This window comes from Streptomyces yatensis, assembly GCF_018069625.1.
GTDB lineage: Bacteria > Actinomycetota > Actinomycetes > Streptomycetales > Streptomycetaceae > Streptomyces > Streptomyces yatensis.
The window spans coordinates 7,722,921-7,952,585 of sequence record NZ_CP072941.1 but is presented as its reverse complement, the minus strand read 5'-3'; the positions used below and the strand labels follow the sequence as shown (position 1 = coordinate 7,952,585).

Below are 229,665 nucleotides of genomic sequence, written 5' to 3'. Positions count from 1 at the left end.
TTCTCCTCCGTCTTGCGGCTCCCCCGCCTACGCCTCCTCGTCGGCCAGCGCCGCGTCGAGGGCCGCCGTCAGGCGCTGCACCCGGGCCTGCAGGTCCACCGCCTCCTCCAGGCCGAGGCCACTGGCCTCGATCGCCTTCAGGGGTACGCCCTGGGCGCGCTCCTTCAGCGCCGTCCCCTCCGCCGTCAGCCGGACCGTCACCGAGCGCTCGTCGTGTGCGCTGCGCTCGCGCTGGACGAGTCCGGCCGTCTGCATCCGCTTGAGCAGCGGCGAGAGGGTACCCGAGTCCAGCCGCAGGAACTCCCCCAACCGCTTGACCGGCATCTCCCCGTACTCCCAGAGCACCAGCATGGCCAGGTACTGCGGATAGGTCAGCCCCGTGTCGCTCAGCACCCGGCGGTAGAGGCCGTCGAAGGCGCGGGAGGCGGCGTGCAGGGAGAAGCAGAGCTGCCGGTCGAGCCGGAGCAGTTCATCGGCGGACGGCGGCTCGGGGTCGGTGCTCCCGGTCGTGGGGTCGGTGGTGCGGTCGGACTGGTGTGACATGTGTCCAGCGTACCCTTTAGTTGTGCACAACTTAATTGTGTGCTGTACTTCTGCTCGAAGGCGGGGCCACCCCGAGCCCCCGCCTCACCGACTGCCTGAACACGAGAGGGATGGTCTTCATGGACGCGATCTACACCGCGGTGGCCACTGCCAACGGACGCGACGGCCGGGCCGTGAGCTCCGACGGACAGCTCGATCTGCCGCTCGCCATGCCGCCCGCCCTCGGCGGCAACGGCCAGGGCACCAACCCCGAGCAGCTCTTCGCCGCGGGCTACGCCGCCTGCTTCGCGTCCGCGCTCGGCCTCGTCGGCCGCCAGAGCAAGGTCGACACCAAGGACATCTCCGTCACCGCCGAGGTCGGCATCGGCAAGGACGAGGCGGACGGCGGCTTCGGCCTCAAGGTGACGCTGCGCGTCGAGCTGCCGAGCGACCTGGAGAACGAGACCGGCCGCAAGCTGGTCGAGCAGGCGCACCAGGTCTGCCCGTACTCCAAGGCGACGCGAGGCAACCTCGAGGTCGAGCTCGTCGCCGAGTAATGCGGACGACGGCCGGACCGGTCGGCACCGGTCGGCACCGGCGGCCCCCTCACGGGGCGCCGGTCACGCCAAGGCGCCTTCGAGGTTCGCGGCCATGCGGCTCAGCACCCGTACCGTCTCCAGGTACTGGTCGTCCGTCAGCCCGTCCATGAGCCGCCGCCGGGTGGCGCCGACCCGCTCCGCCACGGCGGCGTGGCCGTCGGCGCCGGGCGGGGTGAGGGAGTAGGGGCCGCGGTCGGCGGCGCGGGTCACCCAGCCCCGGGATTGGAGCGCCTCCAGCGCCTCCTCCAGGGTGATCGCGCCCTCGCCCCAGAAGGGCCGGAGCGCCTCGGCGAGCTCATCGGCGCTTCTGGGGCCCGCGGCGAGCGAGTTGAGCACCTGCCAGTGACGCCGGGCGAGGCCACTGCCGGCCAGGGCGCGCTCGAAGTCCGCGTCGATCAGCGCGTCCAGGTGCTTGAGCCAGTATCCGATCGGCTTCATCGAACTCCCCGTTCCTGATTGCGTGTAGAGATTGCATGTAAGATGACAAGTAGATGTCATCGATTATGCAATACGGAACGAGGGGCGACAACGTGGCCGACAACGCCGAGCGACCCGCCGACGCCGTCGAACGGGCCATGGTCGCCATCCGCCGCAGCCAGAGCAGACGGTCACTGGCACGGCGCGCGGGCCGACCCGCCCTCGGGGACGCCTCGTTCGACGTACTCGACGCCATCGAGGCGGCGGAGCAGAGCGGGACCCCGCCCACCGTCTCCGACATCGCCGCCGCCCTGGCCGTCGACCAGCCCCGGGCGAGCAGACTCGTCGCCGGGGCGGTCGAGGCCGGGCTGGTGCGGCGGGAGGCGGACCAGTCCGACGGGCGACGCGCCCTGCTCGTACGGACCGAGGCAGGGCGCGCCATGACGGATGAGGTGCACCGCTTCCGGCGCTCCGTATTCGCGGAGGCGATGGAGGAGTGGCCGGAGGCGGACCGGGCGGAGTTCGCACGGCTGCTGACGCGCTTCGTGGACGCGCTCGGGAGCCGTCCGCCGCGCTGAACCCCGTCCTGCCGCCCGGCGAAGAGCGACCACGCCGCACGGCGAAGAGCGACCACGCCGCACGGCGAAGAGCGACCACGCCGCACGGCGAAGAGCGACCACGCCGCACGGCGAAGAGCGACCACGCCGCACGGCGAAGAGCGACCGCGCCGCACGGCGAAGGGTGACCCCGCCACCCCGCTCGGGGCGGCGGGGTCACCCCCTTTGTCAAGCGTCAGTCGTCCGACGCACAGGTGGTCGGGGTGGCGTGATCCGGATCGAGGGCATTGACGGCCTCATGGAAGGCCAGACCGTCGGTCAGCCCGATGGCCAGATGCTCGGAGATGTCGGTCGGGCACAGATCCTGGATCACCACGTTCTTGACGTTCGGACCGGAGAGGAACTGTGCCCGGTAGGGGGTGGCGACCTCGTCGTACTTGGTCGCGATGACGGTGTAGCGCACCCCGGGGACGGTGTCGCCGCCCTCGTTGAGGCGCCGCAGGAAGTCCGAGCCGACCACCTGGTCCATCAGCCCCGGGGCGCCCATGGCGATGAGATCGCCGACCCCGGGGAAGTAGTCCAGCAGCTTCGTCAGCCCGGACAGGGTCGTGCCGTGGTTGGTGGGGGCGATGCCGACCAGGGCGTTCACCTTCGGCGCGCCACCGAGGAACTTGAGGTAGTAGCGGGGCATCATCCCGCCCTGCGAATGCCCGACCATGTCGACCTTGGCGGCGCCGGTGGCGGCGAGCACCCGGTCCACATGGGTGGAGAGCTGCTTCGCTGACTGGTCGACCGCCCCGAGACCGTGGAAGAACGGCACGACGGGCAGTTGGCCGTAGTCGAGGGAGAAGACGCAGTAACCCCGTTTGACCAGGTAGGGCGCGAAGCCGAGCCAGTTGTCGACGGAGTTGCCGAGAGTGCCGTGCACCAGGACGACGGGGCGGGGGTGTTGGGCCGAGGGCTTGCAGGAGTAGTCGTTCCAGCCGCTGCTCACCCCCTGCGACGCGGTGTCCGTGGCGAGCGCGGCGGTGGGGGTCGCCGTGGTCGCCGCGACCGCGAGGGCCAGGGCGGGCAGTAACGTACGGGGCTTGGTCTGCGTGGACTTCGCGGTCTGCGTGGTCTCCGCGGACTTCGCGGACTTCGCGGTCTTCCGGAATCGCCGGATACGCCTCCAGGGCAGCATCACATGAACTCCTCGCTGGTGGGGGAGAGAGTCGCGCTGAGGGTGCGCTGACGGTGCGCTTGCGCTGCGCCCTGCGATCCGGATCACAAGAAGTGGTGCGCTCAATCGAAATTACGCGCGAGTAGCAAAGGCATCCAGCCATGTGCCGGTGAAGGAACGTTTACACCCTTTTCACGCGACGTCCAGGAATCCGGCGGGTTACGTGACAACCAGGAAACTGGTGGGGTTACACGACATCCGTGGTGCTGGTGAGGTTACGCGACGTCCAGGAAGCCGGCGTGGTATACGACGCCCAACGGACTGCGGAGTTAAGCGAGTTACGTGACGTCCCAGGACTCCGGCGGGGCTATGCGACGTCGAGGAATCCGGCGGGCCGGACCGCGGAGATGCCGAAGCGGGCCCGGGCCCGGTCGGCGGCGGCCTCCAGACGGCGTGACTTCTCGTCCGCGGGGTCGAACGTGAGCTGATGGGAGGCGAGTTCGGCGCCCATCAGCCCCTCGACACGCAGCGCCACGGACCGCACCCGGGCCCGCTGCAGCCCGAGCGCGTCATGCAGCGCGTACGCGGCGGCGGTCAGCGCCGGGGTGTGCGCGGTCGGCTCGGTCAGGGTGCGGGAGCGGGTGGTCGTGGAGCGGTCGGCGTAGCGCACGGTGACGCTGATCGCGGCCGCGACCTGGCCGCTCGTCCGCAGCCGGACACCGAGCCCGTCGGCGAGGGTGAGCAGCGCGCGGCGCCTGCGGACGGGGTCCAACTCGTCGTGGCGGAAGCGGTGTTCCGCGCCCATCGCCCGGGCGGGGGCGTTCGGGGTGACCGGCGCCGGATCGATACCGCGCGCCCACGCGTGGACGCGGCGCGCGGTCGTCGCGCCGAGGATCCGCTGCAGAGTGGACAGCGGCGCGGCGGCGATCCGCGCGGCGCTGTCCAGCCCGTACGCGCTCAGGGTGCGCGCGGTCGCGGGCCCCACCCCGGGCAGGGCGATGGGCGGCTTGCGCGCCAGGAACGCGGCGACGGCGTCCGGATCGCCGGGAACGGTACGGACGGACCCGGCCGCATGGCCGGACCCGCCGCCGGACCCACCACCGGACCTGCCACCGGACCGGCCGCCCCTGGACGCGGGGGCGCCGGACTCCTGGGCCTCGTAGACGGCCATGCGGGCGAGCAGGGGGTTGGCGGCGACGCCGACGGTGCAGTCCACGCCGTACCGGGCCAGCGCCCGGACCCGTACGATCTCGGCCAGCCCCGCCGCGTCCCGCCCGAAGTACCGCAGCGCACCCCGCACATCCGCCAACGCGGCATCGGGCGGCAGCGCCTCGACGACGGGCGTCAGCTCGCCGAGCAGGGCGAGCAGGCCCTGGTAGACGTCCTCCCCGGGCGCGGGATGGAACCGCACGTACAACACATGCGGCACCTCGCCCCCTTGGCCCGGCTCGCCCGGGCCCCGGCCCCCGCCGCCCCCGCTCGCCTCAACCGGACCCCCGCTCGCCCGGGCTGAACCCCCGCTCGCCTCAACCGAACCCCAGCGCGCGGCGGCCCGAACGCCGGGCGCGGACACGACACCCGGCAGGGCGGTGCCCAACGGATGGACCGGGAGGAGGTGTTCGGACGTCATCCCGCGCTCCCCGGGCTCGCATGCCACAGCTTGCGGCCGGTGGCGGCCTGGTCGCCCGCGGGCTGGAGGTCGGCCCAGGGGTGCATGGCGTAACCGGTGGGCATCTCGATGCGGCGACCGGAGTCGGAGTCCCCTTCGCGGCCGGAGCCGGAGCCCGCTTCGCGGCCGGAGCCGGAGCCCGCTTCGCGGCCGGAGCCGGAGCCCGCTTCGGCCGTCTCCGGGGCCGCCCCCGCCAGTTCGGCGGCGACCGCTTCAAGGCCGCCCTCCTTCCTGAGCCGGGCCAGTTCGGCGAGGTTCCACACGGCCGAGCCGACGACGCTGAGGCTGCGCGGGCCGCGCCGCTGGACCACGCCGCGTACGAGCAGCAGCCAGGAGTGGAAGACGGTGTGCGCGCACGCCGCGTGGCTGTCGTCGAAGAAGGCGCAGTCGACCAGCCCCGTGCCGTCGTCGAGCGTGGTGAAGATGACCCGGCGCCCCGAGCGGATCGGCGGGGTCTGGGTGGCGGCCTTGGCGCCGGCGACGAGTACGACCTCCCCGTGCGGCGCGTCGCGCAGCCGCTTCGCGGGGATCGCGCCCAGCTCCTCCAGGAAGTCCCGGTGGTCGCCCATCAGATGGCGGGAGACATCCATGCCGAGGATGCCGAGTTCGGCGCCGAGGCGTTCGTCCGCGTCGAGGTCGGGGAGCCCGGCGGGGGCGGCGGGGCCGGTTTCGGCCAGCGGAAGCTGGCCCTCGGCGTCGCGCCGGGCGGCGCCCCGCTGCTGCCGGTGCAGTTCGGCGATCTGCAGCAGCAGATCGCGGCGGCTGGTGCCGAACGCGTCCAACGCGCCGACCTGGGCCAGCCGTTCGGCGACCGGCCGCCCGGGGTGGGCGCGCAGCCACAGGTCCTGGAGCGAGGAGTAGGGCTGTCCGGCCGCGATCCGCTCGGTCTCGGCCTCGCTGATGCCGTGGACGTCGCTCAGCGCCAGCCGGACGCCGAGGCTGTCTCCGCTCCCCATCCCGCGCCTGTCTCCCTTCCCGCCCCTGTCTCCCATCCCGCCCCTGTCTCCCTCCCCGCGCCTGTCTCCCTTCCCGCGCCTGTCCCCCTTGTCGCCTCCGCCCCGAGAATCACCAGACGTCAGTTCGATTCGATAGGCGGCGCCCGACCGGTTCACATCCAGCGGCAGGATCGGCACCCCGCGCCGGCGCGCGTCCGCCAGCAGCAGCCGCTTCGGGTACATCCCGGGGTCATGGGTGAGCAGCCCGGCGTAGAAGGCGGCCGGATGGTGCGCCTTGAGCCAGGCGGACTGATACGTCGGGACCGCGAAGGCGACGGCATGCGCCTTGCAGAAGCCGTACGAGCCGAACGCCTCGACGATCTCCCAGGTGCGTAGCAGCACCTCCGGCGCGTAGCCCCGTTTCTCCGCCTCCGCGTGGAACCAGGCCCGCACCCGCCCCTGCCGCTCGGGGTCGGACAGCGCGCGCCGCGCCTCGTCGGCGAGGTCCCGTTCACATCCGGTCATGATCGACACGATCTTGATGATCTGCTCATGGAAGACCACGACCCCGTGGGTCTCGCGCAGCGCGTCCTCCAGGTCCGGATGCGGATAGCGCGCGGGCTTGCGGCCGTGCCGGGCGTCGATGAAGGGCCGGACCATGTCGGCGGCGACCGGGCCCGGCCGGAAGAGCGATATGTCGACCACGAGATCGTGGAAGGAGGTGGGCTGCAGCCGACCGAGGAGATCGCGCTGACCGGGCGATTCGATCTGGAAGCAGCCGAGCGTCTCGGTGGAGCGGATCAGGTCGTAGGTGGCCGGATCGCCGGGCCGGACCTGCCCGGGGTCGTCGATGTCCACGACCCGCCCGGTGGTCCGCCGGATCTCCGCGACCGCGTGCGCCATCGCGGACTGCATCCGCACCCCGAGGACATCGAGCTTGAGCAGTCCGAGCTCCTCCACGTCGTCCTTGTCGAACTGCGACATGGGAAAGCCCTCGCCGCTGGTCGGCACGATGGGCGTACGGGCCAGCAGCCCGGCGTCCGAGAGCAGCACGCCGCAGGGGTGCATGGCGATGCCACGGGGCAGCCCGTCGAGCGCCTCGACCAGGTTCCAGAGCTTGCCGAAACGTTCCTGCTCGGCGGTCGCTTCTCGTAGTGCCCGCAGCTCGGGCAGTTCCGCGAGCGCCGCGCGGGCGTCACGGGCGCGGATGTGCGGGAAGGACTTGGCGAGCCGGTCCACCTCGGCCGGGTCCATGCCGAGCGCCGCGCCCACGTCCCGTACGGCATGGCGCACCCGGTAGGTCTCGGGCATCGAGACGGTCGCGACCCGCTCCGCCCCGAACCGCTCGAAGATCGCGCGATAGACGTCGAGCCGGCGCGCGGACTCCACATCGATGTCGATATCGGGCAGCGCGGCGCGCCGCTCCGACAGGAAGCGCTCCATCATCAGGCCGTTGGCCACCGGGTCGGCGTGGGTGATGCCCAGCAGGTGGTTGACGAACGACCCGGCGCCCGAGCCACGGGCGGCCACCCGGATGCCGAGCTCCCGGGTGTCGTCGACGACCTGCGCGACGGTGAGGAAGTACGAGGCGAAGCCGAGCCGTTCGATGGTGCGCAGCTCGTCCTCGAGCCGCTCCCAGCGCACCCGGTCCCGGTCGTATCCCCGCAGCACCATGGCGGCGGCGCAGCGCGACCGCAGCACCCGCTCGGCGCTCCGCCGCCCGGCCCCGACCAGCCGGGGCTCGGGGAAGTGGACGCTGCCCAGGCCGATGTGGTCCTCGGGGTCGACCAGACACGCGGCGGCGGTGCGCCGGGTCTCCTCCAGCAGGCGGTGCGCGGCGTCCCGCCGCATCCCGGCCGCCTCCACGATCCGCTCGGCCGCCTTCGCCATGTCCCGGGGCCCCTTGAGCCAGCGCTCGCCGCTGTCGAGCGCCCCGGGGGTGCGCGAGTCGATGGGGACGAGCCGGCGGGCCGCGTCCAGGACATCGGCGACCGGCCCCTCCCCCGGATCGGCGTAACGGGCGGCGTTGCTCAGCACGGCCGGGATGCCCTGGTCGGCGGCGAAGCCGACGGTACGGGCGGCGAGCCGCAGCGAGCCCGGGCCGGCGCCGGTGCGGCCGTGCCATACGGCCTCCAGCCGCAGCGCGTCGCCGAAGAGTTCGCGCCAGGGGGCGATCAGCCGCGCGGCCCGGTCGGGGCGCCCGGCGGCCAGGGCCCGGCCGACGTCGGAGTCCGGGCCGAGCAGCACGGTCAGCGGGGCGAGCGCGCCGGGGTCGCTCACCAGGTCGCGCCAGTGCAGCAGGGGCGGCCCGTCGCCGTTCGTCCGGGCGGATCCGGAGTGGGTGAGCCCCGCGTGGGCGGCGGAGACCAGCCCGCACAGGGCGGCCCAGCCGGCCGCGCCGTCCCGGGCGAGGAAGACCGCCCGGGGTGTGGACTCGTCGATGAAGGCCCCGCCGCGCACCGGCGTACGGCGCCGAACGGTGCGTCCCGGCTCCGGGTCCTCCCTCCGTACGGCGAGGTCCACCCCGAAGAGCGGCCGCACCCCCGCGCGCTCGCACGCCCGGGCGAACCGCACCGCTCCGGCGAGGCTGTCGCGGTCGGTCAGCGCGATCGCGTCCATGCCGCGCTCGGCGGCACGCTGCGCCAGCCGCTCCGGGTGCGCGGCCCCGTACCGCAGGGAGAACCCGGACGCGGTGTGCAGATGCGTGAAGCCTGGCATCCACACCTCCCGCTGCTCACACCCCCTGACCGACCCTGCTTGTCCCACGCCCCACCATAACCCCATTCTCGAACAAGCGTGCGAGTCGGTTCGATCGCGCTTCCCCTCTCCACCATAAGCACCTAAAACGCCCTTAAATCCCGCGTGTCGCCTTGTGAACGCGACGCGCGGAAGCCGGTCGGTCGAATCCATGGGCCGGTCAGCGCCCCGCGCGTATGCTGATCACCATGACGGAGGGATCCCCGCTCGAGCTGCTACGGGAGCAGCGCACCGGCGCGCTCGTCACCCTCAAGCGCGATGGACGGCCACAGCTGTCCAATGTCGCCTTCACCTATGACCCCGCGACGCGCCTCATCCGGATCTCGGTCACCGATGACCGCGCCAAGACCCGCAATCTGCGCCGCGATCCGCGTGCGAGTTTCTACGTCACCAGCGGGGACCACTCCTCCTATCTGGTCGCCGAGGGCGACGCCGAGCTGACGCCGGTCGCCGCCGACCCCCATGACGCCACCGCCGATGAGCTGGTGGAGGTCTACCGCGCGATCCAGGGCGACCATCCGGACTGGGAGGAGTTCCGCACCGCGATGGTGGCCGAGCGGCGGCTGGTGCTGCGGTTGCGCGTGGGGCGCGGTTACGGCTGGGGCCGGCAGTCCGGGGCCCTGAGCGGAGAGCTGGACTAGCGGCCGACACCGGTCAGCTTGCCCTGGCAGGTTCTCGCTCCAGCGGGGCGTGCGGCAGCCCCCGCCCCAGAGGCATCATGGACATCACCCGGGATTGCTCACCTGAGCACCCTTGAATCGATTTGAGCGCCTCAGCACCTCGCTGAGCACGCCCTCCACCGGGGGCGCGAAATGGCACCGGGTCCCCTGAGGGGCGCAATCCGCACACTGTCGCGCACCCGGTCGCCACGCGGCGTTCCGCGCCCGGCCCTCTTCCGCACGCGACAATAAGCCACCGAACGACTACTTGTAGCGACCGGAAGTGCTCGATCGACGTGCGTTCCTGACACGCACCGCGTAAGACTCCGTCCGGTATCTGCAACGACGAGCAAGGGAGTGTTCGAAATGCGGAAGACTACTGGGGCGATCGGGCTCGGAGCCGCTCTGGCCGTGAGCGCCGTGCTGGGGATCGGCACGAGCGGCACGGCCAGCGCCCAGCCCGCCAAGCCGCAGAGCCTGTACCCGCCCTCCGCGCTGGTCCTCACCGTCGGCTGGGGGGCCGACGGCGCCACGACCGAGGTCCAGCGAGCGGTGACACTGAGCTGTCGCCCCACCGCCACCGGCACCCACCCGGCCCCCGCCAAGGCATGCGCCGAACTCCGCTCCGTGGGCGGCACGTTCGGCCAGCTGCGCACCGGCGCGGAGCCCGGCCGGGTGTGCACCAAGGAGTGGCACCCCATCACGGTGACCGCCGAGGGGATCTGGGACGGCCGCCGGGTGTCGTACGAGCACACCTTCGCGAACAACTGCTTCAAGAGCGCGGCCCCGACGATGGTCTTCGAGTTCTGACCGTCTGAACGACCGCCGGGCGCAGCGATGAACACAACAGGCTGAGCACGGCAAGGGGAAAGCCCCCGGACACCGTCCACGGGTGTCCGGGGGCCTGCTCTTGTTCACACGGAGCGGACCGCGGGAGCGAAACGCGTCCCAGGTCAGCCGATCTCGGCGCCGAACGCCTGCAGCGCCTCCGGCACCGGCTGGAAGAAGGTCTCGCCGCCCGAGGAGCAGTCACCGCTGCCGCCGGAGGTCAGCCCCAGGGCCGTGTCGCCCGCGAAGAGCGCGCCGCCGCTGTCGCCGGGCTCGGCGCAGACGTTGGTCTGGATCAGCCCTTCGACCGACCCTTCCTGGTAGTTGACGGTCGCATTGAGGCCGGTGACCTCGCCGTCGTGCACCTGGGTGGTGGAGCCGCTGCGCGTCACCTTCTGGCCGACCGTGGCGTCACCGGCCTTGGAGATGGCCTGGGTGCTGCCGTTGTAGAGGTCGACCGCGCTCGGGTGGTCGGTGTCCTTGGTGTACTTGACCAGCCCGTAGTCGTTACCGGGGAAGTCGCTGCCCTCGTTGGTGCCGATCTCCTCGCCGCCCTGCGAGTCCGACCAGCTGCTGATGGCCTCGGTGCAGTGACCGGCGGTCAGGAAGTACGGCTGGCCGCCCTTGACCACGTTGAAGCCCAACGAGCAGCGCCCGCCGTTGCCCCAGATGGCGTCGCCACCGGCGATGAAGGTGGAGAACTTACCGGCCGAGCGCTTCACCTCGACCTTGTCGCCCAGCGCGCCGGCGACCTTGTCGAGGGTGGCCATCCGGGCGCCCTTGACGGAGCTGTCCGCGGTGACGACGACCTTGTTGCTTCTGGGGTCCACCGACCAGGAGGTGCCGGGGATGGTGGCCTTCTCCTTGAGCGTCTGACGCGCCTTGCTCAGCTCGGCCAGGGTGTGCTTGACGACCTTGACCTCGGCCCCGGCGTCCCGGACCTTGTCCACGACGCCCTTGTTGACCACATTGACGACGAGCTTCTTGGTCTTGGCGTCGTAGTACGCACCCGCCGTGTCGCTCTTGAGCGAGGAGGTGAGGGTGTTGGCGAGCTTTCCGGCGGCGCCGACCGAGAGGGTGTCGGGCTGGGGCTCACCGGGGGCGGCGTTGGCGCTCTGCAGGGTGATGCCCGTGGCGACCAGGGCCGCGATGCCGGCTCCGGCTATGGCGACACGACGCTTGGGTATGCGGCGGTGCTTCAAGTCTCTGCCTTCCAGTGGGGGGTTGGGCCCGACGGCAGTGGGGTGCCAGGGCCCGGAGGGCGTAGTGACATGGCGCTTCTCCCCACTCAGGGGCGCGTCCATGCCAAATTGCGCCGCCGAGTATTCCCATCACCACCGGCCGCGCACAAGGGTGCGCTCACGTCACGGACGTGAAATTTACCCGGCGACCTCATGTCCGGACATGGCGGTGCCCGCACACCTTCTGGGTGTACGGGCACCGAATCAGGTATCCGGACAGTACGTCAAACCGGGCGAATCAATCACACGGGGATCCGCTGGCGAAGTCCCTCCGGCGAGAGCCTTCTTGGCGGATCCGATCACCTCCGGCGGGAGCGGCGGGTTTCACGTCACCGGTCCACGGCATGCGGCTCCGGCTCGCGCTCGGTGAGCGTGGGCATCGCCTGCCGGGCGGGCTGGGCCGGCTGCGCGGGCGCGGCCTCCCGCTCCGGGGCGGCGGCCGGACCGGCGGCCGGAGCGCCGCCCTCCGCCTCGCCCTCCGCCCGGAGCGCGGCCGGGATCTCCTGTGCGCCACGCTCCAGGAAGCGCAGCAGCTCGACCGGGATGGGCAGCACCAGCGTGGAGTTCTTCTCGGCGGCGACCGCCATCACCGTCTGCAGCAGCCGCAACTGGAGGGCCGAGGGGGTGTCGGCCATCTGGGAAGCGGCCTCGGCCAGCTTCTTCGACGCCTGCAGCTCCGCGTCCGCGTTGATGACCCGCGCGCGGCGCTCCCGGTCGGCCTCGGCCTGACGGGCCATCGACCGCTTCATGGTCTCCGGCAGCGAGACGTCCTTGATCTCCACCCGGTCGATATGGACGCCCCAGCCGACGGCCGGGCTGTCGATCATGAGCTCCAGGCCCTGGTTGAGCTTCTCGCGGTTGGAGAGCAGATCGTCCAGATCGCTCTTTCCGATGATCGACCGCAGCGAGGTCTGGGCCATCTGGGAGACGGCGAAGCGGTAGTCCTCGACCGCGATGAGCGCTTCGGCCGGGTCCACGACCTTGAAGTAGACGACGGCGTCGACCCGCACGGTCACATTGTCCCGGGTGATGCCCTCCTGGGCGGGGACGGGCATCGTCACGATCTGCATATTGACCTTCTGGAGCCGGTCGACCACCGGAGTGATCATGGTGAACCCGGGCCCCCGGATATCCGAGCGCAGCCTCCCGAGCCGGAAGACCACACCCCGTTCGTACTGCTTGACCACCCGGGCCGCGGCCAGCACGCCAAGGGCGCCGAGGCAAGCCAGTACCACTATCAATGTCACGAGCGCATCGACCATCACGGCCACCTGCCGTCCGTATCGCGAACAATGCCCCTCGTGGGGTACATGTCCACGATAGTCCGCCCGTCGGGCGGTGGGGAGGGCTGCGGAATACCCCCTTCCGGCGGCACGGAAAGCCCCGCCCAGGGCCCTGCCCAAAGGCCTTGCCCAAAGGCGCGAAGAGCCCCCGCCCGGTGGCCCGGACGGGGACTCTCGTTCAGCCCTGTGGGGAGATGATCAGCGAAGGGACGGCGCCGATCAGTAGACGCTCACGCCGTACGCGTTCAGCGCCTCGACGACCGGCTGGAAGAACGTGGTGCCACCGGAGGTGCAGTTGCCGCTGCCGCCGGAGGTGAGGCCGAGGGCGGTGGAGCCGGCGTAGAGCGGGCCGCCGCTGTCGCCGGGCTCGGCGCAGACCGTGGTCTGGATCATGCCGTAGACGATGTCGCCATTGCCGTAGTTGACCGTGGCGTTCAGCGCGGTGACCCGGCCGCTGTGGATGCCGGTGGTGGAGCCGCGCCGGGTGACCGTCTGGCCCACGGACGGGTTGGCGGCCGAGGTGATGTCCTGGCTGCCTACGGTGCCCTGGGGGGTGACCGAGCCGCTGTACCGGACCAGACCGTAGTCGTTGGTCGGGAAGCTGGAGCCGGACGTCGGGCCGATGGTGGTGGTGTGGCCGGAGTTCGACCACCAGGTGCCCGCACCGTCGGTGCAGTGACCGGCGGTGACGAAGTAGTTGGCCCCACTGCTGTTGCGCACGTTGAAGCCGAGGGAGCAGCGCCAGCTACTCGCGTAGATCGCGTCTCCGCCCGAGATCAGCTTCTGAATCTTGCCGGGGGTCCGCTTGATCTCGATCGCGTCGGCACTCGCGCCGGCGGTGTTCTTGATCTTGGCTATCTCGCTCTGGGACACCGTGCTGTCGGCGGTGACCGTGAGCTTGTTGGTCGCCTTGTCGACATACCAGGCGGTGCCCGCGACATCGGCCTCGAGGACGGCGTTGCTCGCCGACTTGGCCTCCGCCGCACTGAAGGTGCGGGTGCCGTCGCTTCCGGCGTAGGCGGCGGGGGCGGCGAGCGCCGCTCCGGCCACCAGGGCCGAGGTCGCGGCGATCAGGGCGATGCGTCTCGCCTGCTTGCCGTGGGGGGCATTGCGCTTGATCCTCAACTCTTCCTCCGGGGGAATCGGGGGTCCGCCTGGGTGGGCAGGCCCGTGAGGCGCAGTCAATGAGCACGTCGACGACCGATACGTCCGATTCGACGTGCCCCTGACAAGCGCTTCCGGAAGTATTCGTGGCCGCGGGCAGACCGCGCAAGAGGACAATTCGGAACAGCCTTCGGACACACGCCACATAGCCCCGGCGGGTTCAGGCCGCCGGGGCTTGTGCTCCCATCCCCTGGGTAACCCCTGAGACGGACGCGCGGGCGATCGGGTTCCGCTATAGCGCCACCGGTCACCTCCCCGCGGCCGGGCCGGTGCGCAGCCGCTCAGCCCCGCTCCCCCGGATAGGGAAGTCCCAGGTGGTCACGGAGTGTCGTACCGGTGTACGCGGTGCGGAACACCCCTCGCTCCTGCAGCAGCGGCACCACCCGGCCCACGAAGTCATCGAGCCCGCCGGGGGTCAGATGAGGTACGAGGATGAAGCCGTCGGCGGCGTCGGTGGCGACGAATTCCGCCATCTGCGCCGCGACCGCCTCCGGGGTGCCGATGAACGACTGACGCCCGTTCGCCTCGATGACGGTCTGCCGGATGGACAGCCCTTTCTCCTCCGACAGCGCCCGCCACTTGGCGGCGACGGCCAGCGGATCGCCATGCCGCACCCGGCCCTGGGTCAGCTGGGAGTCGGGGTCGGGGTCGATGTCCGGAAGCGGCCCGTCCGGGTCGTAGCCGGACAGGTCCACACCCCAGATCTGCTCCAGGGTGAGCAGCGCGGTCTGCGGGGAGACCTGCTGGAGCCGGATCTCGGCGGCCTTCTCCTGGGCGTCGGCCGCGGTGTCGCCGAGGACCAGGGTCACCCCGGGCATGATCTTCAGCTCCTCCGGGGCGCGCCCGTACCGCGCGAGCCGCCGCTTGACGTCGGCGTAGAAGGTGCGCCCGGCCTCCAGTGAGCCGTGCCGGGTGAAGATGATGTCGGCGGCGGAGGCGGCGAACTCCCGGCCCTCGTCGGAGTCCCCGGCCTGGATCACCACCGGATGGCCCTGCGGTGAACGGGGCACGCCGAACTCGCCGTCGATGGTGAAGTGCCGGCCGGTGTGGGCGAACGGGCGGGGCGTGCCGTCCGGCGTCCAGGAGTCCCACAGCTCACGGGCGGTGGCGACGAACTCGGCGGCCCGGGTGTAACGGTCGGCCCGGTCCAGGAAGCCGCCGCGCCGGAAGTTCTCGCCGGTGAAGGCGTCGGAGGAGGTGACCACGTTCCAGGCGGCGCGGCCCCCGCTGAGATGGTCCAGGGAGGCCAGCCGGCGGGCCAGTTCGTACGGTTCGTTGAACGTGGCGTTGACGGTGGCGGCCAGCCCCAGCCGTTCGGTGACGGCCGCGAGCGCGTTCAGCACGGTGATCGACTCCGGTCTGCCGACCACGTCGAGGTCATGGATCCGGCCGTTGTGCTCGCGCAGCCGCAGCCCCTCGGCGAGGAAGAAGAAGTCGAACAGCCCGCGCTCGGCGGTGCGCGCGAGATGTTCGAAGGAGTCGAAGTCGATCTGGCTGCGGGACCGGGGGTCGGTCCAGACGGTGGTGTTGTTGACCCCGGGGAAGTGGGCCGCGAGATGGATCTGCTTGTGCTGCCTGCTCATCGGGCGGCCTCCCGCTCCAGGGCGTAGCGGCTGGCCGGACGGGAAAGCCCCAGGTGGTCGCGGAGTGTCGCACCGGGATAGCAGGTGCGGAACAGCCCTCGGTGCTGGAGCGGCGCCACGGTGCCGTTGACGAAACGTTCCAGGTCATGGCGTGGGGCGACGGGGGTGATGTGGAAGCCGTCCACCGCGTCGGCGGTGTGCCAGCCGGTGATCAGCTCGGCGAGCCCGGCCGGTCCCCCGCGGTACAGCGGAGGTCCGCCCGGCGTGTCGGCCGGCGTGACCGGCGCGTTCACGGCCGGGGCGGTCCCGGGCGCGCCCTCCCCGTCGGCCAGGTCCACGGCGAGGGCGGCGAGCACGGTGAGTGAGCCGGGCTCCCGGCCGTGCGCCACCGCCCGGCGCTTCAGCTCGTCGCGGATGCGGCCCGCCTCCTCCGGGGAGGTGGCGCGCAGGTACACCACATCGGCGTGTCGGGCCGCGGTCTGCCAGGTCACCGGGTCGGTGGCGGCGACGGCCACCACCGGGTGGCCCTGCGGCGGCCGGGGCACGATGGCCGGGCCGCGCACCGAGAAGTGCGCGCCCTCGAAATCCACGTAGTGCAGCTTGTCGCGGTCGATGAAGCGGCCGGTGGCGGTGTCACGGATCTCGGCGTCGTCCTCCCAGCTGTCCCACAGCCGGGCCACCACATCGGCGACCTCCCCCGCCTCGGCCCACAGCTCCCCGGCGGGCGCCGCGGGTCGGCGGCCCACCAGCCGCGCCTCCGCCTCCGTCGCCGACACCTCGACCCGCCAGCCCGCCCGGCCGCGGCTGACCCAGTCCAAAGTGGCCACGGCGGAGGAGACATGGAACGGCTCGGTGTGGGTGGTGGTGACGGTCGGCACCAGTCCGATCCGCCCGGTGGCGGGCGCGACACGCGCGAGGACGGCGAGCGCGTCGAGCCTGCCCCGGCCCGGCCCCGGAGGGCCGAAGGTGTCGTCCAGGGTGATGAAGTCGAGCGTGCCCTCCTCGGCGAGGCGGGCGAGCTCCACGTAGTACGGCGCCTGGTACCGCCCGTCGCCGTCGATGGCGGCGGCCAGGTGCAGGGTGCCGGTCGGTACGGCCATGGTCAGGGCCTTCCTGGGTCGGGAGTGGGGGGGGCACGGTCACGGCGTGGGCAGACCGGGCGGGTTGATCTCGGACTTCTTCACCGCCTCACTGGCGAGCCCCCAGCGCTCGAGGACCTTGGCGTACGAGCCGTCCTCGATCACGTGATCCAGGGCCGCGGCGTAGGCGTCGACCAGCCCGCTGCCCTTCCTGGTGGTGGCCGCGATCTTGCCCTGCACCTGCTCGCCACCGCCCGAGAAGCGGCCGATCACCTGGGTCTGACCGGCCGAGGCGACGTGGTAGGCGGAGGTGGGGTGGGGGCCGAAGTAGGCGTCGATGCGGCCCGATTGAAGGGCGAGGTAGTAGTCGGTGTCCTTCTGGAAGTACTTGATGTCCACGGGCTTGCGGCCCGCCTTCTGGTTCTGCTTGCTCCAGTCGAGAAGGATCTTCTCCTGGTTGGTGCCGGAGGCGACCGAAACGGTCCTGCCCGCCACGTCCTCGGGACCCCTGACCCGCCAGGAGGTGCCCTTCTTGGCCTCGAAGGCGAGGTCGTCCAGCCGGTAGGTGGCGAAGTCGTACTTCTGCTTGCGCTCCTCGGTGACCGTCACATTGGAGAAGACGCCGTCGAACTTGGAGCTGTCGAGGCCGACGAAGAGGTTCTCCCAGGAGACCGCCTGGAAGTCGACCTTGAGCCCGAGGGTGTCGGCGACCAGCGTGGCGAGGTCGATCTCGGAGCCGATCCGGGTCTTGTCGTCGGTCGCGTAGAAGCCCAGCGGCGGGGAGGCGTCGGCGCTGCCGCCGATGCGCAGGGTGCCGCGCGCACGGATCGCGGCCGGCACCTTCGCCGCGATCGAGGCGACCTTCTTCCCTCTGACGCGGTGCTGGTCGGGGCCGATATTGATGGTGCTGGCGCCCTTCGCGCCCTTGGAGCCCACCGTCTCCCGGACATCACCGTCGCCGCAGCCGCCGAGCAGGGCGGCGGCGGTGAGGGCGGCGACGGCGGTGACGAGGGTGCGGCGGGTCTTCACGGGGGTGCTCCTTGCGTGGGTGGACATCGGTGGCCTGGTGGACATCGGTGGTCCGGTCGACATCGGTCGTCTCGCGGACCTCGGTGAACTCGTGAACATCGGTGAGCTCGTGAACATCAGTGGCCTCAGAGGACCTTGGAGAGAAACGCCTTGGTGCGTTCCCGGCGTGGGGCGTCCAGCACCTCGGCCGGTGTGCCCTGCTCGACGATCCGGCCGCCGTCCATGAAGACGACGGTGTCGGCGACCTCCCGCGCGAAGCCGATCTCATGGGTGACGACGATCATCGTGGTGCCCTGATGGGCCAGGTCCTTGATGACGTCCAGGACCTCGCCGACCAGTTCGGGATCGAGGGCGGAGGTCGGCTCGTCGAAGAGCAGCAGCTCGGGCTCCAGGGCGAGGGCGCGGGCGATCGCCACCCGCTGCTGCTGTCCGCCGGAGAGCTGCCGGGGGTACGCGGCCGCCTTGTCGGCCAGACCGACCCGGGCGAGCAGTGTCTCGGCGCTGTGGACCGCCTCTTTCCTGGGGCGGCGCAGGGCCGAGACCGGCGCCTCGACGATGTTCTCGAGCACCGTCAGATGCGGGAAGAGGTTGAAGTTCTGGAAGACGAAGCCGATCCGGGTGCGCTGCTTGAGGATCTCGCGTTCGCGCAGCTCGTAGAGGCGGTCGCCCTGGCGGCGGTAGCCGACCAGCGAGCCGCCGACGCTGATCCAGCCGCTGTCCACCTTCTCCAGGTGGTTGATGGCGCGCAGCAGGGTGGACTTGCCCGAGCCCGACGGCCCGAGGACGACGGCCACCTCCCCGGAGCGCACCTCCAGGTCGATGCCGCGCAGCACCTCCAGCGACCCGAAGCTCTTGTGGACGGAACGGATGTCGACCATGGCGGTCATCGGGTGGCTCCCCGTGAGAAGCGGCGCTCGACGTAGTACTGCGCGATCGAGAGCACGGTGGTCAGGATGATGTACCAGACGGTCGCGACCATCAGCAGCGGCACGACCCGGCCGTTGCGTCCGTAGATGACCTGCGCCTGGTAGAAGAGTTCGCCGATCGCCATGACGGAGACGATCGAGGTGCCCTTGAAGAGGGAGATGACCTCGTTGGCGGCGTTCGGCAGGATCGACCGCATCGCCTGCGGGAGCACGATCTTGCGCAGTTGCCGCAGCCGGGGGATGCCGAGCGCGGCCGCCGCCTCCAGCTGTCCGCCGTCGACGGCGAGGACTCCGCCGCGCACGATCTCCGCCGCGTAGGCCGCCTGGTGGAGGGCGAGTCCGAGCACCGCCGCGCTCATCGCGCCGACCAGCCCCGCGGTGTCGAAGGAGAAGAAGCCGGGGCCGAAGGGGATGCCGAAGTCGAGCCGCTTGTAGAGATAGGTGAGGTTGAACCAGAAGAGCAGCTGGACGATGAGCGGGATGGAGCGGAACGCCCAGATGTAGGTGAAGGCGACCGACTTCAGGAACGGGCTCCGGGACAGCCGCATGAAGGCGAGGACGATCCCGAGGGCGAAGCCGAGCGCGGTGCCGTAGAAGGTGAGCTGGATGGTGATCCAGACCGCCTTGAGGATGGTCCGGGTGGTGAAGAAGTCGGCGAAGACGTCCCACTCCCAGCCGGGGTTGGTGATCAGGCCGTGGGCGAACTGGGCCACCAGGACGGCGGTGACGGCGACGGCGGCCCAGCGCCAGGGGTTGCGCACCGGGACGACCTTGAGGGCGGAGTAGTCCTCGCGTTCGGCGCCGCTTCCGGCGGCTTTGTCGAGGGGTGGATCGGACGTCAGCGACATGGAGGGTCCTTGGGGTCCTTCGGAGGAGAGCGGAGGGGGTTTCCCGGGAACGGTCTTACGGCGGGATGCTCAGGCGGTGAGCGAGGCGCGACAGGACAGGTCGCGCAGACACAGCAGCAGGGCCCGCGCGGTGGCGTCGTTCTGCCGGAACGCGGGGGCGTTGGTACGGGGCCGGGCGAAGGCGCCCGACGCGCGGGCGTCGGTGTGCGGGCCGAGCGCGAAGCGGCGCGGATGCGGGCGGCCGGCCCGGTCCAGGATCCGGCCGTCGGCGGGGCTGACGGCGAGCAGGCCGGCCGGGGTGGCGGCGGCTCCGTCCCGGTGAAGGGAGCGCAGCAGGGTGTCGCGGGAGCGGTCCACGGTCGGCTCCGGCAGCCGGGCCTCGACCAGCGCACGGGCCTCGACGGCATGGCCGGGCACGCCGGCGGAGCTCGCCCGGAACACCCCGCGCAGCGGATCGGCGGTCACGGTCGTCTCGGCGCCGAGGAAGCGGACCACTCCGGCGCGGGAGAGCGCGAGCAGCTGCTCCAGCCGTGGGCCGGGCGGGCCGGAGGCGAGGTAGCTGAAGAAGCCGTGCCACCAGCCGCCGATGTCGCCGAGCCGGATCAGCTGGCCGTAGACGGAGAGCAGGGCGAGGAAGACGGCCAGGTCAGGGCTGTGCGCGGGGTTGTGGCGGCGGGCGAGGTCGGCCTCGATATGGGCCCGCAGCCCCTGCTGCAGGGCCTCGTGGTCGGGGAACCGCAGCCCGGCCAGGGGGTGGTCGAGGGCGTCGAGATCGAGCCGGTCGGCCGGGTCGGGGACGGCCGCGGCGACCAGGACGGCCAGTTCGGGGCTGCCGGGCGGGCAGGCGGCGTACTTCTCCTCGAACGCGGGCCACTCCCCGGCCGTCCGCTCCGGATGGGCGGTGAACAGCCGGTGGTAGTGGGCGAATCCCAGCTCCTTGGCGATCAGCGGCCAGATGTCGCGCCGGAAGTCCGGACGCCCGGGAAGCGCGCGCAACGCGTCGACCTGGGCGGGGCCGAAGAAGCGCGGCACCGGGGGCCGCTCACCGCTCAGCGAGTAGCCGATCTTGGCGTGGTACGGGACACCGCGCCGCGAACCGGCGTACAGCACGGGCTCGCGGCCCGAGGGCAGGTACGCCAACTCCCCGTCCGGGCCACGCTCATAGCGTCCGCCGCGCCCCTCGGTCAGCAGCACCATCAGATCGACGAAGGCGAGGCCGAGGCCGCGCACCAGCACCGGCTCACCGGGGCGCAGCACGCTCAGCTCGCTGTCGGCGGTGAACTCCGGCGGCAGGTGGACGAGTCCGTGTTCGGCGGCGAAGGCGGTGAGCGCCCGCTGCTCGGCGTCGGGTTCGGCGTCGAGGTGACCGAGGGCGAGGACCACGGCGTCGGCGGTGAGCGGGGCGGTCCGCCCCTCCAGCCACACCTGCTGACGTCCGTCGCGCGGCCCGGTGACGCGGACGGCCCGGTCCCGGTGCTCATGGACGGTGGTCCCGGGCGGCAGACCGGCCACCGACCGCTCGTACACCCAGCGCAGATAGGCGCTCTGGAGCCGGCGGGTGGCGAAGCTCTGCCCGGTCAGGGCGGCGGCCTCGGCGGCGAGTTCGGGCGGCAGGGCGGGGGCGCCGGGCGGCGCTCCCTCGCGGATCCGGCCGGCCCATTCGGCGAGGGAGGGACCGGGGCGTATCGGTCCTTCGCGCTCCACCGACTCGTCGGTGAACATGGTGACGTCCTCGGCCATGGAGTTCATCCACAGCAGCGGGGACTGGTCGGGGCGCCAGATGCGGCCGCCGCCGGGCGGATGCGGATCGACCAGGTGAAGCTCCAACGGGACGCCGTCGCCGTGGAGTTCGGGGGCGTTGGCGGCGAGGCGCTCGATCAGACCGGTGGCACGCGGGCCCGCGCCGACGATGACGATCGTGGCGGGTGATCGGGAGGGCTGGTCCGGGTTCGCGGACATGCGGAGGCTCCGTGAGTTCAGAAGTGAACACACGCATGGCCTTCACACACGGCCGAGCCCCTCAGCCCGGCAGTCGAGCCCCTCAGCTCGACCTGGGCCCGAGGCTAAGGCGTCCCCACGGTGCGCTGTCAAGACTGTCCGAACTGTGAGCAGCGCGTCTCACCGCGGTTGACGCGGAAGCGGATGGCTGCTCCACTTGGCCCATGGACTCAAGGCAGCGACTGGTCACGCGCGACCACATCGACTTCGGTCGAGTGTGGTCGTCGTCCTGTTCGGGCTGACCGCCCGCCTCCGCTGCCCCAGGGGATTTCCGTCCCTCAGCGCTTCGAGGCTTCGCCCGCGCCCGCCGGATTCCCTCCCCCGGCGTGGCCGCAGCACTTCCGCGTCGTCACGCGCCTTCGGCCTTCCCACACACGCCAGCACTCCACCCCTCCCCGCCTCCCCCTCAACCCGTCTTTCGGCTACGGGGGTCGCGGAGCCGCAAATTCGCCGTCTTCCCCTCCCCGCCCCTTCCCGCAACACCGACATGCGGCTCCGGGCCGTCTTCCAGCCCATACGGCCGCCTCCCAGCCCCTCCGGCGACTGACGAGCGGGGCCTGGGGCGGAGCCCCAGTTGAGGGAAGGGGCGGGGAGGGGAACAGCCCGCCGTAGGCGGCACGATCAGCCAGGCACCCCCTAACGGCTAACAGTCGCAGCCGCAGTCACAACCATCGCAGCAGTCACAGCTGCAGCAATCCCCACAGTTGCTGCAGCAGTCACAACAATCGCAGCAGTCACCGCACTTATGACACAGCCCCTCGCGCGGCTGCCCACTCCACGGATCGTGGTAAGGATCCCGGCAGCACACCTGACAGGTGCAGCAGAGCCCGGTCCACACCAGGCAGCCCGCGAGCAGCCCTCGGCGGCGCCCGGGCGGCTCCGGCGGGGCGCCGCCCGGGCCGCCGGGCCCGCCCGGGGTGATCCACGGCGACTGCGGCGGCCCGTAGGAGGACTCCGGGGTGCCGGAACCATGGCCGGGGTGCGCACAGCCGGTGGTGCCGAAGGCGCGGTCGACCGCCCGCTCCAGCTCATGAGCCAGCAGCACATGGGCGAGCCGGCCGGAGCCCTTGCTCGCGAATTCGGTGTCCTTGAGTGCCAGCCGCACCCCGTGCACCGCGTCGTCGCACAGCCTGCGGACCTCGGCGAGGTCGGCCCCGGTGGCCGCGATCGGGTTCCAGGCACCGGTCTCGGCGTCCGCGGCCAGGTCCTCCACCGCGTCCAGCAGATGCGCGAGCCGCCCGAAGAGCCGGCCCGCCTCCTCCAGCGGGGCCCGGTTACCGGGCCGCCCGGCCAGGACGGCGGTGTGCCCGAAGGCCGCGGCGGTCGCGGTCTCGGTGGGCTCGGTGATGGTCAGCAGCGGGGTGCCGGGGCCCGCGTGGGACTCCAGCTCCGCCTGCCGGCCGACCGCGTCGAGCAGCAGGGCCGTGTCGAAGCCGAGCGCGGCGCCGCTGCGCTCCCCCGCCCGGTCCCACCGCCCGGCCACCCGGCGGGCGGCCGCGGCGACCGGCCGACGGGCCAACGCCCCGTCGCCATCGGCGACATGGTCCCGTACCTTCGCCGAGGCCAGCACCAGCGAGACGGTGGCCGCCAGCCGCGCCCCCTCGCCCTGGGCGACCGACGCCGTCCGCATCCCGCGCAGCGGGCAGGGCCCGGCGGTGCGCCGCCAGCCGTCCGACCGTCCGGCCTGGGCCTCCACCAGCACCGATATCACCAGGCCGTCGTAATTGGTGGCGACGCGGGCGAACTGCCCGTGGTCACCCCTCAGCGCGAGGCACAGCCCGCACAAATGCGCCATCCACTCGGTGCGCAGGTTTTCCGACAGCCGATGCCGGCAAGGCCGGATAATGCCAAACACCACGAACCCCGTTCACCCGTACGTCCCCGACGTCACCCGTCCGGCCGCGGCGGAGTCTACCCATCGCTCCGTCAGCCCCCATAAGCAGGTGGAACTCTGATATGGCGCCAGCCGTTGTGCACCAGTAACGTCACGAATCCCCTGTGCGGCCGCAATCCACGTGGCAGACCATCCGCATCATGGACGACCATAGAGGGGCGGACGGTACACACCATCAGGGAGAGGAGGCGTCTATGGGATCGGTACGCAAGGCAAGTGCCTGGCTTGGCCTCGTCGACGACAGCGATGACGAGCGCTACTACGACGACGACTACGCCGAGGGGTCCGAGCCCGGCGACTCCTGGATGACCGACCCGCGGGCCAGGGCGGCCGACGAGACCGCGCAGGACCACGGCACCCGGATCGCCACGGTCACCCCGGACGGGTTCCGGGATGCCCGCGGCATCGGCGAGATGTTCCGGGAGGGCGTTCCGGTCATCGTCAACCTCACGACGATGGAGTCGGCCGACGCCAAGCGCGTGGTGGACTTCATGGCCGGGCTGATCTTCGGGCTGCGGGGCTCGATCGACCGGGTGGCCAACCGCGTCTTCCTCCTCACCCCCGCGGACTATCAGATCGTCAGCGGCCAGGCCGGCCACGCCACTGGCTTTTTCAACCAGAGCTAGGCCCGCACAGGGCCTGGCGCCCGGGGCCGCTCACCGGAAGGCGTCGATTCCGGTGAGCGCCTTGCCGAGCACCAGTTGGTGCATTTCGACGGTGCCCTCATAGGTGAGCACGGACTCCAGATTCGTGGCGTGCCGCATCACCGGATACTCCAGCGAGATCCCGTTGGCGCCCAGAATCGTCCGGGACGTGCGGCAGATCTCGATCGCCTCGCGCACATTGTTCAGCTTGCCGAAGCTGACCTGCTCGGGGCGGAGCCGTCCCGCCGCCATGCGCCGCCCCAGATGGTGGGCGAGCAGGATCCCCTTGTGGAGCTCCAGCGCCATATCGGCCAGCTTGGCCTGGGTGAGCTGGAAGCCCCCGATCGGCCGGCCGAACTGCTCGCGGTCGCGCGCGTAGTCCAGCGCCGCCTCGAAGGCGGAGCGGGCGGCCCCCATCGAGCCCCAGATGATGCCGTAGCGGGCGTGGCCCAGACAGCTCAGCGGCCCCCGCAACCCGGTGACCTCGGGCAGGACCGCGTCGGCCGGCAGCCGCACCTCGTCCAGGACCAGCTCGCTGGTGACCGAGGCGCGCAGCGACCACTTGTGCTTGATGTCGGGGGCCGAGAAGCCGGGCTCGTCCGTGGGGACGATGAAGCCGCGGATGCCCTCGTCGGTGCGGGCCCACACCACCGCGACCCCGGCCACCGAGCCATTGGTGATCCACATCTTGCGGCCGGTGAGCACCCAGTCCGAGCCGTCCCGCTTGGCGTAGGTGCGCATACCCGCCGGGTCGGAGCCGTGGTCGGGCTCGGTCAGCCCGAAGCAGCCGATGACCTCGCCGGAGGCCATCCGGGGCAGCCACCGCTGCTTCTGCTCCTCGGAGCCGAAGCGGTGGATGGCGTACATGGACAGGGAGCCCTGCACCGACATCAGGGAGCGGATCCCGGAGTCGGCGGCCTCCAGCTCCAGACAGGCCAGGCCGTACTGGATCGGGCCGGCGCCCGCGCAGCCGTAGCCGGTGAGGGACATCCCGAGCGCGCCCAGGGAGCCGAGCTCGCGGGCCAGCTCCCGGATGCCGGGCACCTCGCCGCGCTCGAACCAGTCGGCGACATGCGGCAGCACACGGTCGGCGGCCCATTGCCGCATGGTGTCGCGGACCGCGAGGTCCTCGGGGTCGAGAAGATCGTCGAGCCCCAGCGGGTCACGCGGATCGAACGACGGCAGGGTGCCAGCGGACATGGGTGGCGGCCTCCGGTGGATGCGGGTCCGGGTCACCGGGCGGATATCGGTCGCCGGGGCGCGTCCTTCGCCCGGCGGCCGAGGTGATCAGCCCGGTCGATCCGACGCTACGGCCGGGTAACCCCTGACGTCCAGACCCGCACACCCCGCGCCACCAGGTCACGGGCAGCACGCGGGCAGGCCCGGGGCCGGAGTCGGGCAGGCCGCAGCGGGACGCGGGCAGGGCCGGGGCGGGGCGGGGCGGGGGATTGCGCGGCGGGACTCGGGCGGGGTCGGTCAGGACTCGGCGGCGACGGCGGCGCGGTCGCGCCGGGCCGGGGTGTCCGTACCGCCCTGTGCGCGCTGGTCGGGGCCCTGGGCGGGCTCCTCGTCGTCGGCGGCGCACTCCATGGTCCTGGGCAGCCGCAGTGCGGCGATCGCGCCGACCAGCAGCAGACCGGCGCTGACCGCGAGCGTGACATGCAGACCGTGGACGAAGGCGCCGCGGGCGGCCGAGCGCAGGGCCTCTCCGGCGTGGCCGCCGAGCCGGTCGGAGACCTTGTACGCGGCGCCCAGCGACTGGCTCGCGTCGGAGCTGGCCGAGGCGGGGACGCCGGGCACCGAGGAGACGCCGGGCTTGTAGGCGGCGTTCATCACGCTGCCCAGCAGGGCTATGCCGATACCGGCGCCGAGCTGGTACGAGGTCTCGCCGATGGCGGCCGCGCCGCCCGCGGAACCCGCCGACGCCTCGTTGAGCATCGACTCGTACGCGCTGAAGAGGGTGGTCTCCAGGCCGAAGCCCAGGACGATGAAGCCGCCGACGAGCACGGCGGGCCGGTCGGACTGGCCCATGGCGGTCAGCGAGAGAACCGCGAGGGCGGTGAGCGCGAAGCCGATCGCGACCATGACCCGCGGGCCGAGCCACTGGAGCATCCGGGACCCCACGAGCCCGGCGGCCATGGCGGCGAAGGTGAGCGGCAGCAGCCGCAGTCCCGTTTCGAGCGGGGTGAGCCCGAGCACGAGCTGGAGGTACTGGGCGGCTATGAGCTCCAGGCCGACGAGCGCCAGCAGGGCGAGCACGATACAGCCGACGGAGATCGAGAACGCGGGCCGGGCGAACAGCTTGAGGTCGACCAGCGGATGCGTACGGCGGCGCTGGCGGCGCACGAAGAGCACCAGCAGGACCGCCCCGAACAGCAGCGGGGCGGTGGTCACGGCGCCCAGCGGGTCCGCGCCGCTGCCCATCCGCTTGACGCCGAAGACGACACAGAACAGCCCGCACGCGGCCATGACCGCGCCCAGCACGTCCCAGGGCCCGTTCCGGTCGCCGGTGGACTCCGGCAGCAGCCAGCGGCCGACAGGCAGCGCCACGATCATCAGGGGCAGGTTGACCAGGAAGACCGAGCCCCACCAGAAGTTCTCCACCAGGAAGCCGCCGAGCAGCGGGCCGACGGCCGCGCCGACGGCGGCGACCGCGCTCCAGACGCCGATGGCCAGCGCCCGCTCCCGGCGGTCCGGGAAGACCTGGCGCAGGATCGACAGCGTCGCGGGCATGATCATCGCGCCGCCGACGCCCAGCAGGGCGCGGGCCACGATGAGGATCTGGGGGGAGGGGGCGAAGGCGGCGAGCGCGGAGGCGGCGCCGAAGAGCGCGTAGCCGAGCAGCAGGACGCGCCGTCTGCCGACACGGTCGCCGAGGGTGCCGAAGAGGATCAGCAGCGAGGCGCAGACCAGTGGGTAGATGTCCACGATCCACAGCAGTTCCATCGCGCCGGGGCGCAGATCCTCGGTCACGGCGGGGACCGCGACATGCAGCACGGTCGCGTCCACGGCGACGAGCAGCAGGCTGACGCAGAGCACGAGGAGTACGACCCAGCGGTTCGCCCCGCCGCCCGCCTCGGTGCCGCGCCATTGCCGGGGAACGCCCGCCGTCCGCCGAGTGCGGGCCGTGGTCGTCCCGGACATGTACGCACCTCCCTGGGTCTTGCGCTCGCGGTCCGCCGTCGGAGGGGCGGTACGTCACGTCGTGGGGACGTCCGGGTGACCCCGGTGGCGAAGGCGCGAGTGAGAGGTCAGGGTACGCGAGTCCCCGCGCGGGCCGTGTGCCGCAGGTCATGTTGGGAGCCCACCGCGGAGGATTACGGAGGCGTACGTTCCGGACTTCCCCTTTTGTCCCCCGTCCCTCTGCCGTCCCTCTGCCGTCCCTTCTGTGGCCCCCCGGTGGCCGTCTCGCGTTCGTTCTCCGTTGTCCACAGCCCCCGCGGCCGCTCCGCCGGGGGTTGTCCACAGCCCCCCGCGAGCGGTCCCGGCCATCCTCGATAATCGTCGCCGTGACTGATCTCGCCCCGGCCGGCACCGCGCCGCTCAGCGACGACGGCCGACCGGGCCGCGCCGCTCGGGCCGCGCTGCGCCGGGCCGCTCCAGCATTGCTCGCCTACGCGGGGACGCGCCTGCTCGGGATCGTGGTTCTCGCGATCTGGGGGGCCTTCGCGGACAAGAGCCCGCACCAGCTGCTCTCGGCGCGCTGGGATTCGCTGTGGTACACCCGCATCGCCGAGGAGGGATACGGCTACACGATCCATCTGTCCGACGGGTCGGTCCACTCCAACCTGGCGTTCTTCCCCCTGCTCCCCGCACTGGAGCGAGTGATATCGGCCATAACCCCGCTGGACGCGGCCGACGCCGGTCTGCTGGTGAGCTCGGTCACGTCCCTCTTCGCCGCCTGGGGGATCTTCGCGATCGGCGATCTGCTGTACGGACGGCGGGTGGGCCTCACGCTGGCCGTGCTGTGGGGTGTGCTGCCGGTCGGGATCGTCCAGTCGATGGCGTACTCGGAGTCGCTCTTCACGGCGCTGGCCGCCTGGGGGGTCTATGCGGCGCTCACCCGGCGGTGGCTGTGGGCGGGGCTGTTCGCGGCGCTGGCGGGGCTGACCCGGCCGGTGGGGGCGGCGGTGGTCGCGGCGCTCTGGGTGGCGGCCGCGGTGGAGCTCCTGCCCAAAGGGCGCGGGCGCCAGGCGCCGCCGCCTCTCCGCCTGCTCGCGGGGGTCGTGCTCGCGCCGCTGGGCTGGCTGGGCTATGTGGTGTGGGTCGCCGTCCGGACCGGCAGCGTCACCGGCTACTTCGACGTCCAGAACGGCTGGGGGAACGGCTTCGACGGTGGCCTGGCCTTCGCGGGCTTCATCGGGGGGCTGCTCATCAAGCCGCCCTTCGTGGGCGGGCTCGGGCTGCTGCTCGGCGTCGGGGCGCTGATCTGGCTCGCGGTCCGCTGTGTGCGGCAGCGCCAGCCGCTGCCGCTGCTGGCGTACGGCGGGGCGGTGCTCGTCCTGGCACTGGCCGCGAAGGGGTACTTCGGCTCGAAACCCCGGCTGCTGATACCGGCCTTCCCGCTGCTGCTGCCGATCGCCGTCGCCCTGGCCCGGCTGCGGCCGGTGCGCTCCGCGCTGGTCCTGGGGTCGACCGGGCTCGCCTCGGCGGTGTACGGGGCCTTCTGGCTGCATGGCTCCGGACCGCCGTGATCCGGCCACCCCGTCCGGTCGGGCCCGGACCCGCGGACGATCACCACCGGATGCCCGGCGACGCCTGGGGAAACTTCCGGGAACGCCCCGGCTAATAAGCGATAAACACGCCCTGTAAGAATTCCATAAAGTCCCTGAGGCACGCCCATTGGAAGGCCGGGAGCAGAAAAGTTCCCGGGGCTCACGCATTCCTTGGAAAGGGCGCGGCCAAAAGCCGTGGACGAGACGCACTCCACATCACATCGTCATCACAAAGCGACCTGATCGACTGAACCCGCCTGTCACGCAATGTAACGTCGATTAGGTGCGTACCGAAGACAAGCTCCCCGCGTCCGAGGAGCGAAGGCCCGATCTCGCGCGACCGCGCATGACCCGAACACGCTTCTGGCTGCTCGGGACCACGCTGGCGGTCTACGCGGCGACCGTGATCGGCGTGCTCACCACCTCATGGCTGGTGAAGCTCGACTGGCAGATCATGCTCTTCAGGCCCTACAAGCAGTGGCCCGAGTTCCACACCTTCCTGGACTACTTCGTGGTCATGGGCCAGCGCGGACCCACCGCGGTGGCCGTCGCCGCCTGGCTGGGCTGGTGCTGCTACCGGCAGCGGACCCTGCGCCCGCTGCTGGCGCTGGGCACGTCCCTGCTGCTGCTGAACGCCACCGTGGGCGCGGTGAAGATCGGCTTCGGCCGGCTCGGTCCGCACTACGCGACCACGGTCGGCTCCAATGAGATGTGGGGCACCGGCGATATATTTCCTTCGGGTCACACCGCGAACGCCGTGGTCACCTGGGGGATTCTGGCCTATCTGGCGACCACCCCCGTCGCGCGCCGGGTCGCCTCGCTGATCGCCGCGGGCTTCGCCTTCGGGGTCGGCATGACCACCGTCTACCTCGGCACCCACTGGCTGAGCGATGTGGTGCTGGGCTGGGCCGCCGGAGTGCTGGTGCTGCTGGCGCTGCCGTGGCTGGAGCCGGCCATGGCCCGCGCCGAGGTGCTGCTGCTGGCCCTGTGGCGCCGGATGCGCGAGGGCTGGGCGCCCGTGCCGGTGCCGTCCGGCCGCCCGGTCGCCGGGACCCCGCTGGCCACCCCGCGCGCCGCCCGCGACGACGAGCTGCCCGCCCGCGAGCCGGTGGGCGTGGTCCGACCCGGCGCCGCCACCGGCCGTGGCGCCGACCCGCGGCCCCACCACCCGGTCCGCCAGCACACGGTGCGCTCCGAGCGCACCCCGGTCACCCCGGTCGGCAGCCGCCGGCCGCCGCACGCCGACCGGGTGCCGCGCGCCACGACGCCCTTCGGCCCGACCGGCGCCTCCCGCGGCCGGACCGCCACCGGAGGCTGAGCCACCCGCCACGCCGCGGGGCGGTACGCACCCCCTCCCCCGCGCCGGCCGGCCACACCGCGGCCCCGGACGCTCCCGTGAGAGCGTCCGGGGCCGTGGTCGTGTCCGCGCCGGGCGCACCGGCCCACCGGTGCGGATCCGGGCCGGTCAGCCGCGCCAGCAGCGCTTCACGGTGCCGTCGTCCACCTCGAAGTCGATCCGCCCGCGCAGGTATTCCATCGTGATGATCGCGCCCGGCGGAAGCGTCCGTACGGTGCTCCAGCCGCGTGCGCGCGCCCTCTCCTCCGCGGTCCGGGCATCGAGGCCCACATAGCTGTCGAGGTCGTCGTCGGGTTCGGCCGGATGGTTCGGTACAGGTCCCATGACGCCACCGTAGGTCGCTGCCCACGCGGGGCAAACCCAGAGTGGCGAAGGACTGCCACTGCCTCATGCCTCTCACGGCCGCCATTCGTCACACTTGTGTCACAGAAAACACGCCCGGGTTTGTGGGCGACTTCATCACTCTTCCGGGGCGTGTGTTGACCCCTCGAAGATGATTGCGAGTTTTCGTCGATATCGCGCGTCAAACGACCGGCTCCGGTATGGGTGGCGGGAGACCGCCGAGATCTTTCGAGCAATTCGCACAGCGGCCGGAAAAGCGCTGCCCGGACCCCTCCGGAGCGCACAATTCCACCACAAATCGCCGGTGCCTCGGGGTCGAACGTCGAGGTTTACGCCCACCGGGACGCGGTACCCGCCGCCACCGGAGCCAACATGACTGACAGATCAGATGAAACCCCCGAGAAGACGGCGGCCGGCGGTCCGAGCCCGCTGGCACTCCTGCGTGCCGCCCGTGACCAGCTCGTCGAGCTGACGGGCCTGTACCCCGAGTCCCTCCCCCGTCTGGAGCGGACCGACGAGGGGTGGCTGCTGGAGGCCGAGGTGGTGGAGCTGGCCCGGGTGCCGGAGACGATGAGCCTGATGGCCCTGTACGAGGTGACCCTCGACCCGGACGGCTTGCTCACCGGATACCGCCGCCTCCGCCGCTATGAGCGCGGCCGGAGCGACCGCCGCTGACGGCGGCGAACCGGACGCCCACCGATACGAGAGGAAACACCCGATATGACCACTGTGGTCCCAGCACAGCAATCCAGGGGCGGGGGCGGCAGCAGCGGCCTGTACGACGTCCTGGAACTCATCCTCGACCGAGGGCTGGTGATCGACGCGTTCATCCGAGTCTCCCTCGTCGGCATCGAGATACTCAAGATCGACGTTCGGATCGTGGTGGCGAGCGTCGACACGTATCTGCGCTTCGCCGAGGCGTGCAACCGGCTCGACCTGGAGTCGGGCCCGAACAAGTCCCCCGGACTGCCCGAGGTCGTCGAGGGCATCACCGAGAACGGGGCGCGGAGCAAGACCAAGGGCGCCCTGTCCGGAGCCGGCGACACCGTCTCCAAGGCCGCCCAGTCCGTGGCCGACGCGATCCGGCCGTCGGAGGAGGACGAGGAGGAGGAGGAGCCCCGCCGTCGGCGTCCGGCCCGTAAGGCGGCGCCGAGGAAGTCCGAGGAGTCCGCATGACCACGTATGTCTACGGCATCGCGCGCGGTGAGGTCCGGGACCTGGGCGATCGGCTGCTGGGCATCGGCGACCCCCCGCTTCCGGTCCGGGCACTGAACCAGGGCGAGCTGGCCGCGATCGTCAGCGACTGCCCGCCGGAGCTCAAGCCCCGGCGCCGCGATCTGCTGGCCCATCAGCATGTGCTGGCCGAGGTGAGCGACTCCCGCCCGGTGCTGCCGATGCGCTTCGGCAGCGTCTCCTCCAGCGACGACGACGTCCGCAGCGTGCTGGCCGAGCACGCCGACCGCTACCAGGACCAGCTCAGCCGGCTGTCCGACCGGGTGGAGTACAACGTCAAGGTCGTGCACGACGAGGACGCGGTGCTCCACCAGGTGCTCGCCGAGGAGCCGGAGCTGCGGGTGATGGCCGAGGCCAACCGGTCGGCCGGCGGCGGCACCTACGAGGAACGGGTGCGCTTCGGCGAGCTGATGGCGAGCGCCGTACGGGCCCGTGAGGTGCGGGACGCCAAGCTGGTGGAGGAGGCGCTGGCCCCGGCCGCCGAGGACGTGCGCCCCGGCCCGGAGAGCGGCGGCTGGTTCCTCAGCCTGTCCCTGCTGCTCGCCAAGGACGGCGCCGATCCGCTGCTGACGGCGGCGGCCGAGGTGGAGCAGACCCACCCCTGGCTGAAGCTGCGGATCAACGGTCCGCTGCCGCCGTACAGCTTCGTCGAGTCCTGATGCTGATGATCGGCTGGGTGCTGAGGCAGGTCGTCGCCGCCGCGGAGCGGGAGTACTACGACCCGGCCAACATCCAGCGCGCCCTGGCCGAGCTGGAGACCCAGCTCGACCAGGGCGTGATCGACGAGAAGGAGTTCGAGCGGCAGGAGGACGTGCTGCTCGACCGGTTGGAGGAGGCACACCAGTGGGCGAACGGGACTCTGTGACCACCCGGGGCGGTGTGGCCCCGACGGCCGGTGCGTATGGCTCACCGGCGTCGTCGTTCGGCTCCTCGGGGTCGTTCGGGCTGGCGAGCCGTGGTGAGGGCGGGGCCAACCTCGCCGACATCCTGGAGCGGGTGCTCGACAAGGGTGTGGTGATCGCGGGCGATATCCGCATCAACCTGCTCGACATCGAACTTCTCACGATCAAGCTGCGGCTGATCGTGGCCTCGGTCGACAAGGCGAAGGAGATGGGCATCGACTGGTGGGAGCACGACCCCTCGCTCTCGTCACGCGCCCGGACCGAGGTGAACGGCCAGAAGAAGACCGAGGCGAACGGTCAGGAGAAGACCGAGGTGACCAGCGGGGAGAACCGGGAGAGCGCCGAATGACCGAAGGACTGCGGTACGCCTACGCGGTCGTGCGCGACACCGCCGCGCCGCAGGCCCCCCTGGACGCCCTCACCGCGCTGGAGGACGTGCCCGGAGTCGCGGGCGAACCGGTGGTGGCCGTGCGCCATCAGGGGCTCGCCGTGCTGGCGGGCGCCGTACCGGCCGAGGACTTCGACGAGGGCCCGCTGCGGGAGCGGCTGGAGGACATGGCCTGGCTGGAGAAGGTGGCCCGGACCCATCAGCGGGTGGTCGACACCGTCGGCGCCGAATCCTGTGTCATACCGGTCCGGCTGGCCACCGTCTGCCAGGGCGAGGAGGGGCTGCGGCGGATGCTCGCCACCGGGCGGGAGCGGTTCGCCTCGGCGCTGGACCGGCTGGAGGGCCGGGTCGAATGGGGCGTCAAGGCATACGCCGCGACGCCCGCGCCCCAGGAGCCGCCCGCGCCCGACGGGCCGCCCGCCGGAACCCCGAACGCCCCGGGCGGCATGTCCGGCCGCGACTATCTGCGCCGCCGCAAGGCACAGCGGCAGGCGGCCGAGCGGCGCTGGGGCGATACGGAGGAGGGCGCGCGGCTGGTGCACGAGACCCTCAGCGGGCTGGCCGAGCGGGCCCGGCTGCATCCGCCGCAGGACCCCCGGCTGTCGGGGGTGTCCGACCGCAATGTGCTGAACGCCGCGTATCTGGTGCGGCGCGAGGACGGCGCCGCCTTCGCCGAGCGGGTCGGTGAGTTGGCCGGGCGGACGGCCGCGCTGCGGGTGGAGCTGACCGGCCCCTGGGCGCCGTACTCCTTCACCGCCCCGGACGAGAACGCCACCCCGGACGAGAAGAACGCCGTCCCCGACGAGAACACCGCCCCGGCCGGGGCCGAGAGCGCGGGGGCCGAGGGATGACGATGGCCCCCGAGGGCCCGTTGGCCCATCAGCAGATCGCCCTGGTGGACGTGCTGGACCGGCTGCTCGCCGGCGGTGTGGTGATCACCGGTGATCTGACCCTGCGGATCGCCGACGTCGATCTGGTCCGCATCGATCTGCGCGCCCTCATCAGCTCGGTCAACGCCAATGTCCCGTCCCCCTGGGAGGAACCGTGAGCCGCAAGGTGGAGCTGGACCAGGACACCGTCGAACGCGACCTGATGAGGCTGGTGCTGACCGTGGTGGAGCTGTTGCGCCAGCTCATGGAGCGACAGGCGCTGCGCCGGGTGGACGAGGGCGATCTGACCGAGGACCAGGAAGAGCGGATCGGGGTCACGCTGATGCTGCTGGAGGACCGGATGGGCACGCTCTGCGAGCGCTACGGGATCGCGCCCTCCGATCTCAATCTGGACCTTGGGCCACTCGGTCCGCTGCTGTCCCCGAGGGAGTGACGCTCCGGGCAGCTCCACGGCTCGCGGCAGCCGCCGCGCGATCATGGCGATACCCGCCCAGGACGCAGAGGAGCCCCGATGGCGACAGACACCGCGCGGGCCGCCGGTCCGGCAGGGGTGACGCGGCAGGGCAGCGTGCTCGTGGACTGGGTCACCACCACCGACCACAAGAAGATCGGGCATCTGTATCTGATCTCGTCGTTCGGCTTCTTCCTGGTCGGCGGCGTGCTGGCGCTGGTGATGCGCGCCGAGCTGGCCCGTCCGGGCCTCCAGGTCGTCTCGCAGGAGCAGTTCAACCAGGCCTTCACCCTGCATGGCACGATCATGCTGCTGCTCTTCGCGACCCCGGCCTTCGCGGGGTTCGCCAACGAGATCATGCCGCTGCAGATCGGCGCGCCCGATGTGGCCTTCCCGCGCCTCAACATGCTGTCGTACTGGCTGTATCTGTTCGGCGGGCTGATGGTGCTGACCGGTCTGGTGGTGCCGCAGGGCGCCGCGGCCTTCGGCTGGACCGCCTATGCCCCGCTCAACAGCGCGATCCGCTCCCCCGGTGTCGGCGCCGATCTGTGGATCATGGGGCTGGCGCTGTCGGGCTTCGGGACGATCCTGGGCGCGGTGAACTTCCTGACCACCATCATGGCGATGCGCGCGCCGGGCATGACGATGTTCCGGATGCCGATCTTCACCTGGAACACCCTCTTCACCTCGATCATGATCCTGATGGCGTTCCCGGTGCTGGCGGCGGCGCTGCTGGCGCTGGAGGCGGACCGGCGGTTCGGGGCGGTGGTCTTCGACGCCCAGTACGGCGGGCCGCTGCTGTGGCAGCACCTCTTCTGGTTCTTCGGCCATCCCGAGGTCTACATCATCGCGCTGCCGTTCTTCGGCATCATCACCGAGATCATCCCGGTCTTCTCGCGTAAGCCGATCTTCGGCTATGTGACGCTGATCGGCGCGACCATGGCCATCACCGGGCTGTCGATGGTGGTCTGGGCCCACCATATGTTCGCCACGGGATCGGTGCTGCTGCCCTTCTTCTCCCTGATGTCGTTTCTGATCGCGGTGCCGACCGGGGTGAAGTTCTTCAACTGGATCGGCACCATGCTGGGCGGCTCGGTGTCCCTGGAGGCGCCGATGCTGTGGGCGGTCGGCTTCCTGGTGAGCTTTCTCTTCGGGGGACTCACCGGCGTCATCCTGGCCTCACCGCCCATGGACTTCCATGTCACCGACACCTACTTCGTCGTGGGCCACTTCCACTACGTGGTCTTCGGGACGGTCGTCTTCGCGATGTTCGCGGGGTTCTACTTCTGGTGGCCCAAGTTCACGGGCAAGCTGCTGGACGAGCGGCTGGCCCGGATCCACTTCTGGACCCTCTTCACCGGCTTCCACACCACCTTCCTGGTGCAGCACTGGCTGGGGGTGGAGGGGATGCCGCGCCGCTACGCCGACTATCTGGCGGCGGACGGCTTCACCGCGCTCAACACGGTCTCCACCATCGGCTCCTTCCTGCTGGGCCTGTCCACCCTGCCGTTCCTCTACAACGTCTGGCGGACGGCCAAGTACGGAAAGAAGGTGGAGGTCGACGACCCCTGGGGGTTCGGCCGCTCCCTGGAATGGGTGACCTCCTGTCCCCCGCCCCGGCACAACTTCACCACCCTGCCCCGGATCCGCTCCGAATCACCGGCCTTCGATCTGCACCATCCGGAGGTGGCGAGCCTGGAGCAGGAGAAGGACCAACAGCTCAAGGCCCGGGGCTCGATCAGCCCAGGGCCCGATCCAGACGGTCCCTGATCTCCCGGATGTAGTCGTTCAGCTCCACCGGCTCGCGCACCTCGAAGTCGAAGCCGCTCAGCGCGATATGGAGCACCAGCAGATCGGGGCTGGAAGCGCCGGTGTGCAGCAGACAGCTCTGCTCGTCGACGGCCTCCAGCACCCCCACCGAGGGTGAGAACCGCTCGGCCGCCCGCTCGGCGGGCACCCGCAGCAGCACGGTGGCCCGCTGGGAGTAGACCGAGGTGGTGATGCCCCGGGCCACATAGGCGGCGATGTCCTCGGCGGGCGGGCGGCGCGGGGTGAACCGGGGGCCGTGCGGCGGGGTCGGGGTGATCCGGTCGACCCGGTACGTACGCCAGTCGGCGCGGTCGACGTCCCAGGCCACCAGGTACCAGCGGCGCTGCGCGGCGACCAGCCGATGTGGTTCGGCGGTGCGGCGGGTGAGGGCACCGCCGTGGTCGCGGTACTCGAAGCGCAGCTGATGGCAGTCCCGGCAGGCGGCGGCCAGCTCGGTCAGCACCCCGGGGTCCACTCCTGGCCCCGGGTTCCAGCCGGACAGCGGCACGGTGAAGGCGCTCAGCGCGCCCACCCGGCGGCGCAGCCGGTCCGGCAGCACCTGTTCCAGCTTGGCCAGGGCCCGTACCGAGGTCTCCTCGATGCCCTCGACCCCGCCGCCCGCGGCCTGGCGCAGCCGCACCGCGACCGCCACCGCCTCCTCGTCGTCGAGCAGCAGCGGCGGCAACTGGGCGCCCGCGCCCAGCTGATAGCCGCCGCCGGTGCCCGGTGTGGAGTGCACCGGGTAGCCGAGCTCGCGCAGCCGGTCCACATCGCGGCGCACGGTGCGCGGGGTGACCCCGAGCCGGTCGGCGAGATCCGCGCCGGACCATTCGCGGTGGGCCTGCAGCAGGGAGAGCAGGCGGAGCAGTCGGGCCGAGGTCTCCAGCATGCGGCCGAGTCTGCCACCGATTGAGGACAGTCCCGGTCCGCAAAGCTCCTCTGCTCGCCCGGCTTCTCCGCTGGGATCAGGCGGGCGCCTCGATCCGCACCGCCAGATCGTTGTCCCGGGTGTAGTACGGCTGGGCCTGCGCCTCCCCGTGCGGACCGGCCACGGTGCGCGGCGGGTAGGTGAAGATCTCCTTCTTGTCCGCGACATCGTCCAGGATCCGGGCGAGCCGGGCCGGGGCCATGGACTCGTCCGCCGGGCGCAGCCACAGGTCCCAGACGTGCGTGCCGCCGTCCCAGCTCCGCGCGAGCTCGGCGTAGGAGAGCGTGAAGGAGAAGTCCGGGCCGTCCACCACCAGCGGCGCCGTCCACACCGGGGCGGCGCCCCGGCGGCAGCGGGCCTCGACGACCGCCTCGGCCAGCCACTCGGACGGGTACGCCACACGGTAGAGCCGCCCCCGGACTGCCATCGTGTCGTCCTCCAGCCGTATCTCCCCGGCCTCGGCATGGGGCGCTCGCCGCCAGCTGCGCAGCGAGAGGTTGCCGTGCTTGGTGGCGTAGGGGATGCGGACGGACAGCGGGGAGGTGCTCGGCCCCGGCCGGCGGTCGACGAGCGAGCGCAGATCGTTCAGGCCCGGGGCGAGCCGCCGCGGTTCGGTGTCCCGGTAGGCCACATGGACGTCCCAGCGGCCCTCGGGCAGGGCGACATTGCTGGGCAGCGCGGCCTGCAGCCGGCCGTCCGCGGTGGGGCCCAGCGGCAGCCGCACCTCCCCGTCGGGGGTGTCCGCGGCGCCCCGGCGGACCAGCACCAGCGCACCGCTCCAGTCGTCTTGGCCGACCGGGCCGGGCCGGGCCCCGTCGGTGATGTGGAAGGTGAGCCCTCCGGCGGAGTCCGCCACGCAGTCGGCGCGGACAGAGGCGGCCTCGGGGGCCTCACTCATCCTGTCCTCCTCGACGTGCTGCGCTGCCTGTGCCGTTGCACTCATGCGACACGCACCTTCCGCAGGGAGTCCTTGGTGGCGAACGCGCCACTGAGCAGGGAGCCGCGGGCGCGGTGCAGGGAGCCCCGCAGCCCGCTGCGGCCGATCAGACCGGAGAACAGCGTCTCGTAGCGCCCCGCCACCCGCGAGGGGTCGAAGCGGGCCGAATCCTTCAGCGCCGCCTGTCCCATCTGCTGGCGCAGCTCGTCGTTGTTGATGAGGTCGAGCAGCGCGGCGGCGATGGCGTCGGTGTCGCCGGTGGGCACGAGCCGGCCGTCCACCCCGTTGTCGATGATCTCCGCGGGCCCGTGCGGGCAGTCGGTGGACACCACGGGAAGGCCGCAGCGCATCGCCTCCACGATGGTCATGCCGAACGACTCGAGGCTGGAGGTGACGGCGGCTATGGAGCCCTTGGCCCACTCGGGGTCGAGCGGATTGGCCGGGCCCATCAGGAAGACGTGGTTGTAGAGGCCGAGTTGGTCGATGAGGGCGCGCAGCTTGGCGTGCTGGGCGCCGCCGCCGTAGATCCGCAGCCGCCAGTCCGGGCGGGCCTCGCTGACCTTCGCGAAGGCGCGTATCAGCAGGTCGTAGCGTTTCACCGGGGCCAGCCGACCGGCCGCGACGACCCATTTGCCGGTGCCGTCGGCGGGCTCGAGACCGGGCTCGGGCACGCTGTTGGGGACTGCCTCGACCCGGACGCCGGGCAGCCGCATCTGGTCGCGGTAGGTCCGCGCGTCGGCCTCGGTCACGGTGGTCACCGCGTCCAGCCGGGGATAGACGGCGCGCAGGGCCCGCTTCAGCCCCTTGGAGTGGGTGCCGAGCGTCAGATGCTCCTGGCCGACTCGTACCGGACCGCGGCGGGCCTCGCGGGCGATGTGGACATTGAGCCCGGGGCGGGTTCCGACAACGATATCGGCCTCGAGGCTGCGGAGATGGTCCCCGATACGGCGGTCGGTGAGAGCGCTGTACTGCTTGTAGCGGCCCTCGGACGCGGGGAAGACCTCCGCCGGGCGGCCGTGGTCCGGGTCGGCGCCGTCGTAGGACGGGCTGTTCTTCCGGATGTCCACGAGATGGCTGAGCCGCACCCGCGGTCCGGGGTCGAAGATCGGCTGGTCGCGGTGGCGGAACACCGACACGATCTCCACATCGTGCTGCTCTCCCAGGGAACGGGCGAGGTTGTACGTGGTCCGGATCGTCCCGCCGATCCCGTACGCGTTGTGAATAAGGAAAGAGATGTGCATCCGGCCCCGTATCCCATGGCTTCCCCGCGGACGGGTGTGTCGTCCGCCTACCACGGTGTAAGACCGAGAAAAGTGGCACAGGGTTGGGTTTCATCACCTTCTTGTGCCCCAACAGATGCGCAATCGGTAGGAAGTCGGGGGAACTTTCCGGCCCGACGGCGCATCAGACCCCGGGGCGGCCGGCCGCGTGACCCCCGCCCCGCATGGCCCGTTGTCTACGTATGAGCCGGGGACCCACCCCGCGCACCCACCGAGACCGAGGAGCCACCCGTGCCGCGCATGCTCGACGTCAGCAATGACGTACGCGCCGAGATCGGCGACGAAGAAGCCGACCGGCTGCTCGCCGGGGACAACGCCCCGGGCGCTTACGACTGCACGTCCTGCCGCACCCCCGGCAACACCGAGCAGGAGCGGACCAGCACCGTGCTCTTCGTGGGGCAGGAGACGGCGGTGCTGGCCTTCGCGCACGCCACCTGCGTCCCCTCCCAGGTCGTCCCGGTCTCCGAGGACCAGCTGCGCGGTGCGGTGCGGTCCATCACGGGTGAGGACACCGCGCCGTCGTACGCGCCGCCCGTGCCGGCCGCCGCGCATGCCGCGGCGCCGCACTTCCCCGCCCCGGCCGCCCCGCCCGCCTACCCCGCCCCGGCTCCGTCGCCGGCGTCTCCCGCCACCGCTTCCCACACCTCAGCGCCGTCCGGTCACGCGCCGTCCGGTCAGGCACCGGTGGCCCAGCAGGCGGTGCTCGGGGTGACCAGCGGGGTGGTGCTGGTGGGTCAGGAGGCGTGCCCGGCGCTGGTGGTGGAGCCGACCTCGCCGATCATCCGCCCCGGTTCGCCCGGACACGGCGACGAGTTCCTGCAGCTCCTCAGCGAGCAGGGGTTCGCCCCGGTGGTCGATCTGAGCCGGCCGCCCGCGCCCAACCCCGGCTGGTCGGTGCTGCTGGCCATGGGGCGGCTGCACGCGGTGCTGATGCCGGCGCCGGGCGGCGGCCGCCCGGTGGCCTGGTGGCAGGCGCACAGCCCGATGCCGCTCAGCGAGGGCTGGCGGAGCGCCGTCGGCCGTTCCCGGAAGGTGCTGATCTACGCAGCGGCCGCGGGCACGATCGGCACCCAGCCGCGCGAGGACCAGCTGCGCGCGGCGCTGGACCGGGCCGCGGCGCGCGGGGCGCTGGTCGGTGCGTCGATGCCGCTCGCGGGCACATGACCGCCGCCGTCCCGGACCTCCCACCGGACCTCGGCGACCCGTGGTGGGCAGCCCATTCGCCACCGATGCCGCATCCGACGGGCGGCCGGGTCGTTGGCACATACGTGCACGCATACGACCTCTCCTATCGATCCCCGTCATACGGCTGCATTCCAGCCATGCGCCCCGCCCTGGAGGCAGCGCACGATCCCTGGCGCCACTCCGCCACGCCGATCTACGACGCGTTGTACGCGGAGTACCGCAGGCTGTTCCGGGCGCTGCCCGGCGACCGCTCGGACGAGGAGAACATGGAGTTCGTGGCGTTCGCCGCCATCGGCCAGCCCCGGGGCCTCGTCAGCGGCGGCCACGGCCGCCCGGACAGCCACAACGGGGCCTGGCACACCGACGAGCTGTACTACCGCGGCTATCTCCCCGCCCTGCCGCCCGGCCGGGGCGAGGAGCGGGGTCACGGCTACTGACGTGGACGCCTGCTGACGTAGCCGCCCTGACGTGGACGCCTGCTGACGTAGCCGCCCTGACGTGGACGCCTGCTGACGTGGTGCCGTCATGCGCGCCCGGCGGGCCGGGGCCGACCCGCCGCTGAGCGCGCCGAGCGCCGCCGCCCTGCCGCGCCGCCACCCCACCCCGCCGCCGGACGGTGCGTCCGGGGCCGGGATGGCGTCAACCGCGCGCCGCCGCCGTTACCTCTTGCGGCCGCGCTTTTCGCGCACCCGCACCGAGATCTGCAGGGGCGTCCCCTCGAAGCCGAACTCCTCGCGCAGCCGCCGCTCGATGAAGCGGCGGTAGCCCGCCTCCAGGAAGCCCGAGGCGAAGAGCACGAACCGCGGCGGCCGGGTGCCGGCCTGCGTCCCGAACAGGATCCGCGGCTGCTTGCCGCCCCGGATCGGGTGCGGATGGGAGGCGACGATCTCGCCGAGGAAGGAGTTGAGCCGCCCGGTGGGGACCCGGGTCTCCCAGCCGGCCAGCGCCGTCTCGATCGCCGGGACCAGCTTCTCCATATGGCGGCCGGTGCGCGCCGAGACATTGACCCGCGGCGCCCACTGGATCTGCCCCAGCTCCGTCTCGATCTCGCGCTCGAGGTAGTAGCGGCGCTCCTCGTCGAGGGTGTCCCACTTGTTGTACGCGATGACGAGCGCGCGCCCGGCCTCGACGGCCATCGTGATGATCCGCTGGTCCTGGACGCTGATGGACTCACTGGCGTCGATCAGCACGACGGCGACCTCCGCCTTCTCCACGGCGGCCGCGGTGCGCAGCGAGGCGTAGTAGTCGGCGCCCTCCTGGAGGTGGACCCGGCGGCGGATGCCGGCGGTGTCGACGAACTTCCAGGTGATGCCGCCGAGTTCGATGATTTCGTCGACCGGGTCGCGGGTGGTGCCCGCCAACTCGTTGACGACCACCCGCTCCTCGTTCGCGACCTTGTTGAGCAGCGAGGACTTGCCCACGTTCGGACGGCCGACCAGGGCGATCCGGCGTGGTCCGCCGAGCGTCGCCCCGAAGGTCTGGGCCGGGGCCTCGGGCAGCGCCTCCAGGACCGCGTCGAGCATGTCGCCGGTGCCGCGGCCGTGCAGCGCGGAGACCGAGTACGGCTCGCCGAGGCCGAGCGACCACAGCATCGCGGCATCCGCCTCGCCGCTGGGCCCGTCGACCTTGTTGGCGCACAGCACCACGGGCTTTCCGGCCCGGCGCAGCAGCTTGACCACGGCCTCGTCGGTGTCGGTGGCGCCGACCGTCGCGTCCACGACGAAGACCACCGCGTCGGCGGCCTCGATCGCGAACTCGGCCTGGGCCGCCACGGACGCGTCGAGACCGAGCACGTCCTGCTCCCAGCCGCCGGTGTCGACCACCTTGAAGCGGCGGCCGGACCATTCGGCCTCGTAGGTCACCCGGTCGCGGGTGACTCCGGGGCGGTCCTCCACGACCGCCTCGCGGCGGCCGATGATCCGGTTCACCAGGGTGGACTTGCCGACATTGGGGCGGCCGACGACGGCCAGCACCGGCAGCGGGCCGTGTCCCGCCGCGGCGAGGTCGCCCTCGACCTCCTCCAGGTCGAAGCCCTCTTGCACGGCGAGCTCCATGAACTCCGCGTACTCGGCGTCGCCAAGCTCCCCGTGCTCGTCGCCGCCGCTGTGGATCTGGTCGTTCATGAAGATTTCCTCGTCGTCCCTCAATACCGCGGCCGCCCCTGAGGGCTCGCGGATCTCATGTCTGGTCTGGGCGGCCGGTCAGCCGCCTGGCGGTGCCCAGATGCGTGCCCAGCCGCTTCTGGATGCGCTCGGTGGCCTGGTCCAGGGCCGCCCGCGTCCGCCTGCCGCTTCCGTCTCCCGCCTCGAAGGGGTCGCCGAACACCACGTCGACCCTGCTGCGCAGCCGGGGCAGCGCCCGGGCCCGCCCGTCGCCACCGCGCGGGGTGGCGGTGCCGAGCACCGCCACCGGCACGATCGGCGCGCCGGAGCGCACGGCGAAGTACGCGAGGCCCGAGCGCAGCGACGCGAAGTCGCCCTCGCCGCGGCTGCCCTCCGGGAAGATCCCGAGGACCCCGCCGCGCTCCAGCACGCCCAGGGCCTGGCCGATCGCGGCGCGGTCGGCGCTCGAACGGTCCACCCTCAGCTGCCCGATACCGCGCAGGAACGGGTCCAGCGGGCCGACGAACGCCTCCTTCTTGACCAGGAAGTGCACCGGCCGCGGCGAGGTGCCGATCAGCATCGGGCCGTCGATGTTGTGCGAGTGGTTCCCGGCGAGGATGACGGGTCCGGCGGACGGGATCCGCCAGGCGCCCAGCACCCGGGGCCGCCACAGCCCGTACATCAGGCCGATGCCGATCCGCCGTGCCACGACGGCTCCGGCCGCGCTGGGAAGCGTCGCGTCGGTGGCGCTCACGCGACCGTCCGCTTCTCCTCGACGAGAGTGACGACGCACTCGATGACCTGGTCGAGGGTGAGCTCGGAGGTGTCCACCTCGACCGCGTCGTCCGCCTTGGCGAGCGGCGAGGTCTTACGGCCGGAGTCCAGGGCGTCCCGCTTGGCCAGGGCCGCCTGGGTGGCCGCCAGGTCGGCGGCCTCCTTGCCCTTCAGCTCACCGCTGCGGCGGGCCGCCCGGACCTCCGGGGAGGCGGTCAGGAAGATCTTGATGTCGGCGTCCGGGAGGACCGTGGTGCCGATGTCCCGGCCCTCGACCACGATACCGCGCGGCGCCTCGGCGGCGATGGTCCGCTGCAGCTCGGTGATCACGGCCCGCACCTCGGGCACCGCGCTGACCGCGCTGACCCGCGAGGTGACCTCCTGGGTGCGGATCGGCCCGGCGACATCGGTGCCGTCGACGCTGATCGTCGGGGCGGCCGGGTCGATCCCGGAGACGATGTGGGGCTTGGCGGCGGCGTCGGCCACGGCGACGGCGTCATCCACGTCGATGCCGTTGGTCACCATCCACCAGGTGATCGCCCGGTACTGGGCGCCGGTGTCCAGGTAGCCCAGGCCCAGCTTGGCGGCGACGGCCTTCGAGGTACTGGACTTACCCGTGCCTGCGGGGCCGTCGATCGCGACAATCACTGCTGCCGGGGCGGTCCGGGCGGCGGTTTCCACGGTGACAGACACCTTTCGTGTGCACGGGGCTGAGTTGAACGGGCCATGTGAGCCTCGGACAAGGTTACTGGCTTCCCACGGGCGGCTTCGCACCCCTGTGGACGGCGGTCCTCCCGGGCGCCGGGCGGCCCGGCGCCCGGGAGGACCGGTCCGCACCACCGCTACTGCCGGATGGACCATCCCCGCTCCCGCAGGGCCTTGGTGAGCCCCGGGGCCGCCGAGGGCTCGACCATCAGCTGGATCAGACCGGACTGCTGGCCGGTGGCGTGCTCGATCCGGACGTCCTCGATGTTGACCCCCGCCCGGCCCGCGTCGGCGAAGATCCGGGCCAGCTCGCCCGGCTGGTCACCGATGAGCACCGTCACGGTCTCATAGACGGCCGAGGCGGCGCCGTGCTTGCCCGGCACCCGCTCGCGCCCGGCGTTGCCCCGGCGCAGCACGTCCTCGATACCGGCCGTGCCGTCGCCGCGCTTGGCCTCGTCGGCGGACTGGAGCGCGCGCAGCGCCCGCACCGTCTCGTCGAGGTCGGAGGCGACCGCGGCGAGCACATCGGCGACCGGGCCGGGGTTGGCGGAGAGGATGTCGATCCACATGGCGGGGTCGGAGGCAGCGATCCGGGTCACGTCGCGGATGCCCTGCCCGCACAGCCGCACCGCCGTCTCATCGGCGTCCTGCAGCCGCGCGGCGACCATGCTGGACAGCAGGTGCGGGGTGTGCGAGACGAGCGCCACCGCCCGGTCGTGGGCCTCGTCCTCCATCACCACGGGCACGGCCCGGCACAGCGCGACCAGCTCGAGCGCGAGGTTGAGCACCTCGGTGTCGGTGCCGGCGGTGGGCGTGAGCACCCAGGGCCGCCCCTCGAAGAGGTCGGCGGTGGCGGCCAGCGGCCCGGAGCGCTCCCGGCCCGCCATCGGATGCGTGCCGATGTAGCGGGTCAGATCGCAGCCGAGGGCCTCCAGCTCGCGGCGCGGGCCACCCTTGACGCTCGCGACGTCCAGCACGCCGCGGGCCAGGCCGCGGCGCAGCACATCGGCCACCGTCCCCGCCACGTACGCCGGGGGCACGGCGACGATCGCCAGGTCCACGGGCCCCTCGGGCTCGCCCTGTGTCCCGGCGCCGAGCGCCTCGGCGGTGCGGGCCTGGTCCGCGTCATGGTCGGCGAGGTGCACCTGGACGCCGCGGCCGGCCAGGGCCAGCGCGGCGGAGGTGCCGATCAGGCCGGTGCCGATGACGAGCGCGGTTCTCATTGGGCGATGTCCTTGCGGAGGGCGGCGGCGGCGCCGAGGTAGACATGGGCGATCTCGGACTTGGGCAGGGAGGTCTCGATATGCGCCAGGACGCGGACGACACGGGGCATGGCCCCCGCTATGTCCAGCTCCTGGGCGCAGATCAGCGGCACATCGGTGATGCCCAGCTTGCGGGCGGCGGCCGCCGGGAAGTCGCTGTGCAGATCGGGGGTGGCCGTGAACCACACACTGATCAGATCGTCGGGGTCGAGGGCATTGCGCCGCAGGACGGCCGTCAGCAGCGCGGAGACCTGCTCCCGCATGTGCTCCGGCTCGTCCCGCTCCAGCTGGACCGCCCCGCGGACCGCTCGTACCGCCACGTCTCGCTCCCTGTGCGCGCTGTGCTGTCGTGCGTCGGGCGCGGCCGTGTCACCGGCCGCACTCCCGATCAGCGTAACGAGCGGGTCCGACAGGCTCCCGGGGCGACCGCTGGGCGAGACGCGGCGGTCGCCGGCGGCCGGGGCCGTCAGCGGTCCCGGGCCACGGAGGGGTCCGCGGCCCTCAGAGGTCGACCTCGCGCATCAGCATGCCGACCTCGGTGTTGGTCATCCGGCGCAGCCAGCCGGACTTCTGGTCGCCGAGCGCGATCGGGCCGAAGGCCGTCCGCACCAGCTTGTCGACCGGGAAGCCGGCCTCGGCGAGCATCCGCCGCACGATGTGCTTGCGGCCCTCGTGCAGGCTCACCTCCACCAGATAGTTCTTGCCGGTGTTCTGCACCACACGGAAGTGGTCGGCGCGGGCGTAGCCGTCCTCCAGCTCGATGCCGCTCTTGAGCCGCTTGCCGAGGTCGCGCGGGAGCGGGCCCTGGATGGCGGCGAGATAGGTCTTCTTCACGCCGTAGCGGGGGTGGGTGAGGCGGTGGGCCAGCTCACCGTGATTGGTGAGCAGGATGATGCCCTCGGTCTCGGTGTCGAGCCGGCCGACGTGGAAGAGCCGCGTCTCGCGGTTGGTCACATAGTCGCCCAGGCACTGGCGGCCGTCGGGGTCCTCCATGGTGGAGACGACACCGGCGGGCTTGTTCAGTGCGAAGAAGAGGTACGACTGGGTGGCCACGGTCAGCCCGTCGACCTTGATCTCGTCCTTCTCGGGGTCGACGCGCAGCCCCTGCTCGGTCACGATCTTGCCGTTGACCTCGACCCGGGCCTGGTCGATCAGCTCCTCACAGGCGCGGCGCGAGCCCATGCCGGCGCGGGCGAGGACCTTCTGCAGCCGCTCGCCCTCGACCTCGCCGAAGGTCTTGGGCAGCGCGACCCGCGGCTTGTCGTGGCGGGCGCGGTTGCGCTCCTCCACCTGCGCCTCGTACTCGCGCGGACGGGCCGGGGCGTTCGGCTTGCGGCCGCGGCCGCCGACGCCCTTGGGGGCACCGCTCTTGGCCGCGCCTCCCTTGGGGCCGCCCTTGGGACCGCCCTGGGAGCCCCCCTTGGAGCCGGGGCCCGCCTGGGAGCCGCCGCCCACGTCGTAGCGGCGCTCCTCGGGGCGGGGGCGGCCGGCGCGCTGCTGCTGCTCGTCGCGCCGGTTCCCCGCGCCCCGGTAGTTGTTGCCGCCGCTACCGCTGCCGCTGCCCCTGCTGTTCCTGCCGCTGCTTCGCATCAAGTTTCCGTCTGAGAGTGGCCGCTACGGGCTCGGTGTTCTACGTCGTCGTGCGCGTCATCGCTGTCGATGGCGTCCGGATCGAACGACGGCACGCCCTCCTGGGACTCGCCCTCGACCGCGTCCGCCTCGGGGAGGAACGGTGCGAGCTCCGGAAGCTCGTCCAGCCCTCGCAGGCCCATCCGCTCCAGGAAGTAGTTCGTCGTCCTGTACAGGATCGCACCTGTTTCGGGTTCCGTGCCCGCCTCCTCGACCAGTCCCCGCTGCAGGAGGGTCCGCATCACGCCGTCGCAGTTGACACCGCGGACGGCCGAGACACGGGAACGGCTGACCGGCTGACGGTACGCGACCACCGCGAGGGTTTCCAAAGCGGCCTGGGTGAGCCGGGCCTGCTGGCCGTCCAGGACGAACCCCTCGACGGCGGCGGCGAAGGCCGGGCGCGTGTAGTAGCGCCAGCCGCCCGCGACCAGCCGCAGCTCGAAGCCCCGGCCCTGCGTCGCGTACTCGTCGGCCAGCTCGCGCAGCGCGTCCGCGACGGCCCGGCGCGGCCGCGCCAGCACCTTGGCGAGGTGCTCCTCGGTGGCGGGCTCGTCGACGACCATGAGGACGGCCTCCAGGGCGGGCTTGAGGTCCAGCTCGGCGACCTCGGAGAGCCCGGCGGGTGTCCGCTGCTCGCTCAACTCGGTACCTCCTCTTTCTCCTTCTCCGGCTCCGGGTCCGGCGTGGCCGTCTCCTTACGGGGCTCGTCCGGCGACTCCGCCTGGGGCTCGTCCTCGGGCTCGGCCTGGGGTTCGCCCTGGGGTTTGGCCTGGGGTTTGGCCTGGGGTTTGGCCTGGGGTTTGGCCTGGGCCTCCTGGTCGAACTCGTCGGTGACCAGCGGCTCCCGCCCCGCCTCGCCCGTCCAGCGGACCATGAGCGACCCGAGCGCCTCCGGCTGGTCGAGCAGGACCGCGCGCTCGCGGTAGAGCTCCAGGAGCGCCAGGAAGCGCGCGACGACCGTAAGGACGTCGGGAGCGTCCTCGGTGAGCGTGCTGAAGGTGGCCTCCCCCAGCTCCCGCAGCCGCGCGACCACCACCTCGGCCTGCTCCCGGACGCTGACCAGTGGGGCGTGGATGTGGTCGATGTAGACCTGCGGCTTGGGCTTGGCCTGCATCGCCTTGACGGCCAGCTTGGCGAAGCCCTCGGGGCCGATGCTGATGACGACGTCCGGGAGCAGCTCGGCGTGGTGCGGCTCCAGGCCGACCGTACGGGGGTAACGGGCGGCCTCGGCGATCAGCCGGTCGTTGAAGATGTCCGCGATCTGCTTGTACGCGCGGTACTGGAGCAACCGCGCGAAGAGCAGGTCGCGCGCCTCCAGCAGGGCCAGGTCCGCCTCGTCCTCGACCTCGGCGGCGGGCAGCAGCCGGGCCGCCTTGAGGTCCAGCAGGGTCGCCGCGACGACGAGGAACTCGGTGGTCTGGTCGAGGTCCCAGTCCGGCCCCATGGCGCGGATATAGGCCATGAACTCGTCGGTGACCTTGGAGAGGGCGACCTCGGTGACGTCCAGCTTGTGCTTGGAGATCAGCTGGAGGAGGAGGTCGAAGGGCCCCTCGAAGTTGTCCAGCCGCACGGTGAACCGATTGCCGCCCTCCTCGGCCCGCGCCTCACCGCCTGGCGCCTCGCCGCCCTGTGCCGCACCCCGGCCGGTCCTGCCGCCGGTGTCGCTCCCGCCGCTCGGCTCGGTCCCGTCACCCGCGTCGCCCCCGGCCCCGGACCCGGCCGTCTCGCCGCCGTGCCCACCCGCGGAGGGCGCCATATCCAGGTCGGCCCGTGCGTGCACCGGCTCCGGCTCGCCGGTCGACGCGCCCTCACCGCCCCCCGCGCCCCGCCGCACGGCCGGGGCGGGCACGGGGACCGCCTCGCCCGGGGCACCGGGCGCGGACTCCTCGTCGCGCGCGGCGCGGCCGGGCGCGGGGCCCCCGCCCCGGCGTCCGGTGTGCGCGGGCGGGGCCGAGGCGGGAGCCGCCAGGCCCTCGACTGCCCGGCCCTCGACGGCCTGGCCCGAGGCCGTGGTGTCAGGTGATCTCCCCGGCGCGCCCTCCGCACCTCGCACCGCAGGGCCTTCGGCCCCGGCCGTCGTTGTGCGACCGGCGGTCTCGCCCCTCGGCACGGCCTGCTCCTCCGGGGCGGCGGCCCGCGCCGGGGGCGTGGTGTGCGGCCGAGCGCCCGGATTCCGTCCGTCTCGGGGCTCCTCTTCCGCGTCCCCGGCTGTCGGAGACGGGGCAGCGGGCCCTGTCGCCGGGGGCGGCTCGGGCACGGCGGACGGCTCGGCAGTGCCCGGGGCCGCCTCGCCTGCCTCCGAGGCGGCGGACGGCTCGGCAGTGGCCTCGTGCGGCGCGTGAGCGCCGTTCTGCGGCTCTCCGGGCGCCGGGGGCGAGGTCGGCTCGGGCGACGGCGGCGCGGGGCGCTGAGCGGCCGTCTGTGGCGGCGGGGGCGCGGTGGGACGCTCCGAGGGACGGTCCGGGCCCGCGTCGGGGGGCGCCGCGCCGGGGCCTCGGCCGAGGGTGCGGCGAGGGGGGCGGGGCGGCGGGGCGGAGTCGTCGTTCGTCGGCATCGCGGTCCAGGGTGCTCAGGGCCGGGCGGGGCAGCCCGTACGACCGGGCAGGCTATCGCCCGGCCCGGTCAACGGCCGCGGAGGCGGCGCACCAGGATGCTCGCGTCGCCGCGCGACTCGAGGTCGGCGAGGACGACCGCGACCGCCTCGCGGACGATCCGGCCGCGGTCGACGGCGAGCCCGTGCTCACCGCGGAGCACCAGCCGCGCGTGCTCGAGGTCCATCAGCTCCTCGGCGGAGACATAGACCGTGATCTTCTCGTCGTGGCGCTCGCGCCCGCTGGGCCGACGGTTGGCCGCCCGGGCGCGGCGGCGGGCCTGGCCGCTCTGCTCGGCCGCGGCCGAACCGCCCTGCGCCTGGCGGCCCTTGGGCCGGTCACCGGCTCCGGGGCGCCGCTCGCCCACCGCGTCCTGGGAGGCCGCCGTCTCGCGTCCGGTGTGTTCGCCCGAGCCGGACTGCTCACCGTCCGGGCGCTGCTCCTGCCCTTCCCGGGGCTCGGCGTCGGGGTCGGCGGCGGGCGGGGGCACCCGGGGGCCCTCGCCGTTCGCCTGGCGGCGCCCGGAGGCGGGAGCGGAGGACTGGAGCCCCATCCCTCCCGTGGTGCGGAACAGTTCGTCGGCTCCCGGCAGACTCACTCGGCGTGACACCGGGCGAGCACCTCCCTGGCGAGCTGGCGATAGGCGGCGGCACCGACGGAGTTGGACGCGTACGTGGTGATCGGCTCGCCCGCGACCGTGGTCTCGGGGAAGCGGACCGTGCGACCGATGACCGTGTGGTAGACGTGATCGTCGAACGCCTCGACCACACGAGCGAGGACCTCACGGCTGTGCACGGTGCGCGAGTCGTACATCGTGGCGAGGATGCCGTCGAGCTCCAGGTCGGGGTTGAGCCGCTCCTGGACCTTCTCGATCGTCTCCGTGAGCAACGCCACACCGCGCAGCGCGAAGAACTCGCACTCCAGCGGCACGATCACCTTGTGCGCCGCGGTGAGCGCGTTGACGGTGAGCAGACCGAGCGAGGGCTGGCAGTCGATGACGATGTAGTCGTAGTCGGCCATCAGCGGCTTGAGGGCGCGCTGCAGGGTCGACTCCCGGGCGACCTCGCTCACCAGCTGCACCTCGGCGGCCGACAAGTCGATATTGCTGGGAAGCAGATCCATGTTGGGCACGGCCGTCTTCAGCAGCACCTCGTCGGCCGACATGCCCCGCTCCATGAGCAGGTTGTAGACCGTGAGGTCGAGCTCCATCGGGTTGACCCCGAGGCCGACCGACAGGGCGCCCTGCGGGTCGAAGTCGACGAGCAGCACCCGGCGGCCGTATTCGGCCAGGGCCGCGCCCAGGTTGATGGTGGAGGTGGTCTTACCGACCCCGCCCTTCTGGTTGCACATCGCGATGATCTTCGCTGGACCGTGATCGGTCAGCGGCCCCGGGATCGGGAAGTACGGCAGCGGGCGCCCGGTGGGGCCGATCCGCTCGCGGCGCTGGCGGGCAGCGTCGGGCGCGAGCGTGGCCGCGTATTCGGGGTCTGGCTCGTACTCCGCGTCCGGGTCGTAGAAGTGCCCGTCGGGGAGGTCGTCGTAGTCGGCGAAGCGGGCGGGATCCGTGCCCCCCTGGTCGCCGGCCATGGCGTTCACGTGATGGCCGTCCATGCTGTGGCTCTGGTGGGCTGTCGTCGGGCTCTGGTGGGTTGCGAAGGTACGGACAGCGACGGAGCCGACAGCCTCGAGCCCCGAGGGGCCCTGGCCCCGCGCAGCCGGTCCTGGTTGACCACCCCCGGGAGAAAATGTCGACTCATTCACAAGTCGTCCTACCTCCTTGGTGACCAGGAAATTTCTCTATAGGTCAGCGTGACACCATGCCGACGGTTGGCGACTCTATGGCGTGTCGGCGGTCCTCAGCAACACAATCCACCGGACACGGCATGATGTGTCGGCAATCGAACACCCCGATGTCAAGGGCGTGTGAACGGCGCCGCGGAGATTTCACCGCCGCATAAAGCGTCTGAATAGTTGCATTTAGGGCGAGTTGGCCGAGCCATGGGCCGCACGCGATACGGGGCACAGCGGACACACCTTCGGCCGGGCCTCATCCTTCGACAAGACCCGGCCGGATGCCCATTGTTGACATGTGGTTGACGGTCCGGGTTGACCGTCCGGCAACCGGAGTTCACCCGCTCCGGCGGCCGGGCCGGTGAACTCCGAGCGTCATTCAGCCGATCAGCGAGCTCAGTTCGACCGTGGGCAGGTCGTGCGCCTCGGCGACCGGGCCGTAGACGACCTGTCCCTCATGGGTGTTGAGCCCCTTGGCCAGCGCGGCGTCCCGGCGCAGCGCGTCCCGCCAGCCGCGGTTGGCCAGCTCCACGATGTACGGGAGCGTCGCGTTGGTGAGCGCGTGGGTGGAGGTGTTCGGCACCGCGCCGGGCATGTTCGCGACGCAGTAGAAGACCGAGTCGTGGACCGCGAAGGTCGGCTCGGCGTGGGTGGTGGGGCGGGAGTCCTCGAAGCAGCCGCCCTGGTCGATCGCGATGTCGACAAGGACACTTCCCGGCTTCATCCGGGACACCAGCTCGTTGGTGACCAGCTTGGGCGCCTTGGCGCCCGGGATCAGCACCGCGCCGATGACCAGGTCGGCCTCGAGGACGGCCTTCTCCAGCTCGAAGGCGTTGGAGGCGATGGTCTGCACCCGGGTGCCGAAGATCCGGTCGGCCTCGCGCAGCTTGTTGATGTCCTTGTCGAGCAGGGTGACGTGGAAGCCCATGCCGATGGCGATCTGGGCGGCGTTCCACCCGGAGACGCCACCGCCGATGACCACGGCCCGCGCGGCGGCCACACCCGGCACCCCGGCGGGCAGCACACCACGGCCGCCGGCCGAGCGCATCAGGTGGTACGCGCCGACCTGCGGCGCGATCCGGCCCGCGACCTCGGACATCGGCGCGAGCAGCGGCAGGGCGCGGTTCGCGGTCTCGACGGTCTCGTAGGCGATGGCGGTGGTGCCGGACTCCAGCAGCGCGTCCGTGCAGGCCCGGGAGGCCGCCAGATGCAGATAGGTGAAGAGCGTCTGGCCCTTGCGCATCCGGTGGTATTCCTCCGCGACGGGCTCCTTGACCTTCAGCAGCAGGTCGGCGGTGGCCCAGACCTCGTCGGCGGTGCCGAGGATGCGCGCACCGGCGGCGGTGTACTCCTCGTCCGTGATGGAGGAGCCGAGGCCCGCGCTCTGCTCCACGACGACCTCGTGGCCGCCTCGGACCAGCTCGTGCACACCGGCGGGGGTGATGGCCACACGGAACTCGTTGTTCTTGACCTCGCGGGGGATACCGACCTTCACGTCGATCACGGTCCTTGAATGGGGGGGAAAGGAACATATCGCCATAGCCGGTCGCCGGTCGATACACCACCGACCATAGACAGGCAAACCGGAACGCGTCCGCATGCCGGAGACGACCGCAACAATCGCGGTACGACCAGTCTAATGAAGGACGTCGCGCTGTCTAGCCTTGCAATGCATCAATCTTTTGGAAGACCACTACTGATTTCGTAGGTCGTCGGGGTTTCCTTCGCCACTCTGAGGTGACGGACCCGTGTCCTCCGGCGCCTCCGTGGCGCTCTTACGGGCGGTGCGCCGCAGCGACCGGGCCACCGCCGGGTCCCCGCCGAGCCGGTCCATCGCGTCCGCCGCGTGGTGCGCCAGATCGGCGTGCAGCCCGGTGTCACCGCAGGTCCGGGCGGCCGCGGCGGCCTCCGCCCAGGTGCGCAGCGCATCCCTCGGCCGCCCGGTGCGCTCCTGGGCGCCCGCGGCGCCGCTGAGTGCCCGGGCAAACCCCGGCCGGTCCCCCGCCCGGCGGCAGGCGGCCGCGGCGGCGCGCCAGTCACGCAGCGCCTCGCCCCACTGCCCGGCGTAGCCATGGACGGTGCCGAGCCGTGCGTACATCCGGGCGGCGGCGTCCAGATCGCGGCGGCTCAGCCGCAGCTCCAGGGCGCGTCCATACCAGTCGGCCGCCCGGTGCCAGTCCTCCAGCTCCTGGTACATGCCGCCGATCGACTCCAGCGCCCGCCCGGTCGTATACGGATCACCCGACGCGCGGGCGGCCTCCAGGGCGCTCTTGTACCGCGCGAGGGCCTGGTCCACCCGGCCCGCCCCGCCGTCCAGATCGCCCAGGTTCAGCAGCGCGGCCGCCCGCTCCACCGGCAGATCGCGGCGCCGGGCCACGTCCAGCACCAGCTCATGCAGTCCGTACAGCTCCACCGCGGCGTCCTCGGCACCCCGGTGGGCGGTGAGGGCATGGGTGAGCGCGGCCACCAACCGCCGCGCCAGGGTGTCGAGTTCACCGGCCTCCACGGCCAGCCGGGCGGCCTCGATCAGGGTGGGCAGCCGGGCCTCCAGCCACTCCGCCGCCTGCGCCGACGACGAAAAGCGCAGCGGCTTCGGCATCCCGGCCAGCTTCTTGCGGCCCGGCGAACCGGCGGGCTCGGCGGCCAGCCGGCACGCGTGCAGCTGCCGTACGGCGCGCTCCAGCATCCGCGCCCGCGCCAGCTCCACCTCGGCCGGGCGCTCCTCGGCCGCCAGCCGCTCCCGCAGCAGCGGATCGAGACAGCCGGGCACCTGGTAGTCGCCCGGCCCGCGCGGGCGCAGCATCCCGTACGCGGCGAAGCCCTCCAGCGCCGCCTCGCCGTCCGCCACCGAGCATCCGGCCAGCGCGGAGGCGGTCTGGGCGTCGGTCGATCCGCCGGGAGCCAGCACCAGCAGCCGCAGCATCCGGGCGGCGGCGGACGGCAGCGCGGCATAGGCCAGCCGGAAGGCGCGGATCAGCGGGCGGGCGCCATGGTCGAGATCACCGTCGTCCGGCGGCAGTTCGCGCAGCCGGGCCAGCGCGTCGGCGACCGAGGCCTGAGGGCGGGCGGCGAGCCAGCCGCCGACCAGGACGAGCGCGGCGGGCTGGCCCGCGCACTCCTCGACGAGGGACTGCGCGGCCACCGGATCGCAGGTGATCCGGGTGGGGCCGGTGTACTGCGCCAGCAGCCCGACCGCCGCGCTCACATCCAGCCCGCCCACCGTGCACGGCCGCACATCCGGCACTCCGGTCAGCGGGCCGCGCGAGACGGCGACCACCAGGCAGTCGGGCTCGTCGGGCAGCAGCGCGTCCACCTGCTCGGCCCCGGCCACGTCGTCGAGCAGCAGCAGCACCCGCTTGCCGTCCAGCGCCGCGCGCAGCGCCTCGCTCAGGTCGTCCTCGTCCGCGCCCGGCGGGGCGGTCACGCCGAGCCGTCCCAGCAGCTCACGGGCGGTGCGCTCGGTGGGCACGGGGTCTCCGGCGGAGGTCGTCAGCCGGGCGCCGAGCACTCCGTCGGGGTAGTCGTCGGCGAGCCGCCGGGCGAGCTCCTCGGCCAGCGCCGTACGGCCCCAGCCGGGGCGGCCCGCGATCAGCAGCACCCGGCTGCGGGCGGCCTTACGTCCGGCGAGGGTGTCCAGGCCCGCGCGCTCGATATCGGCCCGCAGCGAGAGCAGCTCCCGCCGCCGCCCGGCGAACCCGCGCCCCACGGTGGCCGCCGCCGCGAACAGCACAGCCCGGGTCGCCCCGCTCCACACCCCGCCGTCCTGCGCGTTCGCACGCCCGGCGGCGGAGCGCTGCCGCGGCGGGGCGTCGGACGAGGGCGCCGGGTCCTCCGGCGAGCGGTGGGGGCGGTCCTCCGGCGAACGATCGGAACGGGCCTCAGGTGAACGATCGGAACGGGCCTCCGGCGGACGGCCGGAAGCGGACGAAGCGGGCGTGGCGGACGGCGGTTGCCGCTTCCTTGGGGCCGCCGGCTCCCCCTCGGTGTCGACCGCCTGCTCCGCCACGGGCCCACTCCCGTCCACCTGCGCTTACGAGCCCGCCGCGCCACTGCGGCCGGGGCCACTATGAGCGTAGTTCACTCCGCGTCAGGTACCCGGCACTCCAGGCCCATGGCACGTACCGAAAATCACTCCATCGGATCTTCGCCGGGACCGGGTGGGGCGTATGCGTCACATCAGTGGGTCTGCGCCGCTCAGCGGGCCCGCGCCGCGAAGCGGGTCTACGCCGCGAAGGGGCGGGCCGGCCAGGGCGCGTCGGCCGGGCGAAGGGCGTCGATGCCGTCGCCGGAGAGCGCGGCCTGCAGCGCCAGCGCACCCACCGCGAGGCAGGTGTTGTGCAGCTCCCCCGCGAGCACGCCGCGCACCAGCTCCTCCAGGGACACCCGGGCCAGCTCCATGTCGGCCTCCTCCTCGGAGACCTCGAACCGCTCGCCCTCGGCCGCGGAGATCTCCCGGGCCAGGAAGATCCGTACGGCCTCGTCGGAGCCGCCGGGCGAGGTGTAGACGTCGACGAGGACGCGCCAGTCCTCGGCCTTGACGTGCGCCTCCTCGTACAACTCCCGCTGGGCGGCGTGCAGCGGGTTCTCACCCGGGACGTCGAGGAGACCGGCGGGGATCTCCCACAGCCGCTGGCGGACCGGGTGCCGGTACTGCCGCAGCACGATCACACGGCCGTCCTCGTCCAGGGCGAGGATGGCGACGGAGCCGGGGTGGACCTGGTAGTCGCGGTTGACCCGGCTGCCGTCGGGCATCTCCACCTCGTCGGTGCGCACGCTCGTCTTGTTGCCGGTGAACGGCGTGGCGGTGGCGGTGACCGGCCATTCCTCGGGGGTGTCCTGGATACGCATGCTTGCCTCAGCGTCCTTTCCGCGTGCGGTTGACGGGGGCGGGCCGCGCCGGCCGCCCGCCCCCGTCAACCGTAGCGGTCAGGCCCCGGCGGTACGCGTCTGACCAGCGGTCTGTCGCTCGACCGCCGCCTTCACCAGGCCCGCGAAGAGCGGGTGCGGACGGGTCGGGCGGGAGCGCAGCTCGGGGTGCGCCTGGGTGCCGACCAGATAGGGGTGGACCTCGCGCGGGTACTCCACGTACTCGACGAGCTTGTTGTCCGGAGAGGTGCCGGAGAAGACGATCCCGGCCTTCTTCTCCAGCTCACCGCGGTAGGAGTTGTTGACCTCGTAGCGGTGGCGGTGGCGCTCCTCGACGTACGGCTGGTTGTCGTAGACCTCGCGGACGATCGAGCCCTCGGCCAGCTTGGCCGGGTACATGCCCAGCCGCATGGTGCCGCCCATGTCGCCCTCGCCCGCGACGATGTCGAGCTGCTCGGCCATGGTGGAGATCACCGGGTCGGTGGTGGCGGGCTCGAACTCGGTGGAGTTGGCGCCCTCGATGCCCGCGAGGTTGCGCGCGGCCTCGATGACGATGCACTGCAGGCCGAGGCAGAGACCCAGCAGCGGGAGCTTGTTCTCCCGGGCGTAGGTGATCGCGCCGACCTTACCGATCACTCCGCGGTCGCCGAAGCCGCCGGGGATGCAGACCGCGTCCACGCCGTCGAGCTGGTCCCGGGCACCGGCGGCCGTCTTGCAGTCGTCGGAGGTGACCCACTTGATCTTGACGCGGGCGTTGTTGGCGAAGCCGCCGGCGCGCAGCGCCTCGGTGACCGAGAGGTAGGCGTCGGGCAGGTCGATGTACTTGCCGACCAGCGCCACGGTGACCTCGTGGTCGGGCTGGTGGACCCGCCGCAGCAGGTCGTCCCACTGGGTCCAGTCCACGTCGCGGAAGGGCAGGTCCAGCTTGCGGACGACATAGGCGTCCAGGCCCTCGGAGTGCAGCACCTTGGGGATGTCGTAGATCGACTTGGCGTCGATGGCGGCGACCACGGCCGCGTCGTCCACGTCACACATCAGCGAGACCTTGCGCTTGATGGAGGTCGGGACCTCGCGGTCGGCTCGCAGCACGATCGCGTCCGGCTGGATACCGATATTGCGCAGTGCGGCCACCGAGTGCTGGGTGGGCTTGGTCTTCAGCTCACCGGACGGGCCGATGTAGGGCAGCAGCGAGATGTGCACCACGAAGACGTTGTCCCGGCCGACCTCGTGCCGGACCTGGCGGACGGCCTCCAGGAAGGGCAGCGACTCGATGTCGCCGACGGTGCCGCCGACCTCGGTGATGACGACGTCCACGTCATCGGTGGCCATGCGCCGGATGCGGTGCTTGATCTCGTTGGTGATGTGCGGGATGACCTGCACGGTGTCACCGAGGTACTCACCGCGCCGCTCCTTGGCGATTACGGTGGAATACACCTGTCCGGTGGTCACATTGGCCGAGCCGTCGAGGTCGACGTCGAGGAAGCGCTCGTAGTGGCCGATGTCCAGGTCGGTCTCGGCGCCGTCGTTGGTGACGAACACCTCACCGTGCTGGAAGGGGTTCATCGTGCCCGGGTCGACGTTCAGATACGGATCGAGCTTCTGCATGGTGACGCGCAGACCGCGCGCCTTCAGCAGGGCCCCCAGACTGGAGGCGGTAAGACCCTTGCCGAGTGAGGAGGCGACACCCCCGGTGACGAAGAGGTGCTTGGTCGTCATGGGCTTAGCGGCAATGGCCAAGAGGGGGCTCCCGTGGTCGCGTCGTGAGGGTGCGTACGGCAGCCGCTCCGGATTCGGGGGGTGCCGTCGCTGATGGTTCGGGGGTTTTGTGCCCGCCGCTCCACGGGCTACCAGGGTATCAGCGCCTCGGAGCGGTCGCTGATGACCTGCTTCCCGCGTTCGGTCTGCGCAACCGCCCGAACACCATGCGTGACCTGGCCACCCGATCGGCCGCGAGATGCGAGCCACGATGTGGACGGGCTCAAGCGGATCACCGTTGTCCGTCGTATCCTCATCGGACGCACGCATGCGAGCCACCCGGCACGGCACCACCAGCACGCCCCCGGAACAAGAGCTCGTCAGAATTTCCGAGACCGTAAGAAGCGCCCTCCGGGGTGGTACGGCCGTTCGAATGGGGAATGCACGTGGCCGGGCGTATCGAGGATTACGCACTGATTGGTGATATGCAGACCGCCGCCCTCGTCTGCAGGGACGGCACGGTCGACTGGCTGTGCCTGCCGCGGTTCGACTCCCATGCCGTCTTCGCCGGTCTGCTGGGCACTGAGGAACACGGTTTCTGGCGCCTCGGGCCCGCCTTCCCCTCGGGGAGCCGGCCGCCCGCCGCCGACCGCCGCCGCTACCGCGGCGACTCACTGGTGCTGGAATCGGAATGGGACACTCCGCGCGGCACGGTCCGTGTGATCGACTTCATGCCGCCCCGTGACGGCGCCCCGCAACTGGTGCGGATCGTCGAGGGGGTCAGCGGCCGGGTGCCGATGCGCTCCGCGCTGCGGATGCGCTTCTCCTACGGCTGGGTCGTGCCGTGGGTGCACCGGGTGGACACCCGTACCGTCGCCGTCGCCGGCCCGGACTCCGTCTGGCTGGACACCGAGGCCGACACCTACGGCAAGGACCTCACCACCTACTCCGACTTCACGGTGGGCCCCGGCGACCGGATCGCCTTCACCATCAGCTGGCAGCCCTCGCACAACGAGCCGCCCGCGCTGCCCGAGCCGGAGGTCGCCCTGGAGGCCACCGAGGCGTTCTGGCGCGAGTGGGTCGAGCACTGCACGTACCACGGCCCCTACCGGGACGCGGTGGTCCGCTCGCTGATCACGCTCAAGGCGCTGACCTACGCCCCCACCGGCGGCATCGTCGCGGCGCCCACCACCTCGCTGCCCGAGGAGATCGGCGGCGTCCGGAACTGGGACTACCGCTTCACCTGGCTGCGGGACGCCGCGATCACCCTCTCCTCGCTGCTGCGCACCGGCTACCGCGAGGAGGCGCGCGCCTGGCGCGAATGGCTGCTGCGCGCGGTCGCGGGCGACCCGGAGAACCTGCAGATCATGTACGGCATCGCCGGCGAGCGGGAGTTGGCCGAGGCCGAGCTGACCTGGCTGCCCGGCTATGAGAACTCCCAGCCGGTCCGGGTCGGCAACGGCGCGGCGGGCCAGCTCCAGCTGGACGTCTACGGCGAGGTCACCGAGGCGCTGCACCTGGCCCATATGACGGGTCTGGCGCGCAACGACTACGCGAGCGTGCTGCAGCTGAAGCTGATCCGCTACCTCGAGGAGCACTGGGACGAGCCGGACGAGGGCATCTGGGAGGTGCGCGGGCCGCGCCGCCACTTCGTGCACTCCAAGGTGATGGCCTGGGTCGCGGTCGACCGCACCGTCAAGCTCATCGAATCCGGCGATGTGGACGGGCCGTTGGAGCGCTGGCGGGAGCTGCGCGACGAGATCCACCGGGACGTCTGCGAGCGGGGCTACGACGCCGAGCGCAACACCTTCACCCAGTCCTACGGCTCCAAGGAGCTGGACGCCTCGCTGCTGCTCATCCCGCAGATGGGCTTTCTGCCGCCGGACGACAAGCGGGTCATCGGCACCATCGAGGCGATCCAGCGGGAGCTGTCGACCGAGGACGGCTTCGTCATGCGCTACCCCACGGCGGGCGAGGACGCCGGGGTGGACGGTCTCGAGGGCGACGAAGGGGCCTTCCTGGCCTGCTCGTTCTGGCTCGCCGACGACCTGGCGATGATCGGCCGGGTGGACGAGGCCCGGAAGCTCTTCGAGAAGCTGCTCGGGCTCCGCAACGACCTCGGGCTGCTGGCCGAGGAGTGGGACCCGAAGAACCAGCGTCAGGTGGGCAACTTCCCGCAGGCGTTCAGCCATGTGCCGCTGATCGACACCGCGCTGCGGCTGACGGCGTCCGGCGCGTACGGAGGCTAGCGCGCTGACCGGCGAAGAGGGCCCCGTCCGGGGAGCGTCCTGACCATGGAACCGCGGGAGTCGCGGGAACCGCAGGGACCGCACGAGCCGCGGGAGTCGCGGGAACCGCACGAGCCGCGGGTGCCTGGCGAACCGCAGCAGCCGCGGGTGCCCGGCGAGCCGCGGGTGCCCGGCGAGCCGCACGAGCCGCGGATGCCTCGGGAGCCGCATGGGACGATCACCGTGGCGCGGGCCCTCGGCCTTCCCGCCCTGCGCCGCGGGCTCCCCGAGGTGGTGGCCGGGGAAGAGCTGCTGGAACGCCCGGTGCGCTGGGTGCACGCGGGCGAGGTGCCCAATATCGCCGCGCTGCTCAAGGGCGGTGAGCTGCTGTTGACCACCGGCCTCGGGGTCGGGTCGCGCCCCGCCGAGCAGCGCGCCTTCGTCCGCCGGCTCGCCGAGCGGGGCATCGCGGCGCTGGTGGTGGAGCTGGGAGCCCGGTTCCGCACGCTGCCGGGGCCGGTCGTGGACACGGCGCGCTCGTGCGGGCTGCCGCTGGTGCAACTCCACCGCGAGGTGCCGTTCGTGACGGTCACCGAGGAGATCCACACCGAGATCGTCAATGCGCACTACGCCCTGCTGCGCCAGGCCGATGTGGTGCACCGGCAGGCCACCGAGGTGCTGCTGCGCGGCGGCGGGGTGCCGGAGATCCTGTGCCACTTCGCCGCCTTCGCTGCCAATCCGGTCTTCCTGGAGACCCCCGACGGGCAGTTGCTGTACGCGGCGGGGCCCGGCGGTACGCCCCCGGCGGGCGCGGCCGATCCGCTGCAGGTGTGGGAGGGGCTGCGGGCGCGGCGCGCGGCCGAGCGGCCCGAACCGCCGGCGGGCAGTGTGATGGCGGACATCCCGGGCGGCGGGCCGGGGCCCGGCTCCGTACGGGCGCGGCTGACGGTCCTTCCGGTGGCCGGGCCGCTGGGGCCGGTGCACAAGATCGCCGCCGAGCGGACGGCGGATCTGCTGGCGGTGGTGCTGCTGCGGACGCGTCAGGAGGAGGAGCTGGCGGCGCGCGGGCGCGGGGACTTCCTCACCGATCTCGCGGAGGGCCGCATCGAGGCCTCGGACGCCCCCGCCCAGGCCCGGGTGCTGGGCTTCCGGCCGGGCGCGGACGGGCCACTGCTGCCGGTGGTGATGCGGCTGGTGGAGGATCCGCGCCCGCTGGCCGGGGGCGGGGAGAGCTGGGCGGCGCTGGCCCACGCCCTGCAGGAGGAGCTGGCGGCGGTCGGGGTGCCGGTGCTGCTCGGCGTACGACTTCCGGAGGGCCGGGTCCCGCTGCTGGCGGGGCTGCGCGGCGCGACCGAGCGCGGCGCGGTGGCGGAGCGGATCGCGGCGGCGCTGCGGGCCGGGGTGGAACGGGCCTGGCCGGACCGGGCGGGCGCGCGGCAGCCGGTGGTGATCGCCGGGCTCGCGGTCGGCTGGGACGCGGCCGGCACCGAGCTGCGGCATGCGGCGGAGGCGGCGAACGCGGCGGGCGGGCTGACCGACCGGGACTGGTACGACGTACGGAGCCTGGATGTCGACCTGTTGCTGTGGCGACTGCGGGAACACGGCGATCTGGCCGCCTTCGTCGACCGGGTGATCGGTCCGCTGCTCACCCATGACCGCACCGCCCGCCCGCCGCTGGTGCCGACACTGGAGACATATCTGCACCACGCGGGCCGCAAGGCGGAGACGGCCCGCGCACTGCACCTCAACCGCCAGACGCTGTACGACCGGCTGGCCCGGATCTCCCGGCTGCTGGGCAGCGACCTGGAGGACCCCCAGACGGTTCTCGCCCTGGGAGTGGCCCTCCAGGCCCGCCGCCACGTGCGATAACGCAGCGGCGCCCCACACTGCCTGCCCCGCGTGACGCGGGTGCGGGCTGCCTGACACGGGTGCGGCCCACGTGACGCGGGTGCCAGCCGCCCGACGCGGGTGCGGCCCGCCTGGCGCGTGGTGCGGCTCACCTGACGCGGATGCGGCTCACCCTGCACGGGTACGGGCCGCCTGACGCGGGTGCGGCCCACCTGACGCGGTTACGCCCCGCGTGACACGAATGCGGCTCACCCTGCACGGGTACGCCCCGCCGGACACGGATGCGGGCCGCCTGGCACGGGTGCGGCCCACCTGACGCGGTCACGCCCCGCGTGACGCGTTTACGCCCCGCCTGAACGGGTGCGGCTCACCCTGAACGGGTGCGGCTCACCCCGAACGGGTGCGGCTCACCCCGAACGGGTGCGGCTCACCCCGAACGGGTGCGGCTCACCCTGCACGGGTGCGGGGCCCCGACACGGGTGCCGCCCCGCCCGACGCGGGTGCGGGCCGTCCCGCAGTGCCCGGGCTTCCCGCCCGGCGTCCCCCCGTGCCGCCGGGCGGGTCGCCGGACGTGTAGCCGGGCGGGGAGTGGCTCCCTCACCCTCCGCGGCGCCGCCCCGCCGTGCGCCGCAGAGACCTCCCCGCCCAGCCGCCCTGTGCCGAACGGCAGCCGGAGCCCACCCGGCCCGGCGAGCTGTCCCCCTCCCCACGGCATCGACATGCGGCTCCGCCACACGTCAGGGGCATCACCCCCGGGGCCTGGGGCTCGAGGCCTGGGGCGTGGGGCCTGGGGCTCGGGGTCTGGGGTCTGGGGTCTGGGGCGAAGCCCCAGTTGCGGGAAGGGGCGGGAGGGGAACAAACACACCACACGCCACGAACACCTCCCCGCCCGGCCGCCCTGTACCGAACCGCGACCGGAACCCACCCCGCCCGACGGGCCGCTCCCCTCCCCACGGCACCGGCATGCAGCTCCACCGCACGTCAGCGGCTTCACCCCCGAGCCCCGCGGGGTCTGGGGCGAAGCCCCAGTTACGGGAAGGGGCGGGGAGGGGAACAAGCACGCCGCAGGCGTCACACCCCGCCGGACACCCCGCCCCCTAGAACGGAGTCAGCGTGAGCGTGATCCCCTTGGGCGCCGTGTCCTGGATGTAGGACGCGAACTCCGCCACGTCGTCGAAGGCGAAGCCGTACGCCTTGCCGTCCACCGTCGCCGCGTGCATGGCCTTGGCGTAGTGGTTGGTGACCTCCTCGCCGTAGAAGGCGGCCGGGTCGGTGGTCGGCTGGGCATCGGTGTTGTGCAGCGTCGTGCGGTTGAAGCCCGCGCCGAGGATCGCCGCGACCGGGCCCGTCGTCCCGTCGTTGGGCGCGGCCAGGGCGCCGTCGCAGAACAGCACGTCCTTGGTGGAGGGCTTGTCGAAGGAGACCGACGCCGGGCCGGTGAAGGAGAACTTCCCGCCGCTCACCCGGCCGGTGAAGGTGCCCGCGTTGGTGGTGACCTTGAGGTCCTTCGATCCGTAGGCGTCCCAGACCTGGTCGATGTAGGACGCGAAGTAGTCCTCCGCGAACAGCCCCGCGCCCATGCCATGGCCCGGAGCGATCACCCGCAGATTGTCGCCGACGATCAGCTTCTTGTAGGCGTCGACGCCGGCGAGGTCGGAGAAGACCTTGGCGCGGGCGCCGTCCTTGAGGGTGCCGGTGGTCTGGTCCTGGGCGCCGGTGAGGTGGATCGACAGCGGGACGCTGAACATGTCCACCATGGTGGTGTTGCAGAACATCCCGGAGTCGTTGTACGTGAACTCCGCGCAGTCGTGCATGATGTCGAAGTTCGGGTCGCCGGACACCCAGCCGGCCGGGTACTGCAGCGCGGCCTTGCCCGCCCCGTCCTCGACCACCTTCAGCTTGAGCTTCGAGCCGAGCGCGACATAGATCCGGCCGGACATCTGCGGCAGGTTCAGCTTGGTGTCGCCGCTTCCGGCCAGCGGGATCGCGTAGTCGGTGAAGCCGTCCGAGCCGTTGTCGGACATCGCGACGGGGGCGATGGTGCCGTCGGGGGTGACGTGGACCTGCCGGTCGCCCTCGTTGCCGACGATGTAGAGCCAGACCGATGCGTTGTCGTACTGCCCCGTCTTGTTGACGACGGTCAGGGGCAGGGAGGCGGCGGCCTTCGCGCTCGGCGCACCGCTGGCGCGGCCACCGGCGAAGGCCAGGCCCGTTCCCGCGGCAGCGGCGGAGGCGGCTATGCCACCCAGCAGCTTCCTACGACTGATCATGATGATGGTGCTCCTCGGCGTAGTGGGGGTTGCCGGGAAAATGGCGTGGGGGGTAACGGGAGAAGCGAATTGAGAGCGCTCTCTCGTTCCTCTGCCCAGCACCCTGCCGATCAACGACCGGGCCCGTCAACCCCTTCACGCAGAAAGGTCTGCACCAACTCATCGTAGACGCTGAGGACATGGGCGACGGTGTCGTCCTCCGTCGGCCAGCCGGCCGTCCGCGCCCGCCCCGCCGCGGCGAGCTCCACCCGGCGCACCGGATCCGCGAGCAGCCCGGTCACCGCCTCTGCCAGAGCCTCCGGGTCGCCGTACGGGACGAGTTCGGCCGCGTCCCCGACCAGCTCCGGCACCCCGCCCACCGCCGTCGCCACCAGCGGCACCCCCGCGTGCAGCGCCTCCTGGGCCAGCAGCGAGCGCGCCTCCCAGCGGCTGGAAAGCACCGCCACATCGGCCGCCGAGAGCAGCCCCGGTACATCCTCACGCCGGCCGAGCAGCCGCACCGGCAGCCCCTCCAGGTCGATCCGGCGCTGCAGCACCGCGCGGTCCGGCCCCTCCCCCGCCACCACCAGCAGCGGCTGCGGATCCAGCCCGCGCCAGCGCCGCGCCGCGTCCAGCAGCGGGCCGTGCCCGGCCACCGCCTCCAGCCGGCCCGCCGTGACCAGCAACGGCCGCTCCACCACGCCCAGTTCGGCCCGCGCCTTCTGGCGGCGGCCATCGCCCGGCTCCGGTGCCGGGCGCGGTGCGGGCACCGCGACCGGGGCCAGCCGCGCGTCGCGGGCGCCGCGGGCCCTGGCCCGCTCCACCAGATCCGAGGAGGCCCCCAGCACGATCGCGGCGGCCCGCGCCACCCGGCGCTCCATCAGTCCGACGAGACGGGCCCGCGCACCCTCGGCGTCCACGCGGGTGTGCCAGGTGACGATCAGCGGCACATTCCGGCCACGCAGCGCCACGGCGGCCAGCAGCCCCGACCGCAGCCCATGGGCGTGCACCAGGGCCGCCCCCTGGGTGGCCCTGCGCAGCGACGCCATGCTTCCGGCGCCCGTCAGGGCGTCGAGCCCGGTGAACCGCGCTCCCGTCTCGGCGAAGCCGTAGCCCCGCTCGGCGCTCCAGGGCCCGCAGACGGTCACCCGCAGCCCGCGCGCCACCAGCCCGGCCGACAACGACCGCACGTGCACCCCGCTGCCCGAACTCCCGCCGCCCAGCACCTGAACGGCGTGCAGCGACGGCTGCCCGTGCGGCGGGACCGGGGTGCTACTCGCGGTACTGCTCACGCGGGCGGAGCTCCTGAGACGGTGACGGGGCGAAACGGAGGGACCGCCCAAGGATGCCAGCACTCGCCGAACCCTCGTCGCAACGCTCCCCGGCGACGTCTACCCCGAGCTCGCCCGTACGTCCGCGGTACCACCCTTTCGGGTGAAGGTCAGCGTCCCGCGCGTGCCGCCTCCAGGAGCTCTTCCGCATGCGCCCGCGCGAGTTCGGAGTCCTCCTGGCCCGCGAGCATCCGCGACAGCTCCCGTACGCGGTCCTCGCCCTCCATGGCCTTCACCCCGCTGCGTGTCACCGACCCGTCGTTGGTCTTCTCGACCACCAGATGCCGGTCGGCGAACGCCGCGACCTGCGGCAGATGGGTGACCACCACGACCTGCGCGGAACGCGCGAGCTTGGCCAGCCGGCGGCCCACCTCGACCGCCGCCTTACCGCCGACGCCCGCGTCCACCTCGTCGAAGAGATACGTCGGTACGGGGTCGGAGCCCGCGAAGACGACTTCCACCGCGAGCATCACCCGGGACAGCTCACCCCCGGAGGCGCCCTTGGCGATCGGCCGGGGCGGGGCGCCCGGATGCGGGGCGAGCAGCAGCTCGACCTCGTCGGCCCCGTGCGGCCCGAAGACGACCGCGCGGCCGCCCACCTCGATGCCGTCCGTCTCCGTCTCGGTCTGGTGAATCGCGAACGTGACCCGGGCATGCGGCATCGCCAGCGAGGCCAGCTCGGCCGTGACCGCCTCCGCGAAACGCCCCGCCGCCTCCGTACGGGCGTCGGTGAGCGTCTGCGCCAGCTCGCCCAGCTCGGCGCGGAGCGCGTCGCGCTCGGCGGCCAGCTCGCCGATGCGGTCGTCGTCGCCGTCCAGTTCGGCCAGCCGGGCGGCGCCCTGCTCCGCCCAGGCCAGCACGTCCGCGATGGTCTCGCCGTACTTACGGGTCAGCTGCGCCAGCGCGGCGCGGCGCTCCTCGACGGCACCCAGGCGGATCGGGTCGGCGTCGAGGTTGTCGGCGTACCCCGCGAGATCCCCGGCCACATCCGACACCAGGATGCCGATCTCACCGATCCGGTCGGCGAGCCCGGCCAGCGCCGAGTCATGGGAGCGCACGGCCTCAACGGCGCGATGGGCGCCCGCGACCAGAGTGGCCGCGTCCACGCCCTCCGGGTCCTCCGGGTTCCCGGCGAGGGCGGCGTGCGCGAGGGCGGCGGCGGACGCCAGGGCCTCGGCGTGCCCCAGCCGCTCGGCCTCGGCCGCCAACTCGACGTCCTCTCCGGGCCGTGGCTCGGCCTCCGCGACCTCTTCGAGCCCGAACCGCAGCAGATCCGCCTCCTGCGCGCGCTCGCGGGCCCGCGTGGTCAATTCCTCCCACTCGGCCGTGACGGCGCGCAGCCGGCGATAGGCCCCCGCGTACTTCTCCAGGGGCCCGGCCACCGCGGCCCCCGCGTACCGGTCCAGCGCCTGCCGCTGCCGGGCGGGCCGCAGCAGGCCCTGCTGATCGGTCTGGCCGTGCACGGCCACCAGATCGTCGGCCAGCTCGCCCAGCAGCCCCACGGGCACCGACCGGCCGCCCACATGCGCGCGCGACCGCCCCTCGGCGGAGAGCGTACGGCTGATCAGCAGCACGCCGTCCTCGAGCTCGGCGCCCGCCTCCTCGGCCCTTACGGCCGCCGCCGAACGGGCGTCGACCGAAATGCGCCCCTCGACGACCGCCGCCTTGGCCCCGATCCGCACCAGGGCGGCATCGGCCCGGCCGCCCAGCAGCAGCCCGAGGCTGGTGACGACCATGGTCTTGCCCGCGCCGGTCTCACCGGTCACCGCGGTGAAGCCGGGCGACAGCTCGACGACCGCGTCGTCGATGACGCCCAGCGCACGTATCCGCATCTCCTCCAGCACGTGCACGACCATACGAGGTTTGGCCGGTGCGATGCGACGAAGGGGCGCCACTTGTGGGGTCGACCCGCACACATGCCCGGTGCGGACCGCGGGCGCCTCCGGCGGAAAGCCCCCCGGGGGCTCCGCCCCCTGGACCCCCGCCGGGGCTCCGCCCCGGACCCCGCTCCTCAATCGCCGGAGGGGCTGGATCCCACACGCACCCGCACCCAGCGGACTAGTGCGGCGCCCCCCGCCACCCCGCCACCGGCAGCGCGAACTTGGCGACCAAGCGGTCCGTGAACGACGCATGGTGGAGCCGGGCCAGCCGCACCGGTACCGCACCCCGCCGTACCTCCACCCGCGCCCCCGCCGGCAGCTCCACCGTGCGGCGGCCGTCGCACCACAGCACCCCATGCGGCGTCTGCGGCTGCACCTCCACCGCGAGCACCGACTTCGGCGACGTCACCAGCGGCTTGGCGAACAGCGCATGGGCGCTGATCGGCACCATCAGCAGCGCCTCCACCTCGGGCCACACCACCGGCCCGCCCGCCGAGAACGCGTACGCCGTCGAGCCGGTCGGAGTCGCGCAGACCACACCGTCGCCGCCGAAGCGCGAGACCGGCCGGTTGTCGACCTCCGTGACGACCTCGAGCAGCCGCTCCCGCGCCGCCTTCTCGACCGACGCCTCGTTCAGCGCCCAGTCCGTGTGCACGATGTGCCCGTCGTTGCGGACGAGCACATCGATCGTCATCCGCTCCTCGACCTCGTACTGCCGGGTCACCACCCGGTCCACGACCTTGTCGAGGTCATCCCGCTCGGCCTCGGCCAGGAAGCCCACCCGCCCGAGGTTCACCCCGAGCATCGGCACGCCCGAGACCCGCGCGAACTCCGCTCCGCGCAGCAGCGTCCCGTCCCCGCCGAGCACGATCAGCAGCTCACAGCCGTTCAGCACGTCACGGTCCGCGTCGACGCGCTCGACAGCGGGTGGCAGCGGCAGGTCCGCGGCCTCGGCGGCGAGCACCCGTACCCCGATTCCGCTGCGCAGCAGCCCCTGAACGACCAGTTCGGCGCTGCGGATGGCCGCCGGGCGGCCGGTGTGCGCAAGCAGGAAGACAGTGCGGTCCGCCGTCGGCTCGGCCGCCGGCATCGACGGCGCGTGCTCCGTTACAGGCATGGCCGCCCCGGCCACGCCCGCCCCGGCCGCACCCGCCCCGGGCACTGCCGTCTCGGACACGGGCGCTGCTTCCTTCTCCTGCGCTGCTTCTGAAGTGGTCAACTGGGCCCCTCCGCCACTGCACGGTCAACATCCGCCGGGTCCAGTGCCGGCGCCCCGGCGCGCATCCACAAAAAGTACTCGACATTGCCCGACGGCCCCGGGAGCGGGCTGGCGGTCACGCCCAGCACGCCCAGTCCGAGTTCCGCCGCCCGCCCGGCCACCGTGCGCACCGCTTCGGCGCGCAGTTCGGCGCTGCGGACCACTCCCCCGCTGCCCAGCCGCTCCTTGCCGACCTCGAACTGTGGTTTGACCATCAGCACCAGATCGGCGTCGGGCGCCGCGCACCGCACGAGGGCGGGCAGTACCAGCCCGAGCGGGATGAAGGAGAGGTCACCGACCACCAGGTCCACCGGTTCCCCACCAATCCCCTCAAGTGTCAGCTCGCGTACGTTTGTACGGTCGTAAACACTGACGCGTTCATCGCTCTGCAGCGACCAGGCGAGCTGGCCGTAGCCGACGTCGACGGCGAGCACCTGCGCCACGCCCGCGCGCAGCAGGACGTCCGTGAAGCCTCCGGTCGACGCACCCGCGTCCAGCGCCCGCCGCCCGGCGACCTTCAACCCGGCACCAGAGCCAACACCGGCACCAGCTCCCACGCCCGGGCGGACCCCGGAGCGCTGCCCCGCGCCCCCGCCCACACCCTCCCGGTACTCCTCGCTGAACGCGTACAGCGCCCCCGCGAGCTTGTGGCCACCGCGCGAGACGTAATCCGGATCGCTGTCGTCCTCGATCACGACGACGGCCGCGCTGGTCTCCACCTGCGTGGCCGGTTTGGTCGCCACCGCCCCGCCGACGGTGACCCGGCCCGCGGCGATCAGCTGGCTCGCATGCTCACGCGAACGGGCCAGCTTGCGGCGCACCAGCTCCGCGTCGAGTCGTACGCGTCGTGGGCGGGTCACTGCCACGGGTGGTTCAGCTCCTGAGGTCGATCATGTAGCGGACGAGGTCTTTGCGCAGCGGACGACATCGTTCGCGTAACGGACGGGGTCGCGTGCCCAGCCGACGGTGCCGTCTACGCAGCGGACGGGGGCCGGGGGCCGGGCGCGGGGGGTCCGGGCCGCCGGTCGAGTGCTGTCAGCGTGTCGCGAAGACCCCCGTGGACATCCTCGTACACCTCCAGATGCCCGCTCGTCTCAAGGTGGTCGGCGTCGGCCAGCCGGTCGAGCCGGGCATCCACCTCGGGGACGCCGGTGGGCGTGCGGTCCACGCCGAGCGGGGCCGGTTCAGCGGGGCCGGGCGGCTCCGGCACGGGCTCGGGCGCCGACTCCGGCACGCCCACCGATACCCCCTCCGACACCGGCTCCGAGGCCTCTTCCCGCCCCGTCCCGGACCCGGGATCCGTCTCCCCGGCCCCGCCCGTGACCGGGTGGGGGACCGCCTCCGCACCTGGCGCCACACCAGCCCCCGGAAGCGGCCCGGGCGTGGCTTCCTGGGCCCGCTCGGCCGCCGTATCGGGCTGTGGGCCGGGCCATCCGGCCGACATCGGCTCGCTCATGGCCCCGACGCTACCGCGAATCCCTCGTTCTCCGACGTACGAGACCTGGGGTAACGTCATGCGCGATGGCGACCTTGGAACAGTGCCGCAGTGCACTCGACAAACTGGCGGAGAACCTCGCGAGCGCGAACGGGGACCTCCGCAGCGCTGCCGCGCTCGATCGCTCCGTGAGCTGCTGGATCACCGACCTGGACACCACCTTCGCCGGCCGTCTCGTGGACAGCCGGATCGAGGATGTGACGACCGAGCCGGGCCCGCCCGCCGAGCGCGCGCAGATCCGGCTGGCGATGACCGGCGACGACCTGGTGGCCCTGGTCGACGGCGAGCTGCACTTCGCACGGGCGTGGGGCAGCGGACGGATCAAGCTCGAGGCCGGGCTGCGCGACCTGCTGCGGCTGCGGAAGCTGCTCTAGCCACCACATCGCCCGCCCACGCCGCCAGCGGGGCGCCCCAGGTCACGGGCCCAGGTCACGGGCGCGGACGCCACCCCGACCGCGCCCCCGCCGCGAGGCTCTACGCACTCAGGACTCGCTCACCGCACCAGCGGCGACGGTGCCTCCACGCGTGCCGTACGGGACCGGCGGGAGGCCGGGATGACCAGCGGCGTCCCCGTCTCGGGGTCGTCGATCACCTGGCAGGGCAGCCCGAAGACCCGCTCCACCAGGTCCGCCGTGACCACGTCCCCCGGCGCCCCCTCGGCGACGACCTCGCCGCCCCGCATCGCGATCAGATGGGTGGCGTAGCGGGCGGCGTGGTTCAGGTCGTGCAGAACGGCGACGAGAGTGCGGCCCTGCTCCTCGTGGAGCTGGGCGCACAGGTCCAGCACGTCGATCTGGTGCTGGATGTCGAGATAGGTCGTGGGCTCGTCGAGGAGCAGCAGCGGGGTCTGCTGGGCGATGGCCATCGCGATCCATACCCGCTGACGCTGCCCGCCGGACAATTCGTCGACATAGCGATCCGCGAGCTCCGCCACCCCGGTCGCCGCCATCGATTCGTCGACGATCCGCTCGTCCGTCTCCGACCACTGCCGCAGCAGCCCCTGGTGCGGATAGCGGCCACGGGCGACCAGATCGGCGACGGTGATCCCGTCCGGGGCGATCGAGGACTGGGGCAGCAGCCCAAGCGTGCGGGCGACCTTCTTGGCGGGCATCGCGCCGATCGCCTGCCCGTCCAGCAGTACCGATCCGGCCACCGGCTTGAGCATCCGGGACAGGGCGCGCAGCAGGGTGGACTTGCCGCAGGCGTTCGGCCCGACGATCACCGTGAAGGAGTGGTCGGGGATGGTCACGGACAGCTCCTCGGCGACGGTGCGCCGGTCGTAGGCGAGGGTCAGCCCCTCCGCCATGAGCCGCTGCCGCCCCTGAGCGGTGTCACTCCCGCTGCCGCGCCCGCTGCCACTCCCGCTGCCGCCGTCGGCCACGGTCTGCCGGGTGTCCTTGTCCATGTCGCCTTCCGTCCGGGTCGTGCCCACAGTCGTCATATCCGCCCCAGCGTCATACCTGGCCCAGCGCCGTATCCACCCAGCGCCCTCATATCCGACCCGCCCTGCGCTCAGTCACCAGCAGCCACAGCAGATACGCCCCGCCCAGCATCCCCGTCAGCACCCCGACCGGAAGCTGGTCGGCACCGAAGGCCCGCTGGGCCGCCCAGTCGGCGGTGACCAGCAGGGCGGCGCCCATCCAGGCCGCGGGGAGCAGGTCGGGGCCGGACGAGCGGGTGAGCCTGCGGGCGAGCTGCGGGGCGACGAGCGCCACGAAGGCCACGGGCCCGGCGGCGGCCGTGGCGGCGGCGGTGAGCACGACGGCCGCGAACATGAGCACCAGCCGGGTCCGCTCGACCCGCACCCCGAGGGCGTACGCGCTGTCGTCGCCCATCTCCAGCATCCGCAGGTTCCGCGCCTGCCCGAGGACCCCGGGCAGCAGTACCGCGCAGACGCACGCCAGCGGCCACACCTGGGCCCAGTCCCGTCCGTTGAGCGATCCGGCGATCCACACCACCGCGCGGGTCGCGTCCGGCAGATCGGCCCGGGTGAGCAGATAGCCGTTGACGGCGGTCAGCATCGCGGACGTGCCGATGCCCACCAGCACCAGCCGGTACCCGTGCACGCCCCGCCGCCAGGCCAGCGTGTAGACCGCGAGCCCGGTCAGCAGGCCGCCGCCGAGCGCGCCGATGGCGACCTCGGTCGGATCGCCCTGGAGGAGGACGATCACGGTGAGCGCCCCGGCCGCCGAGCCCTGGCCGAGGCCGATCACATCCGGACTGCCCAGCGGATTGCGGGAGATGGACTGGAAGATCGCCCCGGCCATCCCGAGGGCCGCCCCGACCAGCAGCCCCACCAGGATCCGGGGCAGCCGCAGTTCGTTGACGATGAAGTCCTGGGCCACGGTGCCGTTTCCGGCCAGGGTGCGCAGGACATCTGCGGGGGCGAGGGGGAAGTCGCCGGTGCCGATCAGGACCACGCTCATCGCCAGCGCCACGACGAGCAGCAGCAGCCCCACCACCGCGCCGCGGACGTCCAGGCGCAGCGAGAGGCCGGCGGTGCGCAGCGTGACCCCGCGCGTCCCGCGCTTGCTGATGCGCTTGCTCGCGTTCACAGTTGGGCCATCCTTCGGCGGCGTACGAGGTAGATGAACAGGGGCCCGCCGATGAACGTGGTGACGATGCCGACCTGCAGTTCGGCGGGCCGGGTGACCAGCCGCCCCAGCACATCGGAGCCCAGCAGGAGCACCGGCGAGAGCACGGCGGCGTACGGCAGGATCCAGCGCATATCGGGCCCGGTGATCGCGCGGACCAGATGCGGCACGATCAGCCCGACGAACGCGATCGGCCCGCAGGCGGCGGTCGCGGCCCCGCACAGCAGGGTGACGGCGGCCATCGAGAGTGCCCGGGTGCGGTTGAGGTTGGTGCCGAGCGCGCGGGCCGTGTCGTCGCCGAGCGCCACGGCGTTGAGCGAACGGCCGAGCGCGAGCGCGAGCACCACGCCGACCAGGAGGAACGGGGTCACCTGCCGGACCACGGTCATATTGGCGGAGGCGAGCGAACCGACCGTCCAGAAGCGCATCTTGTCGAGCGCCGCGCTGTCCAGCAGCTGAACGGCGTTGATGTAGCCGTAGAGCGCCGCGTACACCGCCGTACCGGCGAGCGCGAGCCGCACCGGGGTGGCGCTCCGGCTGCCGCCGAGCGCGTACACCAGCACGGAGACGACGGCGGTGCCGAGGAACGCGAACCACACATAGCCGGTCAGGGAGGTGACGCCGAGAAAGCTGATGGCCGAGACGACGGCGGCGGACGCGCCCGCGTTCAGCCCCAGCAGCCCGGGGTCGGCGAGCGGGTTGCGGGTGAGGGCCTGGATGACCGCGCCCGCGAGGCCGAGGCCGACGCCGACGAGCAGCCCGAGGATGGTGCGCGGCAGCCGTACGTCCCGGATCACCACATCGGTGTCGCTGCCGGTGTAGTGGAAGAGCCCGTGCCACACCTGGTCCAGCGGAATCGGTTTGGCGCCGATCGCGATGGACGCCGCGGCGATCGCCAGCAGCACGCCCACGGAGGCGACCAGGCCGGTCGCGCGGCGCGCGGAGCGCCGCCGGGGCGGCGCGCTCGCTGTCTCGGTCCCGGCCTTCGCCGGACTGACCACGGTCACGCGGAACTCCACCTCACAGCACGGCCGATCAGGACTCAGGTTAGGTTAACCTAAGTCCCGCTGGTCGTATGCGCGCGGGTTCCCCGGAGCGGGAGCCTGGCTCACAACCCCAGCCGCGCCAGCGCCTTCCCCGCATCCGCCTCGCTCACACCGTCGCCCGCCGCGGACCACGCCGCCGCGCACAGCGCCCGCAGCCCGTCCAGCGGCTCCCTGCCCTCGCCCTCCAGCACCAGCTCGCGCTGGGCGACCCGCGCGGTCCAACCCCCGCACCGGAAACCGCCGGACGCCTCGTCGTGCGCCACCTCCGGCTGCGGGGTGAGCAGCCCCCGCAGGTCGCGGTCCACATACGCCGGCCGGTGCCCGGGCTCGGCGGCCAGCAGCTGCGCGGGCGTGGTCACCCCGGTCAGCACCAGCAGCGAGTCCACCCCGCCCGTGTACGCGCCCTCGATATCGGTGTCCAGCCGGTCCCCGACCACCAGCGGCCGCTGGGCGCCGGTCCGCAGCACCGTCTCCCGGTGCATCGGCGGCAGCGGCTTCCCCGCGGCCTGCGGGGTCTTGCCCGTGACGATGCGCACGACCTCCACCGCCGCGCCGTTGCCCGGGGCGATGCCCCGCCCGCTGGGAATCGTCAGATCCAGGTTGGAGGCGAACCACGGCACCCCGCGCGCCACCGCGTACCCCGCCTCCGCCAGCCGCGCCCACGGCATGTCCGGCCCCCCGTACCCCTGCGCCACCGCCGCCGGGTCGTCGTCCGCCGAGTCCACCGGCGTCAGCCCGCGCTCGCGCAGCGCCACCCGCAGCCCCTCCCCGCCGATCACCAAGACCCGCGCCCCCTTGGGCAGCTGCTCGGAGATCAGCCGGGCGACCGCCTGCGCGGAGGTGATCACATCGTCGGGGGCGGCGGGCATCCCGAGCCGCGTCAGATGCTCGGCCACCGCCTCCGGCGTCCGCAGCGCGTTGTTGGTCACATACGCCAGCCGCATCCCGGCGTCCCGCGCGGTGACCAGCGACTCCACGGCATGGTCAATGGCCTCGCCGCCCGCGTACACCACCCCGTCGAGGTCCAGCAGGGCCGTGTCGTACGCCTCGTTCAGCGACTGCCGGCTGGACTCGGGCCGGGTGCGGACGGGCTGGTTCATGGGGGCAACTCCTCGCTGATCTGTGCGCTTCTCCCCCGATCATCGCGTATCGCCGCGCGGGGCATAACATTCACTGATGAGCATTCCAGGGCCTGGCGGACAAGGTCTGCAGCTCACCCCTTTTCGGGGGCTGCGCTATGTCGCGGAGCGGGTCGGCAGTCTCGCCGCCGTCACCTCACCCCCCTACGACGTGGTCGTACGGCCCGATGGCCTGCGCGAGCTGGAGACGGCGGACCCCTACAACATCGTCCGGCTGATCCTGCCGCAGGCCGACTCCCCGGAGGCCCGCCACCGTCAGGCCGCCGAGACGCTGCGCCGCTGGCAGGCGGACGGCGTGCTCGCGCCGGACCCCGAACCCGCGCTCTACGTCTACGAACAGCGCGACGGCCCCACCCTCCAGCGCGGGCTGATCGGCGCACTGCGGCTGAGCCCCCGTGAGGAGGGCATCGTCCTCCCCCACGAGGAGGTCATGCCGCATGTCGTCGAGGATCGAGCCGATCTGATGCGCGCCACCGCCGCCCATCTGGAGCCGCTGCTGCTCGCCTATCGCGGCAACGGGCACGGGAACGGGACTTCGGAGAACGGGGCCGCGGGGCCGGGGACCGGCGAGCCGGGCACGGGCGGGTCGGGCACGGACGGGGCGGGCACGGGCGGGGTCGGCACGGGCGGGGTGGGCACGGGCGGGGCCGCGCGGGTCATCGAAAGCGCCATCCAGGGCGAGCCGTTGCTCTCCACGACCACCGAGGACGGCGTCGACCACCATCTGTGGCGGGTCACGGACCCCGCCGACCTCGTGGCGGTCGCCGCCGACCTCCGCCACCACCAGGCCCTCATCGCCGACGGCCACCACCGCTGGGCCACCTATCTGCGGCTGCGCGAGGAGCGCAGCGAGCCCGGCCCCTGGGACTTCGGGCTCGTCCTGCTCGTCGACACCGCCCGCTATCCCCTCCGTGTCCGGGCCATCCACCGGCTGCTCCGCCAACTGTCACCGGAGGATGCCCTTACGGCGGCGCGGCGCGCCTTCCGGATACGGACGATCGACGGCCCGCTCCCGCGCGTCCTGGAGACGCTCGCCGAGGCGACCGAGGCGGCCCGCGCCGAGCCCGGCGCGCCGAACGCCTTCCTGCTGGCCGGGGGCGGCCGCTTCCACCTCCTGGACCGGCCGGATCCGGAACTGCTGGCCCGTACGGTCCCCGAGGGACGACCCGAGGCATGGCGGACGCTGGACGCGACGGTGCTCCACCACGCCCTGCTGGACCATCTGTGGAACGTCCCGGACACCCCCGAGCACATCGGCTACATCCACGACTCGGCGGCAGCCGTCGAACAGGCGGAGCGGCTGGGCGGTACGGCGGTGCTGATGCATGCGGTGGTCGAGGACGTCGTGCACGAGCTGGCGCGGCAGGGCATCGCGATGCCGCACAAGTCGACGTCCTTCGGGCCGAAGCCGGCGACGGGGCTGGTGCTGCGGAGCCTGACGCTGGGCTGAGCCCCTGCGCTTCGGCCGCGGACATACGAGTGGGGCGGAACCCCGAACCGGGATCCCGCCCCACTCATGGCTTCAGCTGTCGTCGCCGTCCTTCTCGGGCAGCCCGGCCCGGTCCTCCGACTTCGCCTCCGCCGTCGACGCGGCGTCCTCGGCCGGGTCTTCGACGACGTCGTCGTCCTGGACCTCGTCCTCGACGAGTTCGGGCTCGGCGTCCTCGTCCGCGGCGTCCTCGGGCTCGACGGGCTCGTCCTCGGCGTCCTCGGGCTCCTCGTCAGCCTCGGCCTCTTCGACCTCTTCGACCGCGGGCACGTCGGCCTTGGGCTCCTCGACCGTGGACTCCGCAACCGGCTTGAGGGCGTCGTCCGCCTCCTGCTCGGGGTCGAGGGCGTCCACGAACTCGACGCCGTCCAGCTCGGCGAGCCGGTCCGACGCGTCCGTGGTCCCGCCCTGATCCGCCTCGAGCGCCTTGGCGAACCACTCGCGGGCCTCGTCCTCACGCCCGACCGCCAGCAGCGCGTCGGCATACGCATAACGCAGCCGGGCGGTCCACGGCTGGATGGAATGCGAGGCCAACTCCGGGCTCTGCAGGGTGACCACGGCAGCGTCGGCCTGGCCCATATCCCGCCGGGCACCGGCGGCCACCATCCGCATCTCGACCTGACCGGCCCGGTCCAGCTTCTGCACCTCCGGCTCACCGGCCATGGCCAGCGCCCGCTCGGGACGGCCCATGCCGCGCTCACAGTCGGCCATCACCGGCCACAGGTCGGAGTTGCCGGTCATCCGGCGCGCCGCGCGGAACTCCGCGAGCGCCTCGGAGTACTTCCCGACGGCGTACGAGGCGAAGCCCGCGGCCTCGCGCACGGCGGCGACCCGGGAGGCGAGCCGCAGGGCGACGCGCGCGTACTGGTACGCCTGCTCGGGCTCGTCGTCCAGCAACTTGGCGACCATGACCAGGTTCCTGGCGACGTCCTCGGCGAGGGTCTTCGGCAGGCTCATCAGCTCCTGCCGCACGCTCTTGTCGATCTCCTCGCCGGTGACGTCGTCGGGGATCGGCAGCCGCTTGATCGGCTCGCGGTCGCGGTCCCTGCCACGCTCATCGCGGCGCCCGTAGCCGCCCGTGCGGTCGTCACGGCGGCCGTAGCCCCCGCCGCGGTCGTCACGGCGCTTGAAACCACCGCCGCCGGAGCGACGGTCGTCACGGCCCCCGCCCTGACCGTACGGACGACGCGGCCCGCGGTCGTCCCGACCACCCCGGAAGCCACCGTCCCGGTCATCGCGCCGCGGCCCACGCGGCCGATCATCACGCCGGTCGTCCCGACGATCGTCACGACGGAACCCACCACGATCGTCGTCGCGGCGCGGCCCGCTGGGCCGCTCGTCGCGACGGTCATCCCGGCGGAACCCACCACGATCGTCCGTACGACGGTCTCCACCACGGAACCCGCCGCGGTCGTCGTCACGGCGGTACGAGGGCCGCTCGTCCCGCCGGTCGTCACGGCGCTCATCCCGGCGATCGTCACGGCGGAACCCGCCACGGTCGTCGTCACGCCGGTGCGAAGGCCGGTCGTCCCGGCGCTCATAGCCGCCGCTCCGGCCGCCACGGTCGCGGTCATCGCGGCGGAAGCCACCACGGTCGTCATCCCGACGCGGGCCGCCCGGCCGGTCGTCGCGACGGTCGTCACGGCGGTCATCACGCCGGTAGCCACCGCGGTCGTCGTCCCGGCGGAAGCCCGGCCGATCGTCACGGTCCCGGCGGAAACCGCCCTGCCCCTGACGGAAGCCACCACGGTCGTCCCGACGGAACCCGCCGCGGTCGTCGTCCCTGCGCGGCCCGCCCGGGCGCTCGTCCCGGCGGTCGTCGCGCCGATCGTCCCGACGCTCGTAGCGTCCGGTGGGACGGCCGCCCGCGCCCCGGTCGTCGCGGCGCACATAGCCACCGGGGCGGCCTCCGCGGTCATCGTCCCGACGCGGCCCCCGCGGCCGGTCGTCCCTGCGATCATCCCGGCGATCGTCGCGACGATCGCCTCGGCGGTCATCCCTGCGGTCGTCCCGGCGGTCATCGCGACGGTCGTCGCGGCGGAAGCCACCACGGTCATCATCGCGGCGCGGCCCGCGCGGCCGGTCATCACGCCGCTCGTCACGGCGGTCATCACGCCGGAAACCACCACGATCGCCATCGCGGCGCGGTCCCGAACCGCGGACGTCCCGCCGGTCGCCGGCGTCCCGGCGCCGCGGCTCGCGGCCCGACCGGTCGTCGGGAGAGTTGGTGGACATCGGCGTGACTCCTGTCTTCATGTACTGCAGCCATTCTCCCGCACCGGTCACACCGATGCGGGCCCAGCAAAAACAAAAAGGACCCTTGGTCCCAGCATGCACGCTGGGACCAAGGGTCCTTCAAAGATTGTTCGGCGGCGTCCTACTCTCCCACAGGGTCCCCCCTGCAGTACCATCGGCGCTGAAAGGCTTAGCTTCCGGGTTCGGAATGTAACCGGGCGTTTCCCTAACGCAATGACCACCGAAACCCTATCGGGTTCTAGCGAACAAGCACACTCTTCAATTAAGTCAAGTGGAACTGATTCACCGGTGCGACTGTTCGCAACCCGGGAACCACACAGTGGACGCGAGCATCTGAGGACAAGCCCTCGGCCTATTAGTACCAGTCAACTCCACCGGTTACCCGGCTTCCATATCTGGCCTATCAACCCAGTCGTCTACTGGGAGCCTTAACCCATCAAGTGGGTGGGAGTCCTCATCTCGAAGCAGGCTTCCCGCTTAGATGCTTTCAGCGGTTATCCCTCCCGAACGTAGCCAACCAGCCATGCCCTTGGCAGAACAACTGGCACACCAGAGGTTCGTCCGTCCCGGTCCTCTCGTACTAGGGACAGCCCTTCTCAAGACTCCTACGCGCACAGCGGATAGGGACCGAACTGTCTCACGACGTTCTAAACCCAGCTCGCGTACCGCTTTAATGGGCGAACAGCCCAACCCTTGGGACCGACTCCAGCCCCAGGATGCGACGAGCCGACATCGAGGTGCCAAACCATCCCGTCGATATGGACTCTTGGGGAAGATCAGCCTGTTATCCCCGGGGTACCTTTTATCCGTTGAGCGACGGCGCTTCCACAAGCCACCGCCGGATCACTAGTCCCGACTTTCGTCCCTGCTCGACCCGTCGGTCTCACAGTCAAGCTCCCTTGTGCACTTACACTCAACACCTGATTGCCAACCAGGCTGAGGGAACCTTTGGGCGCCTCCGTTACCCTTTAGGAGGCAACCGCCCCAGTTAAACTACCCACCAGACACTGTCCCTGATCCGGATCACGGACCCAGGTTAGACATCCAGCACGACCAGAGTGGTATTTCAACAATGACTCCCCCTGAACTGGCGTCCAGAGTTCACAGTCTCCCACCTATCCTACACAAGCCGAACCGAACACCAATATCAAGCTATAGTAAAGGTCCCGGGGTCTTTCCGTCCTGCTGCGCGAAACGAGCATCTTTACTCGTAGTGCAATTTCACCGGGCCTATGGTTGAGACAGTCGAGAAGTCGTTACGCCATTCGTGCAGGTCGGAACTTACCCGACAAGGAATTTCGCTACCTTAGGATGGTTATAGTTACCACCGCCGTTTACTGGCGCTTAAGTTCTCAGCTTCGCCACACCGAAATGTGACTAACCGGTCCCCTTAACGTTCCAGCACCGGGCAGGCGTCAGTCCGTATACATCGCCTTACGGCTTCGCACGGACCTGTGTTTTTAGTAAACAGTCGCTTCTCGCTGGTCTCTGCGGCCACCACCGGCTCACACCGCAAGGGTGATCACCAGCAATGGCCCCCCTTCTCCCGAAGTTACGGGGGCATTTTGCCGAGTTCCTTAACCATAGTTCACCCGAACGCCTCGGTATTCTCTACCTGACCACCTGAGTCGGTTTAGGGTACGGGCCGCCATGAAACTCGCTAGAGGCTTTTCTCGACAGCATAGGATCATCCACTTCACCACAATCGGCTCGGCATCAGGTCTCACCCACATGAGGGACGGATTTACCTACCCCTCGGGCTACACCCTTACCCCGGGACAACCACCGCCCGGGCTGGACTACCTTCCTGCGTCACCCCATCACTCACCTACTACAGGTCTGGTCCGTCGGCTCCACCACTCCCCTTTGCCCGAAGGCTCCGGGGCGGCTTCACGGACTTAGCATCGCCTGGTTCGACGTTGGCGCTTCAAAGCGGGTACCGGAATATCAACCGGTTGTCCATCGACTACGCCTGTCGGCCTCGCCTTAGGTCCCGACTTACCCTGGGCAGATCAGCTTGACCCAGGAACCCTTAGTCAATCGGCGCACACGTTTCCCACGTGTGTATCGCTACTCATGCCTGCATTCTCACTCGTGAACCATCCACAACTCGCTTACACGGCTGCTTCACCCGGCACACGACGCTCCCCTACCCATCACAGCGGTCGTTGGACCTCATGCTGCAATGACACGACTTCGGCGGTACGCTTGAGCCCCGCTACATTGTCGGCGCGGAATCACTTGACCAGTGAGCTATTACGCACTCTTTCAAGGATGGCTGCTTCTAAGCCAACCTCCTGGTTGTCTCTGCGACTCCACATCCTTTCCCACTTAGCGTACGCTTAGGGGCCTTAGTCGATGCTCTGGGCTGTTTCCCTCTCGACCATGGAGCTTATCCCCCACAGTCTCACTGCCGCGCTCTCACTTACCGGCATTCGGAGTTTGGCTAAGGTCAGTAACCCGGTAGGGCCCATCGCCTATCCAGTGCTCTACCTCCGGCAAGAAACACACGACGCTGCACCTAAATGCATTTCGGGGAGAACCAGCTATCACGGAGTTTGATTGGCCTTTCACCCCTAACCACAGGTCATCCCCCAGGTTTTCAACCCTGGTGGGTTCGGTCCTCCACGAAGTCTTACCTCCGCTTCAACCTGCCCATGGCTAGATCACTCCGCTTCGGGTCTTGAGCGCGCTACTCTACCGCCCTATTCGGACTCGCTTTCGCTACGGCTTCCCCACACGGGTTAACCTCGCAACACACCGCAAACTCGCAGGCTCATTCTTCAAAAGGCACGCAGTCACGAGACACCAGCAAGCTGATGTCCGACGCTCCCACGGCTTGTAGGCACACGGTTTCAGGTACTATTTCACTCCGCTCCCGCGGTACTTTTCACCATTCCCTCACGGTACTATCCGCTATCGGTCACCAGGGAATATTTAGGCTTAGCGGGTGGTCCCGCCAGATTCACACGGGATTTCTCGGGCCCCGTGCTACTTGGGAGATGAGCAAGCAAGCCATCACGATTTCAGCTACGGGGGTCTTACCCTCTATGCCGGACCTTTCGCATGTCCTTCGCCTATCGCAATGGTTTCTGACTTGCCCAGTCGCCGGCAGACGACTGAAGCTCATTCCCACAACCCCGTATGCGCAACCCCTGCCGGGTATCACACACATACGGTTTGGCCTCATCCGGTTTCGCTCGCCACTACTCCCGGAATCACGGTTGTTTTCTCTTCCTGCGGGTACTGAGATGTTTCACTTCCCCGCGTTCCCTCCACATACCCTATGTGTTCAGGTATGGGTGACAGCCCATGACGACTGCCGGGTTTCCCCATTCGGACACCCCCGGATCAAAGCTCGGTTGACAGCTCCCCGGGGCCTATCGCGGCCTCCCACGTCCTTCATCGGTTCCTGGTGCCAAGGCATCCACCGTGCGCCCTTAAAAACTTGGCCACAGATGCTCGCGTCCACTGTGCAGTTCTCAAGCAACGACCAGTCATCCACAAACTGCATGGACTCCGGCCTGTCGAGGGTTCATTCCCTCAGACACCCAACAGCGTGCCCGACACCGTCCTGTGTTCCGAGCCGTGTTCCACGCCCCGAGGGGCAGTACTAGCGGTCATCACACGAAGGACTGTGCCGAATAGTCAACGTTCCACCCATGAGCAAACCGTGCGAGACATGCGCTCGCAGTCGGCTATGCGCTCCTTAGAAAGGAGGTGATCCAGCCGCACCTTCCGGTACGGCTACCTTGTTACGACTTCGTCCCAATCGCCAGTCCCACCTTCGACGGCTCCCCCCACAAGGGTTGGGCCACCGGCTTCGGGTGTTACCGACTTTCGTGACGTGACGGGCGGTGTGTACAAGGCCCGGGAACGTATTCACCGCAGCAATGCTGATCTGCGATTACTAGCGACTCCGACTTCATGGGGTCGAGTTGCAGACCCCAATCCGAACTGAGACCGGCTTTTTGAGATTCGCTCCACCTCACGGCTTCGCAGCTCATTGTACCGGCCATTGTAGCACGTGTGCAGCCCAAGACATAAGGGGCATGATGACTTGACGTCGTCCCCACCTTCCTCCGAGTTGACCCCGGCAGTCTCCTGTGAGTCCCCGGCATAACCCGCTGGCAACACAGAACAAGGGTTGCGCTCGTTGCGGGACTTAACCCAACATCTCACGACACGAGCTGACGACAGCCATGCACCACCTGTACACCGACCACAAGGGGGCACCCATCTCTGGATGTTTCCGGTGTATGTCAAGCCTTGGTAAGGTTCTTCGCGTTGCGTCGAATTAAGCCACATGCTCCGCCGCTTGTGCGGGCCCCCGTCAATTCCTTTGAGTTTTAGCCTTGCGGCCGTACTCCCCAGGCGGGGAACTTAATGCGTTAGCTGCGGCGCGGACGACGTGGAATGTCGCCCACACCTAGTTCCCAACGTTTACGGCGTGGACTACCAGGGTATCTAATCCTGTTCGCTCCCCACGCTTTCGCTCCTCAGCGTCAGTATCGGCCCAGAGATCCGCCTTCGCCACCGGTGTTCCTCCTGATATCTGCGCATTTCACCGCTACACCAGGAATTCCGATCTCCCCTACCGAACTCTAGCCTGCCCGTATCGAATGCAGACCCGGAGTTAAGCCCCGGGCTTTCACATCCGACGCGACAAGCCGCCTACGAGCTCTTTACGCCCAATAATTCCGGACAACGCTTGCGCCCTACGTATTACCGCGGCTGCTGGCACGTAGTTAGCCGGCGCTTCTTCTGCAGGTACCGTCACTCTCGCTTCTTCCCTGCTGAAAGAGGTTTACAACCCGAAGGCCGTCATCCCTCACGCGGCGTCGCTGCATCAGGCTTTCGCCCATTGTGCAATATTCCCCACTGCTGCCTCCCGTAGGAGTCTGGGCCGTGTCTCAGTCCCAGTGTGGCCGGTCGCCCTCTCAGGCCGGCTACCCGTCGTCGCCTTGGTAGGCCATCACCCCACCAACAAGCTGATAGGCCGCGGGCTCATCCTGCACCGCCGGAGCTTTCCACACGCATCCCATGCGGGAGCGTGTCGTATCCGGTATTAGACCCCGTTTCCAGGGCTTGTCCCAGAGTGCAGGGCAGATTGCCCACGTGTTACTCACCCGTTCGCCACTAATCCCCGGCCGAAACCGGTTCATCGTTCGACTTGCATGTGTTAAGCACGCCGCCAGCGTTCGTCCTGAGCCAGGATCAAACTCTCCGTGAATGCTTCCGGGATATCCCGGTGACACAGTCACGAGAGCGGAGCAGACCGGAGGAATAATCCAGTCCGCTCACAGCGTCCTCGCTGTGTATTTTTCCAAAGGAACCTCGTCCGAGATGGACGGGGTATCAACATATCTGGCGTTGACTTTTGGCACGCTGTTGAGTTCTCAAGGAACGGACGCTTCCTTCGAAACCGTTTCACCGGTTTCTCCGGGCGCTTCCCTTCGGTGTTTCCAACCTTACCAGATCCGTTTTCCGTTCCGTTTCCGGTCCGAATTCCGTTTCCGGCCCCCTGCTGGAGCGGGGTCTTTCGCGCCTTCCGGCGTGTCCACTACTTTAGCCAATTTCCCGCTCAGCTCCTAATCGGAGCCCCGGGTCTGATTTCGCGCAGCGAAATAGGACCCTGTTCGGGAGTTGTCGTCAGTGGTTGGCCGCTCTGGGGCCGCGGTGACTCGATCTCGCGATCGTGCCGACAGCGCTGCCCGTCTCAAGCGGCTCGGGCTACGTTAGGCGTCCCGTCCAGCAGAGTCAAGTTCCGACCTGACGGCGCGTCGCATTCCGGCGACGCGGGGTGTGAGCCCGGTAGGGGCTGACCGAGGGCTCGCCGTCGATCCAGAAGCGCCAGGGGTGAGTTGCGCCCTCGCCGCCCACACCGGTGCGCGGACCGCTGAGGATCTGCTCGGGCCGGGCGGGGTGGCCGGTGAGTATGGACAGCGGGGCATCGGTGCCCGCGCAGACATCGCTGCCGTCCAGCCGACGGTCCACTCCGAGGGCGGTGGCCAGCCGGGCCGGGCCCTTGGCCAGCTCATGGTCGTTACGCGCCTTCGGCCTGCGCTGATGGGCCCACTCATGGCCGTGCCGTACCTCGCCCGCGCGCAGCAGCACCCCGCTGGGATGGTCCTCCGGTCCGCAGACCAGGTTGAGGCAGTGCCACATGCCGTAGGTGAAGTAGACATACGCATGACCCGGGGGGCCGAACATCACGGCGTTCCGCTCGGTGCGGCCACGGTAGGCATGCGAGCCGGGGTCGGCCGGGCCCGCGTATGCCTCGACCTCGGTCAGGCGCAATTCGATCGGTCCGTCCGGGGTGCGCCGCACCAGGAGGCGGCCCAGGAGATCGGGCGCGACCTCGAGAACGGGTCGGTCGAAGAAGGAACGGTCGAGGGGCTCGCGGTCAGGTCCTGCTGTCACGCGGCCCGAGCGTAGTGGAAGAGATATGAACCGGTGGTTGGAGGCGGCACCGGTCCGCTGGAAGGGTATGAGCTGCGGAACCGCTCACGGCTGTTTCGCGTTCCTAGGTGTCAACAGCGATCGAGTGCGATCGAGTCAAGACGCAGTCGCGTCCTTGAGAGGGAGAACATGGGCTTCAAGAAGCTGCTCGCGAGTCTGGGTGCCGGTGGCGCTTCGGTGGAGACGGTACTGACCGAGGAGAATGTCGTCCCGGGCGGCATCGTGCAGGGCGAGGTCCGGATCCAGGGCGGCTCGGTCGCGCAGCAGATCGAGGCGCTCTCGGTCGGCCTGCAGGCGCGGGTCGAGGTGGAGCGGGACGACCAGGAGTTCAAGCGGAACGTGGAGTTCACCCGGCAGCAGTTGGGTGGCGCGTTCGAGCTTCAGCCGGGTGCGGTGCACGCGGTGCAGTTCGGCCTGGAGATCCCGTGGGAGACCCCGATCACCATGTTCCTGGGCCGGCACCTGACCGGTATGAACGTGGGGGTCACCACGGAGCTGGCGATCGCGCGCGCGGTGGACTCGGGCGATCTGGACCCGGTCAATGTGCATCCGCTCCCCGCCCAGCAGGCGATCCTGGACGCCTTCGGCTCGCTCGGCTTCCGGTTCAAGGGCGCCGACCTGGAGCAGGGGCACATTCGTGGGACCCGGCAGCGGCTGCCCTTCTACCAGGAGATCGAGTTCTACGCCCCGGAGCAGTACCGGGGGCTGAACCAGGTGGAGTTGTCCTTCGTCGCGGACGACCGCGAGATGGACGTGGTGCTGGAGATGGACAAGAAGCCGGGGCTGTTCACCGAGGGCAGTGACACCTACCGGTCGTTCACGATGAACCTGGCGACCTTCCAGGACACCGACTGGGCCGCGTATCTGAACCAGTGGCTCGCCCAGGTCGGCGGCAAGCGCAACTGGTTCTGAGGTTCACCCTCCCCTGGGCCGGACTTCCGCGCGGGGCGTGCATCGACGGCAGGTCGGTGCACGCCCCGCGTCGCATGTCGGCGTGTGGTGCGTCGTGCGTCGGGTGTCAGGGGCCGTCGTCGTAGCGCACCACCAGGGGCCGTCCCTGCGTCGCCCAGTAGACCTCCGCGTCGGCCAGGATGTCCGCCGCGATCGCGGCGGCGTCGGGGTCCGCGTCGCGGAAGGCGAGCCAGCCCTGGATGTCCAGCAGACAGCCGCTGGGCTCGCGGCCCTCGGCCCACCAGGACAGATCCGTGAGGCAGTCGGCAAGGGCGTCCCAGTTGCGCCCGTACCAGTCGGGAAAGCGCAGGTCCCGGGCGCAGCGGTCGAGGAAGCCGTCCTTGTCCGTCACGCCGTCGAGGCGCAGGTGGAGGGCGAGGGTGGGGCCGGTCATGGGCGCCATGGTGCCAGCCCGCCGTCTGGCGGTCTCGTTAGGCTGGCCGCGGAGATGATCCACCGCAACCTCAGGAGGTTCTCGACGTGTCCGAGCAGAACCGGCCGCCGCTCCCCCATGACTTCCATCCGCCGGTGCCGTCGTTCACGGTGGTGAGCGACGATGTGCAACCGGGCGGCACGCTCAAGTCCGCCCAGGTGCAGGCGGAGGGGAACACCTCTCCGCAGCTGCGCTGGGAGGGATTCCCGGAGGGTACGAAGAGCTTCGCCGTCACCTGCTTCGACCCGGACGCGCCGACCGGCAGCGGCTTCTGGCACTGGGTGTTGTTCGACATCCCGGCCACGGTCACCGAGCTTCCGGTGGGTGCGGGCAGTGGCGACTTCACGGGCCTGCCCGAGGGTGCCGTGCAGGCGCGCAACGACTACGGGACCCGTGACTTCGGCGGGGCCGCGCCGCCGCCGGGGGACGGTCCGCACCGCTATGTGTTCACCGTGTACGCGGTGGACGCGGAGAAGCTGGGCCCGGACGCGGACGCCTCGCCCGCGGTGGTCGGCTTCAATCTGCGGTTCCACACGCTGGGGCGTGCCCAGTTGATCGGGGAGTACGAGGTGCCGGCCGCGGGCTGACGCGGCGAAATTGCGTTGTTCTCGGCCAGGCTCCCGGCCAGAGTTGATCCCGGCCCCGCCCATTCCAGGCGCGGGGCCGGGATACCGGGACGCGGGGGTGGTCGGGATGCGCGAGACGCTGGTTCTGAACGCGAGCTTCGAGCCGCTGGCGACGGTGACGCTGCGGCGCGCCGTGGTGCTGGTCCTCCAGGACAAGGCCGTCGTCGAACACGCCCACCCGGGGCTGCGGGTGCGGGCCGCGGACATCGATCTGCCGCTGCCGCGGGTGATCCGGCTGTGCCGCTATGTGCGGGTGCCGTTCCGAAGACGTGCCCCGTGGTCGCGGCGCGGGGTGCTGGTCCGGGACCAGCACCGCTGCGGGTACTGCGGCCGCCGGGCGACGACCGTGGACCATGTGGTGCCGCGGTCGCGCGGGGGCGGCGACACCTGGCTGAATACGGTGGCCTCCTGTGCGGAGGACAACCACCGTAAGGCGGACCGGACTCCGGAGCAGGCGGGGATGCGGCTGCTGAAGGCGCCGTTCGAGCCGACGCCTTCGGATGCGCTGCTGCTGGCCCTGGGGGCGGCGGAGCGGGACGCGCTGCCGGAGTGGCTGGCGCTTCCTGCCTAGCCCCGGGTTCGTCCCGTAGGGGCCCGGCAGGGAGCGCCGGCGGGCCGTCCCCGGTGCCGGAGGGCCCGTCCCGTCGCCGTCCGTCAGTCGATCGTGGGCTGTTCGCGGCGCGGGGCGGGCTCCTTACCGGTGGCGGCGGGGGTGCCACCGCCGTTTCCGCCGCCGGTCAGCGGGCCGAAGTTGCCCATGGCCCCGCCGAGGCCCTTGAGGGCGTCGCCGATCTCGCTGGGCACGATCCAGAGCTTGTTGGCGTCGCCCTCGGCGATCTTCGGCAGCATCTGGAGGTACTGGTAGGAGAGCAGCTTCTGGTCCGGGTCCCCGGCGTGGATGGACTCGAAGACCGTACGGATCGCCTGGGCCTCGCCCTCGGCGCGCAGCGCGGCGGCCTTGGACTCACCCTCGGCCCGCAGGATCGCGGACTGCTTCTCACCCTCGGCGCGCAGGATCTCGGACTGCCGGACACCTTCGGCCTGGAGGATGGCGGCGCGCTTGTCACGGTCGGCGCGCATCTGCTTCTCCATCGAGTCCTGGATGGAGGTGGGCGGCTCGATGGCCTTGAGCTCGACGCGGTTGACGCGGATGCCCCACTTGCCGGTGGCCTCGTCGAGGACGCCGCGCAGCGCCGCGTTGATCTCCTCGCGGGAGGTCAGGGTGCGCTCGAGGTCCATGCCACCGATGATGTTCCGCAGGGTGGTGACGGTGAGCTGCTCGATCGCCTGGATGTAGCTGGCGACTTCGTAGGTGGCGGCCCGGGCGTCGGTGACCTGGTAGTAGATGACGGTGTCGATATTCACGACCAGGTTGTCCTGGGTGATCACCGGCTGCGGGGGGAAGGGCACGACCTGTTCACGGAGGTCGACCCGGTTGCGGATCGAGTCGATGAACGGGACGACGATGTTGAGGCCCGCGTTGAGGGTGCGGGTGTAGCGCCCGAATCGCTCCACGATGGCGGCGCTGGCCTGTGGGATGACCTGGATCGTCTTGATCAGTGCGATGAACACCAGCACCACGAGGATGATCAGGACGATGATGATCGGTTCCACAGCGGCTCCCCGTGCCCTTCATGCGGTGATTCGGATGGTCGGGATGATCAGGTCTGGCGGTTCCCGAGGGTGGAGTCTGTCAGATCCATGGTCGACTCCGCAGCTCAACCGGGGCGCCCTCAACTCTTGGTAGGACACTCCCGGTACGGCGTCTACATGACGACGGCCGTCGCACCGTCGATCTCCACCACGTCGACCTGCTGCCCGGGTTCGTACGCCTGGCCGGGGTCGAGCGAGCGCGCGGACCACACTTCGCCCGCGAGCTTGATGCGGCCGCCGCCGCTGTCGTCGACGCGTGCGAGGACGACGGCCTGACGCCCTTTCAGCGCTTCGATGCCGCTGCGCAGCTCGGGTTGCTGACGGCGGCTGCGGACCGCCATCGGGCGCACGACCGCGACCAGCGCGACCGAGACGGCGCAGAAGACGACAACTTGGAGCACTATGCCGCCGCCGAGCGCGTCGGTGATGGCACCGGCCACGGCACCGACGGCGACCATCCCGAATTCGGGCATCGCGGTCAGTACGAGCGGGATACCCAGTCCTACGGCGGCGATCAGCCACCACACCCATGGATCCACATGGTCATGGTAGTTGTCGCCGCTCCCCGGGGACAGTGCGCGGATCACCTGCCGGTGGCACGGCGGGCGCAGGGGGCGGACATCAGGCCAGCGGCAGGCCCTGGGCGGTCCAGCGTTCGCCGTGGCGCTCGACGACCAGCGGGAGTCCGAAGCAGCGGGAGAGGTTACGGGAGGTCAGTTCGGTCTCGACCGGGCCGGCGGTGAGCACCTTGCCCTGGCGGATCATCAGAACATGGGTGAAGCCGGGGGGGATTTCCTCGACATGATGTGTCACCATGATCATCGACGGGGCGAGCGGGTCGCGGGCGAGCCGTCCGAGGCGGCGGACGAGGTCCTCGCGGCCGCCGAGGTCGAGTCCGGCCGCGGGCTCGTCGAGGAGCAGCAGCTCGGGGTCGGTCATCATGGCGCGGGCGATGAGCGTGCGCTTGCGCTCGCCCTCGGAGAGGGTGCCGAACTTCCGGTCGAGGTAGTCGGTCATGCCGAGGCGGTCGAGGAAGGCGCGGGCGCGGGTCTCGTCGACCGCGTCGTAGTCCTCCTGCCAGTGGGCGGTCATGCCGTAGGCGGCGGTGAGGACGGTCTGCAGGACGGTCTGGCTGCGCGGCAGCTTCTCGGCCATGGCGATGCCCGCCACGCCGATGCGCGGGCGCAGTTCGAAGACGTCGACGCGGCCGAGCCGCTCGCCGAGGATGCGGGCGTTCCCGGCGCTCGGGAAGAGGTAGCTCGAGGCGAGGTTGAGGAGGGTGGTCTTACCGGCACCGTTGGGGCCGAGGATGACCCAGCGCTCGCCTTCTTTGATCGACCAGGAGACCTCGTCCACCAGAGCCCGCCCATCGCGGACCACCGATACGTCCAGCAGCTCCAGAACCTCGCTCATGAGCGCGTTGTCTCCCATTGCAGTCTCGAGTCGTGCGTGCGCCTGTGGGCGCAGCCCCCTGAGGAAAACCTACGCCACACGTTGTCGGTGCCAGTCCTTAGGCTGGTGCCATGCTCGATGAACCACGTTCAGGGCGCCTCGCAGCTTGGGGAAATGCCCTTATCGCCGGACTTGTCTCTCCGGACGAGGCGGCGCATCGCATCGCGGATGAGGACGCGTCGCACCGGGTGGCCGGGCTTCCGGGGGAGTCCGGGCCGGTGGGGCTCACGCTGGCGCTGGGGCGGCTGCGGGCGCTCGGGGCCAAGGGGCTGCGGGTGGCGCTGCCCATAGCGGGGCATCCCCTGGGGCTGAGCGGTCCGCCGGAGTTCAACGCCCAGGCGCTGGACGCGGGTGAGGCGGTGATCGCCACAGGCGCGGCGCTCGGCCTGGTGCCCGAGGTGTCGGCGGCCGGGCCCGAGGGCGATCAGCACATCGAGGTGGTGTGGCGGTGCCAGAGCGTGCGGGAGGCGCCGCCGGCCGATGTGCCGTCGCTGAGCGAGGCCGAGCGGGAGCTGGCCGAGGCGCTGCGGGAGGCCACGGAGGTGCTGTCGCGGCTGAATGTGGCCGGGGCGGGCCCGGTGGCCGAGGCGGCCCTGGAGGCGTATCGGGCGCGGGCCGAGCGGGGGCGCGAGGTGCTGGCCCCGGGCTATCCGCCGCGGGCCATCCGGGTGCTGGAGCTGGCGCAGCGGGTGGGTGCGCTGGTGGACATCGCCTCTATGGCGGGCGGGGACGGCCGGGAGCACGGCGGTGCGGTGAGTGCGTCGGAGATCACAGCGCGGACCGAGGCGCTGCGGCCGGTGGAGCGCACCTCGCGGCGGGCGCAGGTGGCGGCGTACAACGCGTATGTGGAGGAGCGGGAGCGGGGCGGTCTCTGAGTTGCCCTGGGGGCTCTTGGCTTCCCCGGGGGGTCTCTGGCGTTCCCGGGGAGGTCTCCGACGCTCCCCGGAGGGTCCCTGGGCTTCCCCGCGGGCGGACTCTGTTCCCGGGGGGGGCTTGACCATCCCGGGGGGCTTGACCAGCCCGGGGGCCCCTGCGCTTCCCTGGCGGTCTCCGGCCTTCCCGGGGGATGTCATGGGGCCGGCCCCGGAGGCGGGTGCCTCCGGGGCCGGCCGGTGGTGCGTCGGGCATGAGCCAGGGTGGCGGTCAGCCGCCGCAGGGGGTGCCGAGCGCCGGGTTCATGGACCCGATGACCGAGATGGTGTTGCCGCAGAAGTTCACGGGCACGTGGACGGGCGCCTGAATGTTGTTGCCGGAGACGACACCCGGGGACATCGTGGCCCCACCGTCGGCCCAGGGGCCCTGGGCGGTGGCGACACCGGCACCGGCGACGGCGAGTCCGCCGGCCGTGATGGTGATGGCAGCGAACCTCTTGATGTTCTTCACTTGGCAAGACCCTTCATCATCAGCGCGTCACCGCGGCGGTCCGCCGCGGTACGCCGTGAAAAACGGCCTGGCTGATGACGAGTTGCGCTGTTCGAGTGATAGCCACCCGTTGGTGTGATTTCACGGAGAAACGCTGTTCATGCCCCAATCCCGTGCCGTACGGCCCAGAGCGCGGCCTGAGTACGGTCGGCGAGGTCCAATTTCATAAGAATGTTGGACACATGGGTCTTCACGGTCTTTTCGGACAGCACCAGTGCCCGGGCGATCTCCCGGTTGGACCGGCCGTCCGCGATGAGCGCCAGCACCTCACGCTCCCGCTCGGTGAGTGAGCCGCCGCGCCCCTGGCCGCCGCCCTCCTCCTGGGAGAGCAGCGCGAGGGCCACCTCGGGCTGGAGCAGCACATGCCCGGAGTGGACGGACCGGATGGCGCGGGCGAGCGCCTCGGGGTCCACGTCCTTGTAGACATAGCCCGCGGCGCCCGCGCGCAGGGCGGGGACCACGGTGCGCTTCTCGGTGAAGCTGGTCACGATCAGCACCCGGGCGGCGTTGTCGAGGTCGCGCAGGGTGCGCAGCGCCTCGATGCCGTCGAGGCCGGGCATCTTCACGTCCATGAGGACGACGTCGGGACGCAGCTCCTCGGCGCGGGCGACGCCCTCCTCGCCGTCCGACGCCTCGCCGACGACCTCGATGTCGTCCTGGACCTGGAGAAAGGTCCGCAGGCCGCGCCGCACCACCTGGTGGTCGTCGACGAGCAGCACCCGAATCCGTCCGGGGTCAGCCACCGGGCACCTCCATCTCGATCACGGTGCCCTTGCCGGGCGCCGACTCCACCGTCAGCCGGCCACCGACGCCGCCGGCCCGGTCCCGCATCGACACCAGACCGAGGTGGCGCCCGGCGCGCCGGACGGCCGAGGGGTCGAATCCCGTGCCGTCGTCGGCGACGCGGAGCCGGGCGCCCTGGCCGTGCCGGGTGAGGGTGACGTCGACCTGCCGTGCGTCGGCGTGGCGCAGCGCGTTGTGCAGGGCCTCCTGGGCCACCCGCAGCACCGCCCCCTCCTGGGCGGCGGGCAGCGCCCGCACGCCGTGGCAGGCGAAGGTGACCTGGGCGGAGTGGGCCCGGTCGAGCACCTGCACCTGTGTCCTCAGGGTCGCCACGAGGCCGTCCTCGTCGAGGGCGGCGGGGCGCAGCTCCACGACGGCGGAGCGCAGCTCGTCGGTGGCCTCGGCGGCGAGGAGGGCGATCTGCTGGAGCTCGTCCTTGGCCCGGTCGGGGTCGCGGTCCACCAGGGCCGTGGCGGCCTGGGCGGTCAGCCGCAGCGAGAAGAGCTTCTGGGAGACGGCGTCGTGCAGTTCATGGGCGAGCCTGGCCCGCTCGCCGGCGATGGTGAGCTCGCGGCTGCGCTCGTAGAGGCGGGCGTTGGTCAGGGCGATGGCGGCGTGCTGGGCCAGGATGGCCAGCAGCTCCTCGTCCTCGGCGGTGAAACCGCAGCCGCCCTCGGGCTTGGGGCATCGTTTGTTGGCGAGGAATACCGCGCCGAGAACTTCATCGCCATCGGCAATGGGAAGACCCAAGAAATCCGACATTTCCGGATGAGCTGATGGCCATCCCTCAAAACGGACATCACGTCGCACATCGGCGAGTCGCTGCGGGGTTGCGTCCTTGAGCATGGCGGCGAGAATGCCGTGCTGCCGGGGCAGCGGCCCGATGGCCTTCCACTGCTCGTCGCTCACCCCATCTACTACGAACTGGGCGAAACCTCCGTGATCATCGGAGACCCCCAGAGCGGCATACTCCGCATCGAGCAGCTCACGGGCGGACACAACGATGGTCTTTAGGACATCACGGACCTCCAGATGTCGGCTCATGGCGAGCAGCGCACCGCTCACCCGACTCAGCCCGGCCCCGGGTCCACCGCCCCGTCCTTTCGTCATGGCCATTACCGTACCCACCCGCCATCCGGCGGGTATATCGGCCGGTCGGCGGCCACCTGATAAGACCTGAGCCCTAGGTCGAACGGCGCACACAGGACCCCCAAAGGGGCTGTTGCGGGGGTGGAAAAAACAAACACCCTGAGCATTTGCGTGGGCACAGCGCGCAATATGAGAAGCTCCGCGATGTGAGCCCGGACACACGACCTAAATCACTTACGAACGTGCTTAGTGGACGTTTCATAGGCGACTGAGCGGGGATGACGGCCGTTCGCATGGGCATGAGCGGCCTACTTATCCACTAAGCAGCATCGTATGTCACGCCTTTGCGACAGCTTTTTGCGGCAGCTAAGAATTTCCCCCAGTCGCACGGCGCCGTAGATCCAGGAACGGCGCTCTGCGCGCCGATTTGGCCTGCGACTCAAGCGATTGGAAGAGGTCTACTCCGCCATGCCCCTGCCCAACATCCCCGGCTACGCCCGTCTCAACAAGACGCACAAGTACTCCGCCGCCGGAATCGCTGCCGCCGGTGCGGCCGCCATAGCCTTCGCAGTCGTCCCCGGCGGCGGCGCGGACGCCAAGACGACGGCCCAGGACCTGCCGAACAAGCCCGTCGCCCTCACGTCCCAGAAGGCCGACGCCCAGGCCCACCACGAGGCCCTGGTGAAGCAGTCCGCGCTCGCCGACAAGCAGGCCAAGCAAGAGGCCGCCGAGAAGAAGGCCGCGGCGGAGGCCGCGAAGAAGAAGGCGGCGGAAGAGGCCGCCGCGAAGAAGGCGGCCGAGGCCAAGGCCGCCGAGGCGAAGGCCGCCAAGGAGCGCGCCGTCAAGCAGGCCGCGAGCCGCTCCGCCGCGCGCATCGAGACGGTCGCCGCCGAGAAGAAGACCTACCCGGACAACCTCGACGGCTGGATCCGGGAGTCCCTCGACATCATGAAGCAGAAGGGCATCCCCGGCTCCTACGAGGGCATTCACCGCAACATCATCCGGGAGTCCGGCGGCAACCCGCGCGCCATCAACCTGTATGACATCAACGCCCAGAACGGCGTGCCCTCCAAGGGCCTGCTCCAGGTGATAGCCCCGACCTTCAAGACGTACCACGTCGAGGGCACCTCTTGGGACCCCTACGACCCGGTCGCGAACATCACCGCCGCCTGCAACTACGCGGCCGACCGGTACGGCTCGATGGACAACGTGAACGGCGCGTACTGAGCCTGAACGGCCCGTCCGGAACCCGGCGTTGCGACGCCGAAGGGCGACGGCACCCCCTGCGTGCGAGGGGTGCCGTCGCCCTTGTGCGAACGTCGCCGGCGGTTACTTGCGCATGACCTCCGGCTCATGGCGGCGCAGCAGCCGCGCGACCACGAAGCCGCAGGCGATGCCCAGGAGAATCAGCACGACCATGTCGATGCCCCACTGGGTCGTGGTGTGCTCCCACAGCGGGTCGGTGTCCAGGGGCTTCTTGCTGTCCCACGGCGCCATCATGTGGCCGACGCCCGGGCCCAGGTCCAGCGTGGCACCGGCCGCGCCGACGGCCCAGCGGGACGGCATCAGCCAGGCGAACTGTTCCACGCCGAGCGATCCGTAGATCTTGAACAGGACGCCGGTGAAGACGACCTGGACGATCGCGAACATGACCAGCAGCGGCATGGTCTTCTCGGCGGTCTTCACCAGGGACGAGATGACCAGGCCGACCATCATCGAGGTGAAGCCGATCGCGATGACGGCCAGGCAGAGCTCGGCGGCCGGCGGCATCAGCAGCCCCTCCGGGGGCAGCTTGCGCGTCGAGAGACCGATGGCCGAGATGATGACGCCCTGGCAGGCGGTGATCACGCCGAGCACGATCACCTTGGACATCAGATACGCGGAGCGGGACAGGCCGACCGCCCGTTCCCGTTCGTAGATGACCCGTTCCTTGATCAATTCTCGTACGGAATTGGCCGCGCCGGTGAAACACATACCGACCACGAGAATCAGCAGAACCGTCCCGGCGGCCTGGTTGAAACTGCCCTTCGGGGCCAGCTGAAGGCCGAACTTCGCCGGGATGACGACGCTCACCGACCCCAGCACGGCGGGCAGAATCACCATCAGCCCCATGAAGCCCTTGTCGGAGCCGATCACCGACAGATAGCGGCGGATCAGCGTCCACAGCTGCGAGCCCCAGCTCTGTGGCTTCTGCATCCGGGTCGGCGGCGCCTGGACATGGACGGACTGGGGGGCCACGGAGTCGAGGTCCGCCGCGTACATCTGGTAGTGCTGCGAACCGCGCCAGCGGCCCGCCCAGTCGTAGTCGCGGTAGTTCTCGAACGACGAGAAGACATCCGCCCAGCTGTCGTAGCCGAAGAAGTTGAGCGCCTCGTCCGGCGGGCCGAAGTAGGCCACCGAGCCGCCCGGCGCCATCACCAGGAGCTTGTCGCACAGCGCCAGCTCGGCGACCGAGTGGGTGACCACCAGCACGGTGCGGCCGTCGTCGGCGAGCCCGCGCAGCAGCTGCATCACATCGCGGTCCATGCCCGGGTCGAGACCGGAGGTCGGCTCGTCCAGGAAGATCAGCGACGGCTTGGTGAGCAGTTCCAGCGCGACGGAGACCCGCTTGCGCTGACCGCCGGAGAGGGCGGTGACCTTCTTCTCCCGGTGGATGTCCAGCTTGAGCTCGCGCAGGACCTCGTCGATCCGGGCCTCGCGCTCGGCCTCGGCGGTGTCACCGGGGAAGCGGAGCTTGGCGGCGTAGCGCAGGGCCTTCTGGACGGTCAGCTCCTTGTGCAGGATGTCGTCCTGGGGCACCAGACCGATGCGCTGGCGCAGCTCGGCGAACTGCTTGTAGAGGTTCCGGTTGTCGTAGAGGACATCGCCCTGGTTGGCCGGGCGGTAGCCGGTGAGCGCCTTCAGCAGCGTGGACTTACCGGAGCCGGACGGGCCGATGACCGCGACGAGGGACTTCTCCGGGACGCCGAAGGAGACGTCCTTGAGGATCTGCTTGCCGCCGTCGACCGTCACCGTCAGATGGCGGGCCGAGAAGGAGACCTCACCGGTGTCGACGAACTCCTCGAGGCGGTCGCCGACCAGGCGGAAGGTGGAGTGACCGACGCCGACGGTGTCGGTGGGGCCGATGATCTGCTGCCGGACCGGCTGACCGTTGACATAGGTGCCGTTGTGGCTCCCGAGGTCACGTATCTCGAAACGGCCGTCGGGCAGCGCCCGGAACTCGGCGTGGTGGCGCGAGACCTGCAGATCGGAGACGACCAGCTCGTTCTCCAGCGCACGACCGATGCGCATCACCCGGCCGGCGGCCAGCTGGTGGAAGGTGGTCGGGCTGCGGTCGCCCTGGCCGGGCGCGCCACCGGCCGGGCCGGAGGGGCCGGTGCCGGGGGCGTTCTGCGCGAGGTTGTTCTGCGGGGCCTGGGGCTGCTGCTGCGGCGGCTGGGGCGCCTGCTGGTGCCGCGGCTGCTGATGAGGCGCCTGCTGCTGCGGGATGAACGGCTGCTGATGCGGGGCCTGGGGCTGCTGCTGGGGCTGCGGCCAGCCTTGGGGCTGCGGCGCACCCTGCTGCGGCCCGCCCTGCGGCGCACCCTGCTGCGGCCAGCCGGGGCCGGGCTGCGGCTGCTGCTGGGCGGGGGGCTGCTGGGCGGGGGCCTGCTGGGCCTGCTGGGGCATGCCCATCGCCGCCTGCTGCCCGTACGCACCCGCGGCGCCCATCGAGGCACCGCCGCCGGAGACGCTGAGCCGAGGGCCGTCGGTGGCATTGCCGAGATGGACGGCCGAACCAGGGCCGATTTCCACCTGTTGGATTCTCCGGCCCTGCACATAGGTGCCGTTGGTGGAGCCCTGGTCCTCGATGACCCAACTGCGCCCACCCCAGCGCACCGTGGCATGCCGCCAGGAGACCCTGGCGTCGTCCAGCACCATGTCGCCCTGCGGGTCACGCCCCAGGCTGTACGACCTGGACGGATCAAGTGTCCAGGTCTGTCCGTTCAATTCCAGTACGAGTTCCGGCACTCCATGCCCCACTAGTTGTCCCCCGAGTTACCCCCCTGACAGAGGGAGTCTAGGGATGGCGAACATCCTGAGGAACTATTTCAGGCTCAGTCCCTTCACCGGAAGTCGGGCTTTGACAAGACCACAACTCGGGCGTCATTGACTCATCCGAAAGGCCCTCGGAAAGTGGTAAGCACTGACGGATAGTGCGGATCATGGTTAATCCGGGCAACTCGCGACGATCGGGAGCCGGCGATATGAGCGCGAGCGGTGGCGGACGAGTGCCCTGGGGGCCCGCGCTGCTCGCCGCGATCGCGACGGTGAGCTGGGCGTTTCTGGCCATGGTGGGGATCGCCGCGCTCGGCCTGCATCTGATCGGCGCCGACCGTGCGGGCGCGCTTGGGCCGATGACCGCCGCCGTGACGGTGCTGGCGGTCGGTGGTTCCATCACCCCGTCCGGCGATGTGGGCGTCTTCGGGCTGGAGGGCGCCCAGGCCCGCGCCGCCATCGATATCGCGCCACTCGGGGTGAGCCTGGTCGGCGCGCTGCTGCTGGGGTGGCTGTTCGTACGGTCGCTGCGGGCCGCGGGGGCCGTGATCGGCCGGGCCGAACTCGCCGTGCGCGCGGGCCTCGTGGCCGCGCTCTTCCTGCTGCTGCTCGCCGGGCTGACCTGGGTGGGCAACGATACGGTCACGATCGACGGCGCCACGCTCGTCCTGCCCGGCCTCGGCAGACAGCGCACCGAGCACGATCTGCTGAGCCGGCTCCCCGAGCAGCTGGGCGATATCGCGGACATCGGCGCCGGGCTGCTGCCGGACCGGCTGGCCGAGCTCGTCGACGCCAAGGCCTCCGTCGGCTTCACCGTGGCGGCCGGCCGGTCGCTGCTGGGCGGCGTGGTGTGGGTCGTCGCCGTCCTGCTGCTCGCGCTGCTGGCCTCGCGCCGCACCCCGCTGCCGCCCGGCGGGCAGGCGCTGCACCGCACGGTCCGGCCGGCGGTGTCCGCGCTGTGCGGGGTGCTGGTGCTCGCGGTCGGCGCGGGTCTGGTGGCCGGGATCTACGCGGCGGTCGGGGACGACCATCCGGGGCTGGTGCTCGGGTCGGCGCTGCTCGGCGCCCCCAACGGGGTGTGGATCGGCGTACCGCTGGGGCTGTTCGTGCCCTGGTACGGCAGGGCGAGCGGCGCGCTGCGGCAGGTGCTGCCCGACCCCGTGGACGATCTGCTCGCCGGGCCGGGCGGGGAGCCGCTCACGGTGGGGCGGCTGGCCGAGCTCGACGGCCGGGTCTGGCTGCTGGTGGTCGCGAGTGTGCTGCTGATGGTGGCCGCCGGGGTGCTCACCGCGGCCCGTACGCCCGTGGGGAGCTCCCGGCCGTTCGCCTTCGCGGGGTGGTGTGCGCTGCGGCTGGGCGTGGTGACCGCGCTCGCGCTGCCGCTGCTGGTGTGGCTGACCCGGGTTTCGGCGGGGGCGAGCCTGTCCGTGCTCGGCTTCGACGCCTTCGGAGCGGGGCTCGAGCTGTACGGAAACGCTCCGCTCGCATGTGCGCTGGGCGCGGGGTGGGGCGCGGCGGCGGGGGCCGCCGGGGCGCTGGCGGCATGGGCCACGGGCGCGGCGGGCCGCCGGGCCACGGGGCTCGCGGGGCTCGCGGAGCGGGACGATGGAACGGCCGTCGGGCGACGGGACGACCGGGGCGGTAACGACGGGCGTGGGAGGCCCCACGAGGACGAGGCAGGCGAGGGTCCCGACGGAGGCGAGGGGCACGAGGGAGACGAGGGTCGCGGCGAGGGCCAGGGGCCCGAGGGAGGCGCGTAGCGCGGCGAGGGCGAAGGGCATGACGGCGGACGTGACGCGTGAAGCCGTCGATCATGCGAGGGGTGACGCCGCGGCGACCGGGACATGAACGTTCCGCCTCAGGCGGCCGTCCACGGTGCGGGCTGCCGCGCGCGGCGCGGGAAGGGCCGGATACGGTGGGAAGACCATGAGCACATCGCGGATCCCCCCTGTCACCGCCGTCCCGGACGACGACGATGTCCCCACCCTCCTTGTCAAGATCTTCGGCAAGGACCGCCCCGGTATCACCGCCGGGCTCTGCGACACCCTCGCCGCCTACGGCGTGCACATAGTGGACATAGAGCAGGTCGTCACCCGGGGCCGCATCGTGCTGTGCGTCCTGGTCACGGCCCCGAAGGCCGACGGCGCCGAGGGCGATCTGCGGGCCACCGTGCACAGCTGGGCGGAGTCGATGCGGCTCCAGGCCGAGATCATCTCCGGCCGCGGCGACAACCGCCCGCGTGGCACCGGCCGGTCGCATGTCACCGTGCTGGGCAATCCGCTGACCGCCGAGTCCACCGCCGCCATCGCCTCCCGGATCACCGGCACCGGCGGCAACATCGACCGGATCTTCCGGCTGGCGAAGTATCCGGTGACGGCCGTGGAGTTCGAGGTGTCCGGCGCCGAGACGGAGCCGCTGCGCACCGCGCTGGCCATCGAGGCCGCCGATATCGGTGTCGATGTGGCCGTGGTGTCGTCGGGGCTGCAGCGCCGGGCGCAGCGCCTGGTGGTCATGGACGTGGACTCCACCCTGATCCAAGACGAGGTGATCGAGCTCTTCGCCGCCCATGCGGGCTGCGAGGCCGAGGTCGCCGAGGTCACGGCGCGGGCGATGCGCGGTGAGCTGGACTTCGAGCAGTCGCTGCACGCGCGGGTCGCGCTGCTGGCGGGGATCGACGAGTCCGTGGTGGAGAAGGTGCGCGCCGAGGTCCGGCTCACCCCCGGCGCCCGTACGCTGATCCGCACCCTGAAGCGTCTCGGCTATCAGGTGGGCGTGGTCTCCGGTGGCTTTACGCAGGTCACCGACGATCTCAAGGAGCGGCTGGGGCTGGACTTCGCCTCCGCCAACACCCTGGAGGTCGTGGACGGCAAGCTGACCGGCCGGGTGGTCGGCGAGGTGGTGGACCGGGCGGGCAAGGCCCGGCTGCTGCGGCGCTTCGCGGCCGAGGCGGGGGTGCCGCTGGTGCAGACCGTCGCGATCGGCGACGGGGCCAACGACCTGGACATGCTGAACGCGGCCGGGCTGGGTGTCGCCTTCAACGCCAAGCCGGTGGTCCGCGAGGCCGCGCACACCGCCGTGAACGTGCCATTCCTCGACACCGTGCTGTATCTGCTGGGCGTGACCCGCGAAGAGGTCGAGGCGGCGGACGCGCACGTGGACTGACGCACCCAGGGCTGACGGATCCCGGCCCGGAACGCGCACCGGCCCCCACTCCCCGTACGACGGCGGAGCGGGGGCCGGTGCGGCTCAGATCACGCCCGGGGGATCACCCGGGGATCCCAGGAATCGCGGGATCCCGGAAATCCCAGGAATCGCGGGAAATCGGCAATCACTCGTGGGGCGCCCAGAAGCCGGCGAGGCGCCCGCAGCCGATCTCGACCGACTTCCACGAGCCGCTGAAGGTCACGACGGCGAACGCGGAGGTGGGGAAGGCTCCACGCTCCATCCACTCCCTGGCGCCCTCGTCGGCCTCGCCCGCCAATGCGTCGGCGAGGCCGTGCATCCCGGGGTTGTGACCGACGACCAGCAGATCGGTGACATCGTCCGCGGTCTCATTGATCACCTCGATGAGCTGACCGACCGGGGCGTCGTACAACCGCTCCTCGTAGACGGTCTTGGGGCGGTGCGGCAGCTCGTGGACCACCAGCTTCCAGGTCTCACGGGTGCGCAGCGCGGTGGAGCAGAGGGTGAGTTCGGGGGTGAGACCGGCCTCCGCGATCCGGCGCCCGGCGAGCGGGGCGTCATTGCGGCCGCGCTCCGCGAGCGGGCGCTCATGGTCGGCCACCTGGGGCCAGTCGGCCTTGGCGTGTCGAAGGAGGACAATCCTGCGGGGCACATCGACGCTCATGCGTCCCAGCTTCGCATGAATCGGTGCACGAGGCGCAGGGTGTTGGAACGACCTCGTCAAACGTGAGCACACCCGCGATATGGCGGACACAGCTGATCACCACCGCCTACGGTGGTCACGGTGCCGCGTCCCCGAAGGTCTTGTGCAGCAACTCCACGACCTGCGAGACCGGTCCGGAGACACCGCTCTCGGCATGGGCGTCGGTGGGCCCGGTGAGCAGCAGCAGCAGCGCCGCGAAGGCCACGGTCGGGAGAACGACCGCCCACCACGGCAGCCGGACGTCCATGCCACTGCCCACCGGATGTGCGGGCCGGGTACGGGTGCGGGCGGACATGGGATCGCCTCCGGGTCGCCGAACGTGTCGATGGTTCGACGGTACGGAGCGGGCGGGGCGGCTCCCATCCGGTGAGCCACCCACTTACCCCTGAGCCCAGCCCCCTAGGGGATGGTGGGGCCAGCCCCACCATCCGGTCCCCCGCCCCGGGTCAGGGCGAGGCGAGGGTGGCGATCACGCCGACGACCACGGTGATGCCGAGCATCACGCCGAGGATGATGAGGAGCTTCTTCTGGCCGTCCGGGGGGTTCTCATCGAGCACTGGCATGGCACCAGTCTCCCATCCCCCGTACGCGACGCCGAGCAGCCCTCGCACCCGACACGGATCGGCCCGCGCAGACAGGGATCAGCGCTCGTACGCGATGCCGAGCAGCCCTCGTACGCGACCCCGAGCAGCCCTCGTACGCGAACCCCGATCAGTGCTCGCACGCGACACCGATCAGCGCTCGTCCTCGAGGGTGCGGTCGCGTCCGGCCAGCACGCCCGCGATGATCTGCGGCACCATGAAGCCGGCCATCAGCGCGATGGGCTGTCCCCAGCCGCCGCTGTGCTGGTAGAGCACGCCGACCAGCAGCGGGCCCGGGATGGACAGCAGATAGCCGACGGACTGCGCGAAGGCCGACAGCCGGACCACGCCCGCGTGGGTCCTCGTCCGCATGCCGATCATGGTGAGGGCGAGCGGGAAGGCGCAGTTGGCGATGCCCAGCAGCAGGGCCCAGGCCCAGGCGCCGCCGGCCGGGGCAAGCCACAGCCCGGCGTAACCGGTGAGGCCGAAGACGCCGAGGATGACGACCAGGACGCCCTGGTGCCGCAGCCGGGCGGCGATCCTCGGCAGGACGAAGGCCAGCGGCACGCCCATGGCCATCATCACGGCCAGCAGCAGTCCGGAGGTGGAGGCGGAGACCCCCGCGTCCCGGAAGATCTGCGGCATCCAGCCCATGGAGATGTACGCGGCGGTGGCCTGGAAGCCGAAGAAGACGGCCATCGCCCAGGCGAGGGGGCTGCGGGTGATGCGGATCGCGGGCCCGTCGGCCGGGGCGGCGGTCTCGGCCGCGGCGGCGCTCTCGTCCGTGGCCGCCGCGTCCGCGTCCGTACGGCCCGCGTCCGTACGGCCCGCCCCGCTGGCGGTCGCCTCCGTACGAGTCGCCTCGGCGCCGTCCGCCCCCGCACCGCTCGTACGGTCGCGGGCGAGGAACAGCCACGCCACCAGCGCCACCGCGGCGAGCAGCGCCCACGCCCCGAGTCCGGTCCGCCAGGAGCCGCCCAGCGCGTCGGTCAACGGCACGGTGACCGCCGCTGAGGCGGCGGTGCCCAGCGACAGGCCCATCGAGTACAGCCCGGTCATCGAGCCGACCCGGTCCGGGAACCAGCGCTTGACGATCACCGGCATCAGGACGTTGCTCACCGCGATCCCGGCCAGGGCGAGCGCGCTGGCCGCGAGGAAGGCCACGGTCCCGCCGGCCAGGGGGCGCAGCAGCAGACCGGTGGCGATGGCGGCGAGCCCGGCGCAGACGATGGCCACCGGCCCCCAGCGCCGGGCCAGCCGTGGTGCGGTGAACCCGAAGAGCGCGAAACACGCCGCGGGCACGGAGGTGAGCACTCCGGCGACGGTGCCGCTCATCCCGAGGTCGGCGCGGACCTCTTCGAGCAGCGGGCCGAGACTGGTGACGGCGGGGCGCAGATTGAGCGCGGCGAGGATGAGCCCTGCCGCCATGACGCGGCCTCGCCAGGGCGAGGGAGCGCGGCGCGGGCCTCCCGGTTCCGCCGGGCGGGACGCGGAGTCGGCGGTGTCGAGCGTCGCGAGATCGTCAGACGGGGGCGTGTGCATGCCGACCATCATAGAATGATGGGATGAATGGTCGTCCAGTGGTGAGCGACCGCCCGGTAACGGCCTGACGGCATCATGGAAGGGCCCGCTCGACCCGTTCGTTCACCTCGGGCCACATCCGCCCCACGCACAGGAGAGTCATGCCGCTGACCTCGCCCCGGCGCTCCGCCCTCGCCGACCAGGTGATCGCCCAGCTGCGCGCCCAGATCACCTCGGGCGAATGGCCGGTGGGCTCGCGGATCCCCACCGAGCCCGAGCTGGTCGAGCAGCTGGGGGTCGCGCGCAACACCGTGCGGGAGGCCGTACGCGCCCTCGCGCACAACGGGCTGCTGGACATCCGCCAGGGCTCGGGCACCTATGTGCTGGCGACCAGCGAACTGGCCGGGGTGATGCACCGCCGCTTCGCCGCCGCCGACCCCCGTCATGTGGCCGAGCTGCGCAGCGCCCTGGAGACCAAGGCGGCCCAGCTCGCCGCGGAGCGCCGCACCGAACAGGACCTCAAGCAGCTGGACGCCCAGCTGGACCGGCGCGAGCGGGCCTGGGAGGCGGGCGACCCGGACGCGTTCGTCGAGGCGGACGCCACCTTGCACATGGCGGTGGTCGCCGCCTCGCACAACGATGTGCTGGCGGAGCTGTACGCGGATCTGGGCGCGGTCGTACGGGACTTCCTGCGCGCGGACGTGGGCAGCGGGATGGGCCCGGACACGTATGTGGACCACGGACGGCTGGTGGAGGCGATCCGGGAGGGGGACGGGGAACAAGCGGCGGCCGAGGCCAGCACCCACCCGTTCGGCTGCCGTTTCCGCGCGCGCTGAGCGACAAGCGCACGCTGAGCGATCGCGGCCGGCCAAAACGCCTGAACGCAGGCGGCGGGCTTCGGGCGCGTGGGCCCGGCGCTCAGCGGTGGTGGCTCACCCACGCCTTCCGTATCTCCTTCCAGCAGCGCTCGGCGAGGTCCACGTGCTGGGCCGGGGCGACCTCCACCGGGCGGGCGTCCATGTCCGGGTCCCACCAGCGGTCGCATTCGACATGCAGCTGCACCCGGTCCGCGTTGGGGTTGGGGTTGAAGCAGCTGGCCGTGGCGTGCGAGCCGCGCACCGAGGTGCTGCAGGCGGCCTCGCGCCGCTTGGGCCGTTCCTGGGCTGCGGAGCTGGAGGCGGCGATGACCAGACCCACCGTGGCGACGAGCAGCAGCGCGGCCGCGACACGGCGGGTCGTACGCATGCGGGACCTCCTCGGCCGTGCCGCTGGCGCTGGCGCTCCGGTGAGTCGGTTCGTCGTATGACTCCACAGTGCGGGTGCCCACCACCCGGACGCGCATCCTGCTCCCCCGAACGGGTGAACGCGCACACGGAACGGCCGCCGTCCCGGCCCCCGGTTCGCGGGGGCGGGACGGCGGCCGTCGCGCGGAAACGCCGTGGGCTCAGGCACCCATCATGTGCACACCGCCGTCGACATGCACGATCTCGCCCGTGGTGCGCGGGAACCAGTCGGACAGCAGGGCGACGACGCCGCGGCCGGCCGGCTCCGGGTCGGTCAGGTCCCAGCCGATCGGGGCCCGGTGGTTCCACACGTCCGCGAGCTCCTCGAAGCCGGGGATGGACTTCGCGGCCATGGACTTGATCGGCCCGGCGGAGACCAGGTTGCAGCGCACGTTCTTCTCGCCGAGGTCGCGGGCGAGGTAGCGGCTGGTGGACTCCAGCGCGGCCTTGGCCACGCCCATCCAGTCGTACTTCGGCCAGGCGAACTGGGCGTCGAACGTCAGGCCGACGATCGAGCCGCCGCGCGGCATCACCGGCAGGCACGCCATGGTGAGCGCCTTGAGGGAGTAGGCCGAGACGTGCACGGCGGTGCCGACGTCCTCCCAGCTGCCCCCGAGGAAGTTGAACGCGCCCTGCGGGCCGAAGGCGATGGAGTGCACCACGCCGTCGAGGTCGACACCCTCGCCCAGGTGCTCGCGCACCTTGTCGGCCAGGCCGTCCAGCTGCTCCTGGTTCTGCACGTCCAGCTCGATGACCGGGGCGGGCTTGGGCAGCCGCTTGGCGATCCGCTCGACGAGGGAGACCCGGCCGAAGCCGGTGAGGATGACCTCGGCGCCCTCCTCCTGGGCCAGCTTGGCGGCGTGGAAGGCGATGGACGCCTCGGTGATGACGCCTGTGACCAGGATGCGCTTACCAGCGAGAATTCCACTCATGACGTTCAGTGACCCATGCCCAATCCGCCGTCGACAGGGATGACGGCTCCAGTGATGTACGCGGCCTCGTCGGAGGCCAGGAAGCGGACCGAGGCGGCGATCTCCTCGGGCTGCGCGTAACGCGCGAGCGGTACCTGCTTCACGATGTTCTCGCGCTGGTCGTCGTTGAGCGCGCGCGTCATGTCCGTGTCGACGAAACCGGGCGCGACCACATTGACGGTGATGTTGCGCGAGCCCAGCTCACGGGCGAGGGAGCGGGCGAAGCCCACCAGGCCCGCCTTGGACGCGGCATAGTTCGCCTGACCGGCCGAACCCATCAGCCCGACGACCGACGAGATCAGCACCACGCGCCCCTTACGGGCCCGCAGCATCCCCCGGTTGGCCCGCTTGACCACGCGGAACGTGCCGGTGAGGTTGGTCTCGAGGACGGTGGCGAAGTCCTCCTCGGACATCCTCATCAGCAGCTGGTCGCGGGTGACCCCGGCGTTGGCCACCAGGACCTCGACCGCGCCGTGCTTCTCCTCGATCTCCTTGTACGCCTGCTCGACCTGCTCCGGCTCGGTGATGTCGCACTTGACCGCGAGCAGGTCGGCCGGCGGCTCGCCGGAGCGGTAGGTGATGGCGACCTTGTCGCCAGCATCGGCGAAGGCACGGGCGATGGCGAGGCCGATGCCGCGGTTGCCTCCGGTGACGAGAACCGAGCGGCTCAAGGGACCACCTTCTCTTGTCGATCTTTGTCGACGGCTGTCGATGTCCGTCGCCGTCCGTCGATGTCTGTCGGCGTCCGTCGTCGTCCTTCGGCGTCCGTCGATGTGACGTGCCGGGACGATGCACAGCGCGCGCCGACCCCTACCCCCGCAAACTATCGGTCCCAGGCCCCCGAGGAGGAATCGGGCACCCACAGGGGCGTGTGTCCCTCCCTGTCGACTTCCTACAGAAACCCGGCGGCCGCGGGCCCTCGCGGCGAGCCGTCCCCGGACCGGCCACCCCGGGTCCGCCGGGGTGGCCGGAGCCCTGGGGCTACTGGGCGGCGGGGGCCGTCCATGCCCGGCGGGCCCAGGTCTCCAGGGTGGTCAGCTGGGGGTGCCGAGCGCGCAGGGCGGGGATGTCCGCCCGGTAGCCGTGGTCGTTGAACCAGGCGAACATGGCGCCCATCTCGGAGCTGGCCTGCCGCAGCTGATCGAGATCCTGCTCCTGGAAGCGGGTGGGGATGCCCGAGACCTTCTCGAACACCTCGGCCATCTGCGGACCCGTGAGCTCCTCGGAGGCCAGCTCGAGCTGGGTGCCGATGTACTCCTCGGGGTGGTCGAAGGCGTCGGCGGCGAACAGGCCGATGTCCTCGGGGGCGATCATCTGCAGCGCCGTCCCGGGCTTCAGGGCCAGGCCGAGCACGAGTCCGTCCGCGTCGCGGGCGGGGCCCATGAAGGCGAAATTGTTGATGAAGTAGGTCGGGCGGAGCATGGTCGCGGGCAGTCCGAGGCCGGTGATGTGCTTCTCGATGCGGGCCTTGCTGTCGAAGTGCGGGACTCCGGGGTCGCGCTCGGCGCCGCCGACCGAGCCGTAGACGAGGTGTGCCACCTCGGCCCGTGCCGCGGCCTCGGCGACCGCGCGGCCCTGCCGCTCCTCGGCCTCGATCCCGCCGGGGCCCATGAAGGTCTGCACGCTGTAGACCCCGTACACACCGCGGAACGCGGCGTCCAGCGAACGCGGGTCGTCGAGGTCGCCCGCGACGACCTCGGCGCCCGCCGCGGCCAGCTCCTGTGCCTTCGCCGAGCGCGGGTCGCGGGTCAGCGCGCGCACCGGGTGGCCCCGGCGCAGCAGCTCGCGGGCGACGGAGCCGCCCTGGTTGCCGGTCGCGCCCAGGACCAGAATGGTCCGCTTGTCGGTGTGGGTGGTCATGTTCTCTCCTCTTTCGCGGTTGAGCTGGTCGTGTTCGGTCAGGCAGGCGTTGCGGATGCGGGCGGGGACGCGGCTCAGCCGAGGGCGGGGTAGTCGGTGTAGCCGCGGTGGTCGCCGCCGAAGTAGGTGGCGCGTTCGGGGGTGTTGAAGGGGCCACCGGCGGTGAGGCGGGCCGGAAGGTCGGGGTTGGCCAGGAACAGCGCGCCGAAGGCGAGCAGGTCCGCCGTACCGTCGGCCACCAGCGGCAGCTCGCCCGGGCCGGTCGGATCGTCGCCGGTGGACGGGTTGAGGACGAAGGTGCCGGGCCACTCCTTGCGCAGCCGGGCGGTCAGGTCGCGTACGCCCGGGGCCTCCATCTGGTGCAGATAGGCCAGGCCCAGCGGGGCCAGCCGGGCCACCAGGGCGCCGTAGGTCTCCTGGAGGTCGTCCTCGGCGATGTCGTTGACTGGGTTGCCGGGCGATATGCGGAAGCCGACCTTCTCGCCGCCGACGGCCCCGGCCACCGCGGCCGCCACCTCGGCGCCGAAGCGGACGCGGCCGTCGACCGAGCCGCCCCAGGCGTCGGTGCGCCGGTTGGCGTTGGGGGCGAGGAACTGGTGGACCAGGTAGCCGTTCGCCCCGTGGATCTCCACGCCGTCGAACCCGGCCGCGATCGCGTTGCGCGCCGCGGCCGCGAAGTCCTCGATGGTCCGCGCGATCTCGGTCTCGGTCAGCGCCTTGGGGGTGACGAAGTCCTTGGGGCCGTCGTGGGTGAACACCTTTCCCTGCGGCGTCACGGCGGAGGGGCCGACCGGCACCAGGCCGTCCGGCAGCAGGCTGGGGTGGCCGATCCGGCCGGCGTGCATGAGCTGCGCGAAGATCACCCCGCCCGCGCGGTGCACGGCGTCGGTCACCTTCCGCCAGGCCGCGACCTGCTCGGCGGAGTGCAGGCCCGGGGTGTCGGGGTAGCCCTGTCCGATCACCGAGGGCTGGATCCCCTCGGTGACGATCAGCCCGGCGCTCGCCCGCTGTGCGTAGTAGGTCGCGGTCAGATCGGTCGGGCTCGTGCCCGGGCCGTAGGCGCGGCTGCGGGTCATCGGGGACATCACGATGCGGTTGGCCAGGCGGGTACCGCCCAGGTCATACGGGTCGAATGCCGTCGACATGATCACTTTCCTTCTTCGACATGGAGGCCGCCGCGAGGTGCGGCGCGCCGCTGTCCTGGCGTCCATCACACCATTAACTGTCCGAACAAGTAAATCGTGGTGTCGCATTCCCGGTCGACCGTGATCCATGCCACTGTCGGGGGATCCGGCCAGGCAACAGGCGGGATGTACGGCATAACCGGAGCGCATATCGCGGCACTAAGCTGGTTCCTGTCCGAGCATTAAGATGACCGAGCAGGAAGGGCGAGCACGAGATGACGCAGTCCACGCCGGAGGCCGGGAACAGCGCCGCGGGGATGGGGCAGGAGGCCACCGTCCCGCTGCCGGGCGCCGCCAGAGGCGGGCCGGTCAGCCATGCGATCTTTCGCCTGGCCCGGCTGCACCGCATGTTCGCGGGACAGCTGCTGCGCCGCATCGGCCTGCACCCGGGCCAGGAGCTGGTGATGATGCACCTGTGGGAACTCGGCCCCCAGCGCCAGGCCGACCTGGTGCGGCTGATGGACTCCGACGCCGCCACCATGACCCGCACCGTCCGGCGCCTGGAACAGGCCGGCTTCGTCCGCCGCCGCCCCTCCCCCACCGACAAGCGCGCCTCGCTCATCGAACCCACCGCGGCCAGCCACGCGCTGCGCCGTGAGGTGGAGCGGGTCTGGAGCCGGCTCGAGGAGATCTCGACGGCGGGCCTCTCGGACGACGAAAGCGCCGCGGCCCTGCACACCCTGGAGCACCTGGAGCAGAACCTCGTACGTGCCACGGCCGACCCCACGAGCGCGGACGACCCCCTGGGCACGGACGGCCCCCTGGGCACGGACGACCCGGCGAGCGCGGAAACGGAGCGCTAGGGCTCAGCGGACGGAGGCCGTCGACGCCCAGGAACGCATCGGGCCGGCGAACGCGAGGAGCGGCGCGTCGATTACGGAAGGTGTCGGTCACCCGTGCGAAGATGGCCCGCATGTTTGGGGGAGGGGACGGAAGGCCGCCTGGTCAGGGCGGCAAGATGACGCTGGCGGACCTCGTCCGCCAGGAGACCGCCGCGCGGATGACCGAGCGCGAGAAGTGGGCCGCGCTGCGGACGGCGCGGCTGTACTTCCAGCGCCCGGAGCACCCGGGCTTCCTGGTCTCGGAGACCGCCGACGGCGGTCCGCTGGTCCCGGTCTTCACCTCGCTCGAAGGGCTCGCGCTCTTCGCGGGGGCGTGCGGCTGGGCGTCCACGACGGCCGAGGACCTGGTGGAGCTGTTGCCCGAGGGCGTACGGGCGTTGGTGGATCCGCTGGGTGAGCGCCCCTTCCTGCTGGACGCGCGGACGCTGCGCGACGCGGAGGGCCGGGAAGCGGACGGCCGGGAAGCGGACGGCCGCGAAGCGGATGGCCGCGAAGCCGAGGAACGGCAAGCCGGGCGCCGGGAAGCGGACGGCCACGGCGAGGGCGAGCGCGAGGGGGCTGACGGTGGCGGATCCTGACGCGCGGAATGTGAACCGCGCCCCCAGCGAGGGCGGCGAGCACGGCAAGTACGGCGGAAACGAAGGCGCCGACGGCTACAAGATCGAGATCGAGTCGGTGAAGGGCCTGATCGCCCCGCTGGAGGAGTCGGTCGTCGGAGCCCGCGCCGTGAAGAACGGCCAAGAGAAGCTGACGGGCTACCTCCAGCACTGCGGCGCGCCCGAACTCCTGGAATCCGGCAAGGGATTCCTCAAGGAGTGGGGCTTCGGCATGGGGGAACTGGCCGATCACGCCGATGCGGTCGTCGAGCGGCTGTACGAGGCGGTGGCCGGATACATGCTGGCGGATCTGCTGCGGGTGAAGGACTTCTGGCCCTCGGACGAGAACATGGCCAAGCTCCCCTCCGGCGGCGCGGGCAAGTGGTCCTGGGAGCATGTGGGCGCTCCCGAGATGGAGAAGCGCCCGGAGGAGACGGGATTGTCGAAGTTCTCGCGCAAGCTGCTGGGTGAGTACGAGGACGAGTCCTGATGGGCGATCCGGACGCGGGGCGGACCCCGCAGATTCGAATACCGGTGGACGCCAAGCCCAAGGACCTGATCCCCGGCGATCCGGACGACATCGACGACCTGGTGCTGGAGCTGCGCGCGTACGCGGGCGCCTTCCAGGACGGCAAGGACAAGCTCAGGCCGCTGGAGCTGGCGGACTGGTCGGGCAAGGGCGCGAGCGAGTTCCGTAAGTCGGTCGACCGGCTGCCGAAGGAACTGACCTCGGGCCACGACCAGTTCACCCATGCGGCGAGTGCGCTGGCGGCGTACGCGACCAAGCTGCGGTCGGTGCAGAAGCGCTGTGAGCCGATCATCGAGGACGCGGACGCGGCACGGGCGGCGTCCAAGGCGCACCACACGAAGGTCGAGACGTACAACGACGCGGTGAAGCGCGGCGACGAGCAGTTGCCGGACCGGCCTTCGGAGACCGATCCGGGCATCGCCGCGATGGAGTCGTGCGTCGGTCGGCTGGACAAGCTGATCGAGGAGTTACAGCTGGTCGTCGACGCGTCGAAGAAGAAGATCGACGAGGCGGCGGAGAAGGCCCCCGACAAGCCGAGCAACTGGCAGAAGGTCGGGGACAGTTTCAAGGACGGGCTGTGGAAGGTCCACCACGGCATCCTGGGCCTGGGCGAGATCCCCGCCTCGATCGTCAAGGGCGACGGCAAGGGCCTGGCGATGCAGCTGGCCGGCATGGCGGACGGCGCGGCGTACGCGGCCCAGCACCCCAAGGAGTTCGCGAAGGCGGTCACGAACTGGGACATGTGGTCCAAGGACCCGCTGCGCGCGGCGGGCGAGATCACCCCGTCGCTGCTGCTGGCCCTGGCCACGGGCGGCGCGAGCGCGCTGCGCAAGGAGCTCCGGACGGGCCAGACCGCCGCGCAGCGGCTGGCGCTCCGCAAGAGGGACCTGGGCCGGGACGGCGAGGCGTCCCGCCGGGCGGACAGCGAGGGGACGCAGGACCGGCATACGCGCGACAAGGACTGCGAGACCGACCCGGTCGACGTCGCCACCGGCGAGATGGTCATGCCGGCCACGGACGTGTCCCTGCCCGGGGCGCTCCCCCTGGTCCTGGAGCGCACCTTCGTCTCCGGGCACACCTGCGGCGGCTGGTTCGGCCGCACCTGGGCGGCCACGCTCGACCAGCGGCTGGAGCTGGACGCGGACGGGATCGTGTTCGTCACGGCCGACGGCATGGTGCTGCGCTACGGGGTGCCGACACCCGGGGAGGACACCTATCCGGCGCGGGGCCCGCGCTGGCCGCTGCGCTGGGACGGCGCGGCGGGCGGCACGATGCGGATCGAGATACCCGAGCGGGACCACACGCTGCACTTCACCCCGCTGGCCGGCAACGGCAACGAGCTCCCTCTGGAGGTGATCGAGGACCGCAACGGCCGGTCCATCACGTTCACCTACGACGAGGAGGGCACCCCGCGCGAGGTGGCGCACTCCGGCGGCTATCGCATCGCGATCGACACCGATCCGGAGCTCGCGCGCATCACCGCGCTGCGGCTCCTGGGCGTCGGTGCCGCCGAGGAGGGCACCACACTGGTCTCCTTCGGCTACAACGGCGCGGGCGACCTGACCGAGGTCTTCAACTCCGCCGAAGAGCCGATGCGGTTCACCTACGACGACCAGCACCGCGTCACCTCATGGACGGACCGCAACGGCACCAGCTTCGGGTACGTCTATGACCACCGGGGCCGGGTGCTGCGCACCATCGGCTCGGACGACATGATGACCGGCCGCTTCCACTACGACGAGGCGTCCCGCACCACCGTCTACACGGACTCGCTCGGCCACCGCATCACCTACGTCTTCGACGAGGCGTACCGGGCGGTGTCCCGCACCGACGCGCTGGGCCACACCACGCACACCGAGTGGGATCCGGAGACGCGCCGCCTGCCGCTGTCGGTGACCGACCCGCTGGGCCACACCACGCGCTACGCGTACGACGACTCCGGCAACCTGATACGCGTCGACCGCCCGGACGGCACGGCGGCCACGGCCACGTACGACGGGGACGGCCGGCCGCTGGAGGTGCGCGAACCGGACGGCGCGGTATGGCGTCACGCCTACGACGAGCGGGGCAACCGCGTCCGGACGACGGACCCCATGGGCGCGGAAACGCACTACGCGTACGACGAGTCGGGGAACCTGACCTCCGTCACCGACCCCCTTGGCCACACCACCCGCATCGTGTGCGACGCGGCGGGCCTCCCGATCGAGGTCACCGATGCGTTGGGCAACACGACACGGGTCCGCCGGGGCACCCATGGCCGCATCACCCGCGTCACCGATCCCCTGGGCCATGTCACCCGCCAAGGCTGGACGATCGAGGGCAAGCCCGCCTGGCGCACCCGGCCGGACGGCAGCCGCGAGACCTGGACCTGGGACGCCGAGGGCAACCTCCTCGAACACACCGACCCGGCGGGCAACTCCACCCGCCACACCCACACCCACTTCGACCTCCCGGCGACGCGGACCGAGCCGGACGGGGCGACGTACGCCTTCACGTACGACACCGAGCTGCGCCTGACCGGGGTCACGAACCCGCAGGGCCTGACGTGGACGTACACGTACGACGGGGCGGGGCAGGTCGTCTCGGAAACGGACTTCAACGGCCGCACGCTGTCGTACGAACACGATGCGGCGGGCCGCCTGATATCCCGGGAGAACGGCGCGGGCGAAGCCCTGGCGTACACGCGCGACGCGCTGGGCCGCACGGTCTCGACGCGCACGGCGGACGGCGCGGAGACGACGTTCGCGTACGATGCGGCGGGGCGCCTGACGCGGGCGGCGAACCCGGACACGGAGCTGAGCCGCACGTATGACGCGCGGGGCCGGGTCCTGTCGGAGACGGTGGGCGACCGTACAACGTCGTACGCGTACGACGCGGCGGGCAACCGCACGGAGCGAATCACTCCGAGCGGTCTGCGCTCGACCTGGACGTACGACGCGACAGGCCGCCCGACGACCCTCACCACGGCGGACAACTCCCTGCACTTCGCGTACGACGCGGCGGGCCGCGAGACGATGCGCACGTTCGGCGACGACGTGACCCTGACCCAGGCGTGGGACGCCGTGGACCGCATGACGGGCCAGACCGTCACCGGCCCGGCCAACGCCCTCATCCAGCACCGGGCGTACAGCTACCGGCCGGACGACCACCTCACCGAAATCCGCGAGCTGACGTCCGGCACCCGCCGCTTCGACCTCGACCCGGTCGGCCGCGTGACGGCGGTCCACGCCCACGGCTGGACCGAGACCTACGCGTACGACGCGACGGGCAACCTGACGCACGCCACGGCCACAGGCCACGAGGCGCCCGGCGCCCGGGAGTTCACGGGCACGCTGATCCACCGCGCGGGCCGCACGTCATACGAACACGACGCCCAGGGCCGCCTGACCCGCCGTACCCGCAAACTCCTCAACGGCCAGACCCGCACCTGGACCTACACCTGGAACGCGGAAGACCGCCTGACGGACGCGACGACGCCGGACGGCGAGCGCTGGCACTACACCTACGACCCACTGGGCCGCCGCACCGCCAAGCAGCGGCTGGCGGAGGACGGCACGGTCGCCGAGGCGGTGGAATTCACCTGGGACGGCACGAGGCTGGCACAGCGGGCGACGGCCGAGGGCGCGACGCTGACCTGGGACTACGCCCCAGGAACCCACCGCCCGATAACCCAGACCGAGAATCGCGAATCCAAGGCCCACTTCCACGCCATCATCACCGACCTGGTCGGCACCCCCACCGAACTGGTCACCCCCGACGGCACCCTCGCCTGGCAACACCGCACCACCCTCTGGGGCACGCTCCTCCCCGCCCCGTCCGGCTCGGTCGACTGCCCCCTCCGCTTCCCAGGCCAATACGCCGACCCGGAAACCGGCCTCCACTACAACTACTTCCGCCACTACGACCCGGAAACGGCCCGCTACGCCTCGCCAGACCCCTTGGGGCTCGAGCCTGCCCCCAATCACTACAGCTATGTTCGCAGTCCTCACCACTGGACAGACCCTCTGGGGCTCAGCGCCTGTGAAGACGCAAGTAAGATCGATGTTGACAACCTCAAGATGACGCGCACAGTGGAACGTCACCTTGACGACGTTCACGAGATAAAGAACGACAAGGATGGCGGCAGGGCTTTCGTCCGATCCCGTCCGTTCACAGATTCACGACTGACGATACGGGAAGTGATGGAGGGAAGTGCGCCCTATGCCGATCCACGCGGCACTGAAGGGGCGGTCCGATGGGACACTCCCGGTAGTTTCCATGGCCGGGAGGGCAAATGGGAACTGGTGATTGACACGAATACCAACACGATTCTGCATTTCAATTTTACGAGAGAGTAATGACAATAGAAGCGCTGTGGCAACCTTCCAACGCCCTGCCGGGTGAACTTCTGTACAGCAAGTCGGAGTACGGCTTCCGTTTCCAGGCCGCAAATGCGAAGGAACTGGTAACGAACGAGGGCGGCAGGGGGTTCACCAGCGTGTCGATTGACACCCTGCAAATCGAAATCAGCGTACAAACATGCAGAGCCCTCTACGTATGGGGATACGAGCCCTACACCAGTTGGCGCAACGAGGATTTCGATGCGCCCGAGGCGCGCCCCGGACTGGTCTTTCTGCAGCCAAGCGAGCCATACGAAGAGGGCGTCTCTCTGTCAATCCCGGCTCGGCACTGGGGTCGACGATACAACCGATCCACTGGCTGGTTCGCGACGAGCCCGCATGATCGCGATGACGCCGAATGGCATGTCGAAATCGCCAAGGGAATTGTGCTGGGCGGATCTACACAAGGAATTCAGTCAGTCTACCTACGGCCGACTTTCGAGGACTGAGAAGTACCAGAGCATCACACGTCGAGATCAATCAAACGTCGCCATGGGGGCCGATAAAGCTACTCCCGAGCGCAGTGCCATAGGGAAGTGCTGGACCCCCTGCATATCATCAAGGCGACCAGGGAGCCTGGTAGGCACGAGAGCGAGGTCAAATGACACGAGACGAACTTGTCGATCTGGTCACGAGGATCATGGCCGGGGAGGGTACAGAAAAGAAACACGACGAACTGGTCCTCAAACTCAGGCATGTTCCGCACCCTCGCGTACTGGACCTGATTTACTATTCCGATCCGCCCCTCCCCCCGACAGAGGTCGTTGACAAAGCACTCGCTTATCGACCTATCGCACTGTGAATCCTCTTGCGTCAGGCGAGGACGATTAAGTATCGACTCCGCCGAGCGCGGGCAGCCCAACCCGCTTCACCACGGCGGGCCTGCTCATCCGCGCCCCCACCACCGCGCGTCGTCGGCTCGAGTGTCTCCCGCGACCTGCTGCGACCGGCACCCCTCGGGAGCGATGGCGTATTCGCACCACACCGTCTTGCCGACGCCCCGCTCCGCCACACCCCACTTCGAGGCCAGCGCGTCCACGAGCAGCAGCCCGCGTCCGTCCTCCGTCTCGTCTCCTTGGTTACGGAGCACGGGGCGCCGCTCGTCGCGGGCGTCGGACACCTCGATCCTGGCCGAAACGGGGGCCCGACGGCCGTCCCGGCTGGGCGGCGGCTGAACGCTGAGCCGCAGATGAAAGTGCCGACCGGGCACATGCCCATGGCTCACTGCGTTCGCCGCGAGTTCCCCCGCGATCAGCGCGAGGCTCTGCGAGGCGTCACTGTCTCGGGGGATGCCCCATTCCTCCAGTCTGCGGACGACGAGGCGCCGGGCGAGCCGGGCACCGTGCCGGGAAGAGGTGAAGAACATCTCGAACGTACCGCTAGGGGGATTTTCGCCATTCACGTCACCGAGCGTGGCGAAGCGCGCCTAGCCTGACCAGACGGGCGGCGGGTACGCAGGGTCGCGGTACGGGCACGGCCGGTGCCCGTACGGGAGGACCGCCGTGACGCCGAGGGGAAGGGGCGCGTTCTCGCGCAAGGAGGTGGGTGGGTCATGGCGGGTGACATCGTCAAGTGCATCGGCAGGCAGGTGAAGCTCTTCCGCGAACGGGCGGGGCTCACACAGGCGCAGTTGGGTGAGGCGATCGGGTACAGCGAGGAGCAGGTCTCCTCGGTCGAGCAGGGACGCCGGGTGCCACAGCCGGACTTCCTGGACGCGGCGGACGAGGCGCTGGAGGCGTTCGGGGTGCTGCGGGCCGCCAGGGAGGAAGTCGCCAACGTACAGCTCCCGGCGTTCTTCCGGGGCGCGGCACGGCTGGAGGCGCAGGCGGTCGAGTTCCACGCGTACGAGAACCAGGTGATCAACGGATTGCTCCAGACCGGCGATTACGCCCGCGCTGTCTTCACGATGCAACGCCCGATGCTGGGCGAGGAAACCATCGAGCAGCGGGTCACCGCCCGGTTGGCCCGGCAGGAACTCATCACTCGGCAACCCCCGCCCATCATGAGCTTCGTGACCGAGGAGGCGGTGTTGCGCCGACCATGCGGCGGAACACCGGTGATGCGCGCGCAGTTGGAACATCTGCTGCACATCGGCCGGATGCGAAATGTAGATCTTCAAGTCATGCCGACGGGGCTGGAGGAGCACGCCGGAGCGGGCGGCCCCTTTGCCTTGCTGGAGCCCAAGGGGCGCCAGATGATGGCCTACGTAGAGGCTCAGGACATCAGCAGATTGCTGACGGATCGCAAAGCGGTCCGCACGCTCGAACAGCGCTACGGGATCATCAGGGCCCAGGCTCTCACTCCACGGGAGTCGCTGGACTTCATCGAGAAACTGCGGGGAGAAACGTGAACGACAACGACATCGAACTGTCGTGGTTCAAGAGCAGCTACAGCAGCGGTGAGGGCGGCATGTGCGTCGAGGTGGCCGCCACCGCCGACACCGTCCGCGTACGGGATTCCAAGGACCGCCACGGATCACAACTCGCCTTCTCCATACGCCAGTGGGACGCGTTCATCGGCCGTCTCACGGCTGGGGAGTTCGGCGCGTAACCACCCGTTCGGGCCGCCCCGGGCAACCGGGGCGGCCGTTGTCTTCACCCGTGCCCGAGCGGCCTGCGCTCGACCTGGACCTACGACGCGACAGGCCGCCCGATGTCACTCCCGAATTGCCGCGCCCCACACCGCACCAACATGGTTCACTGCCGACGGACAACACCATCGCCAGAACCGACGAAGGGGAGTCGCCCGTGGCGCACGAGATTGATCCGTCCTTCCTTGCGCTGCCGCTGAGGGCGCTCGCCGACGCGGCGCTCGCGCGGGCTCGGGCGCTCGGGGCTGAGCATGCCGACTTCCGGTTCGAGCGGGTGCGCAGTGCCGCTTGGCGGTTGCGGGATGCCAGGCCGTCCGGGGCCTCGGACAACACCGACCTGGGGTACGCGGTGCGGGTGGTGCACGGTGGGGCGTGGGGGTTCGCTTCGGGGGTGGACCTGAGCATGGACGCCGCCGCCCGCGTCGCCTCGCAGGCGGTGGCGATGGCGAAGTTGTCGGCCAAGGTGATCGAGGCCGCCGGGTCCGATGAGCGGGTGGAGCTCGCGCCGGAGCCGGTGCATGCCGACCAGACCTGGGTCTCCTCGTACGAGGTCGACCCGTTCGAGGTGCCGGACGCCGACAAGACCGGGCTGCTCGCCGAGTGGAGTGAGCGGCTGCTGCGGGCCGAGGGGGTCGCGCACGCGGACGCGTCGCTCCTCACCGTTCACGAGAACAAGTTCTACGCGGACACCGCCGGCACCACGACCACCCAGCAGCGCGTCCGGCTCCATCCGCAGCTGACCGCCGTCGCGGTGGACCCGGCGAGCGGGGAGTTCGACTCGATGCGCACGCTGGCCCCGCCGGTCGGGCGCGGTTGGGAGTATCTGACCGCGGGCCCCGGCGCGGATGGCGGCTGGGACTGGGACGCGGAGTTGGCGGAGATCCCGGAACTGCTGGCCGAGAAGATGCGTGCGCCATCCGTCGAGGCCGGGTCGTACGACCTGGTGGTGGACCCGTCCAATCTGTGGCTGACCATCCACGAGTCGATCGGCCACGCCACCGAGCTGGACCGCGCGCTCGGCTACGAGGCGGCGTACGCGGGCACCTCCTTCGCCACCTTCGATCAGCTCGGGTCGCTGAAGTACGGGTCGCAGGTCATGAACGTGACCGGGGACCGGACGGCCGAGCACGGGCTGGCCACCATCGGGTACGACGACGAGGGGGTGGCGGCGCAGTCCTGGGATCTGGTGAAGGACGGCACGCTCGTCGGGTATCAGCTGGACCGCCGGATCGCCCGGCTGACCGGCTTCGAGCGGTCGAACGGCTGCGCGTTCGCCGACTCGCCGGGCCATGTGCCGGTGCAGCGGATGGCGAACGTATCGCTCCAGCCCGCCCCCGGCGGCCCCTCGACGGAGGAGCTGATCGGGGACGTCGAGAACGGTCTGTATCTGGTTGGCGACCGCTCCTGGTCGATCGATATGCAGCGGTACAACTTCCAGTTCACGGCGCAAAGGGCGTTCCGCATCAGGAACGGCGCTCTCGCCGGGCAGGTGCGCGACTTCGCCTACCAGGCCACCACCACCGACTTCTGGGGTTCGATGGCGGCCGTCGGCGGGCCGCAGACGTATGTCCTGGGCGGCGCCTTCAACTGCGGCAAGGCCCAGCCCGGGCAGATCGCGGCCGTCTCGCACGGCTGCCCGTCGGCGCTGTTCCGCGGCGTCAACATCCTCAACACCACCCAGGAGGCGGGACGCGCGTGAGTGACGTACGCGCGGCCGCCGGGCCGCAGCCGACGACGATTCCCGCGCCTCTGCGCCGCGCGGACGACAGTGCCCGCGGCGGAGCCGCTGAGGTAACGAGTAGCCGCTGCCGCGGCGGGGCGAACAGGGGAAAAGGATGAGCGTGAAGCCGCATGAAATCGTCGAGCGCGCCCTGGAGCTGTCCCGTGCGGACGGCTGTGTGGTGATCGCGAACGAGAGCTCGACGGCCAATCTGCGCTGGGCGGGCAACGCCCTGACGACCAACGGGGTCACCCGCGGCCGCACCCTGACCGTCGTGGCCACCGTGAACGGCGGACAGGGCACCGCCTCGGGTGTGGTGTCCCGGTCCGCGGTCACCGCCGACGAGCTGGAGCCGCTGGTCCGGGCCGCCGAGGCGGCCGCGCGGGAGGCGGAGCCGGCCGAGGACGCCCAGCCGCTGGTGGAGCGGGACGCGGGTGCGGCGGTCTCCCCCGGGTTCACCGACTCCCCCGCCGTGACCTCCTCCGAGGTGTTCGCCGACTTCGCCCCCGCCCTCGGCGAGTCCTTCGCCCGGGCCCGCGCGGGCGGCCGGGAGCTGTACGGCTTCGCCCACCATGAGCTGGTCTCCAGCTATCTGGGCACGTCCACGGGGCTGCGGCTGCGCCATGACCAGCCGACCGGCACGCTCGAGGTCAACGCCAAGTCCGCTGGTAATGGCAAGGCCGCACCGCGTTCGGCCTGGGCCGGGCGGGCCACCCGCGACTTCACCGATGTGGACCCGGCCGCGATCGACGCCGAGCTCGCCCGGCGGCTGGGCTGGGCCGAGCGGCGGATCGAGCTGCCGGCCGGCCGCTATGAGACGCTGCTGCCCCCGAGCGCCGTGGCCGATCTGCTGATCGACCAGCTGTGGTCCTCCTCGGCGCGGGACGCGGCCGAGGGCCGTACGGTCTTCAGCAAGCCGGGCGGTGGCACCCGGGTCGGCGAGAAGCTGTCCGAGCTGCCCCTCACGCTGCGCAGCGACCCGGCCGAGCCCGGGCTCGAGGCGGCGCCGTTCGTGATCACGCACTCCTCCGGGGACGACGCCTCGGTCTTCGACAACGGTCTGCCGCTGTCCGCCACCGACTGGATCCGCGACGGCGTACTCCAGCAGCTGATCACCACCCGGCACACGGCCGGTCTCACCGGGCTGCCCCTCGCTCCCCCGGTCGACAACCTGATCGCGGACGCGGGCGGCACCCGCTCGCTGGCGGAGATGGTCGCCTCGACCGAGCGCGGGCTGCTGCTGACCTGCCTGTGGTACATCCGCGAGGTCGACCCGGCGACGCTGCTGCTCACCGGCCTGACCAGGGACGGCGTCTATCTCGTGGAGAACGGCGAGGCGGTCGGCGAGGTGAACAATTTCCGGTTCAATGAATCGCCGGTGGATCTGCTCGCCCGCGCCACCGAGGCGGGCCGCACCGAGCGGACGCTGGCGCGGGAGTGGAGCGACTACTTCAACCGCGCCGCGGTGCCCGCACTGCGCATCCCGGACTTCAATATGAGCTCGGTCAGCAAGGGGGTGTGAACGAGCCGAATAGACTGGTCCACGCCCGATCTGATCCGTATCCGTTTCGTCTATCCCCAGGAACGCCATGACACGCCTCGGCGAATCCGTCGCCCGCGCCACCGAGCTCCTCTCCCAGGACCTCTCCTCCGACAAGACCGTCGAGCGGCTGCTCGAGGAGACGGGCTCGCGGCGCTATATCGATCTGACGGACCTGTCGCCGACGGAGCAGGCCGAGCTGATCGCGTCCCGTACGGTCGAGATCCTGCCCGGCGTGGCGGAGCTGGCCAAGCGGATCGAGGAGCGCCGCGGCGCGGGCCAGGGCCTGGCCATCAAGCTGGGCATCGACCCGACGGCCGCCGATGTGCATCTCGGCCATGTGGTGCCGATGATCATCCTCAACCGCTTCCAGCGCATGGGGCATGACGTCACCCTGCTGATCGGCGACTTCACGGCCAAGATCGGCGACCCGTCGGGCCGTACGGCGGAGCGCCCGCCGCTGACCGACGAGGACATCGCCCGGAACCTCGCGGGCTACCAGGACCAGGTCCGGCCCTTCTTCGACTTCGAGAAGGTCAGCTTCCGGCAGAACAGCGAGTGGCTGGCGCCCTACACCTTCCCCGAGCTGCTGGGGCTGCTCTCCCAGGTGCCGGTCTCCCAGCTGCTGCAGCGCGAGGACTTCCGCAACCGGCTGGCCGCCGGCTCGGGGCTCACCATGTCCGAGCTGCTGTACCCGATCGCGCAGGCCCTCGACTCGGTGGCGCTGGAGTGCGATGTGGAGCTGGGCGGCGCGGATCAGCTGCTCAATCTGCAGATGGGCCGCAAGCTGATGGAGCTGCGCGGGCAGCGCCCGCAGCTGGTGGTCACGATGCCGCTGATCGAGGGCACGGACGGCACCGGCGCCAAGATGTCCAAGTCCAAGGGCAACTATGTCGCGCTGTCCGCGACCGCCGACGATGTCTTCGGCAAGATCATGTCGATTCCGGACCGGCTGATGAAGCCGTACCTGGAGGCATGGACCGAGTGGACGGACGCGGAGATCGCCGCCGCGACCGCCCGGGTGGAGGAGCGGTCGCTGCACCCGATGGACCTGAAAAAGGTCCTGGCCGGTGAGGTCGTGGCGGCGCTGTACGGCGTCGAGAGGGCGATGGCGGCCCGTGCGGGTTTCGTCGCCCAGTTCTCCAAGAAGAGCTTCACCGACGTCGAGACGCTGCCGGTGGTCGACGCCGGGGAGCACGGCGCCGAGTCCATCGCGACCGTGCTGAGCAAGGTGCTGGAGTTCCAGCCCAGCGCCTCGGCCGCCCGCCGGGTCGCCAAGCAGAACGGTCTGCGGCTGGTGATCGAGACCGAGGGCGGCCAGGAGTCGGTGGTGCTGCCCGAGGCCCAGGCGGTGCGTCCGCTGGCCGAGGTGGTCGCGGAGACGCTGGCGTCCACCGGGGTGACGGCGGGCTCCGGCACGGTCTACCTCAAGGCCGGACGGAAGATCGCCCAGGTGAGCGGGGTGTAACTCGCGCGCCCCGGTGGGCGGGGGGTAGTCACCCGCCCGCCTCACCGCTGGACGCCGGACGAACGCGGCGGCCGGTGCGCGTCCACCACGCGCGCCGGCCGCCGCCGTCGCATCGGCACCCGGGCGGCCCGCCATCGGCGCCGTATCGGCACCCCGGCACCCGGCACCGCCGTCGCGTCGGCGACTCCGGCGCGGCCCGCCGCGTTCCCGGGGCCACCGCTCACGGTCCGCCGGTCAGGTCCGCGTCACACCACGTCTGTGTCCGCCGCCGCGGATGGAGTGCCACAGCGGGGTGCCCAGGGCCACGATCGCCACCGCGAACCCCAGCTGCAGCAGATGCCGGATCCAGTCGAAGCCCCCGGTGGTCCTGACCCCGATCCAGCCGGCCACCGCGTTCCCCAGCATGCCGCCGAGGATGCCGTAGATGCAGGTCAGCCAGAGCGGAATGGCCTGTTTGCCGGGCAGAATCGCCCTGGCGAGCACGCCCAGGATCAAACCCACGACGATCGCCCATAGCCAGTTCATGTCGCCTCCCTGACACGCGGCGAAGGGATGCACGGGAGATGCACATCCCCTCCAGTGTTCGGCCACTTCGGGTACGGCGCACGCGGGAGGGGTGGTACGCCTTTGGGCGCACCCCGGACGGCACCCGTCAGGGCGCCCCGGTCTCGAACCGACAGCAGACGCGGCGTAACGTTGAGTACGTCCCAGAGCGGGGGAAGCCCGCTCGGCGATCAGGTGGTGGAACGTGATGCGGAAGCATGGCGATGCGGAGGTCTTCCGGATCACCGGAGCCCGGCAGGGACTGGCCGATGATGTCCGCGGGCGGCAGCGCCGCTATGTGATCTCGATGTCGGTGCGGACCCTCGCGGTCGTGCTGGCGGCGGTGTTGTGGAACGTGGAGCGCCATGTGGCCATCGTCGCCCTGGTGCTGGGCGTGGTGCTGCCCTACGTCGCGGTGGTGATCGCCAACGCGGGCCGGGAGAACACCACTTCGCTGCCCACCACCTTCATCCCGACCCCGCCCCGCCCGATGCTGATCGCCGGGCGAGGTGAGGAGCCGACCGATTCCCGCCGGGCGGAATCCGTCCCGGAGGACGTCGGACATATCAGCGAGCCTGGACGGGGCGAGCGTGGCTGACCTGCCACGTTTCCGTAAGCTCAAGAAAACCTCAGATCAATAGTGCAGTACCGGTGCACCGGGCCCCATCCCTCGTGACATACTGCGTACGCGCTCCGCATCCCCCGTCGGAGCGACGGACCGACGCCGGGCGGCTCCCCCCGTGGCTGCCCGGCGTCGCCATGTCCGCCGGGCCTTCCGTAGAGTCTGCGGTGTGAACACCCGCGAGACCTCCGCCGAGACCGACACCGTGATCTGCTCCGCCAAGGGCTGCCGCGCCCCCGCGGTATGGGTCCTGGCCTGGAACAATCCCAAGCTGCACACCCCGGAGCGGCGCAAGACCTGGCTGGCCTGCGAGGAACACCGCGAGTATCTGTCGGAGTTCCTCGGGATGCGGGGCTTCCTCAAGGACGTGGTGACGCTGGCGGAGTGGTCGGCCACCGAAGACTGACCGCGGCCCCTCGCCCCCGCGGCCCCCAGCCCCACGAACCGTCAGCCGCCGATCGCCGACATCGGGCGGTCGGGCTGGAGGAACGACGGGTCGTCGAGCCCGGATCCGGCCTTCTTGCCCCACATCGCCAGCCGCCACAGCCGGGCGATCTCCTCGTCCGGGGCGCCGGAGCGCAGCGCTCCGCGCAGATCGGACTCCTCGCGCGCGAACAGACAGGTGCGCACCTGTCCGTCGGCGGTCAGCCGGGTGCGGTCGCAGGCGCGGCAGAAGGGGCGGGTGACCGAGGCGATGACGCCGACCCGGGCCGGGCCGCCGTCGACCAGCCAGCGCTCGGCGGGCGCGGAGCCGCGCTCGTCCTCGCCCTCGGCGGTGAGGGTGAAGCGGGTGCGCAGGCTCGTCAGGATGTCCCCGGCGGTGATCATGCCATCGCGCTTCCAGCCGTGCTGGGCGTCGAGCGGCATCTGCTCGATGAAGCGGAGCTCATAGTCGTTCTCCAGGGCCCAGGCGAGCAGGTCGGGCGCCTCGTCGTCGTTGAGCCCGGGCATCAGCACGGTGTTGACCTTCACCGGGGTCAGCCCGGCGGTGCGCGCCGCGTCGAGGCCGCGCAGCACATCGTGATGGCGCTTGCGCCGGGTCAGGGTCTGGAAGACCTCGGGGCGCAGGGTGTCGAGTGAGACATTGACCCGGTCCAGGCCCGCGTCGCGCAGGGCCTGGGCGGTGCGCTCCAGCCCGATGCCGTTGGTGGTGAGCGACATCTGGGGGCGCGGGGTGAGGGCCGCGCAGCGCTCCACGATGCCGACCAGACCGGGGCGCAGCAGTGGCTCACCGCCGGTGAAGCGGACCTCGGTGACCCCGAGGTCGTCGACGGCGATCCCGATCAGCCGGACTATCTCGTCGTCGGTGAGCAGATCGGGCTTGGCGAGCCACTGCAGGCCCTCTTCCGGCATGCAATAGGTGCAGCGCAGATTGCACCGGTCGGTCAGGGAGACCCGAAGGTCGGTGGCTACGCGACCATAGGTATCGATCAGCATGGTGGCGGCCCCTCCACGGTTGACGTCGCGTGCACTTGGTCAATTGTCCCGCAGCGTACGCGACGGGTGTGACAGGGAGGGGCCGCGCGGGTGGTCGGGGCAGGTCAGTGGGCGCCGTGGCCGGTGAGCGAGCGGACCTCCAGCTCGGCGTACTTGTCCTGGTCCGGCCGCTCCTTGGAGACGAGGGTGCCCAGCCAGCCGAGCAGGAAGCCCAGCGGGATGGAGATCAGTCCGGGGTTCTCCAGCGGGAACCAGTGGAAGTCCACATCCGGGAACATCGAGGTCTCCTTGCCCGAGACGACGGGCGAGAAGAGCACCAGGAAGACCGAGGAGATCAGCCCGCCGTAGATGGACCACAGCGCGCCCTGGGTGGTGAAGCGCTTCCAGAACAGGCTGTAGAGGATGGTCGGGAGGTTGGCGGAGGCGGCGACCGCGAAGGCGAGCGCCACGAGTCCGGCGACGTTGAGATCTCGTGCGAACACCCCGAGGACGACGGCGACGGTGCCGATGCCGACGGTGGCCCAGCGCGCCGCCGAGATCTCCTCCTTCTGCGTCGCCTTGCCCTTACGGATGACATTGGCGTACAGGTCGTGGGCGAAGGAGGACGAGGAGGCGAGGGTGAGTCCGGCGACCACGGCGAGGATCGTCGCGAACGCCACCGCGGAGATCACCGCGAGCAGGATGGCGCCGCCCGTGGAGTCCGCTCCGCCGCCGATCTCCTCGGCGAGCAGCGGGGCCGCGGTGTTGCCGGATTTATTGGAGGCGATGATGGCGTCGTGGTCGAGCAGGGCGGCGGCGCCGAAGCCCAGCGCGATGGTCATCAGGTAGAAGACGCCGATGATGCCGATGGCCCAGTTGACCGACTTACGGGCGGCCTGGGCGGTGGGCACGGTGTAGAAGCGGATCAGGATGTGCGGCAGTCCCGCGGTGCCCAGGACCAGGGCGATGCCGAGGGAGATGAAGTCGAGCTTGGTGGTGGCGTTGAGCCCGTACTTCAGCCCCGGCTCCAGGAACGACTCTCCGATGCCGCTGTTCTTGGCCGCCTCGCCCAGCAGGTCGGAGATGTTGAAGTTGAACTTCAGCAGCACCAGGAAGGTGATCAGCAGGGTGCCCGCGATCAGCAGCACGGCCTTGACCATCTGCACCCAGGTGGTGCCCTTCATGCCGCCGATGGTGACGTAGAGCATCATCACGACGCCCACCAGGACGACGATGAGGATCTTCCCGGCCTCGCTGGTGATGCCCAGCAGCAGGGAGACCAGCACGCCGGCGCCCGCCATCTGCGCCAGCAGATAGAAGATCGAGACGACGATGGTGGAGACGCCCGCGGCGGTGCGCACCGGGCGCTGGCGCATCCGGTAGGCGAGGACGTCGCCCATCGTGTAGCGCCCGGAGTTGCGCAGCGGTTCGGCGACCAGCAGCAGGGCGACCAGCCAGGCGACCAGGAATCCGATCGAGTACAGGAAGCCGTCGTAGCCGGAGAGCGCGATGGCGCCGGCGATGCCGAGGAAGGACGCGGCGGACATGTAGTCGCCGGAGATGGCGAGGCCGTTCTGGAAGCCGGAGAACTGGCGGCCGCCGGCGTAGAAGTCGTTGGCGTCCTTGGTCTGCCGGCCCGCCCAGACGGTGATGCCGAGGGTCGCCAGGACGAAGACCGCGAAGAGCGTGATGATCAGCGGCCGGTTGTCCGAGGCGCTCTCGGCCGCGAGCAGATGGGGGCTCATGAACGCTCCTCCATACGGGACTTGATCGCCTCGGCGCGGGGGTCGAGCTTGGCGGCAGCGTGGCGGGAGTACCACCAGGCGATGAGGAAGGTCGTCAGGAACTGGGCGAGCCCGAACACCAGGGCCACGTTGACATGGCCGACGACCTTGGTGCCCATGAAGTCGCCCGCGTAGTTGGACAGCAGCACATAGAGCAGGTACCAGCTGACGAAGGCGATGGTGAGCGGGAAGGCGAACGAGCGGTGGGCACCGCGCAGTTCGCCGAACTCCGCGCTCGCTTGCACCTCGGCGTAGGAAGAACGGTCTCGTTGCCGCTGATCGTCGGGACGATCATTGGCCGGTGCGGTATCCACGGTCTCTCCTGGTGAGTGGGTCCGACGGGGATGAATACGGCGGCGGAGGTGATCCAGATCACGCATGGTAGGGCGACGCCGACCCGCTACGACAGGGTCAGGTTGGTTGAGAGACGGATACGACTTCGAAGGAGGGATCGGCTCCGGGTACTGTGGCGGGTTTTCTTCCGGAATGCATTGATGTCCGACCTTGATCAGCGATAGCTTCCTTCGTCATGTACCCGCCCAGATGCCGACGGCGTCCGGGCGGCCCGTACGGATGAAGTGGAGACCCCATGGCTCATCTGAGATCGGCTCCTCCAAGACCCGGACGGCGGGCTGTTGACGGTCCGTCGGCTTCGCACCGCCCCATCGCCACACCCCGCCGCCTCTGCCCCGGTCCCGCGGCGTCCCGGGGCATCGAGGCGGCGTGCGGGATCCGCGCCCCGAGGGCGCGCACATTCGCTTGTGCGGATGACCCCGGCCGTACCGCGGCCGTTGACGCGGCCCACCGGGCCGCCGCCCGCGCCCGGGGGCTCCACGTCCCCCGAGTGGCGCGCTGAGCGCGCGTCCGCGCCCCCGGTCCGGAACGCTGTCCATCCAGCCCGGTCCGTCCGCACAGAGCCTTCTCACCCATTCGAGAGAACCGGAGTACCCATGACGCCGCGCCGCACCTCCCTGCCGCTGCGCACCGCCGCGATACCCGCCGCCATGGCGCTCACCACCGCGCTGGCCTTCCTGCCCACCACCGCCACCGCGCTCGGACGGGACGGCCACGCCGCCGCGGCCACCGCGGCCGACGGTCCGTCCCTGAGCTATGTCGTCAACACCCGCCCGGGGCAGGACCCGTCCCGGATCCGCAAGGCCATCGCCCAGGCCGGCGGCACGGTCGTCGTGTCGTACGACCGGATCGGCGTCATCGTCGTCCACTCCGCCAACGCGGACTTCGCCAAGAGCATCCGTAAGGTCCGCGGCGTCTCCTCCGCCGGTAACACCCGCACCGCCCCGCTGCCCGCCCAGTCCACCGACGACATCGACACGCCGAAGCTGCTGAGCGAGAAGGAGCGGCAGGCGGTGGCGGCGAAGGCCAAGGCCGGGCAGGACCCGCTGGAGCCGCTGCAGTGGGATCTGCCGGCGATCAAGGCGGACAAGGCGCATGAGAAGAGCCTGGGCAGCCGGAATGTCACCGTCGGGGTCATCGACACCGGTGTGGACGACACCCACCCGGACCTGGCGCCGAACTTCGACCGTAAGGCGTCCGTCAACTGTGTGACGGGCAAGCCGGACACCACCGACGGCGCCTGGCGGCCGACCGCGGAGGAGTCCCCGCACGGCACCCATGTCGCGGGTGAGATCGCCGCCGCGAAGAACGGCATCGGCGTCACCGGGGTGGCCCCGGGGGTCAAGGTCTCCGGTATCAAGGTGTCCACGACGGCCGGGTTCTTCTACACCGAGGCGGTCGTCTGCGGCTTCATCTGGGCCGCCGAGCACGGCGTGGACGTCACCAACAACAGCTATTACACCGACCCGTGGTACTTCAACTGCACCACCGACCCGGACCAGAAGGCCTTGGTCGAGGCGGTGCGCCGGGCCTCGTCGTACGCCGAGCGCAAGGGCGTGGTCAATGTGGCCGCGGCGGGCAACGAGAACTACGACCTGACCTCGGACACCATCACCGACCCCTCCAGCCCCAACGACACCACCCCCGGTGACCGGGAGGTGGACCCGAGCGTCTGCCTGGACATCCCGACCCAGTTGCCGGGTGTCGTCACGGTCGCCTCGACCGGCGCCAAGAACCTCAAGTCCTCGTTCTCCAACTACGGCCTCGGGATCATCGACATCGCGGCCCCCGGCGGCGACAGCACCATCTACCAGAAGCCGGAGCCCCCGGCCACCAGCGGCCTGATCTACAACACGCTGCCGGGCGGGCAGTACGGCTACATGGCGGGCACCTCGATGGCCTCGCCGCATGTCGCCGGTGTCGCGGCGCTCGTCAAGAGCACCCATCCGCACGCCTCCCCCGCGATGGTCAAGGCGCTGCTGAAGGCCGAGGCCGACGACCTCGCCTGCCCGACGCCGTACGACATCGACGGCGACGGCACGGCCGACGCGGTCTGCGAGGGCGGCAAGCGCTACAACGGCTTCTACGGCGCCGGGCTGGCGGACGCCCTGGACGCCGTCGAGAAGTGACCGGCTGACACAATGCACGGGCCGCCGGGGCGGAACAGCCCCCGGCGGCCCGTACGCGTTCCCCCATGTAGCGGCGAGAGGACCCCGTTCCCGTGCACCACGACGCCTCCTGGGGACCGCTGCCCCCGCGGTCGGCCTTCTGGCTGCTGATCCGGTTCGTGCTGACAGTGCTGCTGCTGCCGCTGTGGTGGGCGCTGATCGTGGTGATCTTCCTCGGCTTCATCGCCTTCGGGCTCGTGGCCGAGATCCTTACCGTCATCCCCGGGTTCGAGAAGGGCTTCCTCGGCCTGATCGACACGTTCGGGGACAGCGTGGCGGTGTGGCCCGCCTGGTGCGTGACGCTCCCGGAGCTGCGGCACGAAGGCGACGCGGCCTTCTACCGGGCCCGGGTCGACAAGCGCATCGCCACGTGGACCAGCAAGGAACTGGCCGCCCAGAAGGCGAAGAAGGCCCCGCCGCCGGGCCCGCACGACGTCTCCGTGCGCGAGTACCGCGGGGTGGGCGCGGGCTATGTCCTGGAGGCGGCGCGGGCCCGGGGCTGGGAGCTGAGCCATGACCGCCCCTCGGACCCGCTGCGGGTGGTGCGGCTGAGGCGGCTGCCGGTCACGGTCTGAGGAGCGCCGGTGGTGGCCCGAGGGGCGCTCGTTCCCGTCCGACCGGCCCCCCTTCACGGCCCGACGAGCGCCGGTTCCGGCCCGGGGCGCGGGACCGCCTCGCGCGTCGCTCCCGCCATCAGCAGCCACTGGGCGGCGATATAGATGGCCATGATCCAGAACTGGGGCACCGGCGGCCGTGGCCAGTCGGCGAGCCCGGCCGCGATCAGGGTGTCGGAGAGCATGAACAGCGCCCCGCCGAGACCGGTCCACGGGCCCGCACCGAGCGCGGCCAGCGCCATGACCGTCAGCAGCAGGCTGTAGCCCGCGACCGGAAGCCGCAGATCCGGTTCCAGGCCGGACCACAGCAGCGCCACCGTGCCCAGCCACGCGGCCCCGTACCCGGCGGCCACCCACGGCGCCGTACGAGGCCACCGGGCGCCGGTGAGCGGGGCGCCCCGCCCGGTGCGGGTGAACAGCGCCAGATAGCAGAGGTGCCCGGCCGCGAAGCACCCCATTCCGGCCAGGAAGGCGGTATCGCCGCCGATCTGCAGCAGCACATCGCCGCCACAGCCGCACACCAGCGCGGCGGGCAGCGGCCACGGCCCGCCGCGCACCAGCGCCCAGACGGCGAGAACGGGCATCAGGGCGGGCTTGGTGAGGTGGACGACGGTGGTGGCGTCCGCGAGCAGCGCGCCCAGGTGAACGGCGGTCAGCAGCGCGAAGAGGGCGGGCAGGGCCCTCCTCGCGCGCCCGGCGGCGGCCGTCACCGCGCGCTCTCGCCGACCGGCTCCCGCGGCCCGGGCTCCACAGCCGACCCGGCCTTCGGGACCGCCCCTGGCTTCGGGGCCGACCCGGGCTCCGGCGCCGCCCCCGCCTCAGGGGCCGATCCGGGCTCCGCAGCCGATCCGGCCTCAGGCACCGGCCCCGCCTCCGGGACCGGCCCGGGCTGCCAGCCCGGGCCCATGAAGACCCGGCCCGCCCGCTCGCGCCAGCCCCGCGCCGCCGCGATGTCGCGGGCGATGGCCGCGTACTCGTGCGTGGCCACCCGCAGCGGGTTGTAGGTGCCGATGTTCTTCGTCAGGCCGTAGACGGGCCGCTCGATCTCGGGGACGAAGGACCCGAAGAGCCGGTCCCAGACGATGAGGATGCCCCCGAAGTTGCGGTCCAGATAGCCGCCTTGGGAGGCGTGGTGGACGCGGTGGTGCGAGGGGGTGTTGAAGACGAACTCGATGGGGCGCGGCAGGGTGCCGATCCGCTCGGTGTGGATCCAGAACTGGTAGACGAGGTTCACCGACGAGCAGAACGCCACCGCCGCGGGGTGCACCCCGAGCGCGATCATCGGCACGTAGAACGGCCACACGGTCCAGGTCGTCCAGGGCTGCCGCAGGGCGGTGGTGAGGTTGAACTTCTCGCTGGAGTGGTGCACCACATGGCACGCCCACAGGATGCGGATGACATGGTGCCCGCGGTGCGACCAGTAGTAGAAGAAGTCCTGGGCGAGCAGCATCAGCGGCAGCGTCCACCACAGCACCGGGACGCGCAGTGGGGTGAGTTCGTAGATGGCGGCGTAGATCGCCACAATCGGGATCTTCCACACCAGGTCGAAGACGAGGCTCCCGAGCCCCATGGTGACGCTGGTCGCGGCGTCCTTCGCCGCGTAGCCCTCGGCATCGTCGTCGGGATGGAAGCGGTAGCTCACCATCTCCACGACGGTGAGCAGGACAAAGGCCGGTATCGACCACAGCACGGCATTGGGCAGGTGCGGCATGTCCGCAACATAGAACCGCTCATAAGGCCGCCGCTAGGGGTAGTTACCAACAAGTATGGTAGATGAGATGTCAACAAGAGGGGTCGCCCAGGAGCGCATGGCCGATTAAGCTCCCCGCCTGTGCGCAGAGCCAGAGAACGGTTCCGGACCGGCGGCATAGCCCTCGCCTGCTTGCTGTCGGCCCTCACCACGGGGTGCTCCTCCGGGTCGGGCGGCGATGACTCCCCCTCACCCCTGATGTCCGCGGTCGGGCACATATCGGTCGCGGGCGCGACGGGGGCCCAGGTCTCCTATCTCGACGCCGACCGGGTGCGCTCGCTGGAGAAGGGCGGCTCCGAGCGGTTCCGCACCATCGGCCGGCCGGGCAACCCGCTGCTGAGCGGCTACCGCTTCAACGCCCATGCCTACGGGCTCGATCCGGCCATGATCGACACCGATGTGACCAATGGCTACGCCGGGCACTGGGACGGCTCCTTCGACGCGGACCGCATCACCGCCAAGCTCAAGGCGGGCGGATTCGCCCGGAGCACCTGGCACGGCGAGACCATCTGGAAGAAGGAGGGCATCACCCTTCGGGTCGGCCAGGACGAGCTCTCCTTCGGCTTCGCCGGCAAGGACCTGTCCTCGGTGCGCCCGGCCAAGGGCAAGTCCCTGGCGGACGACCCGGATTACCAGGCCCTGGACCGCTGCCTGGGCGATGTCTACCGCGTCGACTTCGGCGGGAAGAACGCCAAGAGCGCGGTGCGCCTGTCGGCCACCGGACAGCTCGCGAAGTCCGCGAAGCAGACATCCGGGGTCATCTGCGCCCTCACCGACGGCAAACGGACCGCCGAGCGCGCCGCCGACCGGCTGAAGTCCGTCATCGAGCAGCGGGCCCCGCGCTTCGACGGCGCCAAGGTGACCGTTCTCACCGGGGATTCACCCGGGGTGAAGGTGACGGTGCCCGACCGCCCGGAGGACAAGCGCGCAGGCCGTCTCCTCACCAGCAACATCGATCTGCAGCTGGCCCTCTCCGACCTCTGACCCACCGGCCGGCCCCGACGCCCCGTCAACCCCGGGGCTCCGGCTGCCCCGACCGGCCCACCGGTCAGGGTTGTCGGCGGCGGCCCGTATCCTCATTGACCATGCTCGAAGACCCCACGACAGCCGCACCGCACCCCGCACCGCCGTCCTCCTGGCCGGCCACCTATCCGCAGGGTTACGCGGTCGTCGACGTGGAGACCACCGGCCTCGCCCGCGACGACCGGATCGTCTCCGCGGCGGTCTATCAGCTCGACGCCCGGGGCGCGGTGCAGGACCACTGGTACACCCTGGTCAATCCGCAGCGCGATCCCGGCCCGGTGTGGATCCACGGCCTCACCGAGGAGGTGCTCGAGGGCGCCCCGCGCTTCCCCGAGATCGCCGGGGAGCTCGCCGAGCGCCTGGCCGACCGCGTCCTGGTCGCGCACAACGCCGCCTTCGACTGGTCGATGCTCGCACGGGAGTACGCCCGCTCGAAGAGCGCCGCGCCCGTGCGGCAGCGGCTGTGCACCATCGCCCTCTCCAAGGAGCTGGGCCTGCCGCTGCCCAACCACAAGCTGGAGACCCTGGCCGCGCACTACGGAGTGGTGCAGCGGCGCGCCCACCACGCCCTGGACGACGCGCGGGTGCTCGCCGAGACCTTCCGGCCCAGCCTCCACCGGGCCGCCGAGACCGGGCTGCGCCTGCCCCTGCTTGCCTGCCAGCCGCTCACCGAGTGGTCCGACGGCCCGGCGATCGGCCGCCAGCGGTCGTACCGGCAGACCTGGCGCCCCAGCCGCAAGCGCCCCGCCTGCCCCTACCCCAACCCCGGGCGGTACGAGCCGGGCGGGCAGCTGGTCCAGGGCATGCGGGTGGCGTTCTCCGGGGACACCTCCGTCGACCGCGAGCTGCTGGAGGACCGGGCGATCGAGGCCGGGCTGCACGTGGCCACCAGCGTCTCCCGGCTCACCAGCGTGCTGGTCACCAACGACCCCGACTCGCCCACGTCCAAGACCGCCAAGGCCCGCTCCTTCGGCACCCCCGTCATCGACGAGGCGGCCTTCATGCAGCTCCTCCAGGACGTCACCCCCGCGCCGCCGACAAACAGGTGAAGTCGGCGCGACGCGCCCGCCCGCCGCTCGCCCGCCACCGCGCGGGCCCGCACGCTGAGGCGCATGGCACGTTGCGAGGTATGCGGAAACGACTACCGGATGACATTCGAAGTGCACGCGCAGGGCAATGTGCACGTCTTCGACTGTTTCCAGTGCGCCATCCACCGCATGGCGCCCATCTGCGAACACTGCCGCGCCCAGATCATCGGGCAGGGCGTGGAGGCGGACGGCCAGTTCTACTGCTGTGCGCACTGCGCGCGGGCGGAAGGGAAGGTGGGCATCGTCGACCATGTGTGACCCCGACCACCTGCGTGGATTGTGCCTGGGCCGCCCCCAGCGGCCGAGGGACAATCCACGCCGAGTAGGGTCAAGGACGTGTACCGCTTCCTGTTGACCCGGCAGTGGGTGATCCTCACACTTGTCGCCCTGGCGCTGATCCCGACGATGATCAGGCTGGGTTTCTGGCAGCTGCACCGCCATGAGCACCGGGTCGCGCAGAACCAGCTGATCGGGGACAGCCTCGACGCCCCGGCCGTGGCCGTCGGCAAGCTCACCTCCCCCGGCCGTACGGTGGCCCGCGACGACACCTGGCGCACGGTGACCGCCACCGGCACCTATGACACCGCCCATGAGGTCGTCGTCCGCCAGCGCACCGGCTCCGACGAGCAGTCCATCGGCTACTTCGTCCTGACTCCGCTGCTGCTCCCGGACGACCGCGCGGTCCTGGTCAACCGCGGCTGGATCCCGGCCGGCGCGGACCTCACCGCGTACCCCAAGGTCCCCGCCGCCCCCTCCGGCAAGGTCACCGTCACCGGCCGGCTGAAGGCCGACGAGACCACCGGCAACAGCGGCATCAAGGACAAGCAGGGGCTGCCGCCCCGCCAGGTCTCGCTGATCAACAGCGAGCAGCAGGCGAAGGCGCTGTCCCGGCCCGTCCTCGGCGGCTATATCGAGCTCACCTCGTCCTCCCCCAAGGGCGACAAGCAGCCCCAGCCGGTCCCCGAGCCCAACCACAGCGACATCGGCCCGCATATGGCGTACGCCGTCCAGTGGTGGCTGTTCTCCGCCGGTGTGCCCATCGGCTGGGTGGTCCTGGCCCGCCGCGAGCGCCGGGACCGCGCCGCCGAGGCCGCGAAGGCGGCGGCCACCCCGGAGGAAAAGGTCCCCGCCGCGGCCACGGCGGACTGAGCACCCTCAGGGCCTAGGATCCGGCTTCCGGGGGAAGGCGCCCCGACATGGCCCAGCACATCGACGACTACGCCCTCATCGGTGACCACCAGACGGCGGCCCTGATCAGCCGCCATGGCTCGATCGACTGGCTGTGCCTGCCCCGCTTCGACTCACCGGCCTGTTTCGCCGCGCTCCTCGGCGGCCCCGACAACGGCCACTGGCGGCTCGCCCCCAAGGACGCGGGCGCCTGCACCCGCCGCGGCTACCTCGACGACTCCCTCGTCCTGGAGTCGGTCTGGGAGACGGAGACCGGCACCGTCAAGGTCATCGACTTCATGCCGCAGCGCGATCGCGCCCCCGACGTCGTCCGCATCGTCGAGGGCGTCTCCGGCAGCGTCGAGATGCTCGGCGTCCTCAGGCTCCGCTTCGACTACGGCCGGATCGTCCCCTGGATGCGCCGCACCGACGGCCACCGGATCGCGGTCGCCGGACCGGACTCCGTATGGCTGCGCTCGGAGCCCGAGGTCCACACCTACGGCAAGGACTTCAGCACCCGCTCCGAGTTCACCGTCTCGGCCGGGGACCGGGTGGCGTTCGTGCTCACCTGGCACCCCTCGCACGAGCCCCGCCCCCGGCTCATCGACCCGTACGACTCCCTCCGCTCCAGCCTCGCGGACTGGCGCGACTGGGCCGCCCGCTGCCGCTACGAGGGCCCCCACCGAGACGCCGTCATCCGCTCCCTGATCACCCTCAAAGCGCTCACCTACGCCCCGAGCGGCGGCATCGTCGCGGCCCCCACCACCTCGCTGCCCGAACAGCTCGGCGGGGTCCGCAACTGGGACTACCGCTACTGCTGGCTGCGCGACTCCACCCTCACGCTGAACGCCCTGCTCCGCGCCGGCTACCACGAGGAGGCCGCCGCCTGGCGCGACTGGCTGCTGCGCGCGATCGCCGGCGACCCGGCCGAGCTGCAGATCATGTACGGCCTCAGGGGCGAGCGCCGGCTCCATGAGCACGAGCTGCCCTGGCTGGAGGGGTACGAGCGCTCCACCCCCGTCCGGGTCGGCAACGGCGCGGTCGGCCAGCGCCAGCTCGACGTCTACGGCGAGGTGCTCGACACCCTCCACCTCGCCCGCGCCGCCGGGCTGCCCGCCGAACCGCACGCCTGGAAGATCCAGACCGCGCTCATGGACTTCCTGGAGTCCGCCTGGCGCGACCCCGACGAGGGGCTGTGGGAGGTCCGCGGACCCCGCCGCCACTTCGTCCACTCCAAGGTCATGGCCTGGGTGGCCGCCGACCGCGCCGTCCGCGCCATGGAGGCCGCCCCCGAGCTGAGCGGCGACGTGAACCGCTGGCGCGCCATGCGCGACGCCGTCCACCGCGAGGTCTGCGAAAAGGGCTACGACCCCGAGCGGTCCACCTTCACCCAGTCCTACGGCTCCTCCGAGCTGGACGCCGCGGCCCTGCTCATCCCCCGCGTCGGCTTCCTCCCCGCCACCGACCCCCGCGTCATCGGCACCATCGACGCCGTACGCCGCGAGCTCAGCGCGGACGGCCTGATCCGCCGCTACACCGCCGTCGACCGGGTGGACGGCCTCCCCGGCTCCGAGGGCGCCTTCCTCGCCTGCTCCTTCTGGCTCGCCGACGCCCTCCACCTGGCCGGCCGCCACAAGGACGCCCGCGCGCTCTTCGAACGCCTCCTCGCGCTGCGCAACGACGTCGGGCTGCTCGCCGAGGAGTACGACCCGGCGACCGGGCGGCAGCTCGGCAACTTCCCCCAGGCGTTCAGCCATATCGGGCTCGTGGGGACCGCCCTCACCCTCACGGAGCGGCCCAGGGCAGACTGACTCCATGGATCTTGGACTCAAAGACCGGGTGTACATCGTCACCGGAGCCACCCGCGGGCTGGGCCTGGCCGCCGCCCGTGAGCTGATCGCCGACGGTGCGAAGGCCGTCATCACCGGCCGCGACGCCGATACGGCGGCCGCCGTCGCCGCCGACCTCGGCCCGAACGCCGTCGGCGTCGCCGCCGACAACGCCGACCCCGAGGCCGCGGCCCGGCTCATCGCCACCGCCCGCGAGCGCTTCGGCGGCTTCGACGGCGTCCTGATCAGCGTCGGCGGCCCGCCGGCCGGGCTGACGGCCGACATCACCGACGCCCAGTGGCGGGCCGCCTTCGACTCCGTCTTCCTCGGCGCGGTCCGCTTCGCCCGTACGGCCGCCGAGCAGCTGCCCTCCGGCGGCGTGATCGGCTTCGTCCTCTCCGGCTCCGTCCGCGAACCGATCCCCGGCCTCACCGTCTCCAACGGCCTGCGACCCGGCCTCGCCGGTTTCGCCAAGTCCCTCTCCCTCGAGGTCGGCCCCCGCGGCATCCGCGTCGTGGGCCTCCTCCCGGCCCGCATCGACACCGACCGCGTCCGCGAGCTCGACGCCCTCTCCGGCGACGCGGAGGCCTCGCGGGAGCGGAACGCGGCGGCGATTCCGCTGCGGCGGTATGGGACGCCCGAGGAATTCGGCAAGGCCGCCGCGTTTCTGCTGTCGCCGGCGGCGTCGTACCTGACGGGGCTGATGCTGCCGGTGGATGGTGGGGCCCTGCACAACATCTGAGGGCCTTGGGTGGGGTGGCCGGCGGCCGCCCGCGCAACACCGATGTGCGGCTCCCTGGCGCGGGAGGGGGCTCCGGCCTCTCGTCCGCCCAGACTAGGACCTGGGCCCGGCCGGACGCCCGGTGCGGACCGTGGGCGCCTCCGGCGGAAAGCCCCCACCCCGCCCCTTCCCGAAAGATGGTGCTCCGCCCCCTCACCCCCGCCGGGGCTCCGCCCCGGACCCCGCTCCTCAAACGCCGGAGGGGCTGAATTTTCCGCCCCGGACAGGCGGCCTGTGGCCACCGGGGCGCGGTCGCCGGACGAGGCAGGAGGGGGCGGGGCCGCACCCGGCCCCGGACCGAACGTGGGACGGGCAGGCGCCCGGTGCCACTGGGGCGCGGTCGCCGACGAGGCGGGAGGGGGTGGGGTCGGAGGGGTGGTGTTCTGGACGCTTACGTGTATTTGTGGCGCCAATCCCCGGCCAACCCCACGTCCCCGGTCAATGGCGCCGTAAATATACGGTCCAGGGCGCCGCCCCGGAGGCCCCGCCCCCGGCACCCACCACCGGACCCACCGCGCACCACAGCAACCACCACCGCACCCGCACCCGGCACCCGGCACCCGGCACCCACACCCCACACCCCACACCCACAACGACGCACCCACAACGACGCACCCGCACCGCACCCAGCGGACCCCGCACCCACCACACGCCCAAGGCAACCCCGCCCCGCGGCATCCGCAGAGCTATCGCGCCCGCTCCGCCCCGTGCCGGGCCACCCGCAGGCGCACCTCCGCCGGGAGTTGGTCCAGGCCCGCCGAGCTCCGTGCGCGCTCCAGGGCCTCCGCCCGCAGCGCGTCCAGTGTCAGCGTCGGTTCCGCGCGCGGCTCCAGTACCAGACCCATCCGCGCCTCCGGCGTGGTCCGTCGGCCTCGTAGCAGGACGTGGGCCCGCTCCACGCCGTCCAGGGACTCCGCGTCCGCCAGGAGCGCCGCCTCCAGGGCCCGGCCCCGCAGCAGGGCGCCCTCGCCGTCGCCCGTCTCCACCAGTACCTCCTGCAGCCGGCGCCGCCGGAGCTGGGCCAGGAACCAGCACAGCGCGAGCACGAACAGCACCGCCAGCGCCCCGATGACGGCCGGCCACCACCAACCGGCGTCCCGCCACCGCGTCCGGTCCGCCCGGCTCAGCAGCACATCACCCCGCCCGTCGAACGGCGGCCACCCGGCCAGGACCACCGCGCCCACCCCGGCCAGCACCAGACCGACGACCCCCAGCAGCACCCGGTTGACGACACTCAGCATGGCGCGCTCACCCCTTCGACTTCGCCGACCGCCGGACACGGACGGACAGGGCGGGCCGCCGGGCCAGGCCCAGTTGCCGGATGCCCTCGTGGAGGGCGGCGTCCAGATCCGCCCGTACCTCGTCGAGATCACGGAAGTGGGCCAGCGCCCGGGCCCTGACCCGCCGACGGCCGACGTCCACGCGGGCGGACCGCACTCCGGGCACCTCCATCGCCCGGTCCCGCAGCACCAGACCCGCCGAGGCCCGGTCGATCCCCGCCCGTACTGCGCCCCCGGCCCCCGCCTCGGCCCCGGCACCGGCGCCCGCCTCCACACCCTTCCCCGACTCCGCCTCAGCCCCCGGCGCCGCCCCGGGCGGACGCATCGGGAGCAGCCCACGCAGCCCCGGCGCCAGCGCGAGGACCACCATCCACACCCCCAGCGCGGCCAACAGCGCCGCCCCGCCCATGACCCACGCGTCGTCCAGCGGCCGCGAGGCGAGTTCATCGGCGAGCCATTCCCGCCATCGCATGGCGGGCCGACCCGAGCGCACGGCCGCCACGTCGTACAGCAGCAGCCCGCTGATGAGGGCGATGACCAAGGCGACGATCCCGGCCGGTACCCGCCGCACGGACCAGAAGCGCCTGATCCGCCCGGGCGGCGGATCCCCCTCCCCGGCGCCCTTCCCCGCCCGCCCGCCGTACGCCGACGCCGAGGTGGACTGACGCATCTTCTGGTCGGCGTTCATCGCACCCTGTCCCTCCCCCGACGCACCCTCCGCTCCGGGTGCTCCCACTGCGGCACATGCAGCCGTTCGACGGTCACCACGACCTCGGGCACCTCCATGCCCGTCAACTCGCTTACCCGTTCGATCACCTGACGACGCACCGCACCGCAGTGCGCGCCGATGTCCGAGGGATAGCCCAGCTCGACGGCGACCCGGACGCGCGCGACGTCCCCGCGCACCACGGCGACCGCGTACGGGCGCGCGGCGGCGAGATCGGTAAGGCCGGCATCCGTGTCATGAACATCCGCAGCATCCGCATCCGCGGTACCCACGACGTCCGCCACATCCGCCACGTCGGCCACATCCGCCGCAGCGGCACCCGCATCGCCCCGCAACGCCTCCCGCGCCGCCTGCGCGGCGATCTTCGCGACGACCCGGTCCGCGATCCGCGTCGCGCCCCGCTCACCCGGCTCGACCACGGCGCGTCCTTACTGTCGTCATGGCCTCAACTGCCGCCATGGCCCCTGCCGTCGCCCTGAGCCCTGCCGTCGTCATCACGCCTGCCGTCGTCATCACGCGTGTCGGCGTCGAAGTGTTCACCGTGGCCGTCCGTCATCACGGCCACGGGAACGGAAGAAGTCGCCCGGGTCCAGATCACCGTCCAGGAACCGGCCGACGATAAACCCGACGGCGCCCAACGCCGCCACCAGCAGAAAGGCCCCGAAACCACCGAAGTAACCGGCGAAAGCCAGCGCCATCCCCGCGATCATCCCGACCACGGCCATGCTCATCGTGTGCTCCCCTGCTGGAGCCAACCGGAACCACTGCCGGCCTACTGGAGCCGCGGCTCCGGCGATTCCTCTTCCTCGTCCGGCAACTTCACATCGCTGACCGCGATATTGACCTCGACCACTTCGAGGCCGGTCATCCGCTCGACCGCCGCGATCACGTTCTCCCGCACGGCCCGTGCGACATCGGCGATGGAGACGCCGTAGTCCACCACGATCTCCAGGTCGAGGGCCGTCTGTACCTCTCCCACCTCCGCCTTCACCCCACGGGCCACCGACCGGCTGCCGGGCACCCGGTCCCGTACGACTCCGAAGGTGCGCGCGAGACCGCCGCCCATCGCATGGACGCCGACCACATCGCGGGCCGCCATACCCGCGATCTTCTCGACGACGCCGTCGGCGATGGTGGTGCGCCCCCGCGAGCCGGGGTCGCCTCCGCCGCGCCGGGGCCGGTCGGTGGCGGCCGGGGCGATGCCGCCCCCGGCGCCCAGCGTCCTGGGGGCGCCTGCGGCGGGCTCTGCGGCGGGGTTCTCGGGTCGGTTCCGTGGTGCGGTCTCGGACATCACCGATCGTCCCTTCCGAGGCGAAGAGCGGTCGAAGAGGTTTCCGCTCGCTCTACTGCCAACCTTAAAGGGGCCTTCCCCGAACCGCCTCGGAGATGCGGCACTCGCGCGATGGATACGGCAGGCTGTGAGCACACGGCAGGCCGAGACCAGTAGGGCTCGGTCCCGTCCGGCGCCAAGGGGTGGCACGGTGGTCACAGACCGGCTCGCGCAGACCGTAAGGGAGCAGCTTCTGCTCGGACGGCTGCTGCCCCTGGGTGAGCGGGAGGACGGCTCCTGGATCACCGAACACGCGGCCGGCGAGGTGCTCCGGCGGGCCGCCGACGAAATCCCCGGCGCACACCTGGGAGCGCTTCGGATCGCGCCCGCCGACCCCGACACCCACGCGACGCCCGCGGTACCGCCCCCGCCGAGCGCGCTGCCGCCGGGGACGCTGCGCATCGCGGCGGAGTGCGGGGCGACGCTGGAGGAACCGCTTCCGGTGACGGCGGACCGGCTGCGCGACGTACTCCTCGACGCGGCGAGGGACCGGCTGGGCCTCCTGGTGGAGGCGGTGGACGTACGGGTGACGGACGTACTGGACGAACTCCCGCCCCCGCCCCTCGCGGCCCCGCGCCCCCGCCAATCCCCACCACCACGGCCGACGCCGGTCGAACGCCCCGACCCGGACCCCACCGCGACCGCCGCCCGCGCCGCCGCCTCCGTCCCCGGCGTCGCCCGGCTCGCACCGGTGCTGGGATCGCCCCGGCCCGTGCGGATCGAGGGTGCGCACATCCGGATCGAACTGGCCGTGGCGGCGGATCACCGCGCCGTGGACGTGGCACGGGCTGTGCGAACGGCGGTGGCACAGGCCGTCCCCGTCCCGGCCCCGGGGGACCAGCCGCCCACCGTGGCCGTCCTGGTCACCGCCGTGGACTGACCACAAGCCGGGCCGGTCAACCGTCGCCGTCGGCCGCCCCGGCCCGATCACCTCTCCGCGCCGTACTTCCGCAGCCCCTCGACCGTGCGCTCCAGCTCCGCGACCCGGTCGGCCAGCTGCTCGGTCCGCGCCTCGAGCCGGCAGCTCTTGCGGTGCATCTCCAGGAACACATTGACCTTCGTCCGCAGCAGCCAGGGATCGAAGGGTTTGGTGAGGAAGTCGGCGGCGCCGATCGCATAGCCCCGGTAGGCGTAGTCGGAGTCGGCGTCGGTCCCCGTCAGCAGGATGATCGGGACGTCCTTGGTCTGGTCGAGCCGCTTGATGTTGGCGGCGGTCTCGAAGCCGTCCATGCCCGGCATCAGCACATCGAGCAGAACGACGGCGAAGTCCTGCCGCAGCATCGCCTTCAGCGCCTCCTCGCCGGAGCGAGCGCGGACGAGCTCCTGCTCGAGCGGGCCGAGGACGGCCTCCAGCGCGATCAGGTTCTCTTCCATGTCGTCGACGATGAGGATTCCGGCCTTCTCGCATGCGGTCGTCATCATTCCCCCTGCCTCGGCCTCGGCGGACCGGTCTCGTCGGGCGCGCTCCCGTCCCGGCCGGCGCCCTCACCGTCCTCCCCAGGGCCGTCGTCGACACCGCCCAGCACACCGAGCGACGCATCGTCAAAGGCGTCACCACCAGACGTGACGGCGTCATCGCCACCCACGGCAGGGTCACCACCGGACGCGGCAGCGTCACCACCAACCACGGCAGGGTCACCACCGGAAGCGGCGGCGTCGCCGTCCTCGCTCCCCGCCTCCTCCACCGGATCGAGCAGCTCGATGATCGCCGACATCAGCCGGTCGACGTCCACCGGCTTGGGGACATAGCCGTTCGCACCGCTGTCGATGGCCTTCTCCCGGTCGCCGGGCATGACCTTCGCGGTCAGGGCGAGGATCGGCACATCGGCGAGCCGCGGTGTGCTCCGAATGGCCCGGATCGTCTCGTACCCATCCATCTCGGGCATCATCACGTCCATCAGGACCAGCGAGACATCGGGATTGCGATGGAGCACCTCCAGCCCCTCGCGGCCGTTCTCCGCGTACTTCACCGTCATGCCGACCCGGCCCAGCACATGGGTGAGCGCGAAGACGTTCCGTATGTCGTCGTCGACGATCAGGATGCGGCGGCCGTCCAGCACCCGGCCGGGGCGTCCGCGCTGCCACTCCTTGAGCTGGGTGGCGCCCGGCCAGCCGTCGTCGTGGTCCCTGGCCTCGTCTCCGACCTCGGTCCCGTCCCCGCCGCTCGGGGCCGGGGCGGCGACCAGGCTGTCCGCCTCGCCGAAGACCCCGCTCGGGGCGTGGTCGGTGGTGTCCGGCAGCGTCTCGTCCGGGGCGGGGGCCACCGCCGGGACGGTGGAGCCGGTGGCCCTGGGGTCCGAGGGGTCGGGCACCGGAGCGACGCCGCTGTAGTGCACGGGGACGTAGAGGGTGAAGCGGGAGCCGACGCCCAGTTCGCTCTCGGCCACGATCCGGCCGCCGAGCATTCCGGCGATCTCCCGGCTGATGGACAGGCCGAGGCCGGTGCCGCCGTACTTGCGGCTGGTCGTGCCGTCGGACTGCTGGAACGCCTCGAAGATCACCGGCAGCTTCTCCGGCGGGATGCCGATACCGGTGTCGGAGACGGCGAAGGCGATCACGGCGTCCGCGGACCGCAGCGCCTCCTCCTCGAACTCCGCTCCCGGGGTGCGCTCGACGCGCAGCGTCACTCCGCCCGAGGAGGTGAACTTCAGGGCGTTGGAGAGCAGGTTGCGCAGAATCTGCTGGAGCCGCTGTTCATCGGAGAACATCTCGCGCGGTACGTCCTCGCCCACCGCGATCTCGAACGACAGCCCGCGGTCGACGGCCAGCGGCCGGAACGTGGCGTTCACATAGTCCAGGATCTTGACCAGCGGCAGCTTCTTCGGACGGACGTCCATCCGGCCCGCCTCGATCTTCGACAGATCCAGGATGTCGTTGATCAGCTGGAGCAGATCGGAGCCGGAGCGGTGGATGGTGGCGGCGAACTGCACCTCCTGGCCGGACAGCCGCCCTTCGGGGTTGTCGGCGAGCAGCCGGGCCAGGATGAGCAGCGAGTTCAGCGGGGTGCGCAGCTCATGCGACATATTGGCCAGGAACTCGGACTTGTACTGGGAGGCGGTCGCCAGCAGCGCGGCCTTCTCCTCCAGCTCCGCGTTGGAGCGCTGCAACTCGTTCGAGCGCTGGCGCAGCTCGGTGGTGAGCCGCTGGGACTCGGAGAGCAGCGACTCGGTGCGGGCGTTGGCGATGATGGTGTTGATCGAGACGCCGATGGTGTTGACGAACTGGTCGACGAAGGCCAGGTGGACCTCGCTGAACCGGCTGAACGAGGCCAGCTCGATCACTCCCAGCACCTGGTCCTCGTAGAGGATCGGCAGGATCACCACGCTGGCCGGGAGCGCCGAGCCCAGCCCGGAGTTGATGGCGAGGTAGTCGGGCGGGACGTCGTTGATGAGGATCCGCTTCTTCCCGACCGCCGCCTGGGCGACCAGCCCGCGGCCCGGGGGGCCGGTGCGCGGTGTCTGGCCGTCGCCCCCGACCGCGTCCTGATCGGTGCCGTATCCGGCGATGAGCTCGAGTCCCTCACCGGGCCTGGCACCGGCCGCGCTGAGGAAGAAGGCCCCGAACTGCGCGTTGACCAGCGGGGTCAGCTCGCTCAGGATCAGGTCGGCGACCTCGACCAGATCGCGGTGGCCCTGCATCAGGGCGGCGATACGGGCCAGGTTGGACTCCAGCCAGTCCTTGGCGCGGGTGGTCTCGCGGAGGTTGGCGACCATCAGATTGACGTTGTTCTTCAGCTCGGCGACCTCGCCCTGCGCCTCGACCGAGATGGACCCGGACATATCGCCCTGGGCGACGGCGGAGGCGACCTCGGCGATCGCGCGCACCTGGGTGGTCAGGTTGAGGGCGAGCTCATTGACGCCGGTGGTCAGCCGCTTCCAGGTGCCGTAGACACCCTCGACCCGGGCCTGGCCCCCCAGCCGGCCCTCGCTGCCGACCTCGCGGGCCACCCGCGTCACCTCGTCGGAGAACGAGGAGAGCGTGTCGACCATGGTGTTGATGGTGGTCTTCAGCTCGAGGATCTCGCCGCGCGCGTCCACGTCGATCTTCTTGCTCAGATCGCCCTCGGCCACCGCGGTGGCGACCTGGGCGATGTTGCGGACCTGCGAGGTCAGGTTGGACGCCATGAAGTTGACGTTGTCCGTGAGGTCTTTCCAGACCCCGGAGACGCCCGGCACTCCGGCCCGGCCGCCCAGCTGGCCCTCGGTGCCGACGTCGCGGGCCACCCGGGTGACCTCGTTGGCGAACGAGCGCAGCTGCTGGACCATGGTGTTCACGGTCTCCTTGAGCTCCAGGATCTCGCCCCGGGCATCGACCGTGATCTGCTTCGACAGATCGCCGTTGGCGACCGCCGTGGTGACCTGGGCGATGTTGCGGACCTGGGAGGTCAGGTTCAGGGCCATGGAGTTGACGTTCTCCGTAAGGTCCTTCCAGACCCCGGACACGTCGCGGACCTGGGCCTGGCCGCCGAGGTTGCCCTCGGTGCCCACCTCGCGGGCCACCCGCGTCACCTCGTCGGCGAAGGACGACAACCGGTCCACCATGGTGTTGATCGTCGACTTCAGCTCCAGGATCTCGCCCTTCGCCTCCACCGTGATCGTCTTGCTCAGATCGCCCTCCGCCACGGCGGTGGCGACCTGGGCGATGTTACGGACCTGCGAGGTCAGGTTGTCGGCCATGAAGTTGACGTTCTCCGTAAGGTCCTTCCAGACCCCGGATACGCCCCTGACCTGGGCCCGGCCGCCCAGCTCACCCTCGGTGCCCACCTCGCGGGCCACCCGCGTCACCTCGTCGGCGAATGCGGAGAGCTGGTCGACCATGGTGTTGATCGTCGACTTGAGCTGCAGGATCTCGCCCCGGGCATCGACGGTGATCTTCTGCGAGAGGTCGCCGTTGGCGACGGCCGTGGTGACCTGGGCGATATTGCGGACCTGCGAGGTCAGGTTGGACGCCATGAAGTTGACGCTGTCCGTCAGGTCCTTCCAGACCCCGGATACGCCCCTGACCTGGGCCCGGCCGCCCAGCTCACCCTCGGTGCCCACCTCGCGGGCCACCCTCGTCACCTCGTCGGCGAACGCCCCGAGCTGGTCGACCATGGTGTTCACGGTGAGCTTGAGCTCCAGCAGCTCACCGGTGGCCTCGACGGTCACCTGGCGGGTGAGGTCACCGCGGGCGACCGCCGTGGTCACCTCGGCGATGTCGCGGACCTGCGCGGTCAGCCGGGAGGCCATGGTGTTGACGGCCTCCGTCACGACGCGCCAGTCGCCGGAGAGCCCCTGCACCTTGGCGCGGCCGCCCAGCCGGCCCTCGGTGCCGACCTCACGGGCGATCCGGGTCAGCTCGCCGGTGAACAGCGACAGCTGGTCCACCGTGCGGTTCACCCCGCGCCCCAGCCGCCGCAGGTCGCCGCGGAGCTGGCGGTTGCCGTCGTGCAGATCCACCCGCTGGGTCAGGTCGCCCGACGCGATCGCGTCGAGCACCCGCGTGGCGTTGGACACCGGGCCGACCAGGGCGTCCAGCAGGTGATTGGCCGCGTCCACGCTGGTCGTCCAGGCCCCCTGACCGGGGCTCGCGGTGATCCGCTCGTCCAGCCTGCCCTGGCGCACCACCTCTCGGCGCACCCGCTGCAGTTCCCCGGCCAGATGCGCGTTGCGCAGCACGAGTTGATTGAAGACCCCGGCCATCTCGCCGACCACACCCTCGGCCGAGGGGTCGGCACGGACGGTGAAGTCACCGTCGCACAGTGCGTTCATCGCGGCGAGCAGGGAGCGCAGCTCGGACGCGGTCTCCGCACCGCACGCCGGGCCGGGCGGCCCAGCGGAATTCGCACGTTCCGCGGGCCGTGCCGGGGAAGTGTCGGTCGTGATCGGGTCGAGTGCCATGGCGTCGTCCCTTAAAGATCATTCAATTCCCCCTGTCTGTCATAATATGGCACCTAGATGGCCTAAACCGCCCATATCGCCCTGGAGCCGCACGTGGGAGCTTTGTTTCCTCTCGCGCGTGAGTCCGTCTCACGGACAACGCTGCCCGGAAGCGTGCGCGCACCCGGCGCAGCGCGCACCTTCGTCCGTACGGCACTGACGGGACGGAGCGCCGCGGAGGCGTTCGCGCCGGTCGCCCTCGACGAGCGGTCGATCGACGACGCGGTGCTGCTGGTGAGCGAGCTGGTCACCAATGCGGTTCTGCACGCGGGCACCCGGGTCGAGGTGGTCTGCCGGCTCCAGCCCGGTGACGGCCCCGCCGACGAGGGCGACCCCGTGGGGCAGCCCGACGAGGCGTCCCTCCCGGCCGACGCGCCCAGGCGGCCGGGGATCGTCGTGGAGGTGGCGGACCTCCACCCCGCCAGCACCGTCTACGGAGGGCCCGAGACCCAGCGCCGGGGCCGCGGCCGCGGGCTCCAGCTGATCGGGGCGCTCGCCGAATCCTGGGGCGTGACCTATCACCGCACCCGTAAGGCGGTCTGGTTCCGGCTGGACGCCGAGCGGGCGGTGCCCGAGTCCGACGCCGTCCCCACCAGCGCCCTCGGGCGTGAGCTGCGGTTCGCCGAGACCCTCGCCCCCGTGACACCGCGCGAGCAGCGCGATCCGACCGCCGATTGGATCGACCGCGGTGGGCCGTCCTTCCTCGCCGAGGCCAGCGAACTGCTCACCGGCCAGCTCGACGAGAACATGGTCGCCGCCCTCGCCGGGCAGCTTCTGGTACCCCGGCTGGCCGACTGGTGCGCGGTCTGGCTGACCACCCCGAGCGGCGGGCTGCAGCTCGCCCGCGTCTGGCACAGCGATGAGCACCGTATCGACGCGCTCCGCCTGTCGCTGGAGCGGCATCCGCCACCCACCGGGCTCGGTTCGGCGGGCACCTCCTGGCCCTGGCCCGGGATCGCGGACAGCCACGGCGGATCGGCGGTGTGCTTCCCGCTGATCGCACACGGCCGCAGCCATGGCGCCCTGCTCATCGGCCGGGCGGGCGTGCCGCGGATGGCGGAGGGCGTGGTGCGGCTCTCGGAGGACGTGGCGCGGCGGGTGGCCCAGGCGGTGGCCACGGCCCGGCAGTACACCCGTCAGGCGACGATCAGCCGGGCACTGCAGCGCCGGCAGCTGCCCATGTCGCTCGCCCACATCCCGGGCGTGGACACGGCGATCGTCTACGAGCCGCACGGCGAGGGACAGACCGTCGGCGGTGACTTCTACGACCTGTTCCCCATGGGCGACCGCCGCTGGTGCTTCCTGCTGGGCGATGTCCAGGGCAGCGATCCGGAGGCGATGTCGGTCACGGGGCTGGCCCGCCATCTGGTCCGGCTGCTGGCCCGTGAGGGCCATGGCGTCGAGTCGGTGCTCAACCGGCTGAACCAGGCGCTGGTGGAGGAGGAGGCGGAGGCGACGGAGATCGACGGCGAGCAGTCCCGGCCGCGCTTCCTGAGCCTGCTCTACGGGGAGCTGGAGCCCGACCCGGATGAGGGCAGCGCCCGCTGCACCCTGGCGAGCGCCGGCCATCCGCTGCCGCTGCGGCTGACCATCGACGGTACGGTGGCGCCCGCCGCCAGCCCCCAGATGCTGCTCGGCATCGACGAGAACCCGGACTTCCACGCCGACACGCTGGACCTGGCACCCGGCGAGACGCTGCTGTGCGTCACCGACGGGGTCACCGAGCGGCGCAACGGCGTCCGTCAGCTCGATGACGACGACGGCCTCTCGGACATCCTGCGGGACTGCGTCGGGCTCGGTGCCAAGGCGGTCGCGGAGCGGGTGCGGCGCGCCACGTATGACTTCAGCCCCGAGCCGATCGACGACGACCTCGCGGTGCTGGTGCTGGAGGCGGTGCCGACGGTGGAGCCGCCGCGGGTGCCGTGACGGCGCGTACGCCGTGACGGCGCGTACGCCGTGACGGCGCTGATTCGGTCACGGCGCGGGGGGCCCCACCGGGAGCGGCGGAAGCGTCTAGTCCGTCAGCCCCGCCAGGTCACGGAGCCGGCGGGCCTGGGCGGCGCGCTCGGCGACGCGCTGGTCCTCGTAGGTGCGCTCCACGGCCCCCCGCAGCAGCGCCTTGGTCTCGATCACGGCATCGCGGGGCGCGGCGAGAAGGGCCGCCGCCAGGTCCTGGACCGCGCCGTCGAGCTCGGCGGCGGGCACCACGAGATTGGCGAGCCCGGTCCGCACGGCCTCCTCGGCATGGACGATGCGCCCGGTCGCGCAGATCTCCAGCGCCCGGGCGTATCCCACGAGCCCGACCAGCGGATGGGTGCCGGTGAGGTCCGGCACCAGCCCGAGGCTGGTCTCGCGCATGGCGAACTGTGCGTCCTCCGCGCAGACCCGCAGATCACAGGCGAGCGCGAGCTGGAAACCGGCCCCGATGGCATGCCCCTGGACGGCGGCGATCGACACGATGTCGTTCCGCCGCCACCAGGTGAACGCCTCCTGGTACCCGGCAATGGCGGCGTCCAGTTCGCTGTCGGAGCCGCGCCCCAGCTCGAGGAACGACGGCTCACCGTCGAACCCCTCGGGCGTGAAGGCCTGGCGGTCCAGGCCCGCCGAGAAGGACTTGCCCTCGGCGCGCAGCACCACGATGCGCACGGTGCCCGGCACCAGCTTCCCCGCCTCGGCCAGCGCCCGCCACAAGGCGGGCGACTGGGCGTTGCGCTTCGCCGGGTTGGTCAGGGTCACCGTGGCGACCGTGTCATCGACGGTGAGCTGAACGCCGTCCTTGTCGAGCAGGGTCACAGGGGCCTCCGGTCGAGTGCGGTCAGTACAAGTGACTGCACAGTAACCACCCGGCCGAACCGACGATCAGCCGGGTGGCACCCCTGTCCATACCTGCTGATGATGACGGAACACAGCGCGTGCGATCAGGCCGTGGCGGCCTTCTTGCCTCGCGTCGCGCCGCCGCGTCCCCGTAGGGAAACTCCGGATTCACTGAGCATCCGGTGAACGAATCCATAGGAACGGCCGGTCTCCTCGGCCAGCGCCCGGATGCTCGCCCCGGAGTCGTACTTCTTCTTCAGGTCTGCCGCGAGCTTTTCGCGCGCGGCGCCGGTCACCCGGCTGCCCTTCTTCAGAGTCTCGGCCACCCGTGCCTCCTCATGGGAAGTGCGCTCTGGACTCTCATGATCACCCCTACAGAGCTTCCTGGCCACCCATTCGGCAAGGTCTGTGGATGAAGGATTGCGGGAGATCGCGGCGCGACGGCCTTCGGAATCAAGGATTCCGGCGCTGTTCAACCTGACACTCTTTCGTGTTCATTGGCGAAGAGGCAGGTCAGGGCATACGTGAGCAACGTCGCAGTGGTCCGGACCGGCGCACGGCACGTCGCGTGCGCCGGTGGCCCGCGACGCGCCGCGATACCAGCCGCTCTCACTCAGATGATGGATCACGCCTAGGCCGAATGATCTATGAGAAGGGCGTCGGAGCGGAGGAACCGGACTCTTGGGGCGCCGGGCGGCACACCGCCCCGGCGCCGCCATCGGCCCTCGTCAGGCGAGCGCGACGAGATCCGCGTAGGCCTCGCCCCACAGGTCCTCGACACCGTCCGGAAGCAGAATGATCCGCTCCGGCTGCAGCGCGTCGACGGCGCCCTCGTCGTGGGTCACCAGCACCACCGCACCGGCGAAGGTGCGCAGCGCGCCGAGGATCTCCTCGCGGCTGGCCGGGTCGAGGTTGTTGGTGGGCTCGTCCAGCAGCAGCACATTGGCCGAGGAGACCACCAGGGTGGCCAGCGCGAGCCGGGTCTTCTCACCGCCGGAGAGCACTCCGGCCGGCTTGTCCACGTCGTCGCCGGAGAACAGGAACGAGCCGAGCGTCTTACGGATGTCGACCAGGTCGAGATCCGGGGCGGCGGAGCGCATGTTCTCCAGGACGGTGCGGTCCGGGTCGAGCGTCTCGTGCTCCTGCGCGTAGTAGCCCAGCTTCAGCCCGTGGCCGGGGGTGACCTGTCCGGTGTCGGGCTTCTCGACCCCGGCCAGCAGCCGCAGCAGGGTCGTCTTACCGGCGCCGTTCAGCCCCAGGATGACGACCCGGGAGCCCTTGTCGACGGCCAGGTTCACATCGGTGAAGATCTCCAGCGAGCCGTACGACTTCGACAGCCCCTCGGCGGTCAGCGGGGTCTTGCCGCACGGGGCCGGGTCGGGGAAGCGGAGCTTGGCGACCTTGTCGCTCTGCCGGACCTCGTCCAGCCCGGCCAGCAGCCGCTCGGCGCGCCGGGCCATGTTCTGCGCGGCCACGGTCTTGGTCGCCTTGGCGCGCATCTTGTCGGCCTGCGAGTTGAGCGCCGCGGCCTTCTTCTCGGCGTTGGCGCGCTCGCGCTTGCGGCGCTTCTCGTCCGCCTCGCGCTGGGCCTGGTAGAGCTTCCAGCCCATGTTGTAGATGTCGATCACCGAGCGGTTGGCGTCCAGGTAGAAGACCTTGTTGACGACCGTCTCGACGAGGTCGACATCGTGGGAGATCACGATGAAGCCGCCGCTGTAGGTCTTGAGGTAGTCCCGCAGCCAGGTGATCGAGTCGGCGTCGAGGTGGTTGGTGGGCTCGTCCAGCAGCATGATGTCGGAGTCCGAGAAGAGGATCCGGGCCAGCTCGACCCGGCGCCGCTGACCGCCGGAGAGCGTATGGAGCGGCTGGCCGAGCACCCGGTCGGGCAGGCCGAGGCTGGCGGCGAAGGTCGCGGCCTCCGCCTCGGCGGCGTATCCGCCCTTGGTGAGGAACTCGGTCTCCAGGCGCTCGTACTTCCTCATCGCGCGCTCGCGGGTGGCGCCCTTGCCGTTGGCCATCCGGTCCTCGTTCTCGCGCATCTTGCGGAGCACGGAGTCCAGGTCGCGGGCCGAGAGGATGCGGTCGCGGGCGAGCACGTCGAGATCGCCGGTGCGCGGGTCCTGCGGGAGGTAGCCGACCTGACCGGAGCGGGTGATGGTGCCGGCGGTGGGGATGCCCTCACCGGCCAGACACTTGGTGAGCGTGGTCTTGCCCGCGCCGTTGCGGCCGACCAGGCCGATGCGGTCGCCCTTGGCGATGCGGAAGGAAGCGGACTCGATGAGGACGCGAGCGCCGGCACGCAGCTCGACGCCGGAGGCGGTGATCACGGGAATTACTCCTGGGCAGGGTGGACGGCGGACGGGACGGACGAGAGCGGCCGACGCCGTCTAATGCACGAGGAGAATTGCCATGCGGCTAGTTTAGCGGTGCGGGCAAGTCGTTTTCCCCCGGCCTTACGGCCCTCGCCGCGACCTTACGGCCTTCCCCCATGGTCTCCCCCCGCGGCCGCTCTCCTCTCCCCCGCGGCCGCTCCCCCTCGGGCCCGGCCCGTGTGAACCCGTCAGGCCCCGCCGGTGTGCACCTGGAAGGCCGCCCGGCGCACCGCCTTGGCCAGGGCCGGATCGGGGTGGGCGGCGGCCAGCGCCACCAGGACCTGCACGGTGCGGGGGTGTCCCACGGCCCGTACCTCCTCCAGCAGCGCGGGCACGGTGCCCTGCACGGCGGACTCCAGGTGGCGGACGAGCAGCGGGCTCTCGCCGTGGTCGGAGATGGCCGCGGCGGTGTCCACCCACAGCCAGGTGGCCTCCTCGCGGGTGAGCGCGTCCAGTGCCTCGTCCGGGTCGGCGCCCTCGTGCTCGGCGAGCCACAGAAGCGCGTACGGCCGCAGGCACGATTCGCCGACGACGGCCCGTACGGCGGGCTCGGCGGGCGCCCCGACGACGCGCAGCGCCTCGAAGGCGAGCCCGCGCAGCAGCGCGTCGTCGCCGCGCGCCGCCTCGATCAGCTCGGTGACGGCGCTGCCGACGGGGCGGGCGGCCAGCCAGGCCCGGTACTCGGCGCGGGCGGGGCCCGGGGTCAGGCCCGCACAGCCGCGCAGCATGTCGGGGGCGGGCTGCTCGATGTTCCCGGCCGGGCTCTGGGCCGCGACGCAGATCTGCTCCAGCTTGACCCACACCGCCCAGCTGCCGAGCGCGGACAGCTCGGCCTCCCGGCTGTCGCCCTTGGCCTCCTCGGCCGCGCTCCCGGCACTCTCCGGCCCGTCCGGCCCCTCCTGGGGCTCCTCCCGCACCGTCAGTGCCCCGACGGACGAGAGGGCGTCCAGGACCCAGTCGAGCAGCCCCTCCAGGGTGGCGGTGTCCTCGGCGTCGTCGGGGCTCCCGGCGCGCTGCGCGGTCTCCTGGGGCTCCGTGGCGTCCTGGAGCTCCGCGGCGTCCTGGGGGACCTCGCACCGCTCGGTGCGCAGCTCGGCGACCCGCTGCCGGAGCATGTCCAGCAGGGCGGAGATCTGCATGGGGCCGGCCGAGAGCTGCAGCAGCGAGAGCAGTTGCGGTACGGCCTCGACGACCTCCGCGACCGCCGTCGGCTCGGCCGCCGCCGGGGCGGGGCAGGCCAGGGACCATGCGTCGAGGAGCGCGACCCAGCCCCGCAGCACGGCGCTGTCGTCCCGGTCCCACGCCTGCAGCCGCCAGCCGGGGCGGGTGGTGCCCGCGTGGTGCTCGATGAGCCCGATGAGGCGGGCGCGGTCCCAGTCCCTCCGCACCTCCGGCTCGCTCAGCCCGAGCGCGGCGGCCGCGCGGGCGGCGGCCTCGTCGGACAGCGCGCCGGGGGCGCCGTGCTCGGCCGCGGCCCAGTGGGCGATCGCCACGGCCCCGGTGAGCCCCGCCCTGGCCCGCCGGGCCAGCTCCGCCGGGGGCGGAGTGCCCTCCGGCGGGCGGGGCGCCGGTCTTGAGCCGCGGTTCACCGCGGGCCGGCGGGCGGTGGCCATCGGCCGGTTGCGGACGAGTCGGAGCCGGGAGTCGCGCGGAGTACGGGACGTCACGGAAGCAGTCTCGCCGTTGACGGCCCGAAAGCCCAATCGGCACCCGTCCGGCGGTCGCCGCGAACGGTTCGCGCCATCTTGCGGACGCTCGCGCCACCGCCCCGCGAACGCTTCCCGCGCCGTCTCGCACGCGCTTCCGCGATCGTCTTACGGGCGCTACAGGAGCGGTACCAGAAAGCGCCGCAGAGCCTCCTCGTACGCCTTGGGGTCCGCGTTCCACATGGCCGCGTGCGGGGCCCGCCGCACCGTGTGAAGGGTGACCAGGTCGCGTCTGCGGTCGGCGAATTCGCGCGAGACGTGCCAGGGCGCGAGGGTGTCGTCGGGGCCGTGGGCGACGAGCGTGGGCACCGACAACCGCTCGGGATCGGCCACCTCCGGAAGCACGCTGTCATGGAGCCCGGTGCGCCCCTCGGCGGCCCGCAGGGCGAGCGGGAGCAGCGGCGCGGGGATGCCGCGGGCCGCGGCGAGGGCGCGCAGGGTGGCCTGCCAGTCGAGCACCGGGGAGTCCAGGACGAGGCCGAGGACGCGGTGGCGCAGCGCGGAGTTCGCGGCGGCGTGAAGGGCCATCGTGGCGCCGACGGACCAGCCGTGGAGCACGATCCCGGTCGCCCCGTACCCCACCGCGTAGCGGAGGGCCGCGTCCAGGTCGCGCCATTCGGTGTCGCCCAGGTGGGATATGCCGTCCTTGGGCCGGGGGGCGCCGGGGTCCCCGCGGTAGGCGAGGTCGAGCACCGGCACCCGCAGCCGCCGCAGGAAGGGCATGACGACCATAGGGTGCTCACGGGTGGTGCCGAGGCCATGGGTGGTGATCACCCATGTGGAGCGTTCGCCGGGGACGAACCAGGCGGGCAGCGGGCCGAGTTCGCCGGGCACGTCGACGTCGGCGTGCTCGATGCCGAGCGCGTCCCGGGGATTGCCGATGTACACCTGGGGGGTCAGCCGCACCCGGGTGCCGGGGGTGAGGTCGCCGTGGGTGACCCGCTCCAGGCGGCGCACCACGCAGTCGGCGGGGTGCGGGGCGTCCTCGATGACGGGGCCGACGACGGCGTGGCAGGAGCGGCCGGCGAGGCCGTAGACGCCGGGGCGCAGCGAGGCGAGCGAGCGGGTCAGGGTGATCTGGCCGGCCGCGGTCGCGTGCACGGTGAGCGGGGGCTCGTTCGGCAGCGGACGGTCGGGGGCCGGTTTCAGCGCAGCGTCGGTGGCGTACCGGCCGGCCGCCACCGCGGCCACGCCGGCACCCAGCAAGGTGGTGGCGGCCGCGGCCGCCGTTGTCCGCAGGCGCATCCCTCCCAGTGTCGGTGGGAAGGCGGCCCGCGGCCAGCGGGCGTACCCGGCCGGGTGACCGTCCGGCCGGGACCCGGGGGCGTGCGGTGCGCCGGGCGCGCGCCCGGCGGGCTCAGCCCGGCTGGCCGTAGCCGCTGAGCTTGTCCGCGGCGCGGCGCAGCTCGTCCCGCGGGATCAGGGTGGGGGTGCGGCCGGGGACGGAGGCCGCGGTGAGCCAGACCCGGCACATCCATTCGAGCTGGGCGGTGCGGTCAAACGCCTGGTCCAGGGTGGCGCCGTGGACGACGGTGCCGTGGTTGCGCAGCAGACAGCCGCTGCGGTCGCGCAGCGCCTCGATCATGGCGTCGGCCAGTTCGTCCGTTCCGTAGAGGGCGTAGGGCGCGACGCGGACCGGTCCGCCGAGGGCCGCGGTCATGTAGTGGATCGCGGGGAGCTCGTCGACGAGCGTGGATACGGCCGTGGCGTGGACGGCGTGGGTATGGACCACGGCCTCGGCGTCGGTCTCCCGGTAGACGGCCAGGTGCATGGGCAGCTCGCTGGTGGGCTTGAGCGTGCCGAGGACCTGTTGTCCGTCGAGGTCGACGGCGACGGCGTCCCGCGGGCCGAGCCGGTCGTAGGGGACGCCGCTCGGGGTCACCAGGACGGTGTCGCCGACCCGGGCCGAGACATTGCCCGAGGTGCCGACGACCAGGCCGTCGGCGGTGGTTCTGCGGGCCGTTCTCACCACCTGCGTCCATGCCTGGCGCAGGGGGTGGGTCAGCCGCGGCTGCGGCTGCCGCGTGGATCGCGACTGGGTCACCTGCCCTCACCTCCGGGGCCCGATCCTTCCAGGCGTCCGGCGGCCGGGCGATGGCGGGACCGGAACGGGGGCGCGGCGCACGTCCACGGGCGCGGCGCACGTCCACGGGCGCGGGCTCATGGATACGACCGCGCCTCGTGGGCAGCCGCGCCCGGACGGGTGAACGGGGGTGAACGGCGGACGGCCGGGGGGCCGGTCCCGGAGCCTGCTCCGGCGATCCTCGTCCGAGGCTCAACCCCCGTACGACATAGGAAAGTAGGCTTGAATTCATCAAGCTTTGGCACTCCCGCAACCACGTCACCCTGACGCCCTGCTCAGTTCATCTCCCGTTCACCCTGTTTCCTTACGTTCACCGTGCCACTAACGACCTTCGAACTGATTGACCGGGTGTATGGAACACATCACGCTTCTCATCGGGATCGTGATCGTCACGGCCTTGGTGTTCGACTTCACGAACGGCTTCCACGACACGGCTAACGCCATGGCCACCACCATCTCCACGGGAGCACTCGGTCCCAGGGTGGCGGTGGCGATGTCGGCCGTCCTCAATCTCGTCGGCGCGTTCCTGTCCGTGGAGGTGGCCAAGACCATCTCCGGCGGGATCATCGACGAGGACTCCGGTATCCGACCAGAGGTGATCTTCGCGGGTCTGGTCGGCGCGATCCTGTGGAATCTGGTGACCTGGCTCGCCGGACTCCCCTCCAGCTCCTCGCACGCCCTGTTCGGCGGCCTGATCGGCGCCACCGTGGTCTCCGTCGGCCTGGACGGGGTCAACGGCGACGCGATCGTCATGAAGGTCCTGATCCCCGCCGTCGCCGCGCCGGTCGTGGCCGGCATCGCCACGGTGGCCGCCACCCGGCTCACCTACCGGCTCGGCCGCGGCCGCTCTTCGGAGGACACCGCGAAGGGCTACCGCGCGGGGCAGATCGCCTCGGCCGCCCTGGTCTCCCTGGCCCACGGCACCAACGACGCCCAGAAGACGATGGGCGTGATCACCCTGGCGCTGGTCACCGGAGGCGTGGTGGCGCCCGACTCCGACCCGCCGCTGTGGGTCATCGTCTCGGCGGGCCTGGCCATCGCGCTCGGCACCTACCTGGGCGGCTGGCGCATCATCCGCACCATGGGCAAGGGCATCACCGACATCCAGCCGCCGCAGGGCTTCGCCGCCCAGACCGGCGCCGCGACCGTCATCCTCGCCTCCTCCCACATCGGCTTCGCGCTCTCCACCACCCAGGTCTGCTCCGGCGCCGTCATGGGTGCCGGTGTCGGCCGTAAGGGCGCCGTGGTGCGCTGGTCGACCGCGGGCCGCATGGTGGTCGCCTGGGTGCTGACCCTCCCGGCCGCGGGCCTGGTGGCGGGCGGCGCCGCGCTGCTGGCCGACCAGGGGAACGCGGGGATCACGGCGGTGGCCGTGCTCGCCGTCCTGGCCTGCGGGGCGATCTGGGCGCTGTCGCGCCGCAAGCCCGTGGACCACACCAACGTCAACGAGGTCGGCGCACCCGAGCCGGTGGGCGCCGTCACGGCCGCCCTGCGGTCCGTGGCCCCGCCGCCCGCGGGTGCGAGGCCCTCCGCCCCCGAGAGCGCGGCCGAGGCCGCCCCCGAGAGCGGCATCGCCGAGCACACGCCCGAGCAGACCCCCACCCCCGCCGCCGCGAGCAGCACCACCCGCTAAGGAGCCACGGAACATGAGCATCGACTGGGCGGCACTCGGCCAGGTCTTCGGCGTCAGCCTCGTGGTGACGGTCGGCATGGTGGGCGTCTTCACCCTGGGCATCCTCGGGACGTCCCGTAAGGCGGCGCCGGAGCAGGGCGGCGCAGCCGCCATGTCCGGTGGCGCGGTCGGCGCCTCGGCGCTCGCCCGCACCGGCGCGTACACCTGCTTCGCGCTGTGCGCCGCGGCCGTGGCGTACGGCATCTATCTGATCGTCGCCTGAGGCGCGCGTCCTCAACGACCCACCGGCCGCCGGATGGTGGCGCTGACCAGCGCCGACCGTCCGGCGGCCGTCTCATGAGCGGCCGCCGTCTGTGGGGCTCGGCACACTCGGGCGTCATGGGTCATATGCGAGTTGACGGCCATTCGCGGCCCATGGTGGACTTCCCGAGCCAAACGGCGGCAGGAGAGGAAGCCGGTGAGAATCCGGCGCGGTCCCGCCACTGTCACCGGGGAGCACTCTCCCATCGCCTGTATGGGGTCACGGCTCGACCGTACGGTTCGCTTCGTACGCGGGGCTGGAAGACCGGGAGGGGCGCGGATCCGGGAGCCAGGAGACTTTCACCGCCGGTCAGTCGAGCCAGGGCGCGGACCCTGAGTGAGGACATACCGCCATGCCCGGCACCGCCACGCCGCCAGCCCCCTCTGTCCCCACTGGCTCTTCCGGTCCCTTCGGGCCCTCTGGCCCCTTTGGTTACGTGTCGTCGCGCCGAGGCGTGACGGCGGCCTGAGGGATGCGTGCCGATCACGCCTCGTTCGCGTGCGGTGCGGCCCTCGGCTTCCTCGGTGATCTCGCCACGGGCGATCCGCGCCGCGGCCATCCGGTCGCCGCGTTCGGGCGCGCCGCCGCGGCCGCCGAGCGCCGGCTGTGGCGTGACCACCGCGGTTACGGGGCCCTGCACACCGCGTTGTGCGCGGGCGGCGCGGCCGCCGGTGCCGCGCTGCTGACCCGCGCCGTACGGGCCCTCGGCGGGCGCGGTGGCGCCGAGGTCGCGCTGACCGCCGCCGCCACCTGGGCCGTGCTGGGCGGTACGACGCTGGGCCGTGAGGCACGAGCCGTCGGCGGGGCCCTGGCCGCGGGTGACCTGGAGGTCGCCCGGGAGCGGCTGCCGCATCTGTGCGGCCGCGATCCGCAGGCGCTGGACGGGCCGCAGATCGCCCGCGCGGTCGTCGAATCGGTCGCCGAGAACACCTCCGACGCCGTCGTGGGCGCGCTGGTGTGGGGCGCCGTGGGCGGCGTGCCGGGGCTCATCGGCTTCCGCGCCGTCAACACCCTGGACGCCATGGTGGGCCACAAGTCGCCGCGCTACCGCCGGTTCGGCTGGGCGGCGGCCCGGCTGGACGATGTGGCCGGCTGGCCCGGTGCCCGCCTTACGGCGGCCCTGGCGACCCTCGCGGGCCCCGATCCGCGGGGTGCGCGGCGCGCCTGGCGGCGCGACGGCCGGCGCCATCCGAGCCCCAACGCGGGCCCCGTGGAGGCGTCGTTCGCGGGCGCGCTCGGGGTACGGCTGGGCGGCACCCTCACCTACGGCGGCCGGGTCGAACACCGGCCGGTGCTCAACTCCGGCGGGCGGCCGGTGGAGTCGGCCGACATCGAGCGGGCGATACGGCTGTCGCGGCGCGTCGGCGTCCTGGCGCTCGGGGTGTCCGTGGCGACCCGGCCGGTTCTGAGGGTGTTGACGGGGCGGCCCGGGGCCTTGGGAAGGGGCGGTGGATGAGCGGGATACGCGGTAAGGGCGGCACGGAGGGTTCCGTGGCGCGGGGCGGGGGGCTGCTCGTCGCGGGCACGACCTCCGACGCGGGCAAGAGCGTCGTGACGGCCGGGATCTGCCGGTGGCTCGCCCGTAAGGGCGTCAGCGTGGCCCCCTTCAAGGCGCAGAACATGTCGCTCAACTCCTTCGTCACCCGCGAGGGGGCGGAGATCGGGCGGGCGCAGGCCATGCAGGCCGCCGCCGCGCGCGTCGAGCCGAGCGCGCTGATGAACCCGGTCCTGCTGAAGCCGGGCGGCGACCGCAGCAGCCAAGTGGTGCTGCTGGGCAAGCCGGTGGGCGAGCTGAGCGCGCGCGGCTACTTCGGGCGCTCGGGGCCCGTGGCGGGCCCGCCGTCGAGCGCGGCCGGGCCGCCGCGGCCCTCGGGGCGGGAGGCGCTGCTGGGGACCGTCACGGAGTGCCTGGAGGAGCTGCGGCGCACCCATGACGCGGTGATCTGCGAGGGCGCGGGCAGCCCGGCCGAGATCAATCTGCGCCGCACCGACATCGTCAACATGGGGCTGGCGCGCGCCGCCGGGCTTCCGGTCGTGGTGGTCGGGGACATCGACCGCGGTGGCGTCTTCGCGTCCTTCTTCGGCACCACCGCGCTGCTGTCGGCGGCGGACCAACGGCATGTGGCCGCCTATCTGGTGAACAAGTTCCGCGGCGATGTGAGCCTTCTGGAGCCCGGTCTGGACATGCTGCGCGACCTCACCGGGCGCCCGACCGTCGGTGTGCTCCCGTTCGCCCACGGGCTGGGGATCGACGAGGAGGACGGGCTGCGGGTGTCGCTGCGCGGCACGGTGCGGGAGAGCGTCGTGGCGCCCCCTCACGGCGCGGACGTCCTGCGGATCGCGGTGGCCGCCGTGCCGCTGATGTCCAACTTCACGGACGTGGACGCGCTGGCGGCCGAACCGGGCGTGGTGGTGCGGTTCGTGGACCGGCCCGAGGAGCTGGCCGACGCCGATCTGGTGGTGCTGCCGGGCACCCGGGGCACCGTAAGGGCGCTGGAGTGGCTGCGCGAGCGCGGGCTCGCCGACGCGATCGCCCGGCGGGCCGCCCAGGGCCGTCCGGTGCTGGGTATCTGCGGCGGCTTCCAGGTGCTCGGGGAGCGCATCGAGGACGAGGTCGAGTCGAAGGCCGGGACGGTCGCCGGGCTCGGGCTGCTGCCGGTGCGGGTGCGGTTCGCGGCGGAGAAGACCCTGGCCCGGCCGGTGGGCGAGGCGCTCGGTGAGCGGGTCGAGGGATACGAGATCCACCACGGGGTCGCCGAGCCGCTCGACGGGGCCGAGGAGCCCTTCCTGGACGGCTGCCGGGTGGGCTCGGTGTGGGGCACCCACTGGCACGGCTCGCTGGAGAGCGACGGCTTCCGGCGGGCGTTCCTGCGCCGGGTGGCCGCCGCGGCGGGCCGGGCGTTCGTACCGGCGCCGGACACCCGCTTCGGCGAGCTGCGCGAGGAGCAACTCGACCGCCTCGGCGACCTGATCGAGGAACACGCCGACACCGACGCACTGCTGCGGCTCATCGAGAAGGGCGTCCCGGAGGGGCTGCCGTTCGTCCCTCCGGGGGCGCCAGGGGAAACGTCGTGACGCACCCCGACACCCACACCGACACCGGACCGCGACGCCCACGCACACCAGGAGGTACCGCCGCGTGACCACCACCTACCCCTTCAGCGCGATCGTCGGCATGGACGGTCTGCGGCTCGCCCTGCTCCTCAACGCCGTCTCACCCGCCGTGGGCGGCGTCCTGGTGCGCGGGGAGAAGGGCACGGCCAAGAGCACCGCCGTAAGAGCGATCGCGGCGCTGCTGCCGCCGGTCGACGTGGTGGCCGGGTGCCGGTTCTCCTGCGATCCGGCCGCCCCCGACCCGTCCTGCCCGGACGGGCCGCATGAGCCGGACACCGGCGAGGCGCGCCCCGCGCGGATGGTCGAACTGCCCGTGGGCGCCTCGGAGGACCGCCTGGTCGGCGCCCTCGACATCGAGCGGGCGCTGTCGGACGGGGTGAAGGCGTTCGAGCCCGGGCTGCTCGCGGACGCCCACCGCGGGGTGCTCTACGTCGACGAGGTCAACCTGCTCCACGACCACCTGATCGACCTGCTGCTCGACGCGGCCGCCATGGGCGCCTCCTATGTGGAGCGCGAGGGGGTGTCCGTACGGCATGCGGCGCGCTTCCTGCTGGTGGGCACCATGAACCCGGAGGAGGGCGAGCTGCGGCCGCAGTTGCTGGACCGCTTCGGTCTCACAGTGGAGGTCGCGGCCTCCCGGGACACCGATGAGCGGGTCGAGGTGGTGCGGCGGCGGCTGGCGTACGACGAGGACCCCGAGGGGTTCGCGGCGCGCTGGGCGGCGGACGAGGACGCCCTGCGGGAGCGCATCGCGGCGGCGCGCGCCCTGCTGCCGCGGGTGGGGCTGGGCGATCGCGCGCTGCGGCAGATCGCGGCGGTGTGTGCCGGGTTCGAGGTGGACGGGATGCGCGCGGACATCGTGACGGCCCGTACGGCGACCGCGCTGGCCGCCTGGGCCGGGCGCACCGACGTGCGGACCGAGGACGTCCGGGGGGCGGCGCTGCTGTCGCTCCCCCACCGCCGGCGGCGGGCCCCGTTCGACGCGCCGGGGCTCGACGAGGACAAACTCGACGAGATCCTGCGGCAGTTCGAGGAGGACGAGCCGGAGCCGGATCCGGACCAGGGCCCGGAGGGCCCCGACAGCCCGGACGACGGGCCGGACGGCCCGGGCGGCGGCGAGAACCCCGGCGGCGGGCCCCAGGAGGACGCGGGCGACGGGGCCGGGGAGCAGGCACCACCCGCCGCGCCCGAGCCGTCCGTCCCCGACCAGCGCACGGGTGAGCACGAGACGGCCGACCGCGAGACCGGCTCCGCCAGGGCCGATGGCGACGGCGGAGCGGGGGAAGCGGACGAAGGTCCTGGCGGAGCCGGCGGTGAGCGGGCGGCCGTCGGCGCCGCCGAACCGTTCCGGACCCGGCGGCTCGACGTCCCCGGTCTGGGCGAGGGCGCGGCCGGGCGCCGGTCGCGCGCCCGCAGCGCGCACGGCCGCACCACCGGGGCGCGCCGCCCGCGGGGGACGCTCTCCGCGCTGCATCTGACGGCGACGGTCCGGGCGGCCGCCCCGCATCAGCATGCGCGCGGGCGGCGCGGTCCCGGGCTCCTGGTGCGCCGGGACGATCTGCGCGAGGCGGTGCGCGAGGGCCGGGAGGGCAATCTCGTGCTGTTCGTGGTGGACGCGTCGGGCTCGATGGCCGCGCGGACGCGGATGAGCGCGATCAAGGGCGCGGTGCTGTCGCTGCTGCTCGACGCCTACCAGCGGCGGGACAAGGTCGGGCTGATCACCTTCCGGGGCGCGGACGCCGAGCTGGCGCTGCCGCCCACCTCGTCGGTGGACGCGGCGGCCGTGCGGCTGGAGCGGCTGCCGACGGGCGGCCGCACACCGCTGGCGGCCGGGCTGTTGAAGGCGCGGGAGGTGCTGCGGGTGGAGCGGCTGCGGGATCCCGCACGCCGTCCGCTGCTGGTCGTGGTGACCGACGGGCGGGCCACGGAGGCGCGGCGGTCCGGCGGGCCCACACCGGTCGAGCGGGCCGGGCGCGCGGCGCGGATGCTCGCGGGCGACGGGGTCGCCTCGGTGGTGGTGGACTGCGAGTCGGGGCCGGTGCGGCTGGGGCTGGCGGGCGCGCTCGCCCGCGAACTGCGGGCCACCCCGGTGACGCTCGACGAGCTGCGCGCGGACAGCGTGACCGCGCTGGTGCGCGATGTACGAACCGTATCGAACCCATCGAACCCTCGGAGGGCCGCCTGATGCCGCAAGGACAACCGACCGTCGTCCCGGACGACGGGCTGACCACCCGCCAGCGCCGCAACCGTCCGCTCGTGTTCGTCCACACAGGTCAGGGCAAGGGCAAGTCGACCGCGGCGTTCGGGCTGGCGCTGCGGGCATGGAACCAAAACTGGCCGGTCGGTGTATTCCAATTTGTAAAGTCCGCGAAATGGCGGGTCGGTGAGGAGCGTGCGCTGCGCGTCCTCGGCGACTCGGGCGAAGGGGGGACCGTCGCATGGCACAAGATGGGCGAGGGCTGGTCGTGGGTCCAGCGCGACATGGCTTCCAGCGAGGAGGCCGCACGCGAGGGCTGGGAGCAGGTCAAGCGCGATCTCGCGGCGGAGACATACCGGCTCTATGTGCTGGACGAATTCGCGTATCCGATGCACTGGGGCTGGGTGGACCCCGACGAGGTGGTGTCGGTGCTGCGGGACCGGCCCGGGACGCAGCACGTCGTCATCACGGGGCGTAACGCACCGGCGCAGCTGGTGGACTTCGCCGACCTGGTCACCGACATGTCCAAGGTCAAGCATCCGATGGACACCGGCCAGAAGGGCCAGCGAGGCATCGAGTGGTGAGTGTCCCGCGTCTGGTGATCGCGGCGCCCGCCTCGGGCAGCGGGAAGACGACGGTCACCGCGGGGCTCATGGCCGCCTTCGCGGAGCGCGGTCTGGACGTGTCCCCGCACAAGGTCGGCCCGGACTACATCGACCCTGGCTATCACGCGCTCGCGATCTCCTCGGCCGCCTCCTCGGCCGGGCGGTCCCCGGCCCAGGGCGCGCGCCCGGGCCGGAATCTGGACGCCTATCTGTGCGGTCCGCAGCGGATCGCCCCGCTGTTCCTGCATGGGGCGGCGGGCTGCGATCTGGCCCTGGTCGAAGGGGTGATGGGCCTGTTCGACGGGGCGGCCGGGCAGGGCGAGCTGGCCTCGACGGCGCATGTGGCCAAGCTGCTGCGGGCGCCGGTGGTGCTGGTGGTGGACGCGTCGTCGCAGTCGCGGTCGGTGGCCGCGCTGGTGCATGGCTTCGCCTCCTGGGACCCCGAGGTGCGGGTCGCCGGGGTGATCCTCAACAAGGTGGGTTCGGACCGTCACGAGGCGATGCTGCGCGAGGCGCTGGAGGGGTGCGGAGTGCCGGTGTTCGGCGCGCTGCGCCGGACGCGGGAGGTGCGGGCGCCGAGCCGCCATCTGGGTCTGGTGCCGGTGGCCGAGCGCCGGGCGGAGGCGGTGCATTCGGCGGCCGCGCTGGCGGCGCGGGTGCGGGAGGGCTGCGATCTCGAGGGGCTGCTGGCGCTGGCGCGCAGCGCACCGCCCCTGGCCGAGCCGGCCTGGGATCCGGAGGAGGAGATGCGCCGGGCGGTGGAGGCCGCCCCCGCTGCCGGGGGCCGGGGAGACCGCGCGGCGCGGCCGGTGGTCGCCGTGGCGGGCGGGGCCGCGTTCACCTTCTCGTACGCGGAGCACACCGAGCTGCTCACGGCGGCCGGGGCGCGGGTCGTCCCCTTCGACCCACTACGGGACGAGCGCCTCCCGGAGGGCACCGGCGGTCTGGTGATCGGCGGCGGGTTCCCGGAGGTATACGCCCCCGAGCTGTCCGCGAACGAGCCGCTCCGGAAAGCCGTCGCCGAGCTCGCCGCGTCCGGCGCGCCCATCGCCGCCGAATGTGCCGGACTGCTGTATCTGGCGCGCTCGCTGGACGGGGAGCCGATGTGCGGGGTGCTGGCCGCCGAGGCACGGATGTCGGAACGTCTGACGCTGGGCTACCGTGAGGCCGTGGCCATCTCCGACACCGCACTCGCCGCGGCGGGGACGCGGGTGCGCGGCCATGAGTTCCACCGCACGACCATCGTGCCCGGAGCGGGGGCGGAGCCCGCCTGGGGGCTCGTCCACCCGGAGCGTCGTACCGAAGGGTTCGCACAGGGAAATGTGCATGCCTCCTATCTGCATGTGCACTGGGCCTCGGTCCCAGGCGCAGCGGCCCGGTTCGCCGACAGATGTGTGTCCCCTGCCGGTTGAGCCGAGGCGGTGAGCTGACGTGGAGGTCATCGACCGGGGCACGGTGTGTCCCCTGCCCGGGGCACCGCTTGTCGTCGGGGTCGGGGCCGGCCGCGGCGTATCCGTCGGCGAGGTGATCGGGCTCGTCGAGACGGTCCTGGCGGAGGCCGGCCTTTCACCAGGCGGCGTGGCCGAGTTGGCGACCGTGGAGGCCAAGGCCGGGGAGGCCGGACTGCTGACGGCGGCCGAGCGGCTGGGGGTGCCGCTGTGCGGATACCCGGCGGCGGCGCTGGCCGCGGTGGAGGTGCCGAACCCGTCCGCGGCGCCGCTCGCGGCCGTGGGCACGGCCGGGGTCGCCGAGGCGGCCGCGCTGCTGGCCGCCGGACCCGGCGGCGAACTGCTCGTCGCCAAGCGGAAGTCCGCGCCGCACGGCCGCCCCGCAATGGCCACCTGCGCCGTCGCTCGCCGCCCGGCTGCGGTCAAATCCGGGCAGGAGGGGCAGCGAAGACCTGCCGTCGACCGTCCCGACGCAGGTCAGTAACGTCTCGGGGCGGAACAGCCCGCCGCCCCCTGCTGACCGTGATACCCGCACCACCTGCACCAAGGAGACCTCGTGACGACCCCGCCCGCCCTGCTCCTCGCAGGCATCGGCACGCGAGACGAAGGGCATGCCACCGCCTTTCACGCATTCGTAAGGGAGTTGGCCGCACGCCACCCGGATCTGCCCGTGGCGGGTGGCCTCACCGGATCGGGCAGCCACCCGCTGTCCGATGCGGTCACCCGGCTCGTCGGCGATGGGGTGAGCCGCTTCGCGGTCGTCCCGCTGACGCTGATCCCGGCGGCTCCCCCGAGAGACGGCATAGCGGCCGCGCTGGCGCAGGAGGCGGAGCGGCATGCCGACGCCTCGTTCGCCTCCGCCCGGCCGCTCGGCCCGCACCGCACGCTGCTGAGCGTGCTGGAGCGGCGGCTCGACGAGGCGCTGGGCAACCGGCCCCGGCTGCCGTCGGACCGCGCGGAGACCACCGTGCTGCTGGTGGGCGACGGTTCGCCGCTCCCCGAGGCCAATGCCGAGGTGCACCGCGCCGCCCGGCTGCTGTGGGAGGGCCGTGGCTTCGCCGGCGTCGAGGTGGCCTTCTCCTCGCTCGCCGCACCGGATGTGGCCTCGGGCCTGGACCGCTGCGCCAAGCTGGGGGCCAGTCGGGTCGTGGTGCTGCCGTACTTCCTGTTCGCCGGTGAGACCCTGGAGCGGGTGCGGCAGCAGGCGGAGGGCTGGGGGCTCGCCCACCCCGAGGTCGAGGTGGTCTCCGCCGATGTCATCGGCCCGGCAAAGGAGTTGGCCGACCTCGTCATGGAGCGCTACGAGGAAGTGGCCGACACCGCCGGGCGCGCCGGGTTCGGCGATGAGGCCCACGCCTTCGCGCACCCCGACACCCACGCCGATGTCCACTGATCCATCGGCGGGCCTGCCCACGAGCGGGTCCGCCGCCCCGGCCGCCGACGTCGTCGGCGCCGGGTTCGATCTGCGGCATCACGGGGACGCGGAGGTGCGGGGTGCCGATGCCGACCTGACGGACCTCGCGGTCAATGTCCGGGCCGGTACGCCTCCGGACTGGCTCAAGGCCCGCATCGCCGCCTCGCTCGACGGGCTGGCCGCCTATCCGGACGGGCGGGCGGCGCGGGAGGCGGTCGCCGTGCGCCATGGGCTTCCGGCCGGCCGGGTGCTGCTGACGGCGGGTGCCGCGGAGGCGTTCGTCCTGCTCGCCCGTGCCATCCCGGCTCAGCGGCCGGTGGTGGTGCATCCGCAGTTCACCGAACCGGAGGCGGCGCTGCGGGACGCGGGGCACACCGTGGAGCGGGTGATCCTCGATGAGCGGAACGGCTTCCGGCTGGCCCCGGACGCGGTGCCGGAGGACGCTGATCTGGTGGTGATCGGCAACCCCACCAACCCCACCTCCGTGCTGCACCCCGCCGATGCCCTGGCCGGTCTCGCCCGGCCGGGGCGGACGCTGGTGGTGGACGAGGCGTTCATGGACGCCGTCCCGGGCGAGCGCGAGTCGCTGGCGGACCGCGCCGATGTGCCCGGGCTCGTGGTGCTGCGCAGCCTCACCAAGACCTGGGGTCTGGCGGGGCTGCGGATCGGTTATGTGCTGGCGGAGCCGGACACCGTCACGGCGCTGGAGCGGGTCCAGCCGCTGTGGCCGGTGTCCAGCCCGGCCCTGACGGCGGCCGAGGCGTGCTGCGCCCCGCCCGCCCTCGCCGAGGCCGCGCGGGCCGCCGACCGTACGGCCGCCGACCGGGCCCATCTGGCCGACCGGCTGGCCGAGTTGGCGGAGGTGCGGGTGTGCGGCCCGGCGGCCGGACCCTTTCTGCTGATCCAGCTGCCGGGCGCGGCGGCGATCCGCACCCGGCTGCGCGAGCTGGGCTTCGCCGTCCGCCGCGGTGACACGTTTCCGGGCCTCGGCCCGGACTGGCTCCGGATCGCCGTCCGCGACCGCGCCACGACGGACCGCTTCGTGATCGCTTTGACGAAGGCCATCGCCGAATCGGCCGCCTGAGCGCGCCTGACCGCGAGGCCAGACCGCGCACCGCGTGGGAGCGGCGCGCGGTCACATACGGCTTGCGCGGGCCCTGGCCCGAGCCCGGGCGCGGTTCCAGCGCTCGCGCCCGATGCCGCGCCCCGGCCCAACGCCTGAGTCCTGGGCCCGATGCCGGGCCCCGGCCCGGCGCCCGCGGCCGGACCCGACGGCACGCCCCGGCCCAACACCCGCGGCCGTGCCCAACACCCGCGGCCCGGCCCCAAGACCGCGCCCCGGGCACCCGCCCCAGGCCCAGCGCCCGAGCCGTTGGGCACGGCACGGGCACCGGACCCAACGGGCCAGGCCAGGTCAAGCAGCAGGCGTCAGGCGTCAGGCGGCGTCGCCGCTGGCGCCGGCGCGCCGACGGCGGGCCAGGACGACGGCCCCGCCGCCCACGGCGAGCAGCAGGGCGCCGCCGCCCACCAGATACGGCGTGGCCGAGCTGCCACCGGTCTCGGCCAGGTGCTCCGGCTTCGGCTCGGGCGTGGTCTGCGGGCCCACGCTCGGGCTGGGCTGGACCGCCGCGGCGACGGGCGCCTCACAGGTCGCCCGGGCGAGGGTGACCTGGCCCTCGACCTCGGAGACGTTCAGCTTGAGCGGGTTCACGGAGACCTTCAGGTTGAGGGCCGTGGCCGCCGCCGTGCGGGAGGTGGTGGCCGTCCGCGACAGATCGAGCCGGACCTGGCCGAGCGCCGGCACGTCGACCGTGGTGGTGCCGCTCGTGCTCAAGGTGACTTTCCTGCCGAGCACGCTGACGCTGCCGAGCAGGTTGGACTGGGCGGTCGGCCGCTTCCCGACGGCGCACACCGCCTTCGAGGTCACCTGCTCGACCGAGATCAGCGGCACCCCGGCCAGACCCGGGACGTGGACCTTGGCGTTGACGAGGTTGGAGTACCCCTCGGCGCGCTGCTTGTCCGCGGCGGCCCGGGCGGTGGCCACATCGGCCCGCAGCACACTGAACGGCCGGCCCCCGTCCACGCCGTCCAGGGTCGCGGTGAGTGCCGTCTTGCTGGCCGTCGCGGGTGCGTGCACCTCGTTCAGCACCACCGAGAGCGGAGCCGTGACGGTCTTGTTGAGCAGGGAGACATCGAGATCGGTGCGGAGCACGACCGCACCCGCCTTACCGGTGGTGGCACCGGTGTCGGCCTGCGCGGTCGCCGCGGGCAGCAGGCCCAGGACGGAGACCGCGGCAGCGGCAGTGGCGGCCGCCAGACGGCGGGTGGGCATGCCGAAGTAGGTGTTACTGGAACAGGACACGTGAGTTGACCCCCACAGGAGACATGGAGCCGCCGGCGCCTGCCGCGGGGGACTCCACGGGCGCCGACGGCCTCGACCACGCCATATTTGCGCACTGAGGGTAAACAGGCAGACACATGATGTCCGTTCATCCCAAAGGGTGTGGTTCGCCGCCGCGTTCGAGCCGCGTTCCCTTCAGGAGCCCCCTCAGGACCCCCTGCCCCACCCGTCCCCACGCCCAGTCAGCCCACGCCCAGTCAGCCCGCACCCGGTCAGCCCGCGCCCGCGCCCCGTTCCCCGTCAGCCAGCGCCCCGTCAGCCGACCACGCGGCCTCGCAGCACCACCCGCCGCGGCGTCGTCAGCACCCGCACATCGGCGCGCGGATCCGCGTCGTAGACCACGAGATCGGCGGAGGCCCCTTCGGTGAGCCCCGGCCGTCCGAGCCAGGTCCTCGCCGCCCAGGTCGCCGCCGAGAGCGCGTCCCGCGCCGGGATGCCCGCCTTCACCAGCTCGGCGACCTCCTGCCCGACCAGCCCATGGGCCAGGCCGCCGCCCGCGTCGGTGCCGGTGTAGATCGGGATGCCCGCGTCGTAGGCCGCCCGCACCGTCTCGTACCGGCGCGCGTGCAGCCGCCGCATATGGTCCGCCCAGCGCGGGAACCTCACCTCGCCGCCCAGCGCCAGCCGGGGGAAGGTGGCGATGTTGACCAGGGTCGGGACGATCGCCACGCCCCGCTCGGCGAACAGCGGGATGGTCTCCTCGGTGAGCCCGGTGGCGTGCTCGATGCAGTCGATCCCCGCCTCGACCAGCGGCGCGAGGCTCTCCTCGGCGAAACAGTGCGCCGTCACCCGCGCGCCCAGCCGGTGCGCCTCGGCGATGGCCGCCTCGACCGCGCCGCGCGGCCAGCAGGCCCCCAGGTCGCCGGTCTCCCGGTCGATCCAGTCGCCGACCAGCTTCACCCAGCCGTCGCCGCGCCGCGCCTCCGCGGCCACATAGGCGACCAGGTCCTCCGGCTCGATCTCATGCGCGTAGTTGCGGATGTACCGCTTGGTACGGGCGATATGGCGGCCGGCCCGGATGATGCGGGGCAGATCCTCGCGGTCGTCGATCCAGCGGGTGTCGGCCGGCGATCCGGCATCCCGCAGCAGCAGCGCCCCGGCGTCGCGGTCGGTCAGCGCCTGTTTCTCGCTCGTCGAATCGTCCACCGCCCCATGGGCGTCGAGTCCGACATGGCAGTGGGCGTCGACGAGGCCGGGCAGCACCCAGCCCTCGACCAGCCGGATGTCCCTGGCCCCGGCCGGCCGCTCGAACGTGATCCTGCCGTCGACCACCCACAGCTCGTCCCGGACGTCTCCGGCAGCGTCGCCGGTGTCCGGTCCGACCAGGACCCGGCCCTTGATGTGGAGCACCGCGCTATCCCTCATGCAACGCACTGTACGAGACCGGGGCAGGGCGTTGACCGGCCAATTCCCAGGAGCTGGAACGGCGCCACTCGAACAACATGCGCAGCGCTGCTACGCTCACGCAACCCACCGGAGGAGCGGCAGTGAGGAGGCCCTCGTGAACGCTCCCGCCGATGACGCGGCCGCCGCGCGAGCGCCCCGCGCACCGGAGGACCCCGATGGCTTATCGGCCGACGCGCACGCCGATGCCGACGCACAGGCCGATGCCGACGCAAAGGCCGATGACGACGCGCATACCGGCCCACGGCCCGACCCGGAGCACCTCACCGACCCACAGGCCGAATTCCGGGACTTCTTCGAGCGGCACCACGCCGAACTGGCCCGTCTCGCCCATCTGTTGCTCGGCAGCTCCGACGGTGCGGACGACCTGGCGGCCGACGCGCTGGTGGCGGTCTGGCACCAGTGGGACCGGGTACGGGCCGCCGACCATCCGGCCGCGTACGCCCGGGGCGTGGTCGCCAACCTGGCCCGCTCCCGGATCCGCAGTCTGGTGCGCGAGCGGCGGCGGGTGGCGCTCTTCTCCTCGCAGCGCTCCGACCATGTGGACGACCCGGACGTCTCCGCCGTGGTGGATGTGCAGGCCGCGCTGGTCCGGCTGCCGTTCCGCAAGCGCGCATGTGTGGTGCTGCGGCACGCCTTCGACCTCTCCGAGCGGGAGACGGCCCGCACGCTGGGCATTTCGGTGGGCACGGTCAAGAGCCAGACCTCCCGCGGAATCGCCGAGCTGGAGCGGCTGCTCGGCCCTCCGGACGGCGAGGGCGAGCTGCCCGGGGCGACGGAGGCCGAGCAGACGGTACGAACGCTCCGCTCCGGGAACACGGGCCACACAAGCCACACAGGCAACACAGGCAACACTGGGCCCACTCGCCACTCGGGTCACATGGGCCACGCCGGGCACGCAGGAGGGGGCAGTTGATGATCGAGCATCGCGAGCGCCCCGAGGGCCGCGATGTCGTCGCCGAGCTGCGTACGGCCGCCGCCTCCCATGAGCCGGACCGGATCCGGATGCTGGCCCGGGTCACGGCGGGCATGGCGGCCGACGGCCGGAGCCGGGGGGCGCGGACGAGCCCGCGCCGGAGCTGGGCGCCCCGGCTGGTGGGCCCGGTCGCCGGGCTGGCCGCGGCGGCCGTGGCGACGGGGATCGCGGTGGTGGCCACGGACGGTGCCGAGCGGCCGCAGACGGTGCGCATCTCGAGCGAGCCTGCCGCGCCTCCGGCGGGTGCGGGCGTGGACAGGCGGCCCGGGGAGGAGCCGGGCGCCGGATCGCAGAGCGATGCTGAACGGCACACGCCGAGCGCCTATCCCACCGCGGCCGGTCCAAACCATCTCGCCGAGCCGACCGTTCGGTCCAAGGGCGCGATCAACGCCCATTCCAATCCGTACTGGGCGCAGAGTGACATCACGCTCACCATCGGTAGACCGCTGACCTCACTGACAGTGGAGCTGCGGGTCGCGGACACCGGGGATGTGCTGTCCACCGGGTTCTGGAGCTCGCTGCCGGCCGGCGATGTGACCACCGCCACCCGCGTCGAGGACGGTGCGCTGGTCTACCGCTGGACGCTCCGGAAGGGCGCGACCGTGTCCGCGGGCCGGTATGTCTTCGCGGGGCAGTACAACCACGCCGAGGGGGACCGGGACACCGGCCGGGACGCGTACTCGGCCTCGGGCAACGGCCCCTCCGGGGCCTTCGCGGTGCGGGGCGACTTCCCCCGGTTCACCGTGGGGGATTGAATTCATGGCAGCGTGGCCAGAAATTCTCCGCGTTTTTCCGCTACTGCTTCCACATTCGTCTGCCCGCCATTGTGATTCCTAAACAAAAAATTTTTCACGGGTTCCTGATCCCGTAATTCAAGACGGTCATCGGCCGGTTACACATATGTGACAGACCCCACACGCGATCCGCTTTGCCCGAGTAACTCCCCTACAAATTACCGTCATTCGGCCAACGGCCGCGCGCACGCGCGCTCCCGCGTGATAACACACCGACCCCCCTCCACGTAACCCCCCACCGCGATGCATTTTCTGATTCTGCTGGGTAAATTGAATTTGCATGACCGCCGCACAAGCAGACCTAGTCCGTAGCGAATTGGATTTGCCGGAGGGCCTCACCCTCGACACACCGCGCGTCGAGGATGGAGCCGCGATCTGGCGAATCGCCCGCGACTCCAAAACCCTGGACCTCAACTCCTCCTACAGCTACCTCCTGTGGTGCCGCGACTTCGCCGCCACATCCGTAGTGGCGCGCGACGCCGACGGCGGACCGGTCGGCTTCATCACCGGTTACGTCCGGCCCGAGCGCCCCGAGACCCTCGTCGTCTGGCAGGTCGCCGTCGACCACGCCTGGCGTGGCCGCAAGCTGGCCGCCACCCTGCTGGACGGGCTGGTCGCGCGGGTCGCCACGGCGGGCGTCCGCGGCATCGAGACGACGATCACCCCTGACAACACCGCCTCGAACCGGCTGTTCACCTCGTTCGCCGAACGGCATGAAGCGCCGCTCGAGCGTGAGGTGCTCTTCCACGGCGGTCTCTTCCCCGACGGTGGACACGAGCCCGAGGTGCTCTACCGCATCGGTCCGCTCGGTCCGCTCGGACCGCGCGCGGACCGGACCTGATCTCCCCTGATCACACCCCGACCCCGAGCACAACCGGATCACCCCGATCCGCCCTCCTCACCCCCCTCACACCCCTCTCCCAGGAGAACGCTGTGACCATCACCCCGCCCGCCCTGAGCGTCTTCGAGGCCCTGGAGTCGGAGGTGCGCAGCTACTGCCGTGGCTGGCCCGCCGTCTTCGACCGTGCGCAGGGCAGCCACATGTTCGACGAGGACGGCCACACCTACCTCGACTTCTTCGCCGGAGCCGGGTCGCTCAACTACGGCCACAACAACCCGGTACTGAAACGGGCGCTGATCGACTACATCGAGCGTGACGGCGTCACCCACGGCCTGGACATGTCCACCACGGCCAAGCGCGCGTTCCTCGAGTCGTTCCAGAACAACATCCTGCGCCCGCGCGATCTGCCCTACAAGGTCATGTTCCCGGGCCCGACCGGCACCAACGCCGTCGAGGCCGCGCTGAAGCTGGCCCGTAAGGTCAAGGGCCGCGAGTCCATCGTCTCCTTCACCAATGCCTTCCACGGCATGTCGCTGGGCTCGCTGGCCGTGACCGGCAACGCCTTCAAGCGCGCCGGCGCGGGCATCCCGCTGGTCCACGGCACCCCGATGCCGTTCGACAACTACTTCGACGGCACGGTCGAGGACTTCCTGTGGTTCGAGCGGCTGCTGGAGGACCAGGGTTCCGGCCTGAACAAGCCCGCCGCCGTGATCGTCGAGACCGTGCAGGGCGAGGGCGGTATCAATGTGGCCCGGCCCGAGTGGCTGCGCGCCCTGGCCGAGCTGTGCGAGCGCCAGGACATGCTGCTGATCGTCGACGACATCCAGATGGGCTGCGGCCGCACCGGCGCCTTCTTCTCCTTCGAGGAGTCGGGCATCACCCCGGACATCGTGACCGTCTCGAAGTCCATCAGCGGCTACGGCATGCCGATGTCGCTCGCGCTCTTCAAGCCCGAGCTGGACATCTGGGAGCCCGGCGAGCACAACGGCACCTTCCGGGGCAACAACCCCGCCTTCGTCACCGCCGCCGCGACCCTGGACACCTACTGGGCCGACAGCCAGATGGAGAAGCAGACCCTGGCCCGCGGCGAGCAGGTCGAGCAGGCCCTGCGCGCCATCTGCGAGGAGCAGTCCGGCACCCACTTCCGCGGCCGTGGTCTGGTGTGGGGCCTGGAGTTCGAGGACAAGCCGCGCGCCTCGGCCGTCTGCAAGCGCGCCTTCGAACTCGGCCTGCTGGTCGAGACCTCCGGCCCGGAGAGCGAGGTCGTCAAGCTGCTGCCCGCGCTGACCATCTCCCCCGATGACCTGGACGAGGGGCTGCGGACCCTCGCCCGCGCGGTCCGCGAGACCGCATAACCCTCCCGTACCGCAGAGAAGAGAAAGGCAAGAACTCACCGTGATCGTCCGATCCTTCAAGGACATCGAGGACACCGAGAGGCATGTGAAGGCCAAGACCGGCACCTGGGAGAGCAAGCGCATTGTGCTCGCCCGTGAAGGCGTCGGCTTCTCGCTGCACGAGACCATCCTCTACGCGGGCACCGAGACCTCGATGTGGTACGCCAACCACATCGAGGCGGTGCTGTGCGTCGAGGGTGAGGCCGAGCTCACCAACGACGAGACCGGTGAGAAGCACTGGATTACGCCCGGCACCATGTACCTGCTGAACGGGCATGAGAAGCACACGATGCGCCCCAAAACGGATTTCCGGTGCGTCTGTGTCTTCAACCCGCCGATCACGGGACGGGAGGACCATGATGAGAACGGCGTATACCCGCTGATCACCGAGACCGAGGAGGCATGATCCGATGACCGCGGTCACTGACCTGTACCCGACCCGTGGGGCCATGGAGGTCGCCACGCCGCGCGTGGACCCCGTGGTGTGGTCCGAGCCCGGCGCCCCCGGGCCGCTGCAACCGTCCGAGCTGAGCGATTTCGATCGCGACGGCTTCCTGGCAATTGACGAGCTGATCACTCCGGACGAGGTCGCGGTCTACCGCGCCGAGCTGGACCGGCTGGTCGCCGACCCGGACGTGCGCGCCGACGAACGCTCAATCATCGAGCCGAAGTCACAGGACGTACGGTCGGTGTTCGAGGTGCACCGGATCAGCGAGGTCTTCGCGAACCTGGTGCGCGACCCGCGTGTGGTGGGCCGCGCACGTCAGATCCTCGGCTCGGACGTCTACGTCCACCAGAGCCGGATCAACGTCAAACCGGGTTTCGGCGCCTCGGGCTTCTACTGGCACTCGGACTTCGAGACCTGGCACGCCGAGGACGGACTGCCGAACATGCGGACCGTGTCGGTCTCGATCGCGCTGACCGAGAACTACGACACCAACGGCGGCCTCATGATCATGCCGGGGTCGCACCGTACGTTCCTCGGCTGCTCGGGCGAGACACCGAAGGACAACTACAAGAAGTCGCTGCAGATGCAGGACGCGGGCACCCCGTCCGACGAGGCGCTCACCGGTTTCGCCGACAAGCACGGCATCAAGCTGTTCACCGGCAAGGCCGGTTCGGCGACGTGGTTCGACTGCAACTGCATGCACGGCTCGGGCGACAACATCACGCCCTACTCGCGCAGCAACGTCTTCATCGTGTTCAACAGCGTGGAGAACACCGCGGTGGAGCCGTTCGCGGCACCGGTCCGCCGACCGGAATTCATCGGCGCCAGGGACTTCACGCCCGTACGGTGATCACCGCCGTGCGCTGAGCTGACGTCCGTGATCTGAGGGAAGCCGGGGTGCCCCGGCTTCCCTCAGATTTTTGTCGCCGCCAGTCCCCCGGTCTCAGCGGGACAGCTCCTCCAGCAGCCGGTCCACATCGGCCGCCGTGTTGTACAGGTGGAAGGAGGCCCGGAGGTTGCCGGCCCGCGCCGAGACATGGACGTCCGCCTCCGCCAGCCGGGACGCGGCGTCCCCCAGCCCCGGTACGGAGACGATGGCCGAGCCCGGGGCGGCGACGGGCTGGTGGCCGAGCCCGGTGACCCCGGCCCGGAAGCGGTCGGCGAGCGCGCGGTCGTGGGCGGCGATGGCCTCGGTGCCCAGCTCCTCGATCAGGGCGAGGGAGTGCCGGGCCGCGACGTAGGAGTACACGCTCGGGCTCTCGTCGAAGCGGCGGGCGGAGTGGGCGAGTTCGGCCACCGGTCCGTAGCAGCTGTCCCAGGGCTTCTCGCCCGCGACCCAGCCCGCGAAGACGGGGGCGAGCTCCCCGAGGTCCTCGGGGACGGTCAGGAAGGCGGCCCCGCGCGGGCACATGAGCCACTTGTAGGCCACGCAGACGGTGTAGTCGGCCTCGTCGGCGTTGACCGGGAACCAGCCGGCCGCCTGGCTGGTGTCCACCAGAGTGCGGGCCCCGTGGGTCCGGGCCGCCTCACCGATGGCGGCGAGATCGGCGATCCGCCCGTCCGCGGACTGGACGGCGCTCACGGCCACCAGCGCCGTACCCGGCCGTACCGCCTCCGCGATCTCCTCCAGCGGCACGATGCGCAGCTTGAGGTCGCCGCGGACGGCGAAGGGGTTGACCAGAGAGCTGAAGTCGCCGTCGGCGACGATGACTTCGGCTCCGGGCGGCAGCGAGGTGGCGATCATCCCCGCGTAGACGGCGACCGAGCTGCCGGCCGCGACCCGCCGCGCCGGTACGCCGACGAGCCGGGCGTAGACGGCCCGGCTCTCCTCGACCGCCTCGAAGGCCACGTCGACGATGGGCCGTCCGGCGGCCGAACCGTCGAGGACCGCCTTCACGGCGGCCACGGAGCGTGCGGGGATCAGACCGCTGGACGCGGTGGTGAGATACGTCGTGTGTGGCGCGAATTCGGCGCCCGCCAGGCTCTCCATGTCCATCCACTATGGAACCGGCTCACCCCGGCGTCCATCGCGTTTCCCTGTCGGATGCCTTCAAGTGAACCTTATGGATCCCCGCTGACCTGCGGCGATTCCCATCCCTGGCGCGGCGCCCGGGTGACCGCGCCGGCGGATCGGCCGAAAGAAGCCCCCCGGGGGGCCGCAGGCGCCGCGGGCATGCCGACACGGCCGCCGGAACCGCGGGTCAGGTCCGCGGGTCCGGCGGCCGCGCCGTCGGTCCGGGCTTCAGCGGTGCTGCTCCCGGAGGGCCTTCCGGGGCCCCCGGAGGGCTTCCGGGGCTTCAGCCGCGCTGCTCCCGGATGCCGTTGATCCGCCGGGGCAGCTCCAGCGGGTTCTCGTCCCGCAGCTCCGGCGGCAGCAGGGCGGCCGGGGTGTCCTGGTAGGCGACCGGCCGCAGCCAGCGCTCGATGGCGGTGCCGCCGACCGAGGTGGAGGTGGAGGTGGTGGCCGGGTAGGGGCCGCCGTGGTGCTGGGCCGGGGCGACGGCGACACCGGTCGGCCAGCCGTTGACCAGGACCCGGCCGGCCAGCGGGGTGAGCTCGGCGATCAGCGCACCGGCGCGGCCCTCGGTGCCCTCGCCCTCGGCGGCGGAGATCTGGACGGTGGCGGTGAGGTTGCCCGGGAGCCGGCCGAGCACCGCGCTGATCTCCTCGTCGCTCTCGTAGCGCGCCACGACGGTCACCGGGCCGAAGCACTCCTCCAGCAGCACATCGTGCGGGCCCCCCTCGGCGAGCCGCCGCGCCGGGACGGTCAGGAAGCCTGCGCTGACCGTGTGCTCACCGCCGGAGCCCGGGGTGACCGGGGCCTCCACGTCCGCCAGTTCGGCGCGCTCCTTGACCCCGGCGACGAAGTTGTCCCGCATCCGGTGGTCGAGCAGGACGCCCGCGTCGGTGTTGCTGACCGCCTCGGTGAGGGACTTCACCAGTCCGTCGCCCGCCGGTCCGGCCGGGGCCAGCACAAAGCCGGGCTTGGTGCAGAACTGGCCCACGCCCAGCGTCATGGAGCCCGCAAGCCCCGCGCCGATCTGGTCGCCGCGCTCGGCGGCCGCGGCCTCGGTGACCACGACCGGGTTGAGGCTGCCCAGCTCGCCGTGGAAGGGGATCGGCATCGGCCGGGAGGCCGCCGCGTCATGCAGGGCGCGGCCGCCGCGGACCGATCCGGTGAAGCCGGCGGCGGCGATCAGCGGATGCTTGACCAGCTCGATACCCGCGTCGAAGCCGTGCACCACCGCGATCACCTCGGCGGGCACCCCGACCCGCTCGGCGGCGCGGCGCAGCGCGGAGGCGGCCACCTCGGAGGTGGCGGGGTGGTCGGGGTGGGCCTTGACGACGACCGGGCAGCCCGCGGCGAGGGCGCTCGCGGTGTCGCCGCCGGGCACGGAGAAGGCGAGCGGGAAGTTGCTGGCGGCGTAGACGGCGACGACGCCGAGCGGCAGCTTGTAGCGGCGCAGATCGGGCCAGGGCGGGGTCTGGGTGGCGTCGGCGTGGTCGATGCGGACGTCGAGGAAGGCGCCCTCGTCCACGATGGTCGCAAAGGCCCGCAGCTGGTAGGTGGTGCGGGCGAGTTCGCCGGTGAGCCGGGCGGGGCCGAGCGCGGTCTCCGCGTCGGCGGCCTCGACCAGCTGGTCACGGGCCTCGTCGAGGAGATCGGCGGCGGTGCGCAGCAGGGCGGCGCGCACCGTACGGTCGGCCAGGGAGCCGCGGGCGGCGTGGGCCGCGCGCACCACGCGGTCGACCTCCTCCGCCGTGGCTTCGACCGCTACCTGCTCCCGCTGCTTTCCGGTTCGGGGGTCGACGCTCCACACTGGTGCTGACACCGCGGATTCCTCCTGCTGTGGTGTTACCGCTGCTTGCGTCCCACACATCGACGGTGTTCGATATGCTGAACGCTGTCCCGGGTGATGAATTTTCCCTCGGGACTCTATGGCTGGTCGAACAGAGGGGTCAAGGCGATGTCAGCTGCCGAGACGGGCGGGGCCCAGGTCAAATCGGCTGTCCGCACGGTCGAACTGCTGGAGTTCTTCGCCGGGCGGCCCGGAATGCACAGCCTCGCCGCGGTCCAGGAGGCCGTGGGCTATCCCAAGTCGAGCCTCTACATGCTGCTGCGCACCCTGGTGGAGCTCGGCTGGGTGGAGACGGACGCCACCGGCACCCGCTACGGCATCGGGGTGCGCGCCCTGCTCGTCGGCACCTCCTACATCGACGGCGACGAGGTCGTGGCCGCCGCCCGCCCCACCCTGGACCGGCTCTCGGACGACACCACCGAGACCATCCACCTCGCCCGCCTCGACGGCACCAATGTCGTCTATCTCGCCACCCGGCAGTCGCAGCACTATCTGCGCCCCTTCACCCGCGTCGGCCGCCGGCTGCCCGCCCACTCCACCTCGCTCGGCAAGGCGCTGCTGGCCACGTACTCCGACGAGCAGGTGCGCAAGCTGCTGCCGGAGACGCTGGGCCAGCTCACCGAGCACACCATCACCGACCGCGAGAAGCTGATCGAGGAGCTGCACCTCATCCGGGAGCAGGGGTACGCGGTGGACCGCGAGGAGAACACCCTGGGCCTGCGCTGCTTCGGCATCGCCATCCCGTACCGCACCCCCTCGCGCGACGCCATCAGCTGCTCGGTGCCGGTGGCCCGGCTCACCCCCACCCATGAGCAGATGATCAAGGACGCCCTGTTCGACGCCCGGGACCGGCTCACCCTCGCGACGCGCCGTCTCTGACCCACGGGAGGACGGCCCCTCCGCCGCGCGGCGGAGGCGGATCGTCGGGCAGGGTGAGGCGCGGCGCCCACCACGCCGCGAGGCTGGTCCTCGTGACCCACACCCTTTCCGGCTCCCGGACGCGTCCCGCACCCGCCCGCTCCCCCGGCGACTCGGCCGGGCGGATCCTGCGGGCCGTCGCGATCCTCGCCTGTCTCCCGTACATCGGCCTCAAGATCGCCTGGATGTCGGGCAGTCATGTCGGCATGCCCGAGGGCAGCGAGCTGCGCGACCCCGGCCGGCAGACGGTGATGGTCGTCGTCAACGGCCTGTCGGTGCTCATGGACGCCGCCGTGGTCGTCCTCGCCCTGCTGCTCACCCGCCCCTGGGGGCTGCGGGCACCGGCCTGGCTGACGGCCCTGCCCGCATGGGTGGCCTGCGGGCTGCTCGCGCCCATCATGGCCGGATTCCCGGCCCAGTTGGCGGCCAGGGCGCTCGGCTTCGGCGGCGGGGACGGGGGCCGGTCCTCCGGGTCGGGCGGGACGTTCCTGGCCGAGTGGGTCTTCGGGATGGTCTACGGCGGGTTCATCGTGCAGGGGCTGGCCCTGGGCGGCCTGTTCGTGCTGTACGCCCGCCGCCGCTGGGGCCATCTGTGGCGCGGCCGGATCGCCGATCTGCCCGCCCGGGGGGCGGGCCCCGCCACCCGGCGCCCGGTCGCCGTCGTCATCGCCCTGCTCACCGCGGTGCCCGCCGCCGTCCATCTGCTGTGGGCCGCGGGGTCGGACACCGGGCTGGACGACTACCGGGCCCAGGACCGCGGCAGCGACTTCTCCGTCCTCGAGGGTGTGTACGTCCTGTTCGCGCTCATCACCGCGCTCGGCGTGCTCATGGTCGCCTTCCGCGCCGGGCGTCGGGTGCGCCTCGCCCTGCCGCTGGGTCTGGCCTGCGTCGGCTCCGCGGCGCTCGCCTGCTGGGGCGGCTGGCTCCTCCTGACCGGACTGACCGCCCAGAACGCCGCCAAGGAGCCGACCGCGCTGATGAATCTGACCTACGCTGTGCAGATGACCGTCGGATTGCTCGTCCTCACGGCCGGCGGGCGCTTCTTCCGCGAGCGCGGCTCCGCCGGGGGCGCGGCAGCGTACCCGGCTTCGTGACCGGGGCGTGGTGGCGGCGGGCGGTCCGTGCGGTGGCCGGCCGCCGGGCCCAGCTGCGCTGGGTCCATCTGGTGCTCGGCGGCGCCCTGCTGATGCCGTACTACCTGCTGACCGGCGTCGTCTTCTCGATGCTCCTCCAGGACGCCGTGCCCTTCACCTCCCTGCCGTGGCAGCTGGGCACCTTCGCCACCGCCCTGCCGCTGGCCGTGCCGACCGCGCTGCTCCCGCTCGTACGCCCCCTGGAGGCCACCGCCGCCCGCTCGCTGTGCGGGCTTCCGGAGTCCGCGGAGCTCGCGGCCGGGCCCGCCGGGTCATGGGACGCGCGTGCCCGCACCTTGCTCTGGTACGGGCTGCATCTGGCCATCGGCGGGCTGGTCAGCGGGCTCATCCTGTCCCTGCTGCCCGCCTCGGCGCTGCTGGTCGCCCTGCCGTTCACCGACGGCTCGTACGCCGACGAGGGCTGGCCGCACGCCTTCGCCTCGGCCTCCCGCGCGCTGGCGCCCTTGGCCGGGGTGCTGCTGCTGGGCGTGATCATGGGGATCGCCGCGGCCGCCGGGGCGCTGCTGGCCCGCTGTGCGCCCGCGCTGCTCGGCCCCGCCCCCGCCGAGCGGCTCGCCGCCGCCGAGCGGCGGGCCACCCGGCTGGCCGCCCGCAACCGGCTCGCCCGCGAGCTGCACGACTCGGTCGGCCATGCGCTGAGCGCGGTGACCCTCCAGGCGAGCGCGGCCCGTAAGGTCCTCGACACCGATCCGGACTTCGCCCGGGAGGCGCTGGCGGCCATCGAGGAGACCACCCGGGACGCGGTCGGCGAACTCGACAGCGTGCTGGGCCTGTTACGTGAAGGGGAGGACCGTCCGGCCCCCGCCCCCTCCCCCACCCTGATGGACCTGGACGGGCTGCTGGCCCGCACCCGGGCCGCGGGCGTCGCCGTCGAGCTGACGGCCCCGGGCTCGCTGGACCGGCTGCCGCCCGTCGTCTCCCGCGAGGCGTACCGCATCGTCCAGGAGGGGCTCAGCAACGCACTGCGCCACGCGGGCCGGGTGCCGGTGCGGCTCCGGATCGCCGAGGACCCGAAGAAGGTGGAGATCACGATGGAGAACCCGGTGAACGGAGCCGCCCGGGCACGGCCCACCGGCGGCGGCCGCGGGCTGCGCGGCATCGCCGAGCGGGCCACCCTGCTGCGCGGCACCTGTGCGTGGGACACCGTGGACGGCGTCTGGCGGCTGACGGTCCGGCTCCCGCTGGAGGCGTCCCGATGAGCACCCCGCCGTCCCCGGTGAACGCCCCGCCGCCCCCGCTGCGCATCGTGCTCGTCGACGACGAGCGGATGGTGCGCACCGCGCTGCGCGCGATCCTCTCCAGCGAACCGGACCTTCAGGTCGTCGGCGAGGCCGGAAGCGGCGCCGAGGCCGTACCGGTGGTCCGTGAACTGCGCCCGGACGTCGTGCTGATGGACGTCCGGATGCCCGATGTCGACGGCATCCGCGCCACCGAGCGGATCCTGAGCACCATGGCGGACCCGCCGCGCATCGTCGTGGTGACGACGTTCGAGAACGACAGCTATGTGTACGACGCGCTGCGCGCCGGGGCCAGCGGCTTTCTGCTCAAGCGGGCCCGTGCGGAGGATCTGGTGCAGGCGGTGCGGCTGGTGGCCCGCAGCGATTCGCTGCTGTTCCCGGCCGCGGTGCGGGCGCTGGCCGCCGAACACGCCGCCGCCCGGGGCCCGGACCGTGAGGCGAGCGCGCGGGCGCTGAGCGAGCGGCTCTCCGAGCGGGAGGCCGCGGTGCTGCGGCTGATGACCGACGGGCTGTCCAACTCCGAGATCGCGACCCGGATGGCGGTGGGACCGGCCACGGTCAAGACGCATGTGGGGGCGGTGCTCACCAAATTGGGGGTACGGGACCGCACCCAGGCGGTGATCGCCGCGTACGAGAGCGGTTTCGTCACGCCGGGCTGACATCCGGCGGCCGGGGTGGTCTGCAGTGACGGGTCGGCCGAACGGACGGATGGGCGGGAGGAGCAGGCGCATGGAGTACGCACGGCTGGGCGCGTCGGGCATCAAGGTGTCGCGGATCTGCCTCGGCATGATGAGCTACGGCAGCCCCGAACACCGGCCCTGGCAGCTGGACATCGACGACGCGCGGCCGATCGTGCGGCGCGCGGTCGAGGAGGGGGTGACCTTCTTCGACACCGCCGACATGTACTCGATGGGCCGGAGCGAGGAGATCACCGGCGAGCTGCTGCGGGAGCTCTTCCCCGGCCGCGACGACTATGTCCTCGCCACGAAGGTCTACTCCCCGATGGGAGAGGGCCCCAACGACCGCGGGCTGTCCCGCAAGCACATCCTGGCCGGCATCGACGCCTCGCTGCGGCGGCTGGGCACCGACCACGTGGATCTCTACCAGATCCACCGCTTCGACCCCGCGACACCCGTCGAGGAGACGATGGAGGCGCTCCACGATGTGGTGCGGGCCGGAAAGGCCCGGTACATTGGCGCCTCCTCCATGTACGCCTGGCAGTTCGCCAAGGCCCAGCACACGGCCGAGGCGCACGGCTGGACCCGGTTCGTCTCCATGCAGAACCACTACAACCTGCTCTACCGGGAGGAGGAGCGGGAGATGAACCCGCTCTGCCTGGACCAGGGCGTCGGCGTCATCCCCTGGAGCCCGCTGGCCCGCGGGCTGCTGGCGGGCACCCGCGGCCGGGACCGCACCGGGACCACCGTCCGGGCGGGCAACGATCCGCTGGTGGAGAAGTGGTACGCGGACGCGGAGTTCTCCATAGTGGACGCCACCCGCGAGATCGCCGAGAAGCGCGAGGTGTCCCCGGCGCGGGTGGCGCTGGCGTGGCTGCTCGGCAGGCCCGCGGTCACCGCGCCGATCGTCGGGGCCACGAAGATCGGTCATCTGGAGGACGCGGTCGCCGCGGTCGGGCTGACGCTCGACGAGACGGAGGTGGCCCGCCTGGAGGACCCCTACCGTCCGCGGCCCATCATGGGCCACAGCTGACGCGACGGGACGGCTCCCGCAGCTCCCGGGAGCCCCGGATCTCCCAGGGCCTCAGTTCATCGTCGAGCCGATCTCGGTGCGGTCCATGACGACGAGGAAGCTGGTGACCGGAAGGGAGCCGTCCTGGCGCCGGGGGCCAAGGGCCGTGGTGGGGTCGGTGGTGACCAGCGGCGGGGTGGCCGGGCCGCCCGGCGTCCAGCTGTTGTCCCGGGAGACGGCGAGGCGTCCGGTGTCGGCGCTGCCGCGGCCGTTGGAGACCGCGAGGTTGCCGGTCAGGAGGGCGCGGGAGCCGGCGAAGGAGTAGCCCTTGCCCCAGTTGTCGAAGGCGGTGGTGCGCTGGAGCCGGAGGGCTCCGGTGTTGCCGCCCGCCTCGAAGCCGCTCTTGGTGTTGGCCCAGGCGGCGGAGGTCCGTACGACATGGGAGGGCGAGGGGGCACCGCGGCGCTCGGCGCCGAGCTGGAAGCCGCTGCCGTCGCCCTTGAAGTAGGGGATGTGCCAGCGGTTCCGGCCGTTTCCGAAGGCCCAGGAGTGCTCGATGGTGACGGGGCTCGCCCACATCCACAGGTCGAGGCCGTCGTCGCTGTTGCGGAACAGCCGGGATCCGGTGACCACGTTGCCGGTGCCGGAGCCGTGGGTGAGGGCCATGCCGTCGGCTCTCTGGCCGCCGGTGGCATCGTCGTGGTTGCCGTAGGAGTCCAGGTTCCGGATGACGTTGCCGTTGGTGTCATCGCCGCGGAGGGTGAGTCCGGTGTCGCCGTTGCCGTGGGTGCTGAGGTTCTGGAAGACGTTTTTCGCACAGGAGGTGCAGACCAGGCCGCCGCCCGGGGCGTTGCGCAGCTCGATCCCGGAGACCGTCCAGTAGTCGGCGCTGAGGGAGACCAGGGAGGAGCCCTCGTCCAGCCGGGAGCCGTCGAGCCGGACCTTCTCCGCCCGGTAGGGCCGGAGTCGGACGCGCTCGCGGGGGGTGCCGCTGACGGAGCTGCGCAGCGTCCTGGCGGGGTAGTACGTGCCGCCGCGCACCTCGATGGTGGTGCCCGCCTTGGCGGTCGATATCGCCTTCTCGAGGCTTCGGAAGGGGGACTTGAGGGTGCCGCTGCCGCCGTCGCTGCCGTTGGTGGCCACGTACACGGTGGTGGGCACGGCGCTCGCGCCCTCCGGCGAAGCCGTCAGATAGACCCCGGCCACGGCCGACGCCACGATCACGGCGCTGCCCAGCGGCAGCGTGCGGTCCTTACGGCGGCGGTGGCGGCCCCGCTTGCGCCTCAGCCTCATGGCAACTCCTGTTCCGCGTCGAGAGAACGGGCCGGAGGATCCGGACCGGCCCGTCCCATGTCGTAGTTGCCGCCAGTCCAGATTAGGTTGCCGGGCACCCGAGGATTCTTAGATTACGAAATTCCGATCGCCTCGCGATAGCTTGCGACAAGACTTGATCGTTTTGTGGCCGAGGATGTTCGGAAACGGAAGGTCCTGTTGGTCTGTTGCCTCATGGGCGATAGACCTTGCCCGGTTCCGGAGCGGCCGGGGCCATCAGCTGGGAGACCGTCACCACCGTATAGCCGTCCTTCTTCAGCTTGGCCAGGATCCCCGGCACCGCCGGCACCGTGCCCTTGTAGATGTCGTGCAGCAGGATGACCCCGTCGCGGTCCGTCTGCTCCAGCACCCGCTTCTCGATCAGCGCGGAGTCGGTCGTCTGGTAGTCCTTCGCCGTCACGCTCCACAGCACCTGCGCCACGCCCAGCTCCCGGCAGATCTTGGAGACCCGCTCGTCGGTACGCCCCTGCGGCGGCCGCATCAGCAGCGGCGTACGGCCGGTGAGCTTCTTGACGGCGCTCTGGACCCGGTTGATCTCCGAGCGGACCAGGTCGTCGTCGCTCTTGGTCAGGATCTTGTGCGACCAGGTGTGGTTGGCCAGCTCATGCCCCTCGTCCGCGATGCGGCGCACCAGGTCGGGGTGTTTGTCGATGTGCTTCTTGCCGAGCATGAAGAAGGTCGCGTGGACCTTCTCGCGCTTGAGGATCTTCAGCAGCCGGGGCGTGTTCTCGCTGGGGCCCGCGTCGAAGGTGAGGGCGACGCATTTGGCGCGGGAGCAGTCGACCGAGCCGTCCGTCCCGTCGCCCTTCTTCAGCACGTCCGGCTTCGAGGCGGCCGGTGTCGCGTGCCCGGGGTCCTTCAGCGCGTGCTCCCGCGCGCTGCGCGGTGAGGTGGTGTCGTAGGACGCGCCACAGGCGGTGAGGCCCAGCGTCAGACAGACGGCACTCATGAGCAGCCCGGATATTCGACCTTTTCGCCCCATTGCTCTCCCCGAAGTCCTTTTGTTGTCAGTAGTGATCGCAATGCCGCCAACAGGCATATAAATAGGTACTGTTGGCGGCATAAACTGCGAGCACTATACACCTCAGGTATACATGGGGTTCATAGAAACCCACGGGCCCGAGGACCCGTGGCCCCGTGGAGCGACGTGGTGATCGAGCGCGGCTAGCGCTGGTGCTTCTTCCAGTCCGCCTGCGCCGCGTTGAGCTCGTCCGCGACCTTGTCGCAGAACGCCTTGGCGGTCATCTCGCCGAGCAGCACCTTCTGGAAGCCGGGCTCGTTGTCGGCCTTGCTGATGTTGTTCCAGTCCGGGAGGTAGTACGGCAGCTGGACGACCTTGGTCCGCGGATCGTTGAGCGACTCCAGCGCGGCCTTGGTCGGCGGGGCCCCGGCGATCCAGTCGTCGTCCGCGGCACCGACGTTGGCGGGGATCGCGCCGACGTCCTCGTTCCAGAGGCTGTTCATCTCCGGCGAGGCCGCGAACGCGATGAACTTCCAGGCCGCCGCCTTGTGCTTGCTCGCCTTGAACAGCCCGAGGCCGTCGACCGGGTTGGAGACGATGGTGCGCGCCGCCCCGGCCCGGGAGGGCGGCAGCGGTATGCCCGCGATCTTCTCCTTGCCGAGCAGCCGTACGTGGTCGACATAGCTGCCGAGGTTGTGCTGCAGCATTCCGATGTCGCCCTGGTCGAACTGGGCGACCATCTTGGCGAAGTCGTTGTTGAGGTCCGCGGCGGGCGTGACCTTCTTGAAGAGGGCGATGTACTTCTCGAGCGCCGCGACGTTCCTGGGGTCGTTGAGGGTGGTCCTGTCGCCGTCCCAGAAGGACGCGATGCCGGACTGGGCGTACATCATGTCCAGCGCCTGGGCGATCGAGCCCGCGCCGCCGCGCAGGGTGAAGCCGAACTTGTTCCCGCCCTTGTCGGTCAGCTCGTCGGCGGCCTTGTAGAACCTCTCCCAGCTGTCCGGCGCCGGCAGCTTCGCCGCCTCGAAGAGGTCGGTGCGGTACCAGAGGGTGCCCTGGTTGGCGGAGGTCGGGACGGAGTACAGCTCCTGGTCCTCCCCGCCGGCCGCGCGGACGCTGTCGACCATGTTCTTGATCAGCTTGCCCTTGAGGGCGCTGTCGTCGATGCGGTCGGTCACGGGGTCGAGGGCGCCCTGGGCCACCAGATTGGCCAGATACGCGGTGCCCACGCCGCCGACATCGGGCAGGCTGTCGCCGCCGCTCTGAATGGCGGTGTCGTACTTCGACTGCACATTGGTGATCGGGATCGGGACGTACTTGACCGTGATGTCGGGGTACTTGTCCTCGAACTTGGCGATGATCCGCTTCCAGACCTTGGTGCGGGGGCCGCCGTTGTTGTCCCAGAAGGTGATGGTGCCCTTGCCGGAGCCCTCCTCTCCGGTGGCCGAGCCGTTGTCGCCGCAGGCGGTGGCGGTGAGTGCGAGGGTGAGCAGTGCGGTGAGGGCGGTTGCGGTGTGGGGTGCTCTGCGGGTGCGTGGGGTCATGGTGTGCGTCCGTCTCCTCGGGGTTGCTGGTCTTGGGGGTCGCTCCGTCTTGGCTGAGGCCGTGGCCGTGTGCGGGTCCGGTTGCGCCCACCCGTCCCGCCACAGGGCACCTCCCAGCGGTAGCTGGGGGAGGGACGATTGCTCACAACCCTGCTCATACGGCCGCGCCTCGGTCGGAGAGTTGGGCTGCTCGGCGGGCCGCGGTTTCGGGGGTCAGGCGGCCGTCCGTTATCGCGGTGACGATGCGTCGGGTGACCGTGTCCGCCGGGGCCAGGGGCAGTGGGCGGTCCGAGGCGAGGGCCGAGCCGATGCCCGGGTGTTCCCCGGTGCGCACCCACCACGGGTCGGCCCGGGTGTCGCCGGTCGCGCCCGCGAAGACCAGCGTCCACTCGTCGGTGGCCAGCGCCAGCCAGTCCGCGGGCCGTCCGTGCACCGCCGCCGCGCCCTCGCCGTCGGCGCTGAAGACCTGTGCGGGCTCGAGGCGCCGCGGGACGCGCCAGAAGAAGCCGCCTCCGTGGCCCGCCCCGCCGAGGGCGAGCTCCTGGCCCGTCACATTGGTGAGGGCGGAGGTGAAGTCCAGCGCCCAGCACGCGGTTCCCAGGGACCGTACGGCCACCGTGCGCCGCTCCAGCAGCAGTTGCCGCCCCCCGGCCTCCCACGACAGCTCCTCCACGAAGCCATCGGGGTCGCGCAGCAGCCAGCCGAGATGGCGCTGGCTCCCCTGGTGGGCCGGGCTCCCCCGGCCGCCCCGGAAGTCGTGTCCGGCCACCTCCGGGATGGCCATGGACACACCCAGGTGGGCAGGATCCTCGGCGGGCCGCAGACCGGTGACGGTGACGCCGCCGAGGGTGCGCACGGGGTGCAGATACGGGCGTGGCGCGACCGTGCCGGGCAGTTGGGGGCGGTGCGCGTACGACCCGACGACCCGGTGCTCATGGCGCAGCACGGTCCAGGGGGGACGGCGGGTGAGGGAGGGGATCAGCGGGTTGGAGGGGGTCAGGGGTGTCATGGGTGCGGGACCTCCGCGGGGCGTGCGGCCCAGGGGGCGCGCAGTTCCGAGTACAGGGCGAGGCGCTCGGCGCCGGCGGTGACCAGTCGGTCGATGCCGGTCACCACGCGCCGCTTGGCGGCTCGCGAGGCGACGCCCGCACCGGCCTCGGTGCGCCAGGCGTCGGCGGGCAGCGGGACCGGTGCGGGGGCGGTGCGGACCGCCTCGACGACGCGCATGAACGCGCCGGTGCGGTCCGGTGGGACGAGCAGTTCGGTGCCGTCGCGCAGATGCGCGACGAGGTTGTCCAGCAGATCGGTGCGCGCGTGGTCGGTGGTCTCGGGCGGCGCTCCGTCGCGTTCGACGCGGACCCGGTCCAGCTTGTACCAGAAGGTGATCCGCCCCCGGTCGCCGTGGACGACGACATACGGCTCACCGGGCTCCTCCGCGCACAGGGTGACGGCGGCGGCGACGGTGATGCCGCGGCTGGTGCGGATCCGTACGCAGGAGGTGTCGTCGGCCTCGATGGCGTTGGCCCGGTACAGCTCCAGCTCGATCTCGGCCACGTCCTCGGCCCGGTCGGCGCCGCCGAGGTGCAGGGCGGTGGCGACGGCGTGGGCGAGGGGGTTGGTGAGAACGCCGTCGACGACGTCGCGGCCGTCGAGGGTGCGGTGTCCGGCCCAGGGGGCGCGGGCGTAGTAGTCCTCGCCGCGGGCCCAGGCCCCGGCCGCGCCGATGCCGCGGATCGCCCCTATGCGGCCGTCCGCGACGAAGTTCCGAATGGCGGGCAGGGCGTGGGAGCCGTGTGACTGGAAGCCGATCTGGCAGGCGGTTCCGTAGTCGCGCAGTCCTTCGCTCAGCCGGGCGAATTCGGCATACGAGGGTGTGGGCGGCTTCTCCAGCAGAAGGTGCGCACCGCGTTCGGCGGCCGCGAGGGCGAGGTCGGCGTGGGTGTGGATCGGGGTGCAGATGACGGCGATCCGGGCGCCGGTCCGGGCCACGAGTCCGGCCAGATCGGCGGACTGCTCGGGCTCGCCGATCCCGTCGCCCAGCTCCTCACGGGTGAGCGGCCGGAGTTCGCACACCCCGGCGAGCCGGACCGTCCCCTCGGCGGCCAGTCGACGGATGTTGTCCAGGTGCCGGCGCCCATGCCCTCGGGCGCCCGCGAGGACGACGGGTATCGGTTCCTCGGCCGGGGCTGCCCCTCGTCCCGGGGCGTGCGCCATGCCCATGCTCGGACCTCCTCGTTCGCGTACGGTGTGCCGCCGAATACGGTGTGCCGCCGGCCGTTTCGGTCAGCCCTTGACCGCCCCCGCGCTGAAGCCGGTGATCAGCCATTTCTGGATGAAGGCGAAGACGATGACGACGGGCACCGCGGCGATCACCCCGCCCGCCGCGAGCGCGCCCAGGTCGACGCTGTCCGCGCCGATGAGGGTGTTGAGGCCGACCGGGATGGTCTGTTTGTCCTGGGAGCTGAGGAACATCAGCGCGAACAGGAAGTGGTTCCAGCTGTGCACGAAGGCGAAGGAGCCGACCGCGATCAGCCCGGGGCGCAGCAGCGGCAGCACCACCGCGCAGAAGGCCCGGAAGCGGCCGCAGCCGTCGACCCACGCCTGTTCCTCGAGCGACACCGGCACGTTCTTGATGAAGCCGCTGATGAGGATGATCGACAGGGGGAGCTGGAAGACCGTCTCCGCGATGACCACGCTCCCCAGCGAGTTGATCATCTGCAGGTTCTTGAAGATCTCGAAGAGCGGCACCAGCATCAGCGCGCCCGGGATGAACTGCGAGGCAAGCAGCGCCAGCATGAAGCCCTTTTTGACAGGGAAGTCGAAGCGCGCGAGGGCGTAGCCGCCGGCCAGCGCCACCGCCGTCGTCATCACCAGCGAGGCGACGCCGACGATCATGCTGTTCTGGAAGAAGACCCCGAAGCTGCGCTCGTTCCACACCTTCTGGAAGTGCTCACCGGTGACCGGCCAGGGCACCAGCGCGGTCGAGCCCGCGGGGCGCAGCGCGAACAGCAGCATCCAGTAGAAGGGGACGAGGGTGAACAGCAGATACAGGCACAGCGGCAGATAGATCTGCCAGCGCGGTACGCCCTGGTCGAGCCCGCGCCGGCGTCTCCCGCGGGCGGCGGGCGGCGGGGTGGCCGCGGGGGCGGGCCGGGTGCCCTGCTCGGCGAGTGCGGCGGTCACTTGGCGTCGCCTCCGAACTTGCTCAGGCGCAGATAGAGGATCGAGCAGAAGAGGAGGATCACGAAGGCGACGGTGGTCAGCGCGGAGGCGTAGCCGAAGTCATGGCCGTTGATCCCGGTGTTGGCGACGTACAGCGGAAGGGTGGTGGTCTGTCCGGCCGGTCCGCCGCCGGTGAGGGTGTAGAGCAGATCGACGTTGTTGAACTCCCATACGCCGCGCAGCAGCGTGGAGAGGATGATCGCGTCCTTCAGATGCGGCAGGGTGATGTGGAGGAACCGTCGCGCCCGGCCCGCGCCGTCGACCGAGGCCGCCTCGTAGAGGTCCCGGGGGATGGACTGGAGGTCGGCGAGGATGAGGATCGCGAAGAAGGGGACGCCGCGCCAGAGTTCGGCCACGACGGCGGCCCAGAAGACGGTGCCGGTGTCGGAGAGCACCGAGGTGCCGTAGGTGCCGATCCCGGCGTCCGCGAGATAGCGGCTGATGCCGGTCGAGGGGTTGTACAGCAGCATCCAGATGGTGGTCGTCAGCACCCCGGACACGGCCCAGGGCGAGAAGACCAGCGCGCGTGCGAGACCGCGGCCGAGGAAGGTCTGGTGCACCAGCAGGGCGAGCACGAGGCCGAGCAGGAGCTGCAGCAGTACCTCGGTGACGACCCATTTGCCGCTGAAGACGAGCGTGTCCCAGAACTGCGGGTCGTCGGTGAGGATCCGGGTGAAGTTGCCGAAGCCCGCGTAGCCGTTCCGCCAGGGCTTGGTGACGTTGTAGTTCCGCAGGCTGTAGTAGAGGACGCTGAGCATCGGATAGGCGATGAAGCCCAGCATCAGCAGCCCGGCGGGGGCGATCAGCAGATACGGGAGGCGGCGGGCCGGTCCTCCGGTACGGCGCCGGGTGACCCGGGGCGGTTTCGCCACGGCGTCGGCCATGACTGCTTCTCCGTTCTCGGAGTCGACGGGGTGCGGGTACGGGTTGGTGAAGCGCTTCCGTGAAGCGCTTACCGAATGTCGTTCGGTATCTCGTACAAAAAAATTTGGGCGTCGAGGAGGAGGCGTCAGCCCGCGTAGGGTTCGGGCACCGCCCCGGGGCGGGCCAGGAAGCGGAAGTCGCAGCCGGTGTCGGCCTGGGTCATCTGCTCCTGATAGAGCGCGCCGTAGCCGCGCTCGTAACGGGGCGGCGGGGCCGTCCACCCGGCCCGGCGCCGCGCCAGCTCGGCGTCGTCCACCTCCAGCCGCAGCACCCGCGCCGCCACGTCGAGGGTGATCCGATCGCCGTCGCGGACGAGCGCGAGCGGGCCGCCCACATACGACTCGGGCGCGATGTGCAGCACACAGGCCCCGTAACTGGTGCCGCTCATCCGGGCGTCGGAGATCCGCACCATGTCCCGCACCCCCTGCTTGAGCAGATGGTCGGGGATCGGCAGCATCCCGTACTCGGGCATTCCGGGGCCGCCGAGCGGACCGGCGTTGCGCAGCACCAGCACACTGTCCTCGGTGATGCCGAGGGCGGGGTCGTTGATGGTGGCCTGCATCGCCTTGTAGTCGTCGAAGACCACGGCGGGGCCCGTGTGCCGGAGCAGCCGGGGCTCGGCCGCGATGTGCTTGATGACCGCGCCGTCGGGGCACAGATTGCCGCGCAGCACCGCCACTCCGCCCTCCTCGGCCAGCGGGTTGTCGCGGGGCCGGATCACCTCGGGGTTGTGCACCAGGGTGCCGTCGAGCTGTTCGCGCAGCGTGGGGTGGGCGACGGTGGGGCGGTCCAGGTGCAGGACGTCCGTGAGGCGGGAGAGGAAGCCCGGGAGCCCGCCGGCGAAGTGGAAGTCCTCCATCAGATACCGGCCGCCGGGCCGCAGATCGGCCAGCACGGGGACGGTACGGGCGATGCGGTCGAAGTCGTCGAGGGTGAGCCGCACGCCGGACCGGCCGGCCATGGCGATCAGATGGATCACCGCGTTGGTGGAGCCGCCGAGGGCGAGCACGGTCGCGACCGCGTCCTCGTACGCCTCCCGGGTGAGGATCTCCGAAAGCCTGAGGTCCTGCCGGACCAGCTCGACCACGCGTAACCCGGAGGCGGCGGCCATCCGGTCGTGCCCGGAGTCCACGGCCGGGATGGACGAGGCGCCGGGCACGGTCACGCCCAGCGCCTCGGCGGCGGCCGTGAGCGTGGAGGCGGTGCCCATCGTCATGCAGTGGCCGGGCGAACGGGCCAGCCCCCGCTCCAGCTCGGACAGCTCGCAGTCGCCGATCAGCCCGGCCCGCCTGTCGTCCCAGTACTTCCACATGTCGGTGCCCGAGCCCAGCACCTCATTGCGCCAGTGCCCCGGCAGCATCGGCCCGGCCGGGACGAAGACCGCCGGAAGGTCGGCGCTGGCCGCGCCCATCAGCAGCCCCGGGGTGGACTTGTCGCAGCCGCCCAGCAGCACGGCGCCGTCGACCGGATAGGAGCGGCAGAGCTCCTCGGTCTCCATGGCGAGGAGATTGCGGTAGAGCATGGGGGTGGGCTTCTGGAACGTCTCGGAGAGCGTGGAGACCGGGAACTCCAGGGGGAAGCCGCCCGCCTGCCAGACCCCGCGCTTGACCGCCTGGGCGCGGTCGCGCAGGTGCACATGGCAGGGGTTGATATCGCTCCAGGTGTTGAGGATCGCGATGACCGGCTTGCCCAGGTGCTCCTCGGGGAGATAGCCGAGCTGGCGGGTGCGGGCCCGGTGGCTGAAGGAGCGCAGGCCCTCGGTGCCGTACCACTGGTGGCTGCGCAGCTCCTCGGGGCGCTTGCGCGGTCTGGGCGGGGTGCCCGCATCGATGGGACGGGTACTCATATCGACCACCCCTCGACGATCGCGGCGACTTCCGCACGCCTCGGCTCGGGCAGCGGCTTGCTCGGGGCGCGCACATCACGGCGGCACAGACCCATCGCGGCCAGCGCTTCCTTGACGACCGTGACGTTGTTGGCGGACTGCCGTTCGGCTCTGAGGTCCTCGAACCGCCGGATCTGTTCCCACACCTTCATCGCGGCCGGAAAGTCTCCCGCGCGCAGCGCGCCCAGCATGTTGAGCGAGACGTTGGGGGCCACATTGACCAGGCCCGAGGTGAAGCCGGTGGCGCCGACCGCCCAGTAGGCGGGCGCGTACAGCTCGGCGAGCCCGGCCACCCAGACGAACCGGTCCAGCCCGGCGTCGCGCGCCACGGCGGCGAAGCGGGTGGCGTCGTGGACCGCGTACTTGACCCCGATGACCTGGGGGCACTCCTCCCCGAGCCGGGCGATGGCCGCGCCCTCGATGAGCGGATTGCGCAGATACGGCACCACGCCCAGCTCGGGGACGGCCTCGGCGATGGTGCGGTGGTAGTCGATCCAGCCGTCCTGGGCGACGTAGGGGTGCACCGGCTGATGGACCATCACCATGTCGGCCCCGGCCGTGCGGGCGTGGCGGGCGGCCTCGACGGCGGTGGCCGCGTCATGGCCGACGCCGACGAGGACGGCGGCGCGACCCGCGGCCTCCTCGACGGTCAACTCGGTGACCAGCCGCCGCTCTTCGAGAGTGAGGGCGTAGAACTCGCCGGTGTTGCCGTTCGGGGTGACGGCCTTGACCCCGCCGTCGAGGAGCCGGCGCAGCAGGGCGCGGTAGGCGGCGCGGTCCACGGCGCCATCGGCGTCGTACGGAGTCACCGGGATCGCCACGACATCCGCGAGCGCCGTCCTCAGCGGTGAGTAGTCCATACGAACCCTTTCTCTCGATGTTCGGCATCGGGCGAGCTGTTCGGATGGTGCTGGGGTCGGCGACCGGGGCCGCCATGGCGCTACTCCCGGTCCAGGGACTCCCCACCCGGGGACTTCCCGTCCGGGGACTCCCGGTCCGGGGACTCCCGGTCCGGGAAGGCGCGCCGGACGAAGGAGGCGATGTGGTCGTGCAGGGCGCGGCCCGCCCCGTCGGCGTCGCCGTCGAGCGCACGGGCCAGGATCTCCCGGTGCTCGAGCGCCTCCTGCTCCCAGGAGGGCACCGCCTGCCAGGCGACGGCGGACACCAGCGCGGCCTGGTCCCGCAGTTCGTCGAGCATCCGGGTCAGCAGGGGGTTGCCGCAGGGCAGATACAGCGCCCGGTGGAAGTCGCGGTTGGCCAGCGACCGCCCGGCAGGATCGTCGGCCGCGTCCGACCGCTCCAGCGCGGCCCCGGCGGCCTCCAGCCCGGCCCGCGCGGCGACGGTCCGGCGCAGCGCCTCGGGCTCCAGGAGCAGCCGCACATCGTAGACCGCGTGCGCCATCGCGGTGTCGACGGTCCTGACGGTGGCCCCCTTGTACTCGCTCATCACCACGAGCCCCCGCCCCGCGAGGGTCTTGAGCGCCTCCCTCACGGGCGTCTTGGAGACCCCGAACTGCGCGGCCAACTCGGCCTCCACCAGCGCCTGCCCGGGGCGCAGCCGCCCGGTGAGGATCGCGTGCTTGACCGCCTCCTGCACGTACTGGGTGCGGGAGGGGATCGGGCTCGGGGCGATGTCCATGGCCGCTCTCAGATCTGACACAGCGCGTCTCATATATGACGTATGAAGTACGACGCGATGAAGTTAGGGCGGCCCCGGGGGTTCGTCAACGGTTCCGGCGAAAATTCGCACCCGGCGGGCAATCGCCCGCACACACCCCGCGACTCACCGCCGACGCCACTAGCGTGGCCCGGATGAGAGTGGGTTCCGCGACGACGCGGCTGATCGTGCTGCGCGGCAACTCCGCGTCCGGCAAGTCCTCCGTCGCCGCCGGACTGCGCGCCCGCTACGGACGCGGCCTCGCGCTGGTGGGCCAGGACAATCTGCGCCGGGTCGTGCTGCGGGAGCGGGACACCCCGGACGCGGCGAACATCGGCCTCATCGACACCGTGGCCCGCTATGCCCTCGACCACGGCTTCCACGTCGTGGTCGAGGGCATCCTCTGCGCCGCGCACTACGGCCCGATGCTGGACGCCCTGTGCCGCGACCACCTGGGCCCCACCCACGGCTACTACCTCGACGTCCCGTTCGCCGAGACGCTGCGGCGGCATGCCACGAAGCCGCAGGCGGACGAGTACGGCGAGCCGGAGCTGCGCGGCTGGTACCGGCCGCTTGACCTGCTGCCGGGCGGGGGCGAGACGGTGATCCCGGCGACGAGCGCGCTGGAGGAGACGGTGGAGCGGGTGATGCGGGACGCGGGGTGGGCGGCGGCGCCCGGGACCGACGGCGCCGAGGCCCGAGGAGCGTCCGCCGCCCCTACGCCCGCTCGGGCGCCTCGGCTTCCGCCGGGTGGGAGTGGCCGGTGAGGGCTTCGGGGAGGGCGGGCTCGCGCAGGGTGCGCAGCAGGAGCCGGCCGAGGGCGGGGAGGACGATCAGGGGGGTGAGGGCGGTGCGCAGGGTCGTGGCGTCGGCGAGGGCGCCGATGAGGGGGCTCGCGAGGCCGCCGACGCTGACGGTGAGCCCCAGGGTGACGCCGCTCGCGGTGCCCACGCGGCGGGGCAGATAGTCCTGGCCGAGCGTGATGTGCAGGGAGAACGGCACGTACAGCCCGGCCGAGGCGAGCGCCACACAGAGGTAGAGCGCCGGGCCGGGGACGAGGACGACACCCGCGACGGCGAGGACGGTCAGGGCGTAGGACCACTGGACGACCGGGATACGGCCGTAGCGGGCGGCGAGCCCGCCCCCGGCCACCGTGCCCGCCGCGCCGCCGACGTAGAGCACGAACAGGGCTGCCGTACCGGCCAGTTCGCCTCCGCCGACGCGCTCGCGCACATACAGCGAGATGAACGCGCTCAGCCCGACGAAGACGATCGAGCGGCACATGATGGCCCCGGACAACCGGAGGAAGGAGGGCCAGTCATCCCTTCCCTCTCCCCCACGGCCGGCCCGAGCGGGCCCGGTCGCCGCGCCAGGGGCCCTGAGCGTCCGTAGCGTGGCCGCGCACAGGGCGGCACCGGCGACGGCGGGGACGGCCAGCAGCGGGGAGGCGCGCAGACCGCCGGTGGCGATGACGGCGGCGACCGCGAGCGGCGCGGTGGCGAAGCCGATGTTGCCGCCCAGGGAGAACCAGCTCATCGCGGTGTGGCTGCCCCGGCTGGCGAGCCGGGCCACCCGGGCGGCCTCGGGGTGGTACGCGGCGACGCCGATCCCGGAGACGGCGACCACGATCAGGGTGAGCGCATAGGAGTCGGTGACCCCGCTCAGCGCCACGCCCGCACCGCCCACCAGCGTGCTCACCGGCAGCAGCCACGGCATGGCCCACCGGTCGGTGAGCGCCCCGAACAGCGGCTGCACCACCGATGACAGCAGCGAGGCCGCCAGCACGACACCGGAGGCGGCGGCGTAGCCGTAGGCCCGCTCGGAGACGAAGAACGGCACCAGCGCGGCCACCGCTCCCTGGTAGATGTCCACGCAGGCGTGGCCCAGGGACATCAGCGCGATGGCTCTGCGGTGTGAGGTGGTCCGTTTCGTCGACACCCTTCGATCGTGGCGATGCCACCGGGTGTCGCGCTTCCGATAATCCGCCGACCCGTCCCGGAAACCCGCCACCTGGGCGGGGTCCGGGGCGGGTCCCGGTTCAGCTCGGACCCAGGTCCTGGCTCAGCTCGGCTCAGCCCAGTTCGGCGAGCGCCGTGCGGACGGCCGCGAGGTCCTGGTCCGAGGCCAGACCCGCGTGATACAGGCGGAGTTCATCGGCGCCCAGCTCCACCGCGTGGGCCGCGTCCTGCGCCAGCGTCGCCGGGCTGCCGCCCATCCCCGCCACCACCGTGAAGTTGGCGGCGAGCACGGTCCTCTCGGTCTGGTGCGGGACGAAGGGAAGCAGGACCGCGGAGCGCGCTGCCTCGCCCCCTGTGCAGGGCAGCACGACCCCGTCGGCCTGGGCCAGCACATCGGCGGGGTGCACGCCGACGTTGGCGCCGAGCCGGTGCGGGGCCGGGTCGGCGTGCAGCAGAACCCGGAAGTCCGCTTCTGCCGCGCTCCTTACGGCGGCCACGGCCTCGCCCCGCAGACTGCTTGCGACCCGGTTGCGCCAGGTCGCGAAGACGGCGGCGTGGTCGGCGCCGAGCAGCTTCTCGACCTCGGCCCACTCCCCCGCGCGGTCACCGCCGTCCGCGGTCGTCTCGCCCGTCCACACCGGCCCCAGGGCGCGCACGACCGCCTGGCGCAGCTCTTCGGCGTCGGCCCCGAGTTCCGCATAGCCCGCGGCGCAGCTCTCGCAGAAGCACAGCGACATCAGATACTGGCCGGCGCCGCCCAGCGGTACCCCGCCGATCTTGTCGTGGGCGTGCAGATGGGCCAGCCCGTACCAGCCGCAGGACTCCAGCTCGGTGCCGCGGGTGCCCGGCCGTACCGCCGCCTCGGCGGCCAGGTCCACCAGATAGGCGCGCACCTCGGGGCGGGCGATGCACGGCGCCCACGGGTAGCGGTCGCCATAGGCGTTGCGCACGGAGGTCCGCGGATGCTCCTCGCCCAGCCGGGTGTTGTGCGCGAGCACGACCCAGGCGTGGACCTCGAGACCGGCGTCGGCCAGGGCGGCGGCCGCCTCGCCGTACGGGTCGTCGCCCGGCACCCACGACTGCTCGTACGGGCGCAGCTCGCGCCCCTGCCAGCGCTCGGCGTCCGGCGGGTAGAGCACGGCCGCGTGGCGGGCGGTGACGATGCGGTGGCCGGGGTGACGCGGGGTCAGGGCCCGGGTGGAGTGGTAGGCGGAGGCCAGCGTCACCTGCTGGACGCCGAGATCGGCGATGCGGCGCGCGGCGTCCGGGTCTCCGACGACGTCCCAGGGGTAGACGAAGGCGGAGGCCCTCACCGCGCCTCCCCGTCCCCGTCTCCGTCTCCGACCAGCGCCATACCGCGCTCGATCAGGTCGGCCAGCTCCTTGACGTGGGCGGGGCTGGGCTCGCTCAGCGGCGGCCGCACCTCGCCCACGTCCAGCCCGCGCAGCCGGACGCCCGCCTTGACCAGCGAGACCGCATAGCCGCGGCCCTGGTTGCGGAGCTCGACCAGCGGCCGGTAGAAGCCGTCGAGCAGCTTGTTGACGGTCTCGTCGTCGCCCGTCATGAACGCCTTGTGGAAGGCGACGGCGAGCTCGGGGACGAAGCAGAAGACGGCGGAGGAGTAGAGCGTCACGCCGATGCCGCGGTAGGCGAGGCCGGTCAGCTCGGCCGTCGGCAGCCCGTTGAAGTAGTGGAAGTCCTCGTCGGGGGCGCCCGCCCGCACCGCGCTGACGATGCGCTGCATCAGGTCGAGGTCGCCGAGGCCGTCCTTGAGGCCGATGATGCCGGGCACCTTGGCGAGCCGGGCCACGGACTCGGGGGCCAGGACGGCGTTGTCCCGCTGATAGACGATGATGTCGAGGTCGGTCGCGCCGGCGAGGGCGCTGTAGTGGCGGATCAGCCCCTCCTGATCGGCCACGACCAGATAGGGCGGCATGGCGAGCAGCCCGTCCGCACCGGCCCGCTCGGCCAGCTTGGCGTACTGGATCGCCAGCGCGGTCCCGTACCCGGCGCCCGCGACCACCGGGACCCGCCCGGCGGACTCCTCCACGGCGGCCACGACGCAGTCGTGGAACTCCTCGGGCGTCAGGGCGTGGAACTCGCCCGTGCCGCAGCACGCGAAGACGGCGCCCGCCCCCGCTTCGATCCCGGCGCGGACATGCGCGCGGTAGATCTCCAGGTCCAGGGCGCCATCGGGACCGTAGGCGGTCACGGGGAAGAACAGCAGTCCGTCAAGGCGCTCGGCAAGTGAAGCTGAGGTCACGGGCTTCTCCCTGTCGTGTACACCGACCCGTCGTCACCCACCGACGCAGTGTGCACGTTTCTGATCGTCATCTACATTCGTGAACACGCTCACCGTAAGGCAGCCATCGGTCACCGGTCAAGGGTGCCAACGGGGTGACACCCCTCACCCGGCGGTGAATTCCGCGGCACCGCGCCACCCTTGACGACTCCTGCGCCGATCCTTACGGTGGCCATGAATCTGAATCGCATACATGAATAAAAACCACATATAAAAACCCCATACGTGATTCCCCATGGAGGAGATCCGCCCATGCCCGCTCCCCGCACCGTCCTCCTCACCGGCGCCGCAGGCGGCATGGGCACATTGATGCGCGAGCTGCTGCCGCCGTACGGATACCAGCTGCGGCTCCTCGACCAGCTCCCCATCGAGGGCGAGCCGGACGCGATCACCGCGGATCTGTCCGACCGGGACGCCCTGCGCGAGGCCGCGCGGGGCGTCGACGCGATCATCCATCTCGCGGGCATCTCCCTGGAAGCCCCATTCGAGAAGATCCTGCGGGCCAATATCGAGGGCACGTACAACCTGTACGAGGCGGCCCGCGAGGCGGGCGTCCGCCGCGTCGTCTTCGCCTCCAGCAACCACGCCGTGGGCTTCACCCCGCGCCCGGTCGGGGACGACCCGCTGATCCCGCTCGACACCCCGCGCCGCCCCGACACCTTCTACGGGCTGTCGAAGTCGTTCGGCGAGGACCTGGCCTCGTTCTACTGGGACAAGTTCGGCATCGAGACGGTCGCCATCCGCATCGGCTCCTGCTTCCCCGAGCCGACGAACGTCCGCATGCTGTCGATCTGGATGAGCCCGGCGGACGGCGCCCGGCTGCTCCACGCCGCCCTTACGGCGGAGAACGTGGGCTACACCGCGGTCTACGGCAGCTCGGCCAACACCCGCCTGTGGTGGGACCTCTCCTCGGCCCGCGCCCTGGGGTACGAGCCCCAGGACGACTCCGAGCCGTACGCCGCGAAGCTGATCGCCGAACAGGGTGAGCTGGAGCCCGGCAACCCCGACCACGAGAACCTCGGCGGCGCGTTCTGCACCAACCCGCCGATCTGGCCCCGCTGAGGTTCTCGGGCGGGCCCCTGTACGTATGGCCACCGCTCGCCGAGACGGGGTGGCCTGTGAGCATGGATCCGGGGGTGGGGAGCGGGGCGCCGCCGCCGACCGGCCCGGCGCCCGGCGACGAAGGCCGGGCCCCCGCCCGCCGTCCCATGCTCAAACGCGCCGAAGGCGCGACCCGGCGCCGCGCCCAACCGAGCCGGGCAACCCGAGTGCTCAGCCCGCCGTCTCGGCCCACTCCTGCACCGTCGTGACCTCGGCCTGCGACGGGAACACCTTCTCGATGAGCAGCCGGTGGATCTCCGGGTCCGGGTCGTAGCAGGCGTCGGACAGCACCGTGAGCCGGAAGTCGAGGTCGGCGGCCTGCCGGAGCGTGGACAGGACGACGCCGCTGGTCGCGACGCCGGTCAGGACGAGGTGGGTGAGGTCGCCGGACCGCAGCACCACATCCAGGTCGCTGCCGGCGAACGCGCTGACCCGCCGCTTGGTGACCACGACCTCGCCCGGCCGGGGCGTGACACCCTCGTGGATGGCGATCTTGGGGTCGTCCTCGGTGTAGAGACCCGGCGGCAGGGTGGTGAACACCTTGTTGCGGGACGACGCTTCGGGACGGCCGGACCGGAAGCCGATGACGACGTATACGACGGGGATTCCGGCGCTGCGGGCGGCGTCGATCGCCCGGCTCACGCGCGGCACGTAGTCGGGGTCCTGGACCCGGGCCACGATGCCTTCTTGGACGTCCATCACGAGCAGAGCCGTGTTGTTCACGTTCATCAAGCCTTTCGCTGCTGCGGTTGTGGAGCGGAGGAGGAAGCGCCGGAGGAGGCGTCGGATCCGATACGGCCCAGCGAGCGGTCCACGGCCGTCAGCGCCAGGAACAGGCCGGTGACGGTGAGCATGAACCAGGCCAGGCCGTGCAGCCCACCGGTGTCGGCGCGGGCGCCGAAGAAGGCGCCGTTGGCGCTGGAGGCGACCATCGCGCCGAGGTAGAGGAAGGTACGGAGCAGCCCCGCCGAGGCGCCCATCCGTTCCGGATCGGCCTGGTGGTACACCGCGTTCTGCAGCGCGAGGCTGATCAGCCCCTGCGGTACGCCGAAGACGAGCGCGACGGTGATCAGCAGCCCCACCGCGCTGTGCGGCTGGAGCAGAAGCAGCAGGGAGCAGCCGGCGATCTGCGCCACGGCGCCCACGAGCAGCTTGCCGCGTACGGCGGTCCGGCGGCCGGTGAGGGTGGACACCGCGATCCCGGTGAGGAACATCGGCAGTTGGGCGAGGCCCGCCTGGGATGCCGTCAGCCCCCGGCCGTCCTGGAGCCACTGGGTGTAGCCGTACAGGAAGACGTACGAGACGACGGAGACGAGGAGGGCGCGGGCATAGGTGAGCAGCAGGGGTGTATTGCCGCCGAACACCCGCAGATCGATGAAGGGCTCGGCCACCCGCAGTTCCCGCACCGCGAACCCGGCCGCCGCCACCACCATCAGCACGGGCAGGTACCAGCGGTCGGCCCGGGGCTCCATCAGGAAGAGCAGCAGCGAGACGAGCATCGCGGCGAACAGCGCCATGCCCGGCAGGTCCAGCCGGATCCCCTTCGCCGCGCGCGCCTCCCGGGGCGCCTTGGGCAGCCGCCGGACGCCGAGGAGCAGACCGGCCACCGCGAGGGGGATGTTGACGGCGAACGTGCTGCGCCAGCCGCCCAGCCCGATCAGCACTCCGCCCAGGGGCGGTCCGATGACCGCGACGGTCTGGCTCGCGACCGCGAGCGTGGCGAGGATCCCGGCGGGGCTGTCCTGGCCGGTCCGCCGGGCCTCGCTGCGGATGAGGGACATCGCCGCCGGATAGCCCGCGCAGGTGCCGAAGCCGAGCACCACCCGCGAGACGACCAGCGCCCCCATGTTCGGGGCCAGCAGACCGATCAGCCCGGCGATCCCGGTCAGCGTGGCCCCGGCGAGGAAGAGGCGGCGCGGCCCGTAGAGGTCGATCAGCCGGCCCACGACCGGCTGCCCTATCGCGGTGGCCAGATAGAGCGCGGAGACCAGCCAGGCCGTCTGCGAGGGCGGCGCCCCGAACGCGGCGCCGATGGGCACCAACGACACGGAGATGATGGAGGAGTTGACCGGGTTCAGGATCGAACCCAGCATCATCGGCGCGAGGAGCTTACGGTCGAAGGAGCCCCGCGCGGTGGTTTTGGCCCTGCGTCGTGTCAGCCGCTCGATCATGCGCGGCTGAGCCGGTCCAGCAGGGCCAGCGCCTCGAGGATGGTCTCCCGTTCCGCTTCCGTATAGCCGGTCTCCAGGGCCTGGGCGAGCCATTCCTCGCCCGCCCGCCGCTTGTCGTCCAGGTACGCACTGCCGGTGTCGCTCGTCGAGACCAACTGCCGCCGCCCGTCATGGGGATCGGGACGCCGCTGGATCAGCCCGCGCTCCTCCAGCACGGCGAGCGTGGCCGCCATCGACTGCGGCCGCACGCGCTCGGCCGCCGCCAGGGCGCTGGTCGAGGCGGGGCCCTCCTTGCTGAGCCTGCTGAGCACGGAGGTCTGCGAGGGGGTGAGCCCCTCGTTGTCGTACGTCTCCCTGAACCGCCGCCGCAGCCGGCCGATCACCACACGGATCTCGTGCGCGGCGCGCACGGCGGACGCGGACATGCCGCCAAGGGTCTCTGCCATGCCCGTCACGGTAATTTCTTCAGTCCAGCCTGTCCAGTTCAAACTGGGCAGGCTGGACTGTGTTATTCGGCTGTGGCATCACCTGGCCCGCTCCAGCGCCCGCACGGCCAGCCGCCGCGCGATGCCGACCGCGTCCGCGACCACCGACAGTCCGTTCAGCACCGTGGCGCCCTCGTGGAGCAGCAGCAGCTCGTCCGCCGGCTCGTCGGGGTCCGTCACGCCCGCCTCCTCGCACAGCTGCCGCAGATATCCGCGCAGCCAGCGCTTCTGGTCGGCGATCACCTGGCGGGCCGGATGCCCGGCGTCCGGCAGTTCGGCCGCCGCGTTCACGAAACCGCAGCCGCGCGGGTTCTCGCGGGCCACCCAGAGCGCGAGCGCGTCGAACGTGGCCAGGGCGCGATCGGCCGGGGGCGACTTCTCCACCTCGGCGGTGAGCCATGCCCGCCACCGCTCATCGCGCTCCCGCAGATACGCGGCGACCAGGGCCTCCTTGGAGCCGAACCGGTCGTACAGCGTCTTCTTGGTGACACCGGAGCGCTTGGCGATCAGATCCACGCCGACCGCGTTGATCCCCTGCCCGTAGAACAGCTCGGCCGCGGTGTCGAGGATGCGGCGCGCGGCGGGGGTGAGCACTCCTGTAGGCGCTTCCATGCCGTGATCACCTCCGGGTCGGGGTTGACGTGTATACCGATCTGTTTAGTCTAGTGGATGAGGGACTAAACAGATCGGTATACCCGGAGCGGGTGCCAGACCCAGCTCCCGGATCCCAGACCCCAACCAGAGCGAGGACATCCCATGCCCGTCAGCGCCGCCGTCACCTCCATCGGCCTCGTCGTGATGTGGAGCTCCGGCTTCATCGGAGCCGAGCTCGGCACCCGGGAGGCCCCCGCCGACACCCTGCTGATGTGGCGCTTCCTCGCCGCGGCGGCGATCTTGGGGGGCGCCTGGGCGCTGTTCAGGCGCCGCCGACTGCGCCCACGCGCCCTGGCCGAGCAGGCGGCGATCGGCGCGCTCTCGCAGGGCGGCTATCTCGGGGGCATCGTCTGGGCGGTCGGGCTCGGCGTGCCGTCCGGCACCGCCGCGCTGATCGCCGCGCTGCAGCCGCTCGCGGCGGGCGCGCTGGCCGGGCGGCTGCTCGGGGAGACGGTCAGCCCGCGCCAGTGGGCGGGGCTGGCGATCGGGCTCGTCGGGGTCGCGCTCGTCGTCCAGGGCGATCTGTCGGCGGGCCCGACCGCCGCGCCGGCCTGGGCGTACGGGCTGCCCTTCGCCGCCATGGCGGCGCTGCTGGCCGCGAGCTTCCTGGAACGCAGGGCGCGGGCGCCGCTCGCCCCCGTGGACGCCATACCGCTCCACTGCCTCGTCAGCGCCGTGCTGTTCACCGTGGTCGCCCTCGTCGGGGGCGATGCCGCGCCGCCGTCGGGCGGGGGCTTCTGGGCCGCCGTGGTCTGGACGGTGCTGCTCTCCACGGTCGGCGGCTACGGCTTCTACTGGCTGAGCCTGCGCCGCAACGGCGTCACCGGCACCAGCGCGCTGATCTACCTCACGCCCCCGACCACGCTGGTGTGGGCCTACGCGATGTTCGGGGACGCGCCCGGGTGGACCGCCCTCGCGGGCATGGCGGTGTGCGTGATCGGCGTGACGGCCGCCACCGTGCGCCGCCGCCCGGATCGGTCGGCGCGGCTCGCGGAGGAACCGGTGCGTGATCGAGCGGTGCCGCGGGTCCCGGCCGAGTAGGTCGCGCAGCACGCGGGTGCGGAGCGTCCGGCAGGAGCAGGAGCGGCGTGCTTGACGGAAGTCAGACGCAGGTCAAGGAACCGTAAAGCGGGGACGTTCGTTACCCCGGGCATGACCGCTATGACACCCGGCTCGAACCTCCCCCTCCCCGTCGCGCGCGTGGCGGTTGACGTCACCGCTCCGGTGCGGCTCGACGTATCGGGCCTGCTGCTCACCGCCAACGGCAAGGTGCGCTCCGACGACGACTTCGTCTTCTACAACCAGCCCGCCGGACCCGGGGTGACCCATCGCGCCGGTGCGGCGGGCGCGGGCGACACCATCACCGTGGACACCTCCGCCGTGCCCGCCGACATCGAGAAGATCGTGGTGACCGCGAGTCTGGACGCGCCCGGGGCGACGTTCGCGGGCACCGAGCCGACCGCCACCGTGCGCGGCGCCGACGACGGCGCGGTGATCGCCTCCTTCACCCCGCCGCAGCTGGGCACCGAGACCGCGCTGGTGATCGTGGAGGTCTACCGGCGCAATGGGGCGTGGAAGGTGCGCGCGGTCGGGCAGGGGTATGCCAACGGTCTGGCGGGCATCGCCACCGACTTCGGGGTGACCGTCGAGGAGCCCTCGGCCCCGGCCGCCCACGCCACCCAGTCCCCGCCCCCGCCGAGCGGCCCGCCCGCCGGTTTCCAGCCCCCGCCGCCCATGCCGACCGCCCCGCCGGCCGCCGCCCCTGCCGCGCCGCCCGCCGCCGCACCGGCCCCGGCCCCGGCCACCGGGAAGATCAACCTGGACAAGGGCCGCGTCAGCCTGCAGAAGAACCAGACGGTGTCGCTGGTCAAGGGCGGCCGCCCGTTGCTCAGCTCCGTGAAGATGGGCCTGGGCTGGGAGCCCGCCTTCCGCGGCAAGGACATCGACCTGGACGCGTCCGTGATCGCCTTCGGTGTCGACCGTAAGAAGATCGACGCCTGCTTCTTCGGCAAGCTGGCCATCCTCAACGGTGCCATTCAGCACTCCGGCGACAACCTCACCGGTGAGGGCGGCGGCGACGACGAGTCCATCACCGTCCACCTCGGCGGCCTCCCGCCCGAGGTCACCGGCCTGGTCTTCACGGTCAACTCCTTCTCCGGCCAGAAGTTCACCGATGTGGCCAAGGCGTACTGCCGTCTGCTCGACGCCCAGTCCGGCGAGGAGCTGGTCCGCTTCGACCTCACCCACGCCGAGCCGCGCACGGGGGTGATGATGGCGAAGCTGATCAAGCAGTTCTCGGGCGAGTGGGAGATGACCGCGATGGGTGAGTACGTGGACTCACGCACCGTGCGCGGCATGGCCAAGCCCGCCGGCAAGGCCCTCTGACACCCGGCCGGGGCCGGAAGGGCCGGAGGCGAAGCCGGGGCCGCCGGAGTCCGGGGCGCCGGAGCCGAGGTCGCCGGAGTCGGGGTCGCCCGACAGCCCCGCCACGCGGGCCAGGCGCCGGTAGGAATCCAACAGGGCCTCGCGGTCGTAGGTGCTCGTGGTGACCAGCACCTCGTCGGCGTCGCTGCGCTCGATCAGCTCGTCGAGCGCGGCGGCGACCTCGTCCTCCGTGCCGTACAACTGGCCGCGCAGGCCCCGCTCGTAGAAGCCGCGCTCCTTCTCGGTCATCTCCCGGGCCTCGATCTCCGCGGCCGGGGCCAGCGGCGGGAAGACGCCGTGGGTGCGGGAGTGGGCCATCGCCCAGGCCTCGGGGAGCAGCAGCCGGCGGGCCTCCTGCGCCGTGCCGGCGACCGCGACGTTGCCCGAGGCGACGACGTACGGGGCGGAGGACCACGCCGAGGGGCGGAAGCCCGCGCGGTAGCGGTCGATCGCGCGCAGCATCTCGTCCCGGCCCCGCAGATCGCCGATCACCAGGGACAGCCCCGCCTCCGCCGCCAGATCCGCGCCCGCGCCGGTGGCCAGGACGAAGACGGGCGGCCGCAGCCCCTCCGCCGGGTGGGCGTGGACCTGGGGGTAGGCGCCCTGCTCGCCGGTGAACCAGCCGAGCAGCTCGTCCAGTTGGGCGCCGAAGTCCCGCGCCGCGTCCTTCTCGGTGCCCAGGGCGCGGCGGATGCCGTCGGTGAAGCCGACGGAGCGGCCCAGGCCCATGTCGATCCGGCCCGGGAAGAGGGATTCGAGCACCCCGAACTGCTCCGCCACGACCAGCGGGCGGTGGTTCGGCAGCATCACCCCGCCCGTGCCCACCCGGATGCGGACCGTCGCCGCCGCGACGGCGGACGCCAGCACCGTGGGCGCCGAACCGGCGACACCGGGCACGCTGTGGTGCTCGGAGACCCAGAAGCGGTGGTAGCCCAGGGCCTCGGCCTGCTGGGCGAACCGCACGGTGTCGCGCAGCGCCTGCGACCGCTCCCGGCCCTGGCGGGTGCGGGAGCGGTCCAGGATGGAGAAGGGGGTGGTGCGCAGACGTGAGGTCACCCTCACGTCAACGCATCCCCCGGCCGGGCGGATTCCCCCGGCCCTGTGGACCCGCGTCAGCGCTGGCGGCGCCAGGGGCCGGTGATCGCGAGCATGATGCCCGGCACCTGGATGTTGGCGTACAGCGTCGACCCGTCGGGCGAGAAGACCACACCGGTGAACTCGCTGAACTCCGGCTCCTCCGCCGTGCCGATGTTCAGGTCGTTGCGCGCGATCGGGTACGTCCGGCCGTCCTCGGTGGCGCCGAAGAGGTGCTGGATGCCCTCGCCGTCCTCGGCGATGACCAGACCGCCGTACGGCGAGACGGTGATGTTGTCCGGGCCGTCGAAGGCACCGTCCTTCGACGGGTCGGGGTTGACGCCGAGCAGCACCTTGAGGGTGAGGGTGCGGCGCTTGGGGTCGTAGAACCAGACCTGGCCGTCGTGCTGGACCGGGCTCTCCTCACGGGCGAACGAGGAGACGATGTACGCGCCGCCGTCGGCCCACCACATGCCCTCGAGCTTGCGCGCCCGGGTGATCTCGCCGTCCTTGAACTGCTTGCGCACCGACACGGACTTCGCGTCGCGGTCCGGCACCGTCTCCCAGTCCACGCCGTAGACCGTGCCGGTCTTGGTGGCGCGGGACAGGTCGTCCACGAAGTTGCCGCCGGAGTCGTAGCACTTGGGCGCCTGGAGCACCCCCGCGTCGTCCTTGAGCCGGTCGAGCTGGCCGCGGCCGTGCTCGAAGCCGTGCGGCGGCACCCAGCGGTAGAGGAGCCCGTTCGGGCCGGAGGCGTCCTCGGTGAGGTAGAGGTGACCGCGCTTGGGGTCCACGACGACGGCCTCGTGGGCGTACCGGCCCAGGGCCTTGATCGGCTTCGGGTCGCGGTTGGCCTTACGGTCGTGCGGGTCGACCTCGAAGACGTAGCCGTGGTCCTTGGTCATGCCGTTCTGGCCGGCCTTGTCCTCGGTCTCCTCGCAGGTCAGCCAGGTGCCCCAGGGGGTGCGGCCACCGGCGCAGTTGGTGGCGGTGCCCGCGATGCCGACCCACTCGGTGACATGGTCGCCGTGCTTGGAGACCTCGACGACGGTGCAGCCGCCGGAGGCCGCCGGGTCGTAGACCAGCCCCTCGATCAGCGGGACCGGGTGCGGCCACTTACTGCGGGGACCGGCCAGCTCGTGATTGTTGACCAGCAGCGTCGAGCCGCGCGAGCCCTCGAAGGTGGCGGTGCCGTCGTGGTTGGACGGGGTGGACTCGCCGGTCTCCAGCTTCGTCTCACCGGTGCGGGTGATGATCTTGTAGCGGAACCCCTTGGGCAGCGCCAGGATGCCCTTGGGGTCCTCGACGAGCGGACCGTAGCCGAGCGACGCGCCGCCGTGGCCATGGTGGCCCGCGACGCCCGCGGCGCCCGCGTCGGTCGCCTCAGCGGCGAGCGCGCCGGGGGCGGTGGCGAGCACCCCCGCGCTTCCGACCAGGGCGACCCCGGCCCCGGTGTACGCGGAACGCTTCGCGAAGTCTCTTCGGCTGAGCGACATGTCTTCTCCTGAACGCAGGATGGTGGCCTCCGACTGCGGCCATACGTTCCCGCCCCAGGCCGAACATCAGTTGAACGGAGCGCGACATCAAGGGACGAATGGCCGCCGACGCCTTATACGGTGCGGGGGCCGGTATGGCTCTACGCGGCGCGCAACTTTCCGGCGGGGGGCCGCCGCGGGCCCGTCGCGGGCCCGTCGCCCCGTGCGTGGCCTCCAGCCCGCTGGGTGGGGGTGCCGCCGGGCGGCACCCCCACCCAGCGGGCTGACGCCCGCACCGGACCGCGACACGCGAACGGCGGGCCGGCCCCGGGAGGGTGTCAGCCCCGGCACCCGCGCCCGCGCCCGGGGGTGCCCGACGGATCTTTCCCCTCCCCGCCCCTTCCCGATACCAGGGGCTCCGCCCCTGCACCCCGGGGTCTGGAGCGGAGCCCCACCACACGGCGGAGCCGCACACCGATGCCGCAGGAAGGAGCGGGGGCGGGAGCAACCTGCCCGACCGCGCCCCCCACCAGAACCTGCCCCCCGAACCCCGGGGTCCGGGCGACGGAGCCGCACATCGGTGCCACGAAAGGGCGCAGGGACGGGGCAACCTGCCCGACCGCGCCCCTCACCAGAGCTCCGCCCCCGAACCCGAGCTACGGGGCAGAGCCCCACCACACGGCGAAGCCGCACACCGATGCCGCAGGAAGGAGCGGGGGCGGGAGCAACCTGCCCGACCGCGCCCCCCACCAGAACCTGCCCCCCGAACCCCGGGGTCCGGGCGACGGAGCCGCACATCGGTGCCACGAAAGGGCGCAGGGACGGGGCAACCTGCCCGACCGCGCCCCTCACCAGAGCTCCGCCCCCGAACCCGAGGTATGGGGCAGAGCCCCACCACACGGCGAAGCCGCACACCGGTCCCACGAAAAGGCGCGGGCACGGGGAGCCCTGACCGACCCCGCCCCCACCAGGTCACCCCCGACCCCCGGGGTCTGGGGCGGAGCCCCAGTTTCGGGAAGGGGCGGGGAGGGGAACAGCCCGCCGCAGGCGGCACGATCCCGCGGGCATCCGCACCGAGCCGGGCGGGCGTTCCGCGAAGACGCCACGGGGTCGGCCCGGGCCGCAGCGGGCTGGCGTCACGGGTCGGCCGGGCCGCAGCGGGGCCCGCGTACGAGCCGGCCCCGGGCCACGGTGAAGCCCCGCGCCGCTACGCCCTTGAGCGCGCCTTGAAGGCCGCCTTGCGGGCCTCCTTGGCGGCCTGCTTGTCCGGGTGGAGGCGGCCCATCGCCTCCAGGACCTCCGCGGTCGCCGGGTGGTCCACCCGCCAGGCCGAGTCGAAGAAGCTCCCGGACTGGTCGACCAGGCCGCGCACCAGGTCCCGCAGCTCCGCCGAGTCGCCCTCGGTGGCGAGCTGGGCCGCGAGGGTGTCCACGGTCAGCCAGAAGACCATCGCCTCCGACGGCTCCGGGACGCCCGCCACCCCGTGTTCGGCCAGCCAGACCCGGGCCAGCCCGCCCAGGTGGCGGTCGTCGAGCACCTCGCGCAGGGCGGGCTCGGCCTCGGTCCCGACCAGCGAGAGCGTCTGCTGGCAGGTGAGGCGGCGCAGCGGTGCGCCCTCGTCGTCGCCGCGGGCGGCGGCGAGCAGTTCGCGGGCGGCCTCCTCGGGCGTGCGGCGGGCCAGCCACTGTTCGGCCTCGGCCTGGGCGGCGGGCTCGGGGTGGCCGGGGAGGGCGTCGAGCAGGATGTCGGCGCCCTTGTCGGCCAGGTCGCCGACGGCCGGGGCGTCGATGCCCGCCTCGATCATCCGGGCGCGTACGGCGTAGATGCCGAGCGGGGTGAGCCGCACCATGCCGTAGCGCGAGACGTCCTCGTCCTCCAGTTCCTCGGCGGTCTCGGGCTCCTGGATCCGGCCCTCGCCGTCGACCTCCTGGATCAGCGCCTCGTCCACCGGCTGGTAGTCGATGAGACCGGTCGGGGCGAGCAGCCGGAACTGGTCGTCCAGCCGCACCATCGCCTCGGAGACCTCTTCGAGGATGTCGTCGGTGGGCTCGTCCATGTCCTCGGGGACGATCATGGAGGCGGCCAGCGCGGGCAGCGGTACGGAGGCCGCGGCGGCCTCCTCGTCCAGGGCGGTCAGCAGATAGAGGTTGCCGAGCACCCCGTCCAGGAACTCGGCCTCCTCCTCCGGGTTCCAGTCGATCGCGTCGAGGTCGAGTTCACCGCCCTCGCTGATCTGGGCCGCGATGTCGCCCAGATCGGGGGCGGCGGCGTCGGCCAGCACCGTCTCGAAGCCGTCGAGCCAGATGTCCAGGATGTCGCGGGGGCCGCCCTCGGTGATCAGCCGCAGCTCCTCGCCGCTGATCGCGAGGGCGGAGAACTCGTCCCCGAGCGGCGCCTCGCCGTCCGCGCGGTCGCCGGCACCACGGCCATCGCCATCGCCGTCGCCATCGGCCTCGCCCGCGACCTCGGACCGCGCGGCCGCCGCGGCGCCCGACGCCTCCTCGGACTCGTCGATCTCGACCAGCCCGGTGTCGACGGCGAGCTGCCACGCCTGCGCCGTGTGCTCGGGTCCGTCCTCGTCCCCCGACAGCCCCAGCAGCTCGATCGCCGCCCGCAGCTCGCCCTCCGGCAGCACCCCGCCCGACGCCACCGGCTTCCCCGGCTCGGCCCAGCGGGCGAGCCGGACCGCGCGGGCGAGGAGCGGCGCGGCGAGTGCGTCCCGCGCGAGTTCCGCGTCGGTGCGAAGCCGCACGGGCGGCATGGTGGGGCGCTCTTCTGGCATGGGCGGACGTCACTCCTCGGGGCGCGGAAGTCGCGGGGCTATGGGGCTGTGGGGGCTGTGGAGCTGTGCGGGGCTGTGGAGCTGTGCGGGGCTGTGGAGCTGTGCGGGGCTGTGGAGCTATGAGGCTATGGGTCCCAGGACCCCGCTGTGGAGCCATGGGGGTACGGATATGCGGGTGTACGGGCACGGGCGCCACGGCACGGCCCGGACCCCAGCGTAGACGGAACGGGACGGCACTTTCGTCCCGATGTGGTCCCGCGCCCGATCCCGCACCGCGGCAGGCGGTGAATTCGGCCAGTGGGCTGCGGGAACCGGCCGGGGCGAGGGGGCGCGCGGCGTCCCCTCGTTCATGCTCCCGCCCCGCCCCCGCCATCCGCACGCCACCCGTCCTGTCTTGACAACTTCCGCGCCCAGGAAAGAGATTGACGCGCGTAGAGGCGATTTCCTCGCCGTTCACTCCTTTCCGGAGGCCACCACCATGTCCCTTCGCGCACCGCGCGGACCCGTCGCCGTCACCGCCGTCGCCGCCTCCGCCCTCGCGGCCGGGCTGCTCGTCGTGCCCTCGTCGGCCTCCGCCGCCGAGATCCGCATCCATGACATCCAGGGCAGCACCCGAATATCCCCGCTCGCCGGACAGCAGGTGACCGAGGTCCCCGGCACGGTCACGGCGATACGCGCCTTCGGCTCCTCCCGCGGCTTCTGGATCCAGGACACCGAGCCCGACCGGGACGCGGCCACCAGCGAGGCGATCTTCGTCTTCACCGGATCGACCACGCCCTCGGTCGCCGTGGGCGACTCGGTGCTGGTCTCCGGGACGGTGTCCGAGTACTACCCGGGCGGCAAGGACGCCGGTCTGCAGTCGCTCACCGAGATCTCCAAGGCCACCTGGACGGTCCGGTCCTCCGGCAACGCGCTGCCCGCCGCCTACCGGCTCAACCCGTCCACGATCCCCGACCGCTACACCCCCGAGGCGGGCGGCGCCTCCATCGAGGGGCTGACGCTGCGGCCGCGCTCGTACGCCCTGGACCGCTACGAGTCCCTCGAAGGCATGCGGGTCTCGGTCGAGAACGCCCCCGTGGTCGGCGCGACCAACACCTACAAGGAGCTGTGGGTCACCGCCGAGCCCCGCCACCGGCGGACCGCGCGCGGCGGCGCCCTCTACGGCTCGTACCGCGACCCCAACGCGGGCCGGGTGAAGGTGGTCTCCCTCCTCCCCTACGCCGAGCACCCCTTCCCGGTCGCGGACGTCGGCGACGCGCTGACCGGCACCACGGCCGGACCGCTGGACTACGACAACTTCGGCGGCTACACGCTCGCGGCCACCACGATGGGCGACCTGGCCGACCACGGCCCCGAGCGGGAGACCACCCGCAAGCAGAAGGCGGACGAACTCTCCATCGCCACCTACAACGTGGAGAACCTCTCCCCCAAGACCGCCCAGTCGAAGTTCGACCGGCTGGCCACCGGGCTGGTGGAGCACCTCGCCTCGCCGGACATCGTCGCACTGGAGGAGGTCCAGGACGACAACGGCGCCACGAACGACTCGGTGGTGGGCGCCGACGCCACGCTGACCAAGCTCACCGACGCGATCAAGGCGGCGGGCGGCCCCTCGTACGAGTGGCGCCAGATCGACCCGGTTGACGACCAGGACGGCGGCGAGCCGGGCGGCAACATCCGCGTGGCGTTCCTCTACAACTCCGAGCGGGTCTCCTTCACCGACATCCCCGGCGGCGACTCCACCACCCCGGTGACGGTCGAGAAGAAGGGCGGCAGGGCCACGCTGTCGGCCTCCCCCGGCCGTATCGACCCGGCGAACGGCGTCTGGAAAGCCAGCCGCAAGCCGCTGGTCGGGCAGTTCTCCTTCCGCGGCCGCCCGGTGTTCGTGGTGGCGAACCACTTCAACTCCAAGGGCGGCGACCAGGGCCTGGACAGCCGCTTCCAGCCCCCGGCCCGCTCCTCGGAGACCCAGCGCACCGGGCAGGCCAAGACCGTCAACACCTTCGTCAAGGCGCTGCTGAACGCCGACCCGAAGGCGGCCGTGGTCGTCGCGGGCGACCTCAACGACTACCAGTTCTCGCCCGCGCTGGCCGACCTCACCAAGGGCGGTGTGCTGACCGACCTGGTGACCCGGCTGCCGAGGGACGAGCGCTACGGCTATGTCTACAACGGCAATTCGCAGGTGCTGGACCACATCCTGACCAGCCGCGCGCTGCGCCGTGCCGACTACGACATCGTGCACGTCAATGCCGAGTTCGCGGACCAGTCCAGCGACCACGACCCGCAGGTGGTGCGGGTGCGCCCCTGAGGCGTCGGCTGACGGACGAGCGGCGGCCCGGTGGGGAAGGGAGTCCCCCACCGGGCCGCCGCCTTACCGCCGTTGATCAGTTATGGCTGTGCAGCGCCTCGTTCAGCCCGCCCCAGGAACCGGTGCGGGGCAGCGCCTCGACCGCGCCGGTGATGGAGTTGCGGCGGAAGAGGAGGTTGTCGGCGCCGGAGAGCTCCAGGGCCTTGGCGATCTTGCCGTCCGGGAGGGTGACGCGGGTGCCCGCCGTCACATACAGCCCCGCCTCCACGATGCAGTCGTCGCCGAGCGGGATGCCCAGGCCCGCCTCGGCGCCGAGCAGGCAGCGCTCGCCGATGGTGATCGTCTGCTTGCCGCCGCCGGAGAGGGTGCCCATGATCGAGGCGCCGCCGCCGATGTCCGAGCCGTCGCCGACCACGACGCCCGCGCTGATCCGGCCCTCGACCATGGAGGTGCCCAGCGTGCCGGCGTTGAAGTTGACGAAGCCCTCGTGCATGACCGTGGTCCCGGGGGCGAGGTGCGCGCCGAGGCGGACCCGGTCGGCGTCGCCGATACGGACGCCGGCGGGGACGACGTAGTCGGTCATCCGGGGGAACTTGTCGACACTGGTCACCGACAGGTGCAGCCCCTCGGCGCGGGCGGCCAGCCGGGCCCGCTCCACCTGGTCGGCGGCGACGGGGCCGAGCGAGGTCCAGGCGACGTTGGCCAGCAGGCCGAACTGACCGTCCAGGCTCAGGCCGTGCGGCTTGACCAGCCGGTGGCTGAGCAGATGCAGCCGCAGATAGACGTCGTGCGCGTCCAGCGGCTTCTCGTCCAGCGAGGCGATGACCGTGCGGACGGCGACGACCTCGACGCCGCGCCGGGGGTCCGGTCCGACCGCCTTGAGGGAGGTCTCGCCCAGCAGCTGCGCGGTCCGCTCGGCGTCGAGCCGCTCGGTCCCGGCCGGGCCGGGCTCGGCGGCCAGCTCGGGGGCCGGGAACCAGGTGTCCAGAACGGTGCCGTCCTCGGTGAGGGTGGCGAGACCGGCGGCGACGGCGCCGGTGGGGGCGGTGGTGGATGCATCGGTCATGGTCAGAACGCTAACCGGAGGCGGGGCCGGGAGGCGAACCGGTCTCAGCGAGCGGGCCCGGGAGGCTCGTCACGCGGTGTCGGCGAGCGGCCCCCGGCGCCCCGTCCTCGCCGTCGTCTCCACCCATGAGCCGCACCAGCGCCGCGCGGGTGCCCTCCCGGTCGTACGGGCGGTCCGCCAGCAGCACCTGCAGGGTCAGTCCGTCGATCAGAGCCACCACGGCGCGCGCCGTGGCCGCGTCGGGCACCAGTCGCGTCAGCATCCGGGCCATCTCGTCCAGACATTCGGCGGCGAGCGGACGCAGCCCCTCATGGCGCAACGCGGCGAAGTACAGCTCGTACTCCAGCTCCATCCGCGCCCGTTCGCCCGTGAGCTGATCCTCCAGCCACCGGGCCAGCTCGTCCGCCGGCGGCGCGGCCGGATCGACGCCCTCCACCCAGCTCTCCACCTCCGCCAGCCATTCCGCGTTGATCTGGCGGAGCGCCGCGATCAGCAGGTCGTCGAGGGTCGCGAAATGGTAGGTCGTCGAGCCCAGTGGCACATCGGCCGCGGCGGCCACGGCCCGGTGGGCGAGCCCCGCGATGCCACGCTCGCGGACCACGGCGGCCGCGGCGTCGATGATCCGCTGCCGCCGGTCGGGGTCGTAGCGGCGCCCCATCAGTGGGCGCCGTTCAGATTGAGCACCACCACTCCGGCGATGACCAGCAGCACGCCGAGCACCTTGGCGGCGGTCATCGCCTCCCCCAGGAAGAGCATGCCGATCGCGGCGATGACGGCGGTCCCGGCCCCGGCCCATATGGCGTAGGCGGTGCTGACGGAGATGGTCTTGAGGGTGTGCGCGAGCAGCACGAAGGACAGCAGATAGCCCGCGCCGGTGGCCAGCGAGGGCCAGAGCCTGCTGAAGCCTTCGCTGTACTTCATCGAGGTGGTCGCCAGGATCTCGGCCAGGATGGCCCCGGAGAGCGTCACATATCCCATGCGTACAAGTGTACACAACGATGCGTACGGCCGTACATAAAGACGGATCCGGAACATGCGAACGGCCCCCGCGCCGAAGCGCGGGGGCCGCTCACACAAGCCCAGGGGGCGAGACCTCAGACGTTGAAGCCGAGGGCGCGCAGCTGCTCACGTCCATCGTCGGTGATCTTGTCCGGGCCCCACGGCGGCATCCAGACCCAGTTGATCCGGAGCTCGTTGACGATGCCGTCGGTCGCGGACTTCGCCTGGTCCTCGATGACATCGGTCAGCGGACAGGCCGCCGAAGTCAGCGTCATGTCGATCGTCGCGATGTTGGCGTCGTCGATGTGAATGCCGTAGATCAGCCCGAGGTTGACCACGTCGATGCCCAGCTCGGGGTCCACGACGTCGTACAGGGCCTCGCGGACCTCTTCCTCGCTGGCGGGCTTGGTGGTGGTCACGTTGTCACTCATGCGGTCTTCCCTCCGGCGGTCTCACCCAGTGCCTGTGCCGTGGCGTCCTTCCATGCCATCCAGCTCAGCAGGGCGCATTTCACACGGGCCGGGTACTTGGAGACACCGGCGAACGCGATCGCGTCCTCCAGCACCTCCTCCATGGCGTCGTCCGGCTCGGCCTTGCCCTTGGACTGCATCAGATGCAGGAAGGTCTCCTGGATCCTGCGGGCCTCGGCCAGCTCCTTGCCCACCAGCAGCTCATTGAGCACGGAGGCGCTGGCCTGGCTGATGGAACAGCCCTGGCCCTCGTAGCTCACGTCCTCGATGGTCTCGCCGTCAAGCCGCACCCTGAGCGTGATCTCGTCACCGCAGGTCGGATTGACATGGTGTACCTCTGCGTCGCCGTCCCTCAGGCCCCGTCCATGGGGGTTCTTGTAGTGGTCCAGGATCACGTCCTGGTACATCGAATCCAGCTTCACGCGGCACGCCCCTACCCGAAGAAGTTCCGTACGTGCTCCAGGCCCTCCACCAAGGCGTCGACCTCGGCCGGAGTGGAGTACAGATAGAACGACGCTCGGGTGGTCGCCGGAATTCCATAGCGCAGGCATACGGGGCGGGCGCAGTGGTGGCCGACCCGGACCGCGATTCCCTGCTCGTCGAGCACCTGGCCCACATCGTGGGGGTGGATGTCGCCGAGCGTGAAGGAGATCGTGGCGCCGCGCTCCTCGGCCGTGGTGGGGCCGATGATGCGCAGGTCCGGCACCTCCAGGAGCCTGCCGACCGCGTAGTGCGTGAGGGCGTGCTCATGGCGGGTGATGTTGTCCATGCCGATCGAGGTGAGGTAGTCCACGGCCGCGCCGAGGCCGACGGCCTGGGCGATCGGGGGCGTACCGGCCTCGAACTTGTGCGGCGCCGGGGCGTAGGTGGACGAGTGCATCGAGACGGTCTCGATCATCTCGCCGCCGCCGAGGAACGGCGGCAGGTCCTCCAGCAGCTCCTGGCGGCCCCACAGCACACCGATGCCGGTCGGGCCGCACATCTTGTGGCCGGTGAAGGCCACGAAGTCGGCCTGGAGCGCCTGCACGTCCAGCAGCATGTGCGGGGCGGCCTGGGAGGCGTCGATCACCACGAGGGCGCCGACGTCCTGGGCGCGGCGGACGATCGCCTCGACCGGGTTGACCGTGCCGAGGATGTTGGAGACCAGCACGAACGAGACGACCTTGGTCTTCTCGGTGATGACCTGCTCTATCTCCGACAGGTCGAGCCGGCCGTCCTCGGTGAGGCCGAACCACTTCAGCTTCGCGCCGGTGCGCTGCGAGAGCAGCTGCCACGGAACGATGTTGGAGTGGTGCTCCATCTCGGTGATGACGATCTCGGTGTCCTGGTCCACCCGGTAGGGCTCGTCGGCCCAGCCGAGCATGTTGGCGACCAGGTTCAGCGACTCCGAGGCGTTCTTGGTGAAGATCACCTCGTCGCGGCTGGGAGCGTTGATGAAGGCGGCGACCTTGTCGCGGGCGCCCTCGTACAGCTCCGTGGCCTCCTCGGCGAGCACATGGACGCCGCGGTGCACATTGGCGTTGGAGCGCTCGTAGTAGTCGTTGAGCACGTCCAGCACCTGGCGCGGCTTCTGCGACGTCGCCGCGTTGTCCAGATAGACGAGCTTCTTGCCGTCATGGACGACACGGTCCAGGATCGGGAAGTCCTTGCGGATCGCCTCGGTGTCGAGGAGGCCCGGCAGCTGTGTCACTCGGATGCGCCTCCCTTCACGTACGCCTCGTAGCCCTCTTCCTCCAGCTTGTCGGCCAGCTCCGGGCCGCCGGACTCGGCGATCCGGCCCGCCGCGAAGACGTGGACGTGGTCGGGCTTGATGTACCGCAGGATGCGGGTGTAGTGGGTGATCAGCAGGGTGCCGACCTGGCCCGCCTCACGGACCCGGTTGACGCCCTCGGAGACCACCCGCAGTGCGTCGACGTCGAGGCCGGAGTCGGTCTCGTCGAGGATCGCGATGGCCGGCTTCAGCAGCTCCAGCTGGAGGATCTCGTGGCGCTTCTTCTCACCGCCGGAGAAGCCCTCGTTGACATTCCGCTCGGCGAAGGACGGGTCGATGTTGAGGCGCTCCATGGCCTCCTTGACCTCCTTCACCCAGGTGCGCAGCTTGGGCGCCTCGCCGCGGATCGCGGTCGCGGAGGTGCGCAGGAAGTTGGAGACGGAGACGCCGGGCACCTCGACCGGGTACTGCATGGCGAGGAAGACACCGGCGCGGGCGCGCTCGTCGACGGACATCGCGAGCACGTCCTCGCCGTCCAGCGTCACAGTGCCACTGGTGATCGTGTACTTCGGGTGCCCGGCGAGCGAGTAGGCGAGGGTGGACTTGCCGGAGCCGTTGGGGCCCATGATGGCGTGCGTCTCGCCCTGCTTCACGGTCAGGTCGACACCGCGCAGGATCTCGCGGGGGCCGCCCTCGGCGTCGACGGAAACGTGCAGGTCGTGGATCTCAAGCGTGGCCATGGGTGCCTCAGGACTCCTGGGTGACGGAGACGAGCACATCGTCCCCTTCGATCTTTACGGGGTACACGGGGATCGGGCGCGTCGCGGGGAGGCCGGACGGCTTGCCGGTGCGCAGGTCGAAGCTGGAGCCGTGCAGCCAGCACTCGATCTGGCAGTCCTCCACCTCGCCCTCGGACAGCGAGACGTTCGCATGCGAGCAGATGTCGTTGACCGCGAACACCTCGCCCTCGGTGCGCACAAGAGCGATGGGCACGCCCTCGAGCTCGACCCGCTTGGGGGTGTCGTCCTCGAGTTCGTCCAGCGCGCAGGCGCGTACGAAGGTGTTGGTCATCCTACGGACGCCTCCAGCTCGGCCTCGATCTTGGAGATGAGCCGCTCCTCCAGGTCGGGGATCCCGATCTGCTGGACGAGCTCGGCGAAGAAGCCGCGGACCACCAGACGGCGGGCCTCGTCGGCCGGGATGCCGCGCGCCATCAGGTAGAAGAGCTGCTCGTCCTCGAAGCGGCCGGTCGCGCTCGCGTGACCGGCGCCGACGATCTCACCGGTCTCGATCTCCAGGTTCGGCACCGAGTCGACACGGGCGCCGTCGGTGAGGACCAGGTTCCTGTTGAGCTCGTAGGTGTCGGTGCCCTCCGCGGCGGCCCGGATCAGCACATCGCCGATCCACACCGCGTGCGCCTCGGCGCCCTGCAGCGCGCCCTTGTAGGCCACGTTGCTCCGGCAGTGCGGGGTGTCGTGGTCGATGAAGAGCCGGTGCTCCTGGTGCTGGCCGTTGTCGGTGAAGTACACGCCGTAGAGCTCGGCCTCACCGCCCGGGGCGCCGTAGACGACGCGCGGGTGGAGCCGCACCAGATCGCCGCCGAAGGTGACGACCACGGACTTGAAGGTGGCGTCCCGGCCGACCAGCGCGGTGTGCTGACCGGCGTGGACCGCGGTGTCGTCCCAGTCCTGGACCGAGACCACGGTGAGCTTGGCGCCGTCGCCGATCAGGTACTCCACATTGGCGGCGAGGGTGGCGTCACCGGTGTGGTCGATGACCACGACCGCCTCGGCGAAGGCGCCGACCTCGACCACCTGGTGGCCGAAGGCGGTGCCGCCCTCGCCGTGCACGGCGATCCGCACCGGCTCGGTGAGCACCGTCTCCTTGGGCACCGAGACGACCGACGCCTTCTCGAAGGAGCTGTACGCCTGGGCCGCCACCCGGTCCACCGGCTTGCCGGCCTTCCCCAGGCGTGCGTCGTCACGGCCCACGGTCTCGACCGTGACGCCCTCGGGGGCGGTCACCTCGACCTTGACGCCGCCGTCGGCGACAGCCGTGCCGTCATGGAGACCGCGCAGCCGCTCCAGCGGGGTGAACCGCCAGTCCTCCTCGCGGCCATGGGGCACCGGGAAGTCGGCCACGTCGTACGACGCGGGCGCGCTCACCCGGGCATCGGTGGGCTGGCCCACCTGGATGACGCCGTCCGTGGTGGATCCGGCCGGGATGGTTTCAGCCATGGCTGTCGTACTGCTCTCTTTCTGCCTGATGGGCCTGAACGGGATGCCCGGGCGGAGGACGGTGTCCCCCGCCGGGGCCGGAAGGGGGTGGCGTCAGCCGACCGCGCCCTCCATCTGCAGCTCGATCAGCCGGTTGAGCTCCAGCGCGTACTCCATGGGCAGCTCGCGCGCGATCGGCTCGACGAAGCCGCGCACGATCATCGCCATGGCCTCGTCCTCGGACAGACCGCGGCTCATCAGGTAGAAGAGCTGGTCGTCGCTGACCTTGGAGACGGTCGCCTCATGGCCCATGGACACGTCGTCCTCGCGGACGTCCACATAGGGGTAGGTGTCCGAGCGGGAGATCGTGTCGACGAGCAGGGCGTCACAGAGCACATTGGACTTGGAGCCCTCGGCGCCCTCGCCGATCTCGATCAGACCGCGGTAGGAGGTGCGGCCGCCGCCGCGCGCCACCGACTTGGAGACGATGTTGGACGAGGTGCGGGGGGCCATGTGGACCATCTTGGCGCCCGCGTCCTGGTGCTGGCCCTCGCCCGCGAAGGCGATGGACAGGGTCTCGCCCTTGGCGTGCTCACCCATCAGGTAGACGGCGGGGTACTTCATGGTCACCTTGGAGCCGATGTTGCCGTCGACCCACTCCATGGTCGCGCCCTCGTAGGCCACGGCGCGCTTGGTGACCAGGTTGTAGACGTTGTTCGACCAGTTCTGGATGGTCGTGTAGCGGCAGCGGGCGCCCTTCTTGACGATGATCTCGACGACCGCGGAGTGCAGCGAGTCCGACTTGTAGATCGGCGCGGTGCAGCCCTCGACGTAGTGGACGTAGGCGTCCTCGTCGACGATGATCAGCGTCCGCTCGAACTGGCCCATGTTCTCGGTGTTGATCCGGAAGTACGCCTGCAGCGGGATCTCCACGTGCACGCCCTTCGGCACGTAGATGAACGAGCCGCCGGACCAGACCGCCGTGTTCAGCGAGGCGAACTTGTTGTCGCCCGCGGGGATCACGGTGCCGAAGTACTCCTGGAACAGCTCCGGGTGCTCCTTGAGCGCCGTGTCGGTGTCCAGGAAGATGACACCCTGCTCCTCCAGGTCCTCACGGATCTGGTGGTAGACGACCTCGGACTCGTACTGGGCCGCGACACCCGCGACGAGGCGCTGCTTCTCGGCCTCCGGGATGCCCAGCTTGTCGTACGTGTTCTTGATGTCCTCGGGCAGGTCGTCCCACGAGGCGGCCTGCTGCTCGGTGGAGCGGACGAAGTACTTGATGTTGTCGAAGTCGATGCCCGACAGGTCCGAGCCCCAGGTGGGCATGGGCTTCTTGCCGAAGAGCTTCAGGCCCTTGAGGCGGAGCTTGAGCATCCACTCCGGCTCGGACTTCTTCCCCGAGATGTCGCGTACGACGTCCTCGGAGAGGCCGCGCTTGGCCGAGGCGCCGGCCACGTCGGAGTCGGCCCAGCCGTACTCGTAGTTGCCCAGGCCTTCAAGCTCGGGGTGAGCGGTCTCCGTGGGGAGAGTCATTCGGGGTTCCTCCCGGCCGTGCTGGCAGATGCGGTGGTGGTCTTGGTGGTGCTGGTGTCGGTCTTCTCGACCTTGCCGGTCTTCGGAATGAACGTCGTGCACACTCCGTCGCCATGGGCGATGGTGGCCAGACGCTGCACATGAGTTCCGAGCAGCTGGGAGAAGACCTCGGTCTCCGCCTCACACAGCTGCGGATATCGCTCGGCTGCGTGGGCGACCGGGCAGTGGTGCTGGCAGAGCTGTTCGCCGACCGGCGCGCTGCGCGCCGTAGCAGCGTACCCGTCCGCGGAGAGCGCGTCGGCGAGGGCTTCGGTGCGGCGGCCGGGGGCGGCGGCCTCGACGCTGCCGCGGTATCCCTCCGCCTGGGCGGCGAGCCTGGCGCGGGCGAACGCGGCGACCGCGGCGCGGCCCGCCTCGCCGCCTCCGGCGCTCTGCTCGATCCAGTGCAGGGCGTCGACGGCGAGCTTGTCGTAGGCCTGGTCGAAGGCGTCGCGGCCGCAGTCGGTGAGCGCGAAGACCTTGGCCGGGCGGCCGCGCCCCCGCGCCCCGTACACCCTCTTCTCTCGGGGCTCGACGACGCCGTCGGCGACGAGGGTGTCCAGGTGGCGGCGGACGGCCGCCTGGGTCAGCTCCAGCCGCAGGGCGAGCTCCGCCGCGGTGGAGGGACCATGGTCGAGGATGGATCGCGCGACCCGGTTACGGGTGCCGTGCTGCTCTTCCGGCGCGGATGCGGGCGCGCCAGACCGCGCGGCCAGTTCGGCCGCGCGTTCGTTCGGAGCCTCGCTCGCGTATTTCACAACGCCATTGTTGCGTAATTCCCCGGCGCGACACAAGCGGGGAGATCTGCAGGTCCGGTGGGGTACGTCACTTAGGTGTACCTAAGTCCGAGAGGGTCCCGTACCCCGGTTCACCTGCGGCGACGCCGTCGCGGCCGGGCGGCGGGCTCCGCGGCTTCCGGCCCTGCCGCCCACAGGGGCCCCGGCGATTCGTAGACTGCCGGACATGCGAGAAGAGCCCGCGGTCGACATCGTCGGCCTGGTCAAGCGGTACGGCCCGAAGACCGCGGTCGACGGGCTCGACCTGTCCGTGGACCGGGGCGCCGTGACCGCCGTTCTCGGCCCCAACGGAGCCGGTAAGACCACCACCGTCGAGACCTGCGAGGGATACCGCCGCCCCGACGCCGGCACGGTCCGGATATTCGGGCTCGATCCGGTGGCGGACGCCCCCGCGCTGCGCCCCCGGGTCGGGGTGATGCTGCAGTCCGGAGGCGTTTATTCCGGCGCGCGCGCAGAAGAGATGCTGCGCCATACCGCCTCCCTCCACGCGCATCCGGTCGACGTCGACCTGCTGATCGACCGGCTCGGCCTCGCCTCCTGCGGCCGGACCACCTACCGGCGGCTCTCCGGCGGCCAGCAGCAGCGGCTCGCGCTCGCCATGGCCGTCGTCGGCCGCCCCGAGCTGGTCTTCCTCGACGAGCCGACCGCCGGACTCGACCCACAGGCCCGCCACGCCACCTGGGACCTCATCCGCGATCTGCGGGACGACGGGGTCACGGTGATGCTGACGACCCACTACATGGACGAGGCCGAGCAGCTCGCCGACGATGTGGCGATCATCGACGGCGGCAAGGTGATCGCCCGGGGCAGCCCCGAGGAGCTGTGCCGGGGCGGCGCCGAGAACACCCTGCGCTTCGGCGGCCGCCCCGCACTCGACCTGGCCTCGCTCCTCAAGGCGCTGCCCGCCGACTCAACGGCCGCCGAGCTGACCCCGGGCTCGTACCGCGTCACCGGCAAGGTCAACCCCCAGATGCTGGCCACCGTCACCTCCTGGTGCGCGCAGAACGGTGTGCTGCCGGACCGGATCTCGGTCGAGCGGCACACCCTCGAGGACGTCTTCCTGGAGCTCACCGGTAAGGAGCTGCGAGCGTGACCGCCACGGGCACTTTTCTCCCCAAGCCGGGGGCGGCCCCGCTGATGAGGATGATCCGGGCGCAGGCCGCGCTGGAGACCCGGATGCTGCTGCGCAACGGCGAGCAGCTGCTGCTGACCGTCGTCATCCCGTCCCTGCTGCTGGTGCTCTTCAGCACCGTCGACATCGTCGACACGGGCGCCGACGGCAGCACGGTGGACTTCCTGACGCCCGGCGTACTGGCCCTTGCCGTGCTGTCCACGGCGTTCACCGGACAGGCCATCGCCACCGGCTTCGAGCGGCGCTACGGCGTGCTCAAGCGGCTCGCCGTCTCACCGCTGCCGCGGTGGGGGCTGATGACCGCCAAGACCCTCGCGGTGCTGGTCACCGAGGTCCTGCAGATCGTGCTGCTGACCGCGATCGCGCTGGCGCTGGGCTGGTCGCCGCACGGTGACCCGCTCTCGGTGGCGCTGCTGCTGATCCTGGGCACGGCGGCGTTCTCCGGCCTCGGGCTGCTGATGGCGGGCACCCTGAAGGCCGAGGCGACCCTGGCCGCCGCCAACCTGGTCTTCCTGCTGCTGCTCGTGGCCGGCGGGGTGATCGTGTCGTTGGACAAGTTCCCGGGCGCGGTGCGCGGCGCACTGGAGCTGCTGCCGATCTCGGCGCTCTCGGGCGGGCTGCGGGACGTCCTCCAGGACGGGGGCGGGATGCCGTGGCGGGATCTGGGGATCCTGGCGGTCTGGGCGGTGCTGGGGCTGGGCGCGGCGGCGCGCTTCTTCCGCTGGGAGTAGCTTCCGCCGGGAGTAGCTTCCGCCGGGAGTAGCTTCCGCCGGGAGCGGCTTCCGCCGGGAGCGGCTTCCGCCGGGAGCGGCTTCCGCCGGGGTCGGCTTCCGCCGGGAGCGGCCTCGGCTGGGAGTGGCCCGAACACCTCTGCGAGCTGCGGCTTTACCGAAGCACTACCCCTCGTGAAAAGCTGCACAAGCGGCGGCCTACGATGTTCCCGTGCCGAATTCGCTGAATCCGTTCGAGCTGATCGCCCGGCGCTGGCAGCCCTCCGCGCGCTTCGTGGAGCGGGCCGCGCTGGCCACCGTGGTGATGGCCGTGGTCATCGTCGTGACCGGTGGCGCGGTCCGGCTCACCCAGTCCGGGCTGGGCTGTGACACCTGGCCCAAGTGCACCTCCGGGAGCCTGACGCCGACCGCTGAAATGGGGATCAACGGCGTCATCGAGTTCAGCAATCGCATGCTGACGTACGTCCTCTGCGTGGTCGTGGGGCTGGTGATCATCGCCGCCCGCGCCCGGACGCCGGTGCGCCGGCCCCTCACCCGGCTCGGCTGGGCCCAGTTCTGGATCGTCATGGGCAACGCCGTGGTCGGCGGCATCACGGTGCTCACCGGACTCAACCCGTACATCGTCAGCTCGCACTTCCTGCTGTCCTCCGTGCTGCTCACGGTCGCCGTGGTGACCTGGTGGCGGGCGCGCGAGGGCGACGCCGAGCCGCGCGATCTCGTGGCCACGCCGGTGCGCCAGCTGACCCGGCTGCTGATCGCGGCCACCGGCGCGCTCATCGTCATCGGCACCGTGGTCACCGGCGCGGGTCCGCACGCCGGTGACGCCCGCAAGGTGCACCGCATCCCGCTGAACTGGCAGGAGATCACCCAGCTCCACGTGGACTTCGTCTACATCGTGCTGGGTCTCACCGTCGCTCTGTGGTTCACACTGCGGGCCGTGAAGGCCCCGGCCGCCCAGCGCCGTACGGTCCTGGAGCTCCTCGTCGTCCTGCTCCTGCAGGGCGTGGTCGGGTACGTGCAGTACTTCACCCATCTGCCCGAGGTCGTCGTCGGCATCCATATGCTCGGCTCCTGCCTGGTGTGGATCGCGGTGCTGCGGGTGCTGCTCGCCCAGCGCGAGCGCCCCGCGCTTCCGGCGGCCGTCCCCGCCCCCACCGGCGACCACGAGACCGTTCAGCCCGAGCCGGCCGCGTCCAGCCGGTAGACCCGGCGCGCGGTCCCGGCCGCGACCAGCCCGGCGATCCGCTGGGCCTCGGCCCGGGTGCAGATCTCCTCGGCGACCCATTCGTCCGCCAGCCGGGCCATGGCCTGGCCGAACAGCCGGGACGCGGTCACATACAGCTCGGGCAGCCCCCGCGCGCCCGTCGAGAAGAGCAGCTTGCCGAACGGCGCCTCGCCCAGGGTCTCCCCGGGCCGCGGCCCGGCGTCCGCGTAGACATGCGGGAAGGCCGCGGCGAGCTGGGCCGCCCGCCGGTGGTGCGGCCGGTCGGGCAGCAGCACCAGATCGGTGCCGAACCCCGCCGTGGCGCGCAGGAAGCCGACCAGCGACTGCGGATCGGCGCAGTGCAGCTGCACCGGCAGGCCGGTCGCGACGGCGCTCCACAGCAGATGCTGGGCGAGCGCGGGGTCGGGGGCGCGGTCCCGGGCCGGGCGTACGGTGAGCGCGAGCCAGCGGGCGGCGGCGCGCCGGACCTCGCGCGGATCGGGCGGCAGCTCGTCGCAGAAGGCGATCCCCATGGCGAAGGCGGTCGCGTGCTGGGCCGCCGCGTACAGCGCCTCGGCGGTGTTGCCGATGAAGGCGTCGACCGTGCCGGAGGTGTCGGCGACCTGCTCGGCCAGCGGCTCCAGCCGGACCACCTCATGGACCGCGCCGTCGGCCGTCGTGGCCAGTTCCTCGGCGGTGCTGAGGTCGTCCCGGGCGCCGGACTCCAGCAGGAAGGTGCCGATACCGGCGCCGCGCAGCAGCAGCCGTGCGGCCCGGTAGGCACCCAGCTCACGGCGGCGGGCGAGATAGCTGACGGGCGCGCAGTGGGGCTCCATGCCCAGCAGCGGGGGACACCAGCGGCGCACGGCCAGACCGGTCCAGCTGTCGAAGAAGGTGGTGCCGGCCGGGGCCGCGCCCGACCCGGCGGCGGCCGCCAGATGGGTTTCGAACGAGCCGACGCCGAGTTCGCCGTCGACCGTGCCGTGGCTGTGCTGGTCGACCAGCGGGGGCAGCGTGATCGGTCCCGCCACCGGGCCCGGCCCGTCCCGGGGGACCGGGCCGGTCGGCGGGCCCAGGGTGTTCGGGGAGTCCGTCGCCTCGTGCATCGCCGCCGCCTCTCGCCCTCCGGCATCGACGGGCTTAACGGACGGAAGGGGCGCGAGGTGTCGCCGGACCCGTTCTCAGGCGTTCTACGAGGCGGGTGCCGGAGGGTTGCCGGGCCCGCCGAGCTGGATGCCCGCCATGCGCGCCCACTCGTACGGACCGGTGCGGACCTTGGCGGCCAGCTCGCCGTCGAAGGCGTCCTGGAGGGTCAGCCCGGCGATCTCGGCCGCGCGCCGCGCGCTCTCCTGCGAGGGGGCGACGAGAACGCCCCATTCGCCGTCGGCGCCGACGAGGGCGATCCGGACGGAGCCGCGCCCGATGTGGGCGATCTGCCCCTCGGCGCTGCCGCCGTGGCCGGTGGCGAAGGCCGTGATCTGGCGGGCGAGCCGCTCGGCCCGCTTCTCGTCCTTGGAGGGCTTGGCCGGCTTGGAGGGCGTGTCCGGCTCGGACGCCGCTTCCGGCGCGGAGGCGGCCTGCGCGGCCGACCCGCCGCCCTCGGGAGACTTGGGCGGCTCGGACGGCTTGGCCGGCTCGGACGCTGCGGCCGGCGCGGAGGCCTGCGCGGCCGACCCGCCGCCCTCGGGAGACTTGGGCGGCTCGGACGGCTTGGCCGGCTCGGACGCTGCTTCCGGCGCGGAGGCCTGCGCGGCCGACTCCCCGCCCTCGGAAGACTTGGGCGGCTCGGACGCTGCGGCCGGCGCGGAGGGCTCTGCGGCCGACTCGCCGCTCTCCGTCGGCTCCGGCTGGGTGGTGTCTGCCATACAGCCGATGCTACCCGCCGGTAATCACCGCAGGAAAGGGTCCACGGCCACGGCGACGAACAGCAGCGACACATAGGTGATCGACCAGTGGAACAGCCGCATCTCCTTGAGCTTCGCCCCCATGATCCCGGCCTTGGCGCGTCCCTGGAGCGCGTGCGCCTCCTTCAGCCAGAACCCGCCGAGCACCGCCGCGACGACCGGGTAGAACCAGCCGGTGTAGCCCAGCGGCCACAGCAACAGGGAGACGCCCACCATGGCCCAGCTGTAGAGGACGATCTGGCGCGCGACCACCTTGTTGCCCGCGATCACCGGCAGCATCGGCACGCTCGCCCGCTCGTAGTCCTCCTTGACCTTCATCGACAGCGGCCAGTAGTGCGGCGGCGTCCAGAAGAAGATCACGAGGAAGAGGATGACGGCGGCCCAGGAGACCTCGTCGGTCACCGAGGACCAGCCGATCAGCACGGGCATGCAGCCGGCGATGCCGCCCCAGACGATGTTCTGCGAGGTGCGCCGCTTGAGCCACATCGTGTAGACGACGACGTAGAAGACCAGCGCACCGAGCGACAGCATCGCGGACAGCGGGTTGACCAGCGCCCAGAACCAGGCCGTCGACCCCGCCGCGAGCGCGAAGGCGAAGACGAGGCATTCGCGCGGCGAGACCATGCCGGTCACGAGCGGGCGCTGCGCGGTGCGCTCCATCAGCGCGTCGATGTCCCGGTCGTAATACATGTTGAACGCGGCCGCGCCACCGGCCGACAGATAGCCGCCGACACAGGTCGCGACCACCAGCCACAGATCCGGGACGCCCTGGGCGGCCAGGAACATGACCGGCACGGTCGTCATCAGCAGCAGTTCGATGACGCGCGGCTTGGTCAGCGCCACGAACGCCATGACACGGGCCCCGAACGGCCGGTGACCGGAGCTCGTTTCGCTCGTCTCGAGCACCCCCGCAGGACGGGATTCGACGGCCGTCACGCACACCCCTGGTGGAAGCAAGAACCAGCAAGCACCGGACATGAAGAGCCGGTAAAGACTTGCGCGTACCACGCCACTCTAGACGTAGCGGATACGCCGCCCGCCGCCGGGGTCCCTCGTGTTGAAGGGGCACCGTAAGGCGCCCGCAAGGCGCCCGCAAGGCACCCGCGAGGCGGCGGCGCCCGGCGGACGGCGGGCCGGGCACGGCCCGGAACGGCCCCTTCCGTAGGGCCCGGGACGCCATCCGGACGGGCCCCGGAGGGAATGCGGCCACCTCGGAATTCGTTCCTTATCCCGTTGAGTGGAACTCGAAAAGATGACCGTTGTTCCAGGGGTAGGCTCGACATCGCCGGTGCACATACGGTCACCGGATTTCGACATTGTGGAGAGGAGCCCTGACTCAGGGTGAGCACCAAGCCGACTACCACAGACCTCGAGTGGACCGATCTGGACCGGCAGGCCGTCGACACGGCCCGGGTCCTGGCCATGGACTCCGTACAGAAGGTCGGTAACGGCCACCCTGGCACGGCCATGAGCCTCGCACCCGCCGCCTACCTGCTCTTCCAGAAGCTGATGCGGCACGACCCCTCCGACGCGGAGTGGACGGGCCGCGACCGCTTCGTGCTGTCTCCGGGGCACACCAGCCTGACCCTCTACGTCCAGCTGTACCTGGCGGGCTTCGGGCTGGAGCTCGAGGATCTGCGGTCGTTCCGCACCTGGGGCAGCAAGACCCCGGGCCACCCGGAGTACGGCCACACCACCGGTGTCGAGACCACCACCGGCCCCCTGGGCCAGGGCATCGCCAACGCGGTGGGCATGGCGATGGCCGCCCGCTACGAGCGTGGCCTGTTCGACCCGGAGGCGCCCGAGGGCGCCTCTCCGTTCGACCACACCATCTGGGCGATCGTCTCCGACGGCGACCTGGAGGAGGGCATCTCCGCCGAGGCGTCCTCGCTGGCCGGCCACCAGAAGCTGGGCAACATCGTCGCGCTGTACGACGACAACCACATCTCGATCGAGGGCGACACCGCGACCGCGCTCTCCGAGGACGTGCTGAAGCGCTACGAGGCGTACGGCTGGCACGTCCAGCGCATCGAGCAGGCCGAGAGCGGCGACTTCGACATCCACGCGCTGTACGCGGCGCTCAAGGCGGCGCAGGCCGAGACCGAGCG

At 71.5% G+C, this 229,665-nt stretch carries 204 protein-coding genes, 3 rRNA genes, 2 pseudogenes and 1 riboswitch (1 of these 210 cut by a window edge); of the genes and pseudogenes, 83 read left to right on the top strand and 126 right to left on the bottom strand.

What is annotated here, in order from left to right:
* Positions 1-27: 27 nt before the first annotated feature.
* On the bottom strand, positions 28-543 hold the full coding sequence (locus J8403_RS33235; RefSeq protein WP_246586105.1) for a MarR family winged helix-turn-helix transcriptional regulator: 516 nt from the start codon (positions 541-543) through the stop codon (positions 28-30).
* 119 nt (positions 544-662) lie between these two features.
* On the opposite strand from J8403_RS33235, the gene J8403_RS33230 reads away from it, so the two are divergent.
* Complete coding sequence (locus J8403_RS33230; RefSeq protein WP_272934578.1) at positions 663-1,079, top strand: organic hydroperoxide resistance protein; 417 nt, start codon at positions 663-665, stop codon at positions 1,077-1,079.
* 63 nt (positions 1,080-1,142) lie between these two features.
* On the opposite strand, the gene J8403_RS33225 is transcribed toward J8403_RS33230, so the two are convergent.
* A complete protein-coding gene (locus J8403_RS33225; RefSeq protein ID WP_211126374.1) occupies positions 1,143-1,559 on the bottom strand; it encodes a MarR family winged helix-turn-helix transcriptional regulator in 417 nt (138 codons plus the stop codon).
* Positions 1,560-1,651: 92 nt separating this feature from the next.
* On the opposite strand from J8403_RS33225, the gene J8403_RS33220 reads away from it, so the two are divergent.
* Complete coding sequence (locus J8403_RS33220) at positions 1,652-2,116, top strand: MarR family winged helix-turn-helix transcriptional regulator (protein ID WP_211126373.1); 465 nt, start codon at positions 1,652-1,654, stop codon at positions 2,114-2,116.
* 214 nt (positions 2,117-2,330) lie between these two features.
* Here J8403_RS33220 and J8403_RS33215 read toward each other — a convergent pair whose 3' ends face one another.
* From J8403_RS33215 to J8403_RS33205, 3 genes are all read right to left on the bottom strand, one after another.
* Complete coding sequence (locus J8403_RS33215) at positions 2,331-3,278, bottom strand: esterase/lipase family protein (protein ID WP_246586104.1); 948 nt, start codon at positions 3,276-3,278, stop codon at positions 2,331-2,333.
* Between the two features lie 346 nt (positions 3,279-3,624).
* Positions 3,625-4,686 (bottom strand): DNA polymerase Y family protein, encoded by a 1,062-nt coding sequence (locus J8403_RS33210; RefSeq protein ID WP_211126372.1) that lies wholly within the window; start codon positions 4,684-4,686, stop codon positions 3,625-3,627.
* 197 nt (positions 4,687-4,883) lie between these two features.
* Entirely contained in the window at positions 4,884-8,579 is a 3,696-nt protein-coding gene (locus tag J8403_RS33205) for a DNA polymerase III subunit alpha (RefSeq protein ID WP_211126371.1), read from the bottom strand.
* A 227-nt stretch (positions 8,580-8,806) separates the two neighbouring features.
* Between J8403_RS33205 and J8403_RS33200 the strand changes: the two genes are divergently transcribed.
* A complete protein-coding gene (locus tag J8403_RS33200; protein ID WP_237516424.1) occupies positions 8,807-9,259 on the top strand; it encodes a PPOX class F420-dependent oxidoreductase in 453 nt (150 codons plus the stop codon).
* 384 nt (positions 9,260-9,643) lie between these two features.
* A complete protein-coding gene (locus J8403_RS33195) occupies positions 9,644-10,087 on the top strand; it encodes a subtilase-type protease inhibitor (protein WP_059146915.1) in 444 nt (147 codons plus the stop codon).
* Positions 10,088-10,230: 143 nt separating this feature from the next.
* On the opposite strand, the gene J8403_RS33190 is transcribed toward J8403_RS33195, so the two are convergent.
* The 10 genes from J8403_RS33190 to J8403_RS33145 form a co-directional block, all read right to left on the bottom strand.
* Complete coding sequence (locus tag J8403_RS33190) at positions 10,231-11,307, bottom strand: S1 family peptidase (RefSeq protein WP_211126369.1); 1,077 nt, start codon at positions 11,305-11,307, stop codon at positions 10,231-10,233.
* A gap of 368 nt (positions 11,308-11,675) precedes the next feature.
* The gene (locus tag J8403_RS33185; RefSeq protein WP_211126368.1) at positions 11,676-12,608 is read right to left on the bottom strand and encodes a slipin family protein; all 933 of its coding nucleotides are present in this window, start codon (positions 12,606-12,608) and stop codon (positions 11,676-11,678) included.
* A 240-nt stretch (positions 12,609-12,848) separates the two neighbouring features.
* Positions 12,849-13,754: a S1 family peptidase gene (locus tag J8403_RS33180; RefSeq protein WP_211126367.1), complete on the bottom strand. Its 906-nt coding sequence runs from the start codon at positions 13,752-13,754 to the stop codon at positions 12,849-12,851.
* A 320-nt stretch (positions 13,755-14,074) separates the two neighbouring features.
* On the bottom strand, positions 14,075-15,376 hold the full coding sequence (locus tag J8403_RS33175; RefSeq protein ID WP_211126366.1) for an NtaA/DmoA family FMN-dependent monooxygenase: 1,302 nt from the start codon (positions 15,374-15,376) through the stop codon (positions 14,075-14,077).
* The gene (locus J8403_RS33170; RefSeq protein ID WP_211126365.1) at positions 15,373-16,476 is read right to left on the bottom strand and encodes an LLM class flavin-dependent oxidoreductase; all 1,104 of its coding nucleotides are present in this window, start codon (positions 16,474-16,476) and stop codon (positions 15,373-15,375) included. The genes J8403_RS33175 and J8403_RS33170 overlap by 4 nt, the downstream gene beginning before the upstream one ends.
* A 39-nt stretch (positions 16,477-16,515) precedes the next feature.
* On the bottom strand, positions 16,516-17,511 hold the full coding sequence (locus tag J8403_RS33165) for an ABC transporter substrate-binding protein (RefSeq protein WP_425519846.1): 996 nt from the start codon (positions 17,509-17,511) through the stop codon (positions 16,516-16,518).
* A gap of 98 nt (positions 17,512-17,609) precedes the next feature.
* Complete coding sequence (locus tag J8403_RS33160; protein ID WP_211128557.1) at positions 17,610-18,362, bottom strand: amino acid ABC transporter ATP-binding protein; 753 nt, start codon at positions 18,360-18,362, stop codon at positions 17,610-17,612.
* A gap of 5 nt (positions 18,363-18,367) precedes the next feature.
* Positions 18,368-19,258, bottom strand: coding sequence for an amino acid ABC transporter permease (locus J8403_RS33155; protein ID WP_211126363.1), 891 nt, complete (start codon positions 19,256-19,258; stop codon positions 18,368-18,370).
* Positions 19,259-19,327: 69 nt separating this feature from the next.
* Positions 19,328-21,217 carry an FAD/NAD(P)-binding protein gene (locus tag J8403_RS33150; protein ID WP_211126362.1) on the bottom strand — a complete coding sequence of 630 codons (1,890 nt, stop codon included), beginning with the start codon at positions 21,215-21,217 and terminating at the stop codon, positions 19,328-19,330.
* Positions 21,218-21,899: 682 nt separating this feature from the next.
* On the bottom strand, positions 21,900-23,111 hold the full coding sequence (locus tag J8403_RS33145) for a DUF5685 family protein (protein WP_211128556.1): 1,212 nt from the start codon (positions 23,109-23,111) through the stop codon (positions 21,900-21,902).
* A gap of 233 nt (positions 23,112-23,344) precedes the next feature.
* Here J8403_RS33145 and J8403_RS33140 point away from each other — a divergent pair, with 233 nt between their 5' ends.
* On the top strand, positions 23,345-23,776 hold the full coding sequence (locus J8403_RS33140; protein ID WP_211126361.1) for a cell division protein SepF: 432 nt from the start codon (positions 23,345-23,347) through the stop codon (positions 23,774-23,776).
* Positions 23,777-23,806: 30 nt separating this feature from the next.
* On the opposite strand, the gene J8403_RS33135 is transcribed toward J8403_RS33140, so the two are convergent.
* On the bottom strand, positions 23,807-24,994 hold the full coding sequence (locus J8403_RS33135; protein WP_211126360.1) for an acyl-CoA dehydrogenase family protein: 1,188 nt from the start codon (positions 24,992-24,994) through the stop codon (positions 23,807-23,809).
* Between the two features lie 276 nt (positions 24,995-25,270).
* Positions 25,271-26,938, bottom strand: a complete 1,668-nt coding sequence (locus tag J8403_RS33130; RefSeq protein WP_211126359.1) for an MFS transporter — start codon at positions 26,936-26,938, stop codon at positions 25,271-25,273.
* 365 nt (positions 26,939-27,303) lie between these two features.
* Between J8403_RS33130 and J8403_RS33125 the strand changes: the two genes are divergently transcribed.
* Positions 27,304-28,488: a hypothetical protein gene (locus J8403_RS33125; RefSeq protein ID WP_211126358.1), complete on the top strand. Its 1,185-nt coding sequence runs from the start codon at positions 27,304-27,306 to the stop codon at positions 28,486-28,488.
* A gap of 304 nt (positions 28,489-28,792) precedes the next feature.
* Entirely contained in the window at positions 28,793-29,827 is a 1,035-nt protein-coding gene (locus tag J8403_RS33120; protein WP_211126357.1) for a phosphatase PAP2 family protein, read from the top strand.
* A gap of 147 nt (positions 29,828-29,974) precedes the next feature.
* Here J8403_RS33120 and J8403_RS33115 read toward each other — a convergent pair whose 3' ends face one another.
* Entirely contained in the window at positions 29,975-30,190 is a 216-nt protein-coding gene (locus J8403_RS33115) for an I78 family peptidase inhibitor (protein ID WP_093460717.1), read from the bottom strand.
* A gap of 390 nt (positions 30,191-30,580) precedes the next feature.
* On the opposite strand from J8403_RS33115, the gene gvpO reads away from it, so the two are divergent.
* From gvpO to ctaD, 9 genes are all read left to right on the top strand, one after another.
* Entirely contained in the window at positions 30,581-30,883 is a 303-nt protein-coding gene (gvpO, locus tag J8403_RS33110) for a gas vesicle protein GvpO (protein ID WP_211126356.1), read from the top strand.
* 45 nt (positions 30,884-30,928) lie between these two features.
* Positions 30,929-31,384 carry a gas vesicle structural protein GvpA gene (locus J8403_RS33105; RefSeq protein ID WP_211126355.1) on the top strand — a complete coding sequence of 152 codons (456 nt, stop codon included), beginning with the start codon at positions 30,929-30,931 and terminating at the stop codon, positions 31,382-31,384.
* Positions 31,381-32,100, top strand: a complete 720-nt coding sequence (locus tag J8403_RS33100; RefSeq protein ID WP_211126354.1) for a GvpL/GvpF family gas vesicle protein — start codon at positions 31,381-31,383, stop codon at positions 32,098-32,100. Before J8403_RS33105 ends, J8403_RS33100 begins: the two co-directional genes overlap by 4 nt.
* Entirely contained in the window at positions 32,100-32,306 is a 207-nt protein-coding gene (locus tag J8403_RS33095; protein WP_044577534.1) for a gas vesicle protein GvpG, read from the top strand. The genes J8403_RS33100 and J8403_RS33095 overlap by 1 nt, the downstream gene beginning before the upstream one ends.
* 80 nt (positions 32,307-32,386) lie before the next feature.
* Positions 32,387-32,692: a gas vesicle protein gene (locus tag J8403_RS33090; RefSeq protein WP_211128555.1), complete on the top strand. Its 306-nt coding sequence runs from the start codon at positions 32,387-32,389 to the stop codon at positions 32,690-32,692.
* Entirely contained in the window at positions 32,689-33,582 is an 894-nt protein-coding gene (locus tag J8403_RS33085) for a GvpL/GvpF family gas vesicle protein (protein WP_246586103.1), read from the top strand. The genes J8403_RS33090 and J8403_RS33085 overlap by 4 nt, the downstream gene beginning before the upstream one ends.
* Positions 33,579-33,779 (top strand): gas vesicle protein, encoded by a 201-nt coding sequence (locus J8403_RS33080; RefSeq protein WP_014059691.1) that lies wholly within the window; start codon positions 33,579-33,581, stop codon positions 33,777-33,779. Before J8403_RS33085 ends, J8403_RS33080 begins: the two co-directional genes overlap by 4 nt.
* Positions 33,776-34,054 (top strand): gas vesicle protein K, encoded by a 279-nt coding sequence (locus J8403_RS33075; RefSeq protein WP_211126353.1) that lies wholly within the window; start codon positions 33,776-33,778, stop codon positions 34,052-34,054. Before J8403_RS33080 ends, J8403_RS33075 begins: the two co-directional genes overlap by 4 nt.
* A gap of 78 nt (positions 34,055-34,132) precedes the next feature.
* Entirely contained in the window at positions 34,133-35,842 is a 1,710-nt protein-coding gene (gene ctaD / locus J8403_RS33070; RefSeq protein WP_211126352.1) for an aa3-type cytochrome oxidase subunit I, read from the top strand.
* On the opposite strand, the gene J8403_RS33065 is transcribed toward ctaD, so the two are convergent.
* The 3 genes from J8403_RS33065 to J8403_RS33055 all read right to left on the bottom strand — a co-directional run bounded on the left by J8403_RS33065 (position 35,811) and on the right by J8403_RS33055 (position 38,987).
* A complete protein-coding gene (locus J8403_RS33065; RefSeq protein WP_211126351.1) occupies positions 35,811-36,770 on the bottom strand; it encodes a helix-turn-helix transcriptional regulator in 960 nt (319 codons plus the stop codon). The two genes, ctaD and J8403_RS33065, sit on opposite strands and share 32 nt — an antisense overlap.
* A 76-nt stretch (positions 36,771-36,846) precedes the next feature.
* The gene (locus tag J8403_RS33060; protein ID WP_211126350.1) at positions 36,847-37,707 is read right to left on the bottom strand and encodes a hypothetical protein; all 861 of its coding nucleotides are present in this window, start codon (positions 37,705-37,707) and stop codon (positions 36,847-36,849) included.
* A gap of 41 nt (positions 37,708-37,748) precedes the next feature.
* Positions 37,749-38,987 carry a glycosyltransferase family 4 protein gene (locus tag J8403_RS33055; RefSeq protein ID WP_211126349.1) on the bottom strand — a complete coding sequence of 413 codons (1,239 nt, stop codon included), beginning with the start codon at positions 38,985-38,987 and terminating at the stop codon, positions 37,749-37,751.
* Positions 38,988-39,266: 279 nt separating this feature from the next.
* Here J8403_RS33055 and J8403_RS33050 point away from each other — a divergent pair, with 279 nt between their 5' ends.
* Together J8403_RS33050 and J8403_RS33045 are read left to right on the top strand one after the other, a co-directional pair.
* On the top strand, positions 39,267-40,190 hold the full coding sequence (locus J8403_RS33050; protein ID WP_211128554.1) for a hypothetical protein: 924 nt from the start codon (positions 39,267-39,269) through the stop codon (positions 40,188-40,190).
* 158 nt (positions 40,191-40,348) lie between these two features.
* Entirely contained in the window at positions 40,349-40,648 is a 300-nt protein-coding gene (locus J8403_RS33045; RefSeq protein ID WP_211126348.1) for a hypothetical protein, read from the top strand.
* A 222-nt stretch (positions 40,649-40,870) separates the two neighbouring features.
* Here the strand turns inward: J8403_RS33045 and der are convergent, their stop codons facing one another.
* The 14 genes from der to pyrG all read right to left on the bottom strand — a co-directional run bounded on the left by der (position 40,871) and on the right by pyrG (position 57,647).
* On the bottom strand, positions 40,871-42,334 hold the full coding sequence (der, locus tag J8403_RS33040; protein WP_211126347.1) for a ribosome biogenesis GTPase Der: 1,464 nt from the start codon (positions 42,332-42,334) through the stop codon (positions 40,871-40,873).
* A gap of 55 nt (positions 42,335-42,389) precedes the next feature.
* A complete protein-coding gene (locus J8403_RS33035; protein WP_211126346.1) occupies positions 42,390-43,106 on the bottom strand; it encodes a lysophospholipid acyltransferase family protein in 717 nt (238 codons plus the stop codon).
* On the bottom strand, positions 43,064-43,768 hold the full coding sequence (gene cmk / locus J8403_RS33030; protein ID WP_237516665.1) for a (d)CMP kinase: 705 nt from the start codon (positions 43,766-43,768) through the stop codon (positions 43,064-43,066). The genes J8403_RS33035 and cmk overlap by 43 nt, the downstream gene beginning before the upstream one ends.
* A 161-nt stretch (positions 43,769-43,929) precedes the next feature.
* A complete protein-coding gene (locus J8403_RS33025) occupies positions 43,930-45,015 on the bottom strand; it encodes a prephenate dehydrogenase (protein WP_211126344.1) in 1,086 nt (361 codons plus the stop codon).
* Complete coding sequence (aroH, locus tag J8403_RS33020) at positions 45,012-45,374, bottom strand: chorismate mutase (protein ID WP_211126343.1); 363 nt, start codon at positions 45,372-45,374, stop codon at positions 45,012-45,014. Before aroH ends, J8403_RS33025 begins: the two co-directional genes overlap by 4 nt.
* Before the next feature lie 181 nt (positions 45,375-45,555).
* Entirely contained in the window at positions 45,556-46,644 is a 1,089-nt protein-coding gene (locus J8403_RS33015; protein WP_211126342.1) for a pseudouridine synthase, read from the bottom strand.
* The gene (scpB, locus tag J8403_RS33010) at positions 46,644-47,324 is read right to left on the bottom strand and encodes an SMC-Scp complex subunit ScpB (protein ID WP_211126341.1); all 681 of its coding nucleotides are present in this window, start codon (positions 47,322-47,324) and stop codon (positions 46,644-46,646) included. Before scpB ends, J8403_RS33015 begins: the two co-directional genes overlap by 1 nt.
* Entirely contained in the window at positions 47,321-48,793 is a 1,473-nt protein-coding gene (locus J8403_RS33005; protein WP_246586102.1) for a segregation and condensation protein A, read from the bottom strand. The genes scpB and J8403_RS33005 overlap by 4 nt, the downstream gene beginning before the upstream one ends.
* Before the next feature lie 512 nt (positions 48,794-49,305).
* Positions 49,306-49,884 carry a hypothetical protein gene (locus tag J8403_RS33000; protein WP_161561764.1) on the bottom strand — a complete coding sequence of 193 codons (579 nt, stop codon included), beginning with the start codon at positions 49,882-49,884 and terminating at the stop codon, positions 49,306-49,308.
* Entirely contained in the window at positions 49,869-50,885 is a 1,017-nt protein-coding gene (locus J8403_RS32995) for a ParA family protein (RefSeq protein WP_020872375.1), read from the bottom strand. Before J8403_RS32995 ends, J8403_RS33000 begins: the two co-directional genes overlap by 16 nt.
* A gap of 559 nt (positions 50,886-51,444) precedes the next feature.
* Positions 51,445-52,560 (bottom strand): alanine dehydrogenase, encoded by a 1,116-nt coding sequence (gene ald / locus J8403_RS32990; protein WP_059147014.1) that lies wholly within the window; start codon positions 52,558-52,560, stop codon positions 51,445-51,447.
* A gap of 198 nt (positions 52,561-52,758) precedes the next feature.
* Positions 52,759-54,795 (bottom strand): tetratricopeptide repeat protein, encoded by a 2,037-nt coding sequence (locus tag J8403_RS32985; RefSeq protein ID WP_246586407.1) that lies wholly within the window; start codon positions 54,793-54,795, stop codon positions 52,759-52,761.
* A 491-nt stretch (positions 54,796-55,286) separates the two neighbouring features.
* Positions 55,287-55,913 (bottom strand): NUDIX domain-containing protein, encoded by a 627-nt coding sequence (locus tag J8403_RS32980; protein WP_211126339.1) that lies wholly within the window; start codon positions 55,911-55,913, stop codon positions 55,287-55,289.
* A 78-nt stretch (positions 55,914-55,991) separates the two neighbouring features.
* A complete protein-coding gene (gene pyrG, locus J8403_RS32975; RefSeq protein WP_137965186.1) occupies positions 55,992-57,647 on the bottom strand; it encodes a CTP synthase in 1,656 nt (551 codons plus the stop codon).
* Between the two features lie 419 nt (positions 57,648-58,066).
* Between pyrG and J8403_RS32970 the strand changes: the two genes are divergently transcribed.
* Together J8403_RS32970 and J8403_RS32960 are read left to right on the top strand one after the other, a co-directional pair.
* A complete protein-coding gene (locus tag J8403_RS32970) occupies positions 58,067-59,875 on the top strand; it encodes a glycoside hydrolase family 15 protein (protein ID WP_211126338.1) in 1,809 nt (602 codons plus the stop codon).
* Positions 59,876-60,067: 192 nt separating this feature from the next.
* Positions 60,068-61,723, top strand: coding sequence for a PucR family transcriptional regulator (locus tag J8403_RS32960; RefSeq protein ID WP_211126336.1), 1,656 nt, complete (start codon positions 60,068-60,070; stop codon positions 61,721-61,723).
* A gap of 1,076 nt (positions 61,724-62,799) precedes the next feature.
* Here the strand turns inward: J8403_RS32960 and J8403_RS32955 are convergent.
* The 6 genes from J8403_RS32955 to J8403_RS32930 form a co-directional block, all read right to left on the bottom strand.
* Positions 62,800-63,972, bottom strand: a complete 1,173-nt coding sequence (locus J8403_RS32955) for a glycoside hydrolase family 64 protein (RefSeq protein WP_211126335.1) — start codon at positions 63,970-63,972, stop codon at positions 62,800-62,802.
* 110 nt (positions 63,973-64,082) lie between these two features.
* Complete coding sequence (locus J8403_RS32950) at positions 64,083-65,243, bottom strand: glycosyltransferase family 4 protein (RefSeq protein ID WP_211126334.1); 1,161 nt, start codon at positions 65,241-65,243, stop codon at positions 64,083-64,085.
* Positions 65,244-65,392: 149 nt separating this feature from the next.
* Entirely contained in the window at positions 65,393-67,138 is a 1,746-nt protein-coding gene (recN, locus tag J8403_RS32945; protein WP_211126333.1) for a DNA repair protein RecN, read from the bottom strand.
* Between the two features lie 202 nt (positions 67,139-67,340).
* On the bottom strand, positions 67,341-68,279 hold the full coding sequence (locus tag J8403_RS32940; protein ID WP_425519910.1) for an NAD kinase: 939 nt from the start codon (positions 68,277-68,279) through the stop codon (positions 67,341-67,343).
* 98 nt (positions 68,280-68,377) lie between these two features.
* A complete protein-coding gene (locus tag J8403_RS32935; protein ID WP_211128551.1) occupies positions 68,378-69,280 on the bottom strand; it encodes a TlyA family RNA methyltransferase in 903 nt (300 codons plus the stop codon).
* 113 nt (positions 69,281-69,393) lie between these two features.
* Positions 69,394-69,660 carry a hypothetical protein gene (locus tag J8403_RS32930; protein ID WP_211128550.1) on the bottom strand — a complete coding sequence of 89 codons (267 nt, stop codon included), beginning with the start codon at positions 69,658-69,660 and terminating at the stop codon, positions 69,394-69,396.
* Between the two features lie 281 nt (positions 69,661-69,941).
* Here J8403_RS32930 and J8403_RS32925 point away from each other — a divergent pair, with 281 nt between their 5' ends.
* The gene (locus J8403_RS32925) at positions 69,942-70,289 is read left to right on the top strand and encodes a sterol-binding protein (RefSeq protein ID WP_211126332.1); all 348 of its coding nucleotides are present in this window, start codon (positions 69,942-69,944) and stop codon (positions 70,287-70,289) included.
* 119 nt (positions 70,290-70,408) lie between these two features.
* Here J8403_RS32925 and J8403_RS32920 read toward each other — a convergent pair whose 3' ends face one another.
* The 4 genes from J8403_RS32920 to J8403_RS32905 all read right to left on the bottom strand — a co-directional run bounded on the left by J8403_RS32920 (position 70,409) and on the right by J8403_RS32905 (position 74,655).
* Entirely contained in the window at positions 70,409-71,320 is a 912-nt protein-coding gene (locus J8403_RS32920; RefSeq protein WP_211126331.1) for an ABC transporter ATP-binding protein, read from the bottom strand.
* 85 nt (positions 71,321-71,405) lie between these two features.
* The gene (locus tag J8403_RS32915; protein WP_211126330.1) at positions 71,406-72,470 is read right to left on the bottom strand and encodes a FecCD family ABC transporter permease; all 1,065 of its coding nucleotides are present in this window, start codon (positions 72,468-72,470) and stop codon (positions 71,406-71,408) included.
* Positions 72,467-73,516, bottom strand: a complete 1,050-nt coding sequence (locus J8403_RS32910) for a FecCD family ABC transporter permease (protein ID WP_211126329.1) — start codon at positions 73,514-73,516, stop codon at positions 72,467-72,469. Before J8403_RS32910 ends, J8403_RS32915 begins: the two co-directional genes overlap by 4 nt.
* Positions 73,517-73,617: 101 nt before the next feature.
* On the bottom strand, positions 73,618-74,655 hold the full coding sequence (locus J8403_RS32905) for an HAD hydrolase-like protein (RefSeq protein ID WP_211126328.1): 1,038 nt from the start codon (positions 74,653-74,655) through the stop codon (positions 73,618-73,620).
* 76 nt (positions 74,656-74,731) lie between these two features.
* On the opposite strand from J8403_RS32905, the gene J8403_RS32900 reads away from it, so the two are divergent.
* Complete coding sequence (locus J8403_RS32900; protein ID WP_211126327.1) at positions 74,732-76,144, top strand: DUF1015 family protein; 1,413 nt, start codon at positions 74,732-74,734, stop codon at positions 76,142-76,144.
* A 72-nt stretch (positions 76,145-76,216) separates the two neighbouring features.
* Here J8403_RS32900 and J8403_RS32895 read toward each other — a convergent pair whose 3' ends face one another.
* The 6 genes from J8403_RS32895 to J8403_RS32870 all read right to left on the bottom strand — a co-directional run bounded on the left by J8403_RS32895 (position 76,217) and on the right by J8403_RS32870 (position 84,862).
* The gene (locus tag J8403_RS32895; protein ID WP_211128549.1) at positions 76,217-77,209 is read right to left on the bottom strand and encodes a tetratricopeptide repeat protein; all 993 of its coding nucleotides are present in this window, start codon (positions 77,207-77,209) and stop codon (positions 76,217-76,219) included.
* Complete coding sequence (locus J8403_RS32890; protein WP_211128729.1) at positions 77,140-78,321, bottom strand: hypothetical protein; 1,182 nt, start codon at positions 78,319-78,321, stop codon at positions 77,140-77,142. Before J8403_RS32890 ends, J8403_RS32895 begins: the two co-directional genes overlap by 70 nt.
* Before the next feature lie 226 nt (positions 78,322-78,547).
* Positions 78,548-78,664, bottom strand: a 5S ribosomal RNA gene (gene rrf / locus J8403_RS32885).
* Between the two features lie 110 nt (positions 78,665-78,774).
* Positions 78,775-81,893: ribosomal RNA gene (locus J8403_RS32880) — 23S ribosomal RNA — on the bottom strand.
* A gap of 259 nt (positions 81,894-82,152) precedes the next feature.
* Positions 82,153-83,672, bottom strand: a 16S ribosomal RNA gene (locus J8403_RS32875).
* Together the 16S, 23S and 5S rRNA genes form the textbook arrangement of a ribosomal RNA operon.
* 527 nt (positions 83,673-84,199) lie before the next feature.
* Complete coding sequence (locus tag J8403_RS32870; protein WP_211126326.1) at positions 84,200-84,862, bottom strand: DNA-3-methyladenine glycosylase; 663 nt, start codon at positions 84,860-84,862, stop codon at positions 84,200-84,202.
* 168 nt (positions 84,863-85,030) lie between these two features.
* Between J8403_RS32870 and J8403_RS32865 the strand changes: the two genes are divergently transcribed.
* Positions 85,031-85,813, top strand: a complete 783-nt coding sequence (locus J8403_RS32865) for a sporulation protein (protein WP_211126325.1) — start codon at positions 85,031-85,033, stop codon at positions 85,811-85,813.
* A gap of 106 nt (positions 85,814-85,919) precedes the next feature.
* On the opposite strand, the gene J8403_RS32860 is transcribed toward J8403_RS32865, so the two are convergent.
* Complete coding sequence (locus J8403_RS32860) at positions 85,920-86,246, bottom strand: barstar family protein (RefSeq protein ID WP_246586101.1); 327 nt, start codon at positions 86,244-86,246, stop codon at positions 85,920-85,922.
* Positions 86,247-86,332: 86 nt separating this feature from the next.
* Between J8403_RS32860 and J8403_RS32855 the strand changes: the two genes are divergently transcribed.
* Both J8403_RS32855 and J8403_RS32850 read left to right on the top strand, forming a co-directional pair.
* Positions 86,333-86,872: a YbhB/YbcL family Raf kinase inhibitor-like protein gene (locus J8403_RS32855; protein ID WP_211126323.1), complete on the top strand. Its 540-nt coding sequence runs from the start codon at positions 86,333-86,335 to the stop codon at positions 86,870-86,872.
* A 106-nt stretch (positions 86,873-86,978) separates the two neighbouring features.
* Entirely contained in the window at positions 86,979-87,482 is a 504-nt protein-coding gene (locus J8403_RS32850) for an HNH endonuclease (protein WP_059147123.1), read from the top strand.
* Positions 87,483-87,565: 83 nt separating this feature from the next.
* Here J8403_RS32850 and J8403_RS32845 read toward each other — a convergent pair whose 3' ends face one another.
* The 3 genes from J8403_RS32845 to J8403_RS32835 form a co-directional block, all read right to left on the bottom strand.
* Positions 87,566-88,525: an SPFH domain-containing protein gene (locus tag J8403_RS32845; RefSeq protein ID WP_059147117.1), complete on the bottom strand. Its 960-nt coding sequence runs from the start codon at positions 88,523-88,525 to the stop codon at positions 87,566-87,568.
* A gap of 152 nt (positions 88,526-88,677) precedes the next feature.
* Positions 88,678-89,103, bottom strand: coding sequence for an NfeD family protein (locus J8403_RS32840; RefSeq protein WP_059147122.1), 426 nt, complete (start codon positions 89,101-89,103; stop codon positions 88,678-88,680).
* 82 nt (positions 89,104-89,185) lie between these two features.
* Positions 89,186-89,977 (bottom strand): ABC transporter ATP-binding protein, encoded by a 792-nt coding sequence (locus tag J8403_RS32835; RefSeq protein ID WP_211126322.1) that lies wholly within the window; start codon positions 89,975-89,977, stop codon positions 89,186-89,188.
* A 110-nt stretch (positions 89,978-90,087) separates the two neighbouring features.
* On the opposite strand from J8403_RS32835, the gene J8403_RS32830 reads away from it, so the two are divergent.
* Entirely contained in the window at positions 90,088-90,891 is an 804-nt protein-coding gene (locus J8403_RS32830; protein ID WP_211126321.1) for a hypothetical protein, read from the top strand.
* 268 nt (positions 90,892-91,159) lie between these two features.
* Here J8403_RS32830 and J8403_RS32825 read toward each other — a convergent pair whose 3' ends face one another.
* From J8403_RS32825 to J8403_RS32815, 3 genes are all read right to left on the bottom strand, one after another.
* Positions 91,160-91,399, bottom strand: coding sequence for a chaplin (locus tag J8403_RS32825; protein WP_211126320.1), 240 nt, complete (start codon positions 91,397-91,399; stop codon positions 91,160-91,162).
* Positions 91,400-91,536: 137 nt separating this feature from the next.
* Positions 91,537-92,181 (bottom strand): response regulator, encoded by a 645-nt coding sequence (locus tag J8403_RS32820; RefSeq protein ID WP_211126319.1) that lies wholly within the window; start codon positions 92,179-92,181, stop codon positions 91,537-91,539.
* Positions 92,174-93,337, bottom strand: a complete 1,164-nt coding sequence (locus J8403_RS32815) for a GAF domain-containing sensor histidine kinase (protein ID WP_425519845.1) — start codon at positions 93,335-93,337, stop codon at positions 92,174-92,176. The genes J8403_RS32820 and J8403_RS32815 overlap by 8 nt, the downstream gene beginning before the upstream one ends.
* A 441-nt stretch (positions 93,338-93,778) precedes the next feature.
* Here J8403_RS32815 and J8403_RS32810 point away from each other — a divergent pair, with 441 nt between their 5' ends.
* Positions 93,779-94,537: a transglycosylase SLT domain-containing protein gene (locus tag J8403_RS32810; RefSeq protein WP_211126317.1), complete on the top strand. Its 759-nt coding sequence runs from the start codon at positions 93,779-93,781 to the stop codon at positions 94,535-94,537.
* Positions 94,538-94,639: 102 nt separating this feature from the next.
* On the opposite strand, the gene J8403_RS32805 is transcribed toward J8403_RS32810, so the two are convergent.
* Positions 94,640-97,333, bottom strand: a complete 2,694-nt coding sequence (locus J8403_RS32805; RefSeq protein ID WP_211126316.1) for an FHA domain-containing protein — start codon at positions 97,331-97,333, stop codon at positions 94,640-94,642.
* A gap of 224 nt (positions 97,334-97,557) precedes the next feature.
* Here J8403_RS32805 and J8403_RS32800 point away from each other — a divergent pair, with 224 nt between their 5' ends.
* Entirely contained in the window at positions 97,558-99,108 is a 1,551-nt protein-coding gene (locus tag J8403_RS32800) for a streptophobe family protein (RefSeq protein ID WP_211126315.1), read from the top strand.
* A 166-nt stretch (positions 99,109-99,274) separates the two neighbouring features.
* Positions 99,275-100,510 (top strand): phosphoserine phosphatase SerB, encoded by a 1,236-nt coding sequence (gene serB, locus J8403_RS32795; RefSeq protein WP_211126314.1) that lies wholly within the window; start codon positions 99,275-99,277, stop codon positions 100,508-100,510.
* 166 nt (positions 100,511-100,676) lie between these two features.
* Here serB and J8403_RS32790 read toward each other — a convergent pair whose 3' ends face one another.
* The 4 genes from J8403_RS32790 to J8403_RS32780 all read right to left on the bottom strand — a co-directional run bounded on the left by J8403_RS32790 (position 100,677) and on the right by J8403_RS32780 (position 103,357).
* Positions 100,677-101,195 (bottom strand): SixA phosphatase family protein, encoded by a 519-nt coding sequence (locus tag J8403_RS32790; RefSeq protein WP_211126313.1) that lies wholly within the window; start codon positions 101,193-101,195, stop codon positions 100,677-100,679.
* A gap of 115 nt (positions 101,196-101,310) precedes the next feature.
* Complete coding sequence (locus J8403_RS32785; protein ID WP_211126312.1) at positions 101,311-101,529, bottom strand: hypothetical protein; 219 nt, start codon at positions 101,527-101,529, stop codon at positions 101,311-101,313.
* 151 nt (positions 101,530-101,680) lie between these two features.
* Positions 101,681-101,797, bottom strand: a complete 117-nt coding sequence (locus J8403_RS44435) for an SGM_5486 family transporter-associated protein (RefSeq protein WP_014059746.1) — start codon at positions 101,795-101,797, stop codon at positions 101,681-101,683.
* Positions 101,798-101,968: 171 nt separating this feature from the next.
* Positions 101,969-103,357, bottom strand: coding sequence for a CynX/NimT family MFS transporter (locus tag J8403_RS32780; RefSeq protein WP_246586100.1), 1,389 nt, complete (start codon positions 103,355-103,357; stop codon positions 101,969-101,971).
* A 140-nt stretch (positions 103,358-103,497) separates the two neighbouring features.
* On the opposite strand from J8403_RS32780, the gene J8403_RS32775 reads away from it, so the two are divergent.
* A complete protein-coding gene (locus J8403_RS32775) occupies positions 103,498-104,172 on the top strand; it encodes a FadR/GntR family transcriptional regulator (RefSeq protein ID WP_093460781.1) in 675 nt (224 codons plus the stop codon).
* Between the two features lie 82 nt (positions 104,173-104,254).
* Here the strand turns inward: J8403_RS32775 and J8403_RS32770 are convergent, their stop codons facing one another.
* The 5 genes from J8403_RS32770 to J8403_RS32750 form a co-directional block, all read right to left on the bottom strand.
* A complete protein-coding gene (locus J8403_RS32770; RefSeq protein ID WP_211126311.1) occupies positions 104,255-104,581 on the bottom strand; it encodes a hypothetical protein in 327 nt (108 codons plus the stop codon).
* 199 nt (positions 104,582-104,780) lie between these two features.
* On the bottom strand, positions 104,781-105,551 hold the full coding sequence (gene fabI, locus J8403_RS32765; protein WP_211126310.1) for an enoyl-ACP reductase FabI: 771 nt from the start codon (positions 105,549-105,551) through the stop codon (positions 104,781-104,783).
* A gap of 5 nt (positions 105,552-105,556) precedes the next feature.
* On the bottom strand, positions 105,557-106,261 hold the full coding sequence (gene fabG, locus J8403_RS32760; protein WP_014059751.1) for a 3-oxoacyl-[acyl-carrier-protein] reductase: 705 nt from the start codon (positions 106,259-106,261) through the stop codon (positions 105,557-105,559).
* A 310-nt stretch (positions 106,262-106,571) separates the two neighbouring features.
* A complete protein-coding gene (locus J8403_RS32755; RefSeq protein WP_211126309.1) occupies positions 106,572-107,450 on the bottom strand; it encodes an NmrA/HSCARG family protein in 879 nt (292 codons plus the stop codon).
* Between the two features lie 74 nt (positions 107,451-107,524).
* A complete protein-coding gene (locus tag J8403_RS32750) occupies positions 107,525-108,595 on the bottom strand; it encodes an alkene reductase (protein ID WP_211126308.1) in 1,071 nt (356 codons plus the stop codon).
* A 254-nt stretch (positions 108,596-108,849) separates the two neighbouring features.
* Here J8403_RS32750 and J8403_RS32745 point away from each other — a divergent pair, with 254 nt between their 5' ends.
* The 6 genes from J8403_RS32745 to J8403_RS32720 all read left to right on the top strand — a co-directional run bounded on the left by J8403_RS32745 (position 108,850) and on the right by J8403_RS32720 (position 115,782).
* On the top strand, positions 108,850-109,437 hold the full coding sequence (locus J8403_RS32745; RefSeq protein ID WP_246586099.1) for a MarR family winged helix-turn-helix transcriptional regulator: 588 nt from the start codon (positions 108,850-108,852) through the stop codon (positions 109,435-109,437).
* A gap of 155 nt (positions 109,438-109,592) precedes the next feature.
* The gene (locus J8403_RS32740; protein ID WP_246586098.1) at positions 109,593-110,054 is read left to right on the top strand and encodes an SseB family protein; all 462 of its coding nucleotides are present in this window, start codon (positions 109,593-109,595) and stop codon (positions 110,052-110,054) included.
* The gene (locus J8403_RS32735; protein WP_211126307.1) at positions 110,041-110,562 is read left to right on the top strand and encodes a hypothetical protein; all 522 of its coding nucleotides are present in this window, start codon (positions 110,041-110,043) and stop codon (positions 110,560-110,562) included. The genes J8403_RS32740 and J8403_RS32735 overlap by 14 nt, the downstream gene beginning before the upstream one ends.
* On the top strand, positions 110,562-114,938 hold the full coding sequence (locus J8403_RS32730; RefSeq protein ID WP_246586097.1) for a putative T7SS-secreted protein: 4,377 nt from the start codon (positions 110,562-110,564) through the stop codon (positions 114,936-114,938). Before J8403_RS32735 ends, J8403_RS32730 begins: the two co-directional genes overlap by 1 nt.
* Positions 114,938-115,429: a hypothetical protein gene (locus J8403_RS32725; protein ID WP_211126306.1), complete on the top strand. Its 492-nt coding sequence runs from the start codon at positions 114,938-114,940 to the stop codon at positions 115,427-115,429. The genes J8403_RS32730 and J8403_RS32725 overlap by 1 nt, the downstream gene beginning before the upstream one ends.
* Before the next feature lie 152 nt (positions 115,430-115,581).
* Complete coding sequence (locus tag J8403_RS32720) at positions 115,582-115,782, top strand: bacteriocin immunity protein (protein ID WP_211126305.1); 201 nt, start codon at positions 115,582-115,584, stop codon at positions 115,780-115,782.
* 84 nt (positions 115,783-115,866) lie between these two features.
* Here the strand turns inward: J8403_RS32720 and J8403_RS32715 are convergent, their stop codons facing one another.
* Entirely contained in the window at positions 115,867-116,346 is a 480-nt protein-coding gene (locus tag J8403_RS32715) for an ATP-binding protein (RefSeq protein WP_211126304.1), read from the bottom strand.
* A gap of 186 nt (positions 116,347-116,532) precedes the next feature.
* On the opposite strand from J8403_RS32715, the gene J8403_RS32710 reads away from it, so the two are divergent.
* The 5 genes from J8403_RS32710 (at position 116,533) to tyrS (ending at position 122,298) form a co-directional block, all read left to right on the top strand.
* A complete protein-coding gene (locus tag J8403_RS32710; protein ID WP_211126303.1) occupies positions 116,533-117,330 on the top strand; it encodes a helix-turn-helix domain-containing protein in 798 nt (265 codons plus the stop codon).
* A complete protein-coding gene (locus tag J8403_RS32705; protein ID WP_211126302.1) occupies positions 117,327-117,530 on the top strand; it encodes a DUF397 domain-containing protein in 204 nt (67 codons plus the stop codon). Before J8403_RS32710 ends, J8403_RS32705 begins: the two co-directional genes overlap by 4 nt.
* Before the next feature lie 197 nt (positions 117,531-117,727).
* Positions 117,728-119,269, top strand: coding sequence for a TldD/PmbA family protein (locus tag J8403_RS32700; RefSeq protein WP_211126301.1), 1,542 nt, complete (start codon positions 117,728-117,730; stop codon positions 119,267-119,269).
* A gap of 136 nt (positions 119,270-119,405) precedes the next feature.
* On the top strand, positions 119,406-120,812 hold the full coding sequence (locus J8403_RS32695; RefSeq protein ID WP_211126300.1) for a metallopeptidase TldD-related protein: 1,407 nt from the start codon (positions 119,406-119,408) through the stop codon (positions 120,810-120,812).
* 67 nt (positions 120,813-120,879) lie between these two features.
* Positions 120,880-122,298 (top strand): tyrosine--tRNA ligase, encoded by a 1,419-nt coding sequence (tyrS, locus tag J8403_RS32690; RefSeq protein ID WP_211126299.1) that lies wholly within the window; start codon positions 120,880-120,882, stop codon positions 122,296-122,298.
* 234 nt (positions 122,299-122,532) lie between these two features.
* On the opposite strand, the gene J8403_RS32685 is transcribed toward tyrS, so the two are convergent.
* Positions 122,533-122,823, bottom strand: coding sequence for a GlsB/YeaQ/YmgE family stress response membrane protein (locus tag J8403_RS32685; RefSeq protein WP_211126298.1), 291 nt, complete (start codon positions 122,821-122,823; stop codon positions 122,533-122,535).
* A 226-nt stretch (positions 122,824-123,049) separates the two neighbouring features.
* On the opposite strand from J8403_RS32685, the gene J8403_RS32680 reads away from it, so the two are divergent.
* On the top strand, positions 123,050-123,439 hold the full coding sequence (locus tag J8403_RS32680; RefSeq protein WP_059147090.1) for a DUF3099 domain-containing protein: 390 nt from the start codon (positions 123,050-123,052) through the stop codon (positions 123,437-123,439).
* 193 nt (positions 123,440-123,632) lie between these two features.
* A complete protein-coding gene (locus tag J8403_RS32675; RefSeq protein ID WP_093460799.1) occupies positions 123,633-123,869 on the top strand; it encodes a hypothetical protein in 237 nt (78 codons plus the stop codon).
* A 41-nt stretch (positions 123,870-123,910) separates the two neighbouring features.
* Here the strand turns inward: J8403_RS32675 and moaA are convergent, their stop codons facing one another.
* From moaA to J8403_RS32660, 3 genes are all read right to left on the bottom strand, one after another.
* Positions 123,911-124,900 (bottom strand): GTP 3',8-cyclase MoaA, encoded by a 990-nt coding sequence (moaA, locus tag J8403_RS32670; protein WP_211126297.1) that lies wholly within the window; start codon positions 124,898-124,900, stop codon positions 123,911-123,913.
* A gap of 104 nt (positions 124,901-125,004) precedes the next feature.
* Positions 125,005-126,624: a solute symporter family protein gene (locus J8403_RS32665; RefSeq protein ID WP_211126296.1), complete on the bottom strand. Its 1,620-nt coding sequence runs from the start codon at positions 126,622-126,624 to the stop codon at positions 125,005-125,007.
* Positions 126,621-126,977, bottom strand: a complete 357-nt coding sequence (locus tag J8403_RS32660; RefSeq protein WP_059147086.1) for a DUF485 domain-containing protein — start codon at positions 126,975-126,977, stop codon at positions 126,621-126,623. The genes J8403_RS32665 and J8403_RS32660 overlap by 4 nt, the downstream gene beginning before the upstream one ends.
* Positions 126,978-127,613: 636 nt before the next feature.
* Here J8403_RS32660 and J8403_RS32655 point away from each other — a divergent pair.
* A complete protein-coding gene (locus tag J8403_RS32655; RefSeq protein WP_246586096.1) occupies positions 127,614-129,146 on the top strand; it encodes a S8 family peptidase in 1,533 nt (510 codons plus the stop codon).
* Positions 129,147-129,238: 92 nt separating this feature from the next.
* Entirely contained in the window at positions 129,239-129,760 is a 522-nt protein-coding gene (locus J8403_RS32650) for a hypothetical protein (protein ID WP_211126295.1), read from the top strand.
* Positions 129,761-129,813: 53 nt separating this feature from the next.
* On the opposite strand, the gene J8403_RS32645 is transcribed toward J8403_RS32650, so the two are convergent.
* Together J8403_RS32645 and J8403_RS32640 are read right to left on the bottom strand one after the other, a co-directional pair.
* The gene (locus J8403_RS32645; protein WP_211126294.1) at positions 129,814-130,509 is read right to left on the bottom strand and encodes a lysoplasmalogenase; all 696 of its coding nucleotides are present in this window, start codon (positions 130,507-130,509) and stop codon (positions 129,814-129,816) included.
* On the bottom strand, positions 130,506-131,510 hold the full coding sequence (locus J8403_RS32640; protein WP_246586095.1) for a sterol desaturase family protein: 1,005 nt from the start codon (positions 131,508-131,510) through the stop codon (positions 130,506-130,508). Before J8403_RS32640 ends, J8403_RS32645 begins: the two co-directional genes overlap by 4 nt.
* A gap of 120 nt (positions 131,511-131,630) precedes the next feature.
* Here J8403_RS32640 and J8403_RS32635 point away from each other — a divergent pair, with 120 nt between their 5' ends.
* The 6 genes from J8403_RS32635 to J8403_RS32610 all read left to right on the top strand — a co-directional run bounded on the left by J8403_RS32635 (position 131,631) and on the right by J8403_RS32610 (position 137,398).
* Positions 131,631-132,533 (top strand): hypothetical protein, encoded by a 903-nt coding sequence (locus tag J8403_RS32635; RefSeq protein ID WP_211126293.1) that lies wholly within the window; start codon positions 131,631-131,633, stop codon positions 132,531-132,533.
* A 101-nt stretch (positions 132,534-132,634) separates the two neighbouring features.
* A complete protein-coding gene (locus J8403_RS32630; protein WP_211126292.1) occupies positions 132,635-133,621 on the top strand; it encodes a DEDDh family exonuclease in 987 nt (328 codons plus the stop codon).
* Positions 133,622-133,684: 63 nt separating this feature from the next.
* Complete coding sequence (locus J8403_RS32625) at positions 133,685-133,918, top strand: hypothetical protein (RefSeq protein WP_037949523.1); 234 nt, start codon at positions 133,685-133,687, stop codon at positions 133,916-133,918.
* A gap of 78 nt (positions 133,919-133,996) precedes the next feature.
* On the top strand, positions 133,997-134,809 hold the full coding sequence (locus tag J8403_RS32620) for an SURF1 family cytochrome oxidase biogenesis protein (protein ID WP_211126291.1): 813 nt from the start codon (positions 133,997-133,999) through the stop codon (positions 134,807-134,809).
* Positions 134,810-134,856: 47 nt separating this feature from the next.
* Positions 134,857-136,638, top strand: coding sequence for a glycoside hydrolase family 15 protein (locus J8403_RS32615; RefSeq protein WP_211126290.1), 1,782 nt, complete (start codon positions 134,857-134,859; stop codon positions 136,636-136,638).
* A 4-nt stretch (positions 136,639-136,642) separates the two neighbouring features.
* Positions 136,643-137,398: an SDR family oxidoreductase gene (locus J8403_RS32610; protein ID WP_211126289.1), complete on the top strand. Its 756-nt coding sequence runs from the start codon at positions 136,643-136,645 to the stop codon at positions 137,396-137,398.
* A 725-nt stretch (positions 137,399-138,123) separates the two neighbouring features.
* Here J8403_RS32610 and amaP read toward each other — a convergent pair.
* The 5 genes from amaP to J8403_RS32590 form a co-directional block, all read right to left on the bottom strand.
* Entirely contained in the window at positions 138,124-138,678 is a 555-nt protein-coding gene (gene amaP, locus J8403_RS32605; protein ID WP_211126288.1) for an alkaline shock response membrane anchor protein AmaP, read from the bottom strand.
* Between the two features lie 7 nt (positions 138,679-138,685).
* Positions 138,686-139,405: a DUF6286 domain-containing protein gene (locus tag J8403_RS32600; protein ID WP_246586094.1), complete on the bottom strand. Its 720-nt coding sequence runs from the start codon at positions 139,403-139,405 to the stop codon at positions 138,686-138,688.
* Entirely contained in the window at positions 139,402-139,863 is a 462-nt protein-coding gene (locus J8403_RS43910; RefSeq protein ID WP_246586093.1) for a hypothetical protein, read from the bottom strand. Before J8403_RS43910 ends, J8403_RS32600 begins: the two co-directional genes overlap by 4 nt.
* Before the next feature lie 117 nt (positions 139,864-139,980).
* A complete protein-coding gene (locus J8403_RS32595; RefSeq protein WP_211126287.1) occupies positions 139,981-140,175 on the bottom strand; it encodes a hypothetical protein in 195 nt (64 codons plus the stop codon).
* Between the two features lie 41 nt (positions 140,176-140,216).
* Positions 140,217-140,735: an Asp23/Gls24 family envelope stress response protein gene (locus tag J8403_RS32590; protein WP_211126286.1), complete on the bottom strand. Its 519-nt coding sequence runs from the start codon at positions 140,733-140,735 to the stop codon at positions 140,217-140,219.
* 190 nt (positions 140,736-140,925) lie between these two features.
* Between J8403_RS32590 and J8403_RS32585 the strand changes: the two genes are divergently transcribed.
* Positions 140,926-141,654 (top strand): nucleopolyhedrovirus P10 family protein, encoded by a 729-nt coding sequence (locus tag J8403_RS32585; RefSeq protein ID WP_211126285.1) that lies wholly within the window; start codon positions 140,926-140,928, stop codon positions 141,652-141,654.
* Between the two features lie 47 nt (positions 141,655-141,701).
* Here J8403_RS32585 and J8403_RS32580 read toward each other — a convergent pair whose 3' ends face one another.
* Together J8403_RS32580 and J8403_RS32575 are read right to left on the bottom strand one after the other, a co-directional pair.
* Complete coding sequence (locus J8403_RS32580; RefSeq protein ID WP_211126284.1) at positions 141,702-142,193, bottom strand: response regulator; 492 nt, start codon at positions 142,191-142,193, stop codon at positions 141,702-141,704.
* On the bottom strand, positions 142,193-146,653 hold the full coding sequence (locus J8403_RS32575) for a HAMP domain-containing protein (RefSeq protein ID WP_211126283.1): 4,461 nt from the start codon (positions 146,651-146,653) through the stop codon (positions 142,193-142,195). Before J8403_RS32575 ends, J8403_RS32580 begins: the two co-directional genes overlap by 1 nt.
* Positions 146,654-146,746: 93 nt before the next feature.
* On the opposite strand from J8403_RS32575, the gene J8403_RS32570 reads away from it, so the two are divergent.
* Complete coding sequence (locus J8403_RS32570; protein WP_211126282.1) at positions 146,747-148,618, top strand: SpoIIE family protein phosphatase; 1,872 nt, start codon at positions 146,747-146,749, stop codon at positions 148,616-148,618.
* A gap of 87 nt (positions 148,619-148,705) precedes the next feature.
* On the opposite strand, the gene J8403_RS32565 is transcribed toward J8403_RS32570, so the two are convergent.
* The 6 genes from J8403_RS32565 to J8403_RS32540 form a co-directional block, all read right to left on the bottom strand.
* Positions 148,706-149,485: an enoyl-CoA hydratase/isomerase family protein gene (locus J8403_RS32565; RefSeq protein ID WP_211126281.1), complete on the bottom strand. Its 780-nt coding sequence runs from the start codon at positions 149,483-149,485 to the stop codon at positions 148,706-148,708.
* Between the two features lie 125 nt (positions 149,486-149,610).
* Entirely contained in the window at positions 149,611-149,832 is a 222-nt protein-coding gene (locus J8403_RS32560) for a helix-turn-helix domain-containing protein (RefSeq protein ID WP_014059784.1), read from the bottom strand.
* Positions 149,833-150,234: 402 nt separating this feature from the next.
* Positions 150,235-151,833, bottom strand: a complete 1,599-nt coding sequence (locus J8403_RS32555) for an ABC-F family ATP-binding cassette domain-containing protein (protein ID WP_211126280.1) — start codon at positions 151,831-151,833, stop codon at positions 150,235-150,237.
* A gap of 233 nt (positions 151,834-152,066) precedes the next feature.
* Positions 152,067-153,545: a hypothetical protein gene (locus J8403_RS32550; protein ID WP_246586092.1), complete on the bottom strand. Its 1,479-nt coding sequence runs from the start codon at positions 153,543-153,545 to the stop codon at positions 152,067-152,069.
* A 156-nt stretch (positions 153,546-153,701) separates the two neighbouring features.
* On the bottom strand, positions 153,702-154,829 hold the full coding sequence (locus tag J8403_RS32545) for an alpha/beta hydrolase (protein WP_211126279.1): 1,128 nt from the start codon (positions 154,827-154,829) through the stop codon (positions 153,702-153,704).
* 112 nt (positions 154,830-154,941) lie between these two features.
* On the bottom strand, positions 154,942-155,628 hold the full coding sequence (locus J8403_RS32540; protein ID WP_211126278.1) for a class II aldolase/adducin family protein: 687 nt from the start codon (positions 155,626-155,628) through the stop codon (positions 154,942-154,944).
* A 391-nt stretch (positions 155,629-156,019) separates the two neighbouring features.
* On the opposite strand from J8403_RS32540, the gene J8403_RS32535 reads away from it, so the two are divergent.
* From J8403_RS32535 to cobC, 10 genes and pseudogenes are all read left to right on the top strand, one after another.
* On the top strand, positions 156,020-157,300 hold the full coding sequence (locus tag J8403_RS32535) for an inorganic phosphate transporter (RefSeq protein WP_211126277.1): 1,281 nt from the start codon (positions 156,020-156,022) through the stop codon (positions 157,298-157,300).
* 13 nt (positions 157,301-157,313) lie between these two features.
* A complete protein-coding gene (locus tag J8403_RS32530; protein ID WP_211126276.1) occupies positions 157,314-157,562 on the top strand; it encodes a hypothetical protein in 249 nt (82 codons plus the stop codon).
* 139 nt (positions 157,563-157,701) lie between these two features.
* Positions 157,702-157,919: riboswitch (cobalamin riboswitch) on the top strand.
* 154 nt (positions 157,920-158,073) lie between these two features.
* Entirely contained in the window at positions 158,074-159,057 is a 984-nt protein-coding gene (locus J8403_RS32525) for a cobalamin biosynthesis protein (RefSeq protein WP_211126275.1), read from the top strand.
* Entirely contained in the window at positions 159,054-160,676 is a 1,623-nt protein-coding gene (locus J8403_RS32520; protein ID WP_211126274.1) for a cobyric acid synthase, read from the top strand. The genes J8403_RS32525 and J8403_RS32520 overlap by 4 nt, the downstream gene beginning before the upstream one ends.
* A 64-nt stretch (positions 160,677-160,740) precedes the next feature.
* Positions 160,741-162,900, top strand: a complete 2,160-nt coding sequence (locus J8403_RS32515; protein WP_211126273.1) for a putative cobaltochelatase — start codon at positions 160,741-160,743, stop codon at positions 162,898-162,900.
* Positions 162,900-163,496, top strand: a complete 597-nt coding sequence (cobO, locus tag J8403_RS32510; protein ID WP_014059794.1) for a cob(I)yrinic acid a,c-diamide adenosyltransferase — start codon at positions 162,900-162,902, stop codon at positions 163,494-163,496. The genes J8403_RS32515 and cobO overlap by 1 nt, the downstream gene beginning before the upstream one ends.
* The gene (locus J8403_RS32505) at positions 163,490-164,929 is read left to right on the top strand and encodes a cobyrinic acid a,c-diamide synthase CobB (RefSeq protein ID WP_211126272.1); all 1,440 of its coding nucleotides are present in this window, start codon (positions 163,490-163,492) and stop codon (positions 164,927-164,929) included. The genes cobO and J8403_RS32505 overlap by 7 nt, the downstream gene beginning before the upstream one ends.
* 67 nt (positions 164,930-164,996) lie before the next feature.
* Positions 164,997-165,377: pseudogene (locus J8403_RS32500) on the top strand (cobalamin biosynthesis protein); the annotation flags it as partial.
* A 144-nt stretch (positions 165,378-165,521) separates the two neighbouring features.
* Positions 165,522-166,358, top strand: coding sequence for a sirohydrochlorin chelatase (locus J8403_RS32495; RefSeq protein WP_211126270.1), 837 nt, complete (start codon positions 165,522-165,524; stop codon positions 166,356-166,358).
* Complete coding sequence (gene cobC / locus J8403_RS32490; RefSeq protein WP_246586091.1) at positions 166,348-167,463, top strand: Rv2231c family histidinol phosphate aminotransferase CobC; 1,116 nt, start codon at positions 166,348-166,350, stop codon at positions 167,461-167,463. Before J8403_RS32495 ends, cobC begins: the two co-directional genes overlap by 11 nt.
* Before the next feature lie 351 nt (positions 167,464-167,814).
* On the opposite strand, the gene J8403_RS32485 is transcribed toward cobC, so the two are convergent.
* Positions 167,815-168,711 (bottom strand): SCO1860 family LAETG-anchored protein, encoded by an 897-nt coding sequence (locus J8403_RS32485; protein WP_211128543.1) that lies wholly within the window; start codon positions 168,709-168,711, stop codon positions 167,815-167,817.
* A 324-nt stretch (positions 168,712-169,035) separates the two neighbouring features.
* Positions 169,036-170,145 carry an amidohydrolase family protein gene (locus tag J8403_RS32480; RefSeq protein ID WP_211126269.1) on the bottom strand — a complete coding sequence of 370 codons (1,110 nt, stop codon included), beginning with the start codon at positions 170,143-170,145 and terminating at the stop codon, positions 169,036-169,038.
* A gap of 136 nt (positions 170,146-170,281) precedes the next feature.
* On the opposite strand from J8403_RS32480, the gene J8403_RS44825 reads away from it, so the two are divergent.
* The 6 genes from J8403_RS44825 (at position 170,282) to thpD (ending at position 175,487) form a co-directional block, all read left to right on the top strand.
* Positions 170,282-171,100, top strand: coding sequence for a SigE family RNA polymerase sigma factor (locus tag J8403_RS44825; protein ID WP_211126268.1), 819 nt, complete (start codon positions 170,282-170,284; stop codon positions 171,098-171,100).
* Positions 171,100-171,915 (top strand): hypothetical protein, encoded by an 816-nt coding sequence (locus tag J8403_RS32470; protein WP_211126267.1) that lies wholly within the window; start codon positions 171,100-171,102, stop codon positions 171,913-171,915. Before J8403_RS44825 ends, J8403_RS32470 begins: the two co-directional genes overlap by 1 nt.
* Positions 171,916-172,234: 319 nt before the next feature.
* Positions 172,235-172,795 carry a diaminobutyrate acetyltransferase gene (gene ectA / locus J8403_RS32465; protein WP_093460852.1) on the top strand — a complete coding sequence of 187 codons (561 nt, stop codon included), beginning with the start codon at positions 172,235-172,237 and terminating at the stop codon, positions 172,793-172,795.
* Between the two features lie 92 nt (positions 172,796-172,887).
* Positions 172,888-174,150 carry a diaminobutyrate--2-oxoglutarate transaminase gene (gene ectB / locus J8403_RS32460; protein ID WP_211126266.1) on the top strand — a complete coding sequence of 421 codons (1,263 nt, stop codon included), beginning with the start codon at positions 172,888-172,890 and terminating at the stop codon, positions 174,148-174,150.
* Positions 174,151-174,190: 40 nt separating this feature from the next.
* Positions 174,191-174,595, top strand: a complete 405-nt coding sequence (locus J8403_RS32455) for an ectoine synthase (RefSeq protein WP_014059807.1) — start codon at positions 174,191-174,193, stop codon at positions 174,593-174,595.
* 4 nt (positions 174,596-174,599) lie between these two features.
* Complete coding sequence (thpD, locus tag J8403_RS32450) at positions 174,600-175,487, top strand: ectoine hydroxylase (protein WP_211126265.1); 888 nt, start codon at positions 174,600-174,602, stop codon at positions 175,485-175,487.
* Positions 175,488-175,580: 93 nt separating this feature from the next.
* On the opposite strand, the gene J8403_RS32445 is transcribed toward thpD, so the two are convergent.
* Positions 175,581-176,627: an aminotransferase class V-fold PLP-dependent enzyme gene (locus J8403_RS32445; protein ID WP_211126264.1), complete on the bottom strand. Its 1,047-nt coding sequence runs from the start codon at positions 176,625-176,627 to the stop codon at positions 175,581-175,583.
* Between the two features lie 307 nt (positions 176,628-176,934).
* Positions 176,935-178,518, bottom strand: coding sequence for an aldehyde dehydrogenase (NADP(+)) (locus tag J8403_RS32440; protein ID WP_211126263.1), 1,584 nt, complete (start codon positions 178,516-178,518; stop codon positions 176,935-176,937).
* Positions 178,519-178,605: 87 nt separating this feature from the next.
* Between J8403_RS32440 and J8403_RS32435 the strand changes: the two genes are divergently transcribed.
* The 5 genes from J8403_RS32435 to J8403_RS32415 all read left to right on the top strand — a co-directional run bounded on the left by J8403_RS32435 (position 178,606) and on the right by J8403_RS32415 (position 183,517).
* Positions 178,606-179,376 carry an IclR family transcriptional regulator gene (locus J8403_RS32435; RefSeq protein WP_078640761.1) on the top strand — a complete coding sequence of 257 codons (771 nt, stop codon included), beginning with the start codon at positions 178,606-178,608 and terminating at the stop codon, positions 179,374-179,376.
* 92 nt (positions 179,377-179,468) lie between these two features.
* Positions 179,469-180,509 carry a hypothetical protein gene (locus J8403_RS32430; protein WP_246586089.1) on the top strand — a complete coding sequence of 347 codons (1,041 nt, stop codon included), beginning with the start codon at positions 179,469-179,471 and terminating at the stop codon, positions 180,507-180,509.
* Positions 180,506-181,768 (top strand): sensor histidine kinase, encoded by a 1,263-nt coding sequence (locus tag J8403_RS32425; protein ID WP_211126262.1) that lies wholly within the window; start codon positions 180,506-180,508, stop codon positions 181,766-181,768. Before J8403_RS32430 ends, J8403_RS32425 begins: the two co-directional genes overlap by 4 nt.
* On the top strand, positions 181,765-182,466 hold the full coding sequence (locus J8403_RS32420) for a response regulator transcription factor (RefSeq protein ID WP_211126261.1): 702 nt from the start codon (positions 181,765-181,767) through the stop codon (positions 182,464-182,466). The genes J8403_RS32425 and J8403_RS32420 overlap by 4 nt, the downstream gene beginning before the upstream one ends.
* Positions 182,467-182,536: 70 nt before the next feature.
* Entirely contained in the window at positions 182,537-183,517 is a 981-nt protein-coding gene (locus tag J8403_RS32415; RefSeq protein WP_211126260.1) for an aldo/keto reductase, read from the top strand.
* A gap of 51 nt (positions 183,518-183,568) precedes the next feature.
* Here the strand turns inward: J8403_RS32415 and J8403_RS32410 are convergent, their stop codons facing one another.
* The 10 genes from J8403_RS32410 to J8403_RS32365 all read right to left on the bottom strand — a co-directional run bounded on the left by J8403_RS32410 (position 183,569) and on the right by J8403_RS32365 (position 195,003).
* Positions 183,569-184,789: a right-handed parallel beta-helix repeat-containing protein gene (locus J8403_RS32410; protein ID WP_211126259.1), complete on the bottom strand. Its 1,221-nt coding sequence runs from the start codon at positions 184,787-184,789 to the stop codon at positions 183,569-183,571.
* Between the two features lie 211 nt (positions 184,790-185,000).
* The gene (locus tag J8403_RS32405) at positions 185,001-185,810 is read right to left on the bottom strand and encodes a polysaccharide deacetylase family protein (protein WP_211126258.1); all 810 of its coding nucleotides are present in this window, start codon (positions 185,808-185,810) and stop codon (positions 185,001-185,003) included.
* A 182-nt stretch (positions 185,811-185,992) separates the two neighbouring features.
* On the bottom strand, positions 185,993-187,333 hold the full coding sequence (locus J8403_RS32400) for an ABC transporter substrate-binding protein (protein WP_211126257.1): 1,341 nt from the start codon (positions 187,331-187,333) through the stop codon (positions 185,993-185,995).
* A gap of 154 nt (positions 187,334-187,487) precedes the next feature.
* Positions 187,488-188,342 carry a DUF6807 domain-containing protein gene (locus J8403_RS32395; RefSeq protein WP_246586088.1) on the bottom strand — a complete coding sequence of 285 codons (855 nt, stop codon included), beginning with the start codon at positions 188,340-188,342 and terminating at the stop codon, positions 187,488-187,490.
* Positions 188,339-189,553 carry a Gfo/Idh/MocA family protein gene (locus tag J8403_RS32390; RefSeq protein ID WP_211126256.1) on the bottom strand — a complete coding sequence of 405 codons (1,215 nt, stop codon included), beginning with the start codon at positions 189,551-189,553 and terminating at the stop codon, positions 188,339-188,341. The genes J8403_RS32395 and J8403_RS32390 overlap by 4 nt, the downstream gene beginning before the upstream one ends.
* A 63-nt stretch (positions 189,554-189,616) precedes the next feature.
* On the bottom strand, positions 189,617-190,516 hold the full coding sequence (locus J8403_RS32385) for a carbohydrate ABC transporter permease (RefSeq protein WP_211126255.1): 900 nt from the start codon (positions 190,514-190,516) through the stop codon (positions 189,617-189,619).
* On the bottom strand, positions 190,513-191,439 hold the full coding sequence (locus J8403_RS32380) for a carbohydrate ABC transporter permease (RefSeq protein ID WP_211126254.1): 927 nt from the start codon (positions 191,437-191,439) through the stop codon (positions 190,513-190,515). Before J8403_RS32380 ends, J8403_RS32385 begins: the two co-directional genes overlap by 4 nt.
* Before the next feature lie 125 nt (positions 191,440-191,564).
* On the bottom strand, positions 191,565-193,325 hold the full coding sequence (araD, locus tag J8403_RS32375) for an L-arabinonate dehydratase (RefSeq protein ID WP_211126253.1): 1,761 nt from the start codon (positions 193,323-193,325) through the stop codon (positions 191,565-191,567).
* Complete coding sequence (locus tag J8403_RS32370) at positions 193,322-194,224, bottom strand: dihydrodipicolinate synthase family protein (protein ID WP_211126252.1); 903 nt, start codon at positions 194,222-194,224, stop codon at positions 193,322-193,324. The genes araD and J8403_RS32370 overlap by 4 nt, the downstream gene beginning before the upstream one ends.
* An 80-nt stretch (positions 194,225-194,304) precedes the next feature.
* Positions 194,305-195,003: a GntR family transcriptional regulator gene (locus J8403_RS32365; protein WP_211128540.1), complete on the bottom strand. Its 699-nt coding sequence runs from the start codon at positions 195,001-195,003 to the stop codon at positions 194,305-194,307.
* 173 nt (positions 195,004-195,176) lie between these two features.
* Here J8403_RS32365 and J8403_RS32360 point away from each other — a divergent pair, with 173 nt between their 5' ends.
* Positions 195,177-195,788, top strand: coding sequence for a kinase (locus J8403_RS32360; protein ID WP_246586087.1), 612 nt, complete (start codon positions 195,177-195,179; stop codon positions 195,786-195,788).
* On the opposite strand, the gene J8403_RS32355 is transcribed toward J8403_RS32360, so the two are convergent.
* The 3 genes from J8403_RS32355 to J8403_RS32345 all read right to left on the bottom strand — a co-directional run bounded on the left by J8403_RS32355 (position 195,739) and on the right by J8403_RS32345 (position 199,242).
* Positions 195,739-196,914 (bottom strand): MFS transporter, encoded by a 1,176-nt coding sequence (locus tag J8403_RS32355; protein WP_211128539.1) that lies wholly within the window; start codon positions 196,912-196,914, stop codon positions 195,739-195,741. The genes J8403_RS32360 and J8403_RS32355 overlap by 50 nt on opposite strands.
* Positions 196,915-197,092: 178 nt before the next feature.
* Positions 197,093-198,292, bottom strand: a complete 1,200-nt coding sequence (locus J8403_RS32350; RefSeq protein ID WP_211126251.1) for a hypothetical protein — start codon at positions 198,290-198,292, stop codon at positions 197,093-197,095.
* Complete coding sequence (locus J8403_RS32345) at positions 198,289-199,242, bottom strand: 5-dehydro-4-deoxyglucarate dehydratase (protein WP_211126250.1); 954 nt, start codon at positions 199,240-199,242, stop codon at positions 198,289-198,291. The genes J8403_RS32350 and J8403_RS32345 overlap by 4 nt, the downstream gene beginning before the upstream one ends.
* Before the next feature lie 291 nt (positions 199,243-199,533).
* Between J8403_RS32345 and J8403_RS32340 the strand changes: the two genes are divergently transcribed.
* The gene (locus J8403_RS32340; RefSeq protein ID WP_211126249.1) at positions 199,534-200,343 is read left to right on the top strand and encodes an NAD-dependent epimerase/dehydratase family protein; all 810 of its coding nucleotides are present in this window, start codon (positions 199,534-199,536) and stop codon (positions 200,341-200,343) included.
* Between the two features lie 210 nt (positions 200,344-200,553).
* Here J8403_RS32340 and J8403_RS32335 read toward each other — a convergent pair whose 3' ends face one another.
* The 4 genes from J8403_RS32335 to J8403_RS32320 all read right to left on the bottom strand — a co-directional run bounded on the left by J8403_RS32335 (position 200,554) and on the right by J8403_RS32320 (position 203,650).
* Positions 200,554-201,105 carry a cysteine hydrolase family protein gene (locus tag J8403_RS32335; RefSeq protein WP_211126248.1) on the bottom strand — a complete coding sequence of 184 codons (552 nt, stop codon included), beginning with the start codon at positions 201,103-201,105 and terminating at the stop codon, positions 200,554-200,556.
* A 5-nt stretch (positions 201,106-201,110) separates the two neighbouring features.
* Entirely contained in the window at positions 201,111-202,553 is a 1,443-nt protein-coding gene (locus J8403_RS32330; protein WP_211126247.1) for an MFS transporter, read from the bottom strand.
* The gene (locus tag J8403_RS32325) at positions 202,550-202,978 is read right to left on the bottom strand and encodes a MarR family winged helix-turn-helix transcriptional regulator (RefSeq protein ID WP_211128538.1); all 429 of its coding nucleotides are present in this window, start codon (positions 202,976-202,978) and stop codon (positions 202,550-202,552) included. The genes J8403_RS32330 and J8403_RS32325 overlap by 4 nt, the downstream gene beginning before the upstream one ends.
* Positions 202,979-203,077: 99 nt before the next feature.
* Positions 203,078-203,650: a TetR/AcrR family transcriptional regulator gene (locus tag J8403_RS32320; RefSeq protein WP_211126246.1), complete on the bottom strand. Its 573-nt coding sequence runs from the start codon at positions 203,648-203,650 to the stop codon at positions 203,078-203,080.
* 144 nt (positions 203,651-203,794) lie between these two features.
* Between J8403_RS32320 and J8403_RS32315 the strand changes: the two genes are divergently transcribed.
* On the top strand, positions 203,795-204,733 hold the full coding sequence (locus J8403_RS32315; protein ID WP_211126245.1) for a DMT family transporter: 939 nt from the start codon (positions 203,795-203,797) through the stop codon (positions 204,731-204,733).
* A gap of 120 nt (positions 204,734-204,853) precedes the next feature.
* The gene (locus J8403_RS32310; protein WP_211128537.1) at positions 204,854-206,077 is read left to right on the top strand and encodes a TerD family protein; all 1,224 of its coding nucleotides are present in this window, start codon (positions 204,854-204,856) and stop codon (positions 206,075-206,077) included.
* Here the strand turns inward: J8403_RS32310 and J8403_RS32305 are convergent.
* The 3 genes from J8403_RS32305 to J8403_RS32295 all read right to left on the bottom strand — a co-directional run bounded on the left by J8403_RS32305 (position 206,030) and on the right by J8403_RS32295 (position 211,447).
* The gene (locus J8403_RS32305) at positions 206,030-207,172 is read right to left on the bottom strand and encodes an LLM class flavin-dependent oxidoreductase (protein ID WP_246586402.1); all 1,143 of its coding nucleotides are present in this window, start codon (positions 207,170-207,172) and stop codon (positions 206,030-206,032) included. The genes J8403_RS32310 and J8403_RS32305 overlap by 48 nt on opposite strands.
* Before the next feature lie 56 nt (positions 207,173-207,228).
* Positions 207,229-208,686: an alkaline phosphatase PhoX gene (locus J8403_RS32300; protein ID WP_211126244.1), complete on the bottom strand. Its 1,458-nt coding sequence runs from the start codon at positions 208,684-208,686 to the stop codon at positions 207,229-207,231.
* A gap of 1,186 nt (positions 208,687-209,872) precedes the next feature.
* Positions 209,873-211,447: a hypothetical protein gene (locus J8403_RS32295; RefSeq protein WP_211126243.1), complete on the bottom strand. Its 1,575-nt coding sequence runs from the start codon at positions 211,445-211,447 to the stop codon at positions 209,873-209,875.
* 478 nt (positions 211,448-211,925) lie between these two features.
* Between J8403_RS32295 and J8403_RS32290 the strand changes: the two genes are divergently transcribed.
* Positions 211,926-213,752, top strand: coding sequence for an endonuclease/exonuclease/phosphatase family protein (locus J8403_RS32290; protein ID WP_211126242.1), 1,827 nt, complete (start codon positions 211,926-211,928; stop codon positions 213,750-213,752).
* 76 nt (positions 213,753-213,828) lie between these two features.
* On the opposite strand, the gene dapD is transcribed toward J8403_RS32290, so the two are convergent.
* The 11 genes from dapD to J8403_RS32235 all read right to left on the bottom strand — a co-directional run bounded on the left by dapD (position 213,829) and on the right by J8403_RS32235 (position 222,547).
* Complete coding sequence (gene dapD, locus J8403_RS32285) at positions 213,829-214,818, bottom strand: 2,3,4,5-tetrahydropyridine-2,6-dicarboxylate N-succinyltransferase (RefSeq protein WP_211126241.1); 990 nt, start codon at positions 214,816-214,818, stop codon at positions 213,829-213,831.
* Between the two features lie 10 nt (positions 214,819-214,828).
* Positions 214,829-215,476, bottom strand: a complete 648-nt coding sequence (locus J8403_RS32280; RefSeq protein ID WP_246586086.1) for a TetR/AcrR family transcriptional regulator — start codon at positions 215,474-215,476, stop codon at positions 214,829-214,831.
* Complete coding sequence (locus J8403_RS32275; RefSeq protein WP_014059853.1) at positions 215,476-215,796, bottom strand: DMT family transporter; 321 nt, start codon at positions 215,794-215,796, stop codon at positions 215,476-215,478. The genes J8403_RS32280 and J8403_RS32275 overlap by 1 nt, the downstream gene beginning before the upstream one ends.
* Positions 215,797-215,912: 116 nt before the next feature.
* A complete protein-coding gene (locus J8403_RS32270) occupies positions 215,913-216,248 on the bottom strand; it encodes a metal-sulfur cluster assembly factor (RefSeq protein ID WP_059144908.1) in 336 nt (111 codons plus the stop codon).
* Positions 216,245-216,709, bottom strand: a complete 465-nt coding sequence (gene sufU, locus J8403_RS32265; RefSeq protein ID WP_093460899.1) for a Fe-S cluster assembly sulfur transfer protein SufU — start codon at positions 216,707-216,709, stop codon at positions 216,245-216,247. Before sufU ends, J8403_RS32270 begins: the two co-directional genes overlap by 4 nt.
* Positions 216,710-216,720: 11 nt before the next feature.
* The gene (locus J8403_RS32260; protein WP_119986918.1) at positions 216,721-217,977 is read right to left on the bottom strand and encodes a cysteine desulfurase; all 1,257 of its coding nucleotides are present in this window, start codon (positions 217,975-217,977) and stop codon (positions 216,721-216,723) included.
* Positions 217,974-218,738, bottom strand: a complete 765-nt coding sequence (gene sufC, locus J8403_RS32255) for a Fe-S cluster assembly ATPase SufC (RefSeq protein WP_211126240.1) — start codon at positions 218,736-218,738, stop codon at positions 217,974-217,976. Before sufC ends, J8403_RS32260 begins: the two co-directional genes overlap by 4 nt.
* A gap of 7 nt (positions 218,739-218,745) precedes the next feature.
* The gene (locus tag J8403_RS32250) at positions 218,746-219,069 is read right to left on the bottom strand and encodes a bifunctional 3-phenylpropionate/cinnamic acid dioxygenase ferredoxin subunit (protein ID WP_211126239.1); all 324 of its coding nucleotides are present in this window, start codon (positions 219,067-219,069) and stop codon (positions 218,746-218,748) included.
* The gene (gene sufD / locus J8403_RS32245; protein WP_211126238.1) at positions 219,066-220,235 is read right to left on the bottom strand and encodes a Fe-S cluster assembly protein SufD; all 1,170 of its coding nucleotides are present in this window, start codon (positions 220,233-220,235) and stop codon (positions 219,066-219,068) included. Before sufD ends, J8403_RS32250 begins: the two co-directional genes overlap by 4 nt.
* 93 nt (positions 220,236-220,328) lie before the next feature.
* The gene (gene sufB / locus J8403_RS32240) at positions 220,329-221,750 is read right to left on the bottom strand and encodes a Fe-S cluster assembly protein SufB (protein ID WP_014059860.1); all 1,422 of its coding nucleotides are present in this window, start codon (positions 221,748-221,750) and stop codon (positions 220,329-220,331) included.
* On the bottom strand, positions 221,747-222,547 hold the full coding sequence (locus tag J8403_RS32235; RefSeq protein ID WP_211126237.1) for a helix-turn-helix transcriptional regulator: 801 nt from the start codon (positions 222,545-222,547) through the stop codon (positions 221,747-221,749). The genes sufB and J8403_RS32235 overlap by 4 nt, the downstream gene beginning before the upstream one ends.
* 205 nt (positions 222,548-222,752) lie before the next feature.
* On the opposite strand from J8403_RS32235, the gene J8403_RS32230 reads away from it, so the two are divergent.
* The 3 genes from J8403_RS32230 (at position 222,753) to J8403_RS32220 (ending at position 225,653) form a co-directional block, all read left to right on the top strand.
* Positions 222,753-223,679 carry an ABC transporter ATP-binding protein gene (locus J8403_RS32230; RefSeq protein ID WP_211126236.1) on the top strand — a complete coding sequence of 309 codons (927 nt, stop codon included), beginning with the start codon at positions 222,753-222,755 and terminating at the stop codon, positions 223,677-223,679.
* The gene (locus J8403_RS32225; RefSeq protein WP_059144917.1) at positions 223,676-224,449 is read left to right on the top strand and encodes an ABC transporter permease; all 774 of its coding nucleotides are present in this window, start codon (positions 223,676-223,678) and stop codon (positions 224,447-224,449) included. The genes J8403_RS32230 and J8403_RS32225 overlap by 4 nt, the downstream gene beginning before the upstream one ends.
* Before the next feature lie 211 nt (positions 224,450-224,660).
* Positions 224,661-225,653 carry a COX15/CtaA family protein gene (locus J8403_RS32220; RefSeq protein ID WP_211126235.1) on the top strand — a complete coding sequence of 331 codons (993 nt, stop codon included), beginning with the start codon at positions 224,661-224,663 and terminating at the stop codon, positions 225,651-225,653.
* Here J8403_RS32220 and J8403_RS32215 read toward each other — a convergent pair.
* The 3 genes and pseudogenes from J8403_RS32215 to J8403_RS32205 all read right to left on the bottom strand — a co-directional run bounded on the left by J8403_RS32215 (position 225,623) and on the right by J8403_RS32205 (position 228,493).
* A complete protein-coding gene (locus J8403_RS32215) occupies positions 225,623-226,759 on the bottom strand; it encodes an amidohydrolase (protein ID WP_246586085.1) in 1,137 nt (378 codons plus the stop codon). The genes J8403_RS32220 and J8403_RS32215 overlap by 31 nt on opposite strands.
* Before the next feature lie 84 nt (positions 226,760-226,843).
* Positions 226,844-227,158, bottom strand: a pseudogene (locus J8403_RS32210) (hypothetical protein); the annotation flags it as partial.
* Positions 227,159-227,542: 384 nt separating this feature from the next.
* Positions 227,543-228,493, bottom strand: coding sequence for a heme o synthase (locus tag J8403_RS32205; protein ID WP_211126234.1), 951 nt, complete (start codon positions 228,491-228,493; stop codon positions 227,543-227,545).
* Between the two features lie 405 nt (positions 228,494-228,898).
* Here J8403_RS32205 and tkt point away from each other — a divergent pair, with 405 nt between their 5' ends.
* Positions 228,899-229,665: the beginning of a transketolase gene (gene tkt, locus J8403_RS32200; RefSeq protein WP_211126233.1), read on the top strand. The gene runs 1,312 nt beyond the window's last position; 767 of the gene's 2,079 nt are visible here — the first part of the coding sequence; its start codon is at positions 228,899-228,901; its stop codon lies beyond the right edge, outside the window.

Excerpts from the sequence above, each read along its gene's own strand:
- J8403_RS33025 (WP_211126344.1), bottom strand. The coding sequence starts at position 45,015 with ATGAGAACCGCGCTCGTCATCGGCACCGGCCTGATCGGCACCTCCGCC.
- J8403_RS33235 (WP_246586105.1), bottom strand. The coding sequence starts at position 543 with ATGTCACACCAGTCCGACCGCACCACCGACCCCACGACCGGGAGCACC.
- J8403_RS32630 (WP_211126292.1), top strand. The coding sequence starts at position 132,635 with ATGCTCGAAGACCCCACGACAGCCGCACCGCACCCCGCACCGCCGTCC.
- sufC (WP_211126240.1), bottom strand. The coding sequence starts at position 218,738 with ATGGCCACGCTTGAGATCCACGACCTGCACGTTTCCGTCGACGCCGAG.
- J8403_RS32890 (WP_211128729.1), bottom strand. The coding sequence starts at position 78,321 with ATGGCGATCGTGGTGGTTTCCGGCGTGATGACCGCCGTGACGAGCGGC.
- J8403_RS32995 (WP_020872375.1), bottom strand. The coding sequence starts at position 50,885 with ATGGACGGCCATCACGTGAACGCCATGGCCGGCGACCAGGGGGGCACG.
- ctaD (WP_211126352.1), top strand. The coding sequence starts at position 34,133 with ATGGCGACAGACACCGCGCGGGCCGCCGGTCCGGCAGGGGTGACGCGG.
- J8403_RS33170 (WP_211126365.1), bottom strand. The coding sequence starts at position 16,476 with ATGGCCGTACCGACCGGCACCCTGCACCTGGCCGCCGCCATCGACGGC.
- J8403_RS32400 (WP_211126257.1), bottom strand. The coding sequence starts at position 187,333 with ATGACCCCACGCACCCGCAGAGCACCCCACACCGCAACCGCCCTCACC.
- J8403_RS32415 (WP_211126260.1), top strand. The coding sequence starts at position 182,537 with ATGGAGTACGCACGGCTGGGCGCGTCGGGCATCAAGGTGTCGCGGATC.
- J8403_RS32215 (WP_246586085.1), bottom strand. The coding sequence starts at position 226,759 with ATGCACGAGGCGACGGACTCCCCGAACACCCTGGGCCCGCCGACCGGC.
- J8403_RS33155 (WP_211126363.1), bottom strand. The coding sequence starts at position 19,258 with ATGTCGCTGACGTCCGATCCACCCCTCGACAAAGCCGCCGGAAGCGGC.
- J8403_RS32955 (WP_211126335.1), bottom strand. The coding sequence starts at position 63,972 with ATGATCAGTCGTAGGAAGCTGCTGGGTGGCATAGCCGCCTCCGCCGCT.
- J8403_RS32580 (WP_211126284.1), bottom strand. The coding sequence starts at position 142,193 with ATGACGACCGCATGCGAGAAGGCCGGAATCCTCATCGTCGACGACATG.
- J8403_RS33140 (WP_211126361.1), top strand. The coding sequence starts at position 23,345 with ATGGGATCGGTACGCAAGGCAAGTGCCTGGCTTGGCCTCGTCGACGAC.
- gvpO (WP_211126356.1), top strand. The coding sequence starts at position 30,581 with ATGACTGACAGATCAGATGAAACCCCCGAGAAGACGGCGGCCGGCGGT.
- J8403_RS32590 (WP_211126286.1), bottom strand. The coding sequence starts at position 140,735 with ATGTCCGAGACCGCACCACGGAACCGACCCGAGAACCCCGCCGCAGAG.
- J8403_RS32230 (WP_211126236.1), top strand. The coding sequence starts at position 222,753 with ATGCGAGAAGAGCCCGCGGTCGACATCGTCGGCCTGGTCAAGCGGTAC.
- J8403_RS32370 (WP_211126252.1), bottom strand. The coding sequence starts at position 194,224 with ATGGACTACTCACCGCTGAGGACGGCGCTCGCGGATGTCGTGGCGATC.
- J8403_RS33165 (WP_425519846.1), bottom strand. The coding sequence starts at position 17,511 with ATGTCCACCCACGCAAGGAGCACCCCCGTGAAGACCCGCCGCACCCTC.
- J8403_RS32780 (WP_246586100.1), bottom strand. The coding sequence starts at position 103,357 with ATGCACACGCCCCCGTCTGACGATCTCGCGACGCTCGACACCGCCGAC.
- J8403_RS33045 (WP_211126348.1), top strand. The coding sequence starts at position 40,349 with ATGCGCCCCGCCCTGGAGGCAGCGCACGATCCCTGGCGCCACTCCGCC.
- J8403_RS32640 (WP_246586095.1), bottom strand. The coding sequence starts at position 131,510 with ATGCCGCACCTGCCCAATGCCGTGCTGTGGTCGATACCGGCCTTTGTC.
- J8403_RS32440 (WP_211126263.1), bottom strand. The coding sequence starts at position 178,518 with ATGTGTGGGACGCAAGCAGCGGTAACACCACAGCAGGAGGAATCCGCG.
- J8403_RS33060 (WP_211126350.1), bottom strand. The coding sequence starts at position 37,707 with ATGAGTGAGGCCCCCGAGGCCGCCTCTGTCCGCGCCGACTGCGTGGCG.
- J8403_RS32860 (WP_246586101.1), bottom strand. The coding sequence starts at position 86,246 with ATGACCGGCCCCACCCTCGCCCTCCACCTGCGCCTCGACGGCGTGACG.
- J8403_RS32535 (WP_211126277.1), top strand. The coding sequence starts at position 156,020 with ATGGAACACATCACGCTTCTCATCGGGATCGTGATCGTCACGGCCTTG.
- J8403_RS32615 (WP_211126290.1), top strand. The coding sequence starts at position 134,857 with ATGGCCCAGCACATCGACGACTACGCCCTCATCGGTGACCACCAGACG.
- J8403_RS32695 (WP_211126300.1), top strand. The coding sequence starts at position 119,406 with ATGAGCGTGAAGCCGCATGAAATCGTCGAGCGCGCCCTGGAGCTGTCC.
- J8403_RS32365 (WP_211128540.1), bottom strand. The coding sequence starts at position 195,003 with ATGGACATCGCCCCGAGCCCGATCCCCTCCCGCACCCAGTACGTGCAG.
- J8403_RS32380 (WP_211126254.1), bottom strand. The coding sequence starts at position 191,439 with ATGGCCGACGCCGTGGCGAAACCGCCCCGGGTCACCCGGCGCCGTACC.
- J8403_RS32740 (WP_246586098.1), top strand. The coding sequence starts at position 109,593 with ATGACGCTGGCGGACCTCGTCCGCCAGGAGACCGCCGCGCGGATGACC.
- J8403_RS32485 (WP_211128543.1), bottom strand. The coding sequence starts at position 168,711 with ATGCCCACCCGCCGTCTGGCGGCCGCCACTGCCGCTGCCGCGGTCTCC.
- J8403_RS32830 (WP_211126321.1), top strand. The coding sequence starts at position 90,088 with ATGCTCGATGAACCACGTTCAGGGCGCCTCGCAGCTTGGGGAAATGCC.
- J8403_RS33175 (WP_211126366.1), bottom strand. The coding sequence starts at position 15,376 with ATGAGCAGGCAGCACAAGCAGATCCATCTCGCGGCCCACTTCCCCGGG.
- dapD (WP_211126241.1), bottom strand. The coding sequence starts at position 214,818 with ATGACCGATGCATCCACCACCGCCCCCACCGGCGCCGTCGCCGCCGGT.
- J8403_RS32610 (WP_211126289.1), top strand. The coding sequence starts at position 136,643 with ATGGATCTTGGACTCAAAGACCGGGTGTACATCGTCACCGGAGCCACC.
- J8403_RS33195 (WP_059146915.1), top strand. The coding sequence starts at position 9,644 with ATGCGGAAGACTACTGGGGCGATCGGGCTCGGAGCCGCTCTGGCCGTG.
- J8403_RS32250 (WP_211126239.1), bottom strand. The coding sequence starts at position 219,069 with ATGACCAACACCTTCGTACGCGCCTGCGCGCTGGACGAACTCGAGGAC.
- J8403_RS32290 (WP_211126242.1), top strand. The coding sequence starts at position 211,926 with ATGTCCCTTCGCGCACCGCGCGGACCCGTCGCCGTCACCGCCGTCGCC.
- J8403_RS33105 (WP_211126355.1), top strand. The coding sequence starts at position 30,929 with ATGACCACTGTGGTCCCAGCACAGCAATCCAGGGGCGGGGGCGGCAGC.
- J8403_RS33225 (WP_211126374.1), bottom strand. The coding sequence starts at position 1,559 with ATGAAGCCGATCGGATACTGGCTCAAGCACCTGGACGCGCTGATCGAC.
- J8403_RS32405 (WP_211126258.1), bottom strand. The coding sequence starts at position 185,810 with ATGGGGCGAAAAGGTCGAATATCCGGGCTGCTCATGAGTGCCGTCTGT.
- J8403_RS32940 (WP_425519910.1), bottom strand. The coding sequence starts at position 68,279 with ATGCCTGTAACGGAGCACGCGCCGTCGATGCCGGCGGCCGAGCCGACG.
- tyrS (WP_211126299.1), top strand. The coding sequence starts at position 120,880 with ATGACACGCCTCGGCGAATCCGTCGCCCGCGCCACCGAGCTCCTCTCC.
- J8403_RS32680 (WP_059147090.1), top strand. The coding sequence starts at position 123,050 with ATGCGGAAGCATGGCGATGCGGAGGTCTTCCGGATCACCGGAGCCCGG.
- J8403_RS32980 (WP_211126339.1), bottom strand. The coding sequence starts at position 55,913 with ATGCGTATCCAGGACACCCCCGAGGAATGGCCGGTCACCGCCACCGCC.
- J8403_RS32295 (WP_211126243.1), bottom strand. The coding sequence starts at position 211,447 with ATGCCAGAAGAGCGCCCCACCATGCCGCCCGTGCGGCTTCGCACCGAC.
- J8403_RS32280 (WP_246586086.1), bottom strand. The coding sequence starts at position 215,476 with ATGGGGCGCCGCTACGACCCCGACCGGCGGCAGCGGATCATCGACGCC.
- J8403_RS33080 (WP_014059691.1), top strand. The coding sequence starts at position 33,579 with ATGACGATGGCCCCCGAGGGCCCGTTGGCCCATCAGCAGATCGCCCTG.
- J8403_RS32785 (WP_211126312.1), bottom strand. The coding sequence starts at position 101,529 with ATGTCCGCCCGCACCCGTACCCGGCCCGCACATCCGGTGGGCAGTGGC.
- araD (WP_211126253.1), bottom strand. The coding sequence starts at position 193,325 with ATGAGTACCCGTCCCATCGATGCGGGCACCCCGCCCAGACCGCGCAAG.
- J8403_RS32685 (WP_211126298.1), bottom strand. The coding sequence starts at position 122,823 with ATGAACTGGCTATGGGCGATCGTCGTGGGTTTGATCCTGGGCGTGCTC.
- J8403_RS33135 (WP_211126360.1), bottom strand. The coding sequence starts at position 24,994 with ATGTCCGCTGGCACCCTGCCGTCGTTCGATCCGCGTGACCCGCTGGGG.
- J8403_RS32725 (WP_211126306.1), top strand. The coding sequence starts at position 114,938 with ATGACAATAGAAGCGCTGTGGCAACCTTCCAACGCCCTGCCGGGTGAA.
- J8403_RS32750 (WP_211126308.1), bottom strand. The coding sequence starts at position 108,595 with ATGTCGACGGCATTCGACCCGTATGACCTGGGCGGTACCCGCCTGGCC.
- J8403_RS32445 (WP_211126264.1), bottom strand. The coding sequence starts at position 176,627 with ATGGAGAGCCTGGCGGGCGCCGAATTCGCGCCACACACGACGTATCTC.
- J8403_RS32300 (WP_211126244.1), bottom strand. The coding sequence starts at position 208,686 with ATGTCGCTCAGCCGAAGAGACTTCGCGAAGCGTTCCGCGTACACCGGG.
- cobO (WP_014059794.1), top strand. The coding sequence starts at position 162,900 with ATGCCGCAAGGACAACCGACCGTCGTCCCGGACGACGGGCTGACCACC.
- J8403_RS33160 (WP_211128557.1), bottom strand. The coding sequence starts at position 18,362 with ATGGTCGACATCCGTTCCGTCCACAAGAGCTTCGGGTCGCTGGAGGTG.
- J8403_RS32410 (WP_211126259.1), bottom strand. The coding sequence starts at position 184,789 with ATGAGGCTGAGGCGCAAGCGGGGCCGCCACCGCCGCCGTAAGGACCGC.
- der (WP_211126347.1), bottom strand. The coding sequence starts at position 42,334 with ATGAACGACCAGATCCACAGCGGCGGCGACGAGCACGGGGAGCTTGGC.
- J8403_RS32330 (WP_211126247.1), bottom strand. The coding sequence starts at position 202,553 with ATGATCGAGCGGCTGACACGACGCAGGGCCAAAACCACCGCGCGGGGC.
- J8403_RS32900 (WP_211126327.1), top strand. The coding sequence starts at position 74,732 with ATGAGCATTCCAGGGCCTGGCGGACAAGGTCTGCAGCTCACCCCTTTT.
- J8403_RS32850 (WP_059147123.1), top strand. The coding sequence starts at position 86,979 with ATGCGCGAGACGCTGGTTCTGAACGCGAGCTTCGAGCCGCTGGCGACG.
- J8403_RS32755 (WP_211126309.1), bottom strand. The coding sequence starts at position 107,450 with ATGACCACCCACACCGACAAGCGGACCATTCTGGTCCTGGGCGCGACC.
- J8403_RS32730 (WP_246586097.1), top strand. The coding sequence starts at position 110,562 with ATGGGCGATCCGGACGCGGGGCGGACCCCGCAGATTCGAATACCGGTG.
- J8403_RS33130 (WP_211126359.1), bottom strand. The coding sequence starts at position 26,938 with ATGTCCGGGACGACCACGGCCCGCACTCGGCGGACGGCGGGCGTTCCC.
- J8403_RS32920 (WP_211126331.1), bottom strand. The coding sequence starts at position 71,320 with ATGGACAAGGACACCCGGCAGACCGTGGCCGACGGCGGCAGCGGGAGT.
- J8403_RS32275 (WP_014059853.1), bottom strand. The coding sequence starts at position 215,796 with ATGGGATATGTGACGCTCTCCGGGGCCATCCTGGCCGAGATCCTGGCG.
- J8403_RS33065 (WP_211126351.1), bottom strand. The coding sequence starts at position 36,770 with ATGCTGGAGACCTCGGCCCGACTGCTCCGCCTGCTCTCCCTGCTGCAG.
- J8403_RS33050 (WP_211128554.1), top strand. The coding sequence starts at position 39,267 with ATGCTCGACGTCAGCAATGACGTACGCGCCGAGATCGGCGACGAAGAA.
- J8403_RS32315 (WP_211126245.1), top strand. The coding sequence starts at position 203,795 with ATGCCCGTCAGCGCCGCCGTCACCTCCATCGGCCTCGTCGTGATGTGG.
- J8403_RS32435 (WP_078640761.1), top strand. The coding sequence starts at position 178,606 with ATGTCAGCTGCCGAGACGGGCGGGGCCCAGGTCAAATCGGCTGTCCGC.
- J8403_RS32815 (WP_425519845.1), bottom strand. The coding sequence starts at position 93,337 with ATGGCCATGACGAAAGGACGGGGCGGTGGACCCGGGGCCGGGCTGAGT.
- J8403_RS32710 (WP_211126303.1), top strand. The coding sequence starts at position 116,533 with ATGGCGGGTGACATCGTCAAGTGCATCGGCAGGCAGGTGAAGCTCTTC.
- J8403_RS32520 (WP_211126274.1), top strand. The coding sequence starts at position 159,054 with ATGAGCGGGATACGCGGTAAGGGCGGCACGGAGGGTTCCGTGGCGCGG.
- J8403_RS32790 (WP_211126313.1), bottom strand. The coding sequence starts at position 101,195 with ATGAGCGTCGATGTGCCCCGCAGGATTGTCCTCCTTCGACACGCCAAG.
- J8403_RS32600 (WP_246586094.1), bottom strand. The coding sequence starts at position 139,405 with ATGAACGCCGACCAGAAGATGCGTCAGTCCACCTCGGCGTCGGCGTAC.
- J8403_RS32655 (WP_246586096.1), top strand. The coding sequence starts at position 127,614 with ATGACGCCGCGCCGCACCTCCCTGCCGCTGCGCACCGCCGCGATACCC.
- J8403_RS32270 (WP_059144908.1), bottom strand. The coding sequence starts at position 216,248 with ATGAGTGACAACGTGACCACCACCAAGCCCGCCAGCGAGGAAGAGGTC.
- serB (WP_211126314.1), top strand. The coding sequence starts at position 99,275 with ATGAGCACATCGCGGATCCCCCCTGTCACCGCCGTCCCGGACGACGAC.
- J8403_RS33115 (WP_093460717.1), bottom strand. The coding sequence starts at position 30,190 with ATGGGACCTGTACCGAACCATCCGGCCGAACCCGACGACGACCTCGAC.
- amaP (WP_211126288.1), bottom strand. The coding sequence starts at position 138,678 with ATGCTGAGTGTCGTCAACCGGGTGCTGCTGGGGGTCGTCGGTCTGGTG.
- J8403_RS32800 (WP_211126315.1), top strand. The coding sequence starts at position 97,558 with ATGAGCGCGAGCGGTGGCGGACGAGTGCCCTGGGGGCCCGCGCTGCTC.
- J8403_RS33150 (WP_211126362.1), bottom strand. The coding sequence starts at position 21,217 with ATGTCCGCGAACCCGGACCAGCCCTCCCGATCACCCGCCACGATCGTC.
- J8403_RS32720 (WP_211126305.1), top strand. The coding sequence starts at position 115,582 with ATGACACGAGACGAACTTGTCGATCTGGTCACGAGGATCATGGCCGGG.
- J8403_RS32530 (WP_211126276.1), top strand. The coding sequence starts at position 157,314 with ATGAGCATCGACTGGGCGGCACTCGGCCAGGTCTTCGGCGTCAGCCTC.
- pyrG (WP_137965186.1), bottom strand. The coding sequence starts at position 57,647 with ATGACGACCAAGCACCTCTTCGTCACCGGGGGTGTCGCCTCCTCACTC.
- J8403_RS32775 (WP_093460781.1), top strand. The coding sequence starts at position 103,498 with ATGCCGCTGACCTCGCCCCGGCGCTCCGCCCTCGCCGACCAGGTGATC.
- J8403_RS32625 (WP_037949523.1), top strand. The coding sequence starts at position 133,685 with ATGGCACGTTGCGAGGTATGCGGAAACGACTACCGGATGACATTCGAA.
- J8403_RS32575 (WP_211126283.1), bottom strand. The coding sequence starts at position 146,653 with ATGGCACTCGACCCGATCACGACCGACACTTCCCCGGCACGGCCCGCG.
- J8403_RS32340 (WP_211126249.1), top strand. The coding sequence starts at position 199,534 with ATGCCCGCTCCCCGCACCGTCCTCCTCACCGGCGCCGCAGGCGGCATG.
- J8403_RS32320 (WP_211126246.1), bottom strand. The coding sequence starts at position 203,650 with ATGGAAGCGCCTACAGGAGTGCTCACCCCCGCCGCGCGCCGCATCCTC.
- J8403_RS32545 (WP_211126279.1), bottom strand. The coding sequence starts at position 154,829 with ATGCGCCTGCGGACAACGGCGGCCGCGGCCGCCACCACCTTGCTGGGT.
- J8403_RS33015 (WP_211126342.1), bottom strand. The coding sequence starts at position 46,644 with ATGCGAAGCAGCGGCAGGAACAGCAGGGGCAGCGGCAGCGGTAGCGGC.
- J8403_RS33085 (WP_246586103.1), top strand. The coding sequence starts at position 32,689 with ATGACCGAAGGACTGCGGTACGCCTACGCGGTCGTGCGCGACACCGCC.
- J8403_RS32810 (WP_211126317.1), top strand. The coding sequence starts at position 93,779 with ATGCCCCTGCCCAACATCCCCGGCTACGCCCGTCTCAACAAGACGCAC.
- J8403_RS44435 (WP_014059746.1), bottom strand. The coding sequence starts at position 101,797 with ATGCCAGTGCTCGATGAGAACCCCCCGGACGGCCAGAAGAAGCTCCTC.
- J8403_RS32525 (WP_211126275.1), top strand. The coding sequence starts at position 158,074 with ATGCGTGCCGATCACGCCTCGTTCGCGTGCGGTGCGGCCCTCGGCTTC.
- J8403_RS32420 (WP_211126261.1), top strand. The coding sequence starts at position 181,765 with ATGAGCACCCCGCCGTCCCCGGTGAACGCCCCGCCGCCCCCGCTGCGC.
- J8403_RS32395 (WP_246586088.1), bottom strand. The coding sequence starts at position 188,342 with ATGACACCCCTGACCCCCTCCAACCCGCTGATCCCCTCCCTCACCCGC.
- J8403_RS33100 (WP_211126354.1), top strand. The coding sequence starts at position 31,381 with ATGACCACGTATGTCTACGGCATCGCGCGCGGTGAGGTCCGGGACCTG.
- J8403_RS32595 (WP_211126287.1), bottom strand. The coding sequence starts at position 140,175 with ATGAGCATGGCCGTGGTCGGGATGATCGCGGGGATGGCGCTGGCTTTC.
- recN (WP_211126333.1), bottom strand. The coding sequence starts at position 67,138 with ATGGTCGTGCACGTGCTGGAGGAGATGCGGATACGTGCGCTGGGCGTC.
- J8403_RS32355 (WP_211128539.1), bottom strand. The coding sequence starts at position 196,914 with ATGTCCCTGGGCCACGCCTGCGTGGACATCTACCAGGGAGCGGTGGCC.
- J8403_RS33230 (WP_272934578.1), top strand. The coding sequence starts at position 663 with ATGGACGCGATCTACACCGCGGTGGCCACTGCCAACGGACGCGACGGC.
- cobC (WP_246586091.1), top strand. The coding sequence starts at position 166,348 with ATGTCCACTGATCCATCGGCGGGCCTGCCCACGAGCGGGTCCGCCGCC.
- J8403_RS33055 (WP_211126349.1), bottom strand. The coding sequence starts at position 38,987 with ATGCACATCTCTTTCCTTATTCACAACGCGTACGGGATCGGCGGGACG.
- J8403_RS32745 (WP_246586099.1), top strand. The coding sequence starts at position 108,850 with ATGACGCAGTCCACGCCGGAGGCCGGGAACAGCGCCGCGGGGATGGGG.
- ectA (WP_093460852.1), top strand. The coding sequence starts at position 172,235 with ATGACCGCCGCACAAGCAGACCTAGTCCGTAGCGAATTGGATTTGCCG.
- sufB (WP_014059860.1), bottom strand. The coding sequence starts at position 221,750 with ATGACTCTCCCCACGGAGACCGCTCACCCCGAGCTTGAAGGCCTGGGC.
- moaA (WP_211126297.1), bottom strand. The coding sequence starts at position 124,900 with ATGCTGATCGATACCTATGGTCGCGTAGCCACCGACCTTCGGGTCTCC.
- J8403_RS32480 (WP_211126269.1), bottom strand. The coding sequence starts at position 170,145 with ATGAGGGATAGCGCGGTGCTCCACATCAAGGGCCGGGTCCTGGTCGGA.
- J8403_RS32865 (WP_211126325.1), top strand. The coding sequence starts at position 85,031 with ATGGGCTTCAAGAAGCTGCTCGCGAGTCTGGGTGCCGGTGGCGCTTCG.
- J8403_RS32905 (WP_211126328.1), bottom strand. The coding sequence starts at position 74,655 with ATGAACCAGCCCGTCCGCACCCGGCCCGAGTCCAGCCGGCAGTCGCTG.
- J8403_RS32390 (WP_211126256.1), bottom strand. The coding sequence starts at position 189,553 with ATGGGCATGGCGCACGCCCCGGGACGAGGGGCAGCCCCGGCCGAGGAA.
- J8403_RS32310 (WP_211128537.1), top strand. The coding sequence starts at position 204,854 with ATGACACCCGGCTCGAACCTCCCCCTCCCCGTCGCGCGCGTGGCGGTT.
- J8403_RS32770 (WP_211126311.1), bottom strand. The coding sequence starts at position 104,581 with ATGCGTACGACCCGCCGTGTCGCGGCCGCGCTGCTGCTCGTCGCCACG.
- J8403_RS33095 (WP_044577534.1), top strand. The coding sequence starts at position 32,100 with ATGCTGATGATCGGCTGGGTGCTGAGGCAGGTCGTCGCCGCCGCGGAG.
- J8403_RS33200 (WP_237516424.1), top strand. The coding sequence starts at position 8,807 with ATGACGGAGGGATCCCCGCTCGAGCTGCTACGGGAGCAGCGCACCGGC.
- J8403_RS32925 (WP_211126332.1), top strand. The coding sequence starts at position 69,942 with ATGGCGACCTTGGAACAGTGCCGCAGTGCACTCGACAAACTGGCGGAG.
- J8403_RS32835 (WP_211126322.1), bottom strand. The coding sequence starts at position 89,977 with ATGAGCGAGGTTCTGGAGCTGCTGGACGTATCGGTGGTCCGCGATGGG.
- thpD (WP_211126265.1), top strand. The coding sequence starts at position 174,600 with ATGACCGCGGTCACTGACCTGTACCCGACCCGTGGGGCCATGGAGGTC.
- J8403_RS32970 (WP_211126338.1), top strand. The coding sequence starts at position 58,067 with ATGCACGTGGCCGGGCGTATCGAGGATTACGCACTGATTGGTGATATG.
- fabI (WP_211126310.1), bottom strand. The coding sequence starts at position 105,551 with ATGAGTGGAATTCTCGCTGGTAAGCGCATCCTGGTCACAGGCGTCATC.
- J8403_RS33185 (WP_211126368.1), bottom strand. The coding sequence starts at position 12,608 with ATGGTCGATGCGCTCGTGACATTGATAGTGGTACTGGCTTGCCTCGGC.
- J8403_RS32715 (WP_211126304.1), bottom strand. The coding sequence starts at position 116,346 with ATGTTCTTCACCTCTTCCCGGCACGGTGCCCGGCTCGCCCGGCGCCTC.
- J8403_RS32360 (WP_246586087.1), top strand. The coding sequence starts at position 195,177 with ATGAGAGTGGGTTCCGCGACGACGCGGCTGATCGTGCTGCGCGGCAAC.
- J8403_RS33215 (WP_246586104.1), bottom strand. The coding sequence starts at position 3,278 with ATGCTGCCCTGGAGGCGTATCCGGCGATTCCGGAAGACCGCGAAGTCC.
- J8403_RS33205 (WP_211126371.1), bottom strand. The coding sequence starts at position 8,579 with ATGCCAGGCTTCACGCATCTGCACACCGCGTCCGGGTTCTCCCTGCGG.
- J8403_RS32325 (WP_211128538.1), bottom strand. The coding sequence starts at position 202,978 with ATGTCCGCGTCCGCCGTGCGCGCCGCGCACGAGATCCGTGTGGTGATC.
- J8403_RS32665 (WP_211126296.1), bottom strand. The coding sequence starts at position 126,624 with ATGAGCCCCCATCTGCTCGCGGCCGAGAGCGCCTCGGACAACCGGCCG.
- J8403_RS32960 (WP_211126336.1), top strand. The coding sequence starts at position 60,068 with ATGCCTCGGGAGCCGCATGGGACGATCACCGTGGCGCGGGCCCTCGGC.
- J8403_RS32470 (WP_211126267.1), top strand. The coding sequence starts at position 171,100 with ATGATCGAGCATCGCGAGCGCCCCGAGGGCCGCGATGTCGTCGCCGAG.
- sufD (WP_211126238.1), bottom strand. The coding sequence starts at position 220,235 with ATGGCTGAAACCATCCCGGCCGGATCCACCACGGACGGCGTCATCCAG.